General features: G+C 72.1%; 212 protein-coding genes, 3 tRNA genes, 4 pseudogenes and 1 riboswitch (2 of these 220 only partly in view). Of the genes and pseudogenes, 134 read left to right on the top strand and 85 right to left on the bottom strand.

Features of this window, described 5'->3' with window-relative positions; translation table 11 throughout:
• Positions 1-15, top strand: partial view of a formimidoylglutamate deiminase gene (locus AC1VM9_RS06110; RefSeq protein ID WP_481343203.1) — the 3' end only. 1,332 nt of this gene lie to the left of the window's left edge; 15 of the gene's 1,347 nt are visible here — the last part of the coding sequence; its start codon lies off the left edge, out of view; the stop codon is at positions 13-15.
• Positions 12-1,217, top strand: coding sequence for an imidazolonepropionase (gene hutI / locus AC1VM9_RS06105; protein ID WP_483121782.1), 1,206 nt, complete (start codon positions 12-14; stop codon positions 1,215-1,217). The genes AC1VM9_RS06110 and hutI overlap by 4 nt, the downstream gene beginning before the upstream one ends.
• A 10-nt stretch (positions 1,218-1,227) precedes the next feature.
• Here hutI and AC1VM9_RS06100 read toward each other — a convergent pair whose 3' ends face one another.
• Positions 1,228-1,437 (bottom strand): DUF1918 domain-containing protein, encoded by a 210-nt coding sequence (locus AC1VM9_RS06100; protein ID WP_481343205.1) that lies wholly within the window; start codon positions 1,435-1,437, stop codon positions 1,228-1,230.
• A gap of 265 nt (positions 1,438-1,702) precedes the next feature.
• On the opposite strand from AC1VM9_RS06100, the gene AC1VM9_RS06095 reads away from it, so the two are divergent.
• Together AC1VM9_RS06095 and AC1VM9_RS06090 are read left to right on the top strand one after the other, a co-directional pair.
• The gene (locus tag AC1VM9_RS06095; protein WP_483121780.1) at positions 1,703-2,986 is read left to right on the top strand and encodes a sensor histidine kinase; all 1,284 of its coding nucleotides are present in this window, start codon (positions 1,703-1,705) and stop codon (positions 2,984-2,986) included.
• Positions 2,983-3,696 (top strand): response regulator, encoded by a 714-nt coding sequence (locus tag AC1VM9_RS06090; RefSeq protein ID WP_483121778.1) that lies wholly within the window; start codon positions 2,983-2,985, stop codon positions 3,694-3,696. The genes AC1VM9_RS06095 and AC1VM9_RS06090 overlap by 4 nt, the downstream gene beginning before the upstream one ends.
• Positions 3,697-3,714: 18 nt before the next feature.
• Here AC1VM9_RS06090 and AC1VM9_RS06085 read toward each other — a convergent pair whose 3' ends face one another.
• On the bottom strand, positions 3,715-4,179 hold the full coding sequence (locus AC1VM9_RS06085) for a DUF4235 domain-containing protein (RefSeq protein ID WP_481339538.1): 465 nt from the start codon (positions 4,177-4,179) through the stop codon (positions 3,715-3,717).
• Positions 4,180-4,244: 65 nt separating this feature from the next.
• Positions 4,245-4,360, top strand: a riboswitch (TPP riboswitch).
• Between the two features lie 68 nt (positions 4,361-4,428).
• Here AC1VM9_RS06085 and AC1VM9_RS06080 point away from each other — a divergent pair.
• The 7 genes from AC1VM9_RS06080 to AC1VM9_RS06050 all read left to right on the top strand — a co-directional run bounded on the left by AC1VM9_RS06080 (position 4,429) and on the right by AC1VM9_RS06050 (position 12,361).
• Positions 4,429-5,043, top strand: coding sequence for an ECF transporter S component (locus AC1VM9_RS06080; protein WP_481339540.1), 615 nt, complete (start codon positions 4,429-4,431; stop codon positions 5,041-5,043).
• Between the two features lie 8 nt (positions 5,044-5,051).
• Entirely contained in the window at positions 5,052-7,409 is a 2,358-nt protein-coding gene (locus AC1VM9_RS06075) for an ATP-binding cassette domain-containing protein (RefSeq protein ID WP_483121775.1), read from the top strand.
• Between the two features lie 101 nt (positions 7,410-7,510).
• Positions 7,511-8,008, top strand: coding sequence for a hypothetical protein (locus AC1VM9_RS06070; RefSeq protein WP_481339547.1), 498 nt, complete (start codon positions 7,511-7,513; stop codon positions 8,006-8,008).
• Between the two features lies 1 nt (position 8,009).
• Positions 8,010-8,606 (top strand): histidine phosphatase family protein, encoded by a 597-nt coding sequence (locus tag AC1VM9_RS06065; RefSeq protein WP_481339550.1) that lies wholly within the window; start codon positions 8,010-8,012, stop codon positions 8,604-8,606.
• The gene (gene mptB, locus AC1VM9_RS06060; protein ID WP_483121772.1) at positions 8,599-10,371 is read left to right on the top strand and encodes a polyprenol phosphomannose-dependent alpha 1,6 mannosyltransferase MptB; all 1,773 of its coding nucleotides are present in this window, start codon (positions 8,599-8,601) and stop codon (positions 10,369-10,371) included. The genes AC1VM9_RS06065 and mptB overlap by 8 nt, the downstream gene beginning before the upstream one ends.
• 33 nt (positions 10,372-10,404) lie before the next feature.
• A complete protein-coding gene (locus AC1VM9_RS06055) occupies positions 10,405-10,977 on the top strand; it encodes a hypothetical protein (protein ID WP_483121770.1) in 573 nt (190 codons plus the stop codon).
• 169 nt (positions 10,978-11,146) lie between these two features.
• Entirely contained in the window at positions 11,147-12,361 is a 1,215-nt protein-coding gene (locus tag AC1VM9_RS06050; protein ID WP_481339563.1) for a pyridoxal phosphate-dependent aminotransferase, read from the top strand.
• A 15-nt stretch (positions 12,362-12,376) separates the two neighbouring features.
• Here AC1VM9_RS06050 and AC1VM9_RS06045 read toward each other — a convergent pair whose 3' ends face one another.
• Positions 12,377-12,697 (bottom strand): hypothetical protein, encoded by a 321-nt coding sequence (locus tag AC1VM9_RS06045; RefSeq protein ID WP_481347457.1) that lies wholly within the window; start codon positions 12,695-12,697, stop codon positions 12,377-12,379.
• 15 nt (positions 12,698-12,712) lie between these two features.
• On the opposite strand from AC1VM9_RS06045, the gene AC1VM9_RS06040 reads away from it, so the two are divergent.
• The 3 genes from AC1VM9_RS06040 (at position 12,713) to AC1VM9_RS06030 (ending at position 14,723) form a co-directional block, all read left to right on the top strand.
• The gene (locus AC1VM9_RS06040) at positions 12,713-13,150 is read left to right on the top strand and encodes a hypothetical protein (RefSeq protein WP_483121767.1); all 438 of its coding nucleotides are present in this window, start codon (positions 12,713-12,715) and stop codon (positions 13,148-13,150) included.
• Positions 13,151-13,193: 43 nt separating this feature from the next.
• Positions 13,194-14,216: an LLM class flavin-dependent oxidoreductase gene (locus tag AC1VM9_RS06035; protein ID WP_483121765.1), complete on the top strand. Its 1,023-nt coding sequence runs from the start codon at positions 13,194-13,196 to the stop codon at positions 14,214-14,216.
• 78 nt (positions 14,217-14,294) lie between these two features.
• The gene (locus AC1VM9_RS06030) at positions 14,295-14,723 is read left to right on the top strand and encodes an OsmC family protein (protein WP_483121763.1); all 429 of its coding nucleotides are present in this window, start codon (positions 14,295-14,297) and stop codon (positions 14,721-14,723) included.
• Positions 14,724-14,835: 112 nt separating this feature from the next.
• Here AC1VM9_RS06030 and AC1VM9_RS06025 read toward each other — a convergent pair whose 3' ends face one another.
• The 6 genes from AC1VM9_RS06025 to AC1VM9_RS06000 all read right to left on the bottom strand — a co-directional run bounded on the left by AC1VM9_RS06025 (position 14,836) and on the right by AC1VM9_RS06000 (position 19,492).
• Positions 14,836-15,510 (bottom strand): TetR/AcrR family transcriptional regulator, encoded by a 675-nt coding sequence (locus tag AC1VM9_RS06025; protein WP_483121761.1) that lies wholly within the window; start codon positions 15,508-15,510, stop codon positions 14,836-14,838.
• Between the two features lie 76 nt (positions 15,511-15,586).
• Positions 15,587-16,603, bottom strand: coding sequence for an L-lactate dehydrogenase (locus tag AC1VM9_RS06020; RefSeq protein ID WP_483121759.1), 1,017 nt, complete (start codon positions 16,601-16,603; stop codon positions 15,587-15,589).
• A 121-nt stretch (positions 16,604-16,724) separates the two neighbouring features.
• Positions 16,725-17,174, bottom strand: coding sequence for a MarR family winged helix-turn-helix transcriptional regulator (locus tag AC1VM9_RS06015; protein WP_483121757.1), 450 nt, complete (start codon positions 17,172-17,174; stop codon positions 16,725-16,727).
• On the bottom strand, positions 17,171-17,608 hold the full coding sequence (locus AC1VM9_RS06010) for an EVE domain-containing protein (protein ID WP_481339585.1): 438 nt from the start codon (positions 17,606-17,608) through the stop codon (positions 17,171-17,173). Before AC1VM9_RS06010 ends, AC1VM9_RS06015 begins: the two co-directional genes overlap by 4 nt.
• Complete coding sequence (locus tag AC1VM9_RS06005) at positions 17,605-18,063, bottom strand: SRPBCC family protein (RefSeq protein ID WP_483121755.1); 459 nt, start codon at positions 18,061-18,063, stop codon at positions 17,605-17,607. The genes AC1VM9_RS06010 and AC1VM9_RS06005 overlap by 4 nt, the downstream gene beginning before the upstream one ends.
• Before the next feature lie 73 nt (positions 18,064-18,136).
• Positions 18,137-19,492 (bottom strand): transaminase, encoded by a 1,356-nt coding sequence (locus AC1VM9_RS06000; RefSeq protein ID WP_483121753.1) that lies wholly within the window; start codon positions 19,490-19,492, stop codon positions 18,137-18,139.
• 150 nt (positions 19,493-19,642) lie between these two features.
• Here AC1VM9_RS06000 and AC1VM9_RS05995 point away from each other — a divergent pair, with 150 nt between their 5' ends.
• Positions 19,643-21,028 carry an NAD(P)/FAD-dependent oxidoreductase gene (locus AC1VM9_RS05995; RefSeq protein ID WP_483121751.1) on the top strand — a complete coding sequence of 462 codons (1,386 nt, stop codon included), beginning with the start codon at positions 19,643-19,645 and terminating at the stop codon, positions 21,026-21,028.
• Between the two features lie 76 nt (positions 21,029-21,104).
• Here the strand turns inward: AC1VM9_RS05995 and AC1VM9_RS05990 are convergent, their stop codons facing one another.
• The 5 genes from AC1VM9_RS05990 to AC1VM9_RS05970 form a co-directional block, all read right to left on the bottom strand.
• The gene (locus AC1VM9_RS05990; protein ID WP_483121749.1) at positions 21,105-21,950 is read right to left on the bottom strand and encodes a 2-phosphosulfolactate phosphatase; all 846 of its coding nucleotides are present in this window, start codon (positions 21,948-21,950) and stop codon (positions 21,105-21,107) included.
• Positions 21,947-22,228, bottom strand: coding sequence for a hypothetical protein (locus AC1VM9_RS05985; RefSeq protein ID WP_481339596.1), 282 nt, complete (start codon positions 22,226-22,228; stop codon positions 21,947-21,949). Before AC1VM9_RS05985 ends, AC1VM9_RS05990 begins: the two co-directional genes overlap by 4 nt.
• A 136-nt stretch (positions 22,229-22,364) precedes the next feature.
• Positions 22,365-22,784: an MmcQ/YjbR family DNA-binding protein gene (locus AC1VM9_RS05980; protein WP_481339598.1), complete on the bottom strand. Its 420-nt coding sequence runs from the start codon at positions 22,782-22,784 to the stop codon at positions 22,365-22,367.
• Between the two features lie 20 nt (positions 22,785-22,804).
• Positions 22,805-23,524: a DsbA family oxidoreductase gene (locus AC1VM9_RS05975; protein WP_483121746.1), complete on the bottom strand. Its 720-nt coding sequence runs from the start codon at positions 23,522-23,524 to the stop codon at positions 22,805-22,807.
• Positions 23,525-23,610: 86 nt separating this feature from the next.
• On the bottom strand, positions 23,611-24,453 hold the full coding sequence (locus AC1VM9_RS05970; RefSeq protein ID WP_483121744.1) for an alpha/beta hydrolase: 843 nt from the start codon (positions 24,451-24,453) through the stop codon (positions 23,611-23,613).
• A gap of 132 nt (positions 24,454-24,585) precedes the next feature.
• On the opposite strand from AC1VM9_RS05970, the gene AC1VM9_RS05965 reads away from it, so the two are divergent.
• The 4 genes from AC1VM9_RS05965 (at position 24,586) to AC1VM9_RS05950 (ending at position 30,342) form a co-directional block, all read left to right on the top strand.
• Positions 24,586-26,280: an alpha/beta hydrolase gene (locus tag AC1VM9_RS05965; RefSeq protein WP_483121742.1), complete on the top strand. Its 1,695-nt coding sequence runs from the start codon at positions 24,586-24,588 to the stop codon at positions 26,278-26,280.
• An 82-nt stretch (positions 26,281-26,362) separates the two neighbouring features.
• Positions 26,363-27,682, top strand: a complete 1,320-nt coding sequence (locus AC1VM9_RS05960; protein ID WP_481339606.1) for a cation:proton antiporter domain-containing protein — start codon at positions 26,363-26,365, stop codon at positions 27,680-27,682.
• A 62-nt stretch (positions 27,683-27,744) separates the two neighbouring features.
• A complete protein-coding gene (locus AC1VM9_RS05955) occupies positions 27,745-28,485 on the top strand; it encodes a dienelactone hydrolase family protein (protein WP_483121740.1) in 741 nt (246 codons plus the stop codon).
• Positions 28,486-28,569: 84 nt separating this feature from the next.
• Positions 28,570-30,342, top strand: a complete 1,773-nt coding sequence (locus AC1VM9_RS05950) for an alkaline phosphatase D family protein (protein ID WP_483121738.1) — start codon at positions 28,570-28,572, stop codon at positions 30,340-30,342.
• 46 nt (positions 30,343-30,388) lie between these two features.
• On the opposite strand, the gene AC1VM9_RS05945 is transcribed toward AC1VM9_RS05950, so the two are convergent.
• Entirely contained in the window at positions 30,389-31,378 is a 990-nt protein-coding gene (locus tag AC1VM9_RS05945) for a PQQ-dependent sugar dehydrogenase (RefSeq protein WP_483121736.1), read from the bottom strand.
• A gap of 1 nt (position 31,379) precedes the next feature.
• Here AC1VM9_RS05945 and AC1VM9_RS05940 point away from each other — a divergent pair, with 1 nt between their 5' ends.
• The 7 genes from AC1VM9_RS05940 (at position 31,380) to clpB (ending at position 42,331) form a co-directional block, all read left to right on the top strand.
• A complete protein-coding gene (locus tag AC1VM9_RS05940; RefSeq protein ID WP_483121734.1) occupies positions 31,380-31,679 on the top strand; it encodes a hypothetical protein in 300 nt (99 codons plus the stop codon).
• A gap of 246 nt (positions 31,680-31,925) precedes the next feature.
• On the top strand, positions 31,926-33,839 hold the full coding sequence (gene dnaK, locus AC1VM9_RS05935; protein ID WP_481339618.1) for a molecular chaperone DnaK: 1,914 nt from the start codon (positions 31,926-31,928) through the stop codon (positions 33,837-33,839).
• Complete coding sequence (locus AC1VM9_RS05930) at positions 33,836-34,561, top strand: nucleotide exchange factor GrpE (protein WP_483121732.1); 726 nt, start codon at positions 33,836-33,838, stop codon at positions 34,559-34,561. Before dnaK ends, AC1VM9_RS05930 begins: the two co-directional genes overlap by 4 nt.
• 101 nt (positions 34,562-34,662) lie before the next feature.
• Positions 34,663-35,694, top strand: a complete 1,032-nt coding sequence (locus tag AC1VM9_RS05925; RefSeq protein ID WP_481339622.1) for a DnaJ C-terminal domain-containing protein — start codon at positions 34,663-34,665, stop codon at positions 35,692-35,694.
• A 39-nt stretch (positions 35,695-35,733) separates the two neighbouring features.
• On the top strand, positions 35,734-36,186 hold the full coding sequence (locus AC1VM9_RS05920) for a heat shock protein transcriptional repressor HspR (RefSeq protein ID WP_481339624.1): 453 nt from the start codon (positions 35,734-35,736) through the stop codon (positions 36,184-36,186).
• Between the two features lie 298 nt (positions 36,187-36,484).
• Positions 36,485-39,490, top strand: coding sequence for an ATP-binding protein (locus AC1VM9_RS05915; protein ID WP_483121729.1), 3,006 nt, complete (start codon positions 36,485-36,487; stop codon positions 39,488-39,490).
• 255 nt (positions 39,491-39,745) lie between these two features.
• Positions 39,746-42,331, top strand: a complete 2,586-nt coding sequence (gene clpB, locus AC1VM9_RS05910; RefSeq protein WP_483121727.1) for an ATP-dependent chaperone ClpB — start codon at positions 39,746-39,748, stop codon at positions 42,329-42,331.
• Here clpB and AC1VM9_RS05905 read toward each other — a convergent pair.
• The 3 genes and pseudogenes from AC1VM9_RS05905 to AC1VM9_RS05895 form a co-directional block, all read right to left on the bottom strand.
• Complete coding sequence (locus AC1VM9_RS05905) at positions 42,321-43,229, bottom strand: ABC transporter permease (protein WP_483121725.1); 909 nt, start codon at positions 43,227-43,229, stop codon at positions 42,321-42,323. The two genes, clpB and AC1VM9_RS05905, sit on opposite strands and share 11 nt — an antisense overlap.
• Positions 43,216-44,177, bottom strand: a pseudogene (locus tag AC1VM9_RS05900) (ABC transporter ATP-binding protein). Before AC1VM9_RS05900 ends, AC1VM9_RS05905 begins: the two are co-directional and overlap by 14 nt.
• Positions 44,174-45,394 carry a LolA family protein gene (locus AC1VM9_RS05895; protein ID WP_483121723.1) on the bottom strand — a complete coding sequence of 407 codons (1,221 nt, stop codon included), beginning with the start codon at positions 45,392-45,394 and terminating at the stop codon, positions 44,174-44,176. Before AC1VM9_RS05895 ends, AC1VM9_RS05900 begins: the two are co-directional and overlap by 4 nt.
• Before the next feature lie 105 nt (positions 45,395-45,499).
• Here AC1VM9_RS05895 and AC1VM9_RS05890 point away from each other — a divergent pair, with 105 nt between their 5' ends.
• Positions 45,500-46,150, top strand: coding sequence for a response regulator transcription factor (locus tag AC1VM9_RS05890; RefSeq protein WP_481339639.1), 651 nt, complete (start codon positions 45,500-45,502; stop codon positions 46,148-46,150).
• The gene (locus AC1VM9_RS05885) at positions 46,147-47,613 is read left to right on the top strand and encodes a sensor histidine kinase (RefSeq protein ID WP_483121721.1); all 1,467 of its coding nucleotides are present in this window, start codon (positions 46,147-46,149) and stop codon (positions 47,611-47,613) included. The genes AC1VM9_RS05890 and AC1VM9_RS05885 overlap by 4 nt, the downstream gene beginning before the upstream one ends.
• 17 nt (positions 47,614-47,630) lie before the next feature.
• On the opposite strand, the gene AC1VM9_RS05880 is transcribed toward AC1VM9_RS05885, so the two are convergent.
• Entirely contained in the window at positions 47,631-48,296 is a 666-nt protein-coding gene (locus AC1VM9_RS05880) for a hypothetical protein (protein ID WP_483121719.1), read from the bottom strand.
• Positions 48,297-48,424: 128 nt separating this feature from the next.
• Between AC1VM9_RS05880 and AC1VM9_RS05875 the strand changes: the two genes are divergently transcribed.
• Together AC1VM9_RS05875 and AC1VM9_RS05870 are read left to right on the top strand one after the other, a co-directional pair.
• Positions 48,425-49,135, top strand: coding sequence for an LppX_LprAFG lipoprotein (locus AC1VM9_RS05875; protein WP_483121717.1), 711 nt, complete (start codon positions 48,425-48,427; stop codon positions 49,133-49,135).
• A gap of 20 nt (positions 49,136-49,155) precedes the next feature.
• On the top strand, positions 49,156-50,943 hold the full coding sequence (locus tag AC1VM9_RS05870; protein ID WP_483121715.1) for an MFS transporter: 1,788 nt from the start codon (positions 49,156-49,158) through the stop codon (positions 50,941-50,943).
• A gap of 83 nt (positions 50,944-51,026) precedes the next feature.
• On the opposite strand, the gene AC1VM9_RS05865 is transcribed toward AC1VM9_RS05870, so the two are convergent.
• Positions 51,027-51,917, bottom strand: coding sequence for an alpha/beta fold hydrolase (locus AC1VM9_RS05865; RefSeq protein ID WP_483121713.1), 891 nt, complete (start codon positions 51,915-51,917; stop codon positions 51,027-51,029).
• A complete protein-coding gene (locus AC1VM9_RS05860; protein ID WP_483121711.1) occupies positions 51,914-52,759 on the bottom strand; it encodes an exodeoxyribonuclease III in 846 nt (281 codons plus the stop codon). The genes AC1VM9_RS05865 and AC1VM9_RS05860 overlap by 4 nt, the downstream gene beginning before the upstream one ends.
• 53 nt (positions 52,760-52,812) lie before the next feature.
• On the opposite strand from AC1VM9_RS05860, the gene AC1VM9_RS05855 reads away from it, so the two are divergent.
• Positions 52,813-53,643: an SDR family NAD(P)-dependent oxidoreductase gene (locus AC1VM9_RS05855; RefSeq protein WP_483121710.1), complete on the top strand. Its 831-nt coding sequence runs from the start codon at positions 52,813-52,815 to the stop codon at positions 53,641-53,643.
• Positions 53,644-53,686: 43 nt separating this feature from the next.
• Positions 53,687-54,253, top strand: coding sequence for an orotate phosphoribosyltransferase (pyrE, locus tag AC1VM9_RS05850; RefSeq protein ID WP_483121708.1), 567 nt, complete (start codon positions 53,687-53,689; stop codon positions 54,251-54,253).
• Between the two features lie 36 nt (positions 54,254-54,289).
• On the opposite strand, the gene AC1VM9_RS05845 is transcribed toward pyrE, so the two are convergent.
• A complete protein-coding gene (locus AC1VM9_RS05845) occupies positions 54,290-54,952 on the bottom strand; it encodes a hypothetical protein (RefSeq protein ID WP_483121706.1) in 663 nt (220 codons plus the stop codon).
• On the bottom strand, positions 54,949-55,254 hold the full coding sequence (locus AC1VM9_RS05840) for a DUF1905 domain-containing protein (RefSeq protein ID WP_481339661.1): 306 nt from the start codon (positions 55,252-55,254) through the stop codon (positions 54,949-54,951). The genes AC1VM9_RS05845 and AC1VM9_RS05840 overlap by 4 nt, the downstream gene beginning before the upstream one ends.
• Positions 55,255-55,609: 355 nt before the next feature.
• Between AC1VM9_RS05840 and AC1VM9_RS05835 the strand changes: the two genes are divergently transcribed.
• A complete protein-coding gene (locus tag AC1VM9_RS05835; protein WP_483123974.1) occupies positions 55,610-56,206 on the top strand; it encodes a LemA family protein in 597 nt (198 codons plus the stop codon).
• 89 nt (positions 56,207-56,295) lie between these two features.
• On the opposite strand, the gene AC1VM9_RS05830 is transcribed toward AC1VM9_RS05835, so the two are convergent.
• Both AC1VM9_RS05830 and AC1VM9_RS05825 read right to left on the bottom strand, forming a co-directional pair.
• Positions 56,296-57,282 carry a TIGR03086 family metal-binding protein gene (locus tag AC1VM9_RS05830; RefSeq protein WP_481339667.1) on the bottom strand — a complete coding sequence of 329 codons (987 nt, stop codon included), beginning with the start codon at positions 57,280-57,282 and terminating at the stop codon, positions 56,296-56,298.
• 112 nt (positions 57,283-57,394) lie between these two features.
• Entirely contained in the window at positions 57,395-58,099 is a 705-nt protein-coding gene (locus AC1VM9_RS05825; RefSeq protein ID WP_483121703.1) for a DedA family protein, read from the bottom strand.
• Between the two features lie 327 nt (positions 58,100-58,426).
• Here AC1VM9_RS05825 and AC1VM9_RS05820 point away from each other — a divergent pair, with 327 nt between their 5' ends.
• Entirely contained in the window at positions 58,427-59,119 is a 693-nt protein-coding gene (locus AC1VM9_RS05820; RefSeq protein WP_483123973.1) for a TrmH family RNA methyltransferase, read from the top strand.
• 399 nt (positions 59,120-59,518) lie between these two features.
• Here the strand turns inward: AC1VM9_RS05820 and AC1VM9_RS05815 are convergent, their stop codons facing one another.
• Complete coding sequence (locus AC1VM9_RS05815; RefSeq protein ID WP_483121701.1) at positions 59,519-60,760, bottom strand: citrate/2-methylcitrate synthase; 1,242 nt, start codon at positions 60,758-60,760, stop codon at positions 59,519-59,521.
• Between the two features lie 157 nt (positions 60,761-60,917).
• Here AC1VM9_RS05815 and AC1VM9_RS05810 point away from each other — a divergent pair, with 157 nt between their 5' ends.
• The 3 genes from AC1VM9_RS05810 (at position 60,918) to AC1VM9_RS05800 (ending at position 64,988) form a co-directional block, all read left to right on the top strand.
• Positions 60,918-62,099: a citrate/2-methylcitrate synthase gene (locus tag AC1VM9_RS05810; RefSeq protein WP_483121699.1), complete on the top strand. Its 1,182-nt coding sequence runs from the start codon at positions 60,918-60,920 to the stop codon at positions 62,097-62,099.
• An 84-nt stretch (positions 62,100-62,183) separates the two neighbouring features.
• Positions 62,184-63,464: an MFS transporter gene (locus tag AC1VM9_RS05805; RefSeq protein WP_483121697.1), complete on the top strand. Its 1,281-nt coding sequence runs from the start codon at positions 62,184-62,186 to the stop codon at positions 63,462-63,464.
• Between the two features lie 396 nt (positions 63,465-63,860).
• The gene (locus tag AC1VM9_RS05800) at positions 63,861-64,988 is read left to right on the top strand and encodes a M24 family metallopeptidase (protein ID WP_481347057.1); all 1,128 of its coding nucleotides are present in this window, start codon (positions 63,861-63,863) and stop codon (positions 64,986-64,988) included.
• Positions 64,989-65,007: 19 nt separating this feature from the next.
• On the opposite strand, the gene AC1VM9_RS05795 is transcribed toward AC1VM9_RS05800, so the two are convergent.
• The gene (locus AC1VM9_RS05795) at positions 65,008-66,459 is read right to left on the bottom strand and encodes an NAD(P)/FAD-dependent oxidoreductase (protein ID WP_483121695.1); all 1,452 of its coding nucleotides are present in this window, start codon (positions 66,457-66,459) and stop codon (positions 65,008-65,010) included.
• Between the two features lie 34 nt (positions 66,460-66,493).
• Here AC1VM9_RS05795 and AC1VM9_RS05790 point away from each other — a divergent pair, with 34 nt between their 5' ends.
• The 6 genes and pseudogenes from AC1VM9_RS05790 to AC1VM9_RS05765 form a co-directional block, all read left to right on the top strand.
• Positions 66,494-67,345 (top strand): GNAT family N-acetyltransferase, encoded by an 852-nt coding sequence (locus AC1VM9_RS05790; protein ID WP_483121693.1) that lies wholly within the window; start codon positions 66,494-66,496, stop codon positions 67,343-67,345.
• Positions 67,346-67,466: 121 nt separating this feature from the next.
• Positions 67,467-68,495: a class II fructose-bisphosphate aldolase gene (gene fbaA, locus AC1VM9_RS05785; protein ID WP_481347054.1), complete on the top strand. Its 1,029-nt coding sequence runs from the start codon at positions 67,467-67,469 to the stop codon at positions 68,493-68,495.
• A complete protein-coding gene (locus tag AC1VM9_RS05780) occupies positions 68,492-68,899 on the top strand; it encodes a DUF3151 domain-containing protein (RefSeq protein ID WP_481343495.1) in 408 nt (135 codons plus the stop codon). The genes fbaA and AC1VM9_RS05780 overlap by 4 nt, the downstream gene beginning before the upstream one ends.
• A gap of 136 nt (positions 68,900-69,035) precedes the next feature.
• Positions 69,036-70,976 (top strand): MerR family transcriptional regulator, encoded by a 1,941-nt coding sequence (locus tag AC1VM9_RS05775; RefSeq protein ID WP_483121691.1) that lies wholly within the window; start codon positions 69,036-69,038, stop codon positions 70,974-70,976.
• A gap of 191 nt (positions 70,977-71,167) precedes the next feature.
• Positions 71,168-72,478 (top strand): adenylosuccinate synthase, encoded by a 1,311-nt coding sequence (locus tag AC1VM9_RS05770; RefSeq protein WP_481343330.1) that lies wholly within the window; start codon positions 71,168-71,170, stop codon positions 72,476-72,478.
• 39 nt (positions 72,479-72,517) lie between these two features.
• A pseudogene (locus AC1VM9_RS05765) lies at positions 72,518-73,687 on the top strand (nucleotidyl transferase family protein); the annotation flags it as partial.
• Between the two features lie 1,011 nt (positions 73,688-74,698).
• On the opposite strand, the gene AC1VM9_RS05760 reads toward AC1VM9_RS05765, so the two are convergent.
• The gene (locus AC1VM9_RS05760) at positions 74,699-77,017 is read right to left on the bottom strand and encodes a HelD family protein (protein WP_483121689.1); all 2,319 of its coding nucleotides are present in this window, start codon (positions 77,015-77,017) and stop codon (positions 74,699-74,701) included.
• 58 nt (positions 77,018-77,075) lie between these two features.
• On the opposite strand from AC1VM9_RS05760, the gene AC1VM9_RS05755 reads away from it, so the two are divergent.
• A complete protein-coding gene (locus tag AC1VM9_RS05755; RefSeq protein ID WP_483121688.1) occupies positions 77,076-77,717 on the top strand; it encodes a GNAT family N-acetyltransferase in 642 nt (213 codons plus the stop codon).
• A gap of 60 nt (positions 77,718-77,777) precedes the next feature.
• Here the strand turns inward: AC1VM9_RS05755 and AC1VM9_RS05750 are convergent, their stop codons facing one another.
• Together AC1VM9_RS05750 and AC1VM9_RS05745 are read right to left on the bottom strand one after the other, a co-directional pair.
• A complete protein-coding gene (locus AC1VM9_RS05750; RefSeq protein ID WP_483121686.1) occupies positions 77,778-77,972 on the bottom strand; it encodes a mycothiol transferase in 195 nt (64 codons plus the stop codon).
• 133 nt (positions 77,973-78,105) lie between these two features.
• A pseudogene (locus AC1VM9_RS05745) lies at positions 78,106-78,384 on the bottom strand (mycothiol transferase); the annotation flags it as partial.
• Positions 78,385-78,432: 48 nt separating this feature from the next.
• Between AC1VM9_RS05745 and purD the strand changes: the two are divergent.
• From purD to purL, 7 genes are all read left to right on the top strand, one after another.
• Entirely contained in the window at positions 78,433-79,719 is a 1,287-nt protein-coding gene (gene purD, locus AC1VM9_RS05740) for a phosphoribosylamine--glycine ligase (protein ID WP_483121684.1), read from the top strand.
• Positions 79,716-80,612 carry a phosphoribosylaminoimidazolesuccinocarboxamide synthase gene (locus AC1VM9_RS05735; protein ID WP_483121682.1) on the top strand — a complete coding sequence of 299 codons (897 nt, stop codon included), beginning with the start codon at positions 79,716-79,718 and terminating at the stop codon, positions 80,610-80,612. The genes purD and AC1VM9_RS05735 overlap by 4 nt, the downstream gene beginning before the upstream one ends.
• Positions 80,613-80,797: 185 nt before the next feature.
• Entirely contained in the window at positions 80,798-81,370 is a 573-nt protein-coding gene (locus tag AC1VM9_RS05730) for a GNAT family N-acetyltransferase (RefSeq protein ID WP_483121681.1), read from the top strand.
• Positions 81,371-81,434: 64 nt separating this feature from the next.
• Complete coding sequence (locus tag AC1VM9_RS05725) at positions 81,435-82,061, top strand: LURP-one-related family protein (protein ID WP_481341597.1); 627 nt, start codon at positions 81,435-81,437, stop codon at positions 82,059-82,061.
• Positions 82,062-82,153: 92 nt separating this feature from the next.
• Entirely contained in the window at positions 82,154-82,441 is a 288-nt protein-coding gene (gene purS, locus AC1VM9_RS05720) for a phosphoribosylformylglycinamidine synthase subunit PurS (protein WP_481341603.1), read from the top strand.
• Positions 82,438-83,133 (top strand): phosphoribosylformylglycinamidine synthase subunit PurQ, encoded by a 696-nt coding sequence (gene purQ / locus AC1VM9_RS05715; protein WP_481341596.1) that lies wholly within the window; start codon positions 82,438-82,440, stop codon positions 83,131-83,133. Before purS ends, purQ begins: the two co-directional genes overlap by 4 nt.
• Positions 83,130-85,451, top strand: coding sequence for a phosphoribosylformylglycinamidine synthase subunit PurL (gene purL / locus AC1VM9_RS05710; RefSeq protein WP_481341595.1), 2,322 nt, complete (start codon positions 83,130-83,132; stop codon positions 85,449-85,451). Before purQ ends, purL begins: the two co-directional genes overlap by 4 nt.
• Positions 85,452-85,517: 66 nt before the next feature.
• On the opposite strand, the gene AC1VM9_RS05705 is transcribed toward purL, so the two are convergent.
• From AC1VM9_RS05705 to AC1VM9_RS05695, 3 genes are read right to left on the bottom strand one after another with little or no spacing between them, the layout of a single operon-like run.
• Positions 85,518-86,393, bottom strand: coding sequence for a spermidine synthase (locus tag AC1VM9_RS05705; RefSeq protein WP_483121678.1), 876 nt, complete (start codon positions 86,391-86,393; stop codon positions 85,518-85,520).
• Complete coding sequence (locus AC1VM9_RS05700) at positions 86,390-87,208, bottom strand: GNAT family N-acetyltransferase (protein WP_483121676.1); 819 nt, start codon at positions 87,206-87,208, stop codon at positions 86,390-86,392. The genes AC1VM9_RS05705 and AC1VM9_RS05700 overlap by 4 nt, the downstream gene beginning before the upstream one ends.
• Positions 87,209-87,233: 25 nt before the next feature.
• A complete protein-coding gene (locus AC1VM9_RS05695) occupies positions 87,234-87,659 on the bottom strand; it encodes a VOC family protein (RefSeq protein ID WP_481341592.1) in 426 nt (141 codons plus the stop codon).
• Between the two features lie 92 nt (positions 87,660-87,751).
• Here AC1VM9_RS05695 and AC1VM9_RS05690 point away from each other — a divergent pair, with 92 nt between their 5' ends.
• From AC1VM9_RS05690 to purM, 8 genes are all read left to right on the top strand, one after another.
• Positions 87,752-88,633 carry an LLM class flavin-dependent oxidoreductase gene (locus AC1VM9_RS05690; protein WP_481341591.1) on the top strand — a complete coding sequence of 294 codons (882 nt, stop codon included), beginning with the start codon at positions 87,752-87,754 and terminating at the stop codon, positions 88,631-88,633.
• 82 nt (positions 88,634-88,715) lie between these two features.
• Positions 88,716-89,096: a sterol carrier family protein gene (locus AC1VM9_RS05685; RefSeq protein ID WP_481341590.1), complete on the top strand. Its 381-nt coding sequence runs from the start codon at positions 88,716-88,718 to the stop codon at positions 89,094-89,096.
• Entirely contained in the window at positions 89,093-89,338 is a 246-nt protein-coding gene (locus AC1VM9_RS05680) for a hypothetical protein (protein ID WP_481341589.1), read from the top strand. Before AC1VM9_RS05685 ends, AC1VM9_RS05680 begins: the two co-directional genes overlap by 4 nt.
• 28 nt (positions 89,339-89,366) lie before the next feature.
• The gene (locus AC1VM9_RS05675) at positions 89,367-90,584 is read left to right on the top strand and encodes a CaiB/BaiF CoA transferase family protein (RefSeq protein WP_481341588.1); all 1,218 of its coding nucleotides are present in this window, start codon (positions 89,367-89,369) and stop codon (positions 90,582-90,584) included.
• Positions 90,585-90,591: 7 nt separating this feature from the next.
• Positions 90,592-91,161: an RNA 2',3'-cyclic phosphodiesterase gene (thpR, locus tag AC1VM9_RS05670; RefSeq protein ID WP_481341587.1), complete on the top strand. Its 570-nt coding sequence runs from the start codon at positions 90,592-90,594 to the stop codon at positions 91,159-91,161.
• A 65-nt stretch (positions 91,162-91,226) separates the two neighbouring features.
• A complete protein-coding gene (gene purF / locus AC1VM9_RS05665) occupies positions 91,227-92,789 on the top strand; it encodes an amidophosphoribosyltransferase (RefSeq protein ID WP_481341586.1) in 1,563 nt (520 codons plus the stop codon).
• Positions 92,790-93,016: 227 nt separating this feature from the next.
• Positions 93,017-93,934 carry a hypothetical protein gene (locus tag AC1VM9_RS05660; protein WP_483121673.1) on the top strand — a complete coding sequence of 306 codons (918 nt, stop codon included), beginning with the start codon at positions 93,017-93,019 and terminating at the stop codon, positions 93,932-93,934.
• Positions 93,935-94,114: 180 nt separating this feature from the next.
• Positions 94,115-95,245: a phosphoribosylformylglycinamidine cyclo-ligase gene (gene purM / locus AC1VM9_RS05655; RefSeq protein ID WP_483121672.1), complete on the top strand. Its 1,131-nt coding sequence runs from the start codon at positions 94,115-94,117 to the stop codon at positions 95,243-95,245.
• A gap of 275 nt (positions 95,246-95,520) precedes the next feature.
• Here the strand turns inward: purM and AC1VM9_RS05650 are convergent, their stop codons facing one another.
• Entirely contained in the window at positions 95,521-95,718 is a 198-nt protein-coding gene (locus AC1VM9_RS05650; protein ID WP_481341583.1) for a DUF3073 domain-containing protein, read from the bottom strand.
• Between the two features lie 338 nt (positions 95,719-96,056).
• On the opposite strand from AC1VM9_RS05650, the gene AC1VM9_RS05645 reads away from it, so the two are divergent.
• Together AC1VM9_RS05645 and AC1VM9_RS05640 are read left to right on the top strand one after the other, a co-directional pair.
• On the top strand, positions 96,057-96,248 hold the full coding sequence (locus tag AC1VM9_RS05645; protein WP_323102359.1) for a BldC family transcriptional regulator: 192 nt from the start codon (positions 96,057-96,059) through the stop codon (positions 96,246-96,248).
• A 149-nt stretch (positions 96,249-96,397) separates the two neighbouring features.
• Positions 96,398-96,832: a VOC family protein gene (locus AC1VM9_RS05640; RefSeq protein ID WP_481341582.1), complete on the top strand. Its 435-nt coding sequence runs from the start codon at positions 96,398-96,400 to the stop codon at positions 96,830-96,832.
• A 40-nt stretch (positions 96,833-96,872) separates the two neighbouring features.
• On the opposite strand, the gene AC1VM9_RS05635 is transcribed toward AC1VM9_RS05640, so the two are convergent.
• Positions 96,873-98,594: a helix-turn-helix domain-containing protein gene (locus AC1VM9_RS05635; RefSeq protein ID WP_483121669.1), complete on the bottom strand. Its 1,722-nt coding sequence runs from the start codon at positions 98,592-98,594 to the stop codon at positions 96,873-96,875.
• A 187-nt stretch (positions 98,595-98,781) separates the two neighbouring features.
• On the opposite strand from AC1VM9_RS05635, the gene AC1VM9_RS05630 reads away from it, so the two are divergent.
• Complete coding sequence (locus AC1VM9_RS05630; RefSeq protein WP_483121667.1) at positions 98,782-100,059, top strand: NAD(P)/FAD-dependent oxidoreductase; 1,278 nt, start codon at positions 98,782-98,784, stop codon at positions 100,057-100,059.
• An 82-nt stretch (positions 100,060-100,141) separates the two neighbouring features.
• On the opposite strand, the gene AC1VM9_RS05625 is transcribed toward AC1VM9_RS05630, so the two are convergent.
• Positions 100,142-100,609 (bottom strand): hypothetical protein, encoded by a 468-nt coding sequence (locus AC1VM9_RS05625; protein ID WP_483121665.1) that lies wholly within the window; start codon positions 100,607-100,609, stop codon positions 100,142-100,144.
• Positions 100,610-100,789: 180 nt separating this feature from the next.
• On the opposite strand from AC1VM9_RS05625, the gene AC1VM9_RS05620 reads away from it, so the two are divergent.
• Together AC1VM9_RS05620 and AC1VM9_RS05615 are read left to right on the top strand one after the other, a co-directional pair.
• Complete coding sequence (locus tag AC1VM9_RS05620; RefSeq protein ID WP_483123972.1) at positions 100,790-101,563, top strand: response regulator transcription factor; 774 nt, start codon at positions 100,790-100,792, stop codon at positions 101,561-101,563.
• Positions 101,563-102,729 carry a sensor histidine kinase gene (locus tag AC1VM9_RS05615; RefSeq protein WP_483121663.1) on the top strand — a complete coding sequence of 389 codons (1,167 nt, stop codon included), beginning with the start codon at positions 101,563-101,565 and terminating at the stop codon, positions 102,727-102,729. Before AC1VM9_RS05620 ends, AC1VM9_RS05615 begins: the two co-directional genes overlap by 1 nt.
• 48 nt (positions 102,730-102,777) lie before the next feature.
• Here AC1VM9_RS05615 and AC1VM9_RS05610 read toward each other — a convergent pair whose 3' ends face one another.
• Complete coding sequence (locus tag AC1VM9_RS05610; RefSeq protein ID WP_483121661.1) at positions 102,778-103,884, bottom strand: hypothetical protein; 1,107 nt, start codon at positions 103,882-103,884, stop codon at positions 102,778-102,780.
• A complete protein-coding gene (locus AC1VM9_RS05605; protein WP_481343795.1) occupies positions 103,881-104,426 on the bottom strand; it encodes a sigma-70 family RNA polymerase sigma factor in 546 nt (181 codons plus the stop codon). The genes AC1VM9_RS05610 and AC1VM9_RS05605 overlap by 4 nt, the downstream gene beginning before the upstream one ends.
• Positions 104,427-104,553: 127 nt before the next feature.
• Here AC1VM9_RS05605 and AC1VM9_RS05600 point away from each other — a divergent pair, with 127 nt between their 5' ends.
• Positions 104,554-105,165 carry a hypothetical protein gene (locus AC1VM9_RS05600; RefSeq protein WP_483121659.1) on the top strand — a complete coding sequence of 204 codons (612 nt, stop codon included), beginning with the start codon at positions 104,554-104,556 and terminating at the stop codon, positions 105,163-105,165.
• 79 nt (positions 105,166-105,244) lie between these two features.
• Here AC1VM9_RS05600 and AC1VM9_RS05595 read toward each other — a convergent pair whose 3' ends face one another.
• From AC1VM9_RS05595 to AC1VM9_RS05545, 11 genes are all read right to left on the bottom strand, one after another.
• Entirely contained in the window at positions 105,245-106,075 is an 831-nt protein-coding gene (locus AC1VM9_RS05595; protein ID WP_483121657.1) for a BadF/BadG/BcrA/BcrD ATPase family protein, read from the bottom strand.
• A 163-nt stretch (positions 106,076-106,238) separates the two neighbouring features.
• The gene (locus tag AC1VM9_RS05590) at positions 106,239-107,159 is read right to left on the bottom strand and encodes a carbohydrate ABC transporter permease (RefSeq protein WP_481343798.1); all 921 of its coding nucleotides are present in this window, start codon (positions 107,157-107,159) and stop codon (positions 106,239-106,241) included.
• A complete protein-coding gene (locus AC1VM9_RS05585) occupies positions 107,156-108,055 on the bottom strand; it encodes a carbohydrate ABC transporter permease (protein ID WP_483121655.1) in 900 nt (299 codons plus the stop codon). The genes AC1VM9_RS05590 and AC1VM9_RS05585 overlap by 4 nt, the downstream gene beginning before the upstream one ends.
• Before the next feature lie 22 nt (positions 108,056-108,077).
• On the bottom strand, positions 108,078-109,400 hold the full coding sequence (locus tag AC1VM9_RS05580) for an ABC transporter substrate-binding protein (RefSeq protein WP_483121653.1): 1,323 nt from the start codon (positions 109,398-109,400) through the stop codon (positions 108,078-108,080).
• Positions 109,397-110,377, bottom strand: coding sequence for an N-acetylmuramic acid 6-phosphate etherase (locus tag AC1VM9_RS05575; protein ID WP_483121651.1), 981 nt, complete (start codon positions 110,375-110,377; stop codon positions 109,397-109,399). The genes AC1VM9_RS05580 and AC1VM9_RS05575 overlap by 4 nt, the downstream gene beginning before the upstream one ends.
• Positions 110,378-110,474: 97 nt before the next feature.
• Entirely contained in the window at positions 110,475-111,383 is a 909-nt protein-coding gene (locus tag AC1VM9_RS05570; RefSeq protein ID WP_481341844.1) for a MurR/RpiR family transcriptional regulator, read from the bottom strand.
• Between the two features lie 4 nt (positions 111,384-111,387).
• Positions 111,388-113,130: a serine hydrolase domain-containing protein gene (locus tag AC1VM9_RS05565; protein WP_483121649.1), complete on the bottom strand. Its 1,743-nt coding sequence runs from the start codon at positions 113,128-113,130 to the stop codon at positions 111,388-111,390.
• A 42-nt stretch (positions 113,131-113,172) separates the two neighbouring features.
• A complete protein-coding gene (locus tag AC1VM9_RS05560) occupies positions 113,173-114,492 on the bottom strand; it encodes an exo-beta-N-acetylmuramidase NamZ family protein (protein WP_483121647.1) in 1,320 nt (439 codons plus the stop codon).
• Positions 114,493-114,530: 38 nt separating this feature from the next.
• Positions 114,531-116,357, bottom strand: a complete 1,827-nt coding sequence (locus tag AC1VM9_RS05555; RefSeq protein WP_483121645.1) for a glycoside hydrolase family 3 protein — start codon at positions 116,355-116,357, stop codon at positions 114,531-114,533.
• A 196-nt stretch (positions 116,358-116,553) separates the two neighbouring features.
• Positions 116,554-119,841 (bottom strand): glycoside hydrolase domain-containing protein, encoded by a 3,288-nt coding sequence (locus tag AC1VM9_RS05550; RefSeq protein WP_483121643.1) that lies wholly within the window; start codon positions 119,839-119,841, stop codon positions 116,554-116,556.
• Positions 119,842-120,007: 166 nt separating this feature from the next.
• Positions 120,008-121,564: an ATP-dependent DNA ligase gene (locus AC1VM9_RS05545; RefSeq protein ID WP_483121641.1), complete on the bottom strand. Its 1,557-nt coding sequence runs from the start codon at positions 121,562-121,564 to the stop codon at positions 120,008-120,010.
• Between the two features lie 178 nt (positions 121,565-121,742).
• On the opposite strand from AC1VM9_RS05545, the gene AC1VM9_RS05540 reads away from it, so the two are divergent.
• From AC1VM9_RS05540 to AC1VM9_RS05505, 8 genes are all read left to right on the top strand, one after another.
• Positions 121,743-122,543, top strand: a complete 801-nt coding sequence (locus AC1VM9_RS05540) for an SDR family NAD(P)-dependent oxidoreductase (RefSeq protein ID WP_481344770.1) — start codon at positions 121,743-121,745, stop codon at positions 122,541-122,543.
• Entirely contained in the window at positions 122,540-123,307 is a 768-nt protein-coding gene (gene fabG, locus AC1VM9_RS05535) for a 3-oxoacyl-ACP reductase FabG (RefSeq protein WP_483121639.1), read from the top strand. Before AC1VM9_RS05540 ends, fabG begins: the two co-directional genes overlap by 4 nt.
• 3 nt (positions 123,308-123,310) lie before the next feature.
• On the top strand, positions 123,311-124,345 hold the full coding sequence (locus AC1VM9_RS05530) for a phosphotransferase family protein (protein WP_483121637.1): 1,035 nt from the start codon (positions 123,311-123,313) through the stop codon (positions 124,343-124,345).
• 16 nt (positions 124,346-124,361) lie between these two features.
• Entirely contained in the window at positions 124,362-125,585 is a 1,224-nt protein-coding gene (locus AC1VM9_RS05525) for an acyl-CoA dehydrogenase family protein (RefSeq protein ID WP_481344772.1), read from the top strand.
• 62 nt (positions 125,586-125,647) lie between these two features.
• On the top strand, positions 125,648-126,904 hold the full coding sequence (locus AC1VM9_RS05520) for an acyl-CoA dehydrogenase family protein (RefSeq protein ID WP_483121635.1): 1,257 nt from the start codon (positions 125,648-125,650) through the stop codon (positions 126,902-126,904).
• Positions 126,879-127,262: a nitroreductase family deazaflavin-dependent oxidoreductase gene (locus AC1VM9_RS05515; RefSeq protein WP_483121633.1), complete on the top strand. Its 384-nt coding sequence runs from the start codon at positions 126,879-126,881 to the stop codon at positions 127,260-127,262. Before AC1VM9_RS05520 ends, AC1VM9_RS05515 begins: the two co-directional genes overlap by 26 nt.
• A 162-nt stretch (positions 127,263-127,424) precedes the next feature.
• Positions 127,425-129,512, top strand: coding sequence for an ATP-binding protein (locus tag AC1VM9_RS05510; protein WP_483121632.1), 2,088 nt, complete (start codon positions 127,425-127,427; stop codon positions 129,510-129,512).
• Entirely contained in the window at positions 129,509-131,338 is a 1,830-nt protein-coding gene (locus tag AC1VM9_RS05505; RefSeq protein ID WP_483121630.1) for a sensor histidine kinase, read from the top strand. The genes AC1VM9_RS05510 and AC1VM9_RS05505 overlap by 4 nt, the downstream gene beginning before the upstream one ends.
• On the opposite strand, the gene AC1VM9_RS05500 is transcribed toward AC1VM9_RS05505, so the two are convergent.
• Complete coding sequence (locus AC1VM9_RS05500; protein WP_483121628.1) at positions 131,313-134,072, bottom strand: non-ribosomal peptide synthetase; 2,760 nt, start codon at positions 134,070-134,072, stop codon at positions 131,313-131,315. The genes AC1VM9_RS05505 and AC1VM9_RS05500 overlap by 26 nt on opposite strands.
• A gap of 238 nt (positions 134,073-134,310) precedes the next feature.
• Between AC1VM9_RS05500 and AC1VM9_RS05495 the strand changes: the two genes are divergently transcribed.
• The 3 genes from AC1VM9_RS05495 to AC1VM9_RS05485 are packed head-to-tail and all read left to right on the top strand — an operon-like array spanning position 134,311 to position 138,047.
• A complete protein-coding gene (locus AC1VM9_RS05495) occupies positions 134,311-135,342 on the top strand; it encodes an iron ABC transporter substrate-binding protein (protein WP_483121626.1) in 1,032 nt (343 codons plus the stop codon).
• Positions 135,343-136,980: an ABC transporter permease gene (locus tag AC1VM9_RS05490; protein ID WP_483121624.1), complete on the top strand. Its 1,638-nt coding sequence runs from the start codon at positions 135,343-135,345 to the stop codon at positions 136,978-136,980.
• Complete coding sequence (locus AC1VM9_RS05485; protein ID WP_483121622.1) at positions 136,977-138,047, top strand: ABC transporter ATP-binding protein; 1,071 nt, start codon at positions 136,977-136,979, stop codon at positions 138,045-138,047. Before AC1VM9_RS05490 ends, AC1VM9_RS05485 begins: the two co-directional genes overlap by 4 nt.
• Positions 138,048-138,081: 34 nt before the next feature.
• On the opposite strand, the gene AC1VM9_RS05480 is transcribed toward AC1VM9_RS05485, so the two are convergent.
• Complete coding sequence (locus AC1VM9_RS05480; protein WP_481342020.1) at positions 138,082-138,849, bottom strand: endonuclease/exonuclease/phosphatase family protein; 768 nt, start codon at positions 138,847-138,849, stop codon at positions 138,082-138,084.
• A gap of 75 nt (positions 138,850-138,924) precedes the next feature.
• Here AC1VM9_RS05480 and AC1VM9_RS05475 point away from each other — a divergent pair, with 75 nt between their 5' ends.
• The 12 genes and pseudogenes from AC1VM9_RS05475 (at position 138,925) to AC1VM9_RS05420 (ending at position 146,205) form a co-directional block, all read left to right on the top strand.
• Positions 138,925-139,536, top strand: coding sequence for a nucleotidyltransferase family protein (locus tag AC1VM9_RS05475; protein ID WP_481342021.1), 612 nt, complete (start codon positions 138,925-138,927; stop codon positions 139,534-139,536).
• A gap of 130 nt (positions 139,537-139,666) precedes the next feature.
• A complete protein-coding gene (locus AC1VM9_RS05470; protein WP_481342022.1) occupies positions 139,667-139,897 on the top strand; it encodes a hypothetical protein in 231 nt (76 codons plus the stop codon).
• Between the two features lie 217 nt (positions 139,898-140,114).
• Positions 140,115-140,780: a hypothetical protein gene (locus AC1VM9_RS05465; RefSeq protein ID WP_483121619.1), complete on the top strand. Its 666-nt coding sequence runs from the start codon at positions 140,115-140,117 to the stop codon at positions 140,778-140,780.
• A gap of 5 nt (positions 140,781-140,785) precedes the next feature.
• Entirely contained in the window at positions 140,786-142,288 is a 1,503-nt protein-coding gene (locus AC1VM9_RS05460; RefSeq protein ID WP_483121617.1) for an SRPBCC family protein, read from the top strand.
• A gap of 36 nt (positions 142,289-142,324) precedes the next feature.
• Positions 142,325-142,750 carry a gas vesicle protein GvpJ gene (gvpJ, locus tag AC1VM9_RS05455; protein WP_481342025.1) on the top strand — a complete coding sequence of 142 codons (426 nt, stop codon included), beginning with the start codon at positions 142,325-142,327 and terminating at the stop codon, positions 142,748-142,750.
• Between the two features lie 15 nt (positions 142,751-142,765).
• A pseudogene (locus AC1VM9_RS05450) lies at positions 142,766-143,562 on the top strand (GvpL/GvpF family gas vesicle protein).
• Complete coding sequence (locus AC1VM9_RS05445) at positions 143,553-143,798, top strand: gas vesicle protein GvpG (RefSeq protein ID WP_481342027.1); 246 nt, start codon at positions 143,553-143,555, stop codon at positions 143,796-143,798. The pseudogene AC1VM9_RS05450 and the gene AC1VM9_RS05445 overlap by 10 nt, the downstream one beginning before the upstream one ends.
• Positions 143,791-144,222, top strand: a complete 432-nt coding sequence (gene gvpO / locus AC1VM9_RS05440) for a gas vesicle protein GvpO (protein WP_481342028.1) — start codon at positions 143,791-143,793, stop codon at positions 144,220-144,222. The genes AC1VM9_RS05445 and gvpO overlap by 8 nt, the downstream gene beginning before the upstream one ends.
• Positions 144,219-144,716 carry a gas vesicle protein gene (locus AC1VM9_RS05435; protein WP_481342029.1) on the top strand — a complete coding sequence of 166 codons (498 nt, stop codon included), beginning with the start codon at positions 144,219-144,221 and terminating at the stop codon, positions 144,714-144,716. Before gvpO ends, AC1VM9_RS05435 begins: the two co-directional genes overlap by 4 nt.
• Positions 144,717-144,728: 12 nt before the next feature.
• The gene (locus AC1VM9_RS05430; protein ID WP_483121614.1) at positions 144,729-145,583 is read left to right on the top strand and encodes a GvpL/GvpF family gas vesicle protein; all 855 of its coding nucleotides are present in this window, start codon (positions 144,729-144,731) and stop codon (positions 145,581-145,583) included.
• Positions 145,580-145,831 carry a gas vesicle protein GvpJ gene (gene gvpJ / locus AC1VM9_RS05425; protein ID WP_481342031.1) on the top strand — a complete coding sequence of 84 codons (252 nt, stop codon included), beginning with the start codon at positions 145,580-145,582 and terminating at the stop codon, positions 145,829-145,831. Before AC1VM9_RS05430 ends, gvpJ (AC1VM9_RS05425) begins: the two co-directional genes overlap by 4 nt.
• Positions 145,828-146,205 (top strand): gas vesicle protein K, encoded by a 378-nt coding sequence (locus AC1VM9_RS05420; RefSeq protein ID WP_481342032.1) that lies wholly within the window; start codon positions 145,828-145,830, stop codon positions 146,203-146,205. Before gvpJ (AC1VM9_RS05425) ends, AC1VM9_RS05420 begins: the two co-directional genes overlap by 4 nt.
• A gap of 11 nt (positions 146,206-146,216) precedes the next feature.
• On the opposite strand, the gene AC1VM9_RS05415 is transcribed toward AC1VM9_RS05420, so the two are convergent.
• From AC1VM9_RS05415 to AC1VM9_RS05385, 7 genes are read right to left on the bottom strand one after another with little or no spacing between them, the layout of a single operon-like run.
• Positions 146,217-146,786, bottom strand: coding sequence for an Asp23/Gls24 family envelope stress response protein (locus tag AC1VM9_RS05415; protein WP_481342033.1), 570 nt, complete (start codon positions 146,784-146,786; stop codon positions 146,217-146,219).
• Complete coding sequence (locus AC1VM9_RS05410) at positions 146,783-147,358, bottom strand: DUF6286 domain-containing protein (protein WP_483121613.1); 576 nt, start codon at positions 147,356-147,358, stop codon at positions 146,783-146,785. The genes AC1VM9_RS05415 and AC1VM9_RS05410 overlap by 4 nt, the downstream gene beginning before the upstream one ends.
• A complete protein-coding gene (locus AC1VM9_RS05405) occupies positions 147,355-147,771 on the bottom strand; it encodes an Asp23/Gls24 family envelope stress response protein (protein WP_483121611.1) in 417 nt (138 codons plus the stop codon). The genes AC1VM9_RS05410 and AC1VM9_RS05405 overlap by 4 nt, the downstream gene beginning before the upstream one ends.
• Positions 147,764-147,943 (bottom strand): DUF2273 domain-containing protein, encoded by a 180-nt coding sequence (locus tag AC1VM9_RS05400; RefSeq protein ID WP_481342036.1) that lies wholly within the window; start codon positions 147,941-147,943, stop codon positions 147,764-147,766. Before AC1VM9_RS05400 ends, AC1VM9_RS05405 begins: the two co-directional genes overlap by 8 nt.
• Positions 147,944-147,993: 50 nt before the next feature.
• Complete coding sequence (locus AC1VM9_RS05395; RefSeq protein WP_481342037.1) at positions 147,994-148,353, bottom strand: hypothetical protein; 360 nt, start codon at positions 148,351-148,353, stop codon at positions 147,994-147,996.
• Positions 148,353-148,721, bottom strand: coding sequence for an Asp23/Gls24 family envelope stress response protein (locus tag AC1VM9_RS05390; protein ID WP_481344790.1), 369 nt, complete (start codon positions 148,719-148,721; stop codon positions 148,353-148,355). Before AC1VM9_RS05390 ends, AC1VM9_RS05395 begins: the two co-directional genes overlap by 1 nt.
• 14 nt (positions 148,722-148,735) lie before the next feature.
• The gene (locus AC1VM9_RS05385) at positions 148,736-149,233 is read right to left on the bottom strand and encodes an Asp23/Gls24 family envelope stress response protein (protein ID WP_481342039.1); all 498 of its coding nucleotides are present in this window, start codon (positions 149,231-149,233) and stop codon (positions 148,736-148,738) included.
• Positions 149,234-149,317: 84 nt separating this feature from the next.
• Here AC1VM9_RS05385 and AC1VM9_RS05380 point away from each other — a divergent pair, with 84 nt between their 5' ends.
• From AC1VM9_RS05380 to gvpJ (AC1VM9_RS05370), 3 genes are all read left to right on the top strand, one after another.
• On the top strand, positions 149,318-149,737 hold the full coding sequence (locus AC1VM9_RS05380; protein ID WP_481342040.1) for a hypothetical protein: 420 nt from the start codon (positions 149,318-149,320) through the stop codon (positions 149,735-149,737).
• A gap of 34 nt (positions 149,738-149,771) precedes the next feature.
• Positions 149,772-149,996, top strand: coding sequence for a hypothetical protein (locus tag AC1VM9_RS05375; RefSeq protein WP_481342041.1), 225 nt, complete (start codon positions 149,772-149,774; stop codon positions 149,994-149,996).
• Between the two features lie 168 nt (positions 149,997-150,164).
• On the top strand, positions 150,165-150,815 hold the full coding sequence (gvpJ, locus tag AC1VM9_RS05370; RefSeq protein WP_483121610.1) for a gas vesicle protein GvpJ: 651 nt from the start codon (positions 150,165-150,167) through the stop codon (positions 150,813-150,815).
• Between the two features lie 11 nt (positions 150,816-150,826).
• Here gvpJ (AC1VM9_RS05370) and AC1VM9_RS05365 read toward each other — a convergent pair whose 3' ends face one another.
• Positions 150,827-151,849: a LacI family DNA-binding transcriptional regulator gene (locus tag AC1VM9_RS05365; RefSeq protein WP_481342043.1), complete on the bottom strand. Its 1,023-nt coding sequence runs from the start codon at positions 151,847-151,849 to the stop codon at positions 150,827-150,829.
• A gap of 219 nt (positions 151,850-152,068) precedes the next feature.
• Here AC1VM9_RS05365 and AC1VM9_RS05360 point away from each other — a divergent pair, with 219 nt between their 5' ends.
• The 4 genes from AC1VM9_RS05360 (at position 152,069) to AC1VM9_RS05345 (ending at position 156,357) form a co-directional block, all read left to right on the top strand.
• On the top strand, positions 152,069-153,370 hold the full coding sequence (locus tag AC1VM9_RS05360; protein ID WP_481342044.1) for an ABC transporter substrate-binding protein: 1,302 nt from the start codon (positions 152,069-152,071) through the stop codon (positions 153,368-153,370).
• A gap of 104 nt (positions 153,371-153,474) precedes the next feature.
• Positions 153,475-154,413, top strand: coding sequence for a carbohydrate ABC transporter permease (locus AC1VM9_RS05355; RefSeq protein ID WP_483121608.1), 939 nt, complete (start codon positions 153,475-153,477; stop codon positions 154,411-154,413).
• 142 nt (positions 154,414-154,555) lie between these two features.
• Positions 154,556-155,359: a carbohydrate ABC transporter permease gene (locus AC1VM9_RS05350; RefSeq protein ID WP_483121607.1), complete on the top strand. Its 804-nt coding sequence runs from the start codon at positions 154,556-154,558 to the stop codon at positions 155,357-155,359.
• A 2-nt stretch (positions 155,360-155,361) separates the two neighbouring features.
• Complete coding sequence (locus AC1VM9_RS05345) at positions 155,362-156,357, top strand: glycosyl hydrolase family 32 (protein WP_481342047.1); 996 nt, start codon at positions 155,362-155,364, stop codon at positions 156,355-156,357.
• A 190-nt stretch (positions 156,358-156,547) separates the two neighbouring features.
• Here AC1VM9_RS05345 and AC1VM9_RS05340 read toward each other — a convergent pair whose 3' ends face one another.
• Positions 156,548-157,339, bottom strand: a complete 792-nt coding sequence (locus tag AC1VM9_RS05340; RefSeq protein ID WP_483121606.1) for a LacI family DNA-binding transcriptional regulator — start codon at positions 157,337-157,339, stop codon at positions 156,548-156,550.
• 771 nt (positions 157,340-158,110) lie between these two features.
• Here AC1VM9_RS05340 and AC1VM9_RS05335 point away from each other — a divergent pair.
• The 4 genes from AC1VM9_RS05335 to AC1VM9_RS05320 all read left to right on the top strand — a co-directional run bounded on the left by AC1VM9_RS05335 (position 158,111) and on the right by AC1VM9_RS05320 (position 163,890).
• Positions 158,111-159,388 carry a sugar ABC transporter substrate-binding protein gene (locus AC1VM9_RS05335; protein WP_483121604.1) on the top strand — a complete coding sequence of 426 codons (1,278 nt, stop codon included), beginning with the start codon at positions 158,111-158,113 and terminating at the stop codon, positions 159,386-159,388.
• Between the two features lie 2 nt (positions 159,389-159,390).
• The gene (locus tag AC1VM9_RS05330) at positions 159,391-160,347 is read left to right on the top strand and encodes a carbohydrate ABC transporter permease (RefSeq protein WP_483121601.1); all 957 of its coding nucleotides are present in this window, start codon (positions 159,391-159,393) and stop codon (positions 160,345-160,347) included.
• Between the two features lie 8 nt (positions 160,348-160,355).
• On the top strand, positions 160,356-161,267 hold the full coding sequence (locus tag AC1VM9_RS05325) for a carbohydrate ABC transporter permease (protein WP_481343259.1): 912 nt from the start codon (positions 160,356-160,358) through the stop codon (positions 161,265-161,267).
• A gap of 190 nt (positions 161,268-161,457) precedes the next feature.
• Positions 161,458-163,890, top strand: coding sequence for a glycoside hydrolase family 3 protein (locus AC1VM9_RS05320; RefSeq protein WP_483121599.1), 2,433 nt, complete (start codon positions 161,458-161,460; stop codon positions 163,888-163,890).
• 30 nt (positions 163,891-163,920) lie between these two features.
• Here AC1VM9_RS05320 and AC1VM9_RS05315 read toward each other — a convergent pair whose 3' ends face one another.
• Complete coding sequence (locus AC1VM9_RS05315; RefSeq protein ID WP_481343261.1) at positions 163,921-164,232, bottom strand: phenylacetaldoxime dehydratase family protein; 312 nt, start codon at positions 164,230-164,232, stop codon at positions 163,921-163,923.
• A gap of 252 nt (positions 164,233-164,484) precedes the next feature.
• Between AC1VM9_RS05315 and AC1VM9_RS05310 the strand changes: the two genes are divergently transcribed.
• The 5 genes from AC1VM9_RS05310 to AC1VM9_RS05290 all read left to right on the top strand — a co-directional run bounded on the left by AC1VM9_RS05310 (position 164,485) and on the right by AC1VM9_RS05290 (position 173,662).
• A complete protein-coding gene (locus AC1VM9_RS05310; protein ID WP_483121597.1) occupies positions 164,485-165,591 on the top strand; it encodes a LacI family DNA-binding transcriptional regulator in 1,107 nt (368 codons plus the stop codon).
• 284 nt (positions 165,592-165,875) lie between these two features.
• A complete protein-coding gene (locus tag AC1VM9_RS05305) occupies positions 165,876-169,652 on the top strand; it encodes a discoidin domain-containing protein (RefSeq protein WP_483121595.1) in 3,777 nt (1,258 codons plus the stop codon).
• Between the two features lie 785 nt (positions 169,653-170,437).
• The gene (locus AC1VM9_RS05300; RefSeq protein ID WP_483121593.1) at positions 170,438-171,331 is read left to right on the top strand and encodes an Abi family protein; all 894 of its coding nucleotides are present in this window, start codon (positions 170,438-170,440) and stop codon (positions 171,329-171,331) included.
• A gap of 283 nt (positions 171,332-171,614) precedes the next feature.
• Positions 171,615-172,214 carry a hypothetical protein gene (locus tag AC1VM9_RS05295; protein WP_483121591.1) on the top strand — a complete coding sequence of 200 codons (600 nt, stop codon included), beginning with the start codon at positions 171,615-171,617 and terminating at the stop codon, positions 172,212-172,214.
• Positions 172,211-173,662, top strand: coding sequence for a hypothetical protein (locus AC1VM9_RS05290; RefSeq protein ID WP_483121589.1), 1,452 nt, complete (start codon positions 172,211-172,213; stop codon positions 173,660-173,662). The genes AC1VM9_RS05295 and AC1VM9_RS05290 overlap by 4 nt, the downstream gene beginning before the upstream one ends.
• Positions 173,663-173,825: 163 nt before the next feature.
• Here the strand turns inward: AC1VM9_RS05290 and AC1VM9_RS05285 are convergent, their stop codons facing one another.
• Both AC1VM9_RS05285 and AC1VM9_RS05280 read right to left on the bottom strand, forming a co-directional pair.
• Positions 173,826-177,950 (bottom strand): restriction endonuclease subunit S, encoded by a 4,125-nt coding sequence (locus AC1VM9_RS05285; protein ID WP_483121587.1) that lies wholly within the window; start codon positions 177,948-177,950, stop codon positions 173,826-173,828.
• Positions 177,951-178,243: 293 nt separating this feature from the next.
• The gene (locus AC1VM9_RS05280; RefSeq protein ID WP_483121586.1) at positions 178,244-179,989 is read right to left on the bottom strand and encodes a type I restriction-modification system subunit M; all 1,746 of its coding nucleotides are present in this window, start codon (positions 179,987-179,989) and stop codon (positions 178,244-178,246) included.
• 471 nt (positions 179,990-180,460) lie between these two features.
• Here AC1VM9_RS05280 and AC1VM9_RS05275 point away from each other — a divergent pair, with 471 nt between their 5' ends.
• Genes AC1VM9_RS05275 through AC1VM9_RS05230 form a run of 10 tightly spaced genes read left to right on the top strand, consistent with a single transcriptional unit; the run spans position 180,461 to position 190,643 of the window.
• Entirely contained in the window at positions 180,461-180,712 is a 252-nt protein-coding gene (locus AC1VM9_RS05275) for a hypothetical protein (protein WP_483121584.1), read from the top strand.
• Between the two features lie 7 nt (positions 180,713-180,719).
• Positions 180,720-181,163, top strand: a complete 444-nt coding sequence (locus AC1VM9_RS05270; RefSeq protein WP_483121582.1) for a hypothetical protein — start codon at positions 180,720-180,722, stop codon at positions 181,161-181,163.
• Positions 181,160-183,781 (top strand): ATP-binding protein, encoded by a 2,622-nt coding sequence (locus tag AC1VM9_RS05265; RefSeq protein ID WP_483121580.1) that lies wholly within the window; start codon positions 181,160-181,162, stop codon positions 183,779-183,781. Before AC1VM9_RS05270 ends, AC1VM9_RS05265 begins: the two co-directional genes overlap by 4 nt.
• Positions 183,778-185,841 carry a hypothetical protein gene (locus AC1VM9_RS05260; RefSeq protein ID WP_483121578.1) on the top strand — a complete coding sequence of 688 codons (2,064 nt, stop codon included), beginning with the start codon at positions 183,778-183,780 and terminating at the stop codon, positions 185,839-185,841. The genes AC1VM9_RS05265 and AC1VM9_RS05260 overlap by 4 nt, the downstream gene beginning before the upstream one ends.
• On the top strand, positions 185,834-186,451 hold the full coding sequence (locus AC1VM9_RS05255; protein WP_483121577.1) for a hypothetical protein: 618 nt from the start codon (positions 185,834-185,836) through the stop codon (positions 186,449-186,451). Before AC1VM9_RS05260 ends, AC1VM9_RS05255 begins: the two co-directional genes overlap by 8 nt.
• A 1-nt stretch (position 186,452) precedes the next feature.
• Positions 186,453-187,571 carry a C40 family peptidase gene (locus AC1VM9_RS05250; RefSeq protein ID WP_483121575.1) on the top strand — a complete coding sequence of 373 codons (1,119 nt, stop codon included), beginning with the start codon at positions 186,453-186,455 and terminating at the stop codon, positions 187,569-187,571.
• Positions 187,564-188,253 (top strand): hypothetical protein, encoded by a 690-nt coding sequence (locus AC1VM9_RS05245; RefSeq protein WP_483121574.1) that lies wholly within the window; start codon positions 187,564-187,566, stop codon positions 188,251-188,253. The genes AC1VM9_RS05250 and AC1VM9_RS05245 overlap by 8 nt, the downstream gene beginning before the upstream one ends.
• A complete protein-coding gene (locus AC1VM9_RS05240; protein ID WP_483121572.1) occupies positions 188,250-189,170 on the top strand; it encodes a helix-turn-helix domain-containing protein in 921 nt (306 codons plus the stop codon). Before AC1VM9_RS05245 ends, AC1VM9_RS05240 begins: the two co-directional genes overlap by 4 nt.
• Complete coding sequence (locus tag AC1VM9_RS05235; protein WP_483121570.1) at positions 189,121-189,411, top strand: DUF397 domain-containing protein; 291 nt, start codon at positions 189,121-189,123, stop codon at positions 189,409-189,411. The genes AC1VM9_RS05240 and AC1VM9_RS05235 overlap by 50 nt, the downstream gene beginning before the upstream one ends.
• The gene (locus tag AC1VM9_RS05230) at positions 189,408-190,643 is read left to right on the top strand and encodes an MFS transporter (protein WP_483121568.1); all 1,236 of its coding nucleotides are present in this window, start codon (positions 189,408-189,410) and stop codon (positions 190,641-190,643) included. The genes AC1VM9_RS05235 and AC1VM9_RS05230 overlap by 4 nt, the downstream gene beginning before the upstream one ends.
• Before the next feature lie 190 nt (positions 190,644-190,833).
• Here AC1VM9_RS05230 and AC1VM9_RS05225 read toward each other — a convergent pair whose 3' ends face one another.
• From AC1VM9_RS05225 to AC1VM9_RS05215, 3 genes are all read right to left on the bottom strand, one after another.
• Positions 190,834-191,280, bottom strand: coding sequence for a hypothetical protein (locus AC1VM9_RS05225; RefSeq protein WP_483121566.1), 447 nt, complete (start codon positions 191,278-191,280; stop codon positions 190,834-190,836).
• Positions 191,281-191,837: 557 nt separating this feature from the next.
• Positions 191,838-192,026, bottom strand: a complete 189-nt coding sequence (locus tag AC1VM9_RS05220) for a hypothetical protein (RefSeq protein ID WP_483121564.1) — start codon at positions 192,024-192,026, stop codon at positions 191,838-191,840.
• 438 nt (positions 192,027-192,464) lie between these two features.
• Positions 192,465-192,869 carry a hypothetical protein gene (locus tag AC1VM9_RS05215; RefSeq protein ID WP_483121563.1) on the bottom strand — a complete coding sequence of 135 codons (405 nt, stop codon included), beginning with the start codon at positions 192,867-192,869 and terminating at the stop codon, positions 192,465-192,467.
• Between the two features lie 250 nt (positions 192,870-193,119).
• Here AC1VM9_RS05215 and AC1VM9_RS05210 point away from each other — a divergent pair, with 250 nt between their 5' ends.
• From AC1VM9_RS05210 to AC1VM9_RS05175, 8 genes are all read left to right on the top strand, one after another.
• Positions 193,120-193,485 carry a hypothetical protein gene (locus AC1VM9_RS05210; protein ID WP_483121561.1) on the top strand — a complete coding sequence of 122 codons (366 nt, stop codon included), beginning with the start codon at positions 193,120-193,122 and terminating at the stop codon, positions 193,483-193,485.
• Between the two features lie 864 nt (positions 193,486-194,349).
• Complete coding sequence (locus AC1VM9_RS05205; protein WP_483121559.1) at positions 194,350-194,601, top strand: hypothetical protein; 252 nt, start codon at positions 194,350-194,352, stop codon at positions 194,599-194,601.
• Positions 194,598-196,127, top strand: a complete 1,530-nt coding sequence (locus tag AC1VM9_RS05200) for an FtsK/SpoIIIE domain-containing protein (RefSeq protein ID WP_483121558.1) — start codon at positions 194,598-194,600, stop codon at positions 196,125-196,127. The genes AC1VM9_RS05205 and AC1VM9_RS05200 overlap by 4 nt, the downstream gene beginning before the upstream one ends.
• The gene (locus AC1VM9_RS05195; protein WP_483121556.1) at positions 196,124-196,531 is read left to right on the top strand and encodes a hypothetical protein; all 408 of its coding nucleotides are present in this window, start codon (positions 196,124-196,126) and stop codon (positions 196,529-196,531) included. The genes AC1VM9_RS05200 and AC1VM9_RS05195 overlap by 4 nt, the downstream gene beginning before the upstream one ends.
• Positions 196,528-196,962, top strand: a complete 435-nt coding sequence (locus tag AC1VM9_RS05190; protein ID WP_483121554.1) for a WhiB family transcriptional regulator — start codon at positions 196,528-196,530, stop codon at positions 196,960-196,962. Before AC1VM9_RS05195 ends, AC1VM9_RS05190 begins: the two co-directional genes overlap by 4 nt.
• 54 nt (positions 196,963-197,016) lie before the next feature.
• Complete coding sequence (locus AC1VM9_RS05185; RefSeq protein WP_483121552.1) at positions 197,017-198,396, top strand: replication initiator; 1,380 nt, start codon at positions 197,017-197,019, stop codon at positions 198,394-198,396.
• Between the two features lie 49 nt (positions 198,397-198,445).
• Positions 198,446-198,625 (top strand): helix-turn-helix domain-containing protein, encoded by a 180-nt coding sequence (locus AC1VM9_RS05180; RefSeq protein ID WP_030199459.1) that lies wholly within the window; start codon positions 198,446-198,448, stop codon positions 198,623-198,625.
• On the top strand, positions 198,622-199,749 hold the full coding sequence (locus AC1VM9_RS05175; protein ID WP_483121551.1) for a site-specific integrase: 1,128 nt from the start codon (positions 198,622-198,624) through the stop codon (positions 199,747-199,749). The genes AC1VM9_RS05180 and AC1VM9_RS05175 overlap by 4 nt, the downstream gene beginning before the upstream one ends.
• A 132-nt stretch (positions 199,750-199,881) precedes the next feature.
• Here AC1VM9_RS05175 and AC1VM9_RS05170 read toward each other — a convergent pair.
• Positions 199,882-199,958 (bottom strand) — tRNA-Phe (locus AC1VM9_RS05170).
• Positions 199,959-200,218: 260 nt separating this feature from the next.
• On the opposite strand from AC1VM9_RS05170, the gene AC1VM9_RS05165 reads away from it, so the two are divergent.
• Positions 200,219-200,827: a YceI family protein gene (locus AC1VM9_RS05165; protein WP_483121550.1), complete on the top strand. Its 609-nt coding sequence runs from the start codon at positions 200,219-200,221 to the stop codon at positions 200,825-200,827.
• A 9-nt stretch (positions 200,828-200,836) separates the two neighbouring features.
• Here AC1VM9_RS05165 and AC1VM9_RS05160 read toward each other — a convergent pair whose 3' ends face one another.
• Positions 200,837-201,358 carry a hypothetical protein gene (locus tag AC1VM9_RS05160; protein ID WP_483121548.1) on the bottom strand — a complete coding sequence of 174 codons (522 nt, stop codon included), beginning with the start codon at positions 201,356-201,358 and terminating at the stop codon, positions 200,837-200,839.
• A gap of 116 nt (positions 201,359-201,474) precedes the next feature.
• Here AC1VM9_RS05160 and AC1VM9_RS05155 point away from each other — a divergent pair, with 116 nt between their 5' ends.
• Both AC1VM9_RS05155 and AC1VM9_RS05150 read left to right on the top strand, forming a co-directional pair.
• Positions 201,475-202,911 (top strand): GuaB1 family IMP dehydrogenase-related protein, encoded by a 1,437-nt coding sequence (locus tag AC1VM9_RS05155; RefSeq protein ID WP_483121546.1) that lies wholly within the window; start codon positions 201,475-201,477, stop codon positions 202,909-202,911.
• Between the two features lie 76 nt (positions 202,912-202,987).
• On the top strand, positions 202,988-203,527 hold the full coding sequence (locus AC1VM9_RS05150; protein ID WP_483121544.1) for a hypothetical protein: 540 nt from the start codon (positions 202,988-202,990) through the stop codon (positions 203,525-203,527).
• A gap of 24 nt (positions 203,528-203,551) precedes the next feature.
• Here AC1VM9_RS05150 and AC1VM9_RS05145 read toward each other — a convergent pair whose 3' ends face one another.
• The 3 genes from AC1VM9_RS05145 to AC1VM9_RS05135 are packed head-to-tail and all read right to left on the bottom strand — an operon-like array spanning position 203,552 to position 206,650.
• Complete coding sequence (locus tag AC1VM9_RS05145) at positions 203,552-204,274, bottom strand: HAD family hydrolase (RefSeq protein WP_481347487.1); 723 nt, start codon at positions 204,272-204,274, stop codon at positions 203,552-203,554.
• A complete protein-coding gene (locus AC1VM9_RS05140; protein ID WP_481347486.1) occupies positions 204,264-205,538 on the bottom strand; it encodes a fatty acid desaturase family protein in 1,275 nt (424 codons plus the stop codon). Before AC1VM9_RS05140 ends, AC1VM9_RS05145 begins: the two co-directional genes overlap by 11 nt.
• Positions 205,539-205,552: 14 nt before the next feature.
• Positions 205,553-206,650 (bottom strand): ferredoxin reductase, encoded by a 1,098-nt coding sequence (locus tag AC1VM9_RS05135; RefSeq protein ID WP_483121541.1) that lies wholly within the window; start codon positions 206,648-206,650, stop codon positions 205,553-205,555.
• A gap of 99 nt (positions 206,651-206,749) precedes the next feature.
• Between AC1VM9_RS05135 and AC1VM9_RS05130 the strand changes: the two genes are divergently transcribed.
• Positions 206,750-207,937, top strand: coding sequence for a PucR family transcriptional regulator (locus AC1VM9_RS05130; RefSeq protein WP_481342587.1), 1,188 nt, complete (start codon positions 206,750-206,752; stop codon positions 207,935-207,937).
• A gap of 17 nt (positions 207,938-207,954) precedes the next feature.
• On the opposite strand, the gene AC1VM9_RS05125 is transcribed toward AC1VM9_RS05130, so the two are convergent.
• The 11 genes from AC1VM9_RS05125 to AC1VM9_RS05075 form a co-directional block, all read right to left on the bottom strand.
• The gene (locus AC1VM9_RS05125) at positions 207,955-208,920 is read right to left on the bottom strand and encodes a D-2-hydroxyacid dehydrogenase family protein (protein WP_483121539.1); all 966 of its coding nucleotides are present in this window, start codon (positions 208,918-208,920) and stop codon (positions 207,955-207,957) included.
• Between the two features lie 98 nt (positions 208,921-209,018).
• Positions 209,019-209,092, bottom strand: a tRNA-Asp gene (locus AC1VM9_RS05120).
• Positions 209,093-209,118: 26 nt separating this feature from the next.
• A tRNA-Glu gene (locus AC1VM9_RS05115) sits at positions 209,119-209,191 on the bottom strand.
• 105 nt (positions 209,192-209,296) lie between these two features.
• A complete protein-coding gene (locus AC1VM9_RS05110; RefSeq protein WP_483121538.1) occupies positions 209,297-210,343 on the bottom strand; it encodes a PHP domain-containing protein in 1,047 nt (348 codons plus the stop codon).
• Positions 210,344-210,460: 117 nt separating this feature from the next.
• Entirely contained in the window at positions 210,461-211,378 is a 918-nt protein-coding gene (locus AC1VM9_RS05105) for a hypothetical protein (protein ID WP_483121536.1), read from the bottom strand.
• Complete coding sequence (locus AC1VM9_RS05100; protein ID WP_481342591.1) at positions 211,375-211,893, bottom strand: SigE family RNA polymerase sigma factor; 519 nt, start codon at positions 211,891-211,893, stop codon at positions 211,375-211,377. The genes AC1VM9_RS05105 and AC1VM9_RS05100 overlap by 4 nt, the downstream gene beginning before the upstream one ends.
• 132 nt (positions 211,894-212,025) lie before the next feature.
• A complete protein-coding gene (locus AC1VM9_RS05095) occupies positions 212,026-212,583 on the bottom strand; it encodes an NUDIX domain-containing protein (protein ID WP_483121535.1) in 558 nt (185 codons plus the stop codon).
• Entirely contained in the window at positions 212,580-213,299 is a 720-nt protein-coding gene (locus AC1VM9_RS05090) for a methylated-DNA--[protein]-cysteine S-methyltransferase (protein WP_483121534.1), read from the bottom strand. The genes AC1VM9_RS05095 and AC1VM9_RS05090 overlap by 4 nt, the downstream gene beginning before the upstream one ends.
• A 5-nt stretch (positions 213,300-213,304) precedes the next feature.
• Entirely contained in the window at positions 213,305-213,790 is a 486-nt protein-coding gene (locus AC1VM9_RS05085) for an RNA polymerase sigma factor (protein WP_483121533.1), read from the bottom strand.
• Between the two features lie 150 nt (positions 213,791-213,940).
• Positions 213,941-214,450, bottom strand: a complete 510-nt coding sequence (locus tag AC1VM9_RS05080) for a methylated-DNA--[protein]-cysteine S-methyltransferase (RefSeq protein ID WP_481342595.1) — start codon at positions 214,448-214,450, stop codon at positions 213,941-213,943.
• Positions 214,447-215,490, bottom strand: coding sequence for a cation diffusion facilitator family transporter (locus tag AC1VM9_RS05075; protein WP_483121532.1), 1,044 nt, complete (start codon positions 215,488-215,490; stop codon positions 214,447-214,449). Before AC1VM9_RS05075 ends, AC1VM9_RS05080 begins: the two co-directional genes overlap by 4 nt.
• Before the next feature lie 122 nt (positions 215,491-215,612).
• Here AC1VM9_RS05075 and AC1VM9_RS05070 point away from each other — a divergent pair, with 122 nt between their 5' ends.
• Both AC1VM9_RS05070 and AC1VM9_RS05065 read left to right on the top strand, forming a co-directional pair.
• Positions 215,613-215,813, top strand: coding sequence for a CsbD family protein (locus tag AC1VM9_RS05070; protein ID WP_481342597.1), 201 nt, complete (start codon positions 215,613-215,615; stop codon positions 215,811-215,813).
• A 174-nt stretch (positions 215,814-215,987) separates the two neighbouring features.
• Positions 215,988-218,378 carry a phosphoketolase family protein gene (locus AC1VM9_RS05065; protein WP_483121529.1) on the top strand — a complete coding sequence of 797 codons (2,391 nt, stop codon included), beginning with the start codon at positions 215,988-215,990 and terminating at the stop codon, positions 218,376-218,378.
• Positions 218,379-218,406: 28 nt separating this feature from the next.
• On the opposite strand, the gene AC1VM9_RS05060 is transcribed toward AC1VM9_RS05065, so the two are convergent.
• Genes AC1VM9_RS05060 through AC1VM9_RS05050 form a run of 3 tightly spaced genes read right to left on the bottom strand, consistent with a single transcriptional unit; the run spans position 218,407 to position 221,595 of the window.
• The gene (locus AC1VM9_RS05060) at positions 218,407-219,195 is read right to left on the bottom strand and encodes a DeoR/GlpR family DNA-binding transcription regulator (protein WP_481342599.1); all 789 of its coding nucleotides are present in this window, start codon (positions 219,193-219,195) and stop codon (positions 218,407-218,409) included.
• 10 nt (positions 219,196-219,205) lie between these two features.
• Complete coding sequence (pdxA, locus tag AC1VM9_RS05055) at positions 219,206-220,213, bottom strand: 4-hydroxythreonine-4-phosphate dehydrogenase PdxA (protein ID WP_481342600.1); 1,008 nt, start codon at positions 220,211-220,213, stop codon at positions 219,206-219,208.
• Complete coding sequence (locus AC1VM9_RS05050) at positions 220,210-221,595, bottom strand: four-carbon acid sugar kinase family protein (RefSeq protein WP_481345950.1); 1,386 nt, start codon at positions 221,593-221,595, stop codon at positions 220,210-220,212. The genes pdxA and AC1VM9_RS05050 overlap by 4 nt, the downstream gene beginning before the upstream one ends.
• Before the next feature lie 248 nt (positions 221,596-221,843).
• Between AC1VM9_RS05050 and AC1VM9_RS05045 the strand changes: the two genes are divergently transcribed.
• The 6 genes in view from AC1VM9_RS05045 to AC1VM9_RS05020 are tightly spaced (at most 24 nt apart) and all read left to right on the top strand, a layout consistent with a single transcriptional unit that may run on beyond the window.
• On the top strand, positions 221,844-223,472 hold the full coding sequence (locus AC1VM9_RS05045) for an ABC transporter substrate-binding protein (protein ID WP_483121526.1): 1,629 nt from the start codon (positions 221,844-221,846) through the stop codon (positions 223,470-223,472).
• A gap of 24 nt (positions 223,473-223,496) precedes the next feature.
• Positions 223,497-224,429, top strand: a complete 933-nt coding sequence (locus AC1VM9_RS05040; RefSeq protein WP_481342603.1) for an ABC transporter permease — start codon at positions 223,497-223,499, stop codon at positions 224,427-224,429.
• A complete protein-coding gene (locus AC1VM9_RS05035; RefSeq protein ID WP_481342605.1) occupies positions 224,426-225,361 on the top strand; it encodes an ABC transporter permease in 936 nt (311 codons plus the stop codon). The genes AC1VM9_RS05040 and AC1VM9_RS05035 overlap by 4 nt, the downstream gene beginning before the upstream one ends.
• Entirely contained in the window at positions 225,361-226,323 is a 963-nt protein-coding gene (locus tag AC1VM9_RS05030) for an ABC transporter ATP-binding protein (protein WP_483121524.1), read from the top strand. The genes AC1VM9_RS05035 and AC1VM9_RS05030 overlap by 1 nt, the downstream gene beginning before the upstream one ends.
• Positions 226,316-227,167: an ATP-binding cassette domain-containing protein gene (locus AC1VM9_RS05025; protein WP_483121522.1), complete on the top strand. Its 852-nt coding sequence runs from the start codon at positions 226,316-226,318 to the stop codon at positions 227,165-227,167. Before AC1VM9_RS05030 ends, AC1VM9_RS05025 begins: the two co-directional genes overlap by 8 nt.
• Positions 227,164-227,268, top strand: the 5' end (the start) of a protein-coding gene (locus AC1VM9_RS05020; protein WP_483121520.1) for an aldo/keto reductase. It continues 882 nt past the right edge of the window; 105 of the gene's 987 nt are visible here — the first part of the coding sequence; it begins with the start codon at positions 227,164-227,166; its stop codon lies beyond the right edge, outside the window. Before AC1VM9_RS05025 ends, AC1VM9_RS05020 begins: the two co-directional genes overlap by 4 nt.

Below are 227,268 nucleotides of genomic sequence, written 5' to 3'. Positions count from 1 at the left end.
GGGGTGCACGCGTGAGCCTGCTGATCACCGGTGTCGCCGAGCTGACGACGAACGACCCCGAGGTCTCCGACTCGCTCCCGCCGGGGTCCGACCCGGGCGACCGGCTGCTCGGCATCGTGCGCGACGCCGCGCTGGTCGTGTCCGACGACGGCGTCCTCGAGTGGGTGGGCCGGCGGGCGGACGCGCCGGCCGCGGACAGGTCGCGCGACCTCGGTGGCCGGGCCGTCATCCCCGGCTTCGTCGACTCGCACACGCACCTCGTCTTCGCCGGGGACCGGTCCGCCGAGTTCGCGGCGCGGATGACCGGGACGCCGTACGACGGCGGCGGCATCCGCGTCTCCGTCGAGGCCACGCGAGCCGCCTCCGACGACGAGCTGCTCGCCCTCGTGCGCGGCCGCGTCGCGGAGATGCGCGTCCAGGGCACGACGACCGTCGAGGTCAAGAGCGGCTACGGGCTCACGCTCGAGGACGAGGTGCGCGCCCTGCGCATCGCACGAGAGGTGACACCCCACACGACGTTCCTCGGGGCCCACGTCGTCCCGCCGGAGTACGCGGCCGACCGGGCGGCGTACGTCGACCTCGTCACCGGCCCGATGCTCGATGCCGTTGTCCCCCAAGGCGGTCCGGCCCTGGCCGAGAGCATCGACGTGTTCTGCGAGCCGCACTCGGCGCACGCCTTCGACGCCGACGAGTCCCGCGCCGTGCTCGAGGCGGGCCGGGCGCGCGGGCTGCGGTTGCGCGTGCACGGCAACCAGCTCGGCCACGGCCCCGGCGTCCGTCTCGCGTGCGAGCTGGGCGCGGCGAGCGTCGACCACTGCACCTACCTCGACGAGGCCGACGTCGAGGCCCTCGTCGCCGCGCGCGGCACGACGGTCGCCACCCTCCTGCCGGGCGTCGAGTTCTCGACCCGCTCGCCCTACCCGGACGCCCGCCGCCTCGTCGACGCCGGGGTCGACGTCGCGCTGGCCTCGGACTGCAACCCGGGCACGTGCTACTCCTCCTCGATGCCGTTCGCCATCGCCCTCGCCGTGCGCGAGATGGGGCTGACGCCGGCCGAGGCGCTGCACGCCGCGACGGCCGTGTCCGCCCGGTCGCTGGGCCTGGACCGGCGCGTCGCGGCGGGTCGGCCGGCGCAGCTCGCGGTCGTCGACGGGCCGAGCCACCTGCACGTGTCCTACCGCGCGGGCGTGCCCGTCGTGCGCAGCCTCGATCTCTGAGACCGGCCGGTCAGCCCGGGGCGGCGTCCTCGGTCGCGGGCTCGCACTTGAGCACCGAGCCGGGTCCGGGGTGGATCAGGCCGGTGTGGCCGTCGGACCACTCGACGACGTACGGTGGCCCGCCACCGTCGCCCTTGACCTCGCGGATCACGCCGACCCGCGTCGACTGGCCGACGTGCTCGGCCGCCATCGTGATGCGGTCACCCACCTTCGCGTCCATGGGCGCACCTCCTCGTGCCGTGCCTGTGTGCTCGTGGGCGGAGCCCGTGACCGGGTCCAGTCCCAGCACACCACCGCCGGGGGTCGCGCGGGAAGAGGTCCGCGCCGATCCGCGCCGATCCGCGCCGATCCGCGCCGGGTGACGTCATGGGCGACGTGACGGTCGGCGTCGACGCGTCCGTCCTCCCGGGGTCGCACCCGCGGGCCACACCGGTGCGACCACGGGCGGACGCCCCACGACGGCGTGCTCGCCTAGGCTCGGGCGCATGAGGGAGGGGTCCGTGTACGACTGGCTGCAGCGGCGCCCCCTCCTGCTCGACGTGCCGCTGGCCCTGCTCCTGTCGTTCGTCGCGGTGGCCGTGCTCGGCTCGGGCGCGGCCAGCCCCGTCTGGGCGCTCCTCGGCCTGCCGAACCTCGCCCTCGTGTGGCGCCGGAGCCGTCCGACGCTCGCCTTCACGGTCGTCTGCGTGGGCCTGGCGCTCCGCGTCGTCGTCGTCCGCGACCTCCTGCCGAGCGACACCGCGTTCCTCGTCGCCCTGTACTCGCTCGCGGCCCACGGGCGCCGGCGGCCGGTCCGGCTGGCCGGGCTGGGGGTCGCGGCGGTCGCCTCGGCGATCGCCGCGGTGCGCTTCACGGCCGAGTCGGTGACCCACCTCGAGGCACCCGCCGTCGCGTTCACGTTCGTCGCCTGCGCGACCGCCGCCCTGTCGGCCTGGACGCTCGGTGACCTCAAGCGCGCCCGGCTCCAGCGGCTCGCCGACCTCCAGGACCGGGCCGAACGCGTCGAGCGCGAGCGTGAGCAGGAGCTGCGCCTCGCCGCGCAGCAGGAGCGCGCGGCGATCGCCCGCGAGATGCACGACGTCGTCGCCCACGCCCTGTCCGTCATCGTCGTGCAGGCCGACGGTGCCGCCTACGCCGCGACGCGCCGGCCGGAGGGCGCCCTCGAGCAGGCGACCCGCACCCTGGTGACCATCGGCGCCACGGCACGCGACGCCCTCGGCGAGACCCGCCGCCTCGTCGGTGTGCTGCGCGACCCGGACTCGGGCGCGGAGCTCACCCCGACCGGTGGCCTCGACCAGCTCGACGACCTCGTCGCGGGCGTCCGGGCCGCCGGTGTCCCCGTCACCCTGAGCGTGCAGGGAACCGGCGCGCCACGCCCCGTCGCGCTCGACCTCGCCGCGTACCGCGTCGTGCAGGAAGGCCTGACCAACGTCATCAAGCACGCCGGGGCGGGCGCGCAGGCGCGCGTCGACGTCGTGCAGCAGCCCGGACGCCTCCGGGTGCGCGTCCGCGACGACGGGCGCGGCGCCGCGAGCCCGGACGACGGCCGCGGGCACGGACTGGCCGGCATGCGTGAGCGGGTCGCCGTGCACGACGGGACGCTCACGGCCGGGCCGCACCCGCACGGTGGGTTCGAGGTCCTCGCGACGCTGCCGCTACCGGCCGAGCCGTCGGCGGCCCGGCCGCTCCTCGGGCCCGTGGACCACACCGTGCCGATGGCGACCACGCCCACCGTCCCGACCCACCCCGCCGACGAGAGGGCCCGATGACCCCGCCGCGACCCCTCGACCCGACCGGCCCGGTGCGGGTCATGATCGTCGACGACCAGGCCCTCGTGCGCGCCGGCTTCCGCATGGTCCTCGACGCCGAGCCCGACGTCGAGGTCGTCGGCGAGGCGGGCGACGGCCAGGCCGCCCTCGACCTGCTCCCGGGCCGCGACGTCGACGTCGTGCTCATGGACGTCCGGATGCCCCGCCTCGACGGCATCGAGGCCACCCGTCGGATCGTCGACGCGGCCTCTGTCACCGGCGCATCCGGGCCGCGCGTGCTCGTCCTCACGACGTTCGACCTCGACGAGTACGTCCTGGCCGCGCTCCGTGCCGGCGCCGCCGGGTTCCTGCTCAAGGACGCCGGACCGGCCGAGCTGCTCGCCGCCATCCGGGCCGTGCGCACCGGCGACGCCGTCGTCGCGCCCGGCCCGACGCGTCGGCTCCTCGACCGCTTCCTGCCCGTCCTCGACGAGCCGGACCGCCGTGACGGGCTGGACCGGCTCGACGTCCTCACCGAGCGCGAGCGGGAGGTGCTCGAGGCCGTCGGCCGTGGCCTCAACAACGCCGAGATCGCCGCGTCGTTCTTCCTCGCCGAGGCGACCGTCAAGACGCACATCGGCCGGATCCTGGCGAAGCTGGGCCTGCGCGACCGCGTGCAGATGGTCGTGCTGGCCTACGAGACCGGCCTCGTCCGCGTCGGGGACGCGTAGGCCGGCCGGAGGTTCCGCTCAGCGGCCGCGGGTGGCCTTCTCGATGGCCTTCTGCGTCGCCTTCTCGGCCTTGGCCCGGGCCTTGGCCAGCTTCTTGGCGGCCTTCTTGTCCTTCGGCGCGACCTGGTCGTCCTCGAGCGCCTTGGGCAGGTGGCCGGTCGAGCGACGGTAGTACGTCGCCGCGCCGCGCTCGGCGGCGACCCGGGCGGCGGCCACGGCCATCGACGAGATCGCGGTGAAGAGGACGACGTCGCGGGTGCGCTCACGCTCGTAGTCGCCCTTGACCGGCACGTTGCGGCCCGTCGCGAGCTTCCAGCCCCTCTGCGCGGCGTCGGTGGCCACCTTGGTGGCGACGAGGGTGGCCCCCACGCTCAGCATCTTCCACGTGGCGTTGCCGGCGGCCGTGTGGTGGGTCCTCGCGTCGTCCGCCTTCGCGACCGCCCGCGAGGCCGCGCCCTTCGCCTTCTTCGCGCTCCGTGCCATGGCGTGACTGTACCCATGGCGTCAGGGGTAGAGTCACCCCCGACAACTGAACAGCACCACCCACACCCATACGACAGGGGAGCGCGAGACGCGCTGAGAGTGCGGCAGCCCCACGGCCGAGCCGCAGACCCTCGAACCTGCTCCGGTTAGCACCGGCGAAGGAAGTCGGTATCTCAGGTCACCCGCCGGCGTCACGACGCCGCGGCGTGCCCTCCCCGAGGTATCCATCGGAAACCCGGGAGCCACACCATGTCCAGCACCATCACCGCGAGCGGGCCGCTGACCCGCTGGCGCACCATCGACCTGCTCACCTGCGCCTTCCTCGCCGTCGCGTTCGGCGTCGCCTACTGGGCGTGGGGGCTGGTCTACGCCATCCCGTCCGACGCCGTCTCGGCCGGCTTCCCGCCGCTCGGCGCGCTCTTCAACTGGCCGTGGCTCGTCGCCGGCATCGTCGGGATGCTCGTCATCCGCCGCCCCGGCGCAGCCGTGTTCACCGAGCTGCTCGCCGCGGTCGTGTCTGCCCTCATCGGCACCCAGTGGGGCATCACCACCGTCGTCTCGGGCCTCGCGCAGGGCCTCGGCGTCGAGCTGGGCTTCGCCCTGTTCGGCTACACCGTCTACCGCTGGGCGCCGCTGCTCGTCGGCGGTTTCCTCGGCGGCGCCCTCGAGGCCGTCTACGAGTGGTACTCCTACTGGACCGACTGGGGCTGGGGCTACAAGGTGGCCTACCTGTTCCTCCTCGGTGGCTCGGTGGCCGTCTTCGGCTCGCTCCTCGCGGTCGGGCTGACGCGGCTGCTCGCGCGCGCCGGAGCGCTGTCGGCGTTCCCGCCGGGCCAGGAGGCGCGGGAGCGGACCGCGTCCTGAGGTCCCTCGTGCACCGCCCGTCCGGCGCCGTCCCCGCTGACCGGCCGACGCTCGATGCAGCGGCCCTCGATGCAGCGGCCCTCGACGCGGCTCCGGTCGGTGCCCGCGTCGAGGTCCGCGACCTGACCTGGCGTCCGTACGGGCGGGCGCGGCCGGTCCTCGAGCACCTCGACCTCACCGTCGAGCCCGGCGAGCGCGTCCTGCTCGCCGGGCCGAGCGGGTCGGGCAAGTCGACGCTGCTGCGCGCCGTCGCCGGGCTGCTGCTCACCGCCGACGCCGGTGAGCTGTCGGGCGAGGTGACCGTGGGGGGCCTTGCCCCTCAGGCGGTCCCGGGGTCGGTGGGCCTGGTCCTGCAGGACCCCGGCGCCGGCGTCGTGGCCTCGACGGTGGGTCGTGACGTCGCCTTCGGGCTCGAGAACGTGCGGCTGCCCCGCGACCGGATGCCGCCCCTGGTCGAGACGGCGCTCGACGAGGTCGGCCTGGCGATGCCGTGGTCGAGCCCGCCCTCGACGCTGAGCGGCGGGGAGTCGCAGCGCCTGGCCCTCGCGGGGGCGCTCGTCATGGAGCCGTCGGTGCTCCTGCTCGACGAGCCGACCGCGATGCTCGACGCCGACACGGCGGCGGGGGTGCGACGCGTCGTCGCCGACGTCGTGCAGCGCCGTGGCCTGACGCTCGTCGTCGTCGAGCACCGCCTCGACGGGTGGGTCCACCTCGTCGACCGCCTCGTCGTGCTCGGCTCCGACGGTGCCGTGGTCGCCGACGGCCCGCCAGGCCGAGTGCTGGAGCGTGAGGCGGAAGCCCTTGCCGCACAAGGTATCTGGGTGCCGGGCGCACGGGACCCCGAGCCGCTTTCGCTCGACCTGCCGGCCCTGCCCGGCGCCGCCGCCGGCGTCGTCCCCGACGGTGGCGTCGTCGCGGCGGCTGTCGGTGTCGGCGTCGAGCACCGCACCCGTCGGCTCGGCGAGCCGGCCCGGACCACCACCGCCGTCGTCGGGGCCGACCTCGAGGCGCACGCCGGGCGCACGCTGGCGCTCGTCGGGCCGAGCGGCGCCGGCAAGTCCTCGCTCATGACCGCCCTGGGCGGCCTCCTCGAGCCGGCCGCCGGACGCGTCGACGTGGCGCTGCCGCTCGTGCCGGGGGACGACGCCTCCCGGGCGCGGGTCGAGCCGCCGCACGCCTGGGCCTCGCCCGACCTCGCGCGCGTCGTGGCCTGGGTGCCGCAGCGGGCCGCGACCGCCGTCGTCGGCAGCACCGTCCGGGACGACGTGCTCACCACCCTGCGGGCGCTCGGAGCCGATCCGTCGGCGGCCGCCGCCCGCGCCGACGCGGTCCTCGACGCGCTCGGGCTCACCCACCTCGCGGGCGCCGACCCGCGCCGGCTCTCCGGTGGGGAGCAGCGTCGGCTGGCCATGGCCTCGGCCGTCGCCCACGGTCCGGCGCTGCTGCTCGCCGACGAGCCCACCGTCGGCCAGGACCGGCTCACGTGGGCGGCGGTCACCGGTGTCCTCGAGGCCGCCCGCCGGGAGGGCTCCGCCGTCGTCGTCACGACCCACGACCCCGGCGTCGTCGCCCGGGCCGACCGCGTCCGCACCGTCGGCCGACCCGAGCAGCCGCCGCCGGACCCCGTGCCCGAGCGGCGCACCCTCGTCGCCCGCGCCGGCCCCCTCGCCCTCGTCCTCGCCGCGCTGTGCGTCCTGCCGCTGCCGGCGCTGCTCGACACGTGGCGCCAGGGCCTCGCCGTCCTCGTCGTCGAGGGAGCGCTGGCCGCCCTCGCCCTCCTCGCGCCGGGGCAGGGGCGTCGTCCGGCCGGGCGCCTGCGCGGTGTCCTCGCCCGGCTCGCTCCCGCGGCGCTGGCCGTGGTCGGCGTCGCGTGGTCGGCCTGGCTGCTCGGTGGGCGCGACCTCGAGGTCGCGGCCGGTGCGGCGCTGCGCGTCCTCGCCCTCCTGGTGCCCTCGGCGGTCGTCGTCGGCGCCGTCGACCCGGACGCCCTCGGCGACCACCTCGCCCAGCGGCTGCGGCTGCCGGCCCGACCGGTCGTCGCCGCCACCGCGGCGCTCCAGCGGCTCCAGTCCTTCGACGTGCTCTGGGGCGAGCTGATGACGACGCGCCGGGTTCGTGGCGTCCGCGCCCGGTCGGGGCCCGTGGCGCGTGGCCGGGAGGCCGTCGTCGTCACCGGCGGGCTGCTCCTCGGCGCGCTCACGCAGGCGGCGGCGCTCGCGCTCGCCATGGACGCCCGCGGCTTCGCCGAGGCGCGCCGGCGCACGTGGGCGGGGCCCGCGCCGTGGCGGGCCGCCGACACGCTCGCGGTGCTCGCGGGCCTCGTCCTCATCGCGTCCGGCGTGGCCGCGCGCCTGCTCCTGCCCTGAACAGGGACGCGGGGCACAATGGGCGCGAACCGCGCCGGGTCGGGTCATCCGCCCTCCCGCGCCGCAGCCCCAGCCGCAGCACAGCAGGAAGAGGTGGACCCGTGCCGCGTCCCCGTCGTCTCGTCCCGAGGTCGCTCGCGGGCGCCGTCCCGCTGGTGCTCGTGGCCGCCGTCCTGGGGGCCTGCGGCCAGCCGACGCCGTCGGACCCCGACGACAGCCTCGCCCCGACCGTGAGCGTCGCCGTCCAGCCGACGATCCTGCCCGACACGGCAACCACCACCGACGACCCGACACCGTCCGCCGCGGGCGACGGCGGCCTCTTCGACGCCGGCTCGAGCCTCAGCGGCGTCCGGTGCGCGCCTGGCGCCGGCGACGTGTGGGACCTCACCGGGACGCTGAAGAACCCCGACACGGAGCAGCACACCTTCACCGTGGCCGTCTTCATCGTCAAGACCGCCGACGGCTCGGAGGTCGTCAGCAAGGAGGTCGACGTCCCGCTCCAGGCGGGCCAGAGCGCCCCCGTGTCGGTCGAGAGGTTCTGGACCGGCCCGAAGAAGGGCGTCGAGTGCCTGACCGGCGTCACCGTCAAGGACCAGTGACGTGCGGCTCTTCCTCGTGCGCCACGGCCAGACCCACGCCAACGTCGCCCGCCAGCTCGACACCGCGGTGCCGGGCCTCGACCTCACCGACGAGGGACGGGCCCAGGCCCACGCCCTGGCCCAGCGCCTCCGCGGCGAGGACCTCGCCGCCATCTACACCTCCGACCTCGTGCGCACGCAGCAGACCGCCGCACCCCTGGCTGCCGAGCTCGGCCTCGAGATGGTCGTCCTGCCCGGCCTGCGCGAGATCCAGGCCGGGGACTGGGAGATGTCCACCGAGTGGCAGCCGTACGTCGACGCCCTCGTGAGGTGGCGCGAGGATCCCTTCCACGTCATCCCGGGCGGCGAGAGCGGCGCCGAGTTCCTCGCCCGCTACGACGCCGCCATCGCGCGCATCGTCGCCGACGGCCACGAGTCGGCGCTCGCCGTGAGCCACGGTGCCGCGATGCGCGTCTGGTGCGCGGCCTCCCTCGGCCTGCCCGGGTCGTTCTTCGACGACCGTCGCGTCGACAACACCCACGTCGTCACCCTCGAGGGTGACCCGGACGCCGGCTGGCGCCTCCTCGCGTGGGGCGACGAGCCGGTCACGCATGGCTGACGCGTCCCGGCCCACCGCGCCGCAGCGGTCCCGCGCCGGGTGGGTCCGCGACGTGGGGGCGCGCCTCGTGAGCGACGACCCCGACCGCGTGGCCTCCCTGGCCGCGGCCTCGCGGCGCCTCCGACCCGGCCGCTGGCGGTGGGCCGGGGTGGCGTCGTCCGTCGCGCTCGCCGCCGCCTCGTGGGGGGCCGGCTCCCGCCCGTCGCTCAACCGCGGCGTGCTCTGGCCGGGCGTGCGGTGGTGGCGTGACACCGGCGGCTCACCGCTGCTCGCGAGCGTCGCGCTGCTCGCCATGGCGGGGCTGGTCGTCGCGTGGTGGCGGCTGCGGTGGGCGCGCGTCACGGTCGGCTGGTGGCAGACCACGGCGGCGCTGTGGTTCGTCCCGCTCGTCGCGTCCGTGCCGCTCTACAGCCGCGACCTCTACTCGTACGCGGCGCAGGGCCTGCTGTGGTCGGAGGGACTGAGCCCGTACGACCACACCGTGCGCGAGCTCGACTCGGACTGGCGGCTCTCGACGGCACCGACCTGGCTCGACACCCCGACGCCGTACGGCCCGGTGTGGCTGCTCCTCGCCCGCGGGGTGGCGTCCGTGTCCGGCGGTCACCTGTGGGTGGCGCTGCTCCTGCTCCGGCTGCTCGCCGTCGCGGGCGTGGTGGTCATCGGCTGGGCCGTGCCCGACCTCGCGCGGCGCCTCGGCACCGACCCCGCCCGCGCCACCTGGCTCGCCGTCGCCTGCCCGCTCGTCGGCGCGCACTTCGTCGGCGGGGCGCACAACGACGCCCTCATGGTCGCCGCGGTGCTCGGCGGGCTCGCGCTCGCCCTGCCCGGGCGGTTCGTGGCCGCGTGCGTCGTCGTCGCGCTGGGGGCGATGGTCAAGGTGACCGCGGTCGTCGCGCTGCCGTTCGTGGCGCTGCTCTGGGCGCGGCGCACGTTGCGCCGCTCCGGTCGCAGCGGGCCGCTGCGCTGGCCGGGCATCGTCCGCGCCGGGCTCCTCACGCTGCTCGTCGCGGGCGCCGCGATGGCGGTCGGCGGCCTGGCCACCCGGCTCGGGTTCGCGTGGCTGGACCCGGGTGGCACGCCCGGTCGCAACGAGCAGTGGACGTCGCTGCCCACCGGCGTCGGCATCGCCGTGCAGGCCCTCGGCACCGTCCTCGGACAGCCGGGCTGGCGCGAGCCCGCCATCGACGCCGCCCGGACCGTGGCCCTCGTCGTGCTCGCGGTCCTGCTCGTCCTCGTGTGGCTCGGGGCCGCCAAGCCGCCCGTGCCCACCTCGTCGACCGGGCCCGCCGGACGCCGGGCCTCGGGTCGACGTGGCCGCCGGGCTGCGTCCGACGACACCGCCCGCGTCGTGCGCTCCCTCGGCTGGGGAATGCTGGCCGTCGTCGTGCTCGCCCCCGTCTTCCTTCCCTGGTACCTCCTGTGGGTGCTGCCGGTGCTCGCCGTGGCGCTGGGTCCGTCGCCGGTCCCGTCGCCGGCCCCGTCACCGGTCCCGTCGCCCGCGCGCGCCGAGAAGCCGCTCGCCGTCCTCGCCACCGTCGTGTGCTTCATGACGCTGCCGGAGGGCTACAGCCTCGGCCTGACGACCACGGTCGTGGGGGTGCCGCTCGACCTCGTCGCGCTCGTCGTGCTCATCGTGCTCGCCGGCCGCGCGGCCCGACGCCTCGACCCACCCCTGCACGACCTGTCCCGGCCCCTGCTCCGGCCGGCCAACCGGCCAAGGGCCGATGTCCGGTTACGGAATGGAGACATTCGGAGCCGGTCCTGACGCCGTGGGGGACTGCTGTCCCACACTGTGCCGGTGAGCGACTCCGGCTTCGTCGACGAGGTCCCCGGACCGACGCGGCCACGACTGGGCGGACCGACCCAGCGCAGTCGTCCGCCCACGGCCCGAGCGCGGCCCGGCTCGGACGACGGGCCGCCGCACGGCCGGCACCGACCGGGACCGGCGGGCATCGTGTTCGTCGTCCTGCTGCTCGCGTTCGTCGGCGTCGCCGGCTGGGCCTGGACCTCGCGCGTGCACGCCGACGACCTCGCCGCCTGGACCGCACTGGGCGAGACGGTCACCGAGATGGACCGCCTCCTGACGCCTCAGGGCCACGGCGAGGCCCCGCCGTGCCACGGCTCCGACGACGGCGTCCTGACCCGCACCTACCCGCCCTCGACCGGCCCCGCGGCCTCGCAGGTCGTCGGCTACCTCGAGCAGAAGGGGTGGGTCGCGTCGGCCCCGACGCCGCCGGCCCTCGCGCACCTGACCCACACCGTCGGCGGACGCGCCCTGACCATCGACCTCGTCGCGCCGAGCATGGACCAGCTCGTCACGACGCTGACCGGCCGCAGCCCCGCCTCGGCCTTCGGCTGCCTCGGCCGCTGACCGCGTCCCGACGGGCCGCACGTGCGGCCCCGGCGCGACCCGGGGCGGCCGTCCACCGCCCGGACAGCCGTGTCCACGCCTCGGGACACGGGCCGACGTGACCGACGCGACGTGCCACATGGTGGGAATCTGCCGGGAACCCGCGTCCGGCGGTGCGACCCTAGGTCGCATGCGCGCGGTGAGCCAGAGCAAGAAGCTGCAGGACGTCTGCTACGAGATCCGCGGACCCGTGCTCGCCGAGGCCAAGCGGCTCGAGGAGGAGGGCCACCGCATCCTCAAGCTCAACATCGGCAACCCCGCGCCGTTCGGCTTCGAGGCGCCCGAGGACATCCTCGTCGACGTCATCCAGGAGCTGCCGCGAGCGCAGGGCTACAGCGACAGCAAGGGCATCCTGTCGGCGCGGCGGGCCATCGTGCAGCACTACGAGGTGCGCGAGTTCCCGCACCTCGGCGTCGAGGACATCTACCTCGGCAACGGTGTCAGCGAGCTCATCGTCATGGCGATGCAGGGGCTGCTCGACAACGGTGACGAGGTGCTCATCCCGGCGCCGGACTACCCGCTGTGGACCGCGGCGGCGAGCCTCGCCGGCGGCCGGCCGGTGCACTACGTGTGCGACGAGCAGGCCGGGTGGGCGCCCGACCTCGACGACATCCGCAGCAAGGTGACCGACCGCACCAAGGCGATCGTCGTCATCAACCCGAACAACCCGACCGGCGCCGTCTACCCGCGCGACGTGCTCGAGGGCATCGTCCAGGTGGCCCGCGAGCACGAGCTCATCGTCATGGCCGACGAGATCTACGACAAGATCCTCTACGACGGCGCGACGCACACCTCGATCGCCGGGCTCGCGCCGGACCTGCTCTGCCTCACGTTCAACGGACTGTCCAAGGCCTACCGCGTCGCCGGCTTCCGGTCCGGGTGGCTGGCCATCACCGGCCCCAAGGAGCACGCCCGCAGCTACCTCGAGGGCCTCGACATCCTCGCCAACATGCGGCTGTGCGCCAACGTGCCGGCCCAGCACGCCATCCAGGTGGCGCTCGGCGGCTACCAGTCGATCAACGAGCTGATCCTGCCGGGGGGTCGCCTCCTCGAGCAGCGCAACATCGCCTGGGAGATGCTCAACCAGATCGACGGGATCTCCTGCACCAAGCCCCAGGGCGCCCTCTACCTCTTCCCGCGCCTGGACCCGGCGGTCCACGACATCCGCGACGACGAGAAGTTCGCGCTCGACCTGCTGCGCGAGCAGCACCTGCTCGTCGTGCACGGCACCGGGTTCAACTGGGCCACGCCCGACCACTTCCGGCTCGTCTTCCTGCCCCGGGTCGAGGACCTCGAGGAGGCCGTCGGCCGGCTCGCCAAGTTCCTGTCGACGTACTCGCAGTGACGGCTCCGGCGGACCTCAGCGCGAGGTGACCCACCACTTGAGCAGCAGCCCGAGCACGACACCCCACACGACCGTCGTCAGCAGCCCGAGGCCGATGCCGAGGAGTGCGCGGCCGCGTCCGTTCGGCTCGCGTCGGGCCAGGCTCAGCCCGCCGAGGGCGAGCGCGAGCAGCTGCGGCACGAAGAGGAAGCCGACGACGACGCCGGCGAGTCCCGCGGCGACCGAACCCCCCGCGAGGGGCGTGTCGGACAGGAGCCCGCGGCGGGGCGCGTCCTCGGCGTCGGCGCCCTCGACGTCGCGGGCCCGCGTGTCGTCGGGACGATCCGCGTCGGTCACGCGTTCAGCCTAACGATGGACACCGTGACCCGGCCGCGACGCCGTGCCCACCTTCTGCCCTCGACCGCGACCGCGGCCGCGGTCGTGGCCGTTGCCGTGGGGACGCTCGGTGCCTGCGGCAGCGACGCGCCGACGCTGCAGGACCTTCCGCCCGACATCGCTCGCGCCCGCCCGGGGATCACCCAGGAGGAGGCGCGCTTCGTCCTCGACGCCCGCAACCGTGGTGTGACGATCACGGCCGCGACGCTCGAGGACGACCTCCAGACGGGGACGACGACGTGCTGGGCGCTGAAGAACGGCGGGGTCACCCTGCGGCAGATCGCCGTGGACGACGCGGGCAAGGCGCTCGGCAACACCGGCGACGCGCTTCGCACCAAAGAGCTCATGGCCGCGGGCGTCAATGCCTTCTGCCCCGACCACGGCGACGAGATCATCCAGCTCGGCCTGCCGTGACCCGGACGGAATACCCCGACCGGGCCGGTCGGTTGGCACCCTCGTGAGCTCCTCCCGCACCGCGCCGACCGCCCAGCTGAACATCCTCGACCTCGTCCCCGTCGCGGAGGGCGGGACGGCCGGTGCGGCCATTGCGGCGACCGTGGACCTCGCGCGGCACGCCGAGAAGTGGGGCTACCAGCGGTACTGGATGGCCGAGCACCACAACATGCGCGGCGTGGCCTCGAGCTCGACGGCGGTGCTCATCGGCCACGTCGCGGACCACACCGAGACCATCCGCGTCGGGGCCGGCGGCATCATGCTGCCCAACCACGCGCCGTACGTCGTCGCCGAACAGTTCGGGACCCTCGCCACCATGCACCCCGGCAGGATCGACCTCGGACTCGGCCGTGCGCCCGGGACCGACCCCTTCACGACCCGCGCGCTGCGCCGCAACGAGGCCGCGGCGATGAACTTCGCCGGCGAGGTCGAGGAGCTGCTCGGCTACCTCGGCGACCCCGACCCCGACGCCAAGGTGCGCGCGGTCCCCGGCGAGGGCACCCACGTCCCGGTCTGGATCCTCGGCTCGAGCCACGGCGGCGCCCAGGTGGCGGCCGCGCTCGGCCTGCCGTACTCGTTCGCGTCGCACTTCGCGCCGGCCGCGCTCATGAGCGCGCTCGAGGTGTACCGCAGCCGGTTCGTGCCCTCGACGCTGCCCGGCGGGCTCGACGCGCCGCGCACCATGGCCGGGATGAACGTCATGGTCGCCGACACCCAGGCCGAGGCAGAGCGCCTCTACACCAGCGTCCTGGCCCGGTTCCACAGCATCGTCACCGGCCGCCGCGGCGGCGTCACCAAGCCGGTCGGGGACATCGACAGCCTGCTGTCGCAGTGGAGCCCGGCCGAACGGCAGGCCGTCCTCGACATGACACGGGTGTCACTGGTCGGCACGCCGGACACCGTCCGCGATGGTCTGGCTGGCTTCGTCGAGGCCACCGGCGTCGACGAGGTGGTCGTGACGTGCGGCGCCTACGACCCGGCCGACCGGCTGCGCACCTTCGAGCTGCTCGCGGACGCCTGGCTCTGAGCACCCGAGCTGCCGACGCCCGGGCCCGCCCGCGGACCCGACCCCTGCCGTCCCACGACCTCTGAGAGGCTGCACCCCATGACCGAGAGAGACCCCAAGGACCTGCGCCGCGTCACCCTGACCCGCGACAGCGTCGGCCGCTACACCGTGCGCAACGACCGCGGCGGCTCGATCACCGTCAGCTCCGGCACCGAGGAGCTCTCGCCGGTCGAGCTGCTCCTCGCCGGCATCGCCGGCTGCACGGCCGTCGACGTCGACACCGTGACGACCCGTCGGGCCGAGCCGGACCGGTTCGAGGTCGAGGTGACCGCCGACAAGGTCAAGGACGAGAACGGCAACCACCTGCAGGACATCGAGGTGCGCTTCCGGGTCCGCTTCCCCGACGGCGACGGCGGCGACGCCGCGCGCGAGATGCTGCCGCGGCTCGTCCAGCGCTCGCACGACGAGTGGTGCACCGTGAGCCGCACGGTCGAGCTCGGACAGCAGGTCACGACCAGGATCGAGTGACCGGCCCGACCGGCCGCCGACCCGGCTCCGGTCGGGCGATCTGCACCCGGTCCGCTGACAGGTCGCCGGACTGAACCGCGTCGGCCGGCCCGAGCCCGGGTCGCCGTGCCGATCAAGGGGCGACGGGTTCCGTCGCGTCGCCGCTCGCCTCGGGGGTCAGCCCGAGACCGAGGTCGACCATCGTCACGAGGCGCGGTGCGAGCTCGGCGATGGCGCTCGGAGGCAGGTCACGCAGCGGACCCTCGAGGGCGAGCATCGCCATGCCGTGCACGGCCGACCACGCGAGCAGCTCGGCTCCGGGCCGCTGCGCCTCGGACAGGACGCCGGTGTCGACCATGGCGTCGAGCGACTCCGCGAGGAGCTGGAACGGGGTGCGCCCGGCGCGGCCGGCGGCCTCGGGGGAGGCGGCGCGGGACAGGTCGACGGGCACCGCGAAGGCCGTGCGGAACAGCCCGGGCTCGTCCATCGCGAAGCGGAGGTAGCCGACGCCGACGGCGCGGAAGCGGGCGCGGGCCCGGGCCCCGGCGTCGAGGCCGTCGCCGACGGCGTCCATCGTGTCGCTGATGACGTCGGCGGCGCGGGCCTGGGCGAGCGACACCACGTGGCCGAGAAGGGCGTCGCGGTCGGCGAAGTGCCGGTAGGCGGCGTTGGCCGAGACACCGACCCGGCGCGTCGCCTCCCGGAGCACGACCGCGTCCGGGCCACCCTCCTGCGCGAGCTCGAGACCGGCGTCGAGGAGGGCGCGGCGCAGGTCCCCGTGGTGGTAGGTCGCCCGCGCGGTGCTCACCGACCCATTCTGGACCGATCGTTGCGCCCGTGCGGGCGGCATCCGGGGCCCGGCGACGTCGGTCCGCGCGACACCGTCAGAAGCCGAAGCGGCGGGCCGTCGCGCGAACGGCCTCGGCGGACCGGCGCAGGCCGGCCAGCTCGGCGTCGGTCATCGGCACCTCGACCCGGTCGCCGACCCCACCGGCGTGGACGATGGCCGGCACCGAGAGGCAGACGTCGCGAATGCCGAGGTAGTCCTCGAGGCGGCTGGACACCGGCAGGATGCGCCGCTCGTCGTTGACGAGGGCCTCGACGACGCGGGTCGCGGCGAGCCCGATGGCGTAGTTCGTCGCGCCCTTGCCCTCGATGATCCGGTAGGCCGACTGCACGACGTCGAGCGCGATGCGGTCACGGGTCGCCTCGTCGAGCGCAGGGCGGCCGTCCGCGCCGGGCCAGGAGAGGAGGGGCACCGAGCCGACGCTCGCCGAGGACCACAGCGGCAGCTCGGAGTCGCCGTGCTCACCGACGACGTAGGCGTGGACGCTCTGCGCGGCGACGCCGAGGTGCTCGGCGAGCAGGAACCGCAGCCGCGAGGAGTCGAGGACCGTGCCCGACCCGAACAGCCGCGCGTCAGGGAGCCCCGACACCTGCAACGCGGCCCACGTGACGACGTCGACGGGGTTGGTCACCATGACGTGGACCGCGTCCGGTGCCACCTCGACGAGGCGTGGCAGGAGGGAACGGACGATGCCGATCGTCGACTCGGCGAGGTCGAGCCGCGACTGTCCCGGCTTCTGCTTGGCCCCGGCCGTGAAGACGACGACGTCGCAGCCGGCGAGCACCGCGACGTCGTCCGAGCCGACGACGTGCGCCATCGGCATGAACTGGATGCCGTGGCTGAGGTCGAGCGCCTCGGCCTGGACCTTCTTGGCGTCGATGTCGAACAGCGCGACGGTCTGGGCGGTCCCACGCATCAGGGCGGCGTAGGCCAGCGTCGCGCCGACGGCGCCCGCGCCGACGATGCCGAGCCGCGTCGTGCGGCGCGGTGCTGTCGACGGGGCGGTCGACGGGGCGGTCGACGGGGTGAGAGGGTGCGGGATCGTGCTCAACATGACTCCCGGGGTCGGCGGTGCGCGTCTGCGGCAAGGCTAGCCACCGGGGCCGGCGCGACGGTCGTCGACGCCCTGCTCCGCGGCCAGCCGAGAGCGCACCCGCGGTGAAGCGTGCTTCGCTTCAGGCGTTCTGGAGCCGGAGGAGCGCGTCCCGCAGGGCGGGGAGGGCGTCGCCGGCGGTCGAGAAGAAACGGGCGTCGCAGTCCTCGACGGCGACGACGGCCCGGTTGACGACGTCGACGCCGGCGGCGGTGGGCACGAGGTCGCGAGCCCGGGCGTCGCCCGGGTACGGGCGGCGTTCGAGCAGGCCCTTGCCCTCGAGCGCGCGCAGCACCTGGGAGGTCATCATGACGTCGGTGCGCGCGTGCTCGGCGAGGTCGCGCTGGTTGACCGGGTCGTCGCGGTCGCCGCGCAGCCAGGTCAGCGAGGCGAGCAGGACGAACTGGGTGTGGGTCAGCTCGAACGGGGCGAGGGCGTCGCGGACCGCGGCCTGCCACCGGGTGCTGACGCGCCACAGGAGCAGGCCCGGACTGTCGGCCTCGTCGGTGAACCGGGTCTGCAGGCCGCTCATGCGCGGGCACCGCCTGTCGCGCGGTGGGCCGCCGTCATGGCGTCCTCGACGAGCCGGAAGTCCGCCTCGTCGAGAGCCAGGAGGCCGCGACGCAAGGCGTACCCCCAGTTCGGGGCTCGCGTCAGCAGGAGGCGGTCCTGCAGGTCGGCGAGCGGCACCGGGTCGGCCCGCTCCCAGTCGACGCGCCGGCGGTACGGGCGGAAGTCGCCGTCGTGGGCCTGCCAGATCTCGTCGTCGGCGATGCGCCCGACGGCGGTGAACTCGCGGCACGGCGTCGTGGACCCCAGCTCCTGCTTCGGCGAGTAGTAGACGAGCCCGTCGCCGGCAGCCATGCGCGCGAGGCCGGGTCGACGCCCGTGGTGCACCTGGGCGATGCCGAGCTCGACCCCGCGGCGCACATGGGCGGCCGAGACGACGCCCAGCCAGCACCTCATCGGGACTCCTTCGCCGAGGGGGCGGTCGCGCTGGCCGGGACGAGCAGGGCGACGAGGTTCGCCAGGTCCTTCTCGATGCCGCGACGCAGGGCGTCGGGACCGCCGAGGAGGCGTGCCCAGAGGCCGCGGAGGGGACCCTCGAGGCTGACGGTGACGGTGACCTCGGCCCCGGCCGCTACCGGCTCGGCGTGGTGGCGGAACGTGAGGCGGGCCCCGGCCAGCTGCGTCGTGTCGGCGAACGTGCGGTCGGGGACGAGCTCGGTGACGGTGAACCGGGAGCGCGGGCCGCCCCGGGGACGCAGGCGGCCGGTGGCGCCGAGGCGCACCGGCCCGTCGAGGCGGACCCACGCGAGGTCGGTGCTCCACTCGGGATGGGTGTCGCAGTCGGCCCACCTGGCGAACAGCTGCGCGGGGGAGGCGGGGACGGTGGTCGTGAGCGACGCGAGGGTGGTCATGGACACATAATAAGCGCGCTTACTAAATGGTCAAGGGCTGGACCCCGGCGTCGGTGGCCGGGACCGGACCGGCTCAGGCGAACAGCTCCTCGACGCACGCGCGGAACATCACCGTGTGCGCCTCGACGTCGGCCGCGGTCGTCGCGGGGCTCATGAGCGCCATGTTGTGGAACGGCGTCAGGAGGATGCCGCGGTTGAGGGCGTAGAGGTGCAGGTACTGCTGCAGCTCGAAGTCGTCGGCGTCGTGCGCCTCCTGGCCGTTGCGCGAGGGCACCCTCGAGAAGTTGTACTCGGCCCGCGCGCCCAGACGCGTCACGTGCCAGTCCGCACCGACGGCGTCGATGCCGGCCTGCACGCCGTCGGCCCACGCGTCGGCGAGCGGCACCATGTGCTCGAACGCCTCGGGCGTCATGACCTGCTCGAGCGTCGCCTTCATCGCCGCCATCGACAGCCCGTTGCCGGCGAGCGTGCCGCCGATCCCGCCCACGTCGATGTCCTCGAGGTCGACCGAGCGGGCGATGCGGTCGGCGACGTCCTGCGTGAACCCGAAGGTGCCGCAGGGGATCCCGCCGCCGATCGACTTGCCGATGACGAGCAGGTCGGGCTGGAGGCCGTGGGCACCGGTGTAACCGCCCGGCCCGGCGCAGATCGTGTGCGTCTCGTCGTTGACGAGCAGCGCTCCGTACCTCGTCGCGAGCTCACGCAGGCCGGCGTTGTAGCCGTCGTCGGGCAGCACGATGCCGATGTTCGTCAGCGCGGGCTCGACGAGGATCGCGGCCACGTCGCCGTGCGACAGGGCCTTCTCGAGGGCGTCGAGGTCGTTGAACTCGACGACGCGCGTCGTCTCGGCGGTGTCGACCGGGGCGCCGATGTTGTGGCGGCGGTCGACGGTGGTGCCGCCCTCGCCGATCGTCGCGAAGGCCTCGTCGACCGACCCGTGGTAGCAGTAGTTGTGCACGACGACCTTCGACCGGCCGGTCAGGTGGCGCGCGTAGCGGATGGCGTGCCGGTTGGCGTCGGTGGCCGTCAGGGTGAACTGCCAGAAGGGCAGCCCGAAGCGGTCGGCCAGGCCCGTCGAGACGGCGATGGCGTCCTCGGTCGGCAGCATCGTCGTGATGCCGCGCCGCAGCTGCCGGGTGACCGCCTCGACAGTGGGCGCCGGGGAGTGGCCCATCATCGCGCCGGTGTCGCCGAGGCACAGGTCGACGTGGTCGATGCCGTCCACGCACGTGAAGTGGGCTCCCGCGGCCTCGGCGACGAAGACCGGGAAGTCGCCCGGCCACTTGACCATCCAGCTCATCGGGACCCCGCCGGGCATGTGGGCGCGGGCGCGCTCGGCGAGGGCGCGGGACGCCGGGCGCGCCGCGGTGAACGCCGCGCGCTCGCGCGCATGGAGGTCGGCGAGGCGGGTGCGGTCGACGGTGCTCATGGCGGCATGATGCCGTCTCGGCGCGTTCTGCGGAAGGGGTGGCGGCGGCGGCCCACACCTTCGGAATCCGTAGGTGTTGGAATGCGATTCCAGTGAGATGGCCCCTTCCCAGAGGGTTGCGCGAACACCTCACCGTGGCATGATCCGGGCATGCTACCGAGCGGTTACAGGGGCCTGAGCCTGTGGCACGACACGTGCGATGACGACTTCGAGCCCCGCCCCTGCCTGGGTGGGGACCTCGACGTCGACGTCGCGGTCGTCGGGGCCGGCTACACGGGCCTCTGGACCGCCTACCACCTCGTCGCCGCCGACCCCACGCTGCGCGTCGCCGTGCTCGAGAGGGAGGTCGCCGGGTTCGGGGCGTCGGGCCGCAACGGCGGGTGGTGCTCGGCGCTCTTCCCCGCGTCGCTGCACCGGATGGCCGCCGAGCGAGGCCGCGACGCCGCCGTGCGGATGCAGCGGCGGTTGCACGACACCGTCGCCGAGGTGGGCCGCATCGCGGACGAGGAGGGCATCGACTGCCACTTCGCGCACGGCGGCTACGTCTCCGTGGCCCGCAACCCCGCCCAGCTCGAGCGGATCCGCGCCGAGGTGAGCGAGCACCACGAGTGGGGGTTCGGGCGCGACGACCTGCGCCTGCTCGACGTGGACGAGGTCGCCGGTCTCGTCCGGGTGCCCGACGCGCTCGGCGGTGCGTGGACCCCGCACTGCGCCGCCCTGCACCCCGCGCGGCTCGTGCGCGGGCTGGCCCGTGCGGTCGAGCGACGCGGCGTCCTCGTCCACGAGCGGACGCCGGCCACCGACATCCACGCCCGCCGCGTCGCCACCCCGCACGGCACGGTCCGTGCCGAGCACGTCGTCCTCGCCACCGAGGGCTACACCCCGACCGTGGCCGGCCGCCGCCGGGCCATCGCGCCCGTCTACTCGCTGATGACCGCGACCGAGCCGCTGCCGGACGACGTCTGGGCCCGCATCGGCCTGGACCGGCGCACCACCTTCGCGGACAACCGGCACCTGACCATCTACGGCCAGCGCACCCAGGACGGCCGGATCGCCTTCGGCGGCAGGGGTGCTCCCTACCACTACGCGTCTCGAGTCTCCCCGGCCTACGACCGCGACGACCGGGTCCACACCCGGCTGCGGGCCATCCTCCTCGAGCTGTTCCCCGCACTCGACGGGGTGCGGTTCACGCACAGCTGGGGCGGCAACCTCGGCGTGCCACGCGACTGGTTCCCCTCGGTGCGCCATGACCGCCACACCGGTCTGGCGTTCGCCGGGGGCTACGTCGGCGACGGTGTCGCCACGTCCGCCCTGGCCGGGCGCACCCTCGCGGCGATGATCCGGGGCGAGGACCCCGAGGACCTCACGACGCTGCCCTGGGTCGGGCGAACCTCGCGCAACTGGGAGCCGGAGCCGCTGCGCTGGCTCGGCGTCAACGCCGTGAACGCCCTCATGACCTCGGCCGACTGGTCCGAGCGCCGCACGGGGCGCCGCTCGCGCGCGGCATCCGCGTTCTGGACGGCGATCGGCCAGTAGCCGGCAGGAGCGCCGACGCGTCGGCGGCCGGTCAGCCCTCGGTCAGCCCTCGGTCAGCCCTCGGTCAGGCCGCGGGTCAGGCGGCTGCGAAGACGCCGTCGCGCAGGACCGGTACGAGGTCGGACGCGTCGAGCTCGGCGGCCACGGCGACGTCGTCGGCCCAGCCCTTCCCGACGAGCTCGCGGCCGCTCGAGCACGCGTGCAGGTCGGCGTCCAGGGAGCCGGCGACGCCGTCCCAGGCGGAGACCGCGACGCGGGCCTCGGGGCTGAGCAGGAGGGGGCCCGCGCGGTGCTCGAGCCGCCGCACGAACGCATCGGCCACGGCACCGACGCCCCAGAGGTCCTCCGCGGCGGGGCGCAGCGAATGGTCCGGCCACCGCTCGCCGGAGGGCACGAGCAGGAGAACCGGTGGTCGGTTCGGGCTGGCCGTGAACCGGTCCGCCAGGTGGCGGGCCACCGCCGTGCGGTTGCGCAGGCACGCCGCGACCACCTCGGCCCCGGTGTCGGCCAGCCCCGCACTCACGGTGGACCCGTTCGGCGAGGGGAGCACGAGGTCGGTGAGTCCCTCGGCCGCGCGGATCGACCCGGGGGAGAGGGTGACGACGCCCGCTGAACCGGAGCGAGGGGCAGCGCCCGGCCCACCGCCCGCCTGCGCGGGGCCGCGCGGGTGGGCGAGCACCGCCCCGTGCGCCGCGGCGAACGCGACGGCGGACGCGTCCTTCCAGGGGTAGGGGCGGACGCGGATCCCCCGGTCGACCGCGACCGAGACGCACGTCGTGAAGCTGAGCACGTCGACGACGACGGCGACGACCTCGGACCCGGCCTCGCGCGCGTGCCGGGCCAGGGCGACCGACCCGCTCGGTCCCCACTCGAGGCGGACGAGGTGCCGGTCCTGGCTGTGCCACGCGTCCGTGCCGCTCACCTGCTCACGCTATCCGGATCATCCGGCAGGCTCGGGCCCGTCCCGGGGGCGCTCGTGCGACCTCCGGCGTCCGGCGTCTCCTGCGACGCCCTGGGCCCGGGGGCCTCGGGCGTCGGGGTCGGCGTCTGCGTGGGGGCGTGGATCCCCGGCCGTGGCGGGCGCTCGTCGAGCGAGTGCCTGAACGCGAGCGCGCCACCGGCGAGGAGCAGGGCCGACGCGAGGACGGTCGCGACCGCCGCCCGGCGCTGCGACACCGCACGCTCGGTGTGCCGTCCCACCGCGGCCTCCCTCCCGACCCGCCCGGTCGTCTCCGGCCGGGAAGGCACACCCTACGGCGGGAGGCGGTGCCCCGGGCCCTTCAGGACGGGACGACCCGCGACCCATGGACACGTCGCCGTGAGCCGGGGCTCGCCGTCAGGGCCCGGTCCTCGAGGCGTCGAGCCGCGCGACGAAGCGGGCGGGCGCGGTGCGGCGGTAGGACGCGTCGACGAGCTCGGCGACCTCGTCCCAGTCGACCCCCTCGGCGCCCTCGCGGTGGCGCAGGTCGAGCATGAGCCACCCGTAGGGTCCGTAGTAGCCCGGCACGACGAAGCGGCCGTCCTCGAGCAGGGCGGGCCGGTCGGCCTCGTCCGGCAGCACGAGAAGCGCCTGGCGGTAGGGCTCGGGGTCGTGGTCACCCTTGAGGACGCCGCCGTAGATGGCGAAGACCTTGCGGGTGAAGAAGTTCGGCCGCCCGTGCGACACCTTCTCGTCGGCCCCGGGCAGCGCGAGGCAGATGGCGCGCAGCCGCGTGAGGTAGGGATCGGCGTCCTCGAACATCGTCGGGTGGGCCATGCACCCACCGTAGGCGCCGGTCAGCGCCCGCAGACGCCTCCGCAGCCACCGGCCCCGCAGCCACCTCCGCAGCCGGCGCCCGCCGCCACCGGTTCGCGGTCGTCGTCACGGTGCGCCCAGGCCGTCTCGAGCGCGTCGGCGAACACCTCGACCGGCTGCGCGCCCGAGACCCCGTAGCGGCGGTCGAGCACGAAGAAGGGGACGGACTCGATGCCGAGCATCCTGGCGGTCGCCTCGTCGCTGCGGACGTGGTTGCCGTAGTCGTCGGACGCGAGCACGGCGCGGACCGCGTCGGGGTCGAGGCCGATCTCCGCGGCGAGGCCGACGAGGGTCTCGCGGTCCCCCACGGCGAGCCCGTCGGTGAAGTAGGCCCGCATGAGGCGCTCGTGGGCGGCGTCGGCGAGGTCGTGCTCGGCGGCGAGGTGCACGACGCGGTGCGCGTCGAAGGTGTTGGAGTAGCGGGCCCGCTGCCAGTCGAAGGACAGGCCGTGCTCGGCGGCCGCCGCGGCCAGCGAGCGGTGCTGCTCGACGGCCTGCTCGCGGGAGATGCCGTACCTGGCGGCGACGAGGTCGACGAGGGGCCGGTCGGACACCGGCTCGGCGCCGCGGTCCAGCTCGAAGCTGTGCCAGCGCACGGTCACCTCGTCGGCGTGCTCGAACCCGGCGAGCGCCGCCTCGAGCCGACGCTTGCCGACGTAGCAGAACGGGCACACGATGTCCGACCAGATGTCGATCTCCACGGTCGTGCAACCTACCTCGGCCGCCGGGTCTTCCCGGCATCGGGGAGGTGATGCGGGGAGCGGCGGGACGCACCGGGCGGCACGCTTCAGGCGGTGGCCCGGGCGATGCTGCGCACGACGGCCGCGGCGCAGTCGGCGGCGCGGGTCTCGGGCAGCCAGTGCCCGGCATCGAGCTCGACGAGCTCGTACGGCGCGGCGACGTGCTCGGCGGTCAGGTGCGCCGCCATGGGCCCGAGGAAGGGGTCGTGGCGACCCCAGACGTACGTCGTCGGCACCCGCACCCGGCGGGCCGGTACCGACGAGCGCCGGGATGCGCGGTACCACCCGATCGGCCCGGCGATCGCCGCCGGGCTGGCGAGGTGGTCGGCGTACCGGCGCCGGTCCGGTGCCGGCAGGCCGCTGCGCCGCATCAGGGTCTCGAAGCCTCGGGCCATGACCTGCTCGGGTAGGGCCGGCAGCTGGAACGCGGCCATGTACCAGGAGCGTCGACGCTGGTCCCAGCCGCCGCGCCAGGCCCGGGCGAGCGCGGCGGGGTGCGGCGTGGACAGCGCGGTCAGCGACCCCACCCGGTCCGGGTGGTTGCCGGCGAGGAGCCAGGCGATGCCCCCGCCCCAGTCGTGCCCGACAACGTGGATGCGTTCGCGGCCGGAGGCGTCGACGAGCGCGAGCACGTCGGCGACGAGCTCGTCGGTGCGGTACGCGTCGACCTCGGTGGGCCGGGCACCGGAGCAGTAGCCGCGCTGGTCGGGGGCCAGCGTCCGCAGGCCCGCCTCGTGCAGGTGCGGCGCCACCGCGTACCAGCTGGTCCGGTCGGTCGGGAACCCGTGGAGCAGCACGACGACCTCACCGCCGAGCGGCCCGGCGTCCTCGACGTCGAAGCGCAGGCCGTCGCGGGTGAAGGTGCGGATGCGTCGGTCGTCACGGCTCACCCAACCCATCCTGCCCCCCTGGGCCCGCCCGGCCTCGGCGCCCGGAGGGGCGGGCGGTCGAGTGCCGCAGTCAGGGACCGGTCAGGGACAAACCGGAGGCGGGGCGTCGCACCGCCGATCTAGGGTTGCACCGTGCCCGACGCCACCGGTGACCCGCGACGGGGCCGCCGGTGGTGGCACCTGTCACGCACCGGGCTGCTCTTCGGAGCCGGATACTTCCTCATCTCGACCTCCCCGAGCCTGCTGCCCCGCACCTGGTACTACCAGGGACTCATCAGCGGGCTGTGCGCGGCGGTCGGCTACGCCCTCGGCGTCCTCGTCGCCTGGGCGGTGCGTGCCGTCGCCCGCCTCATCGACCTGCGGGTGCAGGTCAGCGGCGAGGCGCGCCACTGGATCCGCGTGGCGGCACCGCTGTTCGGGGCCGTCGCGGTCATCGGCATCACCGTGGCCAACGTCCGCTCGCAGGCCCGCACCGCGGCGGTCGTGCGCCTGGCTCCCCTCGACCCGTTCGACTGGGCCCTGGCGCTCGCCCTCGCGACCGCCATCGCCGTGCTCCTGCTCCTCATCGCGCGCGGGCTGCGCGGCATGACGCACGGCCTGGCCGAGGCCGCCGAGCGCGTGCTGCCCAAGGCCGTCGCGTCGATGATCGCCGTCGTCGTCGTGGCGACGACGACCGCCTGGGTCACCGACAGCGTGCTGTTCCACCGGGGGCTCGACGTCTTCACCGCCGTCGCCGCGAAGGTCAACGCCGAGACGCCGTCGAACCGCCCGGCGCCCCGCTCGCCGTTCCTGTCCGGCGGACCCGGGTCGTACGAGACGTACCAGAGCCTCGGGTACCAGGGCCAGATGTTCGTCACGAGCGCGCCCACGGCACAGGAGATCTCCTCGGCGACCGGACGCGACGCCCTCGACCCGATCCGGGTCTACGCAGGCCGCACCGACAACCGGTCCATCGAGGACGTCGCCGACGCCGTGGTCCGCGAGCTGCGCCGCACGGGCGCGTTCGAGCGCCGGGTCCTCGCCGTCATCACGACCACCGGCACCGGCTGGGTCGACGACTGGTCGGCCCAGTCCATCGAGTACCTGAGCAACGGCGACTCGGCCATCGCGGCGATGCAGTACTCGTTCCTGCCGAGCGCCCTCGCCATCCTCACCGACCGCGACACGCCCAGCGAGGCCGGCAGGGCGCTCTTCGACCGGGTCTACGCCGTGTGGCGCACGCTGCCGCAGGGGCACCGCCCCCAGCTCGTCGTCGGCGGCGAGTCGCTCGGCTCGTACGGTGGGCAGGCCGCCTTCCGCGACGCGGCCGACATGCTGGCGCGCGCCCAGGGCGGGGTCTGGGTCGGCACTCCGAGCTTCACCCACATCGCCGCCGAGCTCACGGCCGAGCGCAACGAGGGCTCCCCGGAGATCGTGCCCGTCGTCGACGACGGCCGGCACTTCCGCTTCGCGGCCAGCGGTGACCAGCTGACCCACGACTACTACGGGCGGCCCTACGGCGCCTGGGACTTCCCGCGGTTCGTCTACGCGCAGCACCCGTCGGACCCGGTCGTGTGGTGGAACCCGGCGCTCCTGGGCGAGCAGCCCGACTGGCTGCGCGAGCAGCGCGGCCGCGACGTCAACCCGGACGTCACGTGGATCCCGTTCGCGACGTTCTGGCAGCTGACCACGGACATGGCCGTCGGTCACGACCCGCCCGACGGGTTCGGCCACCGGTACGGCGCCGAGCTGGTGCCCGCCTGGGGCTCGGTCCTCGGCGGCTCGCCGACCGACGACTACTCGCGCCTCGTCACCGGCATCGAGAAGACCGTCAACCGGGTGGCCTGACCGGGTCCGACGCGTCCAAGGAGCGGGGGGGCGGCACGGCACGACGCACGGGAGCCCGGGCGGCCCGGCACGGGATGGGACGATGCGTCCTGTGTCGGCGAGCGCGGTGTACCTCATCCTCGGGTTCGCCCTCCTGCTCGCCGCCGTGCTGCCCACCGCCCTCGAGCGGTTCGCGGTGTCGGCGCCGATGGTCCTGCTCGGCCTCGGGGTCCTCATCGGCCTGCTGCCCCTGCCCGAGGGGCTCGTCCTCGACCCGGTCCACATCCGCCCGCAGACCGAGCACCTCACCGAGCTGACCGTCCTCGTCGCCCTCATGGGCGTGGGCCTGGCCCTCGACCGGCCGCTCGTCCTCGGTGACCGCAGCACGTGGCGCCGCTGGTCACCGACGTGGCGCCTGCTCGCCGTCGCGATGCCGGTGACCATCGCGGCGGTGGCCCTGCTCGGCTGGGCCCTCGGCCTGGCACCCGCCGCGGCGCTCCTGCTCGGCGCGGCCCTCTCGCCCACGGACCCGGTGCTCGCCGGTGACGTCCAGGTCGCCGGCCCCCGCACCCGGCACGGCGAGGCGCTCGACGAGCTCGAGGAGATCGACGAGGACGACGAGGTCCGGTTCGCCCTGACGTCCGAGGCCGGCCTCAACGACGGGCTGGCGTTCCCGTTCGTGCACGCCGCGGTGTTCCTCGCGGCGCTCGGCCCGGTCACCGCCTGGGGGGCCGGCTGGCTGGCGTGGGACCTCGTGGGCAAGCTCGCGGTCGGCGTCGGCGTCGGGATCCTCGTCGGGTGGCTGCTCGCCAGGGTGGCGTTCCGCTCGCCCCGGCGCTCGCTGCGCCTCGCCGAGCAGGGGGAGCCGCTGCTCGCCGTCGCCGCCCTCGTCACGACGTACGGCCTGAGCGAGGTCCTCGGCGGCTACGGGTTCGTCGCCGTCTTCACGTGCGGCATGACGATCCGGGCGGCCGAGCGCGGCCACGAGTACCACGCGGCGATGCACGAGGTCGTGTCGCGGCTCGAGCGCCTCCTGACCCTCGTCGTCCTCATGCTCCTCGGCATGGGGATGACCAACGGGATCCTGTCGGCCCTCGACTGGCGCGGGGTCCTCGTCGCGGGCGCCGTCGTGCTCGTCCTGCGCCCGCTCGCCGGGTGGCTGGCTCTTGCGGTGCGGGCCCGGCGGCCGGACCAGCCGGGCGGCCTCGAGCCGGACGAGCGCCGCGCGGCCGGCTTCTTCGGGGTGCGGGGGGTCGGCACGCTGTACTACCTCGCCTGGGCGGCCGGCCAGCACACGTTCCCGGAGGAGCGCTGGCTCTGGGCCACGGTGGCGGCGACGATCGCGCTGTCGGTGCTCGTCCACGGCGTCCTCGCGACCCCGGTGCTGCGCCGACTCGAGCGCCGACGCCAGGCCACGGCCTGACGCGTCGGACCTCGGACGTCGTGCGGCCCCGGGCTCCCAGCCGTGCCTGGTAGGACGGCCCCATGGGCACGATGACCGAGTTCCCCGAGCACGAGCTGTCCGCCTACCGGGCCGACCCCGAGGGCGACCCCCGCGGTGCGGTCGTCGTCATCCAGGAGATCTGGGGGCTGACCGCGCACGTCAAGGACGTCGCCGACCGGTTCGCCGCCGAGGGCTATGTCGCGCTCGCCCCTGACCTGCTCGCGCACGTCGGCCTGACGCCCGACGTGGGCACCCGCATCTTCCAGCTCGTCAACAGCGGGAGCGAGCAGGACCGGGCGGCCGCGCAGCCCCAGCTGCGCGCGGCGACGACGCCCGCCCGCCAGCCCGAGTTCGCCGCCTGGGCGGTGCCGGCGCTGCGCGGCGTCGTCGAGGCGCTCGCCGCCGAGCCGGCGGTCCGTGGTCGCGTCGGCGTCGTGGGGTTCTGCTTCGGTGGCTCGTACGCCTTCGCGCTCGCGGCCGCCGACGACCGCGTCCGGGCCGCCGTCCCGTTCTACGGCAGCTTCCCGGAGGACGCGGACCCGGCGACCATCGCCTGCCCGGTCCTGGCCTTCTACGGCGAGCAGGACCGCCGGATCACCGGCCAGGTCCCCGAGCTCGAGGCGCGGATGGAGCAGGCCGGCGTCGACTTCACGGCACGCGTCTACCACGGTGTCGGGCACGCGTTCTTCAACGACGACGCGCCGTCGCGCTACCACGCCGAGGTCGCCGCCGACGCCTGGCAGCGCACGCTCGCCTTCCTCGCAGAGCGCCTCGGAGGCTGAGGTCCGAGGCCCGGAACGCTGCTCACAGCGTTCTCCTCGCCGCTTCCGGCCCCGGAACCGACGCCGGGGGGTAAGCCTGTGTCCATGAGCCCCTCGACGAGCGAGCCCGCCGACCCCGCGACGCCGAACCCGCCCCAGCACGCGGACGCGCCGAGCGCGCCGACGGACTCGGGGACCCTCGATGCCCGTTCGCCGCTCGTCCTCGGCCCGATGCTGCGATACGCCGGCGAGACCGCGGGCACGGTGTGGGCCGAGACGGCGGGACGAGCCACCGTGACCGTCCGCGCCGACGGGCGGGCCTGGTCGGCACCGACCTTCCTCGTGCGCGGGCACCACTACGCGCTCGTCGTCGTCGACGGGCTCGAGCCCGGCGGCTCGTGGGAGTACACGCTCGAGGTCGACGACAGGCGGGTGTGGCCCCCCGACGACAGTCGCTTCCCCGCGCCCCGCCTCCGGACGCTGGACCCGCGGCGCCCGACCCGGCTGCTCTTCGGGTCGTGCCGTACGAGCGTGTCCCACGACGCCGCGGGGAACGCCTCGAACGGCGTCGACGCGCTGCGCACCCTGGCCCTGGCCCTCGCCGAGGGCACGGTGGACTGGCCCGACCTCATCGCCTTCCTCGGCGACCAGGTCTACGCCGACGAGACCTCCGACGAGATGCGCGAGTTCATCGCCTCCCGGCGCTCGCTGGAGGAACCGCCCGGGGAGGAGATCAAGGACTTCGAGGAGTACTGCCACCTCTACCGGCTCGCGTGGTCGGACGAGGCCAACCGGTGGTTCTTTTCGACGGTGCCGAGCTGCATGATCTTCGACGACCACGACATCCGCGACGACTGGAACACCTCGTGGTCCTGGCACGAGGAGATCAACCGGACCCCGTGGTGGCACGAGCGCCTCATGGGTGGGCTGGCGTCGTACTGGGTCTACCAGCACCTCGGAAACCTCTCCCCGGACGAGCTGGCGAAGGACGAGGTGTACGCCCCGGTCCTGTCAGCCGCGGCGTCCGGTGCCGACGAGCCCGACCTCACCGAGCCGCTCTTCGACCTCGTGGAGCGGGTGGACCGGCACCCCAAGGTGTACCGCTGGAGCTACCGGCGCGACCTCGGTGACAGCCGCCTCGTCGTCGTCGACTCCCGGGCCGCCCGCGTCCTCGAGCCGGAGCGACGCTCGATGCTCGACCCCGACGAGGCCGCCTGGCTCGACGCCCAGCTGACCGGCGACGTCGACCACCTCCTCGTCGGCACCTCGCTGCCCTTCCTCCTGCCGCCGGGGCTGCACGACTTCGAGGCCATCGACGAGGTCCTGGCGAGCAGTGGTGGCCACGGTCGGCTCGTCGCGGGCCTGGCCGAGAAGAGCCGCCGGGTCATCGACCTCGAGCACTGGGCCGCGTTCGGCGACGGGTTCGTCGAGGTGTTCGAGATGGTCATGGACGTGGCCCGGGGCAACCGGGGCCGCGCCCCCGCGACCATCACCTTCCTGTCCGGCGACGTCCACAACTCCTACGTCGCCGAGGTCGTGGAGCCCGGTCGGCACGGCGCGCGGTCGCGGATCGTGCAGGCCGTGTGCTCGCCGGTCCGCAACCCGATGCCGCGGGGCATCCGGGTCATGATGTCGCTGTTCGCCCGGGGACTGGTGGCGCCGATGCGGTTCCTGGCCCGGCGTTCCCGTCACGTGCCCGACCCGGCGTACCCGTGGACCGTCACCGACGGACCCTGGTTCGACAACTGCCTCGCCGAGCTGACCGTCCAGGGCCGGGACCTTGCCATCGTCTGGCGCGGAGGCGTCGTGCGGGACGGCGACGACGCGCACCCCCAGCTGACGACCGTCGGCAGCGTCCGGCTGCCCGCGCGGGCCTGACGCCACCTCGACTCGACCTCGACTCGACCTCGACTCGACCTCGACCTCAGCTGACCCGGACGACGAGGATGCGGTCGTCGCCGGGGCGAGGGGAGGTGCGCCCGTCGCGGTTGCTCGTCGTCACGAGCAGGGTCCGGTCGTCGAGGGCGAGGACGCTGCGCAGGCGTCCGTAGCGGCCGTCGAGGAAGGCCTGCGGGTCGCCCGCCGTCCGCGCGCCGTCGAGGGGGACCCGCCAGAGGCGCTCCCCGCGCAGGCCGCCCAGCCAGGCCGAGCCGGCAGCGATGGCGATCCCGCTCGGCGAGCTCTGGTCCGGGCTCCACTGCACGAGGGGGGACACGATCCCGGGCTCGGACGTCCGGCCCTCGGTCTGCGGCCACCCGTAGTTGCCGCCCCGGCGGACGAGGTTGAGCTCGTCGTGCAGGTGGTCGCCGAACTCGGAGGACCAGAGCCGGCCCGCGGCGTCCCAGGCGATCCCCTCGACGTTGCGGTGGCCGTAGCTCCACACGAGCGTCCCGAACGGGTCACCCGGTGCGGGCCGGCCGCCCGGCGTCATCCGCAGGATCTTGCCGCCGAGCGACGAACGGTCCTGTGCCAGAGGGCGGTCGCCCGCCTCGCCGGTCGTCGCGTAGAGCGCGCCGTCGGGCCCGAACGCGAGGCGCCCGCCGTTGTGGTGCAGCCCGTGGGGGATGCCGTGGACGATGACGCGCGGCGTGCTCAGCTGCCGGCCCGGCGCCCGCGTCGGGTCGTAGGTGAGCGTCGCGATGCGGTTGTCGGCGGCGGTGGAGAAGTACACGAAGAGCGTCCGGTCGGCGGCGAACCGGGGGCTCACCGCGATCCCGAGCAAGCCCGCCTCGCCCTGCTGGTCGACGTTCGACACGACGCCGGGCACGCGCCCGAGGACGGTCACGCGTCCCGAGGCCAGGTCGACGCGTCGGACGCGCCCGTCGTCCCGGGTCGTGACGAGCACCCCCGAGCGGCCGGGGAGCAGCGCGAGTCCCCACGGCACGTCGAGCCCGGTGGCCAGGGTCCGCAGCACGGTGGCCGAGCCGGTGGGTCGCCCGGCCCGCGACGTGACCGGCGGGCTCGGCGTCGCCGGGGTCGTGCGCGTCGCCGGCGTCGTCGGCGAGGGGCTGGTCGGGGACGCCGAGGACGCGGGCGCCGTCGACGTCGGGACCGAGGTGGCTGCGGTGCCCGAGCCCGCCACCGACGAGAGGGTCCCGCCGGCGGGAGAGCCGGCCGGTGGACCGCCGCCCGAGCAGGCACCCGTGGCGAGGGCGCCGGCGAGCGTCGCGGCGCCGAGCGCACGTGTGACGGAGCGGGGTCGCGGCACGGTCTGACCTCCACGGGCTGGTCCACCGAACCTACCCACCCCGCCTGTGGGTGCTGCCCCCTCGGGCCCACGGGCCCGTCCCGGGCCGCACGAGGTGCCGACGTCCCGCTCGACGCGGGAACAATGCCGCGTGGTGCGAAGTTGAGTCCAGTGAGCGCAAGATTTGCGAGCCCGGTTTTGACAACGACCGCCCGGCTGACGCAGATTGAGCGAGGAGCTGTCAACCACGGACCACCAGCATCAAGGAGTCACCATGGCACGTGCGGTCGGAATCGACCTCGGTACCACCAACTCGGCCGTCTCCGTCCTCGAGGGCGGCGAGCCGACGATCATCGCGAACGCCGAGGGCGGGCGGACGACCCCGTCGGTGGTCGCGTTCTCCAAGAACGGCGAGGTGCTCGTCGGCGAGGTCGCCAAGCGCCAGGCGGTGACCAACGTCGACCGGACCATCCGCTCCGTCAAGCGCCACATGGGCACCGACTGGCGGTCGCCGGAGATCGACGGCAAGACGTACACGGCGCAGGAGATCAGCGCCCGCATCCTGCAGAAGCTCAAGCGCGACGCCGAGTCCTACCTCGGTGAGACCGTCACGGACGCCGTCATCACCGTCCCCGCGTACTTCGACGACGCCGAGCGCCAGGCCACGAAGGAGGCCGGCGAGATCGCGGGCCTCAACGTCCTGCGCATCGTCAACGAGCCCACCGCCGCGGCCCTCGCCTACGGCCTCGACAAGGGCAAGGAGGACGAGCTCATCCTCGTCTTCGACCTGGGCGGCGGCACCTTCGACGTGTCCCTCCTCGAGGTCGGCAAGGACGCCGAGGACGGCTTCGCCACGATCCAGGTGCGCGCCACCAACGGCGACAACCACCTTGGTGGCGACGACTGGGACGACGTCATCGTCCAGCACCTCATCACGCAGGTGAAGAACAAGACCGGCCAGGACCTGTCCAAGGACAAGATCGCGATGCAGCGCCTCCGCGACGAGGCCGAGCGCGCCAAGAAGGAGCTGTCGACCGCGACCTCCACGAACATCTCGGCGCAGTACATCTCGATGACGCCCGAGGGCCCGATCCACCTCGACGAGACGGTGACGCGCGCCCAGTTCGAGCAGATGACCAAGCAGCTGCTCGACCGCACGAAGGCCCCGTTCCACAAGGTCATCGAGGACGCCGGCATCAAGGTGTCCGACATCGACCACGTCGTCCTCGTGGGTGGCTCGACCCGCATGCCGGCGGTGAGCAACCTCGTCAAGGAGCTGACCGCCAAGGAGCCGAACAAGGGCGTCAACCCCGACGAGGTCGTCGCGATGGGTGCCTCCCTGCAGGCCGGCGTCCTCAAGGGCGAGCGCAAGGACGTCCTGCTCATCGACGTCACGCCGCTGTCGCTCGGCATCGAGACCAAGGGCGGCCTGTTCACCAAGCTCATCGAGCGCAACACGGCCATCCCGACGAAGCGCTCGGAGATCTTCAGCACCGCCGACGACAACCAGCCGTCGGTCCTCATCCAGGTCTTCCAGGGTGAGCGCGAGATCGCCCAGCACAACAAGTCGCTCGGCACCTTCGAGCTGACCGGCATCGCGCCGGCACCGCGCGGCGTGCCGAAGATCGAGGTCACCTTCGACATCGACGCCAACGGCATCGTCAACGTCAGTGCCAAGGACCAGGGCACCGGCAAGGAGCAGAAGATGACGATCACCGGCGGCTCGGCCCTGTCCAAGGAGGAGATCGACCGCATGGTCAAGGACGCCGAGGCGCACGCCGAGGAGGACAGGCAGCGCCGGGAGCAGGCCGAGGTGCGCAACCAGGCCGAGCAGCTCGTCTTCTCGACCGAGAACTTCCTCAAGGAGTCCGGCGACAAGATCCCGGCTGACGTCAAGACGCCGGTGGAGGAGTCGCTCGCCGACCTCAAGGCCGCGATCGCCGAGGGCTCCGAGGCCACGGTCGAGGACATCAAGGCCAAGATCGAGGACCTCAACACCAAGTCCCAGGCCATGGGCCAGGCGGTCTACGCGTCGGAGCAGGCGAGCGCCGCCTCGGCCGGCGCGGCGGGCTCCGACGGCACGGGTCCGACCGGCGGCCAGTCCGGTCCGACGGGCTCCGGTGCGGCCGACGACGACGTGGTGGACGCCGAGGTCGTCGACGAGGACGAGGCAAGGGAAGCCAAGTGACCGAGTCCAACAGCACCCCGAACCCCGAGACCGAGGCCGTGCGGCCCGGCGCCGGTGGCCCCGAGGTGACGGACGCGCAGGGTGCCGGCGGCCAGGCCGCCGGCACCCCCGGCACCGGTGGCGCCTCCGGCGCCGCCGGTGCGGCCGGCGCCGGTGCGGCCGACTCCGGTTCGCGGGGCCACCACTCGTACTACGAGGGTGGTCCGGGCGCGTCGTCCGAGCCCGGCGGGGACGACGAGTTCGACCACGGAGCGGGCACCGAGCGCGCCGACGAGCGTGAGGCGCTGGAGCAGGAGGACGCGCTCGCCGCGTCCTACCTCGCCGACCTCCAGCGGCTGCAGGCCGAGTACGTCAACTACAAGAAGCGTGTCGACCGCGACCGCGACGTCATCCGCACGACCGCCGTGGGCAGCGTCGTCGAGTCGCTGCTGCCGGTCCTCGACGACATCCACATGGCGCGGCAGGCCGGCGACCTCGCCAGCGGCCCGTTCGCGGCCATCGCCGACAAGCTCGAGGCGGTCCTCGGTCGGTACGGCGTCGAGCGCCTCGGCGAGGCCGGCCAGGAGTTCGACCCGACGGTGCACGAGGCGCTCATGCACGTCGAGGCCGAGCTGCCCGACGGCGCGTCGGGCACGACCGTCGTGCAGGTGCTCCAGCCCGGCTACCGCATCGGGGACCGGGTCGTCCGCGCGGCGCGGGTGTCGGTTGCCGACCCCGCGTGAGCGCCACACCGCGCCGAGGCCCCACGCGTCGGCCGGCATCCGTGATGATGTGAGGACCGCAGGTCCCACCGAGCAGCCGCAGGAGGAGAGGCAGGTGCGCCATGGCTAGCCAGGACTGGTTCGAGAAGGACTTCTACGCGATCCTCGGCGTGCCCCAGGACGCCGACGCGGCCGCGGTCAAGAAGGCCTACCGCAAGCTGGCCCGCGACCTGCACCCGGACCACAACGTCGGCGACACCCGCGCCGAGGAGCGCTTCAAGGAGATCGGGGAGGCGTACGCCGTCCTGTCCGACCCCGAGCAGCGCCGCGAGTACGACGCCATCCGCGCCATGTCGCACGGGGGTGCTCGCTTCACCGCGGGCGGTCCCGGCGGCGGGGGCGCCGGCTTCGAGGACATCTTCTCGGCGTTCGGCGGTGCGGCCGGTCCCGGCGGCACCCGTGTCCGCTTCGGCGGCGGGGGTGCGGGTGCCGGCCAGCCGAACCTCGAGGACATCCTCGGCCAGATGTTCGGTGGCGCGGGTCCGGGTGGTGCCGGCGGCTTCGGCCAGCAGTACGGCGGGTACGGCGCGACGGCCGGTCCGCGGCCGGGCGCCGACGTCCAGGCCTCGACGACGATCGGCTTCCGCGACGCGGTGGAGGGCTCCACGGTGACGCTCTCCTCGCCCGACCTCGGCCGCATCACGGCGCGGATCCCTCCGGGCGTCAAGGACGGCCAGAAGATCCGCCTCCGGGGCAAGGGGCGCCAGGGCGAGGCCGGCGGGCCTGCGGGCGACCTCATCCTCGCCGTCTCCGTCGACAAGCACCCGGTCTTCGGCCGCGACGGCGACGACCTCACCGTCGACCTGCCCGTCACCTTCGCCGAGGCGGCGCTCGGGGCCACGGTCCCCGTGCCGACCCTCGACGGTGGGCAGGTCAAGGTGCGCATCGCGCCCGGCACGCCGAGCGGCCGGGTCCTGCGCGTCAAGGGCCGTGGCGTCCGCCGCGGCGAGCACACCGGCGACCTGCTCGCGAAGGTCCAGGTCGTCGTGCCGCAGCGCCTGACCGACGAGGCTCGCGCGGCGATCGAGACCATGGCCGCGGCCGAGGACGGCCACGACCCGAGGGCCGACCTGTTCCGCCGAGCGCGGGCCTGAGGCCGGCCGGCGACGAGAACGAGGAAGGGAGTGCCGACGATGTCACGCAGGAGCGCGCGCCCCGCCGGGCACGACGACGACGCGCCCGTCTTCGTCATCTCCGTCGCCGCCGAGCTGGCCGGCATGCACGCGCAGACGCTGCGCCAGTACGACCGCCTCGGCCTCGTCACGCCGTCGCGCACCCGCGGGGGCGGGCGGCGCTACAGCACCCGCGACGTCGAGCTGCTCCGTGAGGTGCAGCGGCTGTCGCAGGAGGGCGTGTCGCTCGCGGGCATCCAGCGCATCCTCGACCTCGAGAACCACGTCACGGCGCTGCGGTCGCGGGTCGAGGAGCTCGCCGCCGAGCTCGAGCAGACCCAGGCCGCGCTCCACGCGAGCGCGCGCTTCTTCGCCGTCGGGCCGCGCGGGGACGCCGTCCCGCTGCGGCCCGGCCAGCGCCCGCCGCGCACCCCCGCGTCGCAGGCCCTGGTCGTCTGGCGCCCGGAGCGCTGACCAGCCGCCTCGCGCACGTCGTTTGGCAACGCACGGCGCAGGTGCGAGGATGACCGGGCCTCCAGCCGTGTGGGCGCGCACTGCACCCTGCCCACGTGGAGGTCTTCCTGTTGTCCCAGCCGCACGCCCCGATGACGCCGGATGGCGGGCTCGACCGGTCCTCCACCCTCGCGGCACCCGGGCGCAGCCACCGGCTCGCCCTGCCGGACACCGAGATCGGCCGCCTCATGGCCACCACCGACTGGGCGGCCACCGGCCTCGGTCCCGTGGACGACTGGCCGGCCGAGTCGTCGCGGTCGTGGACACCGCGCTCGCACAGCGCTTCCCCATGCTCGTGTGCTGGGGTCCCGAGCTGCTCATGGTCTACAACGACGCCTACCGGGTGCTGCTCGGTGAGGCGAAGCACCCCGCCGCGCTCGGCCTGCCGGTGCGGGACGTGTGGCCGGAGGTGTGGGACCAGATCGCGCCGCGGCTGGCCGAGGTGGCGCGCACCCGCGTCCCCTCCTGGGACGAGGACCAGCTGCTCGTCGTCGACCGGAACGGCTTCCTCGAGGAGGCCTACTTCACGTGGTCCTACAGCGTCGTCACCGGACCGGACGGCGAGGTGGCCGGCGTCCTCGACATCGCCACCGAGACCACCGGCAAGGTGCTGGCCGAGCGCCGCGCCTCGGTCGTGTCACGGCTGGGGGCGGCCCTTGCCGGTGCGGCCACCGCCGAGGACGTCGAGCGTCTCGCGCTCGAGATCATGCGTGAGAACGTCGAGGACCACGCGTCGGTCGGGCTCATCGAGGGCCCGGTAGACGGCACGAGCGCGCCGGACCCGGGCGTCCACGTCGTGCCGGTCGTCGAGCCCGGCCGGAGGCGGGCCAGCGCCTCGCTCGTCGTCACCGCCAACCTCCGGCGGCCTTGGGACGAGCAGCTGCAGGCCTACGTCGAGCTGTGCGCGTCGCACGTCGCCGCCGCGCTCGCGGGCGTGCGCCGTCTCGACGCCGGGCGGCACCGCGTGGAGGCGCTCGCCGAGCTCGACACCGCCAAGACCGCCTTCTTCGCCAACATCAGCCACGAGCTGCGCACGCCGCTGACGCTCATAGCCGGGCCGGTCGAGGACGCGCTCGGCGAGCCCGGTCTGCCGGCGGCGGTGCGCTCACACCTCGAGCTCGTCGAGCGCAACACCGACCGGCTGAAGGTCCTCGTCGACCAGCTGCTCGACCTGACCCGCATGGACGCCGGGCGGGTCGAGCCGCACCGCGTCGAGACCGACGTCGCCGAGCTCGTCCGGGGGCTGGCCGCGAGCTTCCGTCCGGCCGTGCACCGCGTGGGCCTGACCTTCACGACCGACATCCCCGACCTCGGCCGGTCTGCGTGGGTCGACCGGGACATGGTCGAGCGCATCGTGCTCAACCTGCTGTCCAACGCGTTGAAGTACACGCCCGCCGGCGGCGTGCAGGTCACCCTGCACGAGCTTCCCGAGGGCTTCGAGGTGCTGGTCACCGACTCCGGCATCGGCATCCCGACCGACGACCTCGCCACCGTCTTCGAGCGGTTCCGGCAGCTGCCCCGCACCGACGGCATCCGGTCGCGCGAGGGCGCCGGCATCGGCCTGTTCCTCGTGCGCCAGCTCGCTGAGCTGCACGGCGGCGACGCCTGGGTCGACTCGGTCGAGGGCATGGGCAGCACCTTCGGCGTCTACCTCCCCTGGGGTCGGCCGCCCGCGGGCTCCCCGCCGGCGAGCCCCTCGATCACGCCGCGCACCGTCGAGTCCTTCCTGGCCGAGGCGCACGGCTGGGACGCCGGCGCCGACGCCGTGGCGTCGGCCCCGGACGGCGTCGACACCGCGGACGACGCCGACCCCGACCCCGGCCCCGGCGCCCGCCGGCCGGCGCGCCCCGACGCCGGAACCGCGTCCGGGTCGGGACCCGCCCGGCAGCCGGGTGGGCGCCCGCTCCTGCTGCTCGCCGAGGACAACGCCGACATGCGCGCCTACCTGAGCGAGGCACTCGCGGACGACTACGAGGTCGTGGCGGCCAGGGACGGCGTCGAGGCGCTGGCGACGGCCAGGTCCCGCCGGCCGGACCTCGTCCTCGCCGACGTCATGATGCCGCGCCTCGACGGCCTCGAGCTGCTCCGGGCGGTGCGCGAGGACGACACCCTGGCCGACGTTCCCGTCGTCATGCTCACCGCTCGGGCCGGTGACGAGGCCAGCGTCACCGGCCTCGGTCGCGGCGCCGACGACTACGTCGCCAAGCCGTTCGAGATGCGGCACCTGCGGGCGCGCCTGTCGGCCAACCTCGCCCGGGCCCACGAACGCGCACGTGACGCCGCCTGGCGGCGCGCGGTCGTCGCCTCGCTGCACGAGCCGCTGTCGGTGTTCGAGCCCGACGGTCGGGTCGTGTCGCTCAACGAGGCGTTCACCCGCTCCTACGGCTGGAGCCTCGAGGACGGCCCGATCGCGCCGCCCTACCCGTGGAGCGTCGAGGGGCCGGGCACCACGACCGAGCGCATCGCGCGCATCCTGGCCTCCAGCGAGCCGGTCGAGGAGACCTTCCCCCTCGCCCGCCGCGACGGCAGCCGGGCCTGGGTCTCGACCACGTCCTCGGTCATCCCCGCCAGCGGGATGCACCCGACGCTCGTCGTCAACGTCGTGCGCGACACGACGCTGCAGCACGAGGGCGAGCAGCGCCGCGCGCGTGCGGCCGCGCTGGCCGCCGAGCTGCGCTCGGCCCAGGAGCTCGAGCAGGTGGTCTCGGCCGCGATCGCCGGCTTCAGCGTCCTGTTCGACGGCATCGCGACCGTCCAGGTGGCAGGCGGCTCGGAGGCGGAGCGGCTGTACTTCAAGCCGCAGGGCCCGACGCCGGTCGCCGACCTGCACCCGTTGACCCGCTCGGTCCTCACCACCGGCCGGCTGCCCGGTGGGTACGACGCCCGGGCCGGCGTCGCCCCGGGCATCCTCTTCGAGCCCGACGGCCCGGAGTCGCCGGTCCGCGTGTGGGTCCGGCTGCGCGCACCCCGCATCGTCTCTGCCGACGAGGAGATCGCCGGCGACCTCGTCGCCCAGCTCTTCGCCCACGCCGTCGACCGGGTCGCGGCCCGGCAGGACCGCGAGACCAAGGAGGCGCAGCTGCGCCAGGCCATCGAGAGCCATCGCGTCATCGGCCACGCCGTCGGCGTCCTCATCGAGCGCCACCGGATCACGGCGGTGCAGGGATTCGAGACGCTGCGGCAGCACTCGCTCAACCGCAACATCAAGCTGCGCGAGCTGGCCCAGCGCGTCGTCGAGACGGGGCTGGACCCCGGCGAGGCCTGACCACCGACCGTAGACTCGGCCCGTGGAGCCCGACCGCGCTCCCCGCCGACGACGGCTGCTGGTCCGGCGCCGGCCCGCACGGCCGCCCCGACCCGACAGGGGCATCCTCTCGGCCTGTCACACACGCACGAAGTTGAGCGGAATACACTCAACTGCGGGACCGTTGTCCCGGGTGGACGGCGACCAGTCGTATCCCGGTCGTCCATCCTCACCCCCCGCTCGTCCCGCTCGTCCCGCTTCGTCACAGGAGAACGCATGGACCTTCAGCTGACCAACAAGGCTCAGGAGGCCTTCGCCCAGGCCGCGACCACCGCGACCGGCAAGCACCACCCGAACATCGAGCCGGCGCACCTGCTGCTCGCGTTGGCAGCACAGTCCGGCACCACGACCCCCGCGCTGCTCACGGCCGGGGGCTCGTCCGTCGCCGCGGCCACCACGGCCGCCGAGAAGGCCATGGCCGCGATGCCGCAGGTGAGCGGAGGTACCCAGCAGCCGCAGCTGTCGCCCACCGCGGGCCGCGTCGTCAAGCAGGCGCAGCAGTACATGACGGCGATGGGCGACACCTACGTCTCCACCGACCACCTCCTGCTCGCCGTCGCGCGCACCGGCCAGTTCGGCCTCGACGCCGACGCCATCGAGAAGGCCATCCCCGAGCTGCGCGGCGGCCGAGCGGTCACCACCGAGAACCCCGAGGGCACCTTCGAGGCCCTGGCGAAGTACGGCACCGACCTGACGGCCCTGGCCCGCGACGGCAGGCTCGACCCCGTCATCGGCCGCGACGCCGAGATCCGCCGCGTCGTGCAGGTGCTCTCGCGCCGCACGAAGAACAACCCCGTCCTCATCGGCGAGCCGGGCGTCGGCAAGACCGCCGTCGTCGAGGGCCTGGCCCAGCGCATCGTCGAGGGGGACGTGCCCGAGAGCCTGCGCGACAAGACCCTCTACAGCCTCGACCTCGGCGCGATGCTCGCCGGCGCGAAGTACCGCGGCGAGTTCGAGGAGCGCCTCAAGGCCGTCCTCGAGGAGATCAAGGGCAGCGACGGGCAGATCGTCACCTTCATCGACGAGATCCACACCGTCGTCGGCGCGGGTGCCGGCGGCGAGGGCGCCATGGACGCCGGCAACATGCTCAAGCCGATGCTCGCCCGCGGCGAGCTGCGTCTCGTCGGCGCGACGACCCTCGACGAGTACCGCCAGCACATCGAGAAGGACGCCGCGCTCGAGCGGCGCTTCCAGCAGGTCTTCGTCGGCGAGCCCTCGGTCGAGGACACCATCGCGATCCTCCGCGGCCTCAAGGAGCGCTACGAGGCGCACCACAAGGTGACCATCGCCGACTCCGCGCTCGTCGCCGCGGCGTCGCTGTCCGACCGCTACATCAGCGGCCGGCAGCTGCCCGACAAGGCCATCGACCTCATCGACGAGGCCGCCTCGCGGCTGCGCATGGAGATCGACAGCAGCCCCGTCGAGATCGACGAGCTGCGGCGCGCCGTCGACCGGCTCAAGATGGAGGAGTTCGCCCTCGAGCAGGAGACCGACCCGGCCTCGCGCGACCGCCTCGAGCGGCTGCGCCAGGACCTCGCCGACCGCACCGAGGAGCTGGCCGCCCTCAACGCGAGATGGGAGGCCGAGAAGTCCGGGCTCAACGCGGTGGGCGACCTCAAGGCCCGCATCGACGACCTGCGCACCCAGGCCGACCGGCTCCAGCGCGAGGGTGACCTCGGCGGCGCCTCGAAGATCCTCTACGGCGACATCCCGACGCTGGAGAAGGAGCTCGCCGCAGCCCAGGAGCGCGAGGCCACGGCGACGACGTCCGACGAGGCCCCGATGGTCAAGGAGGAGGTCGGCGCCGACGACATCGCCGACGTCATCTCGGCCTGGACCGGCATCCCCGCCGGGCGCCTGCTCGAGGGCGAGTCGGAGAAGCTGCTGCACATGGAGCAGCACATCGGTGCCCGCCTCATCGGGCAGGCCGAGGCCGTGCGTGCGGTGTCCGACGCGGTCCGCCGCACGCGCGCGGGCGTCTCCGACCCCGACCGCCCGACCGGCTCCTTCCTCTTCCTCGGCCCCACCGGCGTCGGCAAGACCGAGCTGGCCAAGAGCCTGGCCGACTTCCTCTTCGACGACGAGCGCGCCATGGTGCGCATCGACATGTCGGAGTACTCCGAGCGGCACGCGGTGGCCCGGCTCATCGGCGCGCCCCCCGGCTACGTCGGCTACGAGGAGGGCGGTCAGCTCACCGAGGCCGTGCGGCGGCGTCCGTACTCGGTCGTGCTCCTCGACGAGGTCGAGAAGGCCCACCCGGAGACGTTCGACGTCCTGCTGCAGGTGCTCGACGACGGCCGCCTCACCGACGGCCAGGGCCGCACGGTCGACTTCCGCAACGTCATCCTCGTGCTGACGAGCAACCTCGGCTCGCAGTACCTCGTCGACCCGATCCTGTCGCCCGAGGAGAAGCGCAACGAGGTCATGGCGGTCGTGCGCACGGCGTTCAAGCCCGAGTTCCTCAACCGGCTCGACGAGGTCGTCGTCTTCGACGCCCTCTCGCAGGACGACCTGGCCCACATCGTCGACCTGCAGGTGCGCGCCTTCGCGGCACGGCTCTCGGACCGCCGGATCTCGCTCGAGGTCACCGACGCCGCCCGGCGCTGGCTGGCCGAGCGCGGGTACGACCCCGCCTACGGTGCGCGGCCGCTGCGTCGGCTCGTCCAGCGCGAGATCGGCGACCGGCTCGCCCGGAGCCTGCTGGCCGGCGACGTCCGCGACGGCCAGACGGTCACCGTCGACGTGGACCCGGCCGGGGACGAGCTCGTCCTCGGCGAGCTCACGGCCCACGTCAGCTCGTGATGTCCTTGCCGGAGAACCGGGCCCACGCCAGCAGCCAGAACACGACGGCGTAGCCGAGGTCGACCCAGAGGCCACGGGCGATGTTGTCCCAGAACGGCGGGTCGCGCAGCAGGTCACCGAACGCGCCCCACTGGTCGACGAGCAGCCACGGGTGCAGCCACGAGATCTGCGGCACCGAGTCGGCGATCCAGGACAGGATCGTGAAGATCATGAGCGCGACGGTGGCGGCCAGCGGCTGCTCGGTCAGGGTCGAGATGAAGAGCCCGACGGCGCCGAGGGCGGCCAGCCCTGCCGCGACGTAGAGCCCGACGAGGACGACGCGCCACACCGCGGCCCAGAACGGCAGCTGGGTGCCCGACAGGGTCGTCATCGGCCCGGTGCCGAACAGGGCGATCCCGACGAGCGCGCCCGCGACCGTGACGACGGCCACGCCCCACAGGGCGCCGATGACGAGCGAGGCGTACTTGACGGCCAGCAGGCGGGTGCGGCCCACCGGGACGGTGAGCAGGTAGCGCAGCGTGCCGAGGTTGGCCTCGCCGGCCACGGAGTCGCCCGAGAGCATGGCGATGGCGAGCGGCAGGAACAGCCCCATCTCGACGCCGAGCGCGGCGAGCGGGACGAAGAGCCCGTTCGAGGTGATCGAGGACAGGAAGTCCGGCCCTCGACCGGCACGCGGTGTGGAGATCCGCACCGCGACGGCCATGAGGACCGGCACGGCCGCGAGGACGAGCAGGCCCATCTGGTTGCGACGGCGGCCGCCGATGAGCCCGAGCTCGGACCACAGCAGCCGCGGGGACAACCCCGTCGCCGGCCGGGGTCGCCGCGAGGCGGCCGGCGCGGCCGGTGCCGGGCTCGGGGCGGCAGGCCCCGGCGACGGGACGGACTCAGCCACTGACATCGAAACCCTCCCCGGTCAGCGCGACGAACAAATCCTCGAGGCTGGGGCTCGTCACGGTGAACTCGCGGACCCCGACGCCACCCTGCACGAGGGCGGCGACGATCTTCTCCGGCGCCACGCCGTCGGGGACGCCGCGCACCCCGCCGGCGACCGGCTCGACGGAGCGGACGCCCAGCTCGGCCAGGATCCGCGCGGCCTCGTCCGCCTGGTCGGTCAGGACGCGGGCGACCGGGGCCGCGCCACCCCGGACCTGCGACGTCGAGCCCTGGGCGACGAGCCGGCCCTCGCTCATGACCCCGAGGTGCGTGCACATCTGCTCGACCTCGGAGAGCAGGTGGCTCGACACGAACACCGTCGTGCCGTCCGAGGCGAGCGACGCGACGAGGTGGCGCACCTCCCGTGTTCCCTGTGGGTCGAGGCCGTTGGTCGGCTCGTCGAGGACGAGCAGCTCGCGCGGGACGAGGAGGGCCGCGGCGATGGCGAGGCGCTGGCGCATCCCGAGCGAGTACGCGCGGTACCGCTTGCCGGCCGCGGCGAGCAGGCCGACCCGGTCGAGGGCGGCATCGACGCGGGAGCCGGCACTGCGGGGGTCGGCCGTGAGGTCGGCGGCGTCGAGGCGGCGCAGGTTGGCCCGGCCCGACAGGTAGGGGTGGAAGGCCGGACCCTCGACGAGGGCGCCGACCCGGGGAGGACCTCCTGAGCAGCCCGCGGAATCGGCTGTCCCAGAAGGGTGCTCGTCCCCGACGTCGGGCGGACGAGACCGAGCAGCATCCGGATGGTCGTCGTCTTGCCCGACCCGTTGGGCCCGAGGAACCCGTAGACGGAGCCGCGGGGCACGGCGAGGTCGATGCCGTCGACCGCCGCCGCGCCCCGGAACCGTTTGGTCAGGCCGCGGCTGGCGATCGCGAGGTCACCGGCCACGAGCGAGCCGTCCCGGGCGTCGGTCACTTCGAGGCCAGGGCGGCATAGAGGGTGTCCGGCGCCACCGCCCCGAGGGCCACCCGGCCGTCGTCGGTCACGACGGCCGAGAAGAGGGTGCCCTCGAGGACGTGACCCGAGCCCCAGGTGCCCGATACGGCCGGCAGCGCCTTGAGCAGGGTCTGCAGCTGCGCCGCGGTGCCGGCCCCTGAGCCGGCCCCTGAGCCGGTGCCCGAGCCGGTGCCCGAGCCGGTCCCTGAGCCGGTGCCCGGCTCGGACGGCAGCCTCGTGACGACGACGGTGCTCCACCCCGAGCCGACGACGCGCATGGCGCCGGCTGCCTTGGCAGCAGCGGCGGCTCGCTCCTTCGACAGCGCCGGGTTCGTCCCCGCGATGCCCTTCGGGGCGACCGCGTCGGACTGCGTGACGGTCGTGCCGGCAGGCGGGGTGAACGAGAACTGCCGGGCCTCCGGCCTCGAGAAGTCGACGGCGGTGAAGCCGACCTCGAAGGCGGGGTTGGACAGCTTCGTCGAGTACACCTGCACCCGGAGCGGCACGTGCTTCTCCGCGTCGATGGCGATGCGCACCGACGCGATGCGGGTCGCCCGGTCCTTCGGGGTGAGGACGAGCTCGTAGGCGGAGCGACCGGCGACCGACGCGGTGCCGGACGTCGTCACCGTCGTGTCCCTGCCCATGACCGCGAGCGCCGTCGACGCGGCCTCGTCCGGGGTTCTCGGGACACCAGCCGGCAGGCTCGCCGTCGGGTGCGGCAGGGCCGGGCGCTGGTCACCGGCGCCGAGGGTGTGGTGGACAGCCGTCTTGTCGGTGCTCGACCACAGCCAGAGGTCGCGCCCGTTGCGGATGACGTCCGACTCGCCGCTCGTACCGACGAGGGCGAGGCGCTGACGCGTCGGGCCGTCGACCCAGATGCGCCACGTGTGCGTGCCCGACAGGACCGAGGCGAGCGAGCTGCCGGCCGCCCCGCCGGCTCCGCCACCCACCGGACCGCCTCCTGTGAGGCCCGGCAGCTGGGGCAGACCGAGGTCGGACGTCTGCACGACGGTTCCCGACAGGCTCGAGACGTCGGCGGACCGCACGTCGGCGAGCAGCTGCTGCGGCGTGCGCGGCGGCAGGCCCGCGTCGGCGGAGGCCGTCTGGTTGATCGTCAGCGCCGCGACGCCGATGACGCCGACGGCGGCGGCGGGCAGGCCCCAGCGCGCGGCCGGGTGGTCGGTGAAGATGCTCATGGACCCATCGTGCGCCGCCCGGACTGAGAGCCGACTGAGAGCGCGGTGGTGCGGCGTCGGCCCGCTCGACGGCGCACGGCAGGTGGGGCGTGACATGGTGACGGTGTGCGGGTGCTGCTGGTGGAGGACGAGGCGCGGATGGCCGCCGCGCTGGTGCGCGGCCTCGGCGCCGAGGGCTTCGTCGTCGACCACGTCGCCGACGGCCTCGCCGGCCTGGAGGCGGCCCGGTTCGGCGGCTACGACGTCGTCGTCCTCGACATCATGCTGCCCGGGATGTCCGGCTACACCGTCGTGCGGACCCTGCGCGAGGAGGAGAACTGGGTCCCGGTCCTGCTCTTGACCGCCAAGGACGGCGAGTACGACGAGGCCGACGGGCTCGACTACGGCGCCGACGACTACCTGACCAAGCCCTTCTCGTTCGTCGTCCTCGTCGCCCGGCTCCGGGCCCTGCTGCGCCGCGACCCCGCACCGCGTCCGGTCCTCCTGCGCCGCGCCGGCGTGACGCTCGACCCGGCCACCCGACGCGTCGAGGTGGACGGCGCCGACGTGGCCCTGGCGCCGCGCGAGTTCCTCCTCCTCGAGCACCTCATGCGGGCCGACAGCGCCGTCGTGCCCAAGGACGAGCTGCTCGACCGCGTGTGGGGCGGGCTCGATGACCCCAACGTCGTCGAGGTCTACGTCGGGTACCTCCGGCGCAAGCTCGGCCGGTCGCGGATCGAGACGGTCCGCGGCGCCGGGTACCGGATGGCCCGGTGAGCACGACGGGCAGCCCCCGCCTCTCGACCGGGCCCTCGACCGGGCCCTCGACCGGGCCCTCGACCGGGTCCCCGACCCGGTTCGCGCGGGTGGGGCTGCGCGGACGTCTCATGCTCGTCGGGCTCGTCGGGGTGGCCGGCGCGCTCGTCATCGGCGGCGTCCTGCTCTACGTCGTGCTCACGGGGTCGCTGTCCCGCTCGGTCGAGTCGGCCGCCCGCTCGAGCGCCGAGCAGGTGGCGCTGCTCGTCGACGCCGGACGCGTCCCCGACCCCGTGCCGGTGTCGGGAGCGCAGGTGCTCCAGGTGCTCGACGCCCAGGGCCGCGTCGTCAGCGGCTCGGTCACCGCCGACCGGCTGACCCCGCTCGTCACCGACGACGAGCGACGGGAGGCCCTCGCCGGTGCGGCCGTCGTCGTCCCGGGCAGCCGCTCCGGTCTGTCGGGGCAGCTGCAGGTCGCGGCCGTCGCAGCAGGCCCGCAGGACGGCCGGGGCCGCGCCTACACGGTCGTCGCGGCCGCGCCGACGGCCGACATCGAGCAGAGTGCCCGGACCGTCCGCTGGCTGCTCCTCGCGATCTTCCCGCTCCTGCTGGCGGCGCTCGCGGCCATCGCCTGGCGCGTCATCGGCGCGGCGCTCGCGCCCGTCGAGGCGCTGCGCCGCGGCGCCGAACGCGTCGACGACGCGTCCTCGGAACGGGAACGGCTGCCCGTCCCGCCGACCGACGACGAGGTCAGCGCGCTCGCGACGACGCTCAACGCGATGCTCGACCGGATCGCCACCGCCCGACGCAAGCAGCGGGCCTTCGTCGCCGACGCCGCCCACGAGCTGCGCAGCCCGCTCGCGAGCATGCGGACGCAGCTCGAGGTGGCCCAGCGGCTCGGGGAGGGCGGGCGGCTGCCGGCCGACGTCCTGCCCGACGTCGAGCGGCTCGCGACCCTCGTCGACGACCTGCTCCTGCTGGCCCGCGCGGACGACGCCGGGACCTCGGCCACCGCGACCGCGACGACCGTCGACGTGGCCGCGCTGGCGTCCGCGCTCGCAGCGCGGTACGCCTCCGCCCGGGTACCGGTGCGGACGGCGCCCGGCCTCGCGGCTCGGCGTGTCGACGCGCGGGTCGCCGCCGAGGACCTCACCCGGGCCCTGACCAACCTCCTCGACAACGCCGTCCGCCATGCCAGGACCGCCGTCGTCCTCGACGCGTCCGCGGTGGGCCACCGCGTCGAGGTCGTCGTCGCCGACGACGGGCACGGCATCCCCGAGGCCGACCGGGAGCGCGTCTTCGACCGGTTCACCCGGCTCGACGAGGCGCGCGACCGCGACAGCGGAGGCACCGGGCTGGGCCTGGCCATCACCCGGGCCCTCGTGCTCCGCTGGGGCGGCGACGTGCGGCTCGAGGACGCCGGCCCGGGCGTCCGCGCCGTCGTCACCCTGCCGGCGGGCTCGGCCCCCACCCCCGGAGGCTGACGAGCGGCCGTTCTCCCTCAGGCGCGGGTGCCGCGGTCGGCGGGCAGCTCGACCGTGGAGTCACCGGTCCCCGTCGACTCGTCGGGCCGCTCGTCCACCCGCCGGTCGACCGGTCCGGGCGCGACCTCGGCTCCCGTCCCGGTTGCGGCGTCGGTCCCGGTGTCGGTCCCGGCCTCGTCGGACCAGCGTGCGGTGCCCTCGGCCACGCTCCCGTCCGCTCGGCCCATGACGACGTCGGCCCGCGAGGGCACCTGCCTCTCACGCAGCTCCGCCTCCCTACTCTCGAGCTCGGCCTCACGGGTGTCGAGGCCCTCGTGCCGAGCGGCCAGCTCGCTCTCGCGGCGGCGCAGGTCCTCCTCGCGGAGCCCGGCCTCCTCGAAGCGGCGCTCGTGCTCGAGCCGGTCGGCCACCGCCCGGTCCTCCAGCTCGGCGATCCGGGACTCGTTGCGCTCCCCACGACGCGCCCGCGTCCGGCGCCGGGCCGCCGCCGCGAGCAGCGCACAGCCGAGCGCGAAGAGCAGGACGGCGATCGCGCCGTAGAGGACGAGCTCGAGGGCCGTGGCGTTGCGGGAGAAGCCCAGGGCTGTGACGGTGAGCGTCGGGGCGGTGGATCGGGCGGCGACGACCGCGGTGGCGCCGGCACCGACGCCGAGCAGGAGGAGGACGACTCCGAGGAGGGCCATGGTGTGCTCCTTCATCCGGACGTCGGGAAGGTCCCGCCGTCGAGGTCCATCGACCCTAGCCATACCCGCATTCGCCCGCGGCGCCGTGGCGCCGGGCCCCACCACCGGCACCCGTTAGCCTGACGCGCATGCGCGCCACCCGAAGGATCGCCGCCGCCGTGCTGTCCGGTCTCTGCGTCGTCACGGCCGCCTCGTGCTCGAGCGGGAGCCCGGGCCCCGGACCCGCGCAGACGTCGCTGACGCCGGCCCAGCGCCTGGCCGCCGCCAAGAGCCAGGTCGACGCCGCGACGTCGGTGCACCTGGCCCTGACGAGCTCGGGGGTGCCCGACGGCTCGAGCGGCATCGTGTCCGCCGACGGATGGGGCACCCACCCACCGGCGTTCAAGGGCACCTTCAAGGTGGCGCTCAGGGGCATCCAGGCCGACGCCGAGATCACGTCGGTCGGTGGCGAGGTCTACGCCAAGCTGCCGTTCGTGCCCGGCACCAACAAGATCGACCCCAGGACGTTCGGCCTGCCCGACCCCGCCACCCTCTTCTCGCCCGACCACGGCCTGACGACGCTGCTGACGAAGACGCAGACGCCGCGCGTCGGCACGCAGGTACGTCGGGGCGCCGAGGTGCTGACGACGATCACCGGCACGCTGCCCGGCGCGTCGGTCGTCGACCTGTTCCTCATCGGCGACCGCTCCGGCAGCTACGAGGTGTCCTACGGCCTGACCGACGGACAGCAGCTGCGGACCGTCGGCCTCACCGGAGCCTTCTTCGGGTCCGGGACGCGCTCGACGTACACGCTGGCGCTCGACAGGTACGGCCAGCCCGTCACCATCACCAGGCCCTGAGGGTCGACGGTGACCTGCCCATGACGCATCAGCCGACCCGTGAGACGCCGGGCCCGGTCGGCGCACCGCCCCGCCACCGGCTCGGCCTCCTCGCCGTGGCGTCGACGGCGGTCGCGCTGGCGGCGGCCGACACGTACGTCGTCGTGCTGGCGCTGACCGACATGATGGCCGGAGTCGGCATCGGCATCGACGCCCTGCAGCGGGCCACGCCGATCATCTCCGGGTTCCTCCTGGGCTACGTCGCGGTGCTCCCGCTCATCGGCCGACTGTCCGACCTGCTGGACCGGCGCCGTATCCTGCTCGGCTGCCTCGTCGTCTTCGTCGTCGGCTCGGCCGTCACGGCGCTCGCGACCGAGATGCCGGTGCTCGTGACCGGACGGGTCCTGCAAGGGGTCGGCGGCGGCGGCCTCGTGCCGGCCACGCTGGCGCTCGTGGCGGACCTCTGGCCCGCGGACCGACGCGGCACCCCGCTCGGGGTCGTCGGGGCGGTGCAGGAGCTCGGCTCGGTCCTCGGGCCGGTGGTCGGTGCCGTCATCCTCACCTGGCAGGGCTGGCGGGCGATCTTCTGGGCCAACGTCGTCGCGGGGCTGCTGCTGCACCTCGTGCTCCGGCTGGTCGGTCGCGCGAGGAGCGCGAGGAGCGCGAGGAGCGCGGGGAGCGCGGGAGGCTCCCGGGGCAGTGTGCGGGCGCCCTCTCGAACGGGCCGCCGCGTCGCCACCGGCGTCGCGGCGGTCACCGCCGTCCTCGGCCTCGCCACGGTGTGGCTGGCGCTCGCGGCGCCGGAGCCACTCGTCACGGACGTGCGGCTCGGCCTGCCCTTCGTGCCGTTCGCCGGCACGTCGAAGGTGCTGACGCCCGTCGGCGTCACCGGGCTCGGGCTGCTCGTGGTCACCGCTCTGGTGACCGCCCCGCGGTGGTGGCCCGTGCTGCGTCGGGCCGACCTCCTCGGGGCGGGGCTCGTCGCGGTGGCGCTCGGCAGCCTCGTGCTCACCTTCGCCTCGTCCGACCCGGAGAAGGAGGTCGTCGGCCCGCTCGGCTACCGCCTCCTGCCCGTCGGCGCGCTCGCCCTGGTGCTCCTCGCGGTGTGGCACCGCGTGGCCCCCGACCCGCTGGTGCCACGCGGCGTCCTCGGCCCGCGTGGCCTGCGCGCCTACGTCGTCAGTCTCCTCGTCGGGACCGCGCTCGTCGCCGTCGTCGTCGACGTCCCGCTGCTGGCCCGCCTCACCGACGAGTACGACGAGACGGGTGCGGCACTCGTCCTCGTCCGCTTCCTCCTCGCGGTCCCGGTCGGCGCGCTCCTCGGCGGCCGGTCGCTGCGCCGCCTCGGCGACGGCGCCGTCGCGGCGTCCGGCCTCGCGCTCGCAGCCCTGGGGATGGTCCTCATGTCCCGCTGGACCCTGGAGTCGGTCGTCGAGACCCTCCCGACGACCCTTGTGCTCGTGCTCGTCGGGCTCGGCGTCGGCCTGGCCCTCGCGCCCGTCAACGACGCCGCGCTCGCCGACGCACCACCCGACGCGCACGGCGTCGCCGGCTCGCTCGTCGTCGTGGCCCGGATGGTCGGCATGGTCGTGGGGCTTGCCCTGCTCACCTCGATCGGGCTGGCCCGCTACTACGAGGCGGTGCGCCACCTGCCCGACCCGCTCGACACCGACGCCCTGCTCGCGGCCGGTGTCGTCCAGGTACAGACGGTGTTCCTCGGCGGTGCCGTGGCCGCCGGGTGCGCGGCGGTCGTCGCGACGACGCTCGGCACGCCACGCACGCGTCCCCGGTCCGCCACGGCGGCCGACCCGCGGCCGGTCGGGCTCTGACGGCGCGAGGCGCCGAGCCTCCGGGCCTCCAGGTCGGCCGCGGTCTGCCGCAGGCGTCCGGGGGCGTACGGACGGTACCGCGGTCAGGCGGAGGCAGGACGAGCGCGCACCTCGGCCAGCAGGTCGCGCACCTCGTCGGCGAGGACGTCGCTCGCCTCCCACGGCAGCATGTGGCCCGCCCCGGGCAGCTCGGTGAACGTCGCGTGAGGCAGGGTGACGCGCAGCGCGTGGACCCGCGCGACCGGCACGAGCGGGTCGAGGCGACCGGCGACGATGCCGACCCGGATGCGCTCGAGGCCGAGCAGGCCGCCCCGCTGGTCGGCTGTGAGCAGCACACCGTAGAAGGCAGCGAACATCGCCGGCTTCATGGCGGCGACCTGGGCCCGGGCGGACTCGACGGATACCGGGTCGGCGTCCTGACCGAAGAGGCCGCCGACCCGGGCCCGGATCCGGCCGGCGGCACCCGGCGGCATCGGGACCCCGCGGGCGGCGAGCCGCATGACGGCAGCCTCGCCGGGCCGTTCGCCGAGGGCGACGCCCGCGGACGCCGTGGCGACGAGGAGCGCGGCACGCACCCGCGGGCCGAAGAGGTCCGGGCGCTGCCCGGCGAGCGCCATGACGGTCATGCCGCCCATCGAGTGGCCGGCGAGCACGACGGGTGACGGCGGTGGCACGACCGCGCGCAGGACGACATCGAGGTCGCGTGCGGTGTGCTCCACGGACAGGGACGCGAGCTCGGCCCGTCGCAGTCCGATCGTCGAGCGACCGTGCCCGCGCTGGTCCCACAGCACGATGCGCACCGGGGTGTCGCCGAGCGCCTCGACGACCGGCAGCCAGCTCTTGTGGTGGACGGCCCAGCCGTGCGTCAGCACCAGCGTCGGTGCGTCCGGGGGGAGGTCCGGGTCGGCATGGGTGTGGACGGACAGGACGGCGCCGTCGGGGGTGACGATGCCGCGGCGGTCGTGGCGCCTCACGCCTGCGTACCCGTCGCGTCCGACGCGTCGGCCGCGGGACCCGCCACACCGTCGTCGGCCACCTCGAAGACGACGGGGGCGTGGTCGGACGCGCCCTTGCCCTTGCGCTCCTCCCGGTCGATGGCGGCACCGACGACGCGGCGGGCGAGGCCGGGTGAGCACAGCGCGAAGTCGATGCGCATGCCCTGCCGCTTGGGGAACCGCAGCTGCGTGTAGTCCCAGTACGTGAAGGTGCCGGGCTCGGAGGTGTGCGGGCGGACGACGTCGGTGAACCCCGCGTCGACGACACCCTGGAAGGCCGCCCGCTCACCGGGCGACGTGTGGGTCCGGTGGGCGTAGTACTCGACGCTCCACACGTCGGCGTCCGTCGGCGCGATGTTCCAGTCGCCGAGCAGGGCGATCTGCGCGTCCGGGTCGGCGGCCAGCCATCCTCGCCCCGCGCGCGCCAGGGCCGCGAGCCAGTCGAGCTTGTACGTCAGGTGCGGGTCGGCGAGCGAGCGCCCGTTCGGGATGTACAGCGACCAGACGCGGACCCCACCGCACGTCGCCCCGATGGCGCGGGCCTCCGGCGCCACGGGCTCGCCCCAGCCGGGCATGCCGTCGAAACCGACCGTGACGTCCTCGAGGCCGACCCGGGAGACGATCGCGACGCCGTTCCACTGGTTGAGCCCGTGGTGCGCCACCTCGTAGCCACGCGCCGCGAAGCGCTCGAACGGGAACTGGTCCTCACGCGCCTTCGTCTCCTGGATCGCGAGCACGTCGACGCCGGTGCGGTCCAGCCACGCCTCGACCCGGTCGATGCGGGATCGGATCGAGTTGACGTTCCACGTGGCGACTCGCATGGTCGGACACCCTAGAGGGACAAGGAGCCCGCGTGCTGCCTAGGGTGTGCCGCATGACCGAGCCCACCCCCGCCGAGGCAGCCCCCGGCCCGCCCGACGCCTCGCACCGGAGGCGCCCGACTGCCCTCGTCACGGGCGCGAGCGCCGGCATCGGCCGCGAGTTCGCGGTGCAGCTGGCCGGGCGCGGGCACGACCTCGTCCTCGTCGCGCGCGACACCGCCCGGCTCGAGGAGCTCGCGGCGGCGCTGCGCGGCACCGGGACGGACGTCGAGGTGCTCACCGCCGACCTGTCGGACCGGGAGGCGCTCCAGCGTGTGGCCGACCGGCTCTCGGACCCGGCGCGGCCGGTCGACCTCCTCGTCAACAACGCGGGCTACGGGCTGCGTAGGCGGTTCCTGCGCAACGACCTCGCCGACGAGGAGCGGATGTTCGACGTGCTGACCCGGGCCGTCCTCGTCCTGTCGCACGCGGGCGCCCGGGCGATGGTCGAGCGCGGCCACGGTGCGGTGGTCAACGTGTCGTCGGTGGCCGGGTGGCTCGCCTCGGGCACGTACTCCGCGGCCAAGTCGTGGGTGACGGTGTTCACCGAGGGCCTCGCCGGCGACCTCGCCGGCACGGGGGTCACCGCCACGGCACTCTGCCCCGGGTTCACGAGCACCGAGTTCCAGCAGCGGGCCGGGATCTCCAGCCCGGGTCCCCGCTTCCTGTGGCTCGACCCGCACCGGCTCGTCGCCGACTGCCTCGAGGACGTCGCCCACGGACGCGTCGTGTCGGTGCCGGGCCTGCAGTACAAGGCGGTCTCGACGCTGCTGCGCGTCCTGCCGCGCCCGCTCGTGCGCGGCCGGCTGCGCAGCACCCGGCTGCCGAGCCGTCGCGGCGACTGAACCCCGACGCCGGGCCGTCGCGAGGACCCCTACCATCGGGGGCGTGACCGAGACGCCCGACACCGCCACCGCCCGCGCCCGCCTCCTCGAGATCATCAAGGACAAGGCCATCGTCCACGGACGCGTCACGCTGTCCTCGGGCAAGGAGGCCGACTACTACGTCGACCTGCGCCGCATATCGCTCGACGGCGAGGCAGCGCCCCTCGTCGGCATCGTCATGCGCGACCTCGTCAAGGACCTCTCGTTCGACGCGGTCGGTGGCCTGACGCTCGGCGCCGACCCGGTCGCCACCTCGATGCTCCACGCCGCCGCGAGCGCGGGGGAGCGGCTCGACGCCTTCGTCGTGCGCAAGGCGGGTAAGGCCCACGGCCTCCAGCAGCGCATCGAGGGCCCGTCGGTCAAGGGCCGCGACGTGCTCGTCGTCGAGGACACGACGACGACCGGTGCCTCCCCGCTCGAGGCAGTCAAGGCCGTCCGCGAGGACGGCGGCAACCCCGTGGCGGTGGCCACGATCGCCGACCGCGCCACCGGCGCCGGCGAGCGCATCACCGACGAGGCCGGTGTCGAGTACCGCTTCGTCTACACCCTCGGGGACCTCGGACTCGCCTGAGCCGTAGGTCCGGCGAGATGGCGCTGGACTGACGCCTCACGCGTCGGGTGGCGCGGGCGCCCCGACCTGGACGGGGTACCCGCGCCGTAGCGCGTCGAGGCTCGAGGGCGGCGTGAGGACGACGGCGGTACCGCGCGCCGGGCGCGGGACCGGGTCACCGTAGGTGTTGGTCGCCAGCCACGGGACGACCGTGGGTCCGGCGACGCGGGCCGGGCCGGTATCGAGCAGGACGAACGCGCCGTCGGGCAGGTCGGCCCAGGCGGCGGCGTGCATCCGCCGGGTGCGGTGGCGGGAGTCCCAGCGCTCCTCGTGGAGCAGGCGGTCCAGCTCGGGCGCGGCGAGCCGCCCGACCCCCAGCGCCTCGGCCACGAGGTCGCGGAACCGCACGTAGTCGGCGCGCCGGCACTCGGCACACGGTCGGTGCCCGGCCGCGAGCGCCACGGCCTCGTCGAGGAAGAACAGCGGGGTGTAGTGACCCGGGTGCCACTGGTCGACGCGCCGGTCGCGGAAGGCCAGGACGCACGTGATCCAGGCCCGGCCGACGTGGTGCCTGCGCACCTGCCTCGTGCCCGTGCCCTCGTGCAGCCGCCCCCGGTTGCCCATCCACGCCCCGCGGCCCGGGACGGCGACGACGTCACCGAGCGGCGTCACGCGGTTGGCGGCCGGACCGGGCGTCGGCCCGCCCCCGACCTCGCTCACCCCAGCACCTCGAGGTGGATGTCGGCCGGGTCGCCCTCGTCGAGCCCCTCGGCCCGGCGGACCGCCTGCTTCATCGGCAGCACGTACCCGCCGCGGGACGCGATCGGGAACACCGACGTGGCCCACGTGGACCGGCCGACCGTGACGCGCACCCGCACCGACCCGAACCCGCGCGGGGGACGCGGGCGCTCGCGGACCAGCTCGGACTCGTCGGGCGGGACGGTGACGAAGAACCAGCCCGACTGCGCGTCCCACCGCCACAGCTCGGCGGTGAAGTCGAAGGCGAGCGGCACGTCCTCCATGGGACAACGGTACGAAGCCGCACCGACAGCGCCGGAGGGAACGCGGCCGGGTCGGACGGCGTCGGAGCGCCGGTCCCGTGGGCAGGGGCGTCGCCGCGCAGCCCCCCGGCGGGCGGGACCCGCCGGTCTAGGATCGGTGCCACCACTCGGACCCTGCTGCACCCCTGCTGAACCCTGACGCCACGCCCACGCCTACGGGGAGACCCCATGATCATCGTCTGGATCCTGCTCGCGCTCGTCGTGCTCCTCGTCGTCTGGGGTGTCGTCAGCTACAACGGCCTGATCCGCCTGCGCAACCGCGTCGAGGAGGGCTGGCGGCAGATCGACGTCGAGCTCGAAGCGTCGCCACGACCTCATCCCCAACCTCGTCGAGACGGTCAAGGGCTACGCCGCCCACGAGCGCGGCACCCTCGAGGAGGTCATGCGGGCCCGCACGGCGGCGATGTCCGGCTCGCCGTCGCCGGCGCAGGCCGCCCAGGCCGAGGGTGCGCTGAGCCAGGCGCTCGGGCGCCTCATCGCCGTCGCGGAGGCCTACCCCGACCTCAAGGCGAACCAGAACTTCCTCTCGCTCCAGCAGGAGCTGTCGAGCACCGAGGACCGCATCGCCTCTTCTCGCCGGTACTACAACGCCCTCGTGCGTGACCTCAACACCAAGGTCGAGAGCATCCCCTCGAACATCGTCGCGGGCATGGGCGGCGTCAAGCGCGCCGAGTACTTCGAGACACCGGCCGGCGAGGCGGCCGTCCCCAGCATCACGTTCGGCGACCAGGCACCCGGCACCTTCGGGTCGGCACCGGCCGGCCCGGGCGCGGCCACCGTCGGCGGGTCCACGCAGCCGGGCGCGGTCGGTGGGCCCTCGACCCAGCCGGGTCCGGCCCTCCCGCAGGCCGACGCGCCCGCCGACCTCGGCGCGCCCGACCCCAGCATCGACCGCACCCGACCCGACGCGTGACCGACGCGTGACCGACGCCGGACCGACGTCTGACCGACCGACCGACGCGTGAGCCGCGTCCCCCGCAGCCGTGGCTGCCGTCCGGGCCCTCAGCCCTTGACGTAGGACAGCTTCTCGCTGACGAGGCCGTCGCGCAGCCGCACGACGTCGACGCCGCGCACGTGACCGGGCGAGCCGTCGGCCTCCACCCAGTCGAAACGCCACCGCAGCACCCCGCGGTCCCCGGCGACGAACGACTCCTCCTCGGTGAACCGGGGGTCGCGCGTGCCCGCGAAGAGGTCCTCCCAGACCGCGCGCACCGCGTCGGCGCCCTCGTGCCGCACTCCGTCCGGCGCAGGCCCGGTGGCCTCGAAGACGCAGTCGTCCGTCATCCGCGCCATGATCGCGTCGACGTCGCCACGGCCGAACGCCGCCACGAACGCCGCGAAGGCGGCGTGCGCCGCGCCCCACGAGGCGTCCCGGCCGAACCGGGCCAGCAGGTCCGCGCCGGCGTCACCGGTCATGCCGCGTCGCCCGGCGACGGCCCCCACGGAGCGGTACAGCTCCTCGCGGTCGTCGAACCACGACGCCACCGCGGTGACGAGCGAGGGGTCGAGGCCGGTGTCGCCATCGGTCGCGGCCGCGAGGTCCCAGCCGTGCACGACGTGGTCGGCGAGCAGCTGGCGGACGTACTCCTCCATCGACTCGGTGCCGTACGAGAGGTGGACGGTGCCGTGGCTCGGCAGCGTCCGCTCGACCGTCGAGAGCGCCTCCTGCGCCGCCCGGGTCGACGCCCCGGCACCGTCGGCGCCGAGGACGTCACCGTCGAACCGGCCGCCGACCTCCTCGAGGGTCGCGCCCTCCATGAGCGGCACGGTCCACAGGTCCTCGCCGGTCACGTGGTTGACGAGGTCGCGCACCGTCCACGCCGAGCACGGCGTCGGTCGGTCCCAGTCGTCCTCCGCCAGCTCGGCCACCCGGTCGGTCCACCCCCGGACGCTGGCGCGGTAGAGGGTCCACAGGTCGGGCGGTTCCGGCCCGGCCGGGTCGTGCGGCTCGTCCGGGCGTGCGGCCCGGTCCGTCGTCTCGGTGTCCACGTCGGCCTCCGTCCACCCCTGCACCGACCAGTGTGCTCCGGTCGGCGACGCGGTGTCCCGGCTTCACCGGAACGTCCCCGACGCGTCGTGGACGTGGGGGCGGCTGACCGGCTCAGGCGCGCGGTTCGCCGCGGAGGCGCTCCTCGCCGCTCGCGTCGCTGATCTCCGCAGCGACCTCGCGGGCCTCGCGACGGTGCCTGACGACCTCGATGACCATGGGGATGACCGACACGAGGACGACGAGGAGGATGGCGTACTCGATGTTCTTCGTCAGGTCCGGGAAGACCTGGCCGAGGAAGTAGCCGAGCAGGGTCACGCTGACGACCCACGCCACGGCACCGATCGCGCTCCAGCCGAAGAACCGCTGGCGGTGCATCCGGCCGATGCCGGCCACGACGGTGATGAAGGTCCGCACGATGGGGACGAACCGGCCGAGGACGAGGGCGCGGTTGCCGTACTTGTCGAAGAACGCGTTGGTCTTGTCGAAGTTCGCGGTGTTGATGAACCGCCCCTGCCGTCCGTAGAGCGGACGTCCGACGGCCCGGCCGATCTCGTAGCCGGCGACGTTGCCGAGGAACGCCGCGACGGTGAGGGGCGCCATCGCGACGAAGAGGTTGAGGTCGACCTTCTGCGTCGCGATGAACAGGCCGATGGCGAACAGGAGCGAGTCGCCGGGCAGGATCGGGAAGAGCAGGCCGCACTCGATGAAGACGATGACGAGGGCGATGACGAAGAACGCACCCTGGTACTGGTCCAGCAGGTACGTCGGGTCCATCCACTTGGGGCCGAGTGCCGGGACGGCGGCGAGTGCGTGCATGCGCCAAGGGTAGGCGGTGTGGCCGCGAGGTCCTTCCCGGTGTCGGCCGTGCCGCGCTCCGGTCTCGATGCGGTATCGAAGTGCGGCTCCGGGTTCCGGTCCCGTCGACGGGCGGGTGAACATGGGCTCGGGAGCGAGGGAGGAGGACCGGCGCGGCGCTGGTCGCCGGGCCGCGAGGCCCGCGACGATGCCCGCACCGGCCTTCTCCCGTCGAGCCCGCGCCGCCGACGCCCGTACACTCGGCGCGTGCCCGCCGAGCCCGCCGAACCCGCTGCGCTCACCGAGACCGCGGAGACCGCCGTGCTCACCGAGACCGCGGAGACCGCCGTGCCCGCGGGGACCGCCAAGGCCACGGAGACCGCCAAGGCCACCGGGACGGTGGGCGTCGGTCCGTGGGAGGGGACGTGGCCCGTCGGGGAGCACTGGGACCCCGAGCTGCTCGCGCACGGTGACCGCCGCAACGTCGTCGACGCGTACCGGTACTGGCGGCACGAGGCGATCGTCGCGGACCTCGACGCCAGGCGGCACGACTTCCACGTCGCCGTCGAGAACTGGGGCCACGACTTCAACATCGGTTCGGTCATCCGCACCGCGAACGCCATGGGCGCCAAGGCGTTCCACATCGTGGGGCGACGACGCTGGAACCGTCGGGGTGCCATGGTCACCGACCGCTACCAGCACGAGCACCACCACCCCGACGCCGCCGGGCTGGCCGGGTGGGCGCGCGAGGCGGGCCTCGTCCTCGTCGGCGTGGACAACCTGCCCGGGTCGCTGCCGATCGAGACCTACGAGCTGCCGCGCGGCTGCGTCCTCGTCTTCGGCCAGGAGGGGCCGGGACTGTCCGGACCGATGCGGGCCGCCTGCGACGTGGTCCTGCACATCGAGCAGTTCGGCTCGACGCGGTCGATCAATGCCGGCGCCGCCGCCGCGGTGGCGATGCACGCCTGGGTCCGCCGCCACGTCTTCGACCAGCGCCCCACCCCCGACGCCCCACTCCCGGCTACCCCGCCGCGCCCCTGACCTCCGCGCCCCTGACCCCGCCCCGCGGACCCCGCGCCGCTGACCCCGCGCCACTGCACCCGCGCCCGTGCCCCGCGCCTGAACGGACCGTCTCCGCAACACACCGAGCAGCTGCCAACTCGTCACTGGTACTCCCGTCGGAGTTGACGACTACTCGGTGTGTTGCGGGGACGAGCCGCTGACCCCGCGCCACTGCACCCGCGCCCCTGACCCCGCGCCGCGGACCCCGTGCCTGAACGGACCGTCTCCCGCAACACACCGAGCAGCTGCCAACTCGTCACTGGTACTCCCGTCGGAGTTGACGACTACTCGGTGTGTTGCGGGGACGATCCGGGGTCTGGGGTGGCTGGTGGCCCGGTGGGCCAGGGTGTCGACGCGGGGCCTGGCGCGGTGCCCGGGTCAGGCGGAGGGGTCGCGGCCGCGCCAGCGCAGCGGCTCCTCGGCGTACTCCTCCATGACGTGGGCGGCGACGCCGAAGGAGCGCGCGACCTGGAAGAGCACCTCGCCGGCGGCCGCCGGTAGCCCGAGGGCGTGCAGGGCCGCCGCGCCGGCGAGGTCGATGTTCGGCAGGGCGCCCGTGCGCTCGGCGACGACACCGGCCAGCGCGTCGAGCCGCTCGAGGACAGCCCCCGTGCCCGGCAGCCGGCGAACCCGGTCGAGGACGAGGGAGGCGCGCGGGTCGCCCTCGGGGTAGAGGAAGTGCCCGAACCCGGGCACGGATCCGTGCGCGCGCACGGCCCGTGCCACGGCGTCGCCGGCGCGCGACCCGTCGGCGAGGAGGGCGTGCGCGGCGACCGGTGCGGCGCCGTGCAACGGTCCGGCCATCGCGGCGTACGCCGCGCCGAGGCAGTCGTACAGTCCCGCGCGGGTCGACGCAGCGACGCGCGCCGCCACGGTCGAGGCCGTCAGGCCGTGGTCGAGCAGGCAGACGAGCAGGACGCCGACGACCTCGGCCGCCTCCGGCGTCGAGCGGCCCCCGAGCGCGGTGAGGGTCAGCTCGGCCAGCGGCCGCATCACCGAACCGCCCCGGGGGACCGGGCTCCGGCGGGTCGAGCCGGTGGCCTCGGTTCCGATGCCGGCCGACAGTGCGACGGCCCCGGCCACGACGCCGGGTGTGGCCTCGCGAACCCGCTCCGGGTCGACGTCGGCCGCGAACGGGTCGGAGGACGCGAGCAGCTGCACCGCCACGGGGACGCGCCGCTCGAGTGGTAGGTGGGCGAGCGCTCGGGCGGCCGGACGGACGGCCGCGGCCAGCGTCGGCATCCGTACGGGAGCGAGGTCCCCGCTCGTGAAGTCCTGTGGTGCAAGCGATCCCAGGACCAGCACCGCAGCGCGTTCAACCGTCTCGGTCGCCACCGCGTCGAGGGGCAGCCCGCGGTAGCGCAGCTCGCCCTCCACCTGGCTGCTGACCGCCGTCGCGACGGTGCGGAACCGCAGCACGGACTGCGGTGTGCCTACCGCGGGCGTCGCCGAGGCCATCGACTCGACCTGGGCGCGGTCGAAGAGGCTCTCCTGCTGGCCCGGACGCCGCTCGCTGCGCAGGAGCCCGCGGCTGACGTAGGCGTAGAGGGTCGCTCGCTTGACGCCGAGACGCTGGGCGGCCTCGGTCGTCGTGATCCACGGACTGCGCGGTTCGGCCATGCGCTCCTCCTCGGTGGGGGCCCGGGTGGACCCGACGGGTGTCGACCGATCGCCACGGACCCGGGCGACATTGACCGGATCAACGTTGATCTGATCAACATTGACGATGTTGATCAACATGGTCGAGGGTGACGAGTGAACCCGAGAGGAGCCCGCCATGTCCACCCCTGAACCCACACCGGCACCCACCGGCCTCGTCATCGTCCCGCCCGGTCTGGCCAAGGTCGTCGTCGCCGACACCGAGATCGGCGACGTCCGCGGCGAGGAGGGCTTCTACCACTACCGGCAGTACTCGGCCGTCGCCCTCGCCGAGGCGGTCGGCTTCGAGGACGCCTGGCACCTGCTCTTCCACGGCCGCCTCCCGTCCCGGTCCGAGCGCGACGCCCTGCGTGAGGAGGCCGGCCGGCTCCGCGTCCTGCCACCGGCCCTCGCCGACCTGCTCCCGGCAATCTGCGCCACCACGACCGACTCGCTCCAGGTGCTGCGCACCGCGCTGTCGGCCTGGGGCGGCATCACCGGCCAGCGCCCCCTCTACGACGCCGGCGAGGACGAGCGGCTCGCCTCGGCCATGGCGGCCGTCGCCGTCACGCCGACGATCCTCGCCGCTGCCCACCGGCTCCAGCGCGGCCTCGACCCCGTCCCGGCCGACCCCGACCTCGACCATGCCGCCGACTACCTGCGCATGGTCACCGGCAGGCTGCCCGCCGAGCGCGATGCCCGCGCCGTCGAGCAGTACCTCGTCGCGACGATGGACCACGGTTTCAACGCCTCGACGTTCACGGCGCGCGTCATCGCGAGCACCGGCGCCGACCTCGCCGCCTGCCTCGTCGGGGCCATTGGTTCCTTCGCCGGCCCGCGCCACGGCGGCGCCCCGAGCCGGGCGCTCGAGGCCCTCGAGGCGATCGGCACGCCGGACCGCGCCGAGCCCTGGGTGCGCGAGCAGGTCGCGCGCGGGGCCCGGATCATGGGCTTCGGCCACGCGGTCTACCGGACGCACGACCCGCGCTCGGAGCTGCTCAAGGGCGTGGCCCGCCGCTGGGACGACCCTCTCGTCGACTTCGCGATCGGCGTCGAGGCCACCATCGAGCGGGTCCTCGCCGAGCTCAAGCCGGACCGCCCGCTCTACGCGAACGTCGAGTACTACGCCGGCGTCGTCATGCGTCTGGTCGGCCTCGAGCCGAGCATGTTCACCCCGACGTTCTGCGTGGCCCGGGTCGTCGGCTGGACCGCGAACATCCTCGAGCAGGCCCGGGACCCGAAGATCATCCGGCCCGCGGCCCGGTACGTCGGCCCACCGCCCCCGCAGCCCGTGCCGGTACGCACGCCGGCCACCGCCTGAACGGCCACGACCCGAACGCCCCGTAGGTTGGTGCTCGGCCGCGGTGACGACGTCGCCGGGCCGGGCGCAGGGGAGGGGGTAGGCATGGAGGCCGGCGATCCGCTCGAGCACGCAGGTGCTGTCGCGCCGACCGGCCGCGACGCGTCCTTCGCGCGCTTCTGGTTCGCCGACGCGGTCTCGAACCTCGGGACGTTCGTCTCGGCACTCGCGCTCCAGCTGCTCCTCATCGAGACCCTCCATGCCGACCAGGTGGACCTCGGCGTCGTGCGGTCGGCGCAGTGGCTGCCCTACCTGCTCTTCGGCCTCGTCGCCGGCGTCGTCGTCGACCGGGTCCGACGCCTGCCGCTGCTCGTCGGCGCCGACGTCCTCTGCGCCGCGCTGCTCGGGACGGTGGGCGTGCTCGCGCTCTACGGACGGCTCACGGTGCCGGTGCTCGCAGTGCTCGTGTTCGTCGTCGGCTCGGCCTCGATGTTCTTCAACGCCGCCCACCGGTCGCTGCTGCCGGCGATCGTGCCGCCGGGGCGGCTGCCCGGGGCCAACGCCCGCCTGTCGCAGACCTACTCGGCCACCCAGTCGCTGGGGCCGCTCGTCGGTGGGGCCCTCGTGCGCCTGCTGTCGGCGCCGGTCGCCGTCCTCGTCGACGCCGCCTCGTACGCGGTCTCCGCGGCCACCCTCACGATGCTGCGCGTCGAGGAGCGTCCACCGGCGCGGGCCCGGCGACGCCACCTGTGGGCCGAGCTGCGCGAAGGGGGCGCCTGGGTCTACCGGCACGCGACGCTCGGGCCCTACGCGATCTCCCTGCACCTGTGGTTCTTCGCCAACGGCATCGTCACGACGGTCCTCGTGTACTTCGCCACCACCGAGCTGCACCTCGACGCGCTCGCGGTCGGCCTCGTGCTCGCCGCCACCGGTGTCACAGGCGTCGTGGGCGCGGGCCTCGCGCCGCGTCTCGGCGTCCGGTTCGGCACCGGGCGCGTCGTCGTCGCGACGGAGTGGGCCAGCCCGCTGGCCTACGCGCTGCTGCTGCTCGCCCGCCCCGGGCCGTGGGCCCTGCCGTGGCTGCTGCTCGCGAACGCCCTCTTCGGCCTCGCCATGGGTGTCAAGGACCCGCTGACCATGAGCCACCGCAACCTCGTGACGCCCGACCGGCTCCGAGGCCGGATGAACGCGACGATCCGCTCGCTGAACTGGGGGTCGATCGCGATCGCGGCGCCGCTCGGCGGGTGGCTCGCGGCCACGTGGGGCAACCGGTTCGCGATCGGCGCCGGGGTGCTCGGGCTCGCCGTCGCAGCCCTCGTGCTCTGGCGCTCGCCGTACCGGCACGTCACGGTCGCGGGGGAGCGTTCGGCCGGTGTCCGGGCGTGACAACGGGCCCCGACCACCTCGGTCGGGGCCCGTTCTGCGCGGCCCGAGGGAGCAACCGGGCCACGCACCACGCATCCGGCGTCCCCCCAACGGTAGGGGCCGGACGCCGCGCCCGGCACCCGCTGCGGGTCTGCACTCGGCAAGGACTTCGCAGGTGCAGGTCGGCTGCGGGTAAGGACGTCCTGTCGAGCTGCTGGGTGGAACCGGCGTCGACCCTGCTCGTTCGAGGTATCTGGTCGCGGTCTGCTGCGATCGGATACCTCGACCCCGTTGCCACCCCAGTCTTTCGAGGTATCCGGTCGCGGTCTGCTGCGATCGGATACCTCGACCCCGGTGCCCGTCGGGCGCGTCAGCCGGTGGTGCAGGCTCGGGGGTACCCGGCAGTACGGTCGGAACATGGGCACCCACACCTCGGTCCTCGACGTCACGACCATGCGCTCACGCCTCGACGGGCTGCGCCGGCACGCCGCGGAAGCCGGGCTCTCCTCCGTCGTCGTCGCGCCGGGGTCCGACCTGCGCTACCTCGTCGGCGTGGCCGGGTCGTCGTTCGAGCGGCTCACCGCGCTCGTCGTGCCCACCGACGCGTCCGTGGCGCCGGTCTTCGTCTCGCCGAGGCTGGAGTTCGCCGGGCTCGGCCACGTGCCGTTCGGCGACCTCGGCGTCGAGGTGCGCACGTGGGTCGACGGGGAGGACGCCTACGCCCTGGCGCTCGCAGGGGTGCCCCGCGGCCCGGTGGCCGTGTCCGACATGACGCCGGCACTGCACGCGCTGCGGCTGCGCGACGCGGGTGCCGCCGAGCAGCAGCTGGCCGGGCCGGTCCTGCGGGAGCTGCGGATGCGCAAGGACGCCGTCGAGCTCGAGCAGCTGCGTCTCGCCGGTGCCGCCATCGACCGCGTCCATGCCCGCGTGGGGGAGTGGCTGCGCCCGGGCCGCACCGAGGCGGAGGTGGCCGCCGACATCGCGGCCGCGATCGTCGAGGAAGGCCATGCCGCAGCCGATTTCGTCATCGTCGGCTCGGGGCCGAACGGCGCGAGCCCGCACCACGAGGTCAGCGACCGCGTCGTGCAGCAGGGCGACGTCGTCGTCGTCGACATCGGCGGACCGCTGCCCTCGGGCTACAACTCCGACAGCACCCGCACCTACGCCGTCGGGTCACCGACCGAGCCCGACGTCGCCGAGGCCTACGCGGCGCTGCAGGCCGCGCAGCAGGCGTCGGTCGACGCCGTCCGGCCCGGCGTCACGTGCCAGGACGTCGACCGCGCCGGGCGTGCCGTGCTCGCCGAGGCCGGCCTCGCCGAGCACTTCATCCACCGTACCGGCCACGGCATCGGCCTCGACGTCCACGAGGAGCCGTACGTCGTCGAGGGCAACGACCTGCCTCTCGAGGCGGGCATGACCTTCAGCATCGAGCCGGGCGTCTACCTCACCGGACGCTGGGGGGCGCGCATCGAGGACATCGTCGCCGTCACCGAGTCCGGCGTCGAGCGGTTCAACACCCGCCCCAGGGAGCTGACCGTCCTGTAGCGTCCGACCGCGGAGGGCGTCAGGAGTCGAAGCCGACGCCGAGCCGGTCGAGCGCGCGCAGCCAGAGGTTACGGCGCCCGGTGCGGTCCTCGGCGGCGAGCGAGGCGCGCGTCGCGGTGACGGCCGCGTAGCGCACGGGCTCGGGAGGGAAGGGCACCGGCTTGCGCCGGACCATGCCGAGCCGCGTCCGTTCCGTGTCGCGGCCGTCGACGAGGTCGAGGGCCACGGCCGCCCCGAACCGGGTCGAGGCCACGCCTAGGCCGGTGTAGCCGACCGCGTAGGCCATCCGGCCGCCGAGCGCCGTGCTGAACACCGGCGTGAACCGCGACGTCGTGTCGATGACGCCGGCCCAGCGGTGCGTGAACCGGATGCCGTCGAGCTGCGGGAAGATGTCGAGGAAGTGGTCGGCGAGCAGGCCGTGCGAGGCGTCGTTCTGCTCGAGCGCGGGATCGATGCGTCCCGGGAAGTGGTAGTTGGCGTCGTAACCGCCGAAGAGGACGCGGTCATCGAGCGTCCTTCTGTAGTAGTGGAACTGGTTGCCCGCGTCGGTGAGGCCCTCCCGCCCAGCCCAGCCGATGGCGGCCAGCTGCGCAGGGCTCAGCGGCTCGGTCATGAGGACGTGGTCGTAGACCGGCAGCACCCACGCGCTGAACCGACGCAGCACCCCCTGCGACGCGTTGGTGCCGATGACGACGCGGCCGGCATGGATCGACCCGCCCTCCAGCCCGACCCGCACGCCGGGGCCCTCAGAGTCGAATCCCGTTGCCCGCGTGTGCTCGTGGATCCGGACGCCGAGCGACTCCGCGGCGCGCGCGAGCCCCCAGACGAGGCGAGCGGGGTCGACGAGCGCGACCTCCGGGTGGAACATGCCCGCCAGGTACAGCGGGGAGTCGACCCGGGCCCGGGCCTGAGCCGCATCGAGCAGCTCGACGGGGACACCGTGGGCCCGGTGCAGCTCATAGGACTCCCGCACCGACGGCACCTGGTGCCCGGTCAGGGCGAGCGTCAGCTCACCGGGGCGGTGGAAGTCGGCCTCGATGCCGTGGCGCTCGAGCGTGGCGACGATGCCGTCGAAGTTCTCGGCGGCGAGCCGCTCGAGCGTTCCCATCTCCTCGGGCCAGCAGGCCACCCCCTGGGCCAGTCCGTGCGTCAACGACGGCGCCATGAAGCCGCCGTTCCGTCCGGACGCGCCGTCGGCCAGGCGTCCCGCCTCGACGACGACGACCTCACGCGACGGGTCGGCCTCCTTGGCCTGCAAGGCCGCCCACAGTCCGGTGAAGCCTCCGCCGACGACGAGGAGGTCGGTGCGCGGAGCCGCACCCGTGAGCGATGGCCGCGGCTCGGGTCGCTCCGGCCGGTCGGTCCAGAAGGGCGTGGGCCGGGCATCGGCCAGCGCCCGTGCGGCGCGGTCGCTCAGCGATGCGTCCGACCGGGCGGCGCGAGCGGCGTTCCGCGCAGGGAAAAGAGGCATGACGAGACGGATTCGACCATGCTTGGCTGTCCCTGTGAACCCCTCTTCGTTCCAGAGCGATGCCCACGCCGTCGACGCCGACGAGCTGCTGCGCGTCTTCCACGACGAGACGCGCGCGCCGATCCGCGTCGGCACACCTCAGCGTCCCATCGAGGTCGACGGCCTCGTGCGGCGCGAGTACGAGGTCGACGGCGGCCACTGGAACATGATCGAGAGCCCCGACGGGCTCGGTCCCGACCCCGACGAGTGGGACGCCGTCATCGCACGGCAGCGCGACTTCTTCGCCCAGCGCGGCCTGCGCGTCGAGTGGAAGACCTACGACTACGACGAGCCCGCGGACCTCGGCACCCGCCTCGTGCGGGCCGGTTTCGTCAGGCAGGACGACGAGGCGCTGGTCCTCGGCGAGGCCGCGCCGCTCGCCGCGCAGGAGCTCTCCCTGCCCGACGGCGTGGTCGTGCGCGCCGCGGACTCCGACGAGGACTTCGAGCGGATGGCCGCGATGCTCGAGGTCGTGTGGGGGCAGCCGCAGCCCTGGGTGGTCGACTCGCTGCTGCCCCGGTGGCTCGCCGAGCCCGCGTCGATGGACGTCGTCGTCGTGGAGCAGACGCGTGGGGGACCGGTGCTCTGCGCGGCGCGGTCGGAGTACGACACGAGCCGCTTCACCGGCCTCTGGGGCGGCTCGACCCGGCCCGAGTGGCGCGGTCGCGGCCTCTACCGTGCCACGCTGCTGCACCGCGCCCGCCTCGGCCTCGAGCGCGGCAAGGACTTCGTGCGTGTCGACGCCTCGCCCGACTCCGAGCCGATCCTGCGCCGCCTCGGCCTGCATCGCGTGGCCGCGACGACCCCCTACGTGTTCGAGCCGACCGACCGGCGTCCGGGCCGCTGAGCACCCGCGCTCCGAGGGGTGGGCACCGCTGACCGACGCCGGCCGGGCGTGGCAGGATCGACGGCGGACCGCACCGCCGTGGGGCCTGACGCCCCACCCGCACGAAACAGCAGGAGATGCCATGCCCATCGCCACCCCCGAGGTCTACGCCGACATGCTCGACCGCGCGAAGGCCGGCTCCTTCGCGTACCCCGCCATCAACGTCTCGAGCTCGCAGACGCTCAACGCCGCGCTGCAGGGGTTCTCCGACGCCGGGTCGGACGGCATCATCCAGGTCTCCACTGGCGGGGCCGAGTACCTGTCGGGCCCGAACGTCAAGAACATGGTCACCGGCTCGCTCGCCTTCGCCGCGTACGCGCACGAGGTCGCCAAGAACTACCCGGTCAACATCGCGCTGCACACCGACCACTGCCCGAAGGACAAGCTCGACGGCTTCGTCCGCCCCCTGCTCGCCGCCTCGACCGAGCGCGTCAAGGCCGGTGGCACCCCCTGGTTCCAGTCGCACATGTGGGACGGCTCGGCCGTGCCGCTCGACGAGAACCTCGACATCGCCCGCGAGCTGCTCGGCCTGGCCAAGGCCGCGAACGTCGTCCTCGAGATCGAGGTCGGCGTCGTCGGCGGTGAGGAGGACGGCGTCGCCCACGAGATCAACGACAAGCTCTACTCGACGCCCGAGGACGCCATCGCCACGGTCGACGCCCTCGGCGCCGGCGAGAACGGCCGGTACCTGACGGCCCTGACCTTCGGCAACGTCCACGGCGTCTACAAGCCGGGCAACGTCAAGCTGCGTCCGGAGGTGCTCCTCGAGGCCCAGAAGGCCGCGGCCGGCAAGCTCGGCCTGTCCGAGGAGGCCCGACCGTTCGACCTCGTCTTCCACGGCGGGTCCGGCTCGCTGCCCGAGGAGATCTCGGCTGCCGTCGACTACGGCGTCATCAAGATGAACGTCGACACCGACACCCAGTACGCCTTCACGCGCCCGGTCGCCGACTGGATGCTCAGCAACTACGCCGGCGTGCTCAAGATCGACGGCGAGGTCGGCAACAAGAAGCAGTACGACCCGCGCGCCTGGGGCAAGGCCGCCGAGGCCGGCATGGCCGCCCGCATCGTCGAGGCGTGCCAGGCCCTCCGGTCGGCCGGCACCCACCCGTGAGCGACAACCTGCTCGGGATCCCCGAGACACGTCTGGCCGAGGACCCCGCCGCCGCGCGCCTGGCCGCCGGTGAGGAGGCAGTCGTCGTGGCCGCCGCCGTGCCGACGTCCTCGCTCGCGTGGGCGACGCTGGCCGAGCAGGCCCTCGCCGCGGGCGGGCGCGACGTCGAGGCCTACGCCTACGCCCGCACCGGCTACCACCGCGCGCTCGACGCCCTGCGCAAGTCGGGCTGGCGGGGGCAGGGCCCGGTGCCGTGGTCCCACGAGCCGAACCGTGGGTTCCTGCGGGCGCTGGCAGCCCTGGCGCGAGCCGCGCGCGCCATCGGCGAGACGGACGAGGAGCAGCGGTGCGCGCAGTTCCTCCGCGACTCCTCCGCCGAGGCCGCCCGCGAGCTCGGCCTCTGACGCCTCACCTTCTCGACGGTCGGGCTGCCGGTCGGTGGAGCACCACCGACCGGCAGCCCGTTCTCGCGTCCCGGCCGACCCCGATGCCTTCCGTCCTTGACCCTGACACGGTGTCAGGCGGTGCCATGGTCGGACCATGTTGAGTATCGGAGACTTCGCCCGGCTGGCCGGGGTGTCGGTGCGCATGCTGCGCCACTACGACGCCCTCGGTCTGCTGCCGCCGGCCCGCGTCGACCCGGACTCGGGCTACCGGTCGTACTCGACCGCGCAGCTCGACCGGGCCAACCGGCTCGTGGCGCTCAAGGACCTCGGCTTCACGCTCGAGGACTGCGGTCGCCTGCTCGGTGACGACGTGCCCGTCGAGCAGCTGCGCGGGATGCTGCGGCTGCGTCGGGCCGAGCTCGCCGCGCAGATCGACGCCGACCGCGCGCGCCTGCAGCAGGTCGAGCAGCGTCTCCGGATGATCGAGAAGGAGCACGCCATGTCACCTGTCGCCCTCGACGCCTACACCGAGCAGGCCCTGCCGGCCGCCCGCCTCGTCCAGCTGTCCGGACGCGTGCCGGACGGCGAGCAGGTCGGCGACGTCGTCGGCCCCCTCTTCGGGCAGGTCGAGCACGCCGTCTCGGCCGCACCACTCGTCCCGACCGGCCCCTCGATGGGGCACTACACGATGGACGGCGACGCCCTGGTCGCTGCCGCGGCCTACCCCGTCGGGCCCGAGGTCGGGCCGGCCGAGGCCGCCGCCGCGGGCCTCGAGCTGGTCGAGCTTCCCGGCGCAACCGCGGGCGCTGGTCACGACCCTTCGCGGGCCGCTCGGCGGGATCTCCGAGGCGTGGCAGACGCTGTCGCGCGAGGTGGAGGCGCGCGGGCTCTCCTTCGCCGGGCCGTGCCGCGAGGTCTACCACGCAGCGCCGGCCGACCCGGACGCCACCTGGGTCATCGAGCTGCAGCAACCCGTCGCCTGAGGCCGTCCGGTCCGCGCCCGGTCGGCGCCCGGTCCGCTCGTGGGCGTTCGGTCCCTTGGTCGGTGGTGCACCACCCACCAAGGGACCGAATCGTGCACGAGGAGCCGGGACGCGTCCACACCCCTGACGCGGGCGGGGGTGATCTCCACAGCCCCCGGGCAGGGTGTCGCGCCCCCCTCCCGAGACCACGAGGCTCAGGGCATGGATCCCGCGCTCATCGCCCGCAACGACGTGTTCTCGGCCGGCCGCGCCACCGGCTGGGCCTGACCCGTGCCGACCTGCGTCGACTCCTGCGTGACGGCAGCGTGGTTCGGCTGCACCGCGGCTGGTACGCCACACGAGTGCCCCGCGACGACGCCGACCGGCACCGGCTCCGCGTCGAGGCACTCCTGGTCGAGTACGCCGGACGCGCCTTGGCGGCTGACGCATCGGCGTTGCTGCGTCTGGGGATCGCCACGTGGCGGCCGGACCTGCGAAGGGTCCACCTGGCCCTCACCGACCCCGGCCTGAACCGCCACCGCAAGGCCGACCTCGTCGTCCATCCGCACCGGACGTCCGCGCCGGAGCTGGCTCCGCGGCCGGCGGGAGGGACCGTCCATCCGGCAGTCGCGATCGCGTCCATGGGGCTGAAGGACCCCCGCTCGTTCCTCGTGCCCGCCGACGACGGGCTCCGCCGGGGCCTCGTGACGGCCGACGAGCTTCGCGCCGCGGTCGCGGGACTGGGCCGGCGGCACGGTGCCGCGGGGGTGCGGGCGGTGCTCGACTGGTGCGACGCCCGGCACGAGTCGCCCGGCGAGACGCTGCTGTCCCACCTGCTCCGGGCGGCGGGGCACGACCTCGAGCCGCAGTTCGTCGTGCCGGGCACGGAGCGGTGGACCCGAGGCGGCCGCGGCTACCGAGTCGACCTGCGGCTGACGGGGACCCGCGTGCTCGTCGAGTTCGACGGTCGGGTGAAGTACGAGGACCGGCAGGTCCTGTGGGAGGAGAAGCTGCGCGAGGACCGCATCCGGTCGCTGGGTTGGGTGGTCGTCCGGGTGACCATGGCAGACCTGCGCGACCCGGCCGCGCTGCGAGCGCGGGTCGACGCGGCTCTCGCCCTCGCGGCTGCGTGACCGATGCGTCACCCGGGTGGTGCTGGGACCTTTCGGTGCGTGGTCTGACACTCACAGACAGACGCAGCGCTGACGAAGTGCGCCAGGGCTCACGAGGCCGGGGTCCGGGCCGGGCTCGGACGGCGTCCGGGGCACCGGCCGGCAACCGATAGCCTTGCCGTTGGCTTGGACCACAACCGGAAGGCAGACCGATGCCGGCGATCGTGCTCGTGGGAGCGCAGTGGGGCGACGAGGGCAAGGGCAAGGCGACCGACCTGCTCGGCAGCAGCGTCGACTACGTCGTCAAGTTCAACGGCGGCAACAACGCCGGCCACACCGTCGTCATCGAGAAGGACGGCAAGCGCGAGAAGTACGCGCTGCACCTGCTGCCGTCCGGGATCCTGTCCCCGAACTGCGTGCCCGTCATCGGCAACGGTGTCGTCATCGACCTCGGTGTCCTCTTCGAGGAGCTCGACGGCCTCGACGCGCGCGGCGTCGACACGAGCAAGCTCAAGGTCAGCGCCAACGCGCACGTCATCCCGCCGTACAACCGGACCCTCGACAAGGTCACCGAGCGCTTCCTCGGCAGCCGCCGCATCGGCACGACCGGTCGCGGCATCGGCCCGACGTACGCGGACAAGATGAGCCGCATCGGCATCCGGGTCCAGGACCTCTACGACGAGGGCATCCTGCGCCAGAAGGTCGAGGCCGCCCTGGCCGTCAAGAACCAGGTGCTCGCCAAGATCTACAACACGCGCGCCGCGGACGTCGACGAGGTCGTCACCGAGCTGCGCTCGTACGCGGAGCGGCTCGCGCCGATGGTCACCGACACGGCGCTCGAGCTGGTCCAGGCCCTCGACCGCGGCGAGACCGTGCTCTTCGAGGCCGGCCAGGCGACCCTCCTCGACGTCGACCACGGCACCTACCCGTACGTCACCTCGAGCAACGCCACCGCGGGCGGCGCGTGCACCGGTTCGGGCGTCCCGCCGACCCGCATCGACTCGGTCATCGCCATCCTCAAGGCCTACACGACGCGCGTCGGCGAAGGGCCGTTCCCCACCGAGCTGCACGACGACATGGGTGAGTTCCTCCGCAAGACCGGTGCCGAGTTCGGCGTCACCACCGGACGTCCCCGCCGGTGCGGCTGGCTCGACGTCGTCATCGGCCGCTACGCCCAGCGGGTCAACGGCGTCACCGACTTCGTCGTCACCAAGCTCGACGTGCTCACCGGTCTGTCCACGGTCCCGATCTGCGTCGCCTACGACGTCGACGGCGTCCGCCACGACGAGATGCCGGTCAGCCAGAGCGACTTCCACCACGCGACCCCGATCTACGAGGAGATGCCGGGCTGGTGGGAGGACATCACCCACTGCCGCACCTTCGAGGAGCTGCCCGAGAACGCGCAGAAGTACGTGCTGCGGGTCGAGGAGCTCATCGGCGCCCGCGTCTCCGCGATCGGTGTCGGTCCGGGCCGGGACGAGATCATCGAGCGTTTCCCGCTCAAGCCCAGCGTCGCGAGCTGACCGCTGACCCACGAACCTGCTTGGACCCGAAGGACATCCATGAGTGACACGGTTGCCCCCGCCGCCCCGGAGCCGGCCCCCGAGGCCACCACCGAACCGCTCGACTGGGTGACGCGTCTGGCCGACGACGTCATCGCCGAGGCGAGGCACCGCGGCATCGACACCATCGTCTGCGCGTCCGGCATCAGCCCGTCGGGGCCCATCCACCTCGGCAACTTCCGCGAGCTCATCACGCCGCACCTCGTCGCCGACGAGATCAAGCGCCGCGGCATCGCGTGCGAGCACATCCTGTCCTGGGACGACTTCGACCGCTTCCGCCGCGTGCCCAAGCGCCTCGAGGGCGTCGACGAGTCGTGGGAGCAGTACATCGGCATGCCGCTGACGTCGGTGCCCGCCCCGGCCGGGTCGCCGCACGCCAGCTGGGCCGACCACTTCAAGGCGCCGCTGCTCGAGGCGATGGGCGCCACCGGCATCGAGGTGCGCCAGATCAGCCAGACCGAGCAGTACCGCGCGGGCGCGTACCGCGAGCAGGTCCTCCTCGCCATGCGCGAGCGGGTCGCCATCGACAAGGTCCTCGACCAGTACCGCACCCTGGAGGCGGAGGCCGACGCGCGGCAGCGGGCCACCGGCAAGGGCCGACGCCAGGACCCCAAGGCCGCGCAGCTCACCGAGGAGCAGGCGGCCGCCGCGACCGAGGCCGAGCGCGGTTCGGGCGCCGCGGCGGAGGACGACGGCAGCGAGGGCACCGCCGGCTACTTCCCGTTCAAGCCGTACTGCACCGTCTGCCGCACCGACTTCACGACCGTCACCGCCTACGACGACGACACGCACGAGCTCGCCTACGCCTGCACGAGGTGCGGGCACACCGAGACCGTCGACCTCGACACCTTCACCGACGGCAAGCTCGTCTGGAAGGTCGACTGGCCGATGCGCTGGGCCTACGAGGGCGTGCTGTTCGAGCCGTCCGGCGTCGACCACCAGAGCCCGGGCAGCAGCTTCGTCGTCGGCAAGGACCTCGCCCCCGTCTTCGGCTGGGAGCGCCCGATCGGCCCGATGTACGCGTTCGTCGGCATCGCCGGCATGGCCAAGATGAGCTCGTCCAAGGGCGGGGTCCCGATCCCGAACGACGCGCTGGAGGTCATGGAGCCGGCGGTGCTGCGCTGGCTCTACGCCCGACGCCGCCCGAACCAGAGCTTCGACGTCGCCTTCGGCCCCGAGCTGCAGCGGCTCTACGACGAGTGGGACGCCCTGAACCGCAAGGTCGAGGCCGGCGCCGCGCAGCCGGGCGACCTCGCCGCCCACCTGCGCGCCTCCTCGACGGCCTCCGGCCCGCTGCCCTCGACCCCCCGGCCGATGCCGTTCCGGACCATCGCCTCGGTCATCGACATCACGCAGGGCGACGAGGCCCAGGCGGTGCGCATCCTGTCCGAGCTTCGACCCCGACCACCCGGTCGACTCCATCGAGGACCTGCGCCCGCGCCTCGACTGCGCCGAGCGCTGGATGCTCGGCTACGTCCCGGCCGAGGACCGCACCGTCGTCCGCGAGACGCCGGACGCCGAGCTGCTCGGCAGCCTCGAGGACACGCAGCGCGAGTCGCTGCGCCTGCTGCTCGAGGGCCTCGACGCGCACTGGTCGGTCGACGGCCTGACCCACCTCGTGTACGCGGTGCCCAAGATCCAGCGCGGCATCGACCCCGAGGCCAAGGTCAAGGACCCCGAGCTGTCCGCGGCCCAGCGGGCGTTCTTCGTCCTCCTGTACCGGCTGCTCGTGTCCAAGGACACCGGTCCGCGCCTGCCGACGCTGCTGCTGGCGGTCGGCGCCGACCGCGTCCGAACGCTCCTCGGCGGCTGACGCCGCCCCGGCCAACCCCGCCCCGGCCAACCCCGCCCCGACCACCCCCGACACCGAGCGACCGCCCGACACCGTCGACGGAGCGGACCGCCCTCCACCACGCGCCGGACATGGTTCGGGCGAGGGGCGAGATGCAGGGGGGTTGCATCTCGTCCCTCGCCCGGTGCGAGTCCTCAATTGGGGGGCGGGACTACGCCGGACGTCGAGGGGGTCTCAAGGGGGAGGAGACCGGCGGGGAGGGTGTTCGCGCACCTTCGACGTCCGGACCATCATCTCTCGCCCGTGCTGAGGAGTCGATGGTTCGGCGATTCCTTGAACAAACCTTTACCTCGATGTCGTGCTCAGGAGCACGGGACATACCGGGGGGATCAGGACAGGACGGTCATCCGGTGGGCGGCTCGGGTCAGGGCGACGTAGAGCACCCGGACGCCACCGGGCGACTCGGCGACGATCTCGTCCGGGTCCACGACGACAGTGGCGTCGTACTCGAGACCCTTGGTCGACATCGGGTCGACGACCTGGACCCGGCCCTCACCGGCCCCGTCGACGGACGCGAGCGCCGGCGCGTGCCGGGCCGGCGTCACGACGGCGATGGCGCCCTCAACCTCGCCGAGCAGCGCGTCGACCGCCGAGCGCACCGCTGACAGGGACTCGGCCCCGTCGGCGCCGAGGGGCAGCTCGAGCGGCTGGACCCCGGTCTCGCGGACCGCCTGCGGGATGTCGGCGTCGGGCACCTCGCGGCGCACGACGTCGGCGGCGAAGTCGAAGATCTCGCGGGCGTTGCGGTAGTTGGTGTCCATGTGGAAGCGCTGGCGGGGCTGCGTGCCGAAGGCCTCCTCACGTGCCGACGCCGCCTCGGCCGCATCCGGCCAAGAGGCCTGCGCGGCGTCGCCGACGACGGTCCACGACGCGTGCCGCCCGCGGCGTCCGATCATCCGCCACTGCATCGGCGAGAGGTCCTGCGCCTCGTCGACGAGGACGTGGGCGTACTCCTCGGGCTTGCCGATGCGCCCGGCGAGGAGCCGGTCGGTGGGGTCGCCGCCGACGGCCTCGGCCCGCCGCTCGTCGCGGGCCGACACCGGCTGCACCTCGGTGACGCCGTACTGGCTGAGGTCGTCGAGCTCCTCGATCTCGTAGAACCCGCGTTCCTCCTGGGGCGCGTCCTGCACCGGGCCGAGGCGCGCCGCAACGTCGTCGACGAGCGCGACGTCCGCCACCGACCAGGTGCCGGTCTCGACCGCGGTCCGGAACGAGGTGGCGAGCATCGCGGCCTCGTCGTCGTCCAGCGTGCCACGCGCGTGGCGGCGCACGAGCGCCTCGTCGGCGAGCCAGAGCAGCACCTGGCGCGCGTCGACCTGCGGCCACCAGGCCTGCATGAACGCCTCGACGTCGAGGTGGTCCTCCCACTTGTCCATGAACTCGGCCTTGGCGTCGCGGTCGCCGCTGATGCCGAGCGAGCTCCACGCGGCCTCACCGAGCGAGGCCTGTGCCGCCGCGGTGGCCGCGTTTCGCTGGTGCTGGCGCAGCACCTGCGAGCGAACGCGGTCGAGATCGCGCGCCTCGAGCCGCACGGCCCGGCCGGCGACGACGGCACGGAACTCGGTCGGGGCCTCGGGGACGCGTCCGCGGGCCGCCGCGCCGAGCAGCGTGCGGATGCGCACCGACCCCTTGAGCCGGGCGACCGCGGGCGGGTCGAGCCGCTCAGTGCTGACGACGTCGAGGACGTCGCCGAGCGCACGCAGCGTCACGCTCTCCTCGCCGAGGGAGGGCAGGACCCGCTCGATGTAGGCGGTGTAGGCACCCGACGGGCCGACGACGAGGATCCCGCCGGACTCGAACCGGCGCCGGTCGGAGTAGAGCAGGTAGGCGGCCCGGTGCAGGGCGACGACGGTCTTGCCGGTGCCGGGTCCGCCGGTGATCTCGGTGACGCCGCGGGCGCTGGCCCGGATGGCCTCGTCCTGGTGCGCCTGGATCGTCGCGACGATGTCGCGCATCCGCGCGCCGCGGGTGCGGGTCAGGGCGGCCATGAGGGCGCCGTCGCCGACGATGACGAGGTCGTCGGGCGCCTCGGGCACCATGAGGTCGTCCTCGACGCCGATGACGGTCGTGCCGCGGCTGCGCAGGACGCGTCGGCGCAGGACGCCCATCGGCTGCGTGGGCGTCGCGCGGTAGAACGCCGACGCCGCCGGGGCGCGCCAGTCGATGACGAGCGGCTCGTAGTCGTCGTCGCGGACGCCGAGGCGGCCGATGTAGCGCACCTCGCGGTCCGCCGCTGCCGACGAGGCTGCCGAGGACGCCGACGCTGTCGAGGACGCCGAGCCGTTGCCGTTCGCGCCGGCGTGGCCGGCCGCCTCGGCGCGCAGCATGGCGTGGTCGATGTCGAGGCGGCCGAAGACGAGGCCCTCGTACTGGGTGTCGAGGGCGGTGCGGCGTCGGGCCGCGTGGAACATCAGGGCGTCGCGTTCGAACAGCCCCGCCGCCTCCTCGTACGCGACCTCCGCCGACTTCGTGATGCGGCCGCGGGACAGGCCCTCGGCCTGCACCGACTCGGCCCGGATGCCGGCCTTGACGAGCTCCTCGTGGACCCGGTCGACGTGCGCCTGCTCGACGGCGATCTCGCGGGCCACCTCGTCGGGGACCGCGGCCGATGCGCGCTGGGGAGATGCGTTCGAAGTGCTCACTGACATCCATGGACTCGAGGGGCGCCCTGAGCGGCGCGGGAACCATCAAGTCTAGTGTCAGGACATGCCCGAGACGGACTCCATCCCACCCACCGGCGTGCCGCTCATCGGTCGCGTCGTGCGCCTCGACGTGATGCGCCCGCAGGACGCCGACGGTCTGTTCGCCGTCTACGCGGACCCCCGCTGCTACGAGCAGGGCTTCCTCATGATGCGCCCGCACGAGTCGCCGGCCGAGACCGAGGCGCTCGTGGCCGCATCGATCGCGGCCCGCGAGCAGGGGCGGACCGCCTACACGGTGCGGCTGGTCGAGGACTCGCCCCTCGGTGCGGCGGGCACGGTCGTCGGCACGAGCTCACTCGGCGACGTCGACCTCACCCGGCAGCACGTGCACCTCGGCTGGACGATGTACGGCTCGCCGTGGTGGGGCACCGCGGTCAACCCGGAGTGCAAGTTCCTCCTCCTCGCCCACGCCTTCGAGACGTGCGGGTTCGGACGCGTCCGCATCCAGACCGACGTGCTCAACGCCCGGTCCCGCGCCGCGATCCTCAAGCTGGGAGCGGTGTTCGAGGGGGTGACGCGCCGGGACGTGCGCCGCGCCGACGGCTCGTGGCGCGACACCGCGGTGTACTCGATCCTCGTCGACGAGTGGCCGGAGGTGCGGCACCGCCTCCTCGAGCGCCTGGGCACCATGACCGCCACGGCCTGACCGGCAGGCCTGACCGGCTCGGCCTGACCGGCACGGCCTGACCCTCACGCCGCGGCGGCCTCAGCGGTGGGCGTCGGCGGCGGCCTCGACGCGGGCGAGGTAGTCGCGCCACCAGGCCGGGTCCTCCAGGGGCAGGTTCTCGCGGCCCTGGAAGCGTCCGGCCGCACCGTCGAGCTGCTCGCGCAGGATGTCGGCATGGCCGGCGTGCCGGGCCGTCTCGGCGATGAGGTGGCCCAGGACGAGCCGCACGTCCACATCGGCACGCTCCTGCGGCCACCACGGCACCCGGCCCCGGTGGTCGAGGCCGAGCGCGACGGTCCCGGCACCGAGCTTCCCAGGCCGCCCGGTACAGCGCGACGACGTCCTCGCGCGACTCGTCGGCGAAGGCGTACATGTCGTCGTTGGGCAACGCGTCGTCGTCCCACGCGGGCAGCGGCACGGTCACCTCGCGTTCGAAGGTCGGGCCCCAGTAGCCGTGCTCGACGTACGCGAGGTGCTTGACCAGACCCAGCAGGTTGGTGCCGGTCGGGGTCAGGGGGCGGCGGGCGTCGTGCTCGGACACGCCCTCCAGCTTCCACAGCACGGCGTCGCGGTGGGACTGGAGCGTCGAGACGAGCCAGGCCTCGTGGTCCGGGCCGGGGGCGTCGGGAGCGTCGGTGTTCGCCATCGGGACAGCCTCGCAGCAGCACCCGGACGAGCCAATAGGCTGGGCGCCGTGAAGGTCCTCGTCCTCGGTTCCGGTGCCCGCGAGCACGCCCTCGTCAAGGCCGTCGCCGCCGACCCGGAGGTCGAGGCCGTCATCGCGGCGCCCGGCAACCCGGGCATCGACGCCACGGCCCTCTGCGTCCCCGTCGACGTGCTCGACGGCGACGCCGTCGCGGCGCTCGCGCGCGAGCACGAGGTCGACCTCGTCGTCGTCGGGCCCGAGGCGCCGCTCGTCGCCGGCGTCGCCGACGCCTGCCGCGCCGCGGGCGTGGCCGTCTTCGGGCCGTCGGCGCAGGCCGCCCGGCTCGAGGGCAGCAAGTCGTTCGCCAAGGAGGTCATGGCGGCGGCAGAGGTGCCCACCGCGCTGGCCCACGTGTGCGAGACCGTCGAGGAGGTCGAGGCCGCCCTCGACGCGCTGGGCGCCCCGTACGTCGTCAAGGAGGACGGCCTCGCCGCCGGCAAGGGCGTCGTCGTCACCCAGTCGCGCGAGACCGCGGTCGAGCACGCCCGGGCGTGCCTGGCCAAGGACGGCGGACGCGTCGTCGTCGAGGAGTTCCTCGACGGCCCGGAGGTCTCCGTCTTCTGCGTCAGCGACGGCTCCACGGTTGTCGCGCTCTCACCCGCGCAGGACTTCAAACGGGTCGCCGACGACGACGCCGGCCCCAACACCGGTGGCATGGGGGCCTACTCGCCGCTCGACTGGGCACCCGAGGGCCTCGCCGAGGACGTCGTCGCCCGCGTCGCCCAGCCGACCGTCGACGAGATGCGCCGGCGTGGCACCCCGTTCGTCGGCATCCTCTACGTCGGGCTCGCCCTGACCTCGCGGGGGCCGAAGGTCGTCGAGTTCAACGCACGGCTCGGCGACCCCGACGGCCAGGCGTCGCTCGCCCGCCTCGAGACGCCGTTCGCCCAGCTGCTCTTCGCGGCGGCGACCGGGACGCTGGCCGAGTTCGGCCGGCTGCGCTGGTCCGAGGACCGCGCAGTGGTCGTCGTCATCGCCTCGCACGGCTACCCCGCCTCGCCCCGCACCGGCGACCCGATCACCGGGCTCGACGCCGCCGCCGAGGTGCCCGGCGTCGTCGTCCTGCACGCCGGTACCGCGCTCGACGCGTCGGGCCAGCTGGTGTCCGCGGGCGGACGCGTCCTCGACGTCGTCGCCGTCGGCCCGACGCTCGCGAAGGCGCGGCAGGCCGCGTACGACGCCGTCGCCGTCATCGAGCTGCCCGGCTCGCACCACCGCACCGACATCGCCCTGCGCGCCGAGCGCGGCGACATCACCGTGGCGGCGGCCCGATGAGCACCCGGGTCGAGCTCGACGGGTACCGGCACGTCTACTCCGGCAAGGTCCGCGACCTCTACGTACCGCTCGCCGCGGACGGCACCGAGGTCCCGGACCAGCTGCTCCTCGTCGCGTCCAACCGCCTCTCGGCCTACGACTGGATGATGTCGCCCGAGATCCCCGACAAGGGCGCGGTGCTGACGCGTCTGTCGCTGTGGTGGTTCGACCAGCTCGCCGACCTCGTGCCCAACCACGTCGTGTCCACCGACGTGCCCGACGCCGTGGCCGGGCGCGGCGTCGTGGTGCGCCGGCTCGACATGCTCAAGGTCGAGGCCATCGCGCGCGCCTACCTGACGGGCGGCGGCCTCGAGGAGTACCGCGAGAAGGGGTCGGTGTCGGGCGTCGGGCTTCCCGAGGGGCTCGTCGACGGCTCCAAGCTGCCCGAGCCGGTCTTCACGCCGACGACGAAGGCGCCGGTGGGCGAGCACGACCTGCCGATGACGCCCGCCGAGGTCGAGGCCGAGCTCGGTGCCGAGGTCGCCGCAGAGGTGTCCCGGCTGACGCGCGCGATCCTCGCCCGAGGCAACGAGATCGCCGCCCGGCGGGGCATCCTCATCGCCGACACCAAGGTCGAGTTCGGCCTCGCCCCGGACGGCTCGGGCGGCCTCGTCCTGGCCGACGAGGTGCTGACCCCGGACTCCTCCCGGTTCTGGCCGGCCGAGCTGTGGGAACCGGGGCACCCGCAGCCCTCCTACGACAAGCAGTTCGTCCGCGACTGGCTCACCTCGCCCGGGTCCGGGTGGGACCGCCGGAGCGGGGAGGCGCCGCCCGAGCTGCCCGAGCGCGTCGTCGAGCAGACCCGCGCCAAGTACGTCGAGGCCTACGAGCGGCTCACCGGCGAGCGCTTCTGAGGCCGACGGCTTCCGGTCCGCCGTCCGGGGTCCGGTCGGCCGAGAGGTCTCGCGGCCGACGACCTGTCGGCGGGCCGGAAACGGATGGCCGACGAGGAGACGGATCGGGGGACCGGACACGGGTCGCCGACGAGATCGGCCGACGGGGGGACGGCATGGTCGGTACCCCGTGCGAGCATGACGCCGTGTCCGCCCTTCCCGTCGCCGTCGCGCCCGGATCGCTCAACGCCGCCGCCCAGCCCACCGTCGACGTGGGGGAGGGGCTGACGTTGCGCCCGTTCGGCGACGACGACGCCGACGCTCTCGTCCGTGCCTACGCCGACCCGGCCATCCAGCGCTGGCACCGGCGCTCGCTGACCCACGACGAGGCGCTGGAGTGGGTCCGCGGGCGGGCGCACGCGCGATGGCAGCGCGAGACCGGCGCCGAGTGGGCCGTCGTCGACGGCGCAGGCGACCTCGTCGGGCGCGTCGGCCTTCCGGTGCTGCACCTCGACGAGGGCATCGCGGAGGTCGGCTACTGGGTCCTGCCGGAGGGTCGCGGGCGAGGCGTCGCCGGCCGGGCGCTCACCGCCATGACGGCGTGGCTCTTCGACGTCGGCCTGCACCGCATCGAGCTCATGCACTCGGTCCACAACGAGCCCTCGTGCCGGGTCGCCGTCAAGAGCGGGTTCCACCTCGAGGGCGTGCGGCGCTCGGCCCTCCTGCACCCGGACGGCTGGCACGACATGCACCTGCACGCCTGCCTGGCCCCCGCCTGACCCGCGCCTGAGTCGGGACGGCCCGTCACGTGCGGACCACGACGGCTGTGGCACGCTGGGGCCCATGAGCGAGCCCGTCGCCGAGCAGCCCGCCCCCGACACCGAGCACTACGTCGTGCGCCAGCGCGTCACGATGATGGTCAACCGGTACGAGATCCACCGCTCCGACGGCAGCGGAGCCGAGCTGGGCCTGCTGTGCTTCGCCGAGCAGAAGCGGATGAAGCTCAAGGAGGAGGTCACCTTCTTCAGCGACGCGGCCAAGACGCACGCCCTCTTCGGGTTCCGGGCCCGCAAGGTCATCGACCTCGGTTCCGGCTACGACGTCCTCGATGCCACCGGCGCGCCGATCGGCTGGTTCAAGAAGGACTTCGGCGCCTCGCTCGCCAGCTCGACGTGGCACCTGCGCGACGCCGCGGGCCTCGAGTCCACGGGCACCGAGCGCAACGCGAAGGTCGCCATCCTGCGCCGCGTGTGGGACTTCGTGCCGGTGCTCGGCGACATCCCGGTGCCCTGGCTGTTCCACTTCGACTTCCGGACGCCGCAGGGGGAGGTCGTGCTCAGCTCGACCAAGCGCATCGGCGTCCGCGACATCTACCACGTCGACCTGCCGGCGCTCGCCGACGGGCGGCGCCTCGACTGGCGCGTCGGGGCCGCGATGGCCGTCGCCCTCGACGCCCTGCAGTCCCGCTGAGACGCGGTCGGGGGCACCCGCGCGGGCCGATAGACTTCGGCCGTCCGGCACGGACGCTCCTGACCCCATCCAGACAGGGAGAACCATCACCGATGGGAAGCATCGTCGTCGACGTCATGCTCAAGCCCGAGATCCTCGACCCCCAGGGCCAAGCCGTCGGCGGGGCACTCCCGCGCCTCGGCTTCGACGGGTTCACCGACGTCCGGCAGGGCAAGCGGTTCGTCCTCACGGTCGACGGTGACGTCACCGACGGCCACCTGGAAGCGGCCCGCGAGGCCGCCGAGAAGCTGCTGTCGAACCCCGTCATCGAGGACGTCGTGTCCGTCCGGGTCCTCGAGGAGCCCGCGGACGACGCGGAGCCGAAGGACGACGCGCAGTGAAGGTCGGCGTCGTCACCTTCCCCGGCTCGCTCGACGACCGCGACGCGGCCCGGGCCGTGCGCGCCTGCGGTGGCGAGGCGGTCTCCCTCTGGCACGGCGACGCGGACCTCAAGGGTGTCGACGCCGTCATCCTTCCCGGCGGGTTCTCCTACGGGGACTACCTGCGCTGTGGCGCCATCGCCCGCTTCGCGCCGGTCATGGACCGGCTCGTGCCGGCGGCGCAGGGCGGCCTGCCGGTCCTCGGCATCTGCAACGGCTTCCAGGTGCTCACCGAGAGCCACCTGCTGCCCGGCGCGCTGATCCGCAACGACCACCGCAAGTTCAACTGCGTCGACACCCGGCTCGTCGTCGAGAACGCCTCGACGGCGTGGACCGGCGACTTCGAGGCCGGTCAGGAGATCACCGTCGTCCTCAAGAACGGCGAGGGGGGCTTCGTCGCGGACGAGGAGACCCTCGACCGGCTCGAGGGGGAGGGGCGCGTCGTGTTCCGGTACGTCCCCGACGCGGAGGGCCGCAACCCCAACGGGTCCTACCGGCACATCGCCGGAATCACGAACGAGCGGGGCAACGTCGTCGGCCTCATGCCGCACCCGGAGCACTGCGTCGAGGAGGGCTACGGCCCGAGCCTCGACGGCCGGGCCTTCTTCACCTCGCTGATCACGCACACCCTCGAGAGCGCAGCCACCGCATGAGCGACACCGCAGCACAGGCCACCGTCGAGACCGCCCCGTCCGCCGTCGACACGGTGGAGCACGCGGCGGCGACACCCGACGTCGACCAGCCGTGGGCCGAGCTCGGCCTCAAGGAGGACGAGTACCTCAACATCCGCGAGATCGTCGGTCGCCGGCCGACCATCGCCGAGCTCGCCATGTACTCGGTCATGTGGTCCGAGCACTGCTCGTACAAGTCGAGCAAGGTCCACTTCAAGCTCTGGGGCGAGAACACCACCGACGAGATGCGCGAGAAGCTGCTCGTGGGTATCGGCGAGAACGCCGGCGTCGTCGACATCGGTGACGGCTGGGCGGTGACCTTCAAGGTCGAGTCGCACAACCACCCGTCCTACGTCGAGCCGTACCAGGGCGCGGCCACCGGCGTCGGCGGCATCGTCCGCGACATCATGTCGATGGGGGCACGCCCGATCGCCGTCATGGACCCGCTGCGCTTCGGCAACCTGCACCACCCCGACACCCAGCGCGTCCTGCCCGGCGTCGTCGCCGGGGTCGGCGGCTACGGCAACTGCCTCGGCCTGCCGAACATCGGCGGCGAGGTCGTCTTCGACGACTGCTACCAGGGCAACCCGCTCGTCAACGCGCTCTGCGTCGGCGCGATGCGGGTCGAGGACATCCACCTGGCCAAGGCCACCGGCGTCGGCAACAAGGTCATCCTCTTCGGTGCCAAGACCGGCGGCGACGGCATCGGCGGCGTCTCGGTCCTCGCGTCCGAGACGTTCGAGGCCGGCGGCCCCGCCAAGCGCCCCGCAGTCCAGGTCGGCGACCCGTTCGCCGAGAAGGTGCTCATCGAGTGCTGCCTCGACCTCTACCGGGCGGGTGTCGTCGCCGGCATCCAGGACCTCGGCGGCGCCGGGCTGTCCTGTGCCACCAGCGAGCTCGCGAGCAACGGTGACGGCGGCATGCACGTCGAGCTCGACCTCGTGCCGTTGCGCGACGCGACGCTGCAGCCGCACGAGATCCTCATGTCCGAGTCGCAGGAACGGATGATGGCCGTCGTCGAGCCGGCGAAGGTCGAGGAGTTCCTCGCCATCACGGACCGCTGGGACGTCGAGGCCACCGTCGTCGGCGAGGTCACCGACGGCGACCACCTCGTCATCACGTGGCACGGCGAGGTCATCGTCGACGTGCCGCCGCGCTCGGTGGCGCACGAGGGCCCGACGTACAACCGCCCGCTCGCCCGGCCGGACTACCTCGACGCGCTCAACGCCGACTCGGCCTCCGCCCTCGAGCGACCCGAGACCGGTGAGGACATCCGCGCCCAGCTGCTGACGCTCATCGGCTCGCCCAACCTCTGCGACAAGTCGTGGGTCACCGACCAGTACGACCGCTACGTCCTCGGCAACACGGCGCTCGCCCAGCCCGACGACGCCGGTGTCGTGCGTGTCGACGAGGAGACCGGGCGCGGCGTGGCCGTCGCCACGGACTGCAACGGCCGCTTCGCCAAGCTCGACCCGTACGCCGGCGCCCAGTTGGCACTCGCCGAGGCCTACCGCAACGTCGCCACGGCCGGCGCCGAGCCGCTGGCCGTCACCGACTGCCTCAACTTCGGCTCGCCCGAGGACCCGGGCGTCATGTGGCAGTTCCGCGAGGCCATCAGGGGCATCGCCGAGGGCTGCAAGACCCTCGGCATCCCGGTCACCGGCGGCAACGTGTCCTTCTACAACCAGACCGGTGACGTCGCGATCCACCCGACGCCGGTCATCGGCGTCCTCGGCGTCATGGAGGACGTCTCGAAGCGCTCCGGCTCCGGCTTCCGCTCCGACGACGCCCACGTCTACCTCCTCGGCACGACCCGCGCCGAGCTCGACGGGTCCGAGTGGGCGCACGTCGTGCACAAGCACCTCGGCGGGGTGCCGCCGCGGGTCGACCTCGCCGCGGAGCAGGCGCTCGGTGCCGCGCTCGCGCGGGCGGCGAAGGCCGGCGTCGTCGAGGCCGCCCACGACCTGTCCGAAGGCGGCCTCGCCATCGGCCTGGCCGAGATGGCCATGCGCCACGGGGTCGGGGTCACGGTCGACGGCCTCGACCGCGTCGGGACGACCGAGGACGGTCAGCCCCTCGACGCGTTCACGGCGCTCTTCTCGGAGTCCGCGGCCCGCGCGCTCGTCGCCGTCCCGGCCGGTCGCGCCACCGAGTTCGAGCAGCTGCTCGGCGACGTGCCGCACGCGCGCATCGGCGTCACCGGTGGTCGCGACGTCGTCGTCGGCGACCTGTTCACGGTGTCGGTGTCCGAGCTGCGCTCGGCGCACCGGTTCACGATGCCCGCGGTCTTCGGCGAGTGAGCCGGCCCTAGCCGCAGCTGTCCAACGGGTGGGGCGGCGCCCTGACCGGGCGTCGCCCCACGCGTGTCAGACGACACGCCAGTCGGTGGCATCCGGCGGCTCGGGGCTGCCGATCCCCTTGTCGCCGAAGGGTTTCGCGCCCGCGCAGAGACGGTCGAGCTCGACCCCGGCCCGCAGCCCCGTCGGGAGCGGGGCGCGGGCGACGTCGCGGCGCAGCCGCTCGACCGGCAGCGGCGAGCCCGACGCGACGAGGACGACGTTGCCGAACCGTCGACGCTTGAGCACCTCGTGAGTGGCCAGGAGCGCGACGTGCGGCAGGACCTGCCGGGCCGTCGCCACGACGCGCGACACCCAGCGCAGCCCCGGCTCGTCGGCGAGGTTCCACAGCGCCACGCCACCGGTGCCGAGGACCCGCGCCACGTGCGTGGCGTAGGCCGACCCGACGAGCTCGCCGGGGACGCGTCCGGCGGCGTACGCGTCGGTCACGAGAACCGCGGCCGACGCGTCGCGCAGGCCCGCGACGCCGGTGAGCCCGTCGACGGGGCGCACCCGGATGCGGTGCCGCCGGGGGAGCGGCACCTGCTCGCGGACGAGGGCGGTCAGCTCGGCATCCGGCTCGAGGACGATCTGCGGCGAGCCCGGCCGCGTCGCCTCGACGTACCGCGGCAGCGTCAGCCCCGCGCCCCCGACGTGCGTCACGGCGAGCGGCGCAGGAGGCTCCGGGACGAGCGCGTCGAGGACGAGCGCGAGGTGCTGGACGTACTCGAAGACGAGGACGGTGGGGTCCTGCGGCTGCACGTGCGACTGGGGCGAGCCGTCCATGTGCACCGTGACCCCGCCGCGGTCGTCCCACTCGAGGGTGATGCGCCGGGAGGGACCGGCGCCGCCGTCCGGACCCGCGGCGTCGTCGGTGGGCCCGGCCCGGCGGCCGCGGGCGCTCACGTGAGGTCGACGACGAGCTGGCGCTGCTCGCCGTAGCGGCGAAAGCCGACGGAGCGCAGGATCGGTGAGGACGTGTCGACGCGTCCGTGCGTCAGGGCGAGGGTGACGCCCTGCTCGAGCACGTGCCGCAGCCGTGCCTCCAGCACGGCCCGGTACGCTCCGCGTCCGCGCAGGTCCGGGTGGGTGCCGGCGCCCCAGAACCGTGCGACCGGACCGACGAGCGTCCACCCGCCCGTGCTCGCCGCCCGGCCGTCGACCGAGGCGAGGACGCGACCGCCCGACCCCTCGGCGAGGCCGCGCTCGACCTCGTCGAGGGCCAGGTCCACCTCCGCGTCGTCCGGCACGTCGCCGCCGAACGCGAGCTGGCTCAGGACGAGCGACTCGACCACGTCGGTCCGGTCGGCGACGCGCCGCACCGTGACGTCGGCGGGCACCCCGAGGTCGGGCAGTAGGCCCTGCGACAGGTCGAGGGCGAGCACGTCCATCCGCTCGACGACCGTGCCGCCGCGACGCACGACCTCGGCCTCGAGCCCCTCCGGGCGCGTCGTGTCCGAGACCGTCCACCACAGCCGGTCGCGGCCGAGGACGCGGGCGACCGCGTGCACCTCGTCGACGAGGTCGCGCGGGTCGCGCTCGGACTCGACGACGCGCGCCCCCGTCGGCGTCAGGAACGTCGGGGGATAGGCGACGACGAGGTACTCGTCGGTGGCGACGCTGCGGGCGAAGGCAGGCACCCACGCCCACGCGTTCGACGCGGCGAGCACCGCGGCGTCGTCCCAGGGCGAGGCGTCGTCGGGCCTCCGGTCGAGCGTCACGGGCCCAGCGTAGGAGGACGCCGTGTCAGGACCCCATCGCGGTCGTGCCGTCGGACATCACGGGGGAGATGAGGCCGAAGACGTTGCCGTCGGGGTCGTGCAGGTAGGCGAGGCGGCCGACACCCGGCATGTCCGCCGGTGCCAGGGCCTCGGTGCCGCCGAGCTCCAGCCCGCGGGCGAACAGGCCGTCGACGTCGTCGACCGCGACGACGAGGTTGGCGCCGCTGACCGGGCCACCCTTCTCGGGTGCCGGGCCCTGCCGCTGGGTCAGCCCGCCGTTGATGCCGTGACCCGCCCCGCCCTGGCGCATGGACTCCTCGCCGGTGTCGATGGCCCAGTACGGCATGTCGCCGAACTGCTGGAACGACCAGCCGAGCAGCTGGCCGTAGAAGTCGGCGAGGCGCTCGGGGTCCGAACCGTGGATCTCGAAGTGGACGACGAGGTTGGACATGGTGGCTCCTTCGACGTGCCCGTTCTGGTGGTCCGACGCTACGACCCTGCACCGACGGCGGCAACGGTCCGGCCGGCGGCTACCGTCAGGGGATGCGCTTCGGTCTGACGATCCTGCCCGAGCACGCCTGGTCCGTGGCCGAGCCGATGTGGCGGGAGGCCGACGCGATGGGCTTCGACCACCTGTGGACCTTCGACCACGTCACGTGGGAGGGCCTGCCCGACTCGCCGTGGTTCGCCGCCGTGCCGACGCTGGCGGCCGCCGCAGCCGTGACGTCGAGGGCACGCCTCGGCACCTTCGTGTCCTCGCCGAACAACCACCACCCGGTCCAGCTCATGCGGGAGGTGCTCGCCCTCGACGACATCTCCAGTGGCCGGTTCCTCCTCGGCGTCGGCAGCGGGGGCGACCTCGACTCCCGGATCATGGGCGAGGACCTGCCGCTCAGGCAGCGCGTCGAGCGGTTCCACGAGTTCACCGAGCTGGTCGACCGGCTGCTGCGCGAGGAGCGCGTCACGGCGCAGGGACGCTTCTACGCCGCGCACGACGTCCAGACGCGTCCCGGACCGGTGCGTGGCCTGCCCGGCGGGCATCGGGTTCCGCTCGTCGTCGCGGCGAACGGCCCGCGCTCCATCCGCCTCGCGGTGCACCGTGGCGACGGCTGGATGACCTACGGCGGCACGGCCGACACCGACACCGCATGGTGGCACCTCGTCGCCGGCCACTGCCGCGTCGTCGAGGAGGCGCTCGAGGCGTCCGGTCGCGACCCCGGCAGCCTCGACCGGTACCTCAACCTCGACAGCGCCCCGACCTTCTCGCTGAGCAGTGCCGACGCGTTCGAGGACGCCGTCGGGCGCGCCGCCGAGCTCGGTTTCACCGACGTCATCACGCACTGGCCGCGTCGGTCCGGGCCCTTCGCCGGCACGCGCGCCGTCCTCGACGCCGTCGTCACCGGCGTCATCCCGCGCCTGCGGTGACTCCGACGGGCCCGGTCCCTCGCCGGGCCTCGCGCCCCGGGGCGGCCCGGTGGGTGTCTGTCCCGCGGCTAGGCTGGCGGCCATGCCCCCACGCCGACGCACCCCCGTCGACGCCGGCCGGGCCGCGCTCGAGGCCTGCCGCAGGGCCGACTTCGCCGCCGACCGCCAGACCATCGCGACCGCCGTGCGGTACACCCTCGAGGAGCTGGCCTCGGTCGCCCCGGGGCGCACCGTCGAGGTCCGTGTCCCGCCGTTCGGGGCCGCCCAGTGCATCGAGGGCCCGGTGCACCGGCGCGGGACCCCGCCCAACGTCATCGAGACCGACGCCGACACGTGGTTGCGGCTGGCCGTCGGCGACCTCGCGTGGGACGAGGCCGTCGACGCCTCCCGCGTCCGGGCGAGCGGCCAGCGAGCCCACCTCGAGGGCCTGCTGCCGTTGGCCTCGCTTACGCTGGGCCCGTGAGTCCCGACGTCCCCCGCACCCCGAACTTCAAGCGCTTCCTCGTCACCGGGGCCCTCGTCGGGCTCGTCGTCGGCGTGGTGGTCGGGCTGCGCGAGCCGGGCGGACCCAGCTACTCGCTGACCAGGTCCTACGACGTCGGGACGGCGGTGCTGTTCCTCGGCGCCCTGGGGGTCTTCCTCGGGGCGGGCCTCGCCGGCATCGTCGCGCTCCTGCTCGACCGCACGGGCCGCGACGGCTCGTGACCGGCCGGGGCGCCGGCGTGCGCGCGTCGTGACCATCGCACCGCGCGGTGGGCCGCTGGCCGGGGTCCGCGTCGTCGAGCTGGCCGGCATCGGCCCGTCGCCGTTCGCAGCCATGCTCCTGGCCGACCTCGGCGCCGACGTCATCCGGGTCGACCGGCCGGGCCTGTCGCCGTTGCCCGTGCCCCTCGACCCCGAGCGCGACCTGCTCCGACGCGGTCGCCCCTCCGTCGCGCTCGACCTCAAGCACCCCGACGGGCTCGGGGCCGCGCTGCACCTCGTCGAGCGGGCCGACGTCCTCGTCGAGGGCTACCGCCCCGGCGTCGCGGAGCGCCTCGGCCTGGGCCCCGACGCGTGCCTGGAGCGCAACCCGCGCCTCGTCTACGGACGGATGACCGGCTGGGGCCAGGACGGGCCCCTCGCCCAGGCCGCCGGGCACGACATCGGCTACATCGCCGTCACGGGGGCGCTCGGAGCGATCGGCCGCGCCGGCGGCCCGCCGCAGGTGCCGGTCAACCTCGTCGGTGACTTCGGCGGCGGGGCGCTCTACCTCGTCGTGGGCGTGCTCGCAGCGCTGCTCGAGGCGCGCGCGAGCGGGCGCGGGCAGGTCGTCGACGCGGCGATCGTCGACGGCACGGCGCACGTCTCCTCGCTCGTCCTCGGACTCCTCGGGGCGGGCCTGTGGAGCGGACGGCGGGGCACCAACCTGCTCGACACCGGTGCCCCGTTCTACGACGTGTACGAGACGAGCGACGGCGGCTGGATGGCGGTCGGCCCGCTCGAGCAGGGCTTCTACGACACGTTCCTCGAGCTGCTCGGCCTCTCCGACACGGCGCCGAGCCGGTCGGACCCCGCCGCGTGGCCGGCGCTGCGCGCCCTCCTCGCCGACACGTTCCGGACCCGCAGCCGCGACGCCTGGACCGAGCTCTTCGAGGGCACCGACGCCTGCGTCGAGCCGGTGCTGTCGTACGCGGAGGCGCCGGCCCACCCGCACCTGGCCGCGCGTGGCACGTACGTCGAGCACCACGGCGTCGTGCAGCCCGCCCCGGCGCCGCGGTTCTCACGCACCCCGGCGTACCTGACGACGCCGCCCTCGGCGGTCGGTGCAGACACGCGCGCCGCCCTCGCCGCGTGGGGGGTGCCCGACGTCGAGGGCCTGCTGGCCTCCGGCGCGGCGCTCGAGGCGCCGGACGCCTCGGATGCGTCGGAGGCGCCGGACGCGTCGGGGACGACACGGACGGCGCGGTGACGGCGTCGTGAGGCTCTTCGTCGCGGTCGTTCCTCCCACCCACGCCCTGGAGGACCTCGCGGCGCAGGTCGAGCCGCGGCGCGAGGCCGGCGGTGACCTGCGGTGGACCGACCCGCACCAGTGGCACGTCACCCTGGCGTTCCTCGGCGCGGTCCCCGAGCACCGGCTCGACGACCTCACCGAGGCCCTCGGCGCGGCCGCCTCGCGCCGGGACCCGCTCGTCCTGCGGCTCGCGGGCGCGGGGGCCTTCCCCAACCCGTATGCCGCACGCGTGCTGTGGGTCGGTGTCGAACAGCTGCACGGCGACCTCGACGCCCTCGCCAGGAACGCCCGCGGCGCCGCCAACGGCGTCGGGGCCACGCCCGACGGCACGCGGTTCCACCCGCACGTCACGCTCGGGCGCTTCCGGCGGCCGGCCGAGGCGACGCGCTGGCTGCGCGCCTTCGAGGCGTACGAGGGCCCGACGTGGCGGGCCGAGGAGGTCGTGCTCGTCGAGTCGCACCTCGGGCAGGGGCGGGGTCGTCGCCCCCGGTACGAGGTGCTCGCGGCGCTGCCCCTGCGGGCTCCCGCCGACTGAGCACGACGCGTCCACCCGGGCCGCACGCGTCCGGGCGAGGCTGCCGGCTGTGCGACACTGGGGCAGTGGCACGCGGCGACGGTCGACTGAACCATGACCTCATCCCCGGCGAGAAGGGCCCGCAGGACGCCTGCGGGGTCTTCGGCGTCTGGGCCCCGGGAGAGGACGTCGCGAAGCTGACGTACTTCGGGCTCTATGCGCTGCAGCACCGCGGCCAGGAGTCCGCGGGCATCGCGACCGGCGACGGCGAGAAGATCCTCGTCTACAAGGACATGGGCCTCGTGTCGCAGGTCTTCGACGAGACCGCCCTCAGCTCGCTGCGGGGGCACCTCGCCATCGGGCACACGCGGTACTCGACGACCGGCGGGTCGACGTGGGAGAACGCGCAGCCCACGCTCGGCGGCACCGGCCACAGCACGATCGCCCTGGCCCACAACGGCAACCTCATCAACACCGTCGAGCTCAAGGCCCTCGTCGACGAGCACTTCGGCGGTGCGCGCGTCACCGGCGAGCTCGCCCGGGGCAACACCTCCGACACGGCGCTCGTCACGACGCTGCTGGCCGCCGACGAGGACCGTACCCCCGAGCAGGCCGCCCTCGAGCTGCTGCCGAAGCTGCGGGGCGCCTTCTCCTTCGTCTTCATGGACGAGCAGACGCTGTACGCCGCGCGCGACCCGTGGGGCGTGCGCCCGCTCGCCCTGGGCCGCCTCGAGCGGGGCTGGGTCGTCGCGTCCGAGACCGCAGCGCTGCAGACCATCGGCGCCTCCGTCATCCGCGAGATCGAGCCCGGCGAGCTCATCGCCATCGACGAGAACGGGCTGCGCTCGCACACGTTCGCCGAGCCGCAGCCGAAGGGCTGCGTCTTCGAGTACGTCTACCTCGCGCGCCCCGATGCCGTCATCCGCAACCGTGTCGTGCACGAGGCGCGGGTCGAGATGGGCCGCGTCCTCGCACGCGAGCACGCCGTCGACGCCGACCTCGTCATCGGCGTCCCGGAGTCGGGCGTACCGGCCGCCGTCGGCTACTCGCAGGAGAGCGGCATCCCGTTCGGCCAGGGCTTCGTCAAGAACGCGTACGTCGGGCGCACCTTCATCCAGCCCTCGCAGACGCTGCGCCAGCTCGGCATCCGGCTCAAGCTCAACCCGCTCGAGCACACGATCCGCGGCAAGCGCCTCGTCGTCGTCGACGACTCCATCGTGCGGGGCAACACCCAGCGCGCCCAGATCCGGATGCTGCGCGAGGCCGGCGCCGCCGAGGTGCACGTGCGCATCAGCTCGCCGCCCGTCCAGTGGCCGTGCTTCTACGGCATCGACTTCGCGACCCGGGCCGAGCTCATCGCCACGGGCCTCGGGACCGAGGAGATCCGCGCGTCGATCGGCGCCGACTCGCTCGGCTACATCTCCGAGGACGGCATGATCGCGGCGACCCACCAGCCGCGCGAGCAGCTGTGCACGGCCTGCTTCACCGGCCGGTACCCGATCGAGCTGCCCGAGGACGGCCACATCGGCAAGCACGTGCTCGAGACCCTGCCGCTCACGGTCCGCACCGGTCACGACCGCTCCGTCGACGTCGAGGGCGTCAGTCTCGGGGTCGCGGTCGGCGGCGAGAGCGCCCTGCAGCACCCCTGACCCCCTCTGCGGTTCGAGGTATCTGCTCGCGCTCAGGCGCGACGAATCACCTCCACCCACGGGCTCGGCGATCGGTTCGAGGTATCTGCTCGCGCCCGGGTGCGACTTATCACCTCGACCGGCGGGTCGGCTCGGTCGTCCACAACCCCGGCGACGGGTGGCGAGCCGTCCACAGACGCCTCCGTGCCCGTGGGCCCATCGCGCTGCCCTCGTCGACCATCGGAGCCGTGACCGGTTCCGAACGTCGAGCCATGGCCTCGGCCGCCGCCGCAGCCCACGGGGGAGTGGTGTCCCGCCGACAGCTGCGCGAGCTCGGGATCACGCACGACCACGTCCGCAACGAGGTCGCCGCCGAGCGCTGGCTGGCAGTGGGCAGGCAGGCCGTCGCCGTGCACCGCGGCCCGCTGCCGGTCGTGGCCAGGGCCTGGTCGGCCATCTGGGAGGTGGGTGAGCGCATCGCCCTGCTCGACGGTGTCACGAGCCTGGTCGCCTCCGGCCTGACGGGCTTCGACGAGGAGCTGCTCCACCTGTCCGTCCGCCACAGCCACGACGTCCCCCGACTCGATGGCGTCCGCGTCCACAAGCTCATCCGCCGCCTCGACGACGAGGTCCTCGGCGTCGGCGTCCCTCGCACGCGTCCGGCTGTCGCGGCGGTCCGGGCTGCCGGATGGGCCGTGAGTGACCGGCAGGCCGCCCTGGTCCTGCTCATGGCCGTGCAGCAGCGGTTGACGACCGCGGCGGCGCTCCAGGTGGCCGTCGCGTCGTGCCTCGGACGGCGGCGGCGCGCCTTCATCAAGGGCGTCGTCCGGGACGTGGCGCTCGGCGTCGAGTCGCTCGGCGAGCTCGACTTCGCGCGGCTGTGCCGGGCACGGGGTCTGCCGGAGCCCTCGCGCCAGGTCGTGCGCCAGGGGCCGCGCGGCCGGATCTACCTCGACGTCCGGTGGCACACGCAGGGACTGGTGGTCGAGGTCGACGGCATGCAGCACCGCGAGGGGCTCGCCGTCAGCGTCGACAACCTCAGTCGCAACGCGGTCGTCCTCACCGGCGACAGGGTCCTGCGAATCGACCTGGTCGGTCTGCGCCTGCACGAGGACGCGTTCATGCAGCAGGTCGCTCTCGGCCTCGCAACGTCTCGGTGGAGGTGATTCCTCGCTCGGTGCGGCGAGCGGATACCTCGACACACGGCCTCCCTTCGGAGTCGAGGTGCTTCGTCGCGGTCGGGCACGAGCGATCACCTCGGCCGCGGACGAGAGGAGGGGCAGAGAGGGCCGCTGACCGGCGGACGGCGGACGGGGGAGCCGAGGAGCGCCGGTAGGCTGGGGGCCGTGAGCGACGCCCCCATCACGTATGCCTCAGCCGGAGTGGACGTCGAGGCGGGTGACAAGGCCGTCGAGCTGATGAAGGCGTCGGTCCGACGCGCGACGCGACCCGAGGTGGTCGGTGGGCTGGGCGGCTTCGCCGGCATGTTCGACGCGAGCGCGATCGCCCGTATGACGCGTCCGATCCTCGCCACGAGCACCGACGGCGTCGGCACCAAGGTGGCGATCGCCCAGGCGCTCGACCGCCACGACACGATCGGCTTCGACCTCGTCGGGATGGTCGTCGACGACATCGTCGTGTGCGGCGCCGAGCCCCTGTTCATGACCGACTACATCGCCACGGGCAAGGTCGTGCCAGAGCGCGTCGCGGCCATCGTCGGTGGCATCGCCCGGGCGTGCGAGGAGGCGGGCGTCGCCCTCGTCGGTGGCGAGACCGCCGAGCACCCCGGACTGCTCGAGCCCGACGAGTACGACGTCGCGGGCGCGGCCACCGGTGTCGTCGAGTTCGCCGACGTCCTCGGCCCGCAGCGCGTGGCCGACGGCGACGTCGTGGTGGCGCTCGCGAGCAGCGGCCTGCACAGCAACGGCTACAGCCTCGTGCGTCGCGTCGTCCAGAGCGCCGGCTGGGCCCTGGACCGGCACGTCGACGACTTCGGCCGCACGCTCGGCGAGGAGCTGCTCGAGCCGACCCGCATCTACACCCGGCCGCTGCTCGCGCTCATCGGTGACGACGACGTCGACGTGCACGCCCTGAGCCACGTCACCGGCGGTGGGCTCGCGGCCAACCTGGCCCGGGTCCTGCCGGCCGGTACGTTCGCGCGGCTCGACCGGTCCACGTGGACGCCTCCCGCGGTCTTCCGCACCGTGCAGGACCTCGGACGCGTGCCCCAGGCCGACGTCGAGCGCACCCTCAACCAGGGTGTCGGGTTCGTCGCGGTGCTGCCCGAGGCCCACGCCGCCCGTGCGGTCGAGCTGAGCCGGGCGGCCGGCATCGCTGCGTGGCGCCTCGGCGAGGTGACGACGGAGGAGACCGCCACCACCACCGGCATGATCGTCCCGGACGTCGAGGTCGTCCGTGGGGCGAAGGGCGTCGAGGGGGGCGCCGTCCAGGTGGTCGGGTCGCACCCGACGCCCTGAACCGGGCCGCGCCGGGCGAACGGCGCCGGTCGGCCCGCGTCGTCCTCCATCCGCCTGCGGCCAGCAGGGCCAGCACGGCCAGCACGGGATGCCCGGGCGCGACGCAGCCTGCGAAGGACGCATGCGGACGGCCGTGAAGGCCCAAGGGGGGACGAGCCCCGGCTCAGAGCCTCTGGGACCCATCGAGGGACGACAGCGCGTCGGTGCCGCGAGGACGACCACGTGCCGGGTGACGAGTCACCCGGCACCTGTCGTGAGGACTGGAGGGGGCGAGCTCACCGCTCGCCCGACGCCCACTTCCCGTACTCGTCGTACTCGTTCTCGCTGTTCAGGGACGGCGACTCGTTGTCTCCGTCCCGCTGAGACGAGCCGTGCAGCTCGCGCTCCAGCGCGCTCAAGTCCGTGTTCGGCGTGTAGTACTTGAGCTGCCGTGCGACCTTGGTCTGCTTGGCTTTGGCTCGGCCGCGCCCCATGGCGTGACCCCCTCATGCGTCGTGCCGGGGCGGCATCGCTCGGCGGGGAGACCTTCGGCTCTCCGTCTTCCGCGTAGCGGCCCCGGGATGTGTGGTGTCTGCGTGGTGCTAACGCTACATGAGCGAGGCAAATCGTGCCCGCGTCCACCCCGGCGATCGAGCGGCGTCGACGGGAACGAGCCGTGGTATACACCAAGGCTCCGACGCTCGTGCCGATATGAGACTTTCGGGGTTTAACTGCCATTCAGGCGCTCGAGACTTTACTCTTGCTTTACTGAGCCCCGGTTGGGGCACATGCGTGTCGCTGCACCTAGCGACAGGGTGGTGGGGATATGACAATGACGACTCAGGATCGGCACGACACCGAAAAACTGCTCACGCCTGCTGAGGTCGCGGCCCTCTTCAGGGTCGACCCGAAGACGGTCACCCGATGGGCCAAAGCCGGCAAGCTGACCTCGATCCGGACCCTCGGCGGGCATCGCCGGTACCGGGAGTCCGAGGTTCGCGAGCTCTTGGGCGGCGGGCACTGACCGACCGGGACTTGGGGGTACCGGCCGACGAACCAGGGGAGGGGCGCCGACGTGCGCCCCTCCACCTGCATCACCCTGCGCCTGCGGCCCACCACCCTGCTGCTCGGCGTGGACGTGGCGGCGTCAGGGGCGCGCTCTAGGGTCGGGGGATGACGACTCCGGAGATCAGCGCCATCACCCTCGGCGTCCGCGACGTCGAGGCGTCCCGCGACTTCTACGTCGACGGGCTCGGGTTCCGGCCGGTGCTGCACCTGCGCGGCGAGATCGCCTTCGTGCAGTGCGCCCCGGGTCAGGTGCTTGCGCTGTGGAACGTGACCTCGATGCCGAGCGAGTACGGCGACGTCGGGCACGGCACGCAGGCGCCACCGATGTCGCTGGGACACAACGTTGTTCGCGCGGAGGAGGTCGAACGGCTCCACGACGCAGCCGTGGCAGCCGGCGCGACGAGCGTCACGGCCCCGGCCCTGCGTGAGTGGGGCGGCACGAGCGCCTGTGTCGCGGACCCCGACGGCTTCCGCTGGGACTTCGTGCACAACCCCGGGTTCCGCGTCGACTCGGACGGCACGGTCCACCTGGGCGAGTGACCGGTCACCACCCCAGCCGGCCCCCCATGGGCGGCCGGCCTCAGTGGCCGAGGGCCCGCAGCTGCAGGCGCAGCGCGAGGCGCGTCTCGGGGTCGTGCAGGTCGAGGTCGACGACGTCGGACAGCCGCTGCATCCGGTAGCGCAGCGTGTTCGGGTGCACGTGCACGGCCCGGGCCGCCGCGCGGGGGTCCCCTGGGTGGTCGAGCCAGGCGGCGACCGTCTCGAGGTAGGCCGTCGCGTGCTGCTCGTCGTGCTGGCGCAGGGTCTCGACCGGGCCCAGCAGCTCCTCGGTCCAGATGCCGCCGAGCGCACGGGCGTTGGTCACGGCGGCCCAGGCGTCCTCGACCGTGACCGTCGTCCCGTGGACGCGCCCGGCCTCGCGCAGCCGCTGCACCTCGGTGGCCTCGCGCCGGGACCGGTCGAGCTGTGCGACGCGGGAGACGCGTCCACCGGCGCTGGCGGTCGCCGTCGGGCTCACGCGCGCGACCTCCGTCACCACCCCGAGCAGCCACTGCCACGTGCCCGGCGTCGAGTCACCGGGCACGTCACGGACGAGGACGAGGGCGACGCCGTCGAAGATCGCCAGCAGCGGCTGGCGCCAGGACCGCCGCCGCGCCGCCGACTCCCACACGTCGAGCTCGCGTTCGGTGGCACCACCGGTGCCGGCGGCGCCCCCGCTGGCCCCGGCGGCCCTGCTGCCGCCGCTCCGGGCGCGCGCGGTGCCGCCTCCGCGCCCGCCGAGCGTGGCGTCCGCCGGTGCCCCTGACGCCTCGGACGCCTCGTACGCCCCGGCGAGGACGGCGACCCGCCACGGCGGCGGGGGCAACCACCCCTCGGCCTCGAGGCTGTCACCGCTGAGCACGGCCCGAACCCGGTCGGCAGCGACGCGGCGGGCGAGGTCGGCCTGGGAACGCAGCCGGAGCAGATGGAGGGCGACGACCGACGCGGTCTGGCCCAGCGAGCGGCGCACGGCCTCGGGCGGCTCCTCGTCGACGACGGCCCAGATGGAGCCCAGCCACTCGGTCCCGGCGCGCACCGGCACGACGAGGCGCGCGCCGAGGTCCCGGCCGGCGGGGACGAAGAACGGTTCGTCGGAGCGCGCGAGGCGCCGGAAGACGCCGCGGCCGCGCAGCGACGCGATGACCTCGTCCGGCACCCGGCGGCCGACGATGGTCGACACGCGGGCGGGGTCGGCGACGGCCTGCGCCGAGGAGTAGGCGAGGACCCGGGACTGGGTGTCCTCGATGGTGATCGGGCCGCCGACGAGGCCCGCGCAGGCGTCGGCGAGCGCGAACAGCTCGTCGAGCACCGGACCCTCGGCCCGGAGCGCGGGGCCGCTCGCGGCGCGGTCCAGGACGCCGCGCAGCAGCCACACGACGTGCGCCCAGGAGGCGTGGTCGGCCAGCTCGACGAGGGCGACACCGTGTCGTCTGGCGGCGGCGCGCACCCGCGGGTTCCGCGCCGCGGCGCGTCGGAGCACGACGGCACCGACGTCGACGCCGGCCGCCCCCTCGAGCAGGGCCTCGGCGTCCGCGGGCCGGTCGACGCCGACGCCGAGGAGCAGGTCACCGGCCTGGCCGAAGACGCCGGAGCCGGGCTCGGCGAGCGTCACGTCGTCCACGGTGCCTGCGCCCGCGTCGACGACGACGGTGAGCAGGCCCCCGCCGATGGTGCCGACGAGCTGGGCGACCGGCAGCCCGACCGAGCTCGTGGAGGACGTCCTGGTGGCGGCGCGGCTCGACGCGCCCCGCGTGGGAGCCATGCGCCCATGGTGACACGCCGTTGTGCTGCTGGCACAACCATCGGCCTGAAGTGTGGCGAGCCAGCACCAAGGGTCCACGAGATGCCGGCCGCACCATGGGGACAGGCGCCGGCGGCGCCGCACCCCACCGCAGTGCCGCCGCGCCCCACCGAGGCCCTCCGGCACCCCGCGAACAGGAGTCGACCCCATGGCTGGCAGCACCCCGTCCGTCCCGTCCTCGCACCCCGCCCCCGGCCGCGTCGCCGTCGTCGGCGCCGGCATGGTGGGCCTGGCCACCGCCTGGTTCCTCCAGGAGCGTGGCGTCGAGGTCACCGTCATCGACCGGGAGGGTGTCGCCGCCGGCGCCTCCTGGGGCAACGCCGGCTGGCTGACCCCGGGCATCGCCACGCCGCTGCCCGAACCGGCTGTCCTCAGGTACGGCCTGCGGGCGGTCCTGTCGCCGACGTCGCCGGTCTACGTGCCGCCGAGCGCGAACCCCGACTTCCTGCGCTTCGTCACCGGGTTCACCCGCCACAGCACGATGAAGGCGTGGAAGCGGGCCATGGGCGCCCTCGTCCCCGTCAACGACCTCTCGCTCGCGAGCTTCGACCTCCTCACGGACGGCGGCGTCGACGCGGAGACGTACGAGGCCAAGTCGTTCACGGCCGCCTACCGCACCGCCGAGGAGCGCCAGACGCTGCTCGAGGAGATCGAGCACATCCATGCGTCCGGCGGCGACATCGCCTTCGACGTCCTCACCGGCGACGAGGCCCGCGCCATCGAGCCGGCCCTGTCCGACGAGATCGGCGCGGCGATCGTGCTGCACGGCCAGCGCTTCATCAACCCCGGCGCGTTCGTCGGCGCGCTGGCCGACTCGGTCGTGGCCCGCGGCGGCAAGATCCTCACGGGCAGCGCCATCGCCTCCATCGTCGACACCGCCACCGGGGTCGTGCTGACGAACGAGGACGGCATCGCCGAGACCTTCGACGCGGTCGTCGTCGCGACCGGTGCCTGGCTCGGCAGGTTGGCCCGGGAGTTCGGGGTCAAGCGCGTCGTCCAGGCCGGCCGCGGCTACTCGTTCAGCGTCGAGGTCGAGGACCTGCCGAACGGTCCGGTGTACTTCCCGGCCGCGCGGGTCGCGTGCACGCCGGTCGGTGACCGCCTCCGGGTCGCCGGCATGATGGAGTTCCGCAGGCCCGAGGCGGCCCTCGACCAGCGCCGCATCGGGGCCATCGTCCAGGCGGCCCGGCCGCTGCTCAAGGGCGCCGACCTCGACCGGCGCCGGGACGAGTGGGTCGGCTCGCGCCCCTGCACCATCGACGGCCTGCCGCTCATCGGCGCGACGCGGTCGTCGAAGGTCTTCGTCGCCGGTGGCCACGGCATGTGGGGCATCACCCTCGGCCCGGTCACGGGCCGTCTGCTCGCGGAGCAGATCGTCACCGGCGCGACGCCGGACGAGCTGCGTCCGTTCAACCCGCTCCGCTGACGCGGAGGCACCTGGGAGGGTGCTGGGCCCGTCCGTCGGACACGTCGGACGGGCCCTCGCACGTCCGGGGCGAGGCGGCGCGTCAGGCCTGCGACGCCGGGACCGGGTTGACGGTGCAGACGAAGCGCTTGACGACCCCGGTGTCGACGAGGTCGCCGCTCGACAGGGCTGCCACGACCTCGTCGGTCGCGTCGAGCACGCCGTTGCCGTCCAGGTCGCCGGACGCCAGCGCCGCCGCGTACCCGTGCGGGGCCGTCACGGCGTGCACGGCCCAGCGGCCGCCGTTGAAGTCGGCGTAGCCGGGAGCCGACGTCGCGACGCTGCGCTGCAGCGTCCCGAAGCTGTAGATCGTGTCGTAGCTCTGCTCGGGCGCACCGGTGCCCGACAGGTCGGTCGGCGTGGCCACCGTCCGGTACAGCGTGTGGTCGACGTAGAAGGCGGGCCCCGAGACCCCGGCGGAGGCCGGCCCGACGCCGACGGCGAGGACGGCAGCACCGGCGGCGGCGACGGCGGCGAGCACGGTCTGGAGGTGGGTTCGCTTGTGCTTCATGGGTTCTCCTCGATGAACCGGTCGGGCGACCGGGTTGCCCTCGATTCAAGTGGCGCGGCGGGGCGGGTGCCATGACCTCGTCGTTACGAGCTCCTTACGAGGTGCTGACGTCGGCGGCCGACGCCTCCGTCCCGACCCCGGAGGACGCCGTACCGGACCTATCCTGAGCCCGTGGAGCCGGTGGAGCGCGTGCTCGTCGTCGATGACGACCCGACGGTCTCGGGCGTCGTCGCCGCCTACCTCGACCGTGCCGGGTTCGGCGTCGAGGTCGTGGCCGACGGGCGAGACGCGGTCGCCTCCGTCGCCCGTCGGCGCCCCGACCTCGTCCTGCTGGACCTCATGCTCCCCGGGCTCGACGGTCTCGAGGTGTGCCGCCGGCTCCGAGCGTCCCACCCCGCCCTGCCGGTCGTCATGCTCACGGCGCGAGGCGAGGAGCACGACCGCATCGCCGGGCTCGAGCTGGGGGCGGACGACTACGTCACGAAACCGTTCAGCCCGCGCGAGCTCGTCCTGCGTGTGGAGTCGGTCCTGCGTCGGGCCCGAGTGGTGCCGGGCGTCGGGACGCCGCGACCCGGCGGCGCCGGTGGGGTGAGCCTGCCCGACGCGCCGGACCTGCTCGTCGACGGCGACCTGACCGTCGACGTCACCGGTCGCCGCGTCCACCTCGGTGACGACGAACCGGTCCTGACGACAAGGGAGTTCGACCTGCTGGCCTGGTTCGTTCGACACCCCGGACGCGTGTTCACCCGTACGGAGCTGATGCGCTCGGTGTGGGGCTGGGACTACGGCGACGAGTCGACGGTCACGGTGCACGTGCGCCGGGTGCGCGAGAAGGTCGAGACCGACCCGGCGGCGCCCCGTCGGCTGGTGACGGTGTTCGGGGTCGGCTACCGCTGGGACTCTCGTCAGTCGCGGGCCCAGCCGGGTCCCGATGCCACGGCGGGGGCACTCTGATGGGCAGCACCGGCGTTCAGGCCGTCCTCGTGTCGGCCGGCATGGCCACGGTCGTCGGCTCCCTCGGCGCGATGCTCGTCCGGCGCGCCACCCGTCGGCCCACGGTCCGAGCCGCCGTCGTGGCGGCCATCGCCGCGCCGCTCGTCGTGGTCCTGGCCGTCGGCGCCGGCATCTACACGAGCTCGCGGGCGATGCTGCTGTCGGAGCACGACTCCTCGCTCGTCCTCCTCGGTCTGCTCGCGACCGTCCCGGTCGCCGTGGCCGCCGGCTGGGCCATCGCGCGGCACGTGCAGGACCTCGGGCGCGCCGTGTCCCGCGCGCAGGAGGCCCGACTGCGAGACCAGGTCGTGGAGGAGCGACGGCGCGAGCTGGTCGCGTGGGTCTCCCACGACCTGCGCAGCCCGCTGGCCGCGATGCGGGCCCTGGCCGACGCCCTCGAGGACGCCGTGGTGCCCGACCCGGCGGCCGCGTTCGCCCAGCTGCGGCGCGAGATCGGACGCCTCGACGGCATGGTCGGTGACCTGCTCGACCTCTCGCGCATCACTGCGGGTGACGTCGGGCGCGACCCCGTGCTCGTCGACCTGGTGGACCTCGTGTCGGACGTCGTGGCTGCGGCGCGCCCGGTGGCGGCCCGGGCCGGTGTGACCGTCAGCGGCACGTCGACCGGGACCCCGACGGCGAGGGTGGACCCGCGCGACCTGACGCGCGTCGTCGACAACCTCGTCGGCAACGCGGTGCGACACACCGCACCGGGAAGCACCGTGCGCGTGGACCTGTCGTGCGACGGCCCGGACGCCGTGATCGCCGTGTCGGACGCGTGCGGCGGCATCCCGGAGGACGTGCTGCCCCGGGTCTTCGAGCCCGGCTTCCGCGGGTCCGCCGCGCGCACGCCGACGGGTACCGCCGGCGCCGGCCTCGGACTGGCCATCGTGTCGGCCCTCGTCGACGCCTACCGAGGCACGGTCACGGTGGCGAACGTCGGCGGAGGCGGGGCGGTCGTCGTCAGGTCCGACGGACGCAGGTCCGACGCGAGCCCCGGGTCCGGGCCGGCGGTGGGCTGCCGCTTCGAGGTACGCCTGCCCCTCGACGGCGCGCCGGCGACCCCACGACCGACGCCGCTGCACGGCCGGGCCGCCGACGCGTCCTCGGACGAGCTGGCCCGCTGACGGGGGCGGCGGAGCGACGCCGGTGCCCCCGGCCCTCTCCGGGCTGTGTCAGTCGGACCCCGGCCCGTCGCCCGGCGAGCCGCTGTCGGAGCCGCTGCCGGAGCCGCTGCCGGAGCCGCTGTCGGAACCGCTGCCTGAGTCGCTGCCTGACCCGCCGTCCGACCCGCTGTCGGAACCGCTGCTGGAACCCCGGCGCGAGTCCGTGCCCGACTCGGCGTCGTCGCCCGAGCCGGACGCGTCGTGGGACCCCGACCCGTCGTCCCCGACGCTGCCGCCCGAGTGCTCCCTGTCGGACGACTCGGGCGTGGCGGACAGGCCGGAGCCCCCGCTCGTGCTCCCACGCGTCCGGCCCGGACCGGAGCGCTCACCGCCGTCGGCCTCGTCGCGAGCGTCGTCACCGTCGTGACGCGTGCTCGCACCGGACCCGCGAGTACCGGCGGACGCTGTCCCGGCGGGGCCGCCCTCTCCGCGGCCGGTCCCGCGGACGGCGGTGGCGGTGCTCGGGGAGCCCCCAGCGGGGGCGCGAGGGGGCTCGACCACGCCGGTCGCCGGCTGGAGCCGGTGGCGCGCCGCCGCGAGCATCCCGGCGACGCCGGCCAGACGGGCGCGGACGGCGTCGACCCCGAGTGTGCCACCCAGGGGGTCGCGCACCCCGTCGAGGACGGCGGAGGCGTCGGCGAGCAGCGACTCGGCACGGTCGAGGGCCGCAGCCGTCGGCTCGGCGTCGGGCGGTGTGACGAGCCCCGCTGCCTCGGTGACGAGCGCCTGCGCCCGGACGAGGGCGACGGGCGCGGCCGGCAGCACGGGGACGGGCACGGGCGGTCGGGTGTGCGCGGCCGGGACGAGTCCGAGCGCGATCGACGCGGCAGCGGCGACGAGGATGCGCGAGCAGATGACGGCGTGACGCTGCCGGCCGGGCATGGCGGAGGGGGCGGGGGCGTCGGGTCCGCGGCGGGTGGGGCCCGGGTCGACGCCCGTCGAGGCGGCGGTGCCTGCTTCGGCGCCCCGGCTCGCGCGGTCGGCGGTGCGGGCCAGGTTCAGGAGTGCCTCGGCGGCCCGGTCGGGAGCACCCGACCTCGGCTGCTCACGGGCCGCGAGGCGGTCGAGGAGGAGGTCGTCGGCGTGGACCGCGGCATACCGCTCGGGGCGGGTCATGGCGCGTCCTCCTCGAGTCGTCGCCGCAGGGCGCGCAGGGCGCGGTGCTGGGCCACCCGCACGGCTGTCGGTGTCATACCGAGCAGGGCCGCGACCTCATCGGCGGACAGGCCGTCGACGACGCGGAGCAGGAGGATCTCGCGCTGGCGCTCGGGCAGTCGGCCGAGCGGTGCCAGGGCGCGCGAGAGGTCGTCGACCGTCACGGCGCGCTGCTCCGGCGTCGGCTCGGCCGACGCGGCGTCGGGCACGACGCCCGCGAACTCCCGCGCCCTCGCCAGCGAGCGTCGGGCCATCGCCACCTTGTTCGCGGCGATGCCGAAGACGAAGCTGCTGAACGGGGTGGCCCGCTCCTCGTACCCCGGCAGCGCGTGCGCGAGCGCGAGGCAGGCCTCCTGCGTGACGTCCTCGGCGAGCTCGTCGCCGACCCGGGTGAGGCAGTAGCGGTGGATGCGGGGCCGGAACTCGGCCAGCACGGCCTCCACCGCGTCGGGATCGCCCGACCGGCCTCGTCGCACGGCGTCGCGCAGCAGTGGCTCGTCCATGTCCTGTCCACGATGGTGGGTCGAACCGGACATTACACGCGCACCGGGCGTAACGCCGGGTGATCGAGCGGCAATGTACGGGCGCATCCGGCCACCGGTCAGATCTCCCATCGGAAGGACCGAACCCATGAACCACCGGCTCGTCCAGCGCAAGATCGTCCTCGGCGTCGGCGGCGTCGTCATCGCCGCGGCGATGACGGGCGGCGGCATCGCGGCCGCCTCCGACGACGCCCCGGCCTCGACGCCGGTCGTCGTGACGACCCCCGACACCGACGAGACCTCCGAGGCGGCCGAGACCCCGGAGGCGCCAGAGACCGAGACGCCGGAGGCCACCGAGACCCCCGAGGCCACCGAGACCCCCGAGGCCACCGAGACCCCCGAGGCCACGGAGAGCGGGAAGCCCCAGCTGCCGGAGGCCGCGGCTCACGGGCAGGCCACGGCGGCGGCGGCGAAGAAGAAGGGCGTCGAGGAGCGCACGGCGCACCGGTCGGCCCGGGCGGCCGAGGTCTCCCACGCCGGAGGCGTCGGGACACCCGCAGCGGACACCCACCCCACCCCGAGCGCGTCCGACGACCAGGGCGAGGACGCCGACGACCAGGGCGAGGACGCGAACGGCGACTCGCACGACTCGGGCGACGACGCGAGCGAGCACGGCTCGCACCACCAGGGTGGCGACGACCACGGTGACGACGGCGACCACGGTGGCGACGACGGCGGGTCCGGCGGCTCGGACGACTGAGCGCAGCGCCCCGTCCCCTCGTGCGGAGGTCACGCGGCCACCCTCCCGGTCGGCCGCGTGACCACCCTGCGTGCCCTCCTCAGCCGCCCCCGGGCTGGTGCAGGAGGTAGGCCGGGTGGGTGGGCACCGACCCGGTGGTGACGAGGTGACGACCGAGCAGCACCGCGCCGTCGAGCGCACCGCCGCGAGCTGCGCCACGACGGGCGCCGTACCGGGCGAGGTGCCCGTCGAGGGCGCCGACGACCTGGGACGCCGCGAGGAGACCTCCCGTGGCCACGAGCGTCGGGTCGGGCAGCCCGGCGGCCGCAGCCAGCAGCGACTCCGCGAGCGAGCGTCCCGCGTCGGCGCACACCCGGGCCGCCACCGGGTCGACCGCCGCCGCCGCCGTGACGAGGGGGGCGACCGACGCGAGCCGCTCGGGGGCGTCGGGGCCGGTCATGACGAGGCGCGGCCATCCGGCGGGGTCACCGAGCAACGACGTGGCCGCCTCCAGGAGGACCGGCGAGCCGCCGGCCAGCCCGTCGAGGGCTCGCAGCGCAGCCCGGAGCCCCTCGAGGCCGACCCAGGCGGCCGACCCGTGGTCGCCGAGCACGTGGCCCCAGCCGTCCACGCGGTTCCAGTGCGTGTCGAAGTCGGTGCCGAACGCGACGGCGCCGGTCCCGGCTGCCACGACCGCGCCGGGCCGGACGCCGCCAAGCGCGCCGACGAGGTTGGCGACGGCGTCGCTGACCACCACAGTGGTCGCGGCCCGCAACCCCGAGGCGACCGCGTCGATCACGGCGTCGCGGTCGGCGAGGAAGAGCAGGCCGCGCATCGACCAGACGACCGCGGCGTCCGACAGGTCGGGGTCGTCGAGCAGCCCACGTACGGACGTGACCAGTGCCTCCACGTCGATCCCGTTGGTGCCCAAGCGAGCTCCGTCCGCCGTACCGACGGTCGGCGACGTGCCCGCGGAGGCCGACGCGTCGACGCTCGTGAGTCGCAGCCCCGAGCCGCCGACGTCGACGGCCACGACGCGCCTCAGCAGGCCACGGCCAGGATCCCCGCTCGCACCCACCACGCAGGCGAGCCGATCACTTGGCCATGCCGGCGGTCAAGCCCGCCACGATCTGCTTGGTCGCCACGAGGAACAGCAGGATGAGCGGGACCGTCGTGATGACGAGCCCGGCGAAGACGGCGGAGTAGTTCGTCGCGTTCTCGCCGAAGAAGCTCGTCAGGCCGACGGGAAGCGTGTACTTGTCGTCGCGGCGCAGCAGCACGAGCGGGAAGAGGAAGTCGTTCCAGATCGGCACGAACCGGAAGACGGCGACAGTCGCCACGGCCGGTCGCACGAGCGGCACCATGATCCGCCAGAACGTCTGCCAGTGGTTCGCGCCGTCCAGCGCGGCGGCCTCCTCGAGCTCGGTGGGCAGCTGCCGGAAGAACGTGGTCAGGACGAAGATCGAGAACGGCACGCCGGACGCGGCGTACATCAGGGACAGCCCGAGCCGGGAGTCGATGAGGCCGAGGCCGTCGAAGAGGTAGAAGATCGGCAGGATCGCCAGGTGGATCGGCAGCATGAGGCCGGACAGGAAGAGCGACTCCAGCCACCGGAACACACGCGAGCGGCCGCGGGCCAGGGCGTAGGCCGCCATCGTGGCCACCGACGTCGAGATGGCGACTGCCCCCACCGTGACCGCCAGCGAGTTGCCGAAGTACGTCGCGAAGCTGCCGGCGGTCCACGCCTCGACGTAGCTGGCGGTGGTGGGGGGCGACGGCAGGCCGAGCGGGTCGGTGATGAGCTCGGAGTTGGACCGGAACGAGCTGCTCACCATGAGCAGCAGCGGCACGAGCGCGAGGGCCGCGTAGGCCCAGAGCAGGACGCTCGCGGTCGCGCCGCCGACGGGCCGGCCCGTACCAGAGGGGCGCCGCCGGTCGGGTCCGGCCGACGCGGGCGGCCTCGCCTCTGCTGCAGGGGCCTGCGACGACGCGGGGGTGACGACCGCGGTGGTCATGCGGTGATCCTCCGCTCGTGCCGGCGGAGCATGGCCGTGGCCAGGTACGCGCCTCCGAAGATGAGGACGAACAGCAGCGTGGCCAGGGCCGACGAGCTGCCGATGGCGTCGGTGGCGCCGGAGTCGAAGGCCGTCCGGTAGAAGAGCAGGGAGACGAAGTCCGTTGCGCCCGCAGGGTTTCCGGTCGAGCCACCGAACGCGTACGGCAGTGCGAACGCCTCCATGGCGAAGATGAACGTCAACACCGACACCGTGCCGACTGCCGGGACGAGCAGGGGCAGGGTGATGCGGGCGAAGGCCTGCCGGTTCGAGGCGCCGTCGACCCGGGCAGCCTCCGTCAGCTCGTCGGGCACCCCACCGAGAGCCGCGCCGTAGAGCAGGACCGGGAACCCGATCCACTGCCAGACGCTGACGAGGATCACCACCCACAGGGCCGTCTTCGGGTCGCCGAGCCACGGCAGGGCCCACGACCGGAGCCCGATGTTCGTCAGCAGCGTGTTCACCGGCCCGAACGTCGGCGAGAGGAGCAGCGTCCACAGGTAGCCGATGACGATCGGGCTGACGAGATAGGGCATGGCGTAGAGCGTCTGGAGCGCGCGTCGCGTCCGTGGGCGGGTGTGCAGCAGGTAGGCGACGCCGAGACCGAGGGTGTTCTGGACGATCATCGTGCCGACGAAGAAGAGCACGTTGTGCAGCAGGGCCCGCGGCAGGTCGGTGGTGAACGGTGCCCGGGTGAACAGGGTGACGAAGTTGTCCACCCCCGCGAACGCCCCGCGCGTCGTGCCCTCCCAGTCGAAGAAGGCGTACGAGAACGCCGTGAGCATCGGGTAGAGCACGAAGACGGCGAAGAGGGCGAGCGCGGGGGCGACGAAGAGCAGTCCGGTGCGGCGCCTCATGCTGTGCCTTTCGGGTCGAGCGTCAGGCGCTCGGCTTGAACCAGGTCTTGACGCCGGAGTCGAGCTCGGAGCTGACAGCGGTGGCGTCCTTGGCGCCGAGGAGCATCTCCTGCAGGGCCTTGCCGAAGATGTCGGTGCCCGACGGCGAGCCGTACCGGAAGTCGGTGAGGAGCAGGTACGGCGAGCCGGAGCGCGTGTAGCTGTCGCTCATCTGCTTCAGGAGCGGGTCGGACGGGTCGACGCCGGGCACGGCCGAGATCTGCTTGACCTCGTCGCTGACCATCTGCCCGAACTCCTTGGTGGTCATCCACGTGACGAGCTCGGTCGCCTCCTTCGGGTGCTTCGACCGGGCCGAGACGGCGAAGTTGCCATCGGCCCACCCCGGGGTCGTCGCGGTGGACCCGCTCGGCGAGCCGGGGGGCGGGGGCACCTGGAAGACGCCGATCCTGACGTTCGGGTTGGCCTTCTGGAGGACGCCGAGGTCGAACGAGCCGCCCGGGATCATCGCCGCCTTCTCGGCCGAGAAGAGGGTCTGGGCGTCGGTCGCCGCCACGCCGGTGACGTTCTCGGGCATGTACTTCGCGAGGTCACCGACGACCTTGACCGAGGCCACCCAGTCGGGGTCGGTGAAGGACTTCTTGCCGCTCAGGACCGCCTCCTGGAAGGCCTTGCCGCCGAAGCGGGGCGCGGCGAGCACCTCGTGGACGATCGGCAGCGTCCAGTCGTCCTTGGCGCCGACGGCGATCGGGGTGACGCCGGCTGCGGCGAGCTTGTCGTTGGCGGCGATGAACTCGTCCCACGAGGTCGGGGCCTCGAGGCCGTTCTTGTCGAACAGGCCCTGGTTGTAGAACATCTGGACCGTCTGGCGCGCGAGCGGGACGGAGTAGATCTTGCCGTCCTCCTTGCCCTTGGCGCTCGCGACGACGTTCTCGTCCCAGCCGGTGAGGTCGACCTTGCCGTCGAGGGGCAGCAGCGACCTGCTCGCGACGGTGGTCTGCAGCTGTCCGTAGGAGCGGACCTGCGGAACGTCGGGGCCGTTCGACCCCGCAAGCCCGGTGGCGAGGATCTTGTTGTACTCCGTCGCCTTGAACGCCTTGACGTCGACGGTGACGCCCGGGTGGGCCTTCTCGTAGGCGGCGAAGATCTTCTTGTAGGCGGCCTCGTCCTCGACGCGCCACGACCACACGGTCAGCGTCACGTCACCGCCCCCCGAGCCCGACCCGCTCGAGCCGCCCGAGGAGGGTGAGCAGGCCGCGACGACGAGGGCGCCGGAGACGGCGGCCAGCGCCAGGAGGGTGCGGCGGCGGGGCCGCGACGGACCGGTGCGGGCGAGGGCGGGGCTCATGGGTGCTCCTGTCGGGGTGAGGCTGCTGCGGTGGGGGCGGGACGGGCTGCTGCATCGGGGGCGGGCGCGGTGGCAGGCGCGAGCGCGGCGAGGGCGCGGGCGACCGAGCCCTCGTGGTCCTCGATCGCGGTCCGGGCGGTCGCGGCGTCGACGTGCGCGAGCATCGACAGCAGCGCGGTCTTGAGCTCGCCGTCGGCGGCGTCGAGGGCGCCGCGGGCCGAGGCCTCGTCGGCGCCGGTCGCCTCCTGGAGGATGCGCAGGACACGGCCGCGCAGCTTAGCGTTGGTGGCGACCACGTCGACCATGAGGTTGGACCACGTGCGGCCGAGCCGGATCATCAGTGCGGTCGAGAACGAGTTGAGGACGAGCTTCTGGGCGGTGCCGGCCTTGAGGCGGGTCGAGCCGGTGAGCACCTCCGGGCCGGTGTGGGCCGCCAGCACGTGGTCGACGAGGGCGGCGAGCTCGGCGTCCGGGTTGGCGGTGACGAGCGCCGTGACAGCGCCCACCTCGCGAGCCCGCTCGAGCGCACCGCGCACGAACGGCGTCCGCCCCGACGCGGTGAGCCCGATGGCGACGTCGCCGGGCCCCAGGGCGTCCGCCTCGGCGCGCCCGAGGCCGGCGTCGTCCTCGACGTTCTCGACCGCCTCCAGCAGGGCGGCCGGGCCGCCGGCGTGGTGGGCGACGACGAGCCCCTCGGGGGCGTTGAAGGTGGGGCGCAGCTCCGCGGCGTCGAGGACGGCGAGGCGGCCGGACGTCCCGGCGCCGAAGTAGTGCACGGAATGGCCGGCGCGCAGTGCCTCGACGGCCCGGTCGACGAGGCGGGCGAGCTCGGGCAGGACGGCGGCGACGGCGGCGGCCACGGTGGCGTCCTCCGCGTTGAGCGCCTGGAGGATGCCGAGCGAGGTGTCGGTGTCGATGGACGTCGTGCCCGGATGGCGCTTCTCGGTGGGGGCGTCCACGGTCACATCGTTGCTCACGGTGGCGAGGTTAGTTTCCTACGCGATAGGCGTCAATGGTGTAAATCAGTCACATCCATCGCGAAGAGTGCCTCGGCGACCGGGCAGGGAAGGCGCGTCAGTCCACGACGTGGTGGCCGGCGACGGCCTCCCGCGTCTCGGCCACCGCCTTGCGGGCCCGGCGCAGGTTGCGCTGTGCGACAGCGATGTACAGGCAGTCGACGACGGTGAGCGCGGCGATCCGGCTCGCCGTGGCGCCCGAGCGCAGGCTCGTCTCGCGGGCCGCCGTCGTCAGCAGCAGGTCGGCGCCCTGGGCGAGCCGGGACAGGGGGAAGTTCGTGACGGCCACCGTGGTGGCCCCCGTCGAGCGCGCCGCGGCGAGCGCCTCGATCGTCTCGGCCGTCGTGCCGGAGTGGGAGATGCCGACGGCGACGTCGCCCCTGCGCAGCAGCGTCGCGCTCGTCAGCGCGATGTGCGGGTCGTTCCACGCGAACGCGACGATGCCGATGCGGTGCAGCTTCTGCTGCAGGTCGGTCCCGACGATGGCCGAGGCGCCGATGCCGTAGACGTCGACGCGTCCGGCCCTCGCGATGCCCGCCGCCGCGGCCGTCAACGCGTCGCGGTCCAGCCCCTGGGCCGTCTCCTCGACGGCGCTGGCGTCGGTGAAGGCGACCTTGGCGATGATGTCGTCGATGGTGTCGCCCGCGCTGATGTCGGTGTCGCCGCGGGTCAGGCTGCGCGGCTGGGCCGACTCCTCCGCGAGGGCGAGGCGCAGCCGCGGGTAGCCCGGCAGGCCGAGGCGTCGGCAGAACCGCAGCACCGTCGTCTCGGACGTCCGCGCGGCGCCCGCCAGCTCGCTGATCGTCAGGCCGGCGGCCCGCCGCGCGTCGGCGAGCACGATCTCGGCGACGCGGTCCTCGGCGGGCGACAGGGAGGGACGGATTCCTCGCAGCCGGATGAGCAGCGGCGCCGCGGCGGGTCGTCCCGGCTGGTCCGGCTGCGAGGAGCCGTCCTCGGTCCTGGGCATGCGCCTACGCTACGGTCTCGCGACCCCGGAGCACCCACCCGTCGGGCGTCAACGCGCCGGGCGACTTCTCGGCGTCGAGGAGGACGCCGCCCGGACCGACCACCTCGACGTCGTCGACGGCGACCCCGCGCCCGAGGTAGCCGGCGTCGGTGACGTGGCGCCAGCGCAGCAGCTGCGTCCCGGCCGGGAGGTCGGCGCGCGCCTGGACCCAGCGGCGCGTTCCGGAGCCGGCCACGACGCCGTCCGCCGTGACCGTCGTGCCCCGGTCGCGAAGCTCGAACGGCAGCGGCGTCCACGTGGTCCCACCGTCGGTGGAGCGCTCGAGGTGCAGCAGGTCGGTCTCCTCGGTGTCGAGGAACAGGTCGAACCCGAGCCGGGCACCGGCCGCCGGCACGGCGAGCGGCCGGCTCGTCAGGGTCGAGGTGGTGGCGTTCTCGCCGCCGGTGAACCACGCGGTGTCGCCGTGCTTCGGCCGGATGCCCATCGCCGCGGCGAGCCCGTGCGCCCACTCCCGTCGGGCGCCGTTGACCGAGCCCCAGTTTCGCGACGGGTGCACCCGGTTGGTGAGCAGGATCGCGAACGACCGGCTGCTGAAGTCGATGACGATCGAGGTGCCGGTGTAGCCGGTGTGGCCGGCGGTGCGCGGGCCCGACAGGGCGTCCATGTACCAGCGCTGGTTCAGCTCGAAACCGAGGCCGTGGTCGTCACCCGGGAAGCCGCCGGTGAAGTTCGTGATGAGCGACTCGACGCTGGTGCGGGACAGGATCCGGTGACCCTCGTAGGTGCCGCCGTTGAGCAGCGCCTGCGAGAGCCGGGCGAGGTCGTCGGCCGTCGAGAAGACGCCGGCGTGGCCCGCGACGCCGCCGAGCGACCACGCGTTCTCGTCGTGCACCGAACCCCAGACGAGGCCGCGCGGCGGGCTCGCCTGGTACTCGGTGGCCGCCGTGCGCTTCGTGTCGGTGGGGTTGTAGCCGGTGTCGGTCATGCCGAGCGGCGCGGTGATGCGGTCGTGGACCACCCGGTCGAGCGGCGCCCCTCGCAGCGTCTCGACCATGACCCCGAGCGTGATGAGGTTGAGGTCGCTGTAGAGGTAGGTGCTGCCCGGCGGGTTGGTCAGCGGCTGGTCCATGACGGCCTTGATGCGCGAGGCCTTGTCGGGGTACCTGCTCCAGAGCGGCAGCCACGAGGTGAAGCCGGAGGTGTGCGTCAGCAGCTGGCGCACGGTCACGGCCTCCTTGCCGTTCGCGGCGAACTCCGGCAGGTAGGTGGCGACCGGCTCCTCGAGCGCGACCCTGCCCTCCTCGACGAGCTGCACCACGGCGAGCGAGGTGAACAGCTTGGACACCGACGCGAGGTCGAAGATCGTGTCGGTGCGCATCGGCACCCACTGCTCGCGCGGCAGCTCGGTCGTCGCGTCCGCGTACCGCAGGGCCCAGCCCGACGCGTCGCGCTCGACGATCCTGCCCTCGTGGCCCATGATCCCGACCGCGCCGGCGAAGAGGGGGTGCCCCGACGCGTCGGGCTGCTCGTGGGCGTGGACCTGCGCGACGGCCTCGGCGATGGGGGCCGGGTCGAGCCCGAGGCTCTGCGGGCTGGCGTCGGACAGGATGGTGTTCGGCGGGGCGAACCCGCGGTCCGGCTTGTCGAAGTCGTCGGCCGTGGCCGGCCCCGCGGTCACGAGCGTGCTCGCGAGGGCGACGGCGCCGAGGGCGGCGACGGGTGCGGCGACGAGGGTGCGCAGGCGCATGTCACTCCTGGATTGTCCGATGGGGTGGCCGGTGGCGTACGGTCAGGCCGCCGGGCCGCCGTAGAGCAGGTACTGGCGGCGTCGGGCGTCGAAGGCGGCGAGCTCCTCGCGCCACGCACCGACGACCTCGTCGGCCGGTGCCCCGGCGTCGACCTGGGTGCGCAGCCGCGGCGAGCCGGTCAGCTTGTCGACCCAGTACGGCCTCCGCGGGTCGTAGGAGTCGTAGCGCCAGGCGAAGTCCGGGTAGAGCGCCTTGAGCGCGACGAGCAACTCGACGGTCGTGTGGATGGGGTCGAAGGCCGATGCGTCGGTGACGTGCAGCTGGATGCCGCCGCAGACGGCGCCGGCATGCTTGCTGAACGTCGGGGTGAAGTACGCCTCGCGGACGCGGACGTCGGGCAGCCCGCGTGCGGCGACGCGTTCGCCCCAGCGGTGGTCGACGAAGGGCGCGCCGAGCAGCTCGAAGGGCCGGGTCGTGCCGCGCCCCTCCGAGAGGTTGGTTCCCTCGAACAGGCACGTGCCGGGGTAGACGAGTGCGGTGTCGGGGGTCGGCATGTTCGGGCTCGGCATGACCCACGGCAGGCCGGTGGCGGCGAACGGCACGTCGCGGCGCCAGCCCTTGAGCTCGACGACGGTCAGCTCGGAGAGGCGCTCCCCGGCATCGGCGGGCAGGAACTCGGCGTCGAAGAAGCGCGCCAGCTCGCCGACGGTCATGCCGTGCGCCTGGACGATCTCCTTGGCCCCGACGCCGGACGTGTACGGCGTCGTCATCATCGGACCGCGGGCCGTGCCGCCGACGGGGTTGGGCCGGTCGAGGACGACGAAGCGGGCGCCGACCGCGACGGCCGCGCGCATGGCCGTGTACATCGTCCAGATGTAGGTGTAGAACCGGGCCCCGACGTCCTGGATGTCGAAGACGACGGTCTCGACGCCGGCGGCGCGGAACATCGAGGTCAGCGTCGTGACGGTGGCGCCGTACGCGTCGTAGACGGTGATGCCGGTGCGCGGGTCGGTGTGGGTGCCCTCGGAGTCGCCGGCCTGGGCGGTGCCGCGGAAGCCGTGCTCGGGCCCGAAGACGCCGACGACGTCGACGGCGCCGGACTCGTGCATCTCGTCGACGACGGTGCGCAGGTCGGTCAGGATGCCGGTCGGGTTGGTGATCACCCCGACCTTCTGGCCGCGCAGCACCGACCATCCGGACCCGGCGGCCCGGTCGGCACCGGGGGTGACGGGGTTGGCCGGGTAGCCGTCCGTGCTGAACGACGAGGGCTGCGCCACAGCCGGACCCGCGGCGCTCGCAGGCACGGCGATGGCGGTGAGCGCTCCGGCGGTGAGCAGCTGGCGGCGGTTGAGGCGGGTCATCGTGGGTCTCTCCGATCCTTCGGGGCGTGGGCGGCGCATCAGTACGTCAGGCCGTGGCCGAACGGGTAGAGCGGTGTCGACGGGTCGCCCTCGACCGGGATGTCGACGGGAAGCGTCGCGGTGGGTGACACCTCGCCGGTGAGCACCCGGGCGGCGGCCTGGATCGCGACCGGGCTGTAGGAGTACGTCGCGAGGTAGGTCTGTGCCTCGGGGAGGTACGCGATGTCGTAGGGGTCGCGGACGGCGACGACGACGACCGGGACGCCCGACGCGACGAGCTGCCGCACGAGCTTCTGCTGACCGGCGCGGGGGTCGGTGACGGTGGTGTCCCAGGCCTTCATCGTCGTGACGACGACGAGGTCCTTGCCGCTCGCAGCGGCGAGCGCCGAGGCGACCCTGGTGTCGGTCGGTGAGCTGCCGGTCTCGACCGTCTGGACCGTGGCGCCCTTGTCGGCCAGGCCCCCGGCGAGGGTGGCCGTCGTCGTGACCCCGTAGCCGGTGACGAGGACCTTCTTGCCCGCGGCAGCCACGGGCAGGACCCCGGCGTCGTTCTGCACGAGCGTCGTGGTGCGGTCGGTGACCTCGTCGGCGGCGGCGAGGTGGGCGGGCGTGCCGACGACCCGGGTCACGCCCGCCGGGTCGGCGTACGGCTGCGCGACGACGCCGCGCCGGTACTTGAGGCGCAGGACGCGTCGCACCTTCGCGTCGAGGTCGGAGGGGTGGATGCGGTGGCTGCGCACGGCCGCGAGGACCGCCGCGTAGGCGTCGTCCATCGCCGGGCTCATGAGCAGCTGGTCGGCACCGGCCAGCAGGGCCCGCACGGGCACCTCGGCGTCGCCGTACCGGTCCCGCACGCCCTGCATGGCGAGGGAGTCGGTGACGATGACCCCGTCGTAGCCGAGCTCCTCGCGCAGCACGCCGGTGAGGATCGGGTGGCTCAGCGTCGCGGGGTCGCCGGAGTCGTCGAGGGCCGGGAACGCGAGGTGCGCCGTCATGATCATGTCGATGCCCTCGCGGATGGCGGCCCGGAACGGCGGGGCGTCGATGGTCTCCCACTGCTCGCGGGTGTGCGTGATGACCGGGAAGGCGACGTGGCTGTCGGTGGCCGTGTCGCCGTGGCCGGGGAAGTGCTTGGCCGAGGACGAGATGCCGGCGTCGCGCTGGTACCCCGCGACCTGTGCGGCGACGAGCTGGGCCGCGAGGTCGGGGTGCGAGGAGAAGGACCGCGTCCCGATGACGGGGTTGAGGGCGTTGACGTTGACGTCGCACACCGGCGCGAAGTCGGTGTTGACGCCCATGGCGAGCAGCTCGCGACCGGTGATCGCCGCGGCGGTCCGCGCGTCGGGGGCGCTGCGACCGGCGCCGAGGGCCATCGAGCCGGGGAACTGCGTGGCGGGCGGCCCGATGCGGGTGACGACGCCCTGCTCCTGGTCGACGGCGACCTGCAGCGGCACCTTCGCCCTGGTCGGCTGCTCGAGGGCGGCCCGCTGCAGGCCGTTGGACAGCCGGACGATCTGGTCGGGGTTCTGCACGCTGTCGGTCCACGCGAAGTAGATGACTCCACCGAGGTGGTACTTGCGGACGACCTCGGCCGGGCTCGCCACACCGTAGAGCGGCACGTTGCGCTGGTCGGGAGTCGTGGCGTCCTTTCCGTAGACGTTCTGGATGAACAGCTGGCCGACCTTCTCCTCGAGGGTCATCCGGCTCAGCGTCGAGGTGACCCAGCCCTCCTCGCCGGCAGCGGCCGCCGCGGCGGCGCCCGGGGCCGCGCTGGCGGCGCGGGCCTGGCCTGCGGCCGTGCCGGCCGCGGCCACGGCGAGCCCCCCGGCGAGGACGGTGCGGCGGGACAGCTCTGACATGGACATGGCGCCTCCGAAGGACTGTGAACAATTCACGTGTTCTGCTGTCAAAGCGGAACTTACCTACGGATTGGGGGGTCGGCAACAGATGGGGCGACGGCGCCCCGGTGGTCTGTCCGGTGGCCTGCCCGGTCGAGCCGTGGCCGGGTCAGTGCAGATGGGTCGGTGCAGATGGGTCAGGCAGATGGGTCAGGCAGATGGGTCAGTGCAGATAGGCCTGAACGTCGACGACGAGCTGCACCGTGCCCGCCGAATGGTTGACGACCCTCACCGTGCCGTCGGCCGCGACCCTCGACAGGACGAGGTTGGCGACGGTCCGGCCGGGGGTGAAGTTCGCCGTCGACGTACCGCCACCCGAGGTCGAGTCCGCGGTGAGGAAGCCCGGCTTCTGCGGCGACACCACCGTGACGTTGAGGACCGCGGCCGTGGCCCCGGCGGGCACCGGCGAACCCGGGACCGCGACGCGGACCGTGAGGGCGGCCTCCGCCGCGAGGGCGGTGCGCACCGAGTTGGTCGCGGTCCCGACTCGCGTGTCGACGAGGCGCGTCGGCGTCACCGACACCCACTGGTTCGACGTCCCGGACGCGGCCAGGTACCCCTCGACGTCGGCGATGACGTGGATGGAGCCCGCCGAGTGGTTGACGATCGTCAGGGTGCCGCCGGAGGACAGGCGACTGACGACGAGGTCGGCGACGGTCTGGCTGGTGACGAAGGTGGTGGCCGAGGTGCCCGTGGCTGCACCGGCGTCGACGCTCAGGTAGCCGGCGGCCCGGGGCGAAGTCACCGTGAGGTTGATGGCGGCCCCGACGGCCCCGACCGGGACCGGCGATCCGCTGACGCCGGCGACACGCACGGTCAGCGACCCGTTGGGCGCGAGGGCGGTGCGGGTCGGGTTGCTCGTCGTCCCGACGCGCGTGTCGAGGATCCGCGTGGGGGCGGGGGACACCCACTGGTGCAGCGTGCCGGATGCCGTGACGTACCCCTCGACGTCGGCCGTGACGTGCACCGTGCCCACCGAGTGGTTGACGATCGTCATCGTGCCGCTGGAGGTCAGCCGGCTCAGGACGAGGTTGGTGACGGTCTGTCCGCGGGCGTAGTTCGTCGTGGACGTCCCCGCGCCCGCCGTCGCGTCGACGCTGAGGAAGCCGGTAGCCTGGGGCGAGCTCACCGTGAGGTTGACCGCTGCCGACCGGGCTCCGGCGGGCACCGGCGACCCCGTGACGCCGGCGACCCGCACCGTCAGCGCGGCGTCGGGTCCCAGGGCGGTGTGCACCGGGTTGCTCGTCGTGCCGACCCTGGTGTCGAGCAGCCGTACCGGGGCGACGGGGACGAGGTGGCCGTGCGGCAGCGGCGTCACGGCCGGCGTGCGCGTCGAGGCAGGGCCCGTGCCGGCGGCGTTCGTCGCGGCGACGGTGAACGTGTAGGCGGTGCCGTTGGCCAGACCGGGCACGACGGCCGAGCGCGCGGACCCGCTCGTCGTGACCCGCGCGCCACCGGGGGAGGCCGTCACCGTGTAGGCCGAGACGGGGCTGCCGTTGTCGGTCGCCGCCGACCAGCGCACCGTGGCGCGCGTGTCGCCCGGAGACGCTGTGACGCCGGTCGGTGCCGAGGGCGCCGTCGCGACGAGTGAGAAGGTCACGGCGTCGACGCCGACGGTCGCCGACGTCGGGCTCGGGGTGGGACTGAGGTCGTTGTCGCCCACGTGCACGCTCGCCGGCCGCCCGGCAGCGACCCGGGCGCGGCCGAGGGGTGCCGAGGGACCTGCCGTCGCCTGGTCGACGGTCAGCACCCGTGAGCCGTCGGCGTCGGACAGCGTGTAGGTGGCGCGGGCGGGCGCCTTCGTCGGGGGGATGGCCGCGGTCACGGCGTACAGCCCCGGGGCCAGCTGCGGGGACCACGTCGCGCCGTTCGACTCCTTGGCCCCGTTGGCGTAGGTGACGTACGCGCGGGCACGCAGGCCCTGCGGCGCTGCCGGGTACCAGTAGGCCATCGAGCCGGTGAAGACGAACGACGTGCCGCCGGGGCCGTACGTCCCCGGCCCGTAGTCGACCGGGACCGGCGTGCCCGCGACGTGGCCGCCGACCCAGCTCGCGTCGATCGACAGGCTGACGCCGCCCCACGTCTCGGTGACGGTGCGGTACTGGTGGATGCGTTGCCCGAAGGCCCAGTACGAGTCCTTGAAGGCCGGGTAGGACGCCGCGTCCGACAACGTCTGCAGGCCGTTCCAGTGCGCGAACCACACGTCGTCCGGCGGCGTGAACCCGCTCGTGCCGACGGCGTTCGACAGGTCGACCATGAGCGAGGAGGTGCTGCCGTACGCGCCCGAGCGGTAGCCGAGGCGGTGCAGCTCGGTGGTCCACGCCGTGAGGAACGTGCGCACCGTCTGCGTGCAGCCGCTCACGGTCGTGTCGTAGGCCTCCATGTCGTAGTAGATCGGCGTGCCCGACCCCAGACCGAACGTCTGCGCCCGCGCGACCGCGTCGTCGGCACTCGCGGCGCCCTGTGCGGCGGCCTTCGCCGGGTCGATCGTGGCCAGGTTCGACTGGTTGACGCACGGTGCCTGCACCCCGACGTAGATCGGGACGAGGCCCCAGCCCGCGCCGGTGACCTGGCCGACCCACGAGGACGACAGGTTGCCGTCGCCGCAGGCGCGCATCGACCCGCCGATGTAGATCCCGAGCGCCCGGTACGGGGAGGACGCGTACCACTGCTGCATCGTGGCGAGCGAGGGAGCGGCACACGTGTCGAAACCCATGCCGGTGAAGCCGTTCGAGGCCGCCGTTCCCGAGGTCGTGGTGCCCGCGAGGGCCGCGAGGGCCGGACGCGTCCGCGCGCGGCTCACCCGCTGGGTGGCAGCCGTCGGCGTCGTGCCGGTGGGACCCGTCGTCGGGCGGCTCGTGGCCGGCCTCGCGGTGGCGAGCACGTCGTCGACGGCGGCCTCGTCACCGTTCCACGCCGCGTCGACCGTGACGCCTGGCGTCGTGAACCGGACCTGCTTGGTGCGGCCGACGGCGTTGCGCGAGGTATGCGCGGTCAGCGCCCCCACCGTGGTGGACCGGGTCGTCGTCGAGCGGGTGTCACGCGCGGTCGTCGGGTGCAGCCACAGGGTGTCCGAGCGGCCGACGAGGTGCGCGGGGCAGTCCTGCTGCGCGGCGGGCTGCCCGAGGTAGACGGCGTTGACGTCGAGCCGCAGGCACCGGGTGGGGTCCGCGTCGAGGTCGACGACCTGCCAGCCGGCCGGGACCCGCAGCGTGACGCCGCGGTAGGTGACGTCACGCGGTGCCGGTGTCGTGCGCACCGACGCGTCCGACCGGGCCGGTGCACCTGGCGCAGCCGACGCGACCGGGGCAGCCGACGCAGCCGACGCGGCGATGGCAGCCGAGGCGGCCGCCACGGGCACGGGGCCGCCGAGGAGCGCGGCGGCGAGGGCCAGGGCCAGCAGGAACGAGGTCGTCGTCGGTCCGGACCGGACCACCCATCGGAAACGCATGCAACCGGACCCTCCGCACCACGACGGCGTGCGGCCGTGCCGGCGGCGCCGTGGGTCGTGTCGTGACCGCAGGGGTCACACCGACCTCCTGCGCCTCAGGACAGTACCCCGAGAACCGTGGCAAAAACTGGCGAAACGGGGCAAAGCAGCGGGTGCCCTCGCGCGGTCACCAGCCGGCGAGGGACCGCACGGTCTGCACGGTGTCGACCTCGTCGACCGGCTTGTCGTCGCGGTAGCGCAGGACGCGCGCGAACCGCAGCGCCATGCCGCCCGCGTAGCGACTCGAGCGCTGGACGCCGTCGAAGGCGATCTCGACGACCTGCTCGGGCCGCAGGTGCACGACCCACTCGCTGGTGTCGGGGTCCTCGACAGCGAGCTCGCGGAAGCGCCGGGTCTGCCAGGCGAGCATCTCGTCGGTCATGCCCTTGAAGGTCTTGCCGAGCATGACGAGCTCCCCGGTGTCGGCGTCGCGGGCCCCGAGGTGGATGTTCGAGAGCCAGCCGCGGCGCCGGCCGCTGCCCCACTCCACGGCGAGGACGACGAGGTCGAGGGTGTGCCGCGGCTTCACCTTGACCCAGCCCGGCCCGCGCCGACCGGCGGCGTAGGGCAGGTCGGGGTCCTTGACGACGACGCCCTCGTGGCCGGCCGCCACGAGGTCGGTGAAGAAGGCCGACGCGGCGCCGGCGTCGTCGGTGGCCAGGCGCGGCACGAGCCACGCCGCCGGGACGGTCGTGGCCAGTGCCGTCCAGCGCTCGCGCGCCGCCTCGTCGAGCAGGTCGCGACCGTCGAGGTGCAGCAGGTCGAAGAAGAACGGGGTCAGCGGCACCTCGGCGCGCAGTCGCTCGACGTCGGCCGTGCTCGCGGTTCGGGCGCCGGTGACCTGGAAGGGCCGCGGCCGGCCGCCCTCACCGAGCGCGATGACCTCGCCGTCGAGGACCGCGGTCTCGACGTCGAGCGTGGCCAGCGCGTCGGTGATCTCGGGCATCCGGTCCGTGACCTCCTCGAGCGTCCGGGTGAAGAGGCGCACGACGCCGGGACTCGTGCGCCGGTCGACGTGCGCCTGGAGCCGGATGCCGTCGAGCTTCGTCTCGACGAGGACCTCACCGCCGAGGGTCGCGAGCGCGGCCGCGACGTCGGGCGCGGAGCCGGCAAGCATCGGCCGCAGCGGGCGCCCGACCTCGAGCGTGATCGCCTCGAGCGCGTCGACTCCACCGTCGAGCGCGGCACGGGCGACCGGACCGGTGAAGCCCGCGAGCATGACGGCCCGTCGCACGGCCGCGTCGGGGACCCCGGCGGCCTTGGCTATGGCCTGCAGCATGACGCCGTCACCGGCGCCCTGCCGGGTCTCGCCGGTGATGAGGCCGCGCAGCCAGCGCTGCTCGTCGGCCGTGGCGCGGGCGAAGAGGCCCTGGACCGCCACGGACCGGGCGGCGGCCGAGCCCGACCCGCCGATGCCGGCCAGGGTGGTGGCTGCGGCGTCGACCTCGAGGACGGTCAGCGTCGCCTCGTCGGCGGGCTCGGGCAGCGCCTGCAGGCCGCGCCAGCTGACCCCGAGGCGTCGCTGCGGCAGCACGCCGGACAGGTGGGCGGCGACGACCTCCACGGTGTCCGGGCCCTCGTCCGCGGCGCGGGCCAGGCACGCGGCGAGGGCCTCGACCTTGGCGGTGCGCGACGACGTGGCCGCGACGGCGCGCGAGGTGTCGACGACGTCGGACAGGAGCATGCCCCGATCCTGCCCGGTCGGACCGACACCGGCCAGCGGTCCGCCGTGCCGACCCGTGCTGCGACACGTCCTGCGACACGGCCTGCGACACCGTCCCGGCGCGGGCGGTCCTCACTTGACGCGGACGGCCTCGCGACGCCAAGGTAAGCAAGCGCTTAGTCCGTCGCGAGGAGCCGTCATGACCGACACCGCCGTCGTCACCGGGGCAGCCCGGGGGATCGGTCGTGCCGTGGCCGCCCGGCTGGTCGAGGAGGGCTGGCACGTCGTCGTGTGCGACCGCGACGCCGACGCGCTCGAGCAGGTGGCCCGCGAGGTGGCCGCCTGCCCCGTCATCGCCGACGTGTCCACCGACGCCGGCAACCGCGCGCTCCTCGACGCGGCCTTCGCGCACCTCGGACGCGTCGACCTCTTCGTCGCCAACGCCGGCATCGGGACCGGTCTGGGCCTCGACGCGCCCGACGACGTCTGGGCGCGGGCCCTCGACGTCAACGTCCTCGCCCACGTCCGCGCCGCGCGCCTCCTCGTGCCGCGGTGGCTCCGGGCCGAGGTGCCCGGCCGGTTCGTCGTCACGGCGTCGGCCGCCGGGCTGCTGACGATGCTCGGCGACGCGCCCTACTCGGTCACCAAGCACGCGGCCGTGGCCTTCGCCGAGTGGCTCGACGCCACCTACCGCCACCGAGGCGTGACCGTCCACGCGATCTGCCCGCAGGGCGTCGACACCCGGATGCTCGAGGAGTCGGGACCGCTTCGCGACCTGCTGACCCGCGACGCCGTGGTCACGCCGGAGGCCGTCGCCGAGGCGCTGTGGGACGCCATGCGCGACGGCCGCTTCCTCGTGCTGCCGCACCCCGAGGTCGCCGACTACCAGGTCCAGCGCGCCACGCACCCCGACGCGTGGCTGGCGGCCATGAACCGGCTCCAGCAGAAGCTCGAGCAGCCCCACCCCACCAGCACCACGTCGACGCAGGAGAAGGCATGACCGACCAGCCCAGCACCACCCGCACCGCCGTCGTCACCGGTGCCGCACGCGGCATCGGCGCGGCGGTAGCCCGACGGCTCGCCGCGGACGGCATCGCCGTCGCCGTCCTCGACCTCGACGAGTCCGCCTGCGCGGCAGTGGTGTCCGAGATCGAGGCGTCGGGTGGGCGCGGCCTCGCCGTCGGCGTCGACGTGTCCGACGAGGCGGGTGTCGCGGCCGCCGTCGACCGGGTGGCCGGCGAGCTCGGCTCGCCGACGGTGCTCGTCAACAACGCCGGCATCATCCGCGACAACATGCTCTTCAAGATGACGACCGCCGACTGGGACGCCGTCATGGGCGTGCACCTGCGTGGCTCGTTCCTCATGACCCGGGCGTGCCAGAAGCACATGGTGGAGGCCGGGTGGGGTCGCGTCGTCAACCTCAGCTCCACCTCGGCCCTCGGCAACCGCGGACAGGCCAACTACTCCGCCGCCAAGGCCGGCCTGCAGGGCTTCACCAAGACCCTCGCCATCGAGCTCGGCAGGTTCGGCGTCACGGCCAACGCCATCGCGCCGGGGTTCATCGCCACCGACATGACGCGCCAGACCGCCCAGCGGATGGGCATCACCTTCGAGCAGTTCCTCGAGGGGGCGGCCAAGGAGATCCCGGTCGGGCGCGTCGGCCAGCCCGAGGACATCGCCGCCACGGCCTCGTTCCTCGTCAGCGAGGAGGCCGGGTTCGTGTCCGGTCAGGTGATCTACGTGGCCGGCGGCCCGAAGGACTGACGCGTGACCGACCCCGTCCCCGCCGACCCGCCCGGGCTGCCCCTCGACGCGCTGGCCGCGTTCCTGGCGCTCGAGGCGCCCGGGCTGCTCGCCGGGCCGTTGACGGGCCAGGTGGTCGCGGGCGGCAAGTCCAACCTGACGTACGTCGTGGGTGACGGCGTCCGCACCGTCGTCGTGCGCCGGCCGCCGCTCGGCCACGTCCTCGCCACCGCGCACGACATGGTGCGCGAGCACCGGGTCGTCCGGGCGCTGCGCGACACCCCGGTGCCCGTGCCCGAGACCTACGCGGTGTGCGCCACCGACGAGGTCATCGGTGCGCCGTTCTACGTCATGGAGCACGTGGCCGGCACGCCGTACCGGCGGGCCTCCGACCTGGCGGCGCTCGGGCCGGACCGCACGAGGCTGGTCGCCGAGCGGATGGTCGACATCCTCGTCGACCTGCACGCCGTCGACCCGGAGGCTGTCGGACTCGGCGACTTCGGCCGGCCCGAGGGGTTCCTCGAGCGGCAGGTGCGGCGCTGGAGGCAGCAGCTCGACGCCTCCCGCAGCCGCGACCTGCCGGGCATCGACGACCTCCACGCCCGGCTCGCCGCCTCCGTACCCGCGTCCGGCGCGGCGTCGGTCGTCCACGGCGACTACCGGCTCGACAACCTCCTCGTCGACGACGACGACACCGTCACCGCGGTGCTCGACTGGGAGATGGCGACCCTCGGCGACCCGCTCACCGACGTCGCACTGCTCGAGGCGTACCAGAGCCTGCCCGAGACCGTCGGCGCCGGCGCGGTCAGCGACGTCTCGCGTGCGCCCGGCTTCCCGACCGGCACAGACCTGCTCGCCCGCTACGGTCAGGCCAGCGGCCGCGACCTGTCGAGCCTGTCGTTCCACCTCGGGCTGGCCTACTTCAAGCTCGCCGTGATCCTCGAGGGCATCCACTACCGCTACACGAAGGGCCAGACCGTGGGCGAGGGCTTCGCGCACATCGGCGAGGCCACCGCACCGCTCGTCGCGGCGGGTCTGCGCGCCCTCGACGAGGCCTGAGCCACAAGGACCACCGATGGACTTCGCCCATGACGCCCGCACCCTCGAGCTGCTCGCCGAGCTGCGGAGCTTCGTCGACGCGCGCGTCGCGCCGACCGTGCCGACCTTCGACGCCCAGCTGGCCGCGGGTGAGGACCGCTGGGCCTGGAGCCGGGTCCCCGCCCTGCGGGAGCTGCAGGCGGAGGCGCGTGAGCGCGGCCTGTGGAACCTCTTCCTCCCCGGCCGGCACGGCGCCGGGCTGACCAACCTCCAGTACGCGCCGCTGGCGGAGGCCACCGGACGGTGCATCCGGCTGGCGCCCGCAGCAGTCAACTGCGCGGCGCCCGACACCGGGAACATGGAGGTGCTGGCACAGTTCGGCACCGATGCCCAGAAGGCCGAGTGGCTGGACCCCTTGCTGCGGGGGGAGATCCGTTCGGCCTTCGCCATGACCGAACCCGACGTCGCGAGCAGCGACGCGACGAACATCGAGCTGTCGATCCGGCGCGACGGCGCCGACTACGTCGTCAACGGGCGCAAGTGGTGGATCACGGGCGCCATGAACCCCGACTGCCGCCTCTTCGTCGTCATGGGCAAGACGGACCCCGATGCCGACCGGCACCGGCAGCAGTCGATGGTGCTCGTGCCCCGCGACACCCCCGGCCTCGAGGTCGTCCGCGGCATGGAGGTCTTCGGCTACGACGACCACGACCACGGCGGCCACGCCGAGCTGCGCTTCACCGACGTGCGCGTGCCTGCGACGAACCTCGTCGCCGGAGAGGGGGACGGCTTCGCCATCGCCCAGGCCCGCCTGGGTCCGGGCCGCATCCACCACTGCATGCGCTCGATCGGCCTGGCCGAGGTCGCCGTCGAGGCCATGTGCCGGCGCGTGTCGGAGCGGGTCGCCTTCGGCCGCCCGCTCGCGGAGCAGGGCGTCGTCCGCGACTGGGTCGCGGAGTCGCGGGTGCGCATCGAGCAGCTGCGTCTGCTCGTCCTCAAGACGGCGTGGCTCATGGACACCGTCGGCAACAAGGGCGCCCACACCGAGATCCAGGCCATCAAGATCGCGACGCCGAGGACCGTCGAGTGGATCCTCGACAAGGCGATCCAGGCCCACGGGGCCGCCGGACTGAGCCAGGACACCGAGCTCGCGGCCGCCTTCGCCGGCATCCGCACCCTCCGCTTCGCCGACGGGCCCGACGAGGTGCACAAGAACGCCCTCGCCAGGGCCGAGCTGCGGCGGCACGCCCGCACCCCGTGAGCACCCGCCTGCAGACCATCCCTTGACCACGCCCCGCAACCGCCGGGCAGGAAGGACGCGTCATGGACTTCGACCTCACCGACGAGGTGCGCGAGATCCGGGACTGGGTGCGCACCTTCGTGCGCAAGGAGATCCAGCCCCTCGAGCCGGAGGTGCTCGAGCGGGAGCGACGCGGCGAGCGCGGCCTGCCCGGCGACGTCCTGAAGCCCTTGCAGGACAAGGCCCGCGGCGCCGGCTTCTTCGGCATCCAGACACCCGAGGAGTACGGCGGCATGGGCCTGGGAGCCCTGGCCGCCGCCCTCGTCGAGGTCGAGCTCGGGCGCTCGTTCGTGCCCTTCCGGTTCGCCGGCGAGGCCGACAACATCCTCTTCAGCGCCACACCGGAGCAGCAGGACCGCTACCTGCGCCCGACGATAGAGGGCACCCGCCGCTCGGCGTTCGCCATCACCGAGCCGGGCGCCGGCTCCGACGCCCGGGCGATCCGCACGAGCGCGCGCCGCGACGGTGACGAGTGGGTCATCACCGGCGAGAAGACGTTCATCACCGGCGGCCACGAGGCCGACTTCGTCATGGTCTTCGCCGTCACCGACAAGGAGAAGGGCGCCGACGGCGGCGTCACGTGCTTCCTCGTCGACCGCGACCGCGGCTGGGAGAGCCGACCGATCGACACGATGGGCGAGTGGGGCCCGGCCGCGCTCGTCTTCGACGGCGTCCGGGTCCCGCACTCGGCGATCCTCGGCGAGGAGGGCCGGGGGTTCGAGCTGGCGATGCGGTGGATCGGCAAGGGCCGGTACATGCTGCCGGCGCGCGCCCTCGGCGCCTGCGAGCGGCTCGTCGAGATGGCCATGGAGCACGCCCGCACCCGCGTCACCTTCGGCGAGCCGATCGCCGACCGGCAGGCGATCCAGTGGATGATCGCCGACTCAGCGGTGGAGATCGAGGCCCTGCGGTGGCTCGTGCTCGTCGCCGCCTGGCAGGTGGACCGTGGCCTCGACTCACGGCAGGCGCAGTCGATGGCCAAGCTGTACGGCGGCCTGCGCGCCAACGAGATCGTCGACCGGGTGCTCCAGATCCACGGTGGCATGGGCTACACCCGCGAGCTTCCCGGTCGAGCGGTGGTACCGCGAGCTGCGACTGCTGCGGATCTACGAGGGCACCGACGAGATCCAGCGGCGGACCATCGCGCGCAACCTGCTGCGTGGACACGCCTCGGTGCGCGGGCACCTCGGCTGAGCCTCCGCACCCGGCCGCGCCGGCACCCCACCGGCCCGTCCCGGGGGGCATGCTGGACGGGTGCCCGATCCTCCCGCCAACGTTAAGACGTTCAACCGGTTCGCCGTCCGCGCGGCGGGTCACCGGTTCTTTCCCCTGTGGGCGGTGCTGCGGCACCGCGGCCGACGCAGCGGCACCGAGTACGCGGTCCCGGTGGCCGTCATCACGACGCCGGACGCCTTCGTCATCGCGCTGCCGTGGGGGCGCCGCACCGACTGGGTGCGCAACACCCGCGCGGCCGGGGGCTGCACCGTCCGCTGGAAGGGCCACGAGTGGGCCTGCACCGACCCGACGTTCGTCGGCAAGGACGTCGCGCTCGACGCGGCTGGGCCGGTCCTGCGCCGGATGCTGGCTCGCCAGGACCCGGAGGGCGGCTTCCTCCGCCTGACGCGTCAGCCTGCCTGAGCGGCGCCGGTGCCCGGCGACACGCCTGCGCTCCGTCCGTTTTGCCCCGGTATCGCGCCGCCGTGCGCAAGGATGGGGCGTGGCCCGCGCGACGATCCCCGAGCCCCGCGTACCACCGTCCCTCCGCCGGCACACCGTCGAGCACCCGGGCGGCGGGACGCGGTGCTGACCTCGATCCTGTCGAGCCGCCGGGGCTGGACCGCGACGGCTCTCGTCGCGCTGCTCGGCGTCGTGGTCCTCGGTGTGACGGCGGTGCGGTTCGCGCCGCCCGACTCCACCGTCGCCGTGTGGTGGCCGGCGGCGGGCATCGCCGTGGCGTTCCTCCTCGTCAGCGGCCCGGACCGCCGGCGGGCCGCGGTGTTCGTCGCCGGCGTCGTCGTCGCGAGCGGCCTGGCCAACTACTACGGCGGGCGGTCGGCGCTCGTGTCCGCGGCGTTCGGCGTGGCGAACGCCCTGGAGGCGTTCGTCGTCCACCGGCTCATGACCCGCGGGGGCCGCCGGCCACGGCTCGCGTCGATGGAGGACCTGTTCGGCCTCCTCGTCAGCACGGTGGCCGGCGCGCTGACGTTCGGAGTGCTCACCGGCGTCATCGCCGTCGTCGGCCTGCACGGCACCTTCTTCCCGACCGCCTACGCCGTCACCGCCTCGCACACCGCAGCGGTGCTCGTCATCGGGCCGCTCGGCATCGCCGCGGTGACGGCGCGGGCCCGCCCGTTCGGTCTCGAGGACGTCGCGCAGATGGTGCTCGTCGTCGGCATGACCGTCCTCGTCTTCCGGCCCGGGCAGCCCCTTCCCCTCGCCTTCCTGCCCCTGCCGGCCCTGGCGTGGGCGGCCACCCGCCAGGGGCTCCGCGTGGTGGCCGGGCAGCTGCTCGTCGTGGGGGCCGTCGCCGTCGTCGCCACGAGCGAAGGGGGTGGCCCCTTCGCCGCGGCCGGGGAGCGCGGCGACGTCAGCCCGACGGCCGTCGGAGCCCTGACCCAGGCCTTCCTCGCGACCGCCGCCATCACGACGCTGTCGCTCGCCGTGGGGGCCACCCAGCGCCGGAGGGCCCTCGGCGAGCTGCGCAGGGAGGCCCAGTTCACCGCGGTCGTCCTCGACACCGCCGCGAGCGCCATCGTCGTCGTCGACACCGACGGCCGGATCGACCGGGTCAACCGCACCGCCGCCCAGTGGATCGGCGGTCGCGAGGAGGACCTCGTCGGGCTCGAGGCCGCCGAGCTCTTCCCGGTCGCCGCGGGCCGTGAGCGGCTGCGACGACGGTTCGCGCACCTGCGCGACCACGACTTCCCGTCGACCGACGAGCAGGAGTGGCTGCGGCCCGAGGGCGGCCGTCGGCACGTCGTCTGGTCGAACCGGTGGCTCACCGACGATCTCGGACGGCCCAGTCACCTCGTCAAGACCGGTGTCGACGTCACGGAGGCGCGTGCCGCGCTCGACCGCGAGCGGCGGGTCGTCGAGGAGCTCACCGCCCTCGACCAGACGAAGAACGACTTCGTGTCGTCGGTCAGCCACGAGCTGCGCACGCCGCTCGCCAGCGTCCTCGGCTACGCGGAGATGCTCGAGGACGGCGCCGCCGGCGAGCTGACGACCCGCCAGCGCGACCTCGTGGCCCGCATCGACCGCAACGGCCGGCGCCTGCTCGAGCTCATCGAGGACCTCCTCGTCAACTCCCGCATCGAGTCCGACCGGCTCGACCTCGACCTGCGTCGCTGCGACCTCGCCGACGTCGTCGCGCAGGCCTGGGACGGGCTGCGGCCGCTGAGCGAGCGGCGGGACCTCGACCTGTCGATCGACATCGCCGCGAAGCCGCTGTGGGTCCGGGGCGACCCCGTCGCGCTCGAGCGGGTCACGATGAACCTGCTGTCCAACGCGGTGAAGTTCACGCCGGACGGTGGCTCGGTCGAGGTGTCGCTACGGGCGGGCGACGGCCACCCGACCACCTCCCCCGACGGTCCGGCCGTGGCGACCGCCGGTACCGATGGCATCGGGCCGTCCGCCCGTCTCGTCGTGCGCGACTCGGGCATCGGCATCCCGTCCGCGGACCTCGAGAAGGTGTTCCGCCGGTTCTACCGGTCCAAGACGGCCACCGACCAGGCGATCCAGGGCACGGGCCTGGGCCTGTCCATCGTCCGGGCCATCGTCGAGGGCCACGGCGGGACCATCGAGGTCGTGTCGACGCCGGGTGCCGGCGCGACGTTCACCGTGACGCTGCCGGCCCTGCCGGCGGGGGCGACCGGGGCGACGGCATGACCTGCCACGGGCCGGCCCGGGTCGACCTGGTGCAGGACGAGACGTGGGAGGTCAGGGCCCTGCGTCGGCTCACCGAGCTGATGAACCGGGTCAGCGCCCAGGACGACCTCGGCAGCCTCTTCGACATGGTCGTCGAGGGGGCGGCCGACGTCGTCGGGTTCACCGTCGCGGCGATCAGCGTCGTCGACGACGCGTCGGGTGACCTCGTCGTCGTGGCGGTCGCCGGTGACGACAGCGCCAAGGCGCAGCTCATGGGCCGGTGCACGCCCCGCCACGCGATCGAGGCCGAGTTCGCCGTGGCCGAGGAGTGGGGGAGCCTGCGGTTCGTCCCGGCCGACCGGCTGCCCGCCGGCGCCCAGGACGGCTGGGTGTCGACCGACTGGCGCCCTGACGCCGACGACCCCGACGCGTGGGACCCCGAGGACACGCTCGTGGCGCCGCTGCTCGACGCGGTCGGCGACCTGCTCGGCATCCTGTCGGTCGACCTGCCGCTGAGCGGCCGGCGCCCGGACCGGACCCAGCGGGCGGTGCTCGAGCTGTTCGCCAACCAGACCGGCATCGCGATCCAGGCGGCACGTCAGCGTCACGCGCTGACCGAGCGGGTCCGGCTCGGGGAGGCCGTCAAGTCCGTGGCCCGCATCGCCCAGGACGACCTCGAGCCGGCCCGCGTCGTCGACGTCGCTGCGCCGCGGATCGCCGCCGGCCTCGCCTCCGAGACCCTGTGGCTGCGGATCTTCGGCGTCCAGGGCGACGACGAGCGGGAGAGCGTGTCGGCGCGCAGCGGCGAGGCCGTCGTCGCGCCCTCCCTCGTCGACCTCGCGCGCCGGCTCAGTGCCCGGCTCTGGGACGAGGGCGAGGTGGCGGTGGCCCGTCCGGGGCGCGGCGAGCCGGCCCGCGAGTGGTCCGAGGCCGACGTCGCGCTCGCGTCCGAGTTCCTGACGGCGGCGTCGGCCGGGTCGTTGCTGCTCGCGCCGATCGGCTCCGGGTCGTCCTGCTACGGCTACCTCGCCGCGGTCCGCGGCGTGCGCGACGCGTCGTGGACCGCCGCCGAGACCCAGGCTGCCCTCGAGATGGCGCGTGACCTCGGCCGGGCCGTGCGCAACGCGCGGCTCTACGCGGCCGAGCGCCGGGTCGCGGACGAGCTGCGCGAGGCCGACCGCAGTCGCACCCAGCTGTTCTCGACGGTGTCGCACGAGCTGAAGAACCCGCTCGCCTCGATCGTCGGGCACGTCGAGCTGCTCCGTGGCGAGCCCGAGAACCTCGCGTGGTCGCTCGGCGTCATCGAACGCAACACCGAGCGCCTCCAGGTGCTCGTCGACGACCTCCTGACCCTGTCGCGGGTCAGCGACCCCGACCGGGCGATGCCCTTCACCGACGTCGACCTCGGCGAGCTGACCCGCGACGTCGTCGACATGTTCCGGCCGCGGGCCGACGGTCAGGAGGTCGCGCTGACCTTCGCCGAGCCGCCGGCGGTCCCGGTGGTCCGGGGCAGCGCCGGCGACCTCGAGCGCGTCGTGCAGAACCTCGTGAGCAACGCGGTGAAGTTCACCCGAGCCGGCGGCGTCGTCACCGTCTCGCTCGAGCACCGCGACCAGGGGCTGGTCCTGACCTGCGCCGACGACGGCATCGGCATCTCGGCCCATGACCAGGAGCGCCTCTTCACCGAGTTCTTCCGCGGCACCAACCCCGAGGGGCTCAAGGTGCCGGGCACCGGGCTCGGCCTGTCGATCGCGCACCGGGTCGTCGAGCGCCACGGCGGCCGGCTCGAGGTCGAGTCCGAGCTCGGTCGCGGCACGAGCGTCACCCTGCTGCTACCGGTCTCCTGACGGACGGCTGCGCGGTGGCGCCCGCGCCGTCACCGGCCCGGGGGCGATCGCTGCCGCTGCGGATGCTCTTGCCGTGGCCGGGGCCGGGGCCGGTGCCGGTGCGGGTGCCGAGGACGCGGGTGCGGACGCCGGCGGAGGCGCGGGCCCACAGCGCCGTGAGCGGGCGCGTCCACAGCCACCAGTAGGCGAGGCCGAGCGCCATCGACCCGAGGAAGGCGGGCACCGGGTGGCCCCAGAGCACCTCGAGGGCCTGCCAGTGGATGACGTAGATGTGCAGGGACGCGGCGGCCAGCACCTGCACGAGCGGCACGAGCACGGCCGGGATGCGGCTCACGGGGCGCCAGAGCAGGAGCAGGACGAACGCGGCGGTGAGGCCGTCCCGGGCGGGGTTGAACGAGAACGTGCCGATCATCGCGACGGCCACGACCGTGGCGACCCGGCGCTGGGCGGGCGTCGCCGCTCGGGCGAGGGCCCAGCCGAGGAGGAACAGGTGGAGCACGACGAGCGCCGATCCCTGCATGCGCGGGACCGGCAGCGGCAGGATCGGCAGGCGGAACAGGACGAACGCCGCCACGCTCAGGGCCAGCGGCAGCCGGAACGGGTGACGCCCGTCGAGCGCGGCCACGCGCCGTGAGGCGGTGAGGGCGGCGACGGCGACGAGCGCCACGACGATCGCCTCGACGAACCAGAACCGCCACGGCGGCCCGAGCCTCTCCTGCCCGAAGACCCAGTTGGCGAGGAAGAGGTTGCGCGTCTCGTAGTACCCGCCGAGCACGTGCGCGCTGACGATGACGACGAGCGCCGGCACGGCGATGCGGGCCGCCGCCCCGAGCACGCGCCGGGCGCGCCGGCGGCGGTCGGGGTCGGCCAGCTGGAACCGGGCCAGCTGGTAGCCGGCGACGACGAGCAGTGCGTTGGCGGTGCCCTGCAACGAGAACAGGTCGGCGTGCGTGCCGACGATGAGGACGATGGCGAGGGCGCGGAGCCAGACCCCGGTCTCGACGGTGCGCCAGGCGATCCGGTCGGCGAGTGTGCGAGACCCTCTGCGTGACGACGAGTTCGGCCTGCGTGCGGCCGATGCGCCGGCTTGCGCGCGCCGCGCCCCCGGCGTGGGGGAGGAGGCGGGGGCAGCGGTGTGCATCCGCTCGAGCTCGGCGACCGGGGTCACGTGCCAGGCCGCCGGCAGCCGTCCGAGGAGCTCCTCGAGCCGGATGGACACCTCGACGTAGGACAGCGAGTCCCCGCCGAGGGACACGAAGGTCGCGTCGGCGGCGACGTCCCGCTGCAGGAGCCGTGCGTAGAGGCCCGCGACGGCACGCTCGGGACCGGCGTCGGCCGCGGCATCCGGGCGCGCCGGGCAGTCGGCACACGCCAGTGCGAGCACGGCGGGGTAGTCCGGCTTGCCGGAGGCCAGCACCGGGTGCTCGGCCACGGGCACGACCCGCAGGGCGTCCCGGGGCACGCCGGACGTGCGGATCACCTGGTGGCGCAGCGACTCGCGTGCGGGCGCGGCCATGGCACCGCTCGCGGCCACGGCGACGAGGCCGTCGCGACCGGCGCAGCGCACGTCGTGGCCCTCCTGGCGCAGCCGGCACTCGAGCGCGTCGAGGTCGACGCGGTGCCCGAGCACCTTGACGAACCGGGCGCGCCGGCCGGTGACCCGGACGAGCCCCTCCGAGGTGAGCTCGCCGAGGTCGCCGGTGCGCAGCACGTCGACGGTGCGCCCGAGCGAGAGGTCCCCGGGCTCGCGCGCGTAGCCCAGCATGACGTTCGGCCCGCGGAAGACGATCTCGCCGTCCTCGACCTCGATCGAGGCGCCCGGCACCGGCACCCCCACCGTGTCGGGGTGCGCCGCGGCGAGGTGGGGTGGCAGGTAGGCCATCCGGGCCGTCGCCTCGCACTGCCCGTACATGACGACGAGGTCGAAGCCGCGCTCCTGCCCGAGGCGCGCGAAGCGGCGGACGCGCTCGGCGTCCATGCGTCCGCCGGCCTGGGTGACGTAGCGCAGCGTCGGCAGGTCTCGCTCGGCGAAGCCGCTGCGCTCGAGCAGCTCGAAGGTGTGCGGCACGCCGGGGAACGTCGTGGCGCCCGCCGCCCGGAACTGCGTCCAGAAGCACTCGTCGACGACGGACCGGTCGGTCAGCAGGACCGACGCGCCCCGCGCGAGGTGCGTGGTCAGCACGGACAGCCCGTAGCAGTACGTCAGCGGCAGCGTCAGGGCCGCGCAGTCGTCGGGCCGGATCCCGAGCGCGGCGTCGATCTGGGCGGCGTTGGCCGCGAGGTTGGCGGCCGACAGGCGCACGAGCTTGGCCGATCCGGTCGAGCCGCTCGTGCTGAGCAGGAGCGCGAGCTCGGGATGCAGGTCGTGGGCCGAGGCCTCCCGCCGGACGTCGACCCGGCCGCTCGGGTCGAGGACGATGTCGGGCCGGTAGGCGGCCCCGACCCGCTGCGCGGCCTCGCCGGCCGCCGCCAGGAGGACGACGTGCCCGGCGCGCTGGGCGGCGAGGAGCGCCACGACGGTCTCGACGGTGGTGCGACCCTCGACGAGGACGAGCCGGCGCGCTCCGGCGAGGCGCTCGGCCACGGCGTCGACGCGTCGGGCGAGCTCGGCGTAGCTGACCGGGCCGGCGTCGGTGTGCAACGCGGTCCGGGTGCCGTGCGCGGCGAGGCCGTGGACCCACGCAAGCCCGGGCAGGGCAGCGGCCCGTTCGAGCGGGAGGGCGGTCGCGGTCACGGGCCGTAGTCAATAAGGTTAGGCATACCTAATGCAAGTGCGGCCCCCGGTTTCGGCCGACGCCCCGGCGTCCGTTAGCCTGCTTTAGGTCACGAGGTCGTTGCGTAATTCGGACTCGTAGCGAGCACCACCGCCAGACCCGTGCCAGACCCGTGCCAGACCCGTGCCAGACCCGTGCCAGACCCGTGCCAGACCCGTGCCAGACCCGTGCCCCAGACCCGCCACCAGGAGCCCCGCCGTGACGCGCCGCCGCACCGCCCTCGTCCTCGCCGCGACCCTCGCGGCAGCTCTCGGCCTGGCCGCCTGCGGCGGCAGCCTCGAGGCGAGCGGCGACCTTGACGCGTCGAAGCTGACGATCTACAGCGCCCAGCACAAGAACCTCACCGAGGAGTGGGGCAAGCAGTTCCAGGACAAGACCGGCATCCAGGTGCAGGTGCGCTACGGCAACGACTCGTCGATGGGCGCTCAGATCGTCCAGGAGGGCGCGAGCTCGCCCGCCGACGTCTTCCTGACGGAGAACTCGCCGGCCATGACGACGGTCGAGCAGGCGGGTCTGCTCGCTCCCGTCGACGCCGCGACCCTCGGCCAGGTGGGCCCGCAGTACGTCCCCTCGTCGAAGGACTGGGTCGGCATCGCGGCGCGCTCGACCGTCCTCGTCTACAACCCGAGCAAGATCTCCGAGTCGCAGCTGCCGACGTCCCTCATGGACCTCGCCAAGCCGGAGTTCGCGGGCAGGTGGGGTGCGGCCGCGGGCGGTGCGGACTTCCAGGCCATCGTCTCGGCCGTCCTCGCCACCCAGGGCGAGGCCAAGACCTCCCAGTGGCTCGCGGCCCTCAAGTCGGGCGCGAAGATCTACCAGAACAACATCGCGACGATGAAGGCCGTCAACTCCGGCCAGTCGGCGATGGGCGTCATCTACCACTACTACTGGTACCGCGACCAGGCCCTCGACAAGGAGAGCAGTGGCAACACCAAGCTGCACTACTTCAAGAACGAGGACCCCGGTGCCTTCGTCAGCCTTTCCGGCGGCGGCGTCCTCAAGAGCAGCAAGCACGCGGCCGACGCGCAGAAGTTCCTCGCGTTCGTGACGAGCAAGCAGGGCCAGCAGGTCCTCGGCACGACCGACGCCAAGGAGTACGCCGTCGGCACCGGCGTGGCCTCGGACCCGGCGCTGCCGCCGCTCGACTCGCTGCAGGCCCCGAAGATCGACCCGTTCACGCTCAACGGCCCGAAGGTCATCGAGCTGATGACGAAGGCGGGGATCCTCTAGGTGACGACCACGCCGACGAGCCCGCTGCCGGCCGCCAACGGCCCCGCGGCCGAGCCGACCGCCCCGACACCCCCCGCGCGGGGGCGGCGGGGCGTCGGCGCGTCCGCACGGGCGCGGTCCGGGGGGCAGGCCTCGCCGGCGCTGCGGGGCGCGGCGCTCGTCGTCGCCCTGCTCTGCGCGCTGCCGCTGGTCGTCGTCGTGGTCAAGGCCCTCGAGTCCGGTGCCGGCGAGGCGCTCGCCCTCGTGTGGCGGCCCCGAGTGGGCGAGCTGCTCGGCAACACCGTCGCGCTCGTCGGCCTGACCGGTGCCGTGTCGACGGTGCTCGGTGTCGGTACGGCCTGGCTCGTCGAGCGCACCTCGCTGCCGTGGGCCTCGTTCTGGCGGGTCGCCTTCGTCGCGCCGCTCGCCGTCCCGGCGTTCGTCAACAGCTTCGCGTGGTCCGCCCTCGTGCCCGGGCTCGAGGGCCTGGCCGGTGCCGTCCTCGTCACGTCGCTGTCCTACTTCCCCTTCGTCTTCCTCCCGGTGGCCGCGCTCCTGCGCACCGGTGACCGCGGGCTCGAGGAGGCCGCCCGCGCCCTCGGCCTCGGCCCGTGGCGCACCTTCCTGCGCGTCGGCCTCGCCCAGATGCGGCCGGCCCTCCTCGGCGGCGTCCTCCTCGTCGCGCTGCACCTGCTCGCCGAGTACGGCGCCCTCGAGATGCTGCGCTTCCCGACCTTCACGACGGCGATCCTCGACCAGTTCGAGGTGGCCTTCGACAGCCGGTCCGGGAGCGTCCTCGCCGTCGTGCTCATCGGCCTCGCCGTCACGGTCCTCACCGTCGAGCTGCTGGCGCGCGGACGCACCCGGTACGCCCGTGTCGGCTCGGGCACGGCGCGGCGGGCCGCGCCCGCGGCGCTCGGCCGCTGGACGCCGGCCGCGCTCGTCGTCGTCGGCGGGCTCACGGCGCTCGCCGTCGGCGTGCCGGCCTGGAGCCTCGGGCGGTGGCTGCTGCGCGCCGACGAGGCGATGGAGCCGGCCAACCTCGGTCCGACCCTGTGGACGACGCTCGCGCTCGCCCTCGGTGCGGCGGCCGTGACCTCGCTGGCGACCGTCCCCGCCGCGTGGCTCATCGCCCGGCACCGCACGTGGTTCGCCGTCGCGGTCGAGCGGGTCACCTACCTCGCGGCGTCGCTGCCCGGCGTCGTCGTCGCGCTGGCCCTCATCACCCTCACCATCGGTCTGGCCCGCCCGCTCTACCAGACGACGACCGTGCTCGTGCTCGCCTACGTCGTCCTGTTCATCCCCCGGGCCATGGTCGCGACGCGCGCCGCCATCGCGGCCGTGCCCCCCGAGCTCGGCGACGCCGCCCGGGCCCTCGGCGACGGGCCGGTCCGGGCGTTCCTGCGGGTCCAGCTGCCGCTCATGCTCCGCGGCACCATGGCCGGCTTCGCCCTCGTGTTCATCGCCGTCAGCACCGAGCTGACCGCGACGCTTCTTCTCGCACCGACGGGTACGCAGACCCTCGCCACGGCATTCTGGGATGCGAGCGCGTCCCTCGACTACGCCGCCGCCGCGCCGTACGCCACGGCGCTCGTGCTCCTGTCCGCGCCCCTGACCTACCTGTTGCTCCACGGCAAGAACGAGGAACCCCAGACGTGAAGACGCTCCAGCTCTCGGGCATCACCGCCTCGCACCAGGGCACGCCCGTGCTCCACGGCATCGACCTCACGGTGCCGTCTGGCACGACGACGGCCGTGCTGGGCCCCTCCGGGTGCGGCAAGACGACGTTGCTGCGCGTCGTCGCCGGGTTCCTGCGTCCCGACGCCGGCCAGGTGCGCGTCGGCGACGAGGTCGTCGCCGGTCCGGGCGTCTGGGTGGCCCCGGAGCGTCGCGGCTTCGGCTACGTCGCCCAGGAGGGCAACCTCTTCCCGCACCTCGACGTCGCCGCCAACATCTCCTACGGGCTGCCCCGCCGCGAGCGGCGGGCCCGGGCGCGCGTCGCCGAGCTGCTCGAGCTCGTCGGTCTGCCCGGCGACTTCGCCACGCGTCGTCCCGACCAGCTCTCCGGCGGCCAGCAGCAGCGCGTCGCCCTGGCCCGCGCCCTCGCCCGACGCCCCCGCATCGTCCTGCTCGACGAGCCCTTCTCGGCCCTCGACCCCGAGCTGCGCGTGGCGACGCGCGATGCCGTCGCCGTCGCGCTCGCCCACGAGCAGGCCACGGTCGTCCTCGTCACCCACGACCAGGCCGAGGCGCTCTCGTTCGCCGACCAGGTGGCGATCATGCACGACGGCCGGTTCAGCCAGGTCGGGGCCCCGGCCGAGGTGTACCGCGCCCCCTCCGACCGCCGGTCGGCCGTGTCGCTCGGCGAGGCCTGCTTCCTCGCCGGCCAGCTGCACGACGGCGCCGTGACGTGCGCGCTCGGCACGCTCCCCGTCGCCTCGGCGCGCGGCACGGGCGCCTGCGAGGTCCTCATCCGGCCCGAGCAGCTGCGTCTCGACGCGGACGGCGCCGCGACCGCCGGTCCCGTGGCCGAGGTGACGCGGTGCGCGTACTACGGCCACGACGCGCTCGTCGAGCTGCGGCTCGACGACGGGTCCGGCACGCCGACGGTCCTGTCGGCTCGCGCCTTCGGCGGCCGGACACCGGCCGTCGGTTCGCGGGTCAGGGTGAGCGTCGAGGGGGAGCCGCACGTCATCGGCCTCGCCGGGCGTCTCGTCGAGGCCTGAGCCCCACCGGCCGCCCCGACCGGGCCCGGGAGGGCTACGACGTCAGCGTCAGCTCGACGGCGAGCGCCTGGTGGTCGGACACCGGCAGCGGCACCGCCTCGCCCGACAGCGCCCGCACCCTGCCGCGCAGGAGGATGTGGTCGATCTGCTGCCCGGGCGAGTCGGCCGGGAACGTGGGTGCGTCGACGGCCGAGCGCATTCGGGTCAGCCGCCGTGCGCGCGTCGGCCCCATGTTGAGGTCGCCCGTCAGGACGAACGGGCCGTCCTCGCCGGCGACGTCGGCCATGAGCCGTCGCAGCTGCCGGCCGTTCCACCAGTCGATGAACGACAGGTGCGCCGTCGCGACGGTGAGCGGTCCCTCGGGAGACTCGATGTCGGCGAGGACGGCCACCCGCGGCTCGTCGCGCACCAGCTCGGGCCGCATCCGGCCCCGGAACATCATCGGCACCCGCACGGGCACCGGGGCCAGCCGGGCGACCCGCCAGCCGTGCACCGGGAACCGCGAGAGCAGCGCCACGCCGTAGGCAGCGGCGTCGGGCTGCTCCTCACCGGTGGCGGCGACCCACGTCGCGCCCGGGCTGCCCGACAGGGCCGCGACGAACCGGTGCTCGGGGGCGTCCATCGCCTCGGCGGCGATCGCGGTGAGGTCGGCGTTGTCGGACCGGTGCTGGTTGCGGTCGACCTCCTGCAGCCCGAGGACGTCCGCGTCCAGCTGCCGGATCGCCCTCCGGAACCCGTCGAGGTCGACGTGCTGGTCGGTCGGCACCCGCCCGTTGAGGATGTTGAAGGTCGCCACTCTCATGTGGGCGCCCTACCCGACCGGACGCCGCAGCGCACGGGGAGAGGTGACGGTGCCCGACGTGGGTAAGCCATCGACATGGCAGCCGATGACGCCCAGGACCTCCGGGAGGCGCTCAAGAGGGTCGCCGTGGCCCTCAAGGACTCCGGGATGCCGTTCGCGCTCATGGGTGGCTATGCCGCGTGGGCCCGCGGGGGACCGGAGCCGGCGCACGACGTCGACTTCCTCGTCGCCGAGGAGGATGCCGACCAGGTGGCGCAGTACCTCGCCGAGCACGACTTCGAGGTCGTGCAGCCGCCGGAGGACTGGCTCTTCAAGGTCTTCACCGACGGAGCGATGGTCGACATCATCCACGGCCCGGTCGGTGGCCCCGTCCACCGCGACGAGGTCGAGCGCGCGACGCCGATGGAGGTGCTGTCGGTCCGGATGCCGGTGCTCGAGGCCACCGAGCTCGTCGTTCACAAGCTCGCGGCCCTCGACGAGCACTACTGCGACGTGGCCCAGCTGCTGCCCGTCCTGCGGGCGCTGCGCGAGCAGGTCGACTGGGAACGGGTCGAGCGCGAGACGGCCGACAACGACTTCGCCGCGATGGTGCTGTTCCTCCTGCGGCGGCTGTCCATCGTCGTGCAGGAGCCGGCCCAGGAGGCTGCCCGGGAGGGCGCGCAGGAGCCGGTGCAGGGCACACGGTGACGCCCACGGACCACGCGGTCCGGCGGGCTGCGCCGCCCACTGGCGCTCGCGTCAGAGTCGTGCGCCGTGGGTATGGCGGGGGTGCGACGACCCTTCTCGCACGTGCGAGCCCGAACCGAAAGGCAGACCCATGGCGAACAGAGACGACATCGACGCCCGCGCCCGGTTGGTGGACCTGCTGCTGGAGAAGGTCGCCGAGGACCTCTACCCGTCGAGCACGATGATGGACTTCCTCGAGGAGCTGCTGCTCCCGGACGAGGTGCCGGCGTACGCGGCGGTCCTCATGGAGAAGATGCGCGACGAGACCTACCCGAGCGTGTCCATGATGCGCCGGCTGGTGAGCCTGCTCGAACCCGCGTAGACGCCGGCCTACGCGGTCTCCCGGGCGCCCTCGACACTCGTCCCGGGAGCCCGCCCACGCCTGCCCGCCGGGGGCTCCGCCGAGGGCGTCCAGCCGGCCCGGAACGGTTGAGCCACGGCGTCTTTACCGTTAGATGAATCGCATCGTCGGGTACCTCAGTCTGCGAAGGAGGTGGCCGCGACGTGCCGCCGGATCGGCAGCATCGCGGCTTGAATCTATGTCTTCAGCACCGACCAAGATCGTCCTCGGAGTAGCGGGCGGATACCTGCTCGGACGCACCAAGAAGCTCCGTCTCGCCATGGCCCTGGCCGGCATGCTGGGTGGGCGCAAGCTCGCTGCCCAGCGGGGTGACCTGCTGGCACAGGGATCGAAGCTGATCGAGAGCAACCCACAGCTCAAGGCGTTGCAGAACCAGCTCACCGGCCGCCTCGTGCAGGTGGCGCGCGAGGCTGCGCTCGTCGCCATGGCGTCCCGGGTGGAGAAGCTGACCAAGACGCTGGAGTCCAAGGACGGCTCCGAGCAGGAGCAGGAGCAGGGCGGGGGCGCCGGCGACGTCGGCTCGGCCGTCAGTGGAGTGACGGGCTCACTGGGCCTGACGGGATCCGACTCGGACGACCAGGGTGAGGCGGCCGAGCAGGACCAGCAGGACCAGCAGGACCAGCAGGACCAGCAGGACCAGCAGAACGACTCCGAGGAGTCCGAGGAGTCCGACGAGTCCGAGGCGAGCGCTGACCAAGGCTCGCGTAGCTCGGCGGGCGAGGAGTCCTCGCGCTCCGGAGCCGCCGGCAAGCGGGCGACACCGCGCGGCGTCGCCAAGAAGGTGCCGATGAAGAAGGTCTCGGCGAAGAAGGCGGCAAAGCGTCCGTCCGGAAAGGGTCGGTGACGGCCATGAGCGGCAGTGGAGGCGCGCGTCTGAAGGACGCGTCCGGTGGCCTGTTGAAGGTCCTCGGCGAGCGGGCCATGGGCTCGCTGGGACACCGGGTGAGCGGCCTGACCGACCGGCTCGAGGGCATGGCCAGCGGCAACCCCTCGGTCAAGGCAGCAGTGGGCGGCGGGACCTCTGCGCTCAAGGGCCAGAGCCCGATCATGGGAATGCTCAAGGGCGCGGTGTCCGGGGTGAAGGACAAGGTCACCGAGGCACTGCCCGGTCTGGGCGGCGACTCAGGCTCCGGCTCCGGCGGGGGCTCGAAGGCCACGAAGTCGACCAACATCATCGAGCAGGTCGACGTCGGCGTCCCGCTGCGGGTGGCCTACAACCAGTGGACCGAGTTCGGCGCCTTCCCGACCTTCATGAAGAAGGTCGAGAACGTCGATGCCGCCGAGGACAACAAGATCGAGTGGAAGGCGCAGATCTTCTGGTCGCACCGTGAGTGGGAGGCGACCATCCTCGAGCAGGTCCCCGACGAGCAGATCGTGTGGCGCTCCAAGGGCAAGAAGGGACATGTCGACGGAGCCGTGACGTTCCACGAGCTGGCACCGAACCTGACGCGGATCATCGTCGTGCTCGAGTACTACCCCCAGGGCCTGTTCGAGCGCACGGGCAACCTCTGGCGCGCGCAGGGCCGACGGGCCCGCTTGGAGCTCAAGCACTTCCAGCGACACGTCATGACCCGCACCATCCTGGACCCCGACGCCGTCGAGGGCTGGCGGGGCACCATCGAGAACGGCGAGGTCGTCACGTCGCACGAGGACGCGATGGAGCAGGAGGCCCGGGAGCGCGAGGCCGACGAGCAGGGCGCAGAGCAGGGCACCGAGGAGGAAGGTTCCGACGAGCAGGGCTCCGACGAGGCCGAGGGCTACGAGGACGAGGGCTCCGAGGACGAGAGCGACGAAGGCTACGAGGACGAGGGCTCCGAGGACGAGGGCTCCGAGGACGAGGACCTCGACGTGGAGGACTCCGACGAGGACCAGGCCGTCGGTGACGAGTCCGAGGAGGAGGCCGGTGACGAGCCCGAGGACGAGTACGACGAGGAGGGCGAGGACACCGCCGAGGACATCGACGACCTCGACGACGAGTCCGGTGGCGGCGACGAGGAGTACGACGAGGACTACGAGGACGAGAACGAGGACGACACCGAGGACGAGAGCATGGAGGACGAGGACTCGGCCGCAGACGCGGACGAGGGCAGCTCCGACGAGGACTACGCCGACGAGGACCTCGAGGAGTCCGAGGAGGACACCGACCTCGATGAGGACACCGACGAGGACACCGACGAGGACACCGAAGCCGAGGCGGACACCGAGGAGGACGCCTACGACGAGGAGGCCTACGACGACACGTCCGACGAGTCGGACGACGAGGCGGTCGATGACGAGCCCGTGGACGAGGAGCCCGAGGAGGAGCCTCCAGCACCCAAGAAGCGAGCCGCGCGGCGCCGCTCCGCGCACTGAGCAACCAGCCGACACCCTCGACCCAGGAGGTCCAGCATGACCGTGCAGACACAGCGCCGAGGCGGCGGTGGAGGTGGCTACTTGGCGCGCCCCGCTCCTAGTGGGCTCGCCGACGTCATCGACATCATCCTCGACAAGGGCATCGTCATCGATGTGTACATCCGGGTCTCGTTGGTCGGCATCGAACTGCTGACCGTCGACGCACGGATCGTCATCGCGAGCGTCGACACGTACCTGCGCTTCGCCGAGGCGACCAACCGCCTCGACCTCTACGAGAAGGGCGGGAAGGACCTCGGTGAGATGGTCCACGACATGCAGCGCAGCGGCGCGACCGGCAAGACCCGAGGCGCGGTGGAGGGCGTCAAGCGTGCCCTGACCCGGGGCGACGACGACAACGACGAGGAGAACAGCCACGACGAGGAACGCCGACCCGCCAAGAAGTCCTCCTCGTCGGCCCGCTGACGGCCCGTGGACCCCATGGGTGCAGTCGTGGGTGACGACCCGTCCATCGAGGTCGACATGGACCAGGCGTTGGTCGTCTACGGCGTCCTGCCGGCAGCAGACCTGCAGCGCCACGACGGCGGTCAGGACCTGACCGGGGTGGACGGGCAGCGGGTGCAGTTCGTCCGGTCCGGCGACCTCGCCGCGGCGGTGTCGCCCGTCGACGGGGACCGCAGACTGGGGCGCCGGGCCGACCTCCTCGCCTACCAGGCAGTCCTCGACGCCTTGGCGAAGGTCGGCCCGGTGGCCCCGGTCCGCTTCGGGTCGGTGCTCCCGGACCCGGACACGGTCGTGGCCGAGCTCATGGCGTCCAACGAGGAGCACCTCGTCGCGCTGCTCGAGAGCCTGCGCGGCCGGCGTCAGTTCAACCTCCGCGTCAGCCCCGTGGAGGAGGCGGCCCTCACCGACCTCATCGCCGGCGACCCCGAGATCCGCGAGCTGCGGGAGCGGACGCGCGGGGTGCCCGAGGAGGCGTCCTACCGTGAGCGCGTGCGACTGGGCGAGCCGTGGCCAGGGGTCTCGAGCAGCGCAGCGCGCAGGACGCCGACATGGTGCTCGACGTCGTCGTGCCCCTGGCCGTGGAGCACCTCGTCCGGACCCCTCCCTCGGCCACCCAGGTCCTCGACGTGGCCCTGCTCGTGGAGGAGAGTCGGATGGGCGAGCTCGTCGACGTGCTGGAGGAGCTCGCGGAGTCGGTGCACGAGCGCCTCAGCCTGCGGCTGCTCGGGCCCCTCGCCCCCTACGACTTCGTCGAGGAACGACCATGGGCCTGATCAGCGGCATCCTCACTCTTCCGCTCGCACCGCTGCGGGGCCTGACCGCGGTGGCCGAGCAGATCCTCCACCAGGCCGAGGAGATCTACTATGACCCCGCGACCATCCGCAGCGAGCTCGAGGAGATCGACCGCCTCCGCGAGGCCGGCGAGATCGACGACGCCACCGCCACGGCGCGAGAGGATGAGCTCATCGACCGGCTGATGGAGGCCCAGGAGAGGACACGCCATGGCTGACACGGACCAGGGCAGCGACGAGTCGCAGCGCAGGAGCGGCAGCACCGGACGCCGGCCCTCCGCCAAGGCTGCCAAGGCACCGGCCGGCGCGCACCATGGCGCGCACCGTGACGAGCACCATGACGAGCACCACGACGGCGGTGGGCACCACCCGCACCCGCGGATCAGCGGGCGGCGGGCCGCTCGGTTGGCCGCGCTCGAGCTGGCGGAGCTGACGGGCAAGGAGTTCGAGGGCATCGTCGGCATCCGTCGGGTGGACGGCGAGTGGCACGTGGAGGTCGAGGTTCTCGAGATGCAGCGCATCCCCAGCACCACCGACGTCCTCGCCGTGTACGAGGTGTCCCTCGACGCGTCGGGTGAGCTCGTCGGCTACGAGCGCACCGCGCGCTACGTGCGTGGCGATGCCGGGGAGGACCGCGGATGACGGAGAGCACGACCGACCCGGCGTCCGCATCCCGGGCGCCGGCCGCGGCGCGTTCGGCCAACGGACCCGCGCCCCGGCAGTACTACGCCGCCCAGACGGGTCCGACGGGCGGCACCCAGCCGGCGACCCTCGCCGACATCCTCGAGCGGGTGCTCGACAAGGGCATCATCATCGCCGGTGACATCCGGGTGAACCTCCTCGACATCGAGCTGCTCACCATCAAGCTTCGGCTGCTCGTCGTCTCCGTCGACAAGGCCAACGAGATGGGGATCGACTGGTGGCGCCACGACCCGATGCTCACCGTTCGCGAGCGCGGCCTCGACGAGGAGAACCGGCTGCTGCGCGAACGGATCGCCCAGCTCGAGGGCCGCGACGCATCGGATGGGGACGCCTCCGACGACACGGAGTCCGACGCGTCGGACACCACTGAGACCACGGACGATGAGGCCGACGCCGACGCCGGCCGGCGGCGCTCGCGCGGGACGTCGTCCTGAGGGAGACGTGAGATGGCGATGACGACGTCGCAGGAGCCCGACCTCCCGACCGCCGAGGCGACCGGTGAGGCGACCGATGAGGCGACCGGTGAGGCGACCGGTGAGCTCATCCGCGACTCCGGACGGTACCTCTACGCGGTCTGCCGGGCCCTGCCCGAGGACGCGCTGGCACAGGTGCAGGGGATCGGCGGACGAGACGTCGAGCTCGTCGCCTACGAGGACCTCGCCGCCGTCGTCAGCACCGTCCCGATGGCCGCCTTCGGCGAGGCCGCGCTGCGGCGCAACCTCGAGGACCTCGGCTGGCTGGAGTCCACCGTCAGGGCGCACGACGCCGTCATCCACGCGGCGGCCGAGTGGGCGCCCACGGCCCCCCTGCGGTTCGCGACCATCTGCTTCGACGACGACGCCGTGCGTGCCCGGCTGCGGCAGTGGTACGAGCCGCTCACGACGGCCCTGGACCGGGTCGAGGGCTGTGTCGAGTGGAGCGTCAAGGTGCTGACCCGGCCCGAGTCGTCCGAGGGCACAGGGGAACCCGCTCGTCTGACCGGCGCGGAGTACCTCCGGCGCAAGAAGGCCGAGACGATGCGTCGCGCTGACGCGGACGAGCAGGCGGCCGCGACGGCGCACACCGTCGACGAGGCGCTCGCGCAGCGGGCCCGGGCCAGCCGTCGCCTCCCCGGCCAGGACCCACGGCTCTCGGGTCACCAGGGCACCATGGTGCTCAACGCCGCCTACCTCGTCCGCGACGACGACATCGAGACGTTCGAGGCGACGCTGGCCGACCTGGCGCAGCGCCACCCCGACGTGGTGCTCGACGGACGCGGCCCGTGGCCCCCGTACTCGTTCGCGATGGTCGACGACCCGTGACGACCCTCCACTCCGAAGGTGCGGCCCAGGTCGGTGGCGGGCAGCCGCGGCCGCAGCGACCGACGCGCGAGCTGGCTCCGGTCGCACTCGTCGACCTGCTCGACCGGCTGCTCGGTACCGGGGTCGTGGTCGCCGGCGACGTCGTGGTGTCGCTCGCCGGTGTCGACCTCGTGGAGATCCGTCTGCACCTGCTGGTGACGACGGTGCGGGCCGAGATGGAGCGCGACCGGGAGGCGGGGCGCACGTGAGCGGATCTCCTTGGGACGACGCGGCGCCGGAAGGTCGGAGCGGCCCGCGCGGTGGCCCCGGCGCCGGCTCGAACCCCATCCCCGACCTCGCCCTGCCGCACGCCCTCCTGCCTCAGCGTCTGGAGACCGACTCCGAGGCGGTGGCCCGGGACCTGCTCAAGCTCGTCCTCACCATCGTCGAGCTCATCCGCCAGCTCATGGAGAAGCAGGCGCTGCGCCGGGTGGAGGAGGGCGACCTCACCGACGAGCAGGTCGAGGGGCTCGGCCTCGGGCTCATGCACCTCGAGCAGGCAATGGACGAGCTCAAGGAGCGGTACGGCCTGACGACCGACGACCTCAACCTCGACCTCGGGCCGCTCGGCCGGCTGTTGTAGCCCAGGACACCTCAGTACACGCGGGGCATCGGGCGGTTGCCACCGGCGGTCCGGAGCATGACGCGGGAGGTCAGGTCCCGACGCTCGAGAGCCGACTGCAGCTGGCCCGTGACCTCGTCCGCGGCGGCGGCGACCCGGCGCAGGTCGGCACCGCGCTCGATGGTCGCGTCGAAGTGGGCGACGATCTGACCGCGGTCGTGGTCGATGCGCCCCCGGGCCGAACGAACACCCGGGGTGTCGGCCAGCGCGCTGGCAGCGGCGTCGACGACCGGGCCGGCGGCCACGAGGAGCCTGCCCTGCGCGCCCGAGCCGGGCAGCGTCAGGTGGCTGACGCCGCCGCGTGGCAGGTGGGAGAACAGCCAGCGCAGGCCGATGAGGGCCACGACGACGCCGGCTGCGCCGAGCGCCCACGGCCACCACTGCTGCCGGGGCCACCCTCGGATGCTGCCGAGGTCGAGCTCGGTCGGCGCGGAGCCGAGTCGGCCCGCCCACCAGAGGATCCCGAGGACTCCGAGGGCAAGGAGCGCCAGTCCGACCAGCGCCGTCATGACCCGGTCGAAGGCGAGGGTCGCGCGCGTCATCGGTTGGCCCCCTCTGTGCGGATGTGCACCGTCGGCTGCTTCGCGAGGGGCTGCAGCCGGTCCGTGGCCACCTCACGGACGCGCTCGGCCACGCCCTCTTCACCGGTCGAGCGGATGGCGAGCGACACGCGCCGTGGCGTTGCCGACGAGCGCACGCCGAGCACGCCGTCCACCCCCTCCACCGCGGTCTCGACGAGGCGGCTGACGTCGCGGGGACGCAGGAAGACGCCGCTGCGGGCGACGACGGGAACGACCTTCGGCGCCGAGGGTCGCAGCGCCTTGACCAGCAGCGCCAGACCGACGAGGGCCAGGACGACGCCGAGGACGACCGTCCACGCCCCCGGTCGCAGGCCCTGCAGCGTGTTCGCGAGGGGATGGAGCAGCGGTTCGGACCGGAGCACCCCGCCGTAGGCGAGGGCGTCGCGCACCGCGAGGACACCGACTGCCGTCGCCAGGAGCGCGAGCAGGATCCCGAGGGCCGCGATGCCGCCGGTGCTGCGGGGCAGCTTGGCCGCCGGCAGAGGCCGCTCGCTGCGGCTTCTCGGCGTCGGGGTGGACACGTCTGCGCTCACTGGACCCTCCTCTGGTCGGACCGGGCAGGGGGCGGGACGGTCGCAACCGTCACGTCGACGGCGTCGACGCTCAGGCCCACGAGGGACGTCAGCTGTTCGCGGACCCGGTCCCGCACGGCAGCCGCCGTACGTCCGAGCGGCGAGGGCCAGGTGACCGCGATATCCAGGCGAACGCGGGCATGGCCCCCGGCCACCTCGGCCTTGGCCTTGGGGTACTGCCGTCCGACGACGCCGTCGAGCCCGGTACCGACTCTGCGGACTCCGGGCACCTCGCAGGCGGCGATGGCGGCGATGCGCTCGACGACCTGCTCGGCGATGTCGAGGCGGCCCCGCTCCGCGGGTTCCGGCAGCGTCGGCGTCGCCGTGGCGGTCGCCGTACTGCCCGAGGCCGCGGAGGAGCTCTCCTCATTCACGGCGACGCCCACCCATCATCCTCGACAGGTCGAGCTCGCCGTTGAGCTGGCCACCGACGAGGAAGCCGACAGCGCCGAGGACGAGGGCGATGAGGAAGCCGGTGAAGCCTCCCGCTGCGGCCGCGACCCCGAGCAGCAGGCCGGCGAGCAGTCCGATCGTTGAGCTTGGCATACCGATCTCCTTTGACGGTCGGCCGGTCCGGCGACGGGTCGACGGGCGGTTCAGATGTCTGTGGTGCGGCGGCCGGACCCCGGGAAGGAGCGCGGCAGCCGGGTGCGGACCGTTCTCATGAGGCGACGCCTCCGGCGGGTCAGGCGCATCCGTGACCCTCGCCAGGTACGTCGCACCACGACCTCGGGTGCCGGGGACGTCGAGTCTCCGGCGCGCCGGGGGCGTCCGGCCGATCCGGCCGACCCCGTCGGCTCGTCCACGAGACCGAAGGCCGCGTCGACGGCGGCCAGCGCCGACAGATAGGTGTCGACCTCACCGCCCCGGTCGGGGTGGTGGGCGGCCGCCGCCCGCCGCCGCTGCCGAACCCACTCGGCGCGCGCGGTCGGGTCGGCGGGCCCGCCGGGAGGCATCAGGGCTCCTGCGCCGGGGCCGTCGCCGCCGTCGCGGAGGTCGCGGAGGTCTCGGAGGTCTCGGAGGTCTCGGAGGTCTCGCCCGGAGCGGTGACGTCGGCGACGACCACGTCGACGGGCGTGTGGGTGATCCCCGTGACGGCCGCACGGACCAGGGTCGCCGTCGTCTGCGCGGGGACACCCCAGTCCAGGACGACGTGCACCGTGGTGCTCTGCGGACGAACCTGGACGCCCGGGACGCTGCGACCTGGGTAGTGGGTGGCCACCTCGCCGAACGCGCCCCCGTGCAGGCCGGCGACGCCGGGCACGGCGAGCACCGCCGCACGCACGGCGTCGGCCGTCTCGGGGGCCGCGGGTTCGCCGGGCACGTCCGGGTCTCCGGTCACTGGACGCGGGGCTCGCTCTGCTGCCCCTGCGCCTCGTCGTCGGTCGAGCCGTCGCTCTCGAGGAAGACGTCCTGGACCTCGATGTTCACCTCGGTCACCTCGAGACTCGTCATGCGCTCGACAGCGGTGATGACGTTGCGGCGGATGCCCTGGGCGAGGTCGGCGATGGAGACGCCGTAGTCGGCGACGAGCTGCAGGTCGACGGCGGCCTGTCGTTCACCCACCTCGACCGAGACCCCCATCGAGTGGTTGGTGCGGCCACCGGGGATGCGCTCGCGGAGGGCACCGACGGCGCGGGCGGCACCGCCGCCGAGGGCGTGGACGCCGGAGACCTCGCGCGCCGCGATTCCGGCGATCTTGGCCACGACGGTGTCGGCGATGGTCGTCCTGCCCTGCTCGGTGACCAGGGGGGACAGCGCCCCTCCGCCCGCGCCGCCGGCGGTCGTGCTCGCGGCTGGCGGGCGGGTCTGCATGTCGCTGTGCGTTTCGCTCATCGCGGGCTCCTTGGGAGAGGGGATGGGGCCGGGTCACGACGTCACAGCCCCCGAGACGTCGCATGCTGGACGTACCCGAAACCGGTGATCTTCGACACGTCCGTCCTTTGCGCGCATGACGCGAGTTCCGCTGCAGATCTCGCGTTCTGGGTATGTCAGCCCCGGGAGCGCTGTGGCGCTCGAAGGGAGACGATGATGAAACCGCTCCGTTGGCTGGCTGCTGGTGTTGTCTGGATACTCTCGGGGGTCGTCGGTCTCGTCGGCGTGCTGCTGTGCGTGACCGTCCTGCTGCTGCCGCTCGGCATACCGGTCCTCATGCTGGCGCGCCGGCTCGCCTCGCTGGGGGCCCTGCTGGCCCTGCCGCGGGCTGCGCGGCATCCGGCCGAGGAGGCCGGGAAGCTGCTGAGGCGGGGGAAGAAGGACGCGGCAAAGGCGCTGAAGGGTGCCAAGAAGGACGCGGCCAAGAAGTCTCGCAGGGCCAGGAAGAAAGTCGCCCGCGCATGACGAGCTCACACTCGGGGTTACGTGAGGAGGCGGCGTGAAGAAGGGTCTCGTTCTCGCAGGTGCTGCGGCTGTCGCGGCCGCGGTGGCCGTGCCGAGGTTGTTCCCCGAGTGGGCCAAGGTGCTGGCCCGCCTCGCGAAGCCGGCCGCCGAGGCCCTGAAGCCGGTGACCGGTGCGGTCCGGACGGCCCGCTCGTCGGTGCGCGCGGACGCCGTGGGTGACCGGCTGTCGGTGCCCGGGCCCGGAGCGACCGGCACCTGACGCATCGGACCGCCACGCGGAGGGGGCGTGACGGCTCGCACTTTCCAACGGCACATCCGACGGCACATCCGCATCCGGCGGGGGCGGTGCTGCCGTGCCCGGGCACCCGCCTGCCCGCGGGGAGCCACCGCGGGCACCTGAACGCTGTCACCTCACGAGGGAGCCGTGATGCCAGAGCGTGGATCGGGGTACATGGCACGCCCTGCGCCGAGCGGGCTGGCCGACGTCATCGAGATCATCCTGGGCAAGGGTCTCGTCATCGACGCGTACGTGCGCGTCTCCGTCCTGGGCATCGAGCTGCTGACCCTCGACGCGCGCATCGTGGTCAGCAGCGTCGACACCTACCTGCGCTTCGCCGAGGCCACGAACCGGCTCGACCTCGAGGCCCGGGGTGGCCCCAGCCTCGTCGAGGTGGCCGTCGAGGGCGCCGGCAAGGCGGTGCAGGCCGTGGCGACCGACGTCGTGGAGCACAAGGTGGAGCACGTGGTCGAGGCCGTCGAGGAGAAGGTCGAGAAGGTGACCGACGTGGCGGAGTCGGTCGCCGGCACCGTCGCGGACAAGGCCCGCGAGCTGATCGACAAGGTGCTGCCCGACGACGAGTCGGGCGATGCGGACGACGAGGACGACCAGGAAGGCGAGGGGGACGACCGACACCGCGAGGGTGACGGGGCCGGCGAGGACGGCCCGACCAACCGCGCCAGCAAGGCCGGCGCGACCGGCAAGGCCGGCAAGAAGGGCCACACCCGCACGCCTGCCAAGAAGGGTCGAGCGCCATCTCCTGCCAAGAGCGGCCAGGTCAAGAAGCCGCGCAAGCGGTGACTCGGGCCCGATCAGGTCAGCGGGCGGATGGAGGCGCGCACCTGGAGGGGCATCTCGAGGAGGTGCACCCCGGCAGGTTCGTCGTCGGCGAGAAGCAGCTCCATGGCCCGCTGACCCATCTGTTCGTAGGGCAGCCGGGCGGTCGTCAACGCCGGCCGCATGTACGACGCGATCTCGTCGTCGTCGAACGAGGCGATGGACACGTCGTCGGGCACGCGCAGACCGTGCTCGGCCAGCGCCTGCTGGACGCCGAACGCGACGCGGTCGTTGAGGCACAGCGCGGCGGTGATCGGCGCTCCGGACTCGAGGAGACGCTTGGTGGCGTCATAGGCGTTCCACGGCTCCCACTCCTCCATGTCGGCGATCGCGACCGGCGTGACCCCGACCTCGTCGAGCGCTCGGTGGATCCCGTCGAAGCGGTGGCCGATCGTCACCGAGACCCGTGGGGTGACGCGGGCGACGGGTGCGTTGCCGATGATGGCGATGCCGTCGCGATGGCCGGCGTCGAGGAGCTCGCGGACGACGGCATACCCTGCCTTCTCCTCGTCAGGCAGGATGGAGGCCGGAACGGTCGGGCTGACGCAGTTGACCGTCACGGCGGGCAGGCCCTGGGGGAGCGTCGGCAGGTCGATGAGACGAGCCGCGACGGCGCCGAAGACGAGCCCGTCGACCTGGCGGTCGATCATGAACGCCAGTGCCTTGTCGAGCTGCTTGGGGTGCTTGAACGTCTCGGCGATGAGCAGGCCCTGGTCATGGTCGTCGGCGACGTCGAGCAGCCCCCTGATCATGGCCGATGCGAAGCGGGTCACCGTCACGTCGTCGGAGATGAAGCCGAAGGTGCCGGTCTTGCCCAGGCGAAGGGAGCGGGCGGCCGGGTTGGGGCGGTAGTTGAGCTCGCGGGCGGCCTTGTGGATGCGGGCCACGGCGTCGGCGGACAGGCGTGAGCCGGGGCGGTTGTTGAGCACGAGGCTCACGGCGGTCTTCGACATCCCCGCGCGCTCGGCGACGTCGGCCAGCGTCGCTCGTCTGTTCACGGCGCCATCCCTTCCGTGTCGTCCGTGTGCCTGTGCCATGCCGTGTGGGCTCCTCAACGGGCGCCTGCTTGGGAGCGTACCCCAGGGTAGGTCTCTCAGGCGCCGTGCGTGCTGGTGGAAAGGTTTTAGCAAAGTCTTGTGCGCGGTGCTCGTCATCCACTACGGTCTCGGGCTGAAAGGTTTTAGCAGAAGAGACCTTTTGACGACCCGGAGGAACCAATGAAGCTCACCTCGACCACCACGCGCGTTGCCGTCGGACTTCTCGCGGTCACGCTGCCCCTCACGATGGCCGCCTGCTCCAAGGGCGGCAGCAGCTCCTCCTCCGGCGGCGCCGGCGGCGGTGAGCTGACGATGTGGACCCACAACGCCGGCAACAAGGGCGAGCTCGCGGCGATCACGCAGATCGTCAACGACTACAACGCGAGCCAGAAGAAGTACAAGGTCAAGATCCAGGCCTTCCCGCAGGACTCCTACAACCAGTCGGTCGTAGCGGCAGCCGCGTCCAAGAAGCTGCCGTGCATCCTCGACATCGACGGCCCGAACGTGCCCAACTGGGCCTGGGCCGGCTACCTCGCGCCGCTCGAGGGCCTCGACTCGACGCTGTCGAAGTTCCTCCCGACCGTCATCGGCAAGTACGACAACAAGACGTACTCGTACGGCTACTACGACGTCGCGCTCGTCATGGTCACGCGCAAGACGATCCTCGACAAGTACGGCATCCGCGTCCCGACGGTCGACCAGCCCTGGACCAAGGACGAGTTCGAGGCGGCCCTCAAGAAGATCAAGGCCTCGGGCGACTTCCAGAACCCGCTCGACATCGCGACGAGCTTCACCGGTGAGTGGTGGCCCTACGCGTACTCGCCGATGCTGCAGAGCTTCGGCGGTGACCTCATCAACCGCACCGACTACAAGTCGGCCGAGGGTGCGCTCAACGGGCCCAAGGCGGTCGAGTGGGCCAAGTGGTTCCGTAGCCTCGTGACCGACGGGCTCGTGCCGCTCAAGTCGGGTGCCGACCCGGCCAAGGACTTCATCAACGGCAAGTCCGCGATGCTCTACAACGGCACGTGGACCGCCGTCGACGCACGCAAGGCGTTCGGCAAGGACACCCTCTTCCTCCCGCCGCCGGACCTCGGCAACGGCCCGAAGATCGGTGGCGGCTCGTGGCAGTGGGGCGTCTCGACGAACTGCTCCGACCCGGCCGGAGCCATGGACTACATGAAGTTCGCGGCGCAGGACAAGTATGTCGCGAGCGTCGCCCGCGACACGAACAACATCCCGGCGACCGACGCCGCGGCCGCCCAGGTCAAGGGTTACGAGCAGGGCGGCGAGAACCAGGTGTTCCTCGACTACGCCAAGAAGTTCGCCGTGCTGCGCCCCGTGACCCCCGGATACCCGTTCATCGCAACGGAGTTCACCAAGACCGCCCAGGACATCCTCAACGGTGCCGACCCCAAGCAGGCGCTCGACCAGGCAGTCAAGGACATCGACGCCAACCAGAAGTCCAACGGGTACTTCCAGTGAGCTGGTGACGAGCCGGATGCCGCCGGGCGGGTGCGCTCGACACGCCCAGACGTGCGCCCGTTCGGCGGCATCCATCCTCGACCCTCCACGAAAGGAGATGGACGATGACGACCATCACTGCGACTGAGAAGGCCTCGGCCGTCACCACGCGAAAGAGCAAGCCACTCCAAGGTTCCCGCTCGTCGACGACGACGGCGCTGCTCATGCTGGCGCCGGCGGCGGTCCTGCTGACCACGTTCCTCCTCGTGCCGATCGGGCTGACCTTCGGTCTCGCGTTCACCAACGCGCGGCTGATCAGCCCACGGCCGGCGGAGTTCATCGGGGTCGACAACTTCGTCCGGCTCTTCGAGGACGAGACGTTCTGGGCGTCGCTGCGCAACACGATCATCTTCGCCGCCGTCATCGTGCCGGTGCAGTCGGCGTGCGCGCTCGGTCTTGCGCTGCTCGTCAACGTGAAGATGCGTGGGGTCAACTTCTTCCGGACCGTCTACTTCCTGCCGGTGGTGACCTCGATGGTCGTCGTGTCGATGCTGTGGCTGTTCATGTACCAGAAGAACGGCCTCATCAACCAGGTGCTGCTCAAGTTCGGGATCGTCGGGCCGGACTGGCTCGGCGACCCGAAGACGGCGCTCATCGCCATCATCCTCATGTCGGCGTGGCAGGCGATGGGCTTCCACATGGTCATCTGGCTCTCCGGGCTGCAGACGATCCCGGCCGACCTCTACGAGGCGGCCGAGCTCGACGGGGCCGGCACGTGGCAGAAGTTCCGCTTCGTCACGTGGCCCGGCCTGCGGCAGACGCGGACGTTCATCCTCATCACGATCACGATCGCGGCGTTCGCGCTCTTCACCCAGGTCAACATCATGACCCAGGGCGGTCCGCTCGACTCGACGTCGACGGTCGTGCTCATGGCGGTGCGCACCGGGTTCCAGCAGCAGCAGACCGGTTACGCCTCGGCGATCTCACTCGTGTTCTTCGTGCTCGTGCTGGCCGTCACCCTCGTCCAGCGCTACTTCACCCGAGACAAGGACGTCGTCCGATGAGTGCCACGACCACCTCGACCCGCACCGGGGGTCGGCTCGACATCGCTGAGCCGACCCCCCCGAGACACACCGTGGGCGGCGCGAGCGGCCACTCGGCCCACGCTGGCTGCTCGCGCTCCTCGGCCGCATCGTGCTCTGCCTCGTGTTCGGGCTGCCCCTGCTCTTCATGTTCGTCAGCAGCTTCAAGCCGGACCTGCAGATCTTCAGCGACCTCGGCAGCATCAAGGCGTTCCTGCCCACCGGGGACATCTCGCTCGACAACTACAACGGCGTGTTCGGACGAGTTCCTTTCGCGCAGTTCATGATCAACTCGGTCATCATCACCGTCGTGACGGTCGTCCTCGGGGTCGTCGTCAACTCGATGGCCGCGTTCGCGCTGGCCCGGATCCGGTTCAAGGGCAGCGGGCTCGTCCTGGGTCTGATCCTCGCGACGCTCATCGTGCCGTTCGAGACGCTGGCCCTGCCGCTGCTGTGGTGGGTCAACAAGCTGCCATTCCTCGGGCCCGACGGGATCAGCGAAGGCTGGCTCGACACCTACCAGGTGCAGATCATCCCGTTCGTCGCCAACGCGTTCTCGATCTTCCTCTTCTACCAGTACTTCGACTCCATCCCCAAGGAGCTGGACGAGGCGGCCAAGGTCGACGGCGCAGGGTGGTTCCGGATCTACCGCAGCATCGTCATGCCGCTCGCCGGCCCGGCCGTCGCGACCGTCGCGATCCTCACCTTCCTGCCGACGTGGAACCAGTACCTCTGGCCGCTCATGTCGGTGCAGTCCGAGGAGCTGCGACCGGTCATGGTGGGTATCGACTACTTCAAGCAGCTCAACACCTCATGGGGGCAGATCATGGCGTACGCGTCGATGATCACCGCTCCCGTCCTCGTCCTCTTCATCGCCTTCCAGCGTTCGTTCATCAACTCCATCGCCAGCAGTGGCGTGAAAGGCTGATCGTGTTCAAGCTTCCCGAGGCGTGGGTGTGGGACTTCTGGCTCGTCGACGACGGGTCGGACTACCACCTCTTCTTCCTCTACGCCTCACGCTCGCTGCGTGACCCGGACGCCCGGCACTACCGGGCGTCCGTGGGGCACGCGGTGTCCTCCGACCTGGTCCACTGGGAACGCGTCGTCGATGCGCTCGTGCGCTCGGACGCGCCGGCGTTCGACGACCTCGCGACGTGGACCGGGTCGGTGGTGCGGCATCCGGACGGCCGGTGGTTCATGTTCTACACCGGGTCGACTGCGGTAGCGGGGACCGGCGCCAACGTCCAGTCGATCGGGTATGCGACGTCGACCGACCTGCTCACATGGGACAAGGCGCCGGGTCCGGTGCTGTCGGCCGACCCGCGGTGGTACGAGAAGTTCTCCGACGGGCACTGGCACGACGAGGCGTTCCGCGACCCGTGGGTGTTCGCCGACCCCGACGGCGACGGGTGGCACATGCTCATTACGGCACGGTCGGCTCAGGGGCCGGCGGGCGACCCGTCGGACACGGTCGACCGGGGCGTCGTCGGACACGCGTGGTCGGCAGACCTCGAGACCTGGGAGCTGCGGGAGCCGCTCTCGGAACCGGGGCAGGGGTTCGGGCAGCTCGAGGTCTTCCAGACCCACGTCGTCGACGGCCGCGAGGTGCTGCTCTTCAACTGCCTGGCCGGCGACGCCTCGGAGGCCACCAAGGCGACGGGGACACCGGGCGGGGTGTGGATCGCCTCGGCGAAGTCGCCGCTCGGGCCGTACGACATCGCGGGGGCCCGCCTGATCGACGACCCGACGCTCTATGTCGGCAAGTTCATCGACGACCGCGAGACCGGCGAGACGAAGTTCCTCGCCTTCCGCAACGAGTCCGACGGTCAGTTCGTCGGCGAGATCACGGACCCGTACGCCGTCAGCTGGGACGGCGACCGTCTCGTCCTCACTCAGGACGAGGTGTCGTCAGGCACGCACGCCTGACCTGTTGCGACCTGCAGCCGGTTGGTCTCGACTCCGAGGCCAACCGGCATGGTCGCGTTCTGTTCTCCGCGGCGTGTGCTGATCGACGTGTCCGAACACCAACCGAAAGTCTCGACATGTCAACGTGTTGAGGGGCCCCCGCGGTCAGCGGGGGCCGACCGAATCAGCTCATGATCCGGATCTCTGAGGGTCAGACGGGACGTGGCTGTTGGGGAGGGCAACCGCAGCTTTCCCGGAGAACGAGCTGGACGGGCAGGATATCGGACGCCGTTGGGGTCTCGGGTTGTTCGATGCGGTCGATGAGGAGTCGCACCACCGTCGCCCCCATGGCCTCCATCGGCTGGCGGACGGTGGTGAGCTGTGGGGAGATCAGTCGCCCGGCGACGACCCCGTCGAAGCCGGTCACTGCAACCTGCCCGGGCACGTCGATCTTGGCTTCCCTCAGGGCGTCCATGAGCGCCAGCGCAACCTCGTCGTTGGCGCACACGAACGCGTCGGGGATTGCTTGACGCTGTGCGAGATCCGCGATGGCTTCTCGATAGTTGCCGGCCGCGGCCATCGGTTCGGTGGGCACGGGAAGTTCAGCGGCCCGCAGCGCGGCTCGGAGCGCCTCGAAACGCTCCTTGCGGTCTGAGTCGAAGGTCGGGCCGACGAAGCGCAGGTCGCGCATGCCGTGTACCTGCACCAGGTGCGCGGTCAGCGCGTCTATTCCTGCCGCGTTGTCCACGCAGACCCGGCTCAGCGTGTCATCGCCGGGCTGAGACATGAGCACTACCGGCAGCCGCTCGGCGATGTGGCGCAGGTCCACGTGCTCCGCCATGCCGGAGAACAAGAGGGCTAGACCGTCAACCCGGCCTGCGATGTCGGTGAGCACCGCCTCCGCGTTGGAGGGCCTGGCGCCGGCGATCATGACGGCGTACCCGCGGCGCCAACACTCCTGCTCGACCCCGCGCTGGACCTCGTCCACGAACTGCGGGAACAAGCGGTAGTCCGCGTTCGGATCGGTCGCTCCCGGGTCTTGGACGTGTGCGAGCTCGAGGGGAGCGACTGGCCGGTAGTCCAGTGATATCAAGCCCAGGGCGCCGGTTCGACCACCTGCCAGCCCGCGCGCACTGCCGCTCGGGATGTAGCCGAGCTTCTCGGGCGGCGGCGTGGACCAGCTCGCGTGTCGACTCCTTCACCTTCCCGGGTCGCCGGAAGGTGAACGACACCGTTGCGATCGAAACACCAGCTCGCTCCGCGACGTCATACACCGTCGGACCCTTGGTCACCAGAGGCACCTCCTGACCTGAAGCATATGCGCTTAGACAGGGCGCGGATGTTCGTCGCCTGAGGACGGCGGGGTGCTCGAATCCGGTCGGCCGGAGCTCTTGTCAGCGGCGTGATCAATGCGCTTAAATAACGCTTGTAGGCAGGATCTAAGCGCATTGACTTGCACGGCTCATCGGAAGGAGCGAGCAATGGCTTCCATGCCCGAGAGCGCCCGGACGGCAGGTCGGGGTCAGGTCCGGCCCATCCCGCAGCGGCGCACGGCGCCTCCGACGACCCGGATCTGGCGCGGGATCGACAGCTGAAGGCGATCGTCCGCTCTGACCAGCGGGCGCAGCGCCAGCCGCTCACGGCCCACGAGGCCCTGACCACGCAGGGTCACGGTCAATGGACCGTCGCCTCTGCAGAAGCCCCCTGGCTGCACATCGTCACGGCACGCCCGCGACGGCATACAGCATCACCGACGATGGATGGAGAAACATCGATGTTGCAGATGAAGGCAAAGGGCGCGGTGGTCATCTTCGTGTCCGCCGCGATACTGCTCACGGCATGCGGCAGGAACAGCGAGGCGTCGCAGGCGCCGGCGCCGGCCGGGACGGTCGCCGCAGGTCCCGCGACGGGAACGCTCAACGTCTGGGCCCAGGCGGAGGAGGCGGCCGCCCTGCCGGCCTTTGCCGAGGAGTTCGAGAAGCTCAACCCGGATGTGAAGATCAAGGTCACGGCGATCCCGTGGGACGCAGCGCACAACAAGTACCAGACCGCGATCGCCGGTGGCTCGACTCCGGACATCGCCCACATGGGCACCACGTGGATGAGCGACTTCGCCGATGCCTTCGCGCCCACACCGACGTCCATCGACACCAGCGACAACTTCTCGTCGGCCGTGAAGTCCACCCAGATCGACGGCACCACCTACGGCGTCCCGTGGTACGTCGACACGCGGGTGGTCTACTACCGCAAGGACCTCGCCGCGAAGGCCGGCTACACCACGTTCCCCTCCACCTGGGCCGACTTCAAGGCCATGGCAAAGGCGATGCAGACCAAGGCCGGAGCCAAGTGGGGGATCAACCTTCCGGCAGGCGGCCCCAGCTCCTTCGGGTCGGTCCTTCCCTTCATGTGGTCGGCCGGCGCCGACCTGATGAACGCAGACCAGACGAAGTGGACCTTGGACACCCCTGCATGGGTCGACGCGATGAAGCGCTACCAGAGCTTCTTCACCGAGAAGATCGCCACCACCGCTCCCGACACCGGCGCAGGCGCCCCCGACGCCGCTTTCGTGAACGGCTCGATCCCGATGATTCTCGGCGGTCCGAGCTACCTCGGCACCCTCGTCACGGCTGGCGGACCGGCCATCAAGGACAAGATCGGCGTGGCACGAATCCCCACGGACAAGTCGTCAACCTCGTTCGTCGGCGGAGGCGACCTGGTGGTGTTCAAGAAGAGCCAGAACCAGGACGCGGCGTGGAAGTTCATCCAGTGGCTGATGAAGCCGGAGGTCCAGGTCAAGTGGCAGCGGACGCTCGGCGACCTGCCCGCCTCGAAGACCGCCTGGAAGGACCCGGCGCTTGCAAAGGACCCGGTGCTCTCGGTCTTCGGTGAACAGCTCACCGACACCAAGGCGCCGCCGGCGATCCCAGCCTGGAGCCAGGTCAGCGACGCCGGCGACGCCGCTCTCGAGCAGATCGTGAAGTCCGGAGCGGACCCGGCCACGACGATGCAGAGCCTGCAGGCCACCGCCGACTCCATCGGCACGCAAGGCTGACCATGCCACGCGCTCTGGTCCCGGCCGGCACCGTCACTGGTGCTGGCCGGGCGGACCCGACGGATCAGACGAAGGCGTCCCAGGGGCGGCGCCGCAAGCAGGCGCTGGTGGGCTGGTTGTTCGCGTTGCCCTACGTGCTCACATTCGCGATCTTCATGCTGGTCCCACTGGTGTCCTCGTTCCTGATGTCGTTCACCGACTTCACCAGCCGCGACGTTCAGGACCCGCTGGGCGTCGACTTCGTCGGCCTCCAGCAGTACACCGACCTCTTCGGCAATCCGCAGTTCCGCAAGTCGATGGTCGTCACCGCCTACTTCGTGGTCGTCGGCATTCCGCTCACCATGATCGTGGCGCTGGCCCTCGCGTTGGCGTTGAACAGCGGGATCCATCGGTTCCGCACCGCGTTCCGAGTGGGGTTCTACACACCGGTCGTGACGAGCATCGTCGCTGTTGCCGTGGTGTGGCGGTTCATCCTGCAGGACGACGGGCTGATCAACGCCATGCTGGGATGGATCGGCATCCACGGACCGGACTGGCTCAACAGCACCACCTGGGCGATGCCCGCCATGATCCTGATGGCGGTGTGGCGCAACATGGGCACCTTGATGGTCATCTTCCTCGCCGGCCTGCAGACCATCCCGGAGTCGGTGAAGGAGGCCGCCGCGATCGACGGCGCCGGTCGCTGGACGATCCTCCGCCTGATCACGCTGCCGCTGTTGCGACCAACCCTCCTTCTGGGGGCGGTTCTGTTGTCCGTGGGCTATCTGCAGTTCTTCGAGGAGCCGTATGTGATGACGAAGGGCGGTCCCCTGGACTCCACGCTCTCGGTCACCTACTTCACCTTCAACCAGTTCGGGTTCGGCAAGTACGGCACGGCCTCCGCGGCGAGCTACGTGCTGTTCGTCGCCATCGCGCTGCTGAGCCTGGTCCAGTTCCGCGCATTGCGACCAAAGGACTAAGGGTCACCATGAAGATCTCCGAGACCACACCGGTCGCGGCCGAGCCCGTCGGCCGTGGGTCCACCTCCGCGCCGACACGTCGCGGCGGCCCCCACGAGCGCGGCACGACTGCCCGGCAGCTGTTGGTCTATGCGGTTCTGCTCGTTGCCGTGGCCGCGACCATGCTGCCGTTTGTCTGGATGGTGCTGAGCTCGTTCAAGACCCAGGGCGAGATCCTCCGCAACCCGACCGGCTTCTTGCCCGCTGACCCCGGGTGGGGCAACTATGCCCGGTGGTTCAGCGACTTCCACATCCAGAGGTTCTTCCTCAACAGCCTCATTGTCGCGGTGGCGACCGTGCTCGGGAACCTGCTGTTCTGTTCCATGGTCGCCTACGCGCTGGCCAAGGTGGAGTTCCCCGGCAAGCGGCTGCTCTTCGCTCTGGTCATGGTCACGCTGATGGTTCCGGGGGTGGTCACGTTCGTGCCCCTGTTCGTGACGATCAGCAAGCTCGGGATGGTCGACACCTACCCGGCGCTGTTCCTGCCGTTCCTCACCTCGCCGATGGGTGTCTTCTTGATGCGCCAGTTCATACTCGGCATCCCGGACGAGCTGATCGAGGCGGCCAAGCTCGACGGAGCCAACGACTTCCGGATCTTCGCGAGGGTCGTGATGCCGTTGTGCGGCGCGCCGCTGGCGACGTTGGGGATCTTGACCTTCCTGTCATCGTGGAACGGGTTCCTGTGGCCCTTGGTGGCTGCCCAGAGCGACGACAAGTACACGCTGCCGGTCGCGCTGGCTCTGTTCTCGACCGGGCAGAACGCCACCGACTACGCCCTGCTGCTCGCCGGCTCCGTCCTGGTGGTCGGCCCCATCGTGCTGGTGTTCATCTGTCTGCAGCGGTTCTTCACCCAGACCGTGGCGATGACCGGCATCAAGTAGGCGTCGTCCTGCTGCTGGTGATTGTCGTCTTCCTTCTTTCCGACGTCACGTCGTTGCCGGTATGGCCACGACCGGCTCGAACTGAGAGCCATGGACCACCGCCGACCCACAGATCACCACGAGGAGAAGTGAATTGGTCGCGCAGACCCACGCAGACCCGACGCACGTAGACCGGACCCGTGAGGCGGCCGTGCAGGCCGCACTCGGCACGCTCGATCTCGACACGAAGGCGCGGCTGCTCGCCGGGCAGGACATGTGGTCGCTGCCCGCGCTACCGGAGATCGGGCTGGCGTCGCTCGTGATGTCCGACGGCCCCATCGGGGTCCGCGGTGTCCGGTGGACCGCCGACGACCCCTCGATCGCGCTGCCGTCCCCGACGGCGCTCGCCGCCACGTGGGACCCGGAGCTGGCCCGCCGAGCCGGCACCCTGCTCGCCCAGGAGGCGCGCCGCAAGGGCGTCCACGTGCTGCTCGCGCCGACGGTCAACCTGCACCGCTCTCCGCTGGGCGGGCGGCACTTCGAGGCGTACAGCGAGGACCCTTTGCTGACGGCTGAGATCGGGACCGGCTACGTCCAAGGCGTCCAGTCGGGGGGCGTCGGGACGACGGTCAAGCACTTCGTCGCCAACGACGCCGAGACCGACCGCTTCACGGTCGACAACGTGGTCTCCGAACGCGCCCTGCGTGAGCTGTACCTCGCCCCGTTCGAGGCGATCGTCGCGGGCGCGCGGCCCTGGGGCGTCATGACCGCCTACAACTCGGTCAACGGCACGACCATGACCGAGCACCACCGGCTGGTCAACGGAGTGCTGCGGGGCGAGTGGGGCTTCGACGGCGTCAACGTCTCGGACTGGACGGCCGCACGGTCGACGAGCGCCATCGCGGGCGGCCTCGATGTCGCGATGCCGGGGCCGCGGACCGTGTACGGCGAGGCCCTCGTGGCCGCGGTCCGCGCGGGCCACGTCGATGAGGCGATGGTGGACGATGCCGTGCGCAACGTGCTGCGGCTCGCTGCCCGTGTCGGCGCCCTCGAGGGCGCCGAGCCGGCGGTGACCGAGCTGCCTGCTGAGATCGACGGCGAGGCCCTGGCCCGCGAGATCGCTGGCCGCTCCTTCGTTCTCGTGCGCAACGCGGACGCGGGCGCAGCACGCCCGGTGCTGCCGATCGACGCGGGCGGCGTGCGCACGGTCGCCCTGCTGGGCGCGGCCGCGCGAGACGCGCGGGTGCTGGGCGGCGGGTCGGCGACCGTCTTCCCCAGGCGGATCGTGTCGCCCCTCGACGGGCTCACCGCGGCACTGCCCCCCGGGACGCTGAGGTATGCGCTCGGCGCCGATCCGGCCGACGGTCTCGCCGGGGCCGACGCGGGATTCGACCTGCGCGCGGTGTGCCGCGACGTCGCGGGCGAGGTGATCGGAACCCGGTCCGTGCCGGGCGGTCTGGTCCAGTGGCTGGGCACCGACCTGCCGGACGGCGTCACGCACGACGCCCTGCACAGCGTGGAGATCGCCGGGACGTTCACGCCACGTGAGAGCGGCGCGCACTCGTTCGGCTCCAGCGCCCTGGGCGCCCTGCGGCTCACCGTCGCCGGCGAGACCCTCTTCGGCGGCATGCAGGAGCCGGACCCCGGGTCCGACCCGATCGGGGTCCTCTTCGGTTCACCGGTCGAGCGGGGCCGGGTCGAGCTGACGGCAGGGCAGCCCGTCGAGGTATCGCTGCACTGCGTCGTCCCCAAGGCCGACGACGCCCCGTTCGAGGTCGTGGGCTTCTCCCTGCTGCATCGGGAGCCGCAGCGCGACGCCGACGAGCTCATAGCCGAGGCCGTCGAGGCCGCGCAGGACGCCGACGTGGCGGTCGTCGTCGTCGCCACGACGGCGAGCGTGGAGTCCGAGGGCTTCGACCGGAAGGACCTCCGCCTCCCGGGGAGGCAGGACGACCTTGTGCGGGCCGTGGCGGCCGTGAACGCGAACACGGTCGTCGTGGTCAACGCCGGCTCCCCGGTGCAGATGCCGTGGCGCGACGATGTCGCGGCCGTCCTGCTCAGCTGGTTTCCGGGACAGGAGGGCGGCGCGGCGCTGGCCGACGTGCTGCTCGGCGCGGTCGAACCGGGCGGCCGGCTGCCCACCACGTGGCCCGCCGCGCTCGAGGACGCCCCGGTCACCCAGGTCACCCCGACGGACGGCGAGCTCCCCTACTCCGAAGGGGTCTTCATCGGCTACCGCGCCTGGGAACGGGCAGGGAGCAGCCCGGCCTACGCGTTCGGTCACGGGCTCGGCTACACCGACTGGACCTACGAGACGATCGCGACGGACGACAGCGCGACAGGGAGCCCCGCGGTGACGGTCCGGGTCCGCAACTCAGGCGAGCGAGCGGGTCGCGAGGTGGTCCAGGTCTACGTCGCGCCTGCCGAGCCCGGCACGGACCGGCCCGTCAGGCAGCTCGCCGGTTTCGCCGGTGTCGAGGCCGAGCCGGGCGAGGTCGCCGAGGTCACCGTCCACCTCTCGCCGCGCGCCTTCGAGATCTGGGACGAGGCCTCGGGCGCCTGGACGGTAGTCAAGGGCGAGTACGCGGTCGAGGCCGGCCGGTCGGTCGCCGACCGGCGACTGAGCGCGACCCTCGAGGTCTGAGCGTCTGGTCACTACCGAGCTGCCCGATCACTAAACGGACTGCGCGTCCCGATCTTCCAGCGCGCGCAGCATTCCGGTCTGCGGGTGGCAGCCGAGGTACTCGAAGTACTGCTCGTCCGCCTTAGCCACGGTGACCTCGTGGTGCAGCCTCAGTCGCGCCGCGGGACCCAGCGTTGACAGGTACTTCATCGCGGCCCCGAAGATCGCCTGGTGGGTGGGATGTTCGCGGGCCCATCGGTCGAGGTCCTCGAGGCTGCACCACCAGCTCAGCCCGGCCGGTGCGGTCCCGACGAACGCGGGTGTCGGCCCGGTACCGGCGTACTGGACACCCAGGTAGGCCATCACGACGCGGCTGACCGGTGGCGCGAACCGGGCCAATTCTCACGTGCCTCCACCTTCCGAGAAGCCGCGATCGGGAAGACCCGAAGTACTGTGGAAGTGGGCCAACTAACCCGCGTTAGCGCGAACATAGGGTCGAATCTGCGTCATCGTCAAGACTTGTGACAGAACGGACGAAACTGCCTTCAGCGGCAAGGCAGCCGCGAGGCATCCGCACGGGACCGCGCCCATCAGGCTGGTCGGCGATCCGCCTGCGTGGCTGTGCGTGGCAGCGGCTCGGAAGGCCCGGCAGGCTCGTACTCTGTCCGGGTGCCAGCTGATGGACGCCGCCCGACGGCGAGCAGACCGCGCCGCGTAGACGTCGCACGCCTGGCTGGTGTCTCGCCGGCGACGGTCTCCTTCGTGCTCAACCGAACCGCCGGGCAGACCATCAGCGACGAGACCCGACAGCGCGTCCTGCAGGCGGTGGCCGAGCTCGGCTACCGCCCCAACCGCGCCGCGCAGGGGCTGCGGCAGGGACGCAGCGCGACGATCGGCTTCGTCAGCCACGACGTGGACTTCGGTGAGTTCGCTGCCTCGGCCATCAAGGGGGCGCACGAGGCCTGCGTCCGCGAGGGCAACCTGCTGCTCCTCGTCAACACCGGCGGCTCGAACCGCCGGGCGGCCCAGCTGATCAGCGACCTTCTCGACCGCCAGGCCGACGCGTTGATCTTCGCTGCGGTCGGCACGAGGTCGGTCGTGCTGCCGGACCCGGCGCTGCGCGTCCCGACCGTCCTGCTCAACTGCTTCGCGTCCAACGACCCCGTGCCCGCCATCCTTCCGGACGAGGTGCGCGGCGGGCGCGAGTCCACCCAGGCTCTGCTCGACCTGGGGCACCGCGACATCGCCTACCTCACCGGCAAGCCGGGCCAGTGGGCCACCAAGGCCCGCGTGCGCGGCTTCCGGGAGGCCCTGCGCGGTGCGGGACTCAACCCGTCCGACCACACCGTGCTGTCCGGCAACTACCACGCGGACTCCGGCTACGAGCTCGTGCGCACGCTGCTGCGGCGCAAGTCGCGACCCACCGCGATCATGTGTGGCAACGACCGCATGGCGGTGGGCGCGCTCCTGGGCCTGTTCGAGGCGGGCGTGCGGGTGCCAGAGGACGTGTCGGTGATGGGGTACGACGACCAGTTCCAGCTCGCGGCAGAGGTGCGTCCGGCCCTGAGCACCGTGCTGCTGCCGTACCCCGGGATGGGGCGCCTGGCAGCCGAGCAGCTGACCAACGGCGGGCCACTCACCCCCGGCCGCACCTTGGTGCACTGCCCGGTCGTGATGCGCGACTCCACCGCGCCGCCACCGAGCAGCCGCAGGCGCCGCTGAAGCCGACCTACCGGGTTCACGCGCGCATCACCGCAGAAACTTCCGCGTAACAGGATCTTGACGCGGGCTTTCGGCGCGCTTAGCGTTGCTCACTAACCCGAATTAGTGACTGCTGTGGTGTCCGGTGATGCACGACCTGCCGTCGGTTCGCCAGCGCATCTGCGGGGATGGTGGCTGTCTCGGCCCTTCGGCGATTTGTTGCGGTCGGGCGACTCCATGGATCTGCCAACAGCCGCCATCGGCCGCACGATCCCTGACCAACAAGTTCCTTCGGAGGAATGAGCATGGCCAAGTTGAGAGCCGGGTCGCTTCTGGCGCCTGCGTTGGGTGTGGCCCTCGCGGCGATGCCCGTCGCGATCCCCCACGCACAAGCAGCATCGCCACCGGGTGCCAGCTCGCCCGTGCACGTGTGGCTCACGGACGTCTCGAGCGAGAAGTGGGTCGAGAAGCAGAGCGACGTCTCGTTCCAGACGAAGCAGACAGCCAACCCGCTGACCATCCAGGTGGACAACCGAATCAAGTACCAGAAGGTCACCGGGTTCGGGGCGGCGCTGACCGACTCGTCCTCCTGGCTGATCGACAAGCTGCCGGCCGCTGGTCGTGACACCTTGATGAAGAAGCTGTTCGACCCGGTGACCGGTGCCGGGTTGAGCATGGTCCGGCTGCCGATGGGCGCCTCGGACTTCGCGGCGAGCGGGAACTACTCCTACGACGACATGCCGGCCGGGCAGACTGACCCCACGCTGTCGAAGTTCTCCATCGCGCACGACGAGCCGTACATCATCCCGCAGCTGAAGCAGGCTCTCGCGCTCAACCCGTCGATCAAGATCACTGCCACACCGTGGAGCCCGCCGGGCTGGATGAAGACCTCCGACAACATGATCGGCGGCACCCTCAAGGACGAGTACTCGCAGGCGCTCGCCAACTACTTCGTCAAGTTCATCCAGGCCTACGGCAAGGCCGGTGTCCCGGTCCACTACGTGACACCGCAGAACGAGCCGCTGAACGCTCCGACCTGGCCGGGTATGGCCCTGACCCCCGCACAGCAGATCAAGCTGGTGCAGCAGATGGGCCAGGCGTTCGAGGCCAACAAGCTGTCCACCAAGATCCTGGCCTGGGACCACAACTGGGACGTGCCGTCGTACCCCGAGTCGGTCTACAACGACCCGACCACGAAGGACTACGCCGTCGGGGCCGGCTGGCACATCTACAGCGGCACCCCGATCTACCAGACGCTGGCCCACAACGACTACCCGAGCAAGGAGTCGTACCTCACCGAGGCCACCGGTGGCGACTGGCAGGCGAGCAAGCAGGTGGCCTTCCACGACGCCATGAACAGCTGGCTCATCGACGGCACGCGCAACTGGGCCAACGGCGTCATGCTGTGGAACATCGCCCTGGACCCCGACAAGGGGCCGCTCAACGCCGACACCAACGGCATCGGCATCTGCCGTGGGCTGGTCACGATCGACCCCAAGACCGGTGTGGTGACCTACAACGCGGACTACTACGCCCTCGCCCAGGTCAGCCGGTTCGTCAAGCCCGGCGCCCACCGGATCTACTCCAACTCCTTCGGTGAAGGCAGCGTCGAGAACGTCGCGTTCCAGAACCCCGACGGCTCGAAGGTCGTGGTGGCCTACAACGACAGCAACGCCGACAAGACGTTCAGCGTCGCCGACGGCACGCAGTCGTTCGACTACACCCTGGGCGCCGGTGACGCCGTCACCTTCACCTACTCCGGGCCCACCCAGAACGGCAGCACGCAGGCGGCGACCACCGTCACCGACCCGAACCACGACTTCACCTTCGGCAAGACCGACCCGGTGACGGTCACCTACGACCCGGACCTGCTGCCCGTCCAGAACGGCATCAAGACCGGGCCGGATCTGCTCACCTACTCGCTTCCGGCCGGTGCGTCCATCAAGACACCGGGCACCGAGCTGGGCCGGAGTGGGTGGACGGCAAAGGCCTCGTCGAGCGCGGTGGCGGACGCGGCGGCGAACGCCATCGACGGGGACGCCGACACCCGATGGCGTTCCGGGACCAAGGTGAAGAGCGGCGACTGGTTCCAGGTCGACTTCGGCGCCCCGACGAGCTTCAACAAGATCGTCATGGACAACACCGCGAAGAACGCCTTCGACTCCCTCGCGAAGTACCAGGTGTACGTCTCGAACGACGGCGTCAACTGGGGCAGCGCGGTCGCCGACGGCAGCGGGGACCTCCGGACGGTCGCCATCTCACTGGCGCCGCAGAGGGCGCGGTACGTCCGCGTCGTCGCCAGCGCGGCGTCGTTCTTCTTCCGCTGGTCTATCGGTGAGTTCAAGGTGTTCGGGGGCACGAGCGGCACGGCGTCGATCCAGGCTCCGACCACCGTGCCGAAGGGCCTCGAGCAGAAGACGTGGACCGCGCCGGACGGCGCTGCCGTGGCGGTCGTCTACAACGGGAGCCGCAGCAGTCTGGCGTTCCCGGTGAGCAAGGACGGCGCCTACGCCTACTCGCTGCCCAGCGGCACCTCCGCGATGTTCACGACGCAGCCCTTGGCGAGCTACCCGAAGCCGACCTTCAGCAGCCTGGCCCCGAACAAGGGCATCCCGGGGTACAAGTTCAAGATCACAGGCTCGCACTTCGGCAATACCCAGGGCCTGGGCACCGTGTACTTCGGATCGGTCCACGCGAAGATCGACAGCTGGTCCGACACGAGCATCAGCGCGTACGTTCCGGCCGGACTCGCCTCCGGGAAGTACGACGTGTCGGTGATCGGTGCCGGCGGAGAGTCGGCGGGTGGAGCGCCGTTCACCGTCACCGGTCTGGGAACTCCACTGGACCTGGACGGTTGGACCGCGACGGCGTCTGACGTGAGCCCGTGGCCCACCGATGCGGTTGAGCACCTGCTCGACGGTGACGCCGACTCCCGGTACAGCTCCGGCAAGGCACAGCAGGACGGCATGTGGATCAAGGTCGACATGGGGCAGCCGCAGACCTTCAACAGGCTCGTGCTCGACTCCGGAAGCAGCACCGGCGACTACGCGCGCAGCGCCGACGTCTACGTGTCCTCCGACGGCGACAGCTGGACGAAGGTCTCCTCCGTCACGGCAACCGGCCAGCAGATCGAGCTGGCGTCGTTCCCCACCCAGACGGCCCGCTACCTCAAGGTCGTCAACACCGGCAGCGCCGGCAACTGGTGGTCCATCGCCGAGCTCGGCGTCTACAACAACACCGACCCGGACCCGGAGCCGGACCCGAAGGCTCCGCTGGACAAGACCGGTTGGGCCGCAACGGCATCCGACGAGAGCCCGTGGCCCAACGATGCGCTGGCGCACATCCTCGACGGCGACACCAGCTCCCGGTACAGCTCCGGAGCCAGCCAGTACGACGGGATGTGGGTCCAGGTGGACATGGGTCAGCAGAAGACCTTCAACAAGGTCGAGCTGGACCCCGGCAGCAGCACCGACGACTACGCGCGCAGCGCCGACGTCTACGTGTCCGCCGACGGATCGGCCTGGACGAAGGTCGCCTCGATCTCCGGGGCCGGCCAGCCGACCCAGCTGGCGACCTTCCCGACGCAGACGGCCCGCTACCTCAAGGTCGTCAACACGGGCAGTGCCGGCAACTGGTGGTCCATCGCGGAGCTCAACGTCTACTACGACGCGGCTCTTGACGCACCGCTGGCTCGAACCGGCTGGACTGCCACGGCATCCAACGAGAGCCCCTGGCCGAACGATGCGCTCGGGCACCTCCTGGACGGCGACATCAACTCGAGGTATAGCTCGGGGACCAGCCTGTACGACGGCATGTGGGTCCAGGTCGACATGGGCCAGCCACAGACCTTCAGCAGGGTCGTGCTCGACTCCGGAACCAGCATCGACGACTATGCGCGCGGAGCCGACGTCCTCGTGTCCGCCGACGGATCGGCCTGGACGAAGGTCGCCTCCATCGTCGCGGACGGCCAGCCGACGCAGGTCGCGACCTTCCCGGCGCAGACGGCCCGCTACCTCAAGGTCGTCAACACGGGCAGCGCCGGCAGCTGGTGGTCGATTGCCGAGCTCAACGCGTACGCGTAACGACGCCTGAGCGCCGATCCGGTCGGCGTGACCGGCCAGATCGGCTGAGGCAGGACAACGCTTGAGCTCCGGGCCCGGGTCAGCATCGCTGGCCCGGGCCCGTTGGCGCCCGGCCGCCAGGAGCCGCTCGACCGTACGATCCTCGACACGCAGGGGCAGTCCACCTACGACAAACCGCAGGTCACATATGGTGTGACCTGCGGTTTCGGGTGGTGGCCAGGGGCGGGGTCGAACCGCCGACCTTCCGATTTTCAGGTGTCGGCGGTTCCTCAGCCGAGTCCCGATGCGTCGCCATGCAAGTTACGGCCGGCCGCCTCGGTATCAGCGACGAGCTGGCTCGGTGTGGTCGTGTTGCTATCAGTAGCGCTATCAACGCGAGCCACGCGCCACATCTGCCTGGCACCCTGTTAGCGGCCAGCACCAGGACCCCGGTCGGTGGGTCAAGGGTCGAGCTTGCTCGATCGCGAAGCGACGCTTTGCGCCCTTGACGCGCTGGCCGGGGTCCGGACGATTTGGCTGCAGGGTGTCGGGCTTCGTCTGCCCCGGTCCAGTCTTGCCTGGGCCCGGGCGAGGACGGCGCGCTAGCGCCGCCCGCAGCTGGGCCCTTGCGCCGGCGGAGCCGGCGCCTTGACGGAGAAAAGACATTCCTCACCACCTTGCGCGGAGCGACCGGGTCGAAGACGCACGCTCGGCACGGACATCAGTTACAGTGGAGTCAATCGACCCCCTCCCAAGCCTCTCCACGATGCTCAAATGGGAGGGGCCTCTTTTTTCCGGGGTGGTGAGTGAAGCCGAGCCTGACGTGGGCCGAGCAGGTGGCTCTGCTCGTCCGCCGTGGACTTGTCGTAGATGACCCGACCGCGTGCGCGACGTTCCTCGCAGCAACGAACTACTACCGGTTCTCTGGATACGCGCGGTACTTCCAGCAGGCACCCGAGCAGGGCAACGAAGCGTTCCAGCCGGGTAGCACCTTCAGCAACATCCGCGTGATCTACGAGGCCGATGAGGTGCTGCGAGAGGTTCTGATCCGACCGCTCGCTCGTGTCGAGCTATTGCTGCGCACGCACGTGGCACACGTCATCGCCAACGTGTACGGCCCGTATGGCAGTTACCTCGATGAAGCCTTCTACACGGACGCGCCGAATGCCGAGCCCACCGTGGAGTCGTGCCGGCGAGACCTTGAGCGCAGCAGGGAGCGTCACATCCTGCGCTATAAGGCAACTGGTGGGAGTCCACATGACTTCAGCGGCCTGCCAGTGTGGTCGGCGGTCGAAGCCTGGTCGTTCGGGACCCTGTCGAAGTGCATTGAGCGTGGCGGTCAGGGCACCTTGGCAGATGCCGTCGCCACGAGCCTCGGAGTCGCGAAGGGCGGCTTCGCCTACCGGGTGAGGTCGCTCGTCTACCTACGGAACCGCTGTGCTCATCACAGTCGTCTGTGGCATCACTCAGTCATCGACGCCGGCCCGACGCCGAACAACGTTAGGGGCCGCGCCAAGCGGCTTGCGGGACAGTTCGAACCGCGCTCCGTGTTAGACGTTGCAGCCTCGCTCGATGACATCCTCGTTAAGGGCAAGGTCGCGGATCCGGTGCTCCCTGCGCTCGTGCAGCGGTATGACCGAACGTCCGCCTTCTGGCAGGGTCTCGCGAATCCGCAGAACCCGCGAGACCACACCCCGTAACGTTTCGTTGGCGAGGGCTGCCGCGCGCCGTATGTGTGTTCAACCTGCCGGTCCTGGGTGCCTGCGATGCCGCGCCGTGGGCCGTGGTGAGCCGATGAGAGCAAGCCAGACTGGGACCTCTGCCCTCCTCGTCCTCAGCGCGCACAGTCTTGGCCGAGCCACTGCCCCGTTTTCACAACCTGGGGCACGCGTGCGTGACGCTCCATCGATCCCTTGGCCACCGGCGCCTAAGTTGCGTCCGCGACACGGGGCGGTCGTGGCCGTCTATGGCTACTCTGGCGCCATGGCAGGGGAGCAGATGCATCAAAAGGGGGCGGACGGCGCCCGGCGAGCCAAAAGGTGGTTGGACGCAACGACCCGGACGAGCTCCTCGTGGACGAACGAAGATGTGATCAGCGCCGGCCGTCTGGAGTTCTTCTGGCCGCACGGAGGCCAAAACCCCTTCTCATTCGACGTCGGCGGTATCCTCTACGGCGCTCCATTCCATGGACACGTCTTCATGGCCGAGGTCAAGAACTACTCGAACGACAGTCTCGGCTCGGATTTCGATGATTTCTTGGCGAAGTGCTACGTCGTATTGCGGGATCATGCTCGCTGGGCCCAGCAGTTCATGTTCCTGACTTGGCACCCGTTCCGTGTGAAATCGTGGTCGAGACTCTGCGACGCCGACGCAATCGTGACAGGATGCGTCGCAAACCGGAAGCGTCTATTCGACGTAGATTCTGAAGATGAAGCTCGGGAGAAAGTCGATCGCGACCTTGCCGAAGCTTTGGCGGAACAACTTTGGCTCGTCGTCCTCTCAGAAAAGCAAGAAGAACTCCTCATTTCGGATGAGGAAAGGGCACTTATAGTTGCTGCGCGGATTAAGGGAGGGCAGTTGTGAGCGAGTTTCGTGATGCCTTGGCTCAGGTCGCAGGGGATGATCCGCGAGAGAACATTTCAAACATCAAGGGATTGATCGTCGGCCAGCTCCACTCCACTGACTCACGCGTCCGCGTGGAAGTCACGGATCATTTCAACCACTCTTTCGTTCCCGACTTGGTCTTGTCGTGGCCAGACTCTCGCGAAACCCGAAATGTATTCCTGCGTACGTCTTTTGACGTATCCGACCTGCTGCGCGACGTCGACGTCCTCTCGAAAGAACGCCCAATCATCCTTCCGTTATCGCCAGTGCCTCATACGGACGAAGTGGAGAGCCCGCTCGCCGAGGCGAGCGAGGGCTCTCAAACGCTCATCACTGACCCTTATGGTCTCGAGGCCTTCGAGGACGAGTCCGAGGGTACCCCCGTGGTCTCGCTGCTTTCGCACGCGGTCCTTCAGGGTGGTAGGGGCGTGATTGGGGCGCAGAGGGCACACGCGGTCAGCGAGGTGTTATCCGAAGGGTTTCAGGGTGCGCAATCGGCGGACTTTGAAAGGACCGGGGACGCGGTCGAGGCGGCAGAGTCGGTGCTGGATGGCCACCGCGCTTCGCAACTAAATCGCCTCCTGCATGCTGTGTGGGTAGGTTCCGGGGCATCGGGTGCAACCTTCCCCTCCGGCCTCGGCGTCACGAGCTCGTTGGATGCGGAATCGCTGCGTTTCATCTTGAATCTTCCGGAATTCGATGACTCGGCTTTTTGGGGGCGCCTGGGCGCGTCCCTGACCACGGAACGTTTGTGCCAGCTCGACAATTATGGGCCAACATCGAATCTACAACGGCTCTTGAAGGGCAACGTCTATTCACTGGTCGCAAAGGCGTGCAGGGTGTTCGATTTTCCTGGCACCGAGGACCCCTTGTGGTCAATTGTGAACGGATGTTTGGCTCTGCAGTTGGGTTCTACCCAGACCCTGTTTTCGCCCAGGTCATCTTCGCAACTCCCAGCCGCGCAAGAGAAGCCTGGCATTGCGGTGTCGACTCTAAAGCGTCGGGCAGAGCGAGTCAGTGCGAGGATCGCTGAGATAAAGGTTGCGAATGACGATGCTTCGCTTACCTATATGGCTGAGGGCCGTGATGACATCACTCAGGACGAGGCCCTTGATGGAATCGATCTGCTCATCTCGGATGGCGTCGTGGTTAGTGCTCTCACGCGCACGCGCGACGATGGGTCTGATCTGCGCTGCAACTTCAAGACCATGACAGGAGTGGGGAATAGTTCCGCGAGATTCTACGTCTCTGACTTGGCAGAGACGGCGCTCCCAATTTTGGCGCGCGTGACCGGGCAAGAGCTTTCTGCGTTGAGGAGGCTCTTCGAAGAACGCAGCCGGCGCCCAGAGAGCTCGGACGAACTCGAGCAATCAGAAGGCGGTGCCTCCGCCGGGAGCGATGCGACCGACGGCCCGCCGCCTCAGTAGCACCGACTCGGCATGCCGCGATGGGATGCGAGAGGGCGGCTGTCCAGCGCTGCCCCCTCGGCGGCAGCGCCGCGGACTGCCTCGAGGTCACAGTCTGCAAACCAGCTATGCAGCGCGCCCCTGTTCGGTGCCCCGCGGTCGCGGCGATATGGGACGGGGCCGATCAGGGGTTCATTGGTTCGTCGATCGCGGCCTCGTAGAACGCGTCCGCCAGGGCGAGGATGACGCCGTTTATCCCGGGGCCGTCGCTGAAGAAGTAGTCCGCCATGGTGTTGTGGGCGCCTTGGTTGTCGATGACTGCCTCGGTGACCGCTGCCTGGAAGTCTTGGGACTCCAGGAACTGCTTCTTGGAGTTCACCCGCGTCTGCTTGACCAAGTCCGGATACGCCAGCAACCGCTGGACAAGACCGTGGACGAACTCCCGGACCTGGGATTCAGTGAACGACTCGGCCCCGAAGAGGTCGTTCATCTTGTCGATGACGACCTGAAGGGCAACGTACTTCGGTTCCTTCTTCGTTCCGGTGCCGGCGGCGCTGATGCCCTTCAGTTGTCCGTCACCGGTTAGGGAGATGTCGACCGCTGTGCCCTTGGTGTGCTTGACCCCAACCAGGACCACATCGGAGAGGTCGACCTCTGCCGCCCAAGAAGACTCGTCGATGACCCGTTCGAGCAGGCGCAGGAAGATGGAAAGCATCTCCAAGTAGGGGTCGCCGTAGTCGACGATCTGACTCATGAAGTCGTAAAGCCGGACGTAGGTCGAGACGTCCTTGCGGAACAGGTCCAGCGTGTTGAGGGTGACCTTGTCGTCCACCTCGAGCGCGCGGGCGTAGCGGCGCGCGAAGTCATGCTGGGCCGGGCTGATCGCCGCGGACAGGGCGTTGTTGCCCCTCCGGGTGACCCACAGCTCTGCGACCTGCCGCACCTGATCCTCGGTGTAGATGCTGGCCTGGGCGAGCTTCGTCGCCAGGTGGACTACGACGTACGGGTCCGTCTCGGTCTCTAGGGTGGCGTTCTTGAAGTACGGCTCGAAGGCCGCCTTGATGTCCTCGGGCTTGTTGACGAAGTCGATGACGAACGTCTTGCGCTTCTGCTCACCGGTAGCGGTGCGGTGGGTGCGGTTGAGTCGCGACAGCGTCTGTACCGCGGTCACTCCAGACAGTCTCTTGTCGACGTACATCGCCGACAGCAGCGGCTGGTCAAACCCGGTCTGGAACTTGTTGGCGACCAGCATGATCTTGTAGGTTTCGCCCTTGAACGCTGCAGCTAGGTCTGCGCCGGCGCCGGGGTTCATGTTGGCCTCGGTGAACTCGTCGTCCTTACTCGGCGCCGGGCCCCAGTCCGAAGCCCAGACCTCGTCCTCGTCCATCCGCACCGCGCCGGAGAACGCCACCAGCGTGCGGTAGCTGTAGGAGGGGTCTGCGGCGGCCCGCTTGGCGATGTACGCGTCGATCGCCTTTTTGTACTTCACCGCGGCCCGGCGTGAGTCGGTCACGACCATCGCCTTGGCCTTGGCCTCCAGCAGGTGGGCGACATTGGTGTGGAAGTGCTCGACGATGATCTGCACCTTCTGGCTGATGTTGGTCGGGTGCAGCCGCACCCACCGCATTAGGCCCTTGCGGGCCGCACCTTCTTCGACCTCGCCCTCGCCGTTGGCGTTGCCGGCGATCTTCAGGGCGGTCTCGTACGCCTGGTAGCCCTTGAGGACGTCGAGGATGTAGCCCTCCTCGATCGCCTGCTTCATCGAGTACAGGTGGAACTCGCGTGGCTTGCCGTCAGGACCCTTGCGCCCGAACAGCTCGAGGGTCTTGTTCTTCGGCGTGGCGGTGAAGGCGAGGTAGGAGATGTTGGGAGACTCGGCTCGCTCGGACATCTCGGACGCCAGGATGGACTCGACGTCGACCTCGCCGCCGTCCTCGATCTCCTTGATCTCCTCTGCGGTCAGGACCTGTTTCAGCTTCGAGGAGATCTGCCCGGACTGCGAAGAGTGCGCCTCGTCAGCGATGACGGCGAACTTCTTGCCCTTCAAGCCGGCGTCAGCGCGGATCTCCTGCAGTGCGTGCGGGAAGGTCTGCACCGTCACCGCAATAATCAGCTCGCCGTTCTTCAACGCTGTTGCCAGCAGGCTCGACTTCGACTTCGCGCCAGCCTTGCGGACGTCCTCGGGGCTGATGGTGGCCACGACCTTGCCGGTGCCATCGATCTGCCGTATCGCGTCCTGGAGCTGCCCGTCGAGCACCGTGCGGTCCACCACCACGATCACGGAGTCGAAGACCTTCTTGTCGTCGACGTGCAGCCGAGCGAGCCGATGGGCGGTCCAGGCGATCGTGTTGGTCTTCCCCGACCCCGCCGAGTGCTCGATCAGGTACCGCTGCCCGACCCCCTCCTCGGTCACCGTCGCCACGACGTTGGTGACGGCCTCCCACTGGTGGAACCGTGGGAACAGCATGCTCGTGCGACGCACCGAAGTACCGGTGGTGACGTCCCACTCCTCCTTGGTCTCCACGATCATCAACCGGCCGATGATCGTCAGCCAGGCGTCCTTCTCCCACACCCGCTCCCACAGGTACGCCGTCGCCGACCGGCCGTCCGTGCCGGGCGGGTTGCCGGCCCCGGCGTCGTAGCCCGTGTTGAACGGCAGGAAGTGGGTCTTCTCGCCCTCCAGCCTGGTGGTCATCGCCGCCAGGTCGTTGGAGACCCCGAAGTGCACCAGCGCCCGGTGGCCGAACGCCAGCAACGGCTCACGCCGGCCGTTGGTCAGTGGGCTCCGGTCCCTGCGGTATTGCTGGATCGCCTCATCCAGGGACTGGGTGAAGTGTGTCTTCAGTTCCACCGTCGCCACCGGGAGCCCGTTCACGAAGAAGACCAAGTCGATGCTGCGTCGGTCGGCGGTGGAGAAGTGCACCTGCCGCATCACCCGCACCCGCATCACCGCGTAGTGCGCGTTCGTCGTCTCGTTCAGCGTCGTCTCGGGCCGAAACTGCGCCATCTTCAACCGGCCGCCGCCGATGTACTGCACCCCGTTGCGCAAGATGTTCAACGTGCCGCCGCCGTGCTCCAGCGGTTTGTCCAGCGCCGTGGTCAGCACGTCCAAGAACTTCGCCGGCGACCCGGCCGCCTTCAACGCCTTCCCGTACGCCGTCGGCTGAGTCGCCTCCAGCCACGCGACCAGGTCTTCCGGAAATAGTGCCCGCTCACGGTCGTAGCCGTCGTCGTTCGCCGAGTACAACCACCCGTGCGCAGACAGGTGCTCGCAGATCTCCTTCTCGAACACCACCTCGTTGTGGTCTGCCATCATGCACTCCCCCGGACGTCGATCTGTCCCGTCACGGCTGACGTGATCAGCGCCGCCCGGCGCTCCTTCGAGAAGCTCGACGAATCGCTCGGTTTCAGAGATCAAGGAGTCGATTTTCGCGGTCTGGGCGTCCAGGTACTTGACGATGCTCCGCTGCTGATCGAGTGGAGGCAGAGGAACAACGATATTGACGATGCGGGTAAGGCCGAGATCGTTGTTTGTCGCACCGCGTGTGTAGAGCTGCGACTGGTCGTAGCACGGCCGGCTGTTCAGCGCGTACGCCAGGAAGTACGGGTCTACCAAGTCATTGCGAAGTTTGAGCACCGCCACGTGAACCCAAACTTGGAAGGGAAAGTCGAGATCTACCGCTCGGGCGATTCCGGTAGTGCCCCCCTTCGTATACAGCACGTCGCCCGGCTCGGGCACTATCCGCTTGGAGAACTCCAAGTAGTCAGTCTCAGACACGAACTTGGCGTCGCCAAGCGACCAACCATTGACTCTGATGTTCCTCGCTGAGAGGAACATGATCCCCTCGTCAACGTACTTCGGGGAGAAGTGCGGGCCGTCGGAAAGACCCAGAAGAACTCGCCGCAAACTCACGTGGCTCCAACGGTGCGGGAGGGCTGGCCACCAGATGTCGCCGGTGTCACGGAGGTGCCCTTCGTCACTTCCGCTGACAGCACGATCAATGACCGACCTTCGCCGTTCGTGGAGCAGGTTGATCAGACGCTGCTGCTCGTCGATGAGCGTGTCGATGCGTGCGGTCTCACGGTCGAGGTAGTCGGCGATGGTGCGCTGCTGCTCGGGCGGGGCGTCTGGCAGCTCCACCTCGCCGATCGCTGAGGGGGTGAGATTCGCGAGACCGGTGCTCGTCGTCGAGAGAATGCTGAACTGGCGCTTCGCGATCTCGTGGTTGAGCAAATACCAGATGTATCTGGGATCAAGCCCGGGCTTGACGCGAAGACGTTGCATGAAGTTCCCGAACGAGGGGCTCATGGCAGCAACCTGATGGTTCACCAGGGTCGCCTTGCCGATGTGCCTGGGGCTTCCACTCGACCTCGTTACAACAATGTCGCCAACTTCAAGTCGTGTTGCGCCGGCCTGACCTTCGGAGAGAAGGCGGAGCGCTGGGTCCACGATGCTCCAACGACCATCAAGGGTCTGATCCGTTGAGCGAAGAACTGGTGTACCCTCCTCACCTTCGGGATCTTCACCCCACGTTCCTGAATCGCTTCGATCGACAAAATACTTCAATCGCTTCGTCGGAACCCCAAGACCTTTCGGCGATGTCATCCCTCCACCTCACGCAGCAGCTCGAGGATCTTGGCGACCTGCTTCTCCAGATCGGCGTCGATCTCGGGGAGGGGTCGAGGAGGAACGTACTTGTAGAAGTGTCGGGTGAAGGGGATCTCGTAGCCGGTCTTGGTCCTGGCCGCGTCGACCCAGGCGTCGGGGACGTGCGGCTTTACCTCCGTCTCGAAGTAGGCAGCGATCACCTCGTCCTTGCCGGCCGATCCCGCAGTCGAGCCGCCATAGGTGAACGGCACGTTCTCGGTGTCGCGCTTCTTGGGGTCGGGTTTGGGCGTGCCCTTGCGGTCGACGACGGGTTCACCGTTGTCGTCGAGGAGCGGGCGCTCCACGGTGATGGTCCAGTAGCCGAACTCGTCGGTGGACAGGACCTTGGAGTACTCGGGGTCGGCATCCGTGAAGTCGGCGTAGAGCTTCACGACCTCGGTACGGTCGGCATCGCTGATCTCGCGGCCCTTGGAGCCTAGGTTCTTGCGCATCTTGGTCCAGAACGACGAGCCGTCGATGAGCTGGACGAGACCCTTGCGGTCGGGATGCTTGGTGTTGTCGAGGATCCAGATGTAGGTGCTGATCCCGGTGTTGAAGAACATGTTGGTTGGCAGGGCAACGATGGCCTCGACGAGGTCGTTCTCCAGCAGCCACTGACGGATGTTGGACGGCCCGGAGCCGGCGCCGCCGTTGAAGAGGGGCGATCCGTTCATGACGATGCCGACCCGGCCCCCGCCGTCTTCGGGCGCGCGCATCTTGTGGGCGAGGTGGAGCAGGAAGAGCATCTGCCCATCGGAGGTCGCCGGCAGACCTGGGGCGAACCGGCCATAGGGGCCGGCCTCGTCGCGCTCCTTGGTGACCGCCTTGGCGTACTGCTTCCAATCCACCCCGTACGGCGGGTTGGACATAGAGAAGTCGAACTGACGGCCCGTGAAGGCGTCCTCGGTGAGGGTGTTGCCGAAGGCGATGTTGGTGGCGTCGTGGCCCTTGGCGAGCAGATCGGACTTGCAGATCGCGTAGGACTGCGGGTTGTACTCCTGGCCGTAGAGGGTGATCCGGGCGTTGGGGTTCTGCTCGAGCAGATGCTCCTCGGCCAAGGAGAGCATGCCACCCGTACCGGCGGTGGGGTCGTACAGCGAACGGACGATGCCGTGCTCGCTCAGGTCGGTGTCCTTCTCGGCGAAAAGTAGATCCACGAGCAGCCTGATCGCGTCGCGCGGTGTGTAGTGATCACCGGAGGTCTCATTCGCCGCCTCGTTGAACTTGCGGATGATGTATTCGAAGGCATCGCCCATGTCGGAGTTCGACACCACGTCAGGGTGCAAGTCGACGGCGCCGAACGCCTTGATGACCTCGCGCAGGAGTCTGGCTTTCTCCAGCGCCAAGATCTCCTTCTTGAAGTCGAAGAACTCGAACACGTCGACATCGGAAGAGAATCGGTCGACGTAGTCGGCGAGGTTGTCCGCGAGCCCGTCGGCGTCTGCCAGCAGGTTGGCGAACCCGAAGTTCGAGGTGTTGTAGAACGCGCGCCCTGTCGCCTTCTTGACCTCGACCCTGAGCCGGTTCGGGTTTTCGAACTGCGCGGCCAGCTCGCGGACCGTGGCGCGGTCGGGCTCGAGGATGCAGTCGAGACGACGCAGGATCGTCAGCGGGAGGATCACGGTGCCGTACTGGTTGGGGCGGTAGGGACCCCGCAGCGTGTCGGCGATCGACCAGATGAAGCTACCGAGCGTGCTCACAGAGTTCCTCACGACTGTCAAAGGGTGATCGCGGCATAGTCTGCCTCAGGTCGTCGTGCTCAGGTTGGGCGACCACGAACAGGGCGCATGCCGCTGACTTTAGAAGGGGCTCCGAGGCCCCGCGGGTCTGCGCGGTAATCGCGTCCGGCCAGGCTGCGAACTTCAGGCGCGAGGCTCTAGTGCCCTTACGTCGATGCGTGCGTGACCGGCAGAACTCACTTAACTCCAGCCGTGAGGGTGCAGGCGCCGACCACGGTCTGCCATCCGCTGCGGCTCCTCGCGTGAGAGTGACTTGGCGCAGTGGGGCTTCGGCGTTCGCGTGATGCATCGCCAGGTCCTTCGTACGGGTGAACCCAGGGCGAGAGGTCCTTCAAGACTTGGTCAGGTCCCGGCGTGTTTCTTCTTCCCGCTCGCGCGTCCCGCGGTGCTCTGGATTGGGCGATCTGCCCGATTCATGCGAAAGGGGACACCATGAGCACCATCGCGACGCTGGCTAATGCAGCCGGCACGACCGGCCTCCAGGGCTGGATTAAGTCCAACATCATCCCGTTGCTGCTCCTCCTGGTGGCGACGATGCTGTTCGTTCTCGCGCAGCGCGGTGACAACGCCAAGGCCATGCGTGTGGTCGCCGGCGTCGTCATCGCGCTGGCAGTACTTGGCCTCGCCACCAGTGGCAAGGCAGACAGCATCGGGGCTTGGATGGCCTCCCTCGTCACGGGGTGAGTAGGTCATGCGTCTGCCTGTCGACGACGAGATCTACAACGTCAACTCGGTCTGGCTGGGGCCGCCGAACCGCACCCTCCCGTTCCGGGCCCGATACAGCGCCTACATGGTCGGCTCAATCGTGTTCGTGCTGCTGCAGATCGTCGAGCGACGCCTCGGTATCGGGCTCGGGTTCTTCTCTCTGGCGTACAGCCTGCTCGTGACCGTCGCGCTCACGCGCCTGATCCTGTCGGTCGTGAACCACGACCGGCCCTTGGGCGCCGTATTGACCGCCTTCGCACACGAGGTTTCTGCACCGCGTGACGAGCACAGGGTCATGGTGCACACAGTCCGTCCGGCTCGAGTGCGTGCCGTCCCCTCGCGCCCGAGCCGGGCTCGACGCAAGGCCCGGCACCGTGCTGGGACCGCCGCAACGTCGAGGGACACCGTGATCGAGGGGACGAGCTCATGACTGGCAAGCGCGGCTTGGCGCTGCGACGCATCTCTGGTCACTGCACCGTGACTGCCCAGAAGGTCATGGCGTGGTACCTGCTCGATCCCCAGGGCTGGTCGTTCCGCCCCGACAGGGTTCGCGAGCAGCTGATCGTCGACGGCGCTGACGTGCTGTCGCAGCTGGCGAAGCGAGAGGTCCATCTGCGTGTCACCACCCGTCCCTACCCGGTGGCGAAATGGGCACGGGACCACGACGCGAACGCACCCGCGCCGCTCCCGGGGTGGGCCAATCACCTGACGACGGACCAGAAGCGCCTCGCGTCGCTTTCCATGGCGGACAAGGAGGTCTACGTCGGCGTCGAGATCCCGAACCGCAGCCCACTCTTCAAGGCATTGGGCTCCATCAGCGACAGCGTCAGCGATGCCCTAGGGGGCGCCGCGGCGCATCGCGAGGTCACCGCCCTCGAGAAGCAGGTCCGGGCCACCGACGAGCTGATGGCGTCACCTGGGATCGAGGCAGCCCCGGCAACGCCGCGGCAGCTGGAATGGCTCCTGCATCGCTCGTGCTCCCTCGGCCTGCCGGCCCCGCTCACCCTCGGCAACATCGACGACCCCAGCTGGGAACTGGACGACCTGGGTGAGTTCACCGACAGGGTGAACTGGTTCGCCACGCCGTACGCCCGGACCATCCGCGTCGTCGGTGAGCACGACGACCGGCGGATCGAGCGACACGTGTGCGTGATGTCGGTCGGGCGCATGACCGACCTCGAGATCCCGCCAGGCATCCCCTGGATGCAGCGCACGGACGAGCTCCCGTTCCCAGTGGAGTGGTCCGGACGCGTGTTGGTCGAGGACGCCGCCAAGGTCGGCGCCGCGATGCGCCGGAACATCCAGAAGATCCGTGCCCAGGCGAACCACTACGAGCTCGAGCACCACGAGCCCGCTCCGGGGGCCTTGGAACGTCAGGCATCGCGTGCCCTGGCCGTCGAGGACGAGATCTCCATGGGTCTGTCCGGTCTTTCGACCCGCACGACCGGCTGGTACCGAATCGCCGTCTCGGGCGCCACCGAGGACGAGGCCATCGAACGAGCGAGCCTCGTGCGCAAGCTCTATGCCCCGCAGGTGACCATCGCCCGTCCGCAGGACCAGTACGCCGTCGCGCGCGAGTTCATCCCCGGCGAACGACTCGGCTCGACCGCGTATCGGCGACGCATGCCTGTCACGACGCTCGCCTCTGCGGTCCCCGCTGCCACGGCAACCGTCGGGGACCGCGTCGGGATCCACCTGGGCCAGACATCCGGGACGTCGGCGAGAGTCGTCACCTGGGAACCCTGGTTGGCCACCGAACGCGGCGAGGAGTCCGGGCTCGCGGTCCTCTGTGCGGGGCTCGGCGGTGGCAAGTCGACCGCCGGCGGCAACATCATCTACCGAACGGTCATCCAGGGCGTTCCGTGGACGGTGCTCGACCCGTCCGGCCGGCTGACCGCGCTGACTCGACTCCCCGAGCTGGCGCCGTACTCACGAGCGGTCGACCTGCTCGACGCGGCCTCGGGGTCTCTGTCCACGTACCGCGTCATCGCCGAACCTGATCGACGGCATTACGCGGACGAGTCGGGTTGGCGAGCGGCGATGGAGCAGGCCAAGGACACCCGACGGCTGCTGACCAGCAGCGTCCTGCGGGCCATGCTGCCGAAACAGCTGCAGGAGCACGTCCTTTCCGAGGTCGCGCTAATGCGCGCCGTGGGTTCGGTGACCGCGAACGCCTGGTCATCCTGCGACGAGGTCGTCAACGCCCTGGCCCATCTCGATCGCGGACCGGGTGGGGAGCCGACGGGCGACCCAGAGCTCGCTCGGCACGCGGGCTACATGGCCGACTTCCTGCGGGAGGCTGCCAAGACCAGCCACGGCCGCCTGATCTTCCCGGCAGGTCGGCCGGCCACCGACACTGACGCAGATCCGCTGCTCACGGTGTACTCGTTGCACGGGCTGGCCCTACCCGACGAAGCGACTCGCGGCGGTGAGGACCTCGACGAGCGTCTGTCGATGTGCGTCATGTACCTCGCCGCGTGGCTGACGCAGCGCGGCATGTACTTCGGTGACGTCAACGCTCGCAAGGGCATCTTCATCGACGAGGCGTGGGCGTTGTCGACCTTCTCGAGCGGTCGCCGGTTCATCGACCGAGCTGCGCGAGACTCGCGCAAGCACAACACCCGGGTGCTCATGGCGTCCCAGAACCCGGCCGACCTGCTGAAGCTCGACCTGGCCAACCTCTGCTCGGCCGCGTTCATCGGACGCCTCACCGGGGAGGACGCGCAGACAGATGCGCTGCGCTTCCTGCCGGGGATTCGCGAGGGCCTCGGCTACGAACAGATCTTCGGCACCCTGTCGCGGCCCTCCCGGGATGGCCTGCGCGGGCCCCGAGAGTTCGTGTTCAGCGACGGATCCGGCGGCATCGAACGCATCCGCATGGACCTGTCCGCTCACCCGCGCCTGCTCGAGGCACTCAACACCACCGCGGCCCCGGACAAGGCTCGCAACCGCGTCGACCGAGCCAGCAAGGCGGTTGATCCCCGCGAGTGGAGCCCGGACGTCGAGGGAGCCGAGCTGGACGACGATGACGAGAGAGTGAGTGCGTGATGTCAGCCGCGACATGCCGCCGTCGTCTACTCCTCGCCCTTATGGTCACCGTGGGTGCCTTGCTGGGCCTAACGAATCCGGCTTCGGCAAGCCAAACCTCGTCTGCGGCGGCTCCCATGGCGCTGCCATCGGCCCCGTGGGACTGCAAGACGGCGCCGACGGCGTCACTGCCCGACACCGGGCTGCCGGGCTTCTTCGATCCGGCACCCGATCCCATCCCGCCGAAGGGTGACCCGTGGGCGCGCCCGCGCACGACCACCTTGTACGACCAGTACGGGTACGCCGGACTCGGGTGGAGCACCTATGACACCGGCTGCGTCGGCGGACTGGGGGAGATGGATGCGACGGTCGACACATTCATCGGCAACGCGCTGATGGGCGGCAGCGTGTGGATCAGTTCTGCCACCAATGGGGTTCACAACCGCGTCTCGCATCCGCAGCAGTACATGAAGCCGCTCGACAACGTCGTCGAGACGGTCACGAACCGCCTGCACGACGCGATCTGGTCGCCGTGGGGAATGGTCTCCCTGCTCGGCGTGGCCGTCCTGCTGCTCTTCTACTCGATGCACGGTCGGCTCTCGGCCGTCATGTCCGGAGCAGTCTGGGCGCTGTTCGTCCTGGTTGTCCTGTCGGGGGTGTCCCAGTACCCCACGCGCGTCGCGAGCTTCTTCGACCAAGCAGTCACGAGCTCCGTCGCGTCGGTCAACCAGAGCGCAGCAGACGTCACCGGTCCGAACGCCGGAGACGCGACTCGGGCGCAGGGCGCCCTGATCGTCGACGACATCCTCTACCAGTCATGGCTGCGCGGGGAGTTCGGCGATCCCGACAGCCCGGCGGCGAAGAAGTGGGGGCCACTGCTGTTCCGCGAGTCGACGTTCAGCCGATCCGAGCTGGCGGCCGCGCGATCCAACCCTGACGGCGTCCAGAAGACGACCGAGCAGAAGGCCAACGACTGGGTCGACACCACCCAGCAGATCCAGGAGCAGGACCCGCTCGCCTACGCCGCCGTCCAAGGCAAGGCAAAGGGGCGTGCCGGCGCAGGCTTCATGGCGTTCATCGGCGTCACCTTCACGGCCGTCTTCCGCCTCGTCGCGGATATTTTCGTCTTCGCCGGCCTGGTCATGCTGCGTCTGCTCGTCATGTTCTTCCCCGCGGCCGCCGTCTTCGGCGTCATCGCCCCGATGGCCAGCATCGTCAGACGAATCGGCAACATCGCTGGCGCCTCCGTCGTCAACGTCATTGCCTTCGGTGTCGGGTCTGCAATCCACAGCGTGGCAATCGCCGCGATCATCAAGCAGGCCAACGGAGTCGGCATGGGGGTCTTGTCCCTCATCATGTGTCTCGTCGTGTCCCTCGCGGCGTTCGTCCTGCTCATGCCGCTCCTGTCGCTGACGAGCATGCTCGGGCATACCTCGCACCGTTCGCTGCTGCGGAATGTCGGTCGCACCACGGTGGGCTACTTCGTCGGACGCAAGGCCGTGGACGACGGCAACGAGGATGCTGCCAAGAACATCGCCGCCGGCGGCAACATGAGTGAAGACCCCGATCAGCAGGGCCAGAGCTCTCCGCGCGACGTCGGTCCGTCGCGATACGTCCGCCGCGTCAACCTGCCTCCGGAGTCGATCGGGAGACGCTTCGACAGCGTCACATGGACTCAGTCGGAGGTGCCCGACAACGAACGACATGTGGCCGGCCGCGTCACCACGATGCGGCGCGAGCTCGCTGGTTCGCCGTCGTCGCCGGTGCAGCACGTCGCAGGTGCTCCTTCCGAAGTCGCGTCTCCGCGTCCTTCTGCGCGGATGGGTGATCCGGCACCGGGTGACCTCCAGACGGCGCCGGGGTTCCAGCCGACGGGAGGCATCCCGGCTCGAGGCATCGAGGGCCAGCTCGTCGACGAGGTACCGACCGGGCTCAAGGTCCTTACGCCGGTGGCACGGGCTCACGACTCACACGCCGAGGTCACGGGCCAAGGCCTCCGCGTGCGGATGTTCGACGCCGACACCAAGTCCATGGTCACGGTCGAGCCCGGAGAGCCGGAGCGAGGTGATCGAGGTGTCTAGCCGCCTCCACCGCCTCATCGAGTGGCCGCTGTGGTCCTGGAAGCACCTCACCATCACCGTCGTGGTGCTGCTGGCCGCACTGGCACTGGTCGGAAAGGCGACGAACGCCCTCAGTGCCAAGGTGAACCCGACGTCCGTCGCCGTACCGGTGACAAAGTCGACGCCGCCGCCGGAGGAGGCGCCAACCTCGTCGAGCGCCACAATCACAACGGCGCCCGTTCCGCAGGCGAGTGACACGTCGACAGACGCCGCTCCGACCGGGGCGCCATGCACGAGGATCGCCGCGTCCTTCGTGAACGCCTGGGTCCGCACCAGCCTGCCTGCGGCCGACTGGCTGAACGGGATGCGTCCATACGCGGCGTCTGCACTCATGACCCAGCTGAGAGGGACGGACCCGGCCCGCGTGCCCGCCAGCCGAGTCTCCGGCCAACCGACCGCTGTAGTGAGGGATTCAGGGGCGCAGGCGCTCCGATTCGCGACGGATGGAGGCCGTGTCGACGTCGTGACTCAGAAGCGTGGTTCGTCGTGCGTGGTGAGCGACATCGAACCTGCAGGCGACGTTCAAGGCGCCCCGACGCCGACGTTGACGGCCTCCGCGGCGGGCGGTTGACGTGGTCGCTCCTCTCGTCGTCGCCGCCCGGGCCCTGTTGTGGCGCCGGGTGCGCCGGCTGCTGCTCGCCGCACTCCCGCTCCTGGTTGTCGCCGGCCTCGCGGTGGCGCTGCTGCTGGCCCTGGTGGGTGGGTCCGGCAGCCAGGAGGCTCCATCCTCGGGAGGGGGCTGCCCGGGAACGGCGGTGGAGGGCACGAACCCGGGCGGACGGCTCGAGGGTCTCACCGCCGAGCAGGCCTCGAACGCGAAGACCATCGTCGCAGTGGGACGCGAGCTTCACGTGCCGTCGTACGGCTGGGTCGTCGCGGTGGCAACGGCCATGCAGGAGTCCAACCTCATGAACCTGCCCTACGGCGATCGGGACAGCGTAGGGCTGTTCCAGCAGCGCACAGCCTGGGGGAGCGCGTCAGACAGGATGGACCCGGCAAAGTCGGCGCGCATGTTCTACACGGGAGGACAACAAGGACAGCCCGGCCTGGTCGACATCCCCGGGTTCGAGCGGATGTCAGTTACCGACGCGGCGCAGGCAGTGCAGCGCAGCGCGTTTCCCAACGCGTACGCGAAGTGGCAGCCGCTGGCGACCCAGGTCGTGGGGAGTCCCACAGTCCTCTCCGCTGCGTGCTACTCGAACGCGGCATACCTGAGTGACGGCAGCGCAGGTGGGAAGGCTGTGGCGGCCGCGTTGGCGCAGGTGGGAGTGCCCTACTCCTGGGGCGGCGGCACCCCGGACGGACCGAGCGTCGGGTTCGGCGCTGGTGCGGGAGTCATGGGCTTCGACTGCTCCTCACTGGTGCAATTCGCCTGGCATCGCGCCGGCGTCGCTCTGCCACGCGTCGCCAGTGCGCAAGCAGCGTCAGTGCAGCGCCTCCCTCTCGATCCCCGCGTATGGCGAGCCGGGGACCTGGTCTTCTTCCACGCCGCCGGCGACCCTCCCGACTACTTCCACCACGTGGCGATGTATGACGGTCAGGGCGGCATCGTGCACGCTCCGCGTCCGGGTCTGGCCGTCGAGGTGGTTCACGACTTCATGACTGTGGACTATTACAAGACGGAGCTCGCCTTCGTGGGCCGAGTCGTTGGACGACACCCCACAGGCCAGGTGGTGGCAAACCATGGATGAATTGACACCAAGAGACGTTGATCGTCGGTTTGGTGCTCTCATCGGGGCCTTCGGGTGGGACAACGAGACCGATGACGACCTGACCAGCGGTGTGCCGGCAACGCTCGTGCGACGCCTTCGGCCTGGAGATGAGATCCCGGTCAACGCCAGGGCGCGATTCCTCATGACGACGTTCGAGGGCCAGGAACTGGCTGCGTACGGCTGGCGCACCGGACTCCGGATCCGGTCAGGTGACGTCAAGTGCTTGCCAAGCCTCAAGGAGCCCGGCGTACAGCTCGTGGACGAGCGCGACCACTACCTCGATGCCGGAGCGGACGCGGTGTGGGTGGACATCTCACGCGTCTGGGTCGAAGAGATGGTGCACGTCCCTCGGTCACATGTTCCAGCTGAGGGGGCATGGCTCCGTTCCGTCCTCGATGACCAGAACGCACCTCGCATCGAGCCCCTCCAACCCGTGGCAGGGCGATCCCACCTCATCGGGTCGCGCGTCGTCCACGCGTTCGGGGATGGCAGGTACGACGTCGACCTGCGCGCCGTGTCGGGACCCCTCATGAGTCGTGACGGCACGCTCGCTGTCGCCGTCGTGGACGAGGCGCAGTGGTACCGATGGCATCAGGGCAGCTACACGGCGGAGGACCGAACTGTGGGCCACCTGCCCGCCCAGGAGCTATGGGTCGAATGAACCAACGAGCCGACTTCGGAAGGCATTGCGGCGCGCTCGTTCGTCACCCGACGCCAATCATCTATATCGTCGTCCTATTCATCAGTGCATGGAAGGATGAGATGGCAGAGGTTGGATTCGAGTTGCGACGGATCCGTGAGGCCGCAGGGATCTCCGGATCGGCTGTGGCGCGCGATCTCGGGTGGTCCCAGTCGAAGATCTCTCGCGTGGAGACCGGCCGCTTCGGGGCGTCCGTCAGCGAGGTTGCCGAGCTGCTGTCCTACTACGGCGTTGCCGAGGAAGTCCGTGCCGAGATCCTGGGCTCGGTCGCGCGCAGTTCTGGACTCGACGGAGCCTGGGTGGTCAGCGCGGGCGGTGCCCCACGACGACAGGCGGCCGTCGAGGCCGTCGAGGCTCGCGTCAAGCGACTCCGCCAGTACCAAACCTCGTGGATACCCGGCCTGCTCCAGACAGCGGACTACGCCACGGCGATGTGTCAGGCGGCAGGCCTGCAGGCTGACTCGGTGGTGCCGGCTCGGATGGATCGCCAGGAGCTGCTCGGCGGGCGCCGCGGCACGGTCTACCAGGCGGTCCTCGATGAGTCGGCCCTGCACCGATCGCCGAGGGCGACGTCGGCTGAGATGGCGCACCAGATGACTCGTCTGCTCGACCTGATCGATGCCGGCTATGCGGAGGTGCGCGTCCTTGCCGGTGGAGGAGTGGTCCCGACCTTCGCCGTCGGTTCGTTCGTGCTCTACGAGTTCAAGGCGGGGCAGCCGGTGGTCCTCTGCGAGAGCCAGACCGCGGATCTCTACCTCTCCGCCGAGCGAGACATCTCGGCCTACCGCAAGCTCTTCAGAGGGCTTCACCACGACGCTCTCGACGCCGATGCATCACAGAAGGCGATCGAGGCCGCGCGGCGCTACTGGGCGTCGTGACGCAACGAAAGGGATACGGATGGAACCCGATTGGAGCACAGCGGCATGGCGAAAGTCCGTGCACAGCGATACCGGTGCCTGCGTCGAGGTGGCCGAGTCCGCGGGGCGGATCGGCGTGAGGGACTCGAAGGCACAGGGCCGCGGTCCCATCCTCGAGTTCACGGAGGCTGAGTGGCGCGCCTTCGTCGCGGGTGCGCGGGATGGCGAGTTTGAAATTGGCGTGCTGAAGACGTCGGGATGAGCACAGCCATGGAGAGCCAGCAGCCGGTCGTTTCCCCAGGGCGGGGACTCAATCGGTTGCTGGCCTCCACCGGCGTCTCCATCGCCGGCCAGGGCATGGTGCTGGCAGCAGTGCCCTTGTTGGCGGCCCGTCTGACGAGTGATCCCTTCGAGGTCTCGTTGACCGTCGCAGCGACGTACGCCGCGTGGCTCATCGTGGGGCTGCCTGCCGGCGCGCTGGTGGATCGATGGCCTCGTCGGGTCACGATGGTGGTCGCTGACCTGGCCCGAGCGGCAATCGTTGGTGCCCTGGCCGTGGCTGTCCTCACCGATGCTGCACAGCTGTGGATCCTCGTCGCTTGTGTTTTCCTCCTTGGAGTCGCAGGCTGCTTCTTCGACCCCGCCGCCCAAGCAGCCCTGCCCCTTGTCGTCGGTCGTGACCAGCAACAGCTCGCCACAGCGAACGGACGAATCTGGTCTCTGGACCTTTTGGGGCGAAGCCTCATCGGTCCACCCCTTGGTGCAGCCCTCTTCGCTCTTGGCGCGTCGATTCCGTTCTTCGGCAATGCTGTCGCGTTCCTCATCTCCGCCGCACTACTCGTTGGCCTCGGGCGAATGGCGCCGCCCGCGCAACCCGCCGCACGCACTCCGGTGTTCCGTTCTGTCCGCGAAGGGCTCGGCTATCTCGTGCACCACGGGGAGCTGCGGCGCCTGACCGCAGGCATGGCGGTCTTCAACTTCGTCTACAACGTCGCCTTCTCCACTCTGGTCCTCTTCGCGCGCGACCGTCTGCACGTACCTGAGGCATGGTTTGGTGCTCTCTTGGCGACGTCCGCGGTCGGGGGACTTGTCGCCGGCTACCTGGTGCCCAAGTCGCGTCGCCAGTTCACGGCGCGGACCCTCTATGCCGGGGGACTCCTGGTCCAGGGGTGCGGTTGGTCGCTCGTCTTCCTCGCGCCCAAAGGGTGGATCGCCGGCATGGGCCTTTCCGTCGTGGGAGCGGCCTCTATGGCCGTGACGGTCTTGGGAGGCACTGCGCGTCAGCGGCTCACGCCCGATGCATTGATGGGCCGGGTCAGCGCAACGACTCGGGTGGCAGGCATCGGTGTTGCGGCGCTCGGAGCCCTTACGGGCGGATTGATCGCAGCCTGGCAGGGCCTGTCAGCGCCCTTGCTCGCGGCGAGTGCCATGGCGGGCGTGGCCGCGCTTCTGATGGTTGCCCCGCGCCGGCAAGCTAGTAAAGGCACTCGGTAGGACGCCATCGAGACCGCTAGCGAGGCCATGTGTGCTGGGGTCTGGGAGCCCGTGGCGAGGGAAGGCGTTTACCGGATCTGCCGATGATGGGACGTTGCGATCACGCCGGCGTAGGACGTTTGGACTAACGCCTGATGCCGGTCGGGCACGAGGACCACGTGGAACACCTCGTTGATCTGCGCCGGCTGGCCTATGGGCGCCCCGAGCATGCGTCTGCCCTGAACTGCGCATAGGTCTGGACCGTGTCGGCGAAGTCGTCCTTCGTCTGGACGTAGGTCTGGCTGAGGACCTGACCAGGCTTCAGCTTCGATAGCCGCGCCAGCGTGAATTCGACGTGGCCTGTGTACCAGCTGTTGTCGCGCGTCCATCCGTAAGCCACGTAGGCGGTGCCGGGCTTCATCGCCTCGTGAGGCCCCCTACGTGACCAGTGGTCGGATGGGTGGGCGGTGTTTAGATCCGACTTCAGGGCCGTGTTTTGCGTGACTGGCGAGGCCGCTTGCCACTCCGCGACGGAGATCGAGGAGTCTTCACCTGTCGGATCTTCCGCGGTCCGATCACGGTAGATCGTCGCCCCGTCTATGTGGTCATTGCAGAGAGCGAAGACAACAACCGGGCGGCCCTGCTCGTCGACACTCATGCCCGTTGATCCGGCACTAGCCACTGTCTCGCACCCTGCGAGGGTCATCGCCCCTGTGCACACCAGAAGTGCGCCACAGGCCTTAGTGGCGGTGTGGGTCCACCGCTGTTCCCAGATCACGCGGCCAAATGTCGCACCCACCGGGCCACTACGCCTCGTGACGTGACCGAACTGCAACGTCCGCTTCTGCCGCGTTCGGGTCGCCCAGCGACTGCAGCACTGATCGCCGACCAGTTCTACGCCGTGCCATCACTGCCCGGGGTCGAGCCATGGTTGATTCCTCGCGATGTCTCGGCGCGGGTTCGGGCGCGGACGTAGTTCAGGACCCAAGCCCCCGTGACATAGGCAGAGCAAGCGAGACCCAGCCATCGCCACCACTCCGCAGCAGACAGTGCTCCCCACAGAAAGCACAGCGTGGAAGATGCGGAGAGGCATGCCACAACTCGTATCGACCTGAGCGACATCGCATCGACGCTCCGTTTGGTCCGCCGCTCGGCCACGATCGCAGCATAAGTCGTCTTGTGAACTGCACGCTCATGCCGCGCTGCGTTGGCTGATCAGTTTGCTCCGGCGAGATCTACCCACAGAAGGGAGACGGTGATCATCACGACGAGAATCCAAACGATGCCGACGTCGGCGGAGGCCGGCTTAGGGCCTTTGCCCATGCGAAACCGCCAATCGCGGACAGCGACTCTCGTCCCGAACACGAGTAACGCCACAGTCAGCAGCGCTGTCAGCACGAGCACGCAGGCCAGCCTAAGTGATCCTCGGCGGCATCCGATCATGCCGCGGAGTGAAGCTCGCGACCGCCGATGGGCGCGGCTACAGCCGCGGAGGCACGCCACTCGGCCACTGAACGAATGAGCCGTCGCCTGCAGTCCACGCCTCATCGGCCGCCTTCACGCAAGCCCAGAAGTCAGCCGGGCACTTACTCGCATCAACCATCTTGTCGAGTTCCAAGAGGGAGACCCGACGGCGGGAGCCATCACTCAGCCCAACCTCGTACGCACGGCGCCCATGCGTGAGACGACGAAGACCACGCCAGTCCCCGACACGTCGAAGCGTCAACACTCGTGGGCTGCCGACCATGAGGTCACGCTCCCACGAAACGCACACTCATGCCGCGCTGGGGAAGGCGGTCGCCAGGGCGGCGGCGCGAAACAGGGGTTGCGATAGCGAGTGACCTACCGACCCGTGGCCTCATCACCTGCGCCCAAGTAGCCGTCGAAGCGCAACCGCAAGACCAACACCGCCAACCAAGCGGCGGCATAGACGTACAGCACGGCCCCCTCGTCAGGCGCAGCCAGCAAGGCCAGAAGAGCCGCCGCAGCGACCAGCACACTGTCGAAGATCGCACCTCCCCTGCGGTCCTTCCCCTTGCTCCAGGACAGGGGTCGCGCGTGACCTCGACTTGCCACCGTCCAGTAGACGGTCAGAGCAACGAGGCCACTGGACCACCCGACCGCGGAGCCAGCGAAGTACCGCACCAGCTCGGGCCAGGGATGCCGTTGCACGAGCAGGCTGGGCGCTACGAAGACAACGAGGGCCGCCAGCCCCGCGACGAAGCCCAGCACATCGAACCGCGTCAACGGCCCACGGTTGGGGGCCGGTGGTGGCAGAGTCCATGTGACGTCAGTCGTCAGCTTCGGGATCTCGGAGCCTTGGGGCACACGTTCACGATACGTATGCCCGGGGCATCCAAACCGAGATTTCGCCGCCCCACAGTAGGTGAGCCTTCCGTACGGACATGCCGCGTTGAGGGCGGAGACCCTCGCCCGGTCACGCCGCGGCCAGCGAACTGAACCACGGAGAAGCGGCGGCTCCATTACGCTCCGGCGCATGGACTGGACGACGATGATCGTCGGGGTGCTCGCAGGCACCGGTGGCGGGACCATCGCCTCTTTCGTCACCCCTGGCGCTCAACGCCGAGCCGAAGAAGTAGCACAGCGGAATCGCGCAAGGCGAGAGTTGATTCACGCAGGACGAGCCCTGATCTCGGAGGCGAATCGAGACCGGTGGCAGCCTCCTCAAGTTGGCAACGACCCGAGGTTCCTCCAACTCCGTCGACACCTCGACGCCGCACTCGTCAGGCGCTTTGCCGGTCAGCCTAGGACGCACTACGTGCTCCCCGACCATGACGGCCCGGTCTATAACGACCTGGCCGACGCCGTGGACCGACTGGAAGAGAAATGGCGGCTGATCTGACCGATCGACAGGCGGCGACACGCTCCCCGACCATGATTAGCGCCCGGGGCGCCGCATGTGCGTCGATGCTGTCTGCCGCGTTACCCGCTGGCCATTCGTCGCCTGCCCATCAATCGGTCTGGAGGCGACCAGTGGAGCATGTTCAGCTGCGTATCGTTGAGCCTGGTCGTCACGGCCCCCGAGCATAGGGCGCACCCATTCTCGAGCCGTCCCTCAGTTCCGCGGCGGCCTGCCTCGATCGGGCCCGGAGCTGGCGACGACACGCTGAGGGAGGAATCTACATTCCCGATGTTCATGCATATGTGCATAGCATGGGCCTATGCAGTGATGCATAAGGCATCGCTGCCAGTCCGAGGAGATCGAGATGGCAGTCGCACGCAAGCTCAAGCTCGGCCACGATGAGGTGTTCCCTCACGGCGCGTACATCGTTTCGGAGGTCACGCCGGTAGTGGACTTCGACCGTTCCACCCGGGAGAACAAGGTCCAGCAGATCGACGCTGACACAGGCCTGCCGATGTGGTCGATCGACGTCATCGACGCTGACCCGGAGGCGCGCAAGAAGGACCGGACCGTGTCGGTCAAGATGCTCGCCAAGGTCCAGCCCGTTCCGCCGGCCGGCGACGGCACCTCCCCGTTCACTGCCGTCGTCTTCGAGAACCTGACGGCGACCCTGTGGGTCGACTCGTCGAAGTGCCGGCCCGCCGAGGAAGGACGCTCGCACCGCTGCGGAAGCAGGCCGCCTGGTCGCTGCGAGCGGATGGCATGTCAGCTCCGGGCAAGTCCGCAGCGGGCAAGCCGGCTGACGCCCACTCCTCGCAGACGTCGACGCCGCCGAACAAGGCCGCGTAGGGCGGTGACGTTGAGATGTACACGGCTGACTCCACCGCTTGGGCCGAGGCCTTCGGGGTGCACCAAGGCTTCATCGACCGCGCCCTGCAGCAGCGTCTGCGCCGCCTTCAGGACATGGAAGAGGAGCTTCGTGCCCTCTACACGGCGTTCAGGGACGCACCCGACGACGAGCTGCTCCTGTCGATCCGGTCCGCCACGCGGTCGATGACCCAAGCGGTCGAATGTCTGCAGATCGCCATCCGGCAGATGGGGCGGGGTTCGGCATGACGCCGAAGATGAGCGTCCGAAGCCCGAGCGCAAAGGAGGGGCTGCTCGGCAGCGACGACATTCTGGCCGTCGCGCTGGAAGCGATCCTGTGGACTGGCTGGAGCCTCGTTCGTGCGGTGGTGGCCATGCTGATGGCACTAGTGCGCTTTCCGCTCCTCGCCGCCGCAGGCCTCGTTGCCGTCGCAGGGTGGCTCTTCCTGGGGTGGGGCAGCCTGCTCGTTGGCTTCGTCGCGATCAGTGTAGGCCTCGCCGTCTGGCGTCTCTGGCGCCCGACCACCTACCGACGGTATGCCGCAACGCGCCTCCAGACGGTGATTCGTTCCGCCTACTACCGAGTCCGTTGGCCTCGCATCGTCGGGAGCATCGATCTCGTCGTCTATGACAGGGAGTCCAGGCACCACGGAGGTCCTGGGGTGCGCAGATCCAGCCAATCCTGCGTGCGAATCCTCAAGGTCGTAGCGACCGGCCACGGCACCGACCGTCTCCTGCTGCGCCTGCCCCACGGTTTGGTCCCGGGCGACGTCGCGGCCCGCGCGGAGGCCATCGCCCACGCCACCGGGTGTCTCCGAGGCCGGGTCCGGGCGGATCGCCCCGGGCGGTGCTGGCTCGAACTGGTCCGGCGAGACTCGCTCCGCGACGCTGTCGATCCGATGCCCCCGGGCGTCGTCGATCTTGCCGCGGTCCCGATCGGGCTTTGCGAGGACGGCTCACCGTGGCAGCTCAAGGTGGCCGGTACCCACCTCCTGGTCGCAGGTGCAACGGGTGCCGGCAAGAGCTCAGTGCTGTGGTCTCTCCTCCGGGGCGTCTCTCACAGCCTCGCCGCTGGAGACCTCCAGATCTGGGCCGTCGATCCCAAGGGTGGGATGGAGCTTCGACCCGGCCGCGCACTTTTCAGCCGCTACGAGGATGCCTCGCCCGAGGACATGTGCGGCCTGCTCGAGGACCTGGTGGAGGTCAAGGACGCCCGGTCCAAGGAGCTGGCGGCCTCCGGTGCGCGAGTCCACCAGCGCGAGCCGTCCTCGCCGCACATCATCGCCATCTTGGACGAGCTCGCCACGCTGACCGCCTTCGCGGACCGCTCCGTCACCCGACGCATCGACACGGCCCTCGGACTGCTCCTGACGCAGGGCCGGGCCTGCGGGATCACGGTCGTCGCCGCCGTACAGGACCCCGGCAAGGACATCGTCGGATGGCGAGACCTGTTCCCGACCCGAGTTGCCATGCGGCTGGACAACCCAGTCCAGGTCGCGATGGTCCTCGGCGACTCCGCGCGCGACGACGGTGCTCGGGCCGACGAGATCAGCGAGCACACGCCCGGCGTCGCCTTCATGCGCACCGACGGCAGCCGGGAAATCGTGCGTGCCCGTGCGGCCTACCTCGACGACCAGGCCATCGCCCGACTGGTCGACGACGTCACCTCTCAACGGGCGAGCCGGACCGATCCCGACAACACTGATGAGCCCGTTCTGACGACGGCAGACCTGCCGGTGACGATGCGGCCCACTCCTGAAGGAGACCCCTCATGACCACCAACGACCTCCACCAGACGCCAGCGTCAGCCGGTGCCGAAGGGCACCAGCTCGCCGATACCGCGATGCAGGCCATCCGTGGCATCAACCATCTGACCCTCGCCTCGCCCGCGATCCCGGCGCCGGAGATGTACGAGGTCCTTGGCGATCTCAAGTGCCTCGGCTACGGCCTCGACCAGGCCCTTCGACAGCTCGCTAGGTCGCTGGCGTCATCTCTGTCGGTCTACGCGGTCTTCGAGGAGGACGGCGGCAACCCCGAGGAGAGCGTCGCGTACGCCATGGACAGCATGCGCGTCGCGGCCGGGCACGCCAGCCGTCTCGGCGAGGTCCTCGACTTCGCCCAAACGGACATCAGCCGCCAGGGCTACTACCCGCCCACCAACCACTTGGAGGCGTCATGAGCGAGCAGACCCCGACCCAGCGCCGCGCACCCATCGCCTACGTGCGAGTCCAGGCGACCCCCGGCAACTGGCTGCGCGAATACGGCCAGCCGATCAAGCGCCTCAACACCCGGCGTGGTCCAAGCCTTCAGTCGCTCCTCGAGCCGACGTGGATGCGCGAGGCGATCTGTTCCAGCGTCGACCCCGAGCTGTGGTTCGAGGAGTCCGCCACGTCGACGCGGCAGGCCATCTTGCTGTGCCACGACTGCCCCGTCCGAGCGATGTGCCTTGCCTCCGCCCTCGTGTTCCGCGAGGAGTACGGCATCAGCGGCGGCCTTCAGCCCAGCGAGCGTCGGCCTCTCGAAGAACGGCTAATGCGGGGTCACGCCCTGGGAGACGTGATCCTGGCAGGCCTGCGCCGTGCCGAGACCGAAGAGCATGGAGCAGCCTGATGGTGCCCAACCGGGAGCGCGTTTCACGCGTTCTCTCGACGTCTGGGGGCGGGGATGACTGTTACACGTCGCGCCCCGGGGCCGTCTGACTCGCTTCTTGGCTCGGCCGGCCTGGAATCCGCTGAACGGCGCGCCTCTGGCTGTGCCCATCCCGTGCGACTGCAGGGCTCCAAGCAGCTGGTGAACACCGGCACGGGCGAGGTCCAGACCCTGTACAGCTCCGCGGGTGAGCTCGACGGCCACACGTACGTGAGGTGCAACAACCGCCGGGCGAGCGTCTGCCCGACTTGCAGCCGTGAGTACAAGGGCGACGCCTGGCACCTGCTCATGTGCGGCCTCGCCGGCGGCAAGGGAGTCCCCGAGTCGGTTGCGGATCGGCCCTGCACCTTCGTGACGCTCACCGCACCGTCGTTCGGCGCCGTCCATGGAGTGAGGGAGAAGGGGCCTTGTCGCGCCCGCCGTGACCGCCCTGTCTGTGCGCACGGCCGGCCGATGTGGTGCAGCAAGCGGCATTCGGACAAGGACCGACAGGTCGGCCAACCGCTGTGCTGGGAGTGCTACGACTACCTGGCCCATGTGCTCTGGCAGTGGCACGCCCCCGAGCTCTGGCGCCGCTTCACCATCGCCCTGCAACGGGATCTGGCGAAACGCGCCGGCCTGAAGATCACGCACTTCCGAAAGGCCTGCCGGATCTCGTACTCGAAGGTCGTCGAGTTCCAGGCGCGCGGCCTGGTCCACGTCCACGCACCGATCCGGCTCGATGGCCCTGCCGGTCCCGACGGGCCAGCGTGCTCCCTGCCGCTGACTGTTGCCGACCTCGAGAAGTCAGTTGCGGCATCCGCCACCGCGGTCCACCTCGACACGACACCACTGGCTGATGGCACCTCCTACCGGCTCCGCTGGGGCACGCAGGCAGACGCACGAACGATCAGCGAGGGTGCAGGCCGCGACTCCGCACGCCGCAGCAGCCGGGTCCACCCCGAGCAGGTGGCCGCCTACCTGGCCAAGTACCTGACGAAGACGACAGAGGAGTTCGGGCTGTCCGGCACGGTCGGGTCGTCTGTGCACGCTCGTCTGCTCGGGGCGTCGCCCCACGTGGTGCGGATCATCCACGCTGCCGAGGCGCTGAGCCGTGAGGGCGAGGAGTACGCCCGGATCGCCGACCGCTACTCCACCTTGGGCTATCGCGGCCACCCGATCACGAAGTCGCGGCGCTACTCCGTGACGTTCGGACAGATCCGGCGTGCGCGACGACTCTTCCGCGCCCGGCCGGCTGCACTCGATCCAGAGGCAGACATCCGCGAGGTCCTCGACGAAGCGGCTCCCGAGGGCTTCGAGATCGTGTCGAGCTTCGTCTACGTCGGCCGCGGCTACCTGCAGCTCGACCAAGCCGCTGAAGCCGTGCGATCCGCTGCCATGGCGCGAGCCAACTGACGGTTCGCCGCCTTCACGACAAGGAATCCAACTGGGAGAGGTGAGTGGAGTGGAGAAGCTGCTGTTGAGTCCGGAGGAAGCGGCGGAGATCCTCGGCGTCACGAGGTCGACGATCTACGACCTGATGCGCATGCGCATCCTCGCGTCGATCAAGATCGGCCGGCGCCGGCTCGTGCCCGTCCAGGCGTGCGAGGAGATGGTCAAGCGCATGGTCGAGGAGTCGGCATGAGCCGGCGCGCCAACGGGGAAGGTTCGGTCTACGAGACGAAGCAGGGCCGATGGGTCGGCGCGACGTACGCGGACACCAACACCGGCGGCAGAAAGCGTGTCGTGGTCTACGGCCGCACGCGCACAGAGGCTCGCAAGAAGCTGAGCGACCTCCAGAAGGAGCTCGACGCCGGCGTCCGCGTCTCCGTCGAGAACTGGACCGTCCAGGGGTACCTCGAACACTGGCTCGAGACGGTGGTCAGACCGAACCGAGCGCCGAAGACCTACCAGGGCTACGAGCTCGTCGTCCGGTTGCACCTGGGCCCACTCATCGGCAGCAAGAAGCTGCGCGCCCTGACCGTTCGCGACGTCCGGCTCATGTGCCAGCACCTCGCGGAAAAGGGCATGCAGCGCCGCGGCGTCCAGTTCGCGCACGCGGTCCTGCGCGCCGGCCTGCAGAACGCGATGCGCGACGAGCTGCTGACCCGTAACGTCGCCAAGCTCGTCCAGATCCCGGCACCGGAGTACGTCGTTGGCCACGGGCTCGGACCTAACGAGGCGAAGCAGCTGCTGGAAGCGGCGAAGTCCGAGCGCCTGCATGCCCTGTACGTCCTCGCGCTCTATCTGGGACTTCGACGTGGCGAGCTTCTCGGCCTGCAGTGGCAGCACGTCGACCTCGAGGCCGAGTCGCTCCAGGTCGTGCAGAGCCTTCAACGTGTCGGCGGCCAGCTGCAGCTCAAGGTGCCCAAGACCCGGAAGTCCCGGCGCACGGTTCCGCTGCCACGCCCAGTGGTCGACGCTCTGAAGGCGCACAAGATCGCGCAGGGCAAGGAGCGTCTCGCCGCCGGTTCGGACTGGCACGACACGGACATGGTGTTCGCCTCGACGGTCGGCACCCCGATGGAGCCGGACAACCTGCGCCGCAGCTGGTACCGGGTGCGCACCGTCCTGGCCGAGCCGCTGCCTCGTTTTCACGACCTGAGGCACACCTGCGTGACGCTCCTGCTGACCGAGGGAGTCGCGCCGCACATCGTCCAGGAGATCGTGGGCCACAGTGCGATCGACGTGACGATGACGATCTACGCGCACACGTCGCTGGACGAGAAACGAAAGGCCCTCCAGCTGCTCGGCGAGAGGCTCGCGTGATGCGCGTTGCTATCACCGCTGCTATCAACGGGCCAGACGAAGCATGGACTGCGGCCTCGCACGGAACGTCACAGATGCTCTCGAGAACGACGAAGCCGCAGGTCAGAGAGTCCTGATCCTGCGGCTTCGGGGTGGTGGCCAGGGGCGGGGTCGAACCGCCGACCTTCCGATTTTCAGTCGGACGCTCGTACCAACTGAGCTACCTGGCCGGATCTGCGCAAACAGATACCCGGATCGCTCCGGGCGACGCCAACTATAGCGCACGCCGAGGCGCGATCCGACCGGGCCGTGGCGCTACGCCCGCAGTGGGGGCGTCCTGCCCCCGGTGCTGCAGGGTCAGGAACGGGTAAAGTCAGAGCGTGCTCGTCGGGGCGTGCACGAGCGTCGGTTGCCGGACTGGGCAACGGTCGGCACCCCTGGGTCGTGAGAGACTTCCGCGACTCGAAACTCACGCGTGCAGGAGACACCAATGACGGACGACAGTTCGCCGCTGAACGGCGACTGGGACTTCGACCCGGCCCACACGCGCATCGGGTTCTCCGCGCGGCATGCCATGGTGACCACCGTCCGGGGGTCCTTCAACGACGTCAAGGGGCACTTCTACGCCGACCTCGACGACATGTCGAAGTCCTCGGCCGAGATCATCCTCAAGGCCGCCAGCGTCGACACCCGCAACCAGCAGCGCGACGACCACCTGCGCAGCGCCGACTTCTTCGATGTCGAGAAGTGGCCCGAGATCCGGTTCGAGAGCACCCAGATCGAGGAGGTCGAGGACCGGGCCTACATGGTCTCGGGCAACCTCACCATCCGCGACATCACCAAGCCGGTGACCATCCCCCTCGAGCTGCTCGGCGTCGAGACCGACGCGTTCGGCGCGCTGCGCGCCGGCTTCGAGGGTTCGCGTCGCATCAACCGCCGCGACTTCGGGCTCGAGTGGAACATGCCTCTCGACTCCGGGGGCGTCCTCGTCTCCGAGAAGATCTCGCTCGAGTTCGAGATCTCCGCTATCAAGCGGGACAGCGACCAGCAGACCAACGACGCCGAGAACGCCGACCAGTCCGGCGACGATCAGGGCTGACCGGCAGCCCTAAGCGGCAGGGCCCTTCGTACGCACGTCGGCCACGTGCGACATCGCCTCCCGCAGCTCGCCGAGCCAGTCGCTCTCGTGCTGGCCGACGAGCTTCACGCACCAGGCCAGGGCCTCGGCGCGCGACCGGGCTACCCCGGCGTCGACGAGGGTGTCGAGGACGAGCCGCTCCGGCTGGCGCAGCCGGGTCATGGTGGGAGCCGCGACGTGGGTCCACAGCTCGCTGCGGTCACCGACCCGCAGCCCCCACGACACCTTTCGGTCGAAGCGGTGCTCCGCCTCGCGGGCGATCTCGATGCGGCGGCCGCGGGTGTCCTCGCGGAACGCCTTCGCACGCCCGGCGCGGGCCTCGGCCCGTTCGGCGTCGCTCGAGCCGTCGGGCAGGTCGACGTCCTCGATGGTGAGCCCGACCGTGATCTCCTCGCGGTCGACGGTGATCTGCGGCGTCTCGCGACGCCACTCCTCGGGCAGGCGGCCGGCGAACCAGCCACGGACCCGTTCCTGGGACTCATTCGTAATCATGTAATCATGATTACTCGGGCCCGGGGTGATGGCAATGGCCTACGCCCACGGCAGATCCGGCCGCGGGGGAAGACGCGCGCGCCCGTCCGTCACCGCGCCGCCTAGAGTGAGTGACCGTGCAGTTCCTCAACGGCCTCCAGCCCCAGCTCGACCTGACCTACGACGACGTCTTCATGGTCCCGAGCCGTTCGTCGGTGACCAGCCGCCTCGACGTCGACCTGGCCTCGGTGGACGGGACGGGCACGACGATCCCGCTCGTCGTCGCGAACATGACCGCCATCGCGGGGCGCCGGATGGCCGAGACGGTGGCCCGTCGCGGCGGCATCGCGGTCGTCCCGCAGGACATCCCCACCGAGGTCGTGCGCGACGTCGTCGGCTGGGTCAAGGGCCGCCACCTCGTCCACGACACGGCGATCACCCTCGAGCGCCACATGACGGCGGGCGAGGCCCTCGTGCTGCTCGCCAAGCGCGCCCACGGGGCGGCCGTCGTCGTCGACGGCCCGAAGCCGGTCGGCATCGTCACGGAGAAGGACCTCACCGGCGTCGACCGTTTCACCCAGGTGCAGGACGTCATGCGCGAGGACATGGTGGTGCTGCCCGAGTCGGTCGGTCCGCAGGACGCGTTCGAGCGACTCTCCGAGGCGCGTCGCAAGGTCGCGCCCGTGGTGTCCGACTCCGGGGAGCTCGTGGGCATCCTCACCCGCGGCGGGGCCCTGCGCGCCGGCCTCTACAGCCCCGCGGTCGACGCGTCGGGCCGGCTGCGGGTCGCCGCCGCGGTGGGCATCAACGGCGACGTCGCCGCGAAGGCGTCCGAGGTCCTGGACGCCGGGGCCGACGTCCTCGTCATCGACACCGCACACGGCCACCAGGACAAGATGATGGAGGCTTTGCGCGCCGTACGGGCACTCGGTCCGCAGGTCCCCGTCGTCGCCGGCAACGTCGTGTCTGCCGCCGGCACCCGCGAGCTCATCGAGGCAGGAGCCGACATCGTCAAGGTCGGCGTCGGCCCCGGTGCCATGTGCACGACGCGGATGATGACGGCCGTCGGTCGGCCGCAGTTCTCCGCGGTGCTCGAATGTGCCACGGCGGCAAGGGAGCTCGGCCGACATGTCTGGGCCGACGGTGGAGTTCGCCACCCGCGCGACGTCGCGCTCGCTCTGGCCGCCGGCGCCTCCAACGTCATGATCGGCTCCTGGTTCGCCGGCACCCTCGAGTCGCCCGGGGACCTGTACACCGACAACGACGGCCGCATGTACAAGGAGTCGTTCGGCATGGCCAGCTCTCGCGCGGTCCGCAACCGCACGGCGGGCGACACCGCCTACGACCGCGCACGGAAGTCCCTCTTCGAGGAGGGCATCAGCAGCGCACGGATGTACGTCGACCCCGCCCGGCCGTCGGTCGAGGACGTCATCGACCAGATCATCGCGGGCCTGCGCAGCAGCTGCACTTACGCGGGAGCGCGCACGCTCGAGGAGTTCCACGAGCGTGCCGTGGTCGGCCTCCAGAGCACCGCCGGGTTCGCCGAAGGACGCCCGCTCCACACGTCCTGGTGAGGTACGGCGCGTCCCGTCCGGTGCCGGCTCGCTCGAACGGCATCTCCCGGACGGGCGAGCCCGGCAGACTGGTCGGGTGGACGCCGCCCTCGCCGGCCTGCTCGGCACCGCGATCGGCGCGATGGCGGGCATCGTGGGTTCCCTCATCGCCTCGGGGCACCAGGTGCGCATCGAGCGCGAGCGGGTGGCCGCCGCCCGCCGGGACGAGCTGACGCGCGCGGCGCGCCAGTCGCTCCTCGACCTCGTGCAGCTGGTCGCGACGGGAACCCAGGCGATCGCGTGGGTGACCTGGGCGGTCGGCTCCCAGCCCCGGGAGCAGTCGCTTGCCGAGGCCCGCCGGTACGAGGAGACGATGCGTGCCCTCCTGCCGCGGCTCGTCGCGGCACAGGTCGCCGTTGCCAGCCTCAGCGACGTGGCCACCTACCAGCGGCTCGACCCCATCGTGCGCGGCCTGGTCCACCTGGACGTGCGGGTGGGGACGGCCCTGGTCGGCCACGAGCAGGGCAGCGCCGGCGCGGTCGCCGAGCTGGGCGCACTCCGCGACGAGACGACGGAGTTCGAGCGCCGGACCGTCGAGACGGTCCGCAGCATGCTCAGCGGCACGAACGGACCGTGACCACCCAGGCAGGGTGCGACCGGGTCAATGACGCTTGCGGCCGACCTCGACGACGCGCCAACCGCGTTCGCGGGCGATCTCGCGCAGCTCGCGGTCGGGGTTGACGGCCACGGCCTGTCCGACGCGCTCCATCATCGGCAGGTCGCTGACCGAGTCGCTGTAGGCGGTGCACCGGGCGAGGTCGTAGCCGCGCTCGGCCGCGAGCTTCTCGATCTCGATGACCTTGCCTGCGCCGTAGCAGAACTCACCGGCCAGGTGCCCGGTGTAGCGGCCCTCGTCGTCGAGCTCGCTGCGGGTGGCGACCGCGCCCTCGAGGCCCAGGGCCGTCGCGATGCGGCTCACGAGCTCGATGGGCGAGGCCGACACGACGATGCGGTCCTGGCCGAGGGCCTTGCAGTCCGATAGCAGCGTCAGGGACGCCGGGATGGCCCTGCGGACGATGCCGGGCACGATGGCGTCGGTGAGGTGGATGATGTCGGACTGCCGGATGCCGGCCACCGCGCGCAGGATGCGCTCGCGCAGCGCCTCGGACCCCGCGTCGGTGGATCCCTTGCGGTGGAAGGAGATCGCGTTGACGGTGTCCTTGACGAGGTCGCGCCACGGCACGTGACCGCCCCGGAAGGCGGCGATCGCGAGGGGGTAGTTGGCCGACCCGCGGATCAGCGTCCGGTCGAGGTCGAAGAACGCCGCGACAGGCCCCCCGCCCGAGAGGGGCAGGGGGCCGAGGGTCGACGCGTCAGCCGACATGGGCGGCGAGGGGCAGGGCCGCCCGACGGCGCGGCACCGACGCGTTGACGGCGTCCTTGGGCAGCCGGCGCGGCGTGCGCGCCGCGCGCGGCGGCAGCGCCAGCCGGAAGACCTTCGCCCAGGCCTGCCCGACCTGACGCGGCAGCGGGCCGGTCGTGTAGGGCAGCCCGTAGCGCTCGCAGATCTCGCGCAGCTCCACCGCGACCTCGGCGTAGCGGTTGCTCGGCAGGTCGGGGAAGCAGTGGTGCTCGATCTGGTGGGACAGGTTGCCGGTCATGATGTGCATCAGCTTCGAGCCGGAGATGTTGGCCGATCCGAGCATCTGGCGGATGTACCAGTCGCCGCGCGTCTCGCCCTCGATCTCCTCCTCGGTGAAGGTGTCGACGCCGTCGGGGAAGTGGCCGCAGAAGATGACCGAGTGGGCCCACACGTTGCGGATGGCGTTGGCCGTGAAGGTGCCGATGAGGGCCTGCTTGCCGGAGCCGAACGGCACGGCGGCCAGCGGCGTGGCGGCGTAGTCCTTGGTGAACTGACGCACCACCTTGCGTCCCATCGCCTTGAGGTCCGCCTTGAGCTCGTCCTTGGACTTCTCGCCCTGCTGGTAGGCCTCGAGCTCGAGGTCGTAGATGGCGATGCCCCACTCGAAGAAGGGCGCCAGGACCATGTTGATGGCGGGATTGAAGATGTTGGAGGGGTGCCACGGCTGGTCCTCGTCCATGCGCAGCACCGAGTAGCCCACGTCCTTGTCCTTGCCCAGCACGTTGGTCCACGTGTGGTGCAGGTCGTTGTGGGTGTGCTTCCAGGCGGCGGCGGGCGTGACGAAGTCCCACTCCCACGTCGTCGAGTGGATGTCGGGGTCGCGCATCCAGTCCCACTGGCCGTGCAGGACGTTGTGCCCGATCTCCATGTTCTCGAGGATCTTGGCGACCGAGAGCATCGCGGTACCTGCGACGAGCGCCGTCTTCTTCTTCGAGAAGAGCAGCGTGGCGCGGCCGGCGAGCTCGAGCGTGCGCTGGATGCGGATCACCCGGCGGATGTAGGCGGCGTCCTTGGCACCCCGGGTCGCGATGACGCGGTTGCGCAGGGCGTCGAGCTCCTGGCCGAGACGCTCGACGTCGGCGTCGGACAGGTGCGCGGCGGCGCTCGGGCGCTTCGCCGGGCCACCGGCGGCGGCCAGGACCGGCTTCCGGGGCCGGACCTCACGGCCGTCCGCGGACGGTCCGGTGGGGGTCGTGGGGGCGGGTCGGTTCACGGTGGTGGTCATCGGTGGTTCCCTTCTCAGATGTCCAGATGGACGGGCCCGGCAGCGGCGTTGACGCAGGTCTGGATCAGCTCGCCCTCGTCGCCGTGGACCTCTCCGGTACGCAGGTCGCGGACCTTGCCGGCCACGAGCGGTGTCAGGCAGCTGCGGCAGATGCCCATGCGGCAGCCGCTCGGCATGACGACGCCGCACTCCTCGCCGGCGTCGAGGAGCGGCACGTCGCCGCCGGCCTCGACCTCCTTGTCGGACTTCTCGAACACGACGACCCCGCCCTCGCCGCCGGTTCCCGGCAGCAGGACCGGGGCGAAGCGCTCGATCGTGAGGCTCGCGCCCGTGGCGTCGGTGCCGTCGACGCCCTCGCGGGCCCACAGCTCCTCGGCGTCGTCGAGCAGCTCTGCCGGACCGCACGCGAACGCCTTGCGGGTGCGCCAGTCGGGACACAGCGCGTCGAGGTCGGCCGTCGTCGACAGGTCGAGGCGGCGCCCGGCCTGCTCGCTCAGGCCACCCTCCTCACGGGTGAACCAGTGCCGAACCCGCAGGCCGGGGAACTGGTCGGCGAGCTCGAGCAGCTCGTCGTGGAAGAGGGCGTCGTGCCGCGTGCGCGCACAGTGCAGGAGCACGACGTCGGCGTCGGGGCGACGGGGGACGAGCGTGCGGATCATCGACATGACGGGCGTGATGCCGCTGCCGGCGGTGAGCATGAGCAGCGGGCGCGGGTGGCCCGGCAGGACGAAGTCGCCCTGCGGGACGTCGAGGAAGAGGACGTCGCCGGGACGGGTGTCGCGGGCCAGGGCGGAGGAGACGGTGCCGATCGCCGTGACGGTGATGGCGGGGTCGTGCCCGGCGGCCGCCGACAGGGAGTAGCTGCGCCACTGGCGCACCCCGTCGATCTCGACGCCGATGCGGGCCCACTGGCCGGCCTCGTGCGCGTTCCAGCCCCGACCGGGGCGGAAGTGGATGGTCGTGGAGTCAGGGGTCTCGCGCTCGACGCGCGTGACGATGCCGCGCAGCTGGCGGGCGGACGAGAGCGGGTTGACGAGGGCGAGGAAGTCCTCGGGGTCCAGGGGCGTCGTGAGGACGGACGCCAGACGCCGTAGTGCTCGCAACTGGCTCATACCTCCATGGTGGGCCTCGAGGGGGGTCCAGGTCTTGGGTCGCGGCGTACTCTTTGAAGAAGGAATCTATTGCCTCACGACAAAAAGCAGGAGGCCGAAGTGGCGCACGCCACGTCCGACCCGCCGTGGTTGTCTCTACCCGCCGAAATCAGCAGGGTGCTGCGTCCGGTCGTCCCCGACATCGTGGAGGCCATCATCGAGGGCATACCCCAGGACGTCCCCGTCTACGCGATGCCCATGGAGGGCCGGTTCGGCCATGGCGTGCGGCAGGGGGTCCAGGTCGCGCTGCACCGCTTCCTCGACCTGCCGGGAACCCGCCTGCCGGCGCTGTCGGAGGACGGCAAGTGGGTGTACGAGAACCTCGGACGCGGCGAGGTGCGGTCGGGTCGCAGCCTCGAGGCCCTGCTTGCAGCGTACCGCTACGGGGCCAGGGTGACGTTCCGGGCCATCTCGCGCACGGTCGACGTGTCGCAGATGCCGCCCGACGTGCTGCTCTCGCTCGGCGAGTCGCTCTTCGCGTACATCGACGAGCTGTCGGCCGCCAGCGCCCAGGGGTACGCCCAGGAGCAGTCCGAGCGGGCCGGTGAGCAGCAGCGCCTGCGCGGTGAGCTGCTGGAGATGATCCTGCGGGGCGACTCCAGCGACGGGGTCGCGCGCCTCGCCGCGGCCGTCGGGTGGACGCTGCCCGAACGCATCGTCGTCGGGCTCGTGCCCTCGCCCCACGTCGAGGGGCTGCGCGCCGCGATCGGCCGCGACGGGCTCGTCGCCGAGCGCGGCGCCGACGTCGTCGTCGTCTACCCCGTCGGCAACCGCCGCGTCCGCCGCCGCGACCTCGACCGTGCCCTCAGCGGCCGCCGGGCCGTCGTCGGTCCGGCGCGCCCGTGGCAGGCGGCGGGGGAGTCGCTGCACCTGGCGGCCTCGGCCGGCGCGCACGGCCTCGGCCCGGCCCTCGACCAGCCGCACTCCGGCCCCGACCCGCTCTGGGTCGAGGACCGGCTCGCCGAGCTCGTCGTGCGCTCCGAGCCGCTCGCCATCGGCGACCTCGCAGTGGTGCGCCTGGCGCCCCTCGACGGTCTCCGGCCCGCCGTGCGCGCGCGCCTCGCGGAGACCCTGCTGTCGTGGCTGCGGCACCAGGGCCAGCGGGCCCCGATGGCCGAGGAGCTGTTCGTGCACCCGCAGACGGTCGGTTACCGGGTCGCCCAGCTCAAGCAGCGGTTCGGAGACGCGCTCGAGGACCCGGAGGTGCGCTTCGAGCTCGAGCTCGTCCTCCGTGCCGGCCACCGCTGACGACGCGGCCGGCGCCGTCAGAGGACCCGCACGGGCGCGCCGTCGAGCCACGCGGCGACGGCCTCGACAACCCCGCCGAAGAAGGTCGCGTACGTGTCCTCGGTGACGTAGCCGACGTGAGGTGTCAGCAGCGTCCGGGGAGCCGTCCGCAGCGGGTGGTCGGCCGGCAGCGGCTCGACGTCGAAGACGTCGAGGCCGACGCCCCCGAGGTGCCCCGAGGCGAGCGCGTCGAGGAGGGCGGCTTCCTGCACGATCGGGCCGCGCGAGGTGTTGACGAGCAGTGCGGACCCGCCCATCAGCGCGAGCTCGCGGGCGCCGAGGAGGCCGCGGGTGCCGCCCTCACCCTCGACGAGCGGCAGATGCACCGACACGACGTCGGAGCGCCGCAGGAGGTCGTCGAGGGCCGTGGCGGTGGCGCCGGACGCCTCGGCTCGCTCCGGTGTCAGGTGCGGGCTCCAGGCGAGCACCTCCATGCCGAACGCGCGGGCGACCGCCGCGACCTGGCGGCCGATGCGGCCCAGGCCGAGGATGCCGAACGTGTGGCCGGCAAGGTCGAGCCCGATCGTCGTCTGCCAGCCACCGGAGCGCACCGCCTCGGCCTCGGTGAGGAGGTGCCGCGCGAGGCCGAGCACGAGCGCCCAGGTCAGCTCGGCCGGCGCGCTCGCGCGGCTCTCCGTGCCGCACACCGTGATGCCGGAGGCCGCGGCGGCCGCGACGTCGATGCCGGCGTTTCGGCGCCCGGTCGTCACGACCAGGCGCAGCCGCGGCAGCCGGGTGAGGACCTGGGCGGGCAGCGGCGTGCGTTCGCGCATGACGACGACGGCCTCGTAGGGCTCGAGTCGCTCGGTCAGGGCTCGGGGCTCCGCGAGGTGGTCGCGGAAGACGTCCACCAGGCAGGGACGCGTCGGGTGGTCGGTGACCCGGGTCCAGTCGGCGCTGGACAGCGCCACCCCCTGGTAGTCGTCGAGGACCGCGATACGCACCCGGCCACCCTACGGGCGCGCGCCCGGCCGCGGCCGGTCGACCGAGGGCCGGGAACGGCGAGAGGCGCCACTCGTGTGAGTGGCGCCTCTGCTCAGGGCGACCCCGACCGGGCTCGAACCGGCGACCTCCGCCGTGACAGGGCGGCGCGCTAACCAACTGCGCTACGGGGCCTTGCGTGATGAAGTTGTGGTCGTGCGTATCCCCAACGGGATTCGAACCCGTGCTGCCGCCGTGAAAGGGCGGAGTCCTAGGCCGCTAGACGATGGGGACTGACCCGAACCATCCGCTTGGGACGTCGAGAACTATAGGGGAGTTCTGCGCACCCTCCAAATCGTCTCCCGGGCGCCGGCCGGCGGCTCGTGCCGCCGGCTCGCGTCACTTCTTGGCCCACGCCAGGACGTCCTCGACCGGCCACGTCGTGACGATGCGCTCGGCCGGGATCCCGAGCCGTTCGGCGCGCTCGCAGCCCAGCGACTTCATGTCCAGCTGGCCCGGCGCGTGGGCGTCGGAGTCGATGGTGAAGAGGCACCCGAGGTCGCGCGCGAGCTCGATCAGCTCGTCCGGGGGGTCGCACCGCTCGGGCCGCGAGTTGATCTCGACCGCGACGTCGTTCTCGAGGCAGGCGCGGAAGACCTTCTCGGCGTCGAACGTCGACGGCGGCCGCGTGCCCCGGCCACCCGTGACGAGCCGTCCGGTGCAGTGGGCCAGGACGTTGGTGTGCCGGTTGCGCACCGCCGTCACCATCCGCGGAGTCATCTCGAAGGAGGGTTGGCGCAGCTTCGAGTGGATCGAGGCGGTGACGACGTCGAGCTGGTCGAGCATGTCGTCGTCCTGGTCGAGGGAGCCGTCGAGGTGGATGTTGACCTCGATGCCCTTGAGGAGCCTGAAACCGTCGCCGAGGCTGCGGTTGATGGCCTCGACCCGGTCGAGCTGGGCCGCGAGCCGCTCGCGAGAGAGGCCGTTGGCGACGGTGAGCCGCGGCGAGTGGTCGGTCAGCGCCAGCCACTCCTGGCCGAGCTCGACCGCCGCGAGCACCATCTCCTCGATGGGGCTGCCGCCGTCGCTCCAGTTCGAGTGGGCGTGCAGGTCGCCCCGCAGCGCGGCATAGAGGTCGTCGCCGTCACGGGTCAGCGTCGCGCCGTGCTTCTCCTCAGCCGAGGCGAGGTAGGCAGGGACCACACCACGCACCGCCTGGCCGATGATCGCCGCGCTCGAGTCGCCGATTCCCTTGATCTGCTTGAGCGTTCCGGCCTCGACGCGTTCACGCAGCTCGTCCTCGGAGATGAGGGTGATGGCCTCGATGGCGCGCCGGAACGCGTCGACACGGTAGCTGCTCTCGCGACCGCGCTCGAGCAGGAAGCAGATGCGACGCAGCGCGTCGAGCGGGCTCATCGGTGCCGTCGGCGGGCTCGGCTGGTGCATTCGGCCAGCCTAGCCGCGCGTGTGGGACGCGCCCGGGTCCGCGCGGGAGGGTTCGCGGCCCCGGGCGCGTCCGTCCCGCGTTCGACCCCCGTCGGAACGCAGGACCCCCGAGAGTGGTCAGTGCTGCAGCGTCGGCAGCGTACCGCCGTCGGGCAGCTTTCCCGGAACGGAGGCCGTCGTGGCGACGACCCGGACGATGTCGCCGTAGCGCTGGACGAGGGCGCCGGGCCTCGAGCCCTCGTCCGCGGACACGACGACGCGGTCCCCACGGGCGTCGATGCCGATGCCGTGGACGACGATGCCCTGCGCCCTGAGGACGGGCGAGTCCTGGCGCACCCGCTCGGCGACGCTGACCTTCTCCGCCCAGGTGTGCGAGGCCTCGACGAAGCGCACCGAGCCGCTCGGCATCGCACTGCTGACGAAGGACTCGAGCGCGGCGTCGCGGCGCGTGACGGCGACGACGACCGTGGTGCCGGCCGGGTCCTCGGCGTAGGCGCCGGAGAAGGCGTCCGGCCAGCGGGTCGTCACCGTCGTGGAGGCGGCGTCGAACGCTCGGGTGGCCGGGGTGCTCAGCGTGCCGAAGAACGCCGACAGGTCGCGGGCCGGTGGCATCGGGCTGCCCTTGGCAGTCGGGCCGCCCGGTGGCACGGAGCCCGGCGTCGGGGAGCCCGTCGCACCCGGCGCCAGACCCCGTGCGCCCGAGTCGGCGCCCGTGTCGCTCAGCTGCTCCGGAGCGCCCGCGGCAGACCCCGCCTGGGTGGTCGTGGACGGGCGGCTGCCGGACAGGGCCCAGCCACCGCCGACCACCCCGACGAGCACGACCGCGGCCGCGGTGCCGAGGACGGCGTTGCGGCGCCGGGCGGTCCGGGCCCGGCCACGCAGGAGCGCGCGCTCGGCGAAGAGGTCGTCGCGCGGGGGTTCGAGGTCGTTCGTCATGGCGAGGGCCTTTCGCAGCTCGAGCTCGCCGGGTTCCGGCGTCGAGGCCGGGTCCGGGTCTGCGGCGGGGCCGGGTCGGCGCATCGGGTCCTCGCTCATGTCACGGCTCCTGCCCCCGACAGCGGTGGTTCGGCGAGCCGCTCACGCAGGGCCGCGAGGGCCCGGGAGATCTGGCTCTTGATGGTGCCCTCGGCCACGCCCGTGCACTCGGCGATCTGGGGCACGGTGAGGTCCTCCCAGAACCGCAGCACGAGGACGGCGCGCTGCTTCTCCGGCAGCCCGTGCAGCAGGTCGGTCAGCGTCATCGCGAGCTCACGGTCGTGGTCGCCGGCGGACGGGTGCGACGGCAGCGGCTCGGGAGCCTCGTCGGTGAGCACCTCGCGGCGACGCCTGCGCTGGTCGTTGAGGTAGAGGTTCATCATGGTGCGCCTCGTGTAGGCGGTCTGGGCCCCGTCGGCGATCCGCGGCCAGGCCACGTACACGCGCGCCAGGGCCTCCTGGACGAGCTCGTCGCCGTCGGCCCAGTTGCCGCAGAGCAGGTAGGCGCGCCGGCGCAGCATCGTCTGCCGCTCCTCGACAAAGGTGCGGAACGCCGCCTCGTCCCTCCGTCTCATGTGCTCCCGCCTGGGTCGTCCGTCAGGTCGCTCGTCAGGGTGTCACGGTGTCGTACACCCCATGGACACGCGAGCCCGGCGAAGCGTTGCACGTCGTCGCGACGACGTGGGCCGACGGCGCACCCGGTCGGGTCACGACACCCGGCGCAGGTGCGCCAGGGCGAACATGAGAGCCGCCACGGTCTCGCCGTCGGTGATGCCGCCGTCACGGACGAGGTCGAGCACCTCGGCCACCGGGACCCGGCGCACCCCGTGGATGCCCTCCTCGGCGCGCGTCCGAACACCGGACGACCCGGCGAACCCCGGCGCCGGCCCGAGGCCGGTCGCCAGGAACACCAGCTCGGGAGCCCGGCACACACCGTTGAGCGCGTTCATGATGCCGACGGGGCGCCACTCGCGGGCGGCGAGGCCGGTCTCCTCGGCCAGCTCCCGGCGGGCGGCCGCAAGGGGGTCCTCGCCGTCGGTGCCGCCCGCCGGGACCTCGACGGACCGCCCGACGGTGTGCCGGTCCACCGTGATGAGCACGATCTCGTCGGCGTCGGTCAGGGCGACGACGAAGACCGCCGGGCTCCGCACCTCCACGACGCCGAACACGCCGTCGCCACCGTCCGGGCGCACGACCGCGTCCTCGTGGACCCGGATCCACGCGTTCTCGTAGACGACGCGGGTGTGTCGCACCGGCCAGGTCACGCGGCACCCTCGAGGTGCAGCAGCGTCTGCTTGGCGGGCAGTCCGCCGAGGTAGCCGCCGAGGGCGCCGTCGGACCGGACGACGCGATGGCACGGGACGACGATCGGCAGCGGGTTGGTCGCGCAGGCCGACCCGACGGCGCGGACCGCCTTCGGGCTGCCCGCGGCGGAGGCCACCTGCGCGTAGCTCTCCGTGGACCCGTACGGGATCGCGCCCAGGTGGCGCAGCACCTCGAGCCGGAAGCCGTGCGCGAGACGGAGGTCGACCGGCAGGTCGAAGCTGCGTCGGTTCCCGGCGAAGTACTCGTCGAGCTGGCGGGCGGCGTCGTCGAACCGCTTGGCGTCCTTGAGGATCCGCGACCCGACGCGGGTTCCGAGGGTCTCGAGGACCCGGTCGTGGTCCTCGAGGGCATAGGCGACGCGGACCAGGCCCGCCTCCGTCGCCGCCAGCAGCAACGGGCCGAGGGGCGACTCGACGATGCGGTAGGTGGCGTCGAGGACCGAGGCCGCCGCCGCCCGCTCGACGAGGGCCGCATGGAGCGCGTCGAGCCGGGCCGCGTCGTCACCGGTGGGACGGGTCAGGCGGGCGAGGGTGTGGTCGGGCTCGGTTCCGGGCGTCGGCGAGGTCCGGGCATCCGGAGCTGTCGGGGTCGTCGGGGTCGCCGGGGTCGTCGGGGTCGGCGGGGTCGTCGGGGTCGTCGGGGTCGTCGGGGTCATGGGTCTCACCTCTCCGTGAGGGCGTAGGTCGTGCGCAGCCGGGCGATGCCGTCCGCGGAGGCGCGCCGAGCGGCCGCCGGCGTGCCGCCGACGATGCGCGCGACCTCGGTGTGGGGCAGGCCGGCGACGTGGTGGTAGGCGACGCAGCGTCGTTGCTTGTCCGGCAGCGCCGCCAGCGCAGCCCACAGGCAGTCGTCGGGGAGCGCGGCGTCGGGCTCGTCGCCGCGGGGGGCCGTCGACTCCGGAACCACGGCCACCGGCAGCGCTCGCCGCGCGCCGGCACGGGCGACGTCGAGGGCCTTGCGATGGGCGATGGTGACGAGCCAGGCCCGGACGTTCGCGTCGTCGGGCAGGTCGGGCCAGGCCCGCAGGGCCGCGAGGAACGTCTCGGACCACGCGTCGTCGGCCTCGGCCGGGCCGAGGACGGCGCGGCACACGCGCAGCACGACGGCCCCGTGGTCGGTCACGGCCTGCTCGAACGGTCGCTTCATGCCCTGTAGACGCTCCGGCCCGTGGGTGTGTGAGGTCCCCATTCTGACGGGTTGGGCGGAGGCCCACCTGACCGACGAGGGGGGTCGACGAGGGAGCGCCGTGGACGGCGAGCGGTGAACGAGGACGGGCGGGGGCGTGGGACGGCGCCCTCAGAAGAGGCGGCCCGCGTCGTCGGCGGTCGGCTCCTCGAGCGCGAGGAGGAACCGCTTGCGCGCCAGCCCGCCGGCGTAGCCGACGAGGGAGCCGTCGGCGCCGATGACGCGATGGCACGGCACGACGACGGCGATCGGGTTGCGCCCGTTGGCCGTGCCGACCGCCTGGGCGAGGTTGCGGTCCCCGAGGGCTCGTGCGAGGTCCCCGTAGGAGCGGGTCTGGCCGTAGGGGATCTCGCGCAGCAGCGCCCACACGCGCTGGTGGAAGGCGTCGCCGCGCGGCGCCAGGGGCAGGTCGAACTCGGTCAGCGCCCCGGTGAAGTAGGCGGCGAGCTGGACGGCGGCCGCGGCGAAGGGCTCGTCGGCCGGGTCCGCCGGCTCACCGAGGACGTCCTCGCCGGGGCGGTACTTCGCGGCGTCCATGAGCAGGTGCGTCACGGCGCCGTCCTCGGCGACGACGGTGAGGTCGCCGATGGGCGAGGGGACGACGACGTGCGAGGCGGTCACCGCGTCGCGCCCCCCGAGGGCTTGCCGGTCTCGTGCGCGGCGAGGATGTCCTCGTGGGTCGGGACGGGGAACTCGGCCGGGTAGTCGCCGTACGCGCGCGGGTCCTCGCGGGGCTCGAGGTGGCAGGTCAGCGCGATGTCGCCGAAGTCGCGGTGGACCGTCGCCTCGACCTCCTCGACGAGGTCGTGGCCCTGCCGAACCGTCCAGGCACCGGGGACGAGCACGTGCACCTCGGCGAACCGGTGGTGGCCGGACTCGCGGGTACGCAACGCGTGGAAGTGGACCTCGCGGGTGACGAAACGCGACAGGATCCCGGCGATCGCGGCGTTGTCCTCCTTCGACATCGCGATGTCCATGAGCCCCTCGGTGGACTCGCGGATCAGCTTCCAGCCGGTCCACACGATGTTGAGACCGACGAGGAAGGCGACGACCGGGTCGAGCCGCTCGATGCCGGTGAGGGCGACGACGAGGACGCCGACGATGACTCCCGCCGAGGTCCACACGTCGGTCATGAGGTGCTTGCCGTCGGCCGTGAGCGTGAGCGAGCGGTAGCGCCGACCGGCACGCAGCAGGACGAACGCGACGGCACCGTTGACGACGGAGGCCACGACGGAGACGGCGAGGCCGATGCCGACGTTCTCGATCGGCTGCGGGTGCATGAAGCGGTCGACGGCCGACCACATGATGAGCATCGCGGCGACGAAGATCATGACGCCTTCGATGGCCGCCGAGAAGTACTCGGCCTTGGTGTGCCCGAAGTGGTGGTTCTTGTCGGCCGGCATGGCGGCGACCTTGAGGGCGATGAGCACCGCGACCGCGGCGACGAGGTTGACGACCGACTCGGCGGCGTCGGACAGCAGACCCACCGACCCGGTCAGCCGCCACGCGAGGACCTTGAGCGTGATGGTGACGACCGCTGCCGCGATGGACAGGTACGCGAACCGGCTCAGGTCCCGGGTCTGGAGCCCCCGGCTGGTGTCGGTCGAGGCGGTGGACGCCGAGGGGAGGCTCTCGGGGCGGTCGGGGTCAGCGCTGCTCACGGCTCCAGTGTCGCAAAGCCCACCGACGTCGCGTCCGTCCTGCCGGGGCCCGGACGCGTCGGTGGTGATGGAGAGGGTGATCGGGGTAGGTGTCTGGTGACCGATCGGAGAAAGGAGCCCTCATGGGTACCGAGGACAAGGCACGCAACACCGGCGAGGACCTGAAGGGCAAGGCCAAGGAAGCCGCCGGGAAGGTCACCGACAACGAGCGGCTCGAGGCGGAGGGCGAGAGGGACCAGGCCAAGGCCGACCTCAAGCAGCGGGGCGAGCAGCTGAAGGACGCCGGCGAGGACGTCAAGGACGCCGTCACCGGCGAGCACTGACCCACGGTCCGCCCGACGTCGGGGGCCGGTCCCGCCGGGACCGGCCCCCTGCCGTGCCCGGACGCGCGCCTGCCGTCCGGTCTCACCGGCGCGACTTGGCGTCCCTTGCGTGCGGCTCGGCGGTCGGTGAGAGTCGAGGGGCCGGCACGGTACCCCTGACCGAGAGGTGACGCGATGCGCACGACGACCCTGCCCCCTCCCACCGCCGAGGAGATCGCCTCGTTGGACGCCTGGTGGCGCGCCAGCAACTACCTCACCATCGGCCAGATCTACCTTCAGGCCAACGCCCTGCTCCGCCAGCCGCTCGCGGCCGAGCACATCAAGCCGCGCCTGCTCGGGCACTGGGGCACGAGCCCCGGCCTGTCGTTCGTCTACGCACACGTGTCGCGTCTCGTGCGGCACACCGGCCAGCAGACGATCTACCTCACCGGGCCCGGCCACGGTGGCCCGGCCCTCGTCGCAGCCGGCTACCTCGAGGGCACGTACACCGAGGTGTACCCCCGCGTGACGCAGGACGCCGAGGGGATGCGTCGCCTCTTCCGGCAGTTCTCGGCACCCGGTGGCATCCCGAGCCACGTGTCGGTGACGACGCCCGGGTCGATCCACGAGGGGGGTGAGCTCGGCTACGTCCTCGTCCACGCCTTCGGGGCCGTCATGGACAACCCCGACCTGCTCGCCCTCGCCGTCGTCGGCGACGGCGAGGCCGAGACCGGCCCGCTCGAAGGGTCCTGGAAGGGAATCTCGTTCCTCGACCCGGCCCGCGACGGCGCGGTGCTGCCGGTCCTGCACCTCAACGGGGCCAAGATCGCCGGCCCGACCGTGCTCGGCCGCAAGGACCCCGGCGAGGTGCGCAGCCTCCTCGAGGGGCACGGCTACGAGGTCCTCGAGGTCGAGGGGGCCGACGTGCCCGGGATGCACGAGCGCTTCGCCGCGACCCTCGCGACGGCCTACGAGCGCATCACGACGATCCAGGACGCCGCGCGGGGCCGCGGCTCGGAAGGGGCCGGCACGCGTCCGCGCTGGCCGCTCGTCGTACTCCGCACGCCGAAGGGTTGGACCGGGCCCGTCGAGGTCGACGGCGTCCGGGTCGAGGGCACCTTCCGCGCGCACCAGGTGCCGCTGTCGGGCGTGCGCGACGACCCCGACCACCTGCGCCTCCTCGAGGAGTGGATGCGCTCCTACCGGCCCGAGGAGCTCTTCGACGACACCGGCGCGCCGGTGGACCTCGTCCGGGCGGCCAACCCCGAGGGCGAGCTGCGGATGAGTGCCTCGCCGCACGCCAACGGCGGCCTGCTCACGCAGCCGCTCGACCTGCCCGACTTCCGCGACTTCGCTCGCGACGTCCCGCAGCCGGCCGCGACGCGTGCCGAGTCCACCCGGGCCCTCGGCGAGCTGCTGCGCGAGACCTACCGCCGCAACCCCACGACGTTCCGGCTCTTCTGCCCCGACGAGACGCACAGCAACCGCCTCGACGCCGTGTTCGACGTGGAGAACCGGATGCTGGCCGAACGGGTGGACCCCGGTGACGACCACCTGGCCCATGACGGCCGGGTCATGGAGGTGCTCTCCGAGCACAGCTGCCACGGCTGGCTCGAGGGCTACACGCTGACCGGCCGGCACGGGCTCTTCGCCACGTACGAGGCGTTCGCGATGGTCAGCGCCTCGATGACGGTGCAGCACAGCAAGTGGCTGCAGGAGGCGCGTCGGCTCGACTGGCGCGCTGCGGTGCCGAGCCTCAACATCCTGCTGACCTCGACCGCGTGGCGCAACGACCACAACGGCTTCTCCCACCAGGGCCCCGGCCTCGTGCAGACGGTCCTCAACGCCCGGGGCGAGGTGGCCCGCATCTACCTACCACCCGACGCGAACTGCCTTCTCTCCGTGGCGGACCACTGCCTGCGCTCGCGCAACTACGTCAACTGCATCGTCATCGACAAGCAGCCGCAGCCTCAGTGGCTCACGATCGACGAGGCCGTCGAGCACTGCAGGGTCGGCGCTGGCACGTGGGACTGGGCCGGCACCGACGACGGTGACCGGGACCCCGACATCGTGCTCGCCTGCGCCGGCGACGTCGTGACCATGGAGGTCGTTGCGGCGGCGCACATCCTGCGGGAACGCCTGCCGCAGCTACGGGTTCGGGTCGTCAACGTCGTCGACCTGATGACCCTGTCCCGCCCCCGCAGCCACCCCCACGGCATGGACGACGTGCGCTTCGCGGAGCTGTTCACCGACCACGTCGACGTCGTCTTCGCCTTCCACGGGTACCACGGCGCCATCCACCAGCTCGTCCACGGCCGGCCCGACGCCGACCGGTTCCACGTGCGCGGCTTCAAGGAGGAGGGCACGACGACCACACCCTTCGACATGGTCGTGCGCAACGAGGTCGACCGGTACCACCTCGTCATGGACGCCATCAACAACGCCGGCCGTCAGGTGCGCGGTGCGAGCGACCTCCAGGCCTGGTGCCAGAGGCAGCTGGCGCGGCACGGCGAGTACATCGTCGAGCACCTCGAGGACCTGCCCGAGGTGCGGGACTGGGTCATCTCCCGCCCGCTGGACTACTGACGCCGAGACCTGGGCGGGGCCGAAGGGGTCAGCCGCGCCGCGGGGCGACGACGACCTCCACGCCGTTGGCCCGGAACCGCTCGAGCCGGTCCGGGTCGGCCGACGCGTCGGTGACGAGCGTCCATCGGGACGGCATGACGGCCCACGCGTGGAACGGGGACTGGCCGATCTTGTCCGCGTGCGCGAGGACGTAGGTGTGCTCCGCACGGCTCATCATCAGCTCCTTGAGCCGCGTCTGCTCGAGGTCGGCCTCGCAGATGCCTCGCTCGGCGTGGACGGCGTCGGCCCCCATGAAGGCACGGTCGAACGACAGCCGCTGGACCGCGGCCTCGGCGAGCGGCCCGACGAACGCCTGGCTCAGCGGGCGGAGCCGCCCACCCAGGGCGATGACATCGATGCCGGGGCGCTCGGCGAGGGTCGACATGGCGCTGATGCCGGCTGTGACGACGGTGAGCTCGGTCAGCGACGGGGTGCGGCTCATGGCGTCGGCGAGCGCGCCCGTCGTGGAACCGGCGTCGAGCAGGACCGTCTCTCCGGGCTCGACCTGCGCCGCGGCCCACCGCGCGATGTCGCGCTTGGCCTCGTGCGCCTCGCCGAGCCGCTGCCGCAGCGAGGCCTCAGGGTGGTGCGAGAGGCTCATGACGCCGCCGTAGGTCCGGGCGAGCTTGCCCTGTGCGGTCAGCTTCGCGAGGTCGCGACGGATGGTCGACGGCGTGACGCCCAGCTGGTCCGAGAGGTCCTCGACGCTGGCCAGGCCGCTGGTCGTGGCAAGACGCACGATCTCGCCACGGCGGGTCTGTGCGCTCTGCTTCGCCACGAGCGGCACCTTAGGCGTCGGCGGGCCGCGGCGCCATCTCCGCGCCGAGCCGCAACGCCTCGATCATCGAGCGGTGGTCGGCGATGCCCTTGCCGGCGATGTCGAACGCCGTGCCGTGGTCGACCGAGGTGCGGATGACCGGCAGGCCGATGGTGACGTTGACGCCGGCCTCGAGGCCGAGGACCTTGACCGGCCCGTGGCCCTGGTCGTGGTACATCGCGACGACGAGGTCGTAGTCGCCCCGGCCGGCGAGGAAGAAGAGCGTGTCCGCGGGCAGCGCACCGTGCACGTCGATGCCGTCGGCGCGGCAGGCCTCGACGCCGGGGTTGATCTTTGTCTCCTCCTCGCCGTGGCCGAAGAGCCCGTTCTCACCGGCGTGCGGGTTGATGCCGCAGACGCCGATCTTGGGGTTCGGGGTGCCGGCGTCGACGAGCGCCTTGTGGCCGCGGCGGATGACCCTCTCGACGAGGCCCGGCTCGATGCGCTCGACGGCGTCGAGGAGCCCGATGTGCGTCGTGACGTGGATGACCTTGACCTTCTCGGTCGAGAGCATCATCGACACCTCGGGGGTGCCGGTGAGGTGGGCGAGCAGCTCGGTGTGGCCGGGGAAGACATGGCCACCGGCGTGCAGCGCCTCCTTGTTGAGCGGCGCCGTGCAGATGGCCTGCACCTTGCCGGCCATGGCGAGCTGGGCGGCGACGCGGACGTAGTGGTACGCGGCGTTGCCGGCGACGGCCGACAGCTGCCCGAACGGAAGGTCGGCCGGCAGCATCCCGAGGTCGATGACGTTGATCCGGCCGGTGACCTCCTCGGCCTCCTCCACGTCGTTGACCGTGACGATGTCGACGGCGGCGCCGACGATGTCGGCTGCCTGCTTGAGCCGCAGCGCATCGCCGACGACGACCGTCCGCGCGAGCCCGGAGACCTCGGGCTCGGACAGTGCGCGGACGATGATCTCCGGACCGATGCCGGCGCCATCGCCCATGGTCACGGCGATGCGGGGTAGGACGGGGCTCATCGGTTCTCCTCGGTAGTGGCGCGGGTGCGCGACGGGGGGTGGGGTGAGTCGGTTTCTGGGGGCAGGGATGATGCAGGGCGTGCAGGGAGCGGAGCGGCCGTCGCCAGGAGCTGCTCGGCGACGTGGCGCAGGGCGTCGGCGTCGCCGAAGCTGCCGGGCCGGGTCACGACGACACGGGTGGGTGTCGTGAGGCCGTCGGTGGTGCGACGCAGGCTCACGACGGTGCCGCTGCCGAGCGAGGCGACGACCTCCAGCTCGTCGGTGCCGAGCCGGTCGAGGACGGCGCGTGCCGTCTGGCCGCCGGCGAGGAAGACGGCGTCGAAGCCGTCCGCGACGGCGGCGACGGCGTCGGCGAGCGCTGCCACGATGCGGGTGGATGCGGTGGGGTCGGGGTGGGCGGCCGGGTCCACCGCGACGAGGGCGAGGCCCTCGCGTCCGAGCGCCTCCACCTCGCTCCGCACGGCGGCCGGGTCGGACAGGAGCATCGTCGGGTCGACGAGCAGCTGGCTCGTCGCCAGGGGGCTGACCTCGTCGAGCTGCGCCGCGACGGTGTCCGTGCGGGTGCCGAGCACCATGAGCAGCGAGCCGACGTGGGGGAGCCCAGGGAACGACCCGGGCCTGGCCGACGCGTCCGGGCGCGACGCCTCCGCCGGTGCCCCGTCCCCTCCGGGCCCCGGAAGGGCGCGCACCGCGGCGGCGGTCAGGGCACCGGAACCGACGAGCAGCGGCGTGCCGAACGCGGTCTGTGCCGCGGCCACGACGGCATCGAGGTCGGCGTCGTACCGGGCGTCGCAGACGGGGGCGCAGCCTTCGGCGACGGCCTGCCGCAGCGCGTCCGCCAGAGTCGCCACCTCGCCGCGGACGGCGTCGAGCGGCACGAGGGCCGTGCGCATCGTGCGCAACGCCTCGGCGATGCTCGTCGGTGGCGGGGTGGGTTCGACCGCCCAGAGCGTCGTCTCGTGCAACGGCGCACCGCCGACGTGGAGGACGCCGCCCGTGACCGTCCGTCCGAGGGCCGGGTTGGCGACGGCGATGACCGGCGTGCGGCCCAGACGCTCGGCGAGCGCCGCGACCTCGGCCGCGACGTTGCCGCGCAGGAGCGAGTCGACCTTCTGGACCACGACGCAAGCACCGGACACGAGATCGCCTGCGGCCCGGACTCGGTCGCGGGCGGCTGCGTCGTCGAGGGTACGCGCGTCCGTGTCGACGACGACGACACGGGCCGACCCGTCAGCGACGGCGGCGGCCGTCGTCGTGCCGTCGGTCGTCGCCAGGAGGCGGAGCGGAACACTGCGCGAAACGCGCAAGAGTCCGTGCGCAGCGCACTCGGCGGCACCGCTGAGGTCGTCGGCGACGACGGCGAGCTCCGGCGTGCTTCGCATCGTGCCTCCCGTCCTCCGAATGTCGGAAAAGTTCTTGTGAGACAAGGCTTCGGGCGTCCCTGCCCCTCGTTGAGCCAAGCGTCCGCGACCATCTCGCCCGGCGGGGGAGCGGCTGGTGCAGCGAGGCTTGCTCGTGAAAATTGACGGTACAGGTCTTGCGCATTTCGCGCAATGGTGCGACGGTTGGGTCATCCCGAACGGCGCACAACGCGCAGTTGCGGTCTCGGCCAACTCAACGAGGAGTCCAGATGCCCCACACGCCAGCACCGCTTCCCCAGCCCGACCAGCCGGTGCGCGAGGTCTCCCGCCGGTCGATGCTGAAGTTCGCGTCCCTCGCGGGCGCCGGGGCGCTCCTCGCCCCCGCGATCGCGGCGTGCGCGGGCCCGAAGTCGGCGACGAACGCGAGCACCGGTGGTGCCGCCGCCGCGGGAGGCAAGCTGAGCATCCTGCTCAACCGCAACCTCGTCAGCCTGGACAACAAGCTGAACCAGTACGACGCGGCGGTCACGGTCCAGCGTGCGGTGCGCGAGGCCCTCACCAAGATCGGTGACGACCTCAAGCCCGAGCTCGTCCTGGCCGAGTCGTTCGAGCAGACCAAGCCCACGGAGTGGACCGTCAAGCTGCGCAGCGGGATCCACTACTCCGACAAGTCCCCGGTCACCGTGGAGGACGTCGAGACCGCCCTCAAGCTCTACTTCCAGGTGCCGGCCGGCTACGTCGCCTCCCAGTTCCCCGAGCAGCCGACCTTCAGCAAGGTCGACGACAAGACCTTCACGCTGACGACCAAGGTCCCCGTCGTCTCCCTCAACTCGCTGATGTCGAACATCCTCATCACGCCGGCCAAGGACAACAAGGCCGAGGAGCTGTCGACCGGCCTCGGCACGGGCCCGTTCGTCATCGCCTCGGCCGACACCGGCACCGGCACGTACCGCCTCACCCGCAACGAGAACTACTGGGGCGAGAAGGCCAAGCTCGAGGAGGTCAACGTCTCCTACCAGGAGGAGGAGGGCGCGCGCGTCATCGCCATCACCTCCGGCCAGGCAGACGTCATCGACACCATCACGCCCGAGTCCGCGGCCTCGCTCAAGACGAACGCCGACGTCGACGTCATCGAGACGCCCGGCACCCGCCTGATCCACCTCTTCTACAACTTCCGCAAGCCCGCCGGCCACCCCCTCGCCGACCCGAAGGTCCGCGAGGCGCTGACCTACGCGATCGACCACGACTCGCTCATCAAGGCCCTCATGAACGGCCAGGTCAGCTCGGCCGAGGGCGTCGTGCCCAAGACTCTCGCGGGCTACGCCAAGACCGGCGAGTACGTGTACGACCCGGCCAAGGCCAAGAAGATGCTGGCCGACGCGGGGGTCTCCGACCTCAAGCTGACTTTCATCTGGGAGGACTCCGAGTTCGCCGGCGCCTCGCGCGTCCTCGAGGCCATCTCGCAGATGCTCGCCGCCGTCGGCGTCACGGCCACCCTGAAGATGATCCCGAAGGGCGGCGAGATCAACGCCTGGCGCCGTGGCGAGGCGGGAGACTGGGACGTGCTCGCGAACGGCTACGGCAACCAGACCGGCCTGGCCCTGACCAACCTCGTCGGCCAGTACGGCGGCACGCCCGCCAAGGAGAAGACCAAGGACACCTACCAGGGCTACGTCTTCCCCGACATCGTCGCCATCCTCGACCAGGCCGGTGCCGAGGCCGACGAGACGAAGCGCGACGAGCTGCTCAAGCAGGCCCAGGAGAAGATCTGGGCCACGTGGCCGGCCCTGTGGGCCTGGACGCCGAACAACGTCCTCGCCAAGCGCAAGCGCGTCACCACGCTCAAGCTGCGCGCCATCAACTCCTACGACCTCGGGTCCGTCACCGTCTCCGCGTGACGCGCCCCACCTGCAGGTGACCCCATGCTGAACTACGTCCTCAAGCGCATCGGGCAGACGGTCCTGACCGCCTTCCTGGCGACCGCGTCGGTCTTCGTGCTGCTGCGCCTCGCCCCGGGCGACCCGGCCGCCAACTACGCACCACCGAACCCCACGTCGGCCCAGCTCGAGGCGATCCGCCGGGAGTTCGGGCTCGACCAGCCGATCTGGGTCCAGTTCGCGACCTTCCTGTCACACCTGTTCCACGGGGACGTCGGCACGTCGTTCTTCTTCAAGCAGCCGGCCCTCGACGTCGTCATGGAGCGGCTGCCCTACACCATCACCCTGGCGGTCGCGGCCATCCTGCTCACGACGGTCGTCGCGATCCCGCTCGGGGTGTGGATGGCCCGCCGCGCCAACACCGGTCCCGAGCTCGGGGCGAACATCGCCACCATCGCGGGCCAGTCGATGCCGGACTTCTGGATCGGCTTCGTCCTGCTCATCGTCTTCGCCGTCAACCTCGGCTGGTTCGCGCCGGCCGGGTTCGACACGGTGAGCGCGATCATCCTGCCGACGGTGACCATCGCGATCCTGCAGGTGGCGCTCATCTCGCGTCTCGTGCGCCGAGAGATGGTCGCCAACCTCACGGCGCCCTACCTCACGGTCGCCCGGTCGCGCGGTGTGCCCGAGCGCCGCCTCGTCTGGGGGCACGCCTTCGGCAACTCGGCCATCCCCGTCGTCACGGCGCTCGGCACGCGCTTTGCCGCGATGCTCAACGGCGTCGTCATCGTCGAGGTCGTCTTCAAGTGGCCGGGGGTCGGTGAGCTCGTCGTCAACGCCCTCAAGCAGCGCGACTTCCCGCTCATCCAGGCCACCGTCCTCGTCACCGTCGTGCTCGCGCTGCTCGTGCAGCTCGTCGTCGACCTGCTCTACCCGCTCATGGACCCGCGGGTCCGACTCGGAGAGGCCACCTCATGAGCACCGCAGCCAGCACGGAGGACGTGCCGACGCGCCCGGACCTCGGCACCCGCACGGCGAGCCCCTCGGCCGTGACCGCGCAGCTGCGCCGCCGGTCGGCCGCGGCCCGACGCGCCCGGTACAGCACGATCAAGATCTGGGCCGGGGCGATCAGCGCCGGGCTCGTCGTGGTTCCCGTCCTCCTCGCCCGGTGGCTGCCGCTGCCGGATCCCATCGTGGGCCAGCTGAGCGAGTCGGCCCTGCCGCCGTTCAGCCCCGGCCACCTCCTCGGCACCGACCCGAACGGCCGCGACCTGCTCTCGCGGGTCCTGCACGGCGGGCAGACCTCCCTGCTCATCGGTTGCCTCGCCATCATCGTGTCGGGCCTCGTCGGCATCGCCGCGGGCGCGGCCGCCGGCTACTTCGGGGGCTGGACCGACACCATCGTCTCGCGCCTGCTCGAGGCCCAGATGTCGCTGCCGCTGCTGCTCATGCTCCTGCTCGTCGTCGGCCTCTTCGGCCCGTCGATCGTCGTCATCACGGCGGTCATCGCCTTCGCCCAGTGGCCGGAACCGGCTCGCATCACGCGGGCGCTCGTGCTCGTCGAGAGGGAGAAGCCGTACGTCGCGGCGTCGCGCGTCCTCGGCCTGCACCGGGTCGCGATCATCGCCAGACACGTCATCCCCAACATCCTCCAGCAGGTGCTCGTCGTCGTGCTCCTGCTGCTCGCCCAGGCGGTGCTGCTCGAGAGCGCGCTCGCGTTCCTCGGCGCCGGCGTCCAGCGGCCCTACCCCACGTGGGGCGGCATCATCAGCGACGGCCGGGAGCTGTTCGTCACCGGCAGGTGGTGGCTCGTCACCGTCCCAGGCATCGTCATCGCGCTGCTCGTCGTCGGCGTCAACCTGCTCGGCGACGGCCTGCGCGACCGCGTCCGGCGTTCGAAGGAGGCGTGATGGCCCTGCTCGAGGTCAAGGACCTTCAGGTCGAGCTCATCACCCTCGACCGCGTCGTGCGCGCCGTCGACGGCGTCACCTTCAGCGTGGACCGTGGCGAGACCGTGACGATCATCGGCGAGTCCGGGTCGGGCAAGTCGACGACGGCCATGGCGATCCTGCGGCTGCTGCCCGACGACCTCGCCGTCATCTCCGGCGAGGCCCGCATCGACGGCCAGGACGTCACGGGCAGCCGCAAGGTCATCGACGCCCTGCGCGGCCGGTCCGTGGCGCTCGTGCCCCAGGACCCGATGACGGCCCTCAACCCGATCCGGAGCATCGGCGCCCAGATGGTCGAGGCGGTCCAGGTCAAGTACCCCAAGCTGTCGAAGGCGCAGGCCCGCGAGCGGGCGCTCGCGCTCATGGAGCGCGTCCACATCAGCAACCCGGGCAAGCAGTTCGACGCCTACCCCCACCAGCTGTCCGGCGGCATGCTGCAGCGCGTCCTCATCGCCATGGCGGTCTCCACCGACGCCGACCTCATCGTCGCCGACGAGCCGACGAGCGCCCTCGACGTCACGGTGCAGGCCGGCATCCTCGACCTGCTCCTCGAGCTGCAGGAGCAGACGGGTATCGGCCTGCTGCTCATCACGCACGACCTCGGCGTCGCCCGGCTCATGAGCGACCGCGTCCACGTCATGAAGGACGGCGCGTTCGTCGAGGGGGGCCCGGTCGGCGACGTCGTCGACCACCCGCAGCACCCGTACACGCAGAAGCTGCTCGGCGCGATCCCCGAGCTGGGCCCGTGGGACGACCCCGCCCTGCGTGACCGCGGACCCGGCGAGCCCGACACGTCCCTGCCGGAGAACGCCACTGGGACCGCCGCGGCACCCGTGGTCGCCGACGAGCCGGCCTCGCCGGCGACCGGCCCCACCGACCCGACCGACCCGACCTCGCGCGTCAAGGAGGCGACCCATGGCTGACACGCCGCTGCTCGAGGTGAGCAACCTCGTCGTCGAGTACCGCACCGGCAAGGAGACCTTCCGGGCGGTCGACGACGTGTCGTTCAGCGTGCCGCGGGGCGGGACGCTCGCCGTCGTCGGTGAGTCCGGCTGCGGCAAGTCCACGGTGGCCAAGGCCCTCGTACGCCTGCTGCGCCCCACGTCGGGCTCGATCGTCCTCGACGGCACCGACCTCGCGACGCTGTCCGAGCGCGCGCTGCGCCCGCTGCGGCACCGCATCCAGATGGTGTTCCAGGACCCCTACGGCTCGCTGGACCCGCACCTCACGGCGCAGCAGATCGTCGCCGAACCGGTGGCGGTCCGTGGCGAGCGCTCGAGGAAGGTGCAACGCGACCGTGCCGCCGAGCTCCTCGACCTCGTCGGCCTGCCGAAGAGTGCCCTGACCCGCAAGCCGCCGGAGTTCTCCGGCGGGCAGCGCCAGCGCATCGGCATCGCTCGCGCCCTCGCCTCCGAGCCCGAGCTGCTCGTGTGCGACGAGGCGACAAGTGCTCTCGACGTGTCGGTCCAGGCCCAGGTCATCGAGCTGCTCCGCGAGATCCAGCGCGAGCGCGGCCTGACGTACCTGTTCATCTCGCACAACCTCGGCGTCGTGCGGGCGATCTCGAAGGAGACGCTCGTCATGCGGGCCGGTCGTGTCGTCGAGCATGGGGCCACCGAGGAGCTGCTGGCCCGCCCCCGCGAGGAGTACACGCAGCGGCTGCGTCGCTCGGCGCTCGAGCCCGCCCTCATGACCGGCCTCAAGCCGCGTCACCTCATCCGTCACATCGCCGCCGCCCGTGCGGCAGAGAGCGAGAAGATCGCATGACCGACCTGCCCACCGTCGACCTGCCCGGGCTCGACCGACCGCTCCCGCGGCTCGTGCTCGGCACGATGACGTTCGGCGACACGGTCGACCTCGACACCGCA

This window comes from Monashia sp. HAY1-11D (assembly GCF_056868035.1).
Note: the sequence above shows the minus strand (reverse complement) of the source record. Positions and strands in the feature narration are given on the sequence as shown.

Bases quoted from the DNA above. Each gene is read 5' to 3' on its own strand.
- AC1VM9_RS06100 (WP_481343205.1), bottom strand. From the start codon at position 1,437: ATGGACGCGAAGGTGGGTGACCGCATCACGATGGCGGCCGAGCACGTC.
- AC1VM9_RS06095 (WP_483121780.1), top strand. From the start codon at position 1,703: ATGAGGGAGGGGTCCGTGTACGACTGGCTGCAGCGGCGCCCCCTCCTG.
- AC1VM9_RS06090 (WP_483121778.1), top strand. From the start codon at position 2,983: ATGACCCCGCCGCGACCCCTCGACCCGACCGGCCCGGTGCGGGTCATG.
- AC1VM9_RS06085 (WP_481339538.1), bottom strand. From the start codon at position 4,179: ATGGCACGGAGCGCGAAGAAGGCGAAGGGCGCGGCCTCGCGGGCGGTC.
- AC1VM9_RS06080 (WP_481339540.1), top strand. From the start codon at position 4,429: ATGTCCAGCACCATCACCGCGAGCGGGCCGCTGACCCGCTGGCGCACC.
- mptB (WP_483121772.1), top strand. From the start codon at position 8,599: ATGGCTGACGCGTCCCGGCCCACCGCGCCGCAGCGGTCCCGCGCCGGG.
- AC1VM9_RS06050 (WP_481339563.1), top strand. From the start codon at position 11,147: ATGCGCGCGGTGAGCCAGAGCAAGAAGCTGCAGGACGTCTGCTACGAG.
- AC1VM9_RS06040 (WP_483121767.1), top strand. From the start codon at position 12,713: ATGGACACCGTGACCCGGCCGCGACGCCGTGCCCACCTTCTGCCCTCG.
- AC1VM9_RS06030 (WP_483121763.1), top strand. From the start codon at position 14,295: ATGACCGAGAGAGACCCCAAGGACCTGCGCCGCGTCACCCTGACCCGC.
- AC1VM9_RS06020 (WP_483121759.1), bottom strand. From the start codon at position 16,603: ATGTTGAGCACGATCCCGCACCCTCTCACCCCGTCGACCGCCCCGTCG.
- AC1VM9_RS06015 (WP_483121757.1), bottom strand. From the start codon at position 17,174: ATGAGCGGCCTGCAGACCCGGTTCACCGACGAGGCCGACAGTCCGGGC.
- AC1VM9_RS06010 (WP_481339585.1), bottom strand. From the start codon at position 17,608: ATGAGGTGCTGGCTGGGCGTCGTCTCGGCCGCCCATGTGCGCCGCGGG.
- AC1VM9_RS06005 (WP_483121755.1), bottom strand. From the start codon at position 18,063: ATGACCACCCTCGCGTCGCTCACGACCACCGTCCCCGCCTCCCCCGCG.
- AC1VM9_RS06000 (WP_483121753.1), bottom strand. From the start codon at position 19,492: ATGAGCACCGTCGACCGCACCCGCCTCGCCGACCTCCATGCGCGCGAG.
- AC1VM9_RS05995 (WP_483121751.1), top strand. From the start codon at position 19,643: ATGCTACCGAGCGGTTACAGGGGCCTGAGCCTGTGGCACGACACGTGC.
- AC1VM9_RS05980 (WP_481339598.1), bottom strand. From the start codon at position 22,784: ATGGCCCACCCGACGATGTTCGAGGACGCCGATCCCTACCTCACGCGG.
- AC1VM9_RS05960 (WP_481339606.1), top strand. From the start codon at position 26,363: ATGCGTCCTGTGTCGGCGAGCGCGGTGTACCTCATCCTCGGGTTCGCC.
- AC1VM9_RS05955 (WP_483121740.1), top strand. From the start codon at position 27,745: ATGGGCACGATGACCGAGTTCCCCGAGCACGAGCTGTCCGCCTACCGG.
- AC1VM9_RS05950 (WP_483121738.1), top strand. From the start codon at position 28,570: ATGAGCCCCTCGACGAGCGAGCCCGCCGACCCCGCGACGCCGAACCCG.
- dnaK (WP_481339618.1), top strand. From the start codon at position 31,926: ATGGCACGTGCGGTCGGAATCGACCTCGGTACCACCAACTCGGCCGTC.
- AC1VM9_RS05925 (WP_481339622.1), top strand. From the start codon at position 34,663: ATGGCTAGCCAGGACTGGTTCGAGAAGGACTTCTACGCGATCCTCGGC.
- AC1VM9_RS05920 (WP_481339624.1), top strand. From the start codon at position 35,734: ATGTCACGCAGGAGCGCGCGCCCCGCCGGGCACGACGACGACGCGCCC.
- clpB (WP_483121727.1), top strand. From the start codon at position 39,746: ATGGACCTTCAGCTGACCAACAAGGCTCAGGAGGCCTTCGCCCAGGCC.
- AC1VM9_RS05905 (WP_483121725.1), bottom strand. From the start codon at position 43,229: ATGTCAGTGGCTGAGTCCGTCCCGTCGCCGGGGCCTGCCGCCCCGAGC.
- AC1VM9_RS05895 (WP_483121723.1), bottom strand. From the start codon at position 45,394: ATGAGCATCTTCACCGACCACCCGGCCGCGCGCTGGGGCCTGCCCGCC.
- AC1VM9_RS05880 (WP_483121719.1), bottom strand. From the start codon at position 48,296: ATGGCCCTCCTCGGAGTCGTCCTCCTCCTGCTCGGCGTCGGTGCCGGC.
- AC1VM9_RS05875 (WP_483121717.1), top strand. From the start codon at position 48,425: ATGCGCGCCACCCGAAGGATCGCCGCCGCCGTGCTGTCCGGTCTCTGC.
- AC1VM9_RS05870 (WP_483121715.1), top strand. From the start codon at position 49,156: ATGACGCATCAGCCGACCCGTGAGACGCCGGGCCCGGTCGGCGCACCG.
- AC1VM9_RS05860 (WP_483121711.1), bottom strand. From the start codon at position 52,759: ATGCGAGTCGCCACGTGGAACGTCAACTCGATCCGATCCCGCATCGAC.
- AC1VM9_RS05855 (WP_483121710.1), top strand. From the start codon at position 52,813: ATGACCGAGCCCACCCCCGCCGAGGCAGCCCCCGGCCCGCCCGACGCC.
- AC1VM9_RS05840 (WP_481339661.1), bottom strand. From the start codon at position 55,254: ATGGAGGACGTGCCGCTCGCCTTCGACTTCACCGCCGAGCTGTGGCGG.
- AC1VM9_RS05825 (WP_483121703.1), bottom strand. From the start codon at position 58,099: ATGCACGCACTCGCCGCCGTCCCGGCACTCGGCCCCAAGTGGATGGAC.
- AC1VM9_RS05815 (WP_483121701.1), bottom strand. From the start codon at position 60,760: ATGGCCGAACCGCGCAGTCCGTGGATCACGACGACCGAGGCCGCCCAG.
- AC1VM9_RS05810 (WP_483121699.1), top strand. From the start codon at position 60,918: ATGTCCACCCCTGAACCCACACCGGCACCCACCGGCCTCGTCATCGTC.
- AC1VM9_RS05805 (WP_483121697.1), top strand. From the start codon at position 62,184: ATGGAGGCCGGCGATCCGCTCGAGCACGCAGGTGCTGTCGCGCCGACC.
- AC1VM9_RS05800 (WP_481347057.1), top strand. From the start codon at position 63,861: ATGGGCACCCACACCTCGGTCCTCGACGTCACGACCATGCGCTCACGC.
- AC1VM9_RS05795 (WP_483121695.1), bottom strand. From the start codon at position 66,459: ATGCCTCTTTTCCCTGCGCGGAACGCCGCTCGCGCCGCCCGGTCGGAC.
- fbaA (WP_481347054.1), top strand. From the start codon at position 67,467: ATGCCCATCGCCACCCCCGAGGTCTACGCCGACATGCTCGACCGCGCG.
- AC1VM9_RS05775 (WP_483121691.1), top strand. From the start codon at position 69,036: ATGTTGAGTATCGGAGACTTCGCCCGGCTGGCCGGGGTGTCGGTGCGC.
- AC1VM9_RS05770 (WP_481343330.1), top strand. From the start codon at position 71,168: ATGCCGGCGATCGTGCTCGTGGGAGCGCAGTGGGGCGACGAGGGCAAG.
- AC1VM9_RS05760 (WP_483121689.1), bottom strand. From the start codon at position 77,017: ATGTCAGTGAGCACTTCGAACGCATCTCCCCAGCGCGCATCGGCCGCG.
- AC1VM9_RS05755 (WP_483121688.1), top strand. From the start codon at position 77,076: ATGCCCGAGACGGACTCCATCCCACCCACCGGCGTGCCGCTCATCGGT.
- AC1VM9_RS05735 (WP_483121682.1), top strand. From the start codon at position 79,716: ATGAGCACCCGGGTCGAGCTCGACGGGTACCGGCACGTCTACTCCGGC.
- AC1VM9_RS05725 (WP_481341597.1), top strand. From the start codon at position 81,435: ATGAGCGAGCCCGTCGCCGAGCAGCCCGCCCCCGACACCGAGCACTAC.
- purS (WP_481341603.1), top strand. From the start codon at position 82,154: ATGGGAAGCATCGTCGTCGACGTCATGCTCAAGCCCGAGATCCTCGAC.
- purL (WP_481341595.1), top strand. From the start codon at position 83,130: ATGAGCGACACCGCAGCACAGGCCACCGTCGAGACCGCCCCGTCCGCC.
- AC1VM9_RS05695 (WP_481341592.1), bottom strand. From the start codon at position 87,659: ATGTCCAACCTCGTCGTCCACTTCGAGATCCACGGTTCGGACCCCGAG.
- AC1VM9_RS05690 (WP_481341591.1), top strand. From the start codon at position 87,752: ATGCGCTTCGGTCTGACGATCCTGCCCGAGCACGCCTGGTCCGTGGCC.
- AC1VM9_RS05685 (WP_481341590.1), top strand. From the start codon at position 88,716: ATGCCCCCACGCCGACGCACCCCCGTCGACGCCGGCCGGGCCGCGCTC.
- AC1VM9_RS05650 (WP_481341583.1), bottom strand. From the start codon at position 95,718: ATGGGGCGCGGCCGAGCCAAAGCCAAGCAGACCAAGGTCGCACGGCAG.
- AC1VM9_RS05645 (WP_323102359.1), top strand. From the start codon at position 96,057: ATGACGACTCAGGATCGGCACGACACCGAAAAACTGCTCACGCCTGCT.
- AC1VM9_RS05640 (WP_481341582.1), top strand. From the start codon at position 96,398: ATGACGACTCCGGAGATCAGCGCCATCACCCTCGGCGTCCGCGACGTC.
- AC1VM9_RS05635 (WP_483121669.1), bottom strand. From the start codon at position 98,594: ATGGCTCCCACGCGGGGCGCGTCGAGCCGCGCCGCCACCAGGACGTCC.
- AC1VM9_RS05630 (WP_483121667.1), top strand. From the start codon at position 98,782: ATGGCTGGCAGCACCCCGTCCGTCCCGTCCTCGCACCCCGCCCCCGGC.
- AC1VM9_RS05625 (WP_483121665.1), bottom strand. From the start codon at position 100,609: ATGAAGCACAAGCGAACCCACCTCCAGACCGTGCTCGCCGCCGTCGCC.
- AC1VM9_RS05615 (WP_483121663.1), top strand. From the start codon at position 101,563: ATGGGCAGCACCGGCGTTCAGGCCGTCCTCGTGTCGGCCGGCATGGCC.
- AC1VM9_RS05610 (WP_483121661.1), bottom strand. From the start codon at position 103,884: ATGACCCGCCCCGAGCGGTATGCCGCGGTCCACGCCGACGACCTCCTC.
- AC1VM9_RS05605 (WP_481343795.1), bottom strand. From the start codon at position 104,426: ATGGACGAGCCACTGCTGCGCGACGCCGTGCGACGAGGCCGGTCGGGC.
- AC1VM9_RS05600 (WP_483121659.1), top strand. From the start codon at position 104,554: ATGAACCACCGGCTCGTCCAGCGCAAGATCGTCCTCGGCGTCGGCGGC.
- AC1VM9_RS05590 (WP_481343798.1), bottom strand. From the start codon at position 107,159: ATGACCACCGCGGTCGTCACCCCCGCGTCGTCGCAGGCCCCTGCAGCA.
- AC1VM9_RS05585 (WP_483121655.1), bottom strand. From the start codon at position 108,055: ATGAGGCGCCGCACCGGACTGCTCTTCGTCGCCCCCGCGCTCGCCCTC.
- AC1VM9_RS05580 (WP_483121653.1), bottom strand. From the start codon at position 109,400: ATGAGCCCCGCCCTCGCCCGCACCGGTCCGTCGCGGCCCCGCCGCCGC.
- AC1VM9_RS05570 (WP_481341844.1), bottom strand. From the start codon at position 111,383: ATGCCCAGGACCGAGGACGGCTCCTCGCAGCCGGACCAGCCGGGACGA.
- AC1VM9_RS05565 (WP_483121649.1), bottom strand. From the start codon at position 113,130: ATGCGCCTGCGCACCCTCGTCGCCGCACCCGTCGCCGCCCTCGGCGCC.
- AC1VM9_RS05560 (WP_483121647.1), bottom strand. From the start codon at position 114,492: ATGACCCGCCTCAACCGCCGCCAGCTGCTCACCGCCGGAGCGCTCACC.
- AC1VM9_RS05555 (WP_483121645.1), bottom strand. From the start codon at position 116,357: ATGTCCATGTCAGAGCTGTCCCGCCGCACCGTCCTCGCCGGGGGGCTC.
- AC1VM9_RS05550 (WP_483121643.1), bottom strand. From the start codon at position 119,841: ATGCGTTTCCGATGGGTGGTCCGGTCCGGACCGACGACGACCTCGTTC.
- AC1VM9_RS05545 (WP_483121641.1), bottom strand. From the start codon at position 121,564: ATGCTCCTGTCCGACGTCGTCGACACCTCGCGCGCCGTCGCGGCCACG.
- AC1VM9_RS05540 (WP_481344770.1), top strand. From the start codon at position 121,743: ATGACCGACACCGCCGTCGTCACCGGGGCAGCCCGGGGGATCGGTCGT.
- fabG (WP_483121639.1), top strand. From the start codon at position 122,540: ATGACCGACCAGCCCAGCACCACCCGCACCGCCGTCGTCACCGGTGCC.
- AC1VM9_RS05525 (WP_481344772.1), top strand. From the start codon at position 124,362: ATGGACTTCGCCCATGACGCCCGCACCCTCGAGCTGCTCGCCGAGCTG.
- AC1VM9_RS05520 (WP_483121635.1), top strand. From the start codon at position 125,648: ATGGACTTCGACCTCACCGACGAGGTGCGCGAGATCCGGGACTGGGTG.
- AC1VM9_RS05505 (WP_483121630.1), top strand. From the start codon at position 129,509: ATGACCTGCCACGGGCCGGCCCGGGTCGACCTGGTGCAGGACGAGACG.
- AC1VM9_RS05480 (WP_481342020.1), bottom strand. From the start codon at position 138,849: ATGAGAGTGGCGACCTTCAACATCCTCAACGGGCGGGTGCCGACCGAC.
- AC1VM9_RS05475 (WP_481342021.1), top strand. From the start codon at position 138,925: ATGGCAGCCGATGACGCCCAGGACCTCCGGGAGGCGCTCAAGAGGGTC.
- AC1VM9_RS05470 (WP_481342022.1), top strand. From the start codon at position 139,667: ATGGCGAACAGAGACGACATCGACGCCCGCGCCCGGTTGGTGGACCTG.
- AC1VM9_RS05465 (WP_483121619.1), top strand. From the start codon at position 140,115: ATGTCTTCAGCACCGACCAAGATCGTCCTCGGAGTAGCGGGCGGATAC.
- AC1VM9_RS05460 (WP_483121617.1), top strand. From the start codon at position 140,786: ATGAGCGGCAGTGGAGGCGCGCGTCTGAAGGACGCGTCCGGTGGCCTG.
- gvpJ (WP_481342025.1), top strand. From the start codon at position 142,325: ATGACCGTGCAGACACAGCGCCGAGGCGGCGGTGGAGGTGGCTACTTG.
- AC1VM9_RS05445 (WP_481342027.1), top strand. From the start codon at position 143,553: ATGGGCCTGATCAGCGGCATCCTCACTCTTCCGCTCGCACCGCTGCGG.
- gvpO (WP_481342028.1), top strand. From the start codon at position 143,791: ATGGCTGACACGGACCAGGGCAGCGACGAGTCGCAGCGCAGGAGCGGC.
- AC1VM9_RS05435 (WP_481342029.1), top strand. From the start codon at position 144,219: ATGACGGAGAGCACGACCGACCCGGCGTCCGCATCCCGGGCGCCGGCC.
- AC1VM9_RS05430 (WP_483121614.1), top strand. From the start codon at position 144,729: ATGGCGATGACGACGTCGCAGGAGCCCGACCTCCCGACCGCCGAGGCG.
- AC1VM9_RS05415 (WP_481342033.1), bottom strand. From the start codon at position 146,786: ATGACGCGCGCGACCCTCGCCTTCGACCGGGTCATGACGGCGCTGGTC.
- AC1VM9_RS05400 (WP_481342036.1), bottom strand. From the start codon at position 147,943: ATGCCAAGCTCAACGATCGGACTGCTCGCCGGCCTGCTGCTCGGGGTC.
- AC1VM9_RS05395 (WP_481342037.1), bottom strand. From the start codon at position 148,353: ATGCCTCCCGGCGGGCCCGCCGACCCGACCGCGCGCGCCGAGTGGGTT.
- AC1VM9_RS05385 (WP_481342039.1), bottom strand. From the start codon at position 149,233: ATGAGCGAAACGCACAGCGACATGCAGACCCGCCCGCCAGCCGCGAGC.
- gvpJ (WP_483121610.1), top strand. From the start codon at position 150,165: ATGCCAGAGCGTGGATCGGGGTACATGGCACGCCCTGCGCCGAGCGGG.
- AC1VM9_RS05360 (WP_481342044.1), top strand. From the start codon at position 152,069: ATGAAGCTCACCTCGACCACCACGCGCGTTGCCGTCGGACTTCTCGCG.
- AC1VM9_RS05355 (WP_483121608.1), top strand. From the start codon at position 153,475: ATGACGACCATCACTGCGACTGAGAAGGCCTCGGCCGTCACCACGCGA.
- AC1VM9_RS05335 (WP_483121604.1), top strand. From the start codon at position 158,111: ATGTTGCAGATGAAGGCAAAGGGCGCGGTGGTCATCTTCGTGTCCGCC.
- AC1VM9_RS05330 (WP_483121601.1), top strand. From the start codon at position 159,391: ATGCCACGCGCTCTGGTCCCGGCCGGCACCGTCACTGGTGCTGGCCGG.
- AC1VM9_RS05325 (WP_481343259.1), top strand. From the start codon at position 160,356: ATGAAGATCTCCGAGACCACACCGGTCGCGGCCGAGCCCGTCGGCCGT.
- AC1VM9_RS05315 (WP_481343261.1), bottom strand. From the start codon at position 164,232: ATGGCCTACCTGGGTGTCCAGTACGCCGGTACCGGGCCGACACCCGCG.
- AC1VM9_RS05305 (WP_483121595.1), top strand. From the start codon at position 165,876: ATGGCCAAGTTGAGAGCCGGGTCGCTTCTGGCGCCTGCGTTGGGTGTG.
- AC1VM9_RS05295 (WP_483121591.1), top strand. From the start codon at position 171,615: ATGGCAGGGGAGCAGATGCATCAAAAGGGGGCGGACGGCGCCCGGCGA.
- AC1VM9_RS05285 (WP_483121587.1), bottom strand. From the start codon at position 177,950: ATGAGCCCCTCGTTCGGGAACTTCATGCAACGTCTTCGCGTCAAGCCC.
- AC1VM9_RS05275 (WP_483121584.1), top strand. From the start codon at position 180,461: ATGAGCACCATCGCGACGCTGGCTAATGCAGCCGGCACGACCGGCCTC.
- AC1VM9_RS05270 (WP_483121582.1), top strand. From the start codon at position 180,720: ATGCGTCTGCCTGTCGACGACGAGATCTACAACGTCAACTCGGTCTGG.
- AC1VM9_RS05265 (WP_483121580.1), top strand. From the start codon at position 181,160: ATGACTGGCAAGCGCGGCTTGGCGCTGCGACGCATCTCTGGTCACTGC.
- AC1VM9_RS05245 (WP_483121574.1), top strand. From the start codon at position 187,564: ATGGATGAATTGACACCAAGAGACGTTGATCGTCGGTTTGGTGCTCTC.
- AC1VM9_RS05240 (WP_483121572.1), top strand. From the start codon at position 188,250: ATGAACCAACGAGCCGACTTCGGAAGGCATTGCGGCGCGCTCGTTCGT.
- AC1VM9_RS05235 (WP_483121570.1), top strand. From the start codon at position 189,121: ATGCATCACAGAAGGCGATCGAGGCCGCGCGGCGCTACTGGGCGTCGT.
- AC1VM9_RS05230 (WP_483121568.1), top strand. From the start codon at position 189,408: ATGAGCACAGCCATGGAGAGCCAGCAGCCGGTCGTTTCCCCAGGGCGG.
- AC1VM9_RS05225 (WP_483121566.1), bottom strand. From the start codon at position 191,280: ATGAGTGTCGACGAGCAGGGCCGCCCGGTTGTTGTCTTCGCTCTCTGC.
- AC1VM9_RS05210 (WP_483121561.1), top strand. From the start codon at position 193,120: ATGGACTGGACGACGATGATCGTCGGGGTGCTCGCAGGCACCGGTGGC.
- AC1VM9_RS05205 (WP_483121559.1), top strand. From the start codon at position 194,350: ATGTACACGGCTGACTCCACCGCTTGGGCCGAGGCCTTCGGGGTGCAC.
- AC1VM9_RS05200 (WP_483121558.1), top strand. From the start codon at position 194,598: ATGACGCCGAAGATGAGCGTCCGAAGCCCGAGCGCAAAGGAGGGGCTG.
- AC1VM9_RS05195 (WP_483121556.1), top strand. From the start codon at position 196,124: ATGACCACCAACGACCTCCACCAGACGCCAGCGTCAGCCGGTGCCGAA.
- AC1VM9_RS05190 (WP_483121554.1), top strand. From the start codon at position 196,528: ATGAGCGAGCAGACCCCGACCCAGCGCCGCGCACCCATCGCCTACGTG.
- AC1VM9_RS05185 (WP_483121552.1), top strand. From the start codon at position 197,017: ATGACTGTTACACGTCGCGCCCCGGGGCCGTCTGACTCGCTTCTTGGC.
- AC1VM9_RS05175 (WP_483121551.1), top strand. From the start codon at position 198,622: ATGAGCCGGCGCGCCAACGGGGAAGGTTCGGTCTACGAGACGAAGCAG.
- AC1VM9_RS05165 (WP_483121550.1), top strand. From the start codon at position 200,219: ATGACGGACGACAGTTCGCCGCTGAACGGCGACTGGGACTTCGACCCG.
- AC1VM9_RS05160 (WP_483121548.1), bottom strand. From the start codon at position 201,358: ATGATTACGAATGAGTCCCAGGAACGGGTCCGTGGCTGGTTCGCCGGC.
- AC1VM9_RS05145 (WP_481347487.1), bottom strand. From the start codon at position 204,274: ATGTCGGCTGACGCGTCGACCCTCGGCCCCCTGCCCCTCTCGGGCGGG.
- AC1VM9_RS05140 (WP_481347486.1), bottom strand. From the start codon at position 205,538: ATGACCACCACCGTGAACCGACCCGCCCCCACGACCCCCACCGGACCG.
- AC1VM9_RS05135 (WP_483121541.1), bottom strand. From the start codon at position 206,650: ATGAGCCAGTTGCGAGCACTACGGCGTCTGGCGTCCGTCCTCACGACG.
- AC1VM9_RS05110 (WP_483121538.1), bottom strand. From the start codon at position 210,343: ATGCACCAGCCGAGCCCGCCGACGGCACCGATGAGCCCGCTCGACGCG.
- AC1VM9_RS05105 (WP_483121536.1), bottom strand. From the start codon at position 211,378: ATGAGCGAGGACCCGATGCGCCGACCCGGCCCCGCCGCAGACCCGGAC.
- AC1VM9_RS05100 (WP_481342591.1), bottom strand. From the start codon at position 211,893: ATGAGACGGAGGGACGAGGCGGCGTTCCGCACCTTTGTCGAGGAGCGG.
- AC1VM9_RS05090 (WP_483121534.1), bottom strand. From the start codon at position 213,299: ATGACCCCGACGACCCCGACGACCCCGACGACCCCGCCGACCCCGACG.
- AC1VM9_RS05085 (WP_483121533.1), bottom strand. From the start codon at position 213,790: ATGAAGCGACCGTTCGAGCAGGCCGTGACCGACCACGGGGCCGTCGTG.
- AC1VM9_RS05070 (WP_481342597.1), top strand. From the start codon at position 215,613: ATGGGTACCGAGGACAAGGCACGCAACACCGGCGAGGACCTGAAGGGC.
- AC1VM9_RS05065 (WP_483121529.1), top strand. From the start codon at position 215,988: ATGCGCACGACGACCCTGCCCCCTCCCACCGCCGAGGAGATCGCCTCG.
- pdxA (WP_481342600.1), bottom strand. From the start codon at position 220,213: ATGAGCCCCGTCCTACCCCGCATCGCCGTGACCATGGGCGATGGCGCC.
- AC1VM9_RS05050 (WP_481345950.1), bottom strand. From the start codon at position 221,595: ATGCGAAGCACGCCGGAGCTCGCCGTCGTCGCCGACGACCTCAGCGGT.
- AC1VM9_RS05045 (WP_483121526.1), top strand. From the start codon at position 221,844: ATGCCCCACACGCCAGCACCGCTTCCCCAGCCCGACCAGCCGGTGCGC.
- AC1VM9_RS05040 (WP_481342603.1), top strand. From the start codon at position 223,497: ATGCTGAACTACGTCCTCAAGCGCATCGGGCAGACGGTCCTGACCGCC.
- AC1VM9_RS05035 (WP_481342605.1), top strand. From the start codon at position 224,426: ATGAGCACCGCAGCCAGCACGGAGGACGTGCCGACGCGCCCGGACCTC.
- AC1VM9_RS05030 (WP_483121524.1), top strand. From the start codon at position 225,361: ATGGCCCTGCTCGAGGTCAAGGACCTTCAGGTCGAGCTCATCACCCTC.
- AC1VM9_RS05025 (WP_483121522.1), top strand. From the start codon at position 226,316: ATGGCTGACACGCCGCTGCTCGAGGTGAGCAACCTCGTCGTCGAGTAC.